We start from the raw sequence: 230,686 nt of genomic DNA on the forward strand, positions 1-230,686 counted from the left end.
CCACAGGGCGGAGCATTGGATTGTTGTAAAAGGCATCGCCGAAATTACCAATGGCGATCAAGTTATTACCTTACATGAAAATCAGAGCACTTACATACCTCAAGGGCAGACTCACCGGCTTGCTAACCCTGGAACAGAGCCCCTTGAAATCATTGAAGTGCAGTCAGGCAGCTATCTAGGCGAGGATGATATTGTTCGCTTTGAAGATAGTTATGGCCGCAGTTAAAACGTTGCATTAATTTTTTTAAAGCAATTAAGCAGAAGAATATGAGCAAACAAAAAATCGCCTTAATCACTGGCATCACCGGGCAAGATGGTTCTTATCTCGCCGAATTTCTTTTAGAAAAAGGCTATATTGTTCATGGCATCAAGCGTCGTGCCTCTTCTTTTAATACTGAGCGTATCGACCACATCTATCAAGATCCACACATAAACCATCCTGATTTAATTTTGCACTATGGTGATTTAACGGATACCAGTAATTTAGTACGCATCATCCAGCAAACTCAGCCTGACGAAATTTATAACTTGGGCGCACAGTCTCATGTAGCCGTCTCTTTTGAGTCTCCCGAGTACACGGCAGATGTCGATGCGATGGGTCCACTGCGTATGTTGGAGGCTATTCGCATCTTGGGTTTAGAACAGAAAACCCGTTTTTATCAAGCCTCAACTTCAGAGCTTTATGGTTTAGCGCAAGAGATTCCGCAAAAAGAAACTACCCCTTTCTATCCAAGAAGTCCTTACGCCGTTGCTAAGATGTATGCCTACTGGATTACTGTGAACTATCGTGAAGCTTATGGCATTTATGCGTGTAACGGTATCCTCTTTAATCATGAGTCTAAGCGCCGTGGTGAAACCTTTGTGACGCGTAAAGTTACTCGTGGTTTGGCTAATATTGCTCAAGGCCTAGATAAGTGTCTTTATATGGGTAATATCGATGCCCTGCGCGACTGGGGTCATGCTAAAGACTATGTGCGCATGCAGTGGTTGATGCTCCAACAAGATAAGCCAGAGGACTTTGTGATTGCTACTGGTGTGCAGTTCACTGTTCGTGAATTTATTACCCGAAGTGCCAAGCAACTCGGTATCTCTCTTAAGTTTGAAGGAACTGCTGAAAATGAAAAAGCTATCGTAGCCTCAATTGAGGGCGACAAAGCGCCAGCCTTAAAAGTCGGTGATGTGGTTGTGCAGATCGACCACCGCTACTACCGTCCAACTGAAGTGGAAACCCTCTTGGGTGATCCCACGAAGGCCAAAGAAAAACTGGGCTGGGTTCCGGAAATTACCTTAGATCAAATGATTGTGGAGATGGTAGCGAACGACCTGGATCAAGCCAAGCAGAATGCATTACTCCATAAGCATGGTTATTCGATAGCAGTAGGTAAAGAAAACTAAAAAATAGAAACAAAAAGATAAAAAATATCCACATGAGTAAAGATCTAAATCAAAAGATTTATGTGGCAGGCCACAGGGGTATGGTGGGTTCTGCTATTATGCGCAATCTACAGGCTAAGGGCTTTAGTAATATCGTCACCCGCACGCATGCAGAGCTTGATCTGACTAATCAGTCTGCAGTCCAATCCTTCTTTGAGCTTGAAAGGCCTAATCAAGTCTATTTGGCTGCCGCTAAAGTGGGCGGTATCCATGCGAATAATACTTTTCCGGCAGAGTTTATTTATCAAAATCTGATGATGGAGTCTAATGTCATTCATCAGGCTTTTGTTAGTGGGGTAAAAAAACTCTTGTTCTTAGGTTCTAGCTGCATTTATCCAAAGTTGTCTCCACAGCCGATGAGCGAGTCTGCATTATTGACGGGAACGCTAGAACCAACGAATGAGCCTTATGCGATTGCCAAAATTGCAGGTATCAAATTATGCGAAAGCTACAACCGTCAATATGGCGACAGCCATGGGATTGACTATCGCTCAGTTATGCCGACTAATTTATATGGTCCAGGTGATAACTATCATCCGGAAAATAGTCATGTAATCCCTGCGCTCATTAGAAGATTTCATGAGGCAAAGGTAAGTAATACGCCGGAAGTAGTGATCTGGGGAACGGGTACCCCAAAACGAGAATTTCTCTGTGTTGATGATATGGCTGCTGCTTCTGTCTTTGTGATGGATCTAGACAAGACTATCTACGATCAGCATACCGAGCCAATGCAGAGTCATATCAATGTCGGATTTGGTAGTGATATCACGATTAATGAGTTAGCCCATGCAGTAGCTAAAGCAACCGGCTATCAAGGCAACATCAGCTTTGATCCAAGTAAGCCTGATGGTGCACCAAGGAAGTGGATGAATTCAAGTCGATTAAACAGTTTAGGTTGGATGCCCCAAGTTGACCTCCTGACTGGTTTATCAGGCGCTTATAACGCATACCTTTTATCGGTGCATACCTAGCATGGCATTTAATAAGCTTTCAAAAGACCCTATGCGATTTATTGGGAAACTCTTAAAGTACTTTGATAAAAATAAATCTGCCTATCGCACCCAATTTGAAGAAGAATATTTATTTTCGATTGCAAACACTCGCTTTGTTGGTAGTTACCCCCTTATGGCTCGGTGTAACATTAGTCCAAAAGATCCTCAATCAAGTTCAGTAGATCATGAGTATCTGGCAAAAATTCCTGAAAGGATAAAGGCTTACCCACGGGAATCTGATCCTATTTCAATTTATATATGCACAGATGCATTGCCTAAATTTGTCACTGAGGTTTTGAAGCATATTCAATTACCATTTGTATTGGTTACTGGGGATAGCGATATATCGATCAATCGTTCCTACTTGGGTGAAAATTTTGATCGGATTATCGAAAATCCATTTTTAGATACTTGGTTTGCTCAAAATAAAGCTATTGATAGCCCAAAACTTCAGTCCCTGCCGATCGGTATAGATTTTCATTCCAAGTGGGTCGACCCCCAAATATGGGGAGGGGGGTTGATCTTGCCAGCATTGCAAGAGCTGGAACTAAGAAAGATCTTTTCTGAATCACTCCCGTGGTCTGAACGCGAGCCCAAAGCGTATTGTGATTGGATATTCTCATTAGATCGCGGTGATCGTAGCTTATGTAAAGAGCATGTTGACTTATCTGCCTGTATTTTTCCACAGGCAAATTTGTCAAGAACGATGGCTTGGCAAGCGCAAAGCAATTACGCTTTTGTGATCAGCCCTAGTGGCGCAGGTACTGATTGTCACAGGACTTGGGAGGCCTTAGCGCTGGGATGTATACCAATCGTTAAAAGGCATCATTTGAGCGATCTATTTGTGGATTTACCAGTCATTGTGGTTGATGAATGGAAAATTGTTACTCAAGATTTTTTGATTGGGCAGCATGCAAACTTGAAAGACAGAGCATTTGATTACTCAGGACTCTTCTTGAGTTATTGGGCTGATAGGATTGGCTTGAAAAATTCTCCCGCACATCAGGCATCTAAAATGACGATGGATCAATATCGCCATTTAATAACGCAATAACCCAAAGTAATTCCTTGGGAAAACAATAGCTTAGGGCAAAAAAGCATGCATTTTAAGGATACTAATTTCAAGTTAGCCATCAAGAATCTGTTTCTTCCCAAAAAGAGGAATATGGTGGTGCTAGAGCCTCATTTAGGATTGGGAGATGGGCTGATTTGTTTGGCCTTGGTAAGAGAGCTTGTGAGGCGGGAGCCAAATACCAGGTTTTATTACGTATGCCTCCCATATTGTTACCATACCCTAGCCTGGATGTTTCAAGATTTGAAGCAGGTTTATTTATTTGTCGTTGATAGTGGAAGAGTGGCTCGCCAATTATCTGGCTTTTTGAATGCTAGATATATGCCAATTGGCCTTTTAAATGTCGATGTAAAACGTTTTGATGAAGCATTTTATGAGCAGCATCAAACTCCTTTTTTAAATCGTTGGGAGAATTGTTACGTACCGGCCGGCCCTCAATCCGATGCTTTATATGAGAGGCTCAACTCGCTAAATGAACCCTACATTTTGGCCTGCTCCGATGGTTCTGCTGGAACTAAATGTCAATTAAATATTGAAAATGGAAGGGCTAGAAAAGTTATTCAAGTGAACCCACAAACGAATAATCTTTATGATTGGACGAAATTAATTCTTCTGGCTGAGGAGATTCATACGATCGATACAGCCTTTGCGCACCTAGTCGAGAGCGTTTTGTATCCGTTAGATAAAAAGCCTGTACTTTTTTACCATTTAGCACGCAAAACTCCGGGAGAATTTACTCGAAAATTACCCTGGAATTATATTAATTATTGATACTTTCTATAGAGACCTGTAAATGAAAATCTTTCCGACAAAAGATAGCATAGCCATTGCGTACGTCTGGTCTATGGACTAGAAGACGGTAGTTCTCATTCAGCATGAGTTTTTGCATTGCATAAAAGCACTTATAGGTTTCTGTGTCGTCGAGTGCAATGATCTTAGCGCCAATTGTGTATTCTAGTTCTCGTTCACCTGTAAATTCTGAGCCATCAATTAAAACCATATCAAAAAACTGGATGTTCTCCATGGACTTGATTAGCTCAATACCATTAATGTCAGAACCTGATTTTTGTATGTAGGCAATATCATTGTGGTGCCATTTTAAAACTTTACTTAGTTTTGCATTGTTGAGTTTGGTGTAGACGGTGTTGTAAAAGTGAATAATCTCATGTCGATCTGGGAATTCTTTAGAAGAAATGGAGCTCAGGTTATATGCTTTGACAAATAAATCATTTTTATAAGTTTGATGAAGCGCATCAAACCTTACTTTGCTAAGCTCCATACAGTAAAAACGAACATCAGCTTTATCTGATCGTTGGCATATAGAACTAACGAATGCTTTCGTGCTACCGCCACCACTCGATGATCCGATCTCAAGAAATCTCTTTAGTTGAGGGTCTCTTGCTAAGTGATATAGATTATTGTAAAAATTATCCCCTTTAATTTCAGCCTCAATAACAGTATCGAGTGATTTTTTAGAGCGATTGATTCTATTTTTTAAGTTGGTAAAAATAGAATCGAACCAGTAAAAGAAATTCGATATGAATTGCTTTTTATCATTCCACCTAAGTATTTTATATGCGCAACTACTGGTTAGGTTTACATTTTTAAATTTTACGAAGAGGGCAATGAATTTTTTTGATGAGCCTTGAAAGTGTAAGCAAGATAGGGGCATTAGAGCTGTGGACTTGACTGGTTTAGCAAAGTACGTTTTATTTGCGTAGCTAATTTGTTTGATGTCTAATAGCTGATTTTTTATAAACTCATTCGGGAAATAGTTTCCGCCCATATTAATATTGTGATCGAATAGTTGGTAGCCATCCAAATGGGCGCGAGCAGTATTGAATATTTTCCCTTTATTTTCCTGTTGCCATAAGAAGAGAGCGGTCATATCACAAATACCCCCAGGGATTTTTGTAGTCATGTGGTACGCATATTTGGTTTGAAGTCTCTCTATCATGAGGCTTGCATACATGCCAGCTAAAAATGTTACGAAGCTTGATAAGGCCTCTAGCGTCCAGAATGAAACATGTGGTGAGCTGGCCCAATCCATGTCGCCTTGGACTGGCGTTGAAAGTGCCGCCCAATATTTGTTTTTTATTAGTACGTCTTGTCCGAATGTGGATAAGTTTGTAAGCAGCATCACATCGCTATCGATCATCCAAAATGACTTTATTTTTTGGGATTTGACTACCTGCAGCAGGTAAAAGAAGCGCTTAAAACATAGCAATTCAAATTCCTGAGAATTACTAGACATGTGAACATAAGCCTTTTCAAATGCTAAATACTCTTTCGAAATAATTTTTTTTGAATCATGGAATTCGCTACAGAAACTTCCTATTATGTGATCGGTTCCAATGAGTTCCGTATAGTTTCCATGCGCCCTTGAAAACTCAATGGCACGTTGCAGGTAGCTTTGAGAACCTTGATGGATTATAAAAATAGGCAGCATGAATTTAGTATCAATATTCGTATAAAGTTATTTACGTAAGTCAAAACTTAGTGAGTTTTTAAGCTTCTGGGGGATGGGGTAACCACCTGAAAAGTGGAGAATAAAACTCGAATCTAAAGTTTTTTCAATAAGGGCGATATAAGGGGGGAGAAATAAAAAATTCTTTCTTTTGGGAATGAATCGCTTTAGTAATTGGTTGATTTTTTCTTGCGTTCTGATGAGGAGGTAATTAAATCGGGCATTCTTTTCGCATGAGAAATAAATTAGCTGATTATTGAACTTCACATTCAAAGGGAAAAATAGATCAGCATTCTGAGTAAGGTATGACATCGGGATCTCTTCTAATGAAGTCATTTCTTTTCCCTGGTAAGCTCCGCCGAAGTAATAGGTCGAAAAAATTTCACTTACAACACTCGGCTTTGCGACCCATACACCGCTATTAATGATGCCGATAATTTTTGAGTTAAATTTAAACCCCTCATTGGTAAATCTGTTAGTTAGGGTCGTAATTCTGCTGAAATCTTTGTTAAACCATACTCGATTTGCTTGAAGATACTCAACTTTATCTAAGGGGTCGAGTACCGCGCCAAACCCTTTTGTCTCATCGACGCAGTTAAATATATTCGGTGCATTTTTAGAAATGATTACATCCAAATCTAGGAATGCTATCCATTTATACTGTGAGTAGGATTTAGGTAAGAGCATTTTTTGTGTAAGGATATGACCATGCATGTTGGGGTCGGGCGCTCTTCGACAAATCTCTAGATTGGCCCCACATTTTTTTGCATAGACTTCAAACTGAAGTTTAGAGCCCTCATAAAGAGCCTCATATCTCGGCCCAATAACCATTAGAACAATTGCGTTCATATTCGCCTAATCTTTTTCTTTGTGAGATAAAAGGATGGGGGTACCAGTGCCGGCAGCAAACAAGCACACCATAAAAATCAAATGTTCTATATATTCTTTTTCGCTTACCTCAAGGAAGATCCAGGCCATAGTGATTCCTCCTATTGCCCAAATTGAGCAATAGACCCACAAAATTTGGTGGGGGTTAAAATATTTCTTGCTTGATATTATTTGGTGGGCGTTGAGAAGTGCCAGGGCGATTGCGCTAAGAAATAAAGCTAAACCTGGGATGCCTACTCCTAAAGTAAAGTCAACCCAACCACTGTGTGTGTGGTCTGCGGTTGAGCCTGGATATAGTTCGGACAGGTAAAGACCATAGGGTAAATAAGTAAATCCAGCACCTAAGGGGTGAGCTTGAATAATTCGAACCCCTTGGATGGCATTGGCAACTCTGTAATAAGTGCTGGCATTGATAGGATGGCCATCGGGCGCCTTGGGAACCAGGGGTAAATCTGGATAAAATCTCCAATTGGGATGTAAATCAATTTGCGCTGCAATTTGAACGTCAGACCAAATATTGTATAGTTTTCCACCATCACGTTTACTGTAGTTATGTAGCGTAAAGAAAATTGCGAAGATTGATAAAAAAATAACTCCCAGCTTGATATACCTACCCTTGCTGAAGCTTGAGTACGAGATTCTTGTAATTAAAACTAAAGTACTGATGGAGGCAATTAGGAGTCCATTTAAACTACGTAAGGTGTAAAAGGCTGCAAAACAACCAAAAAAAACAGTAGGCATAAGAAAGATATATGACCTATCAGCAAACTTTTCTTTAAAAATAAATGGTTGATGTGTTAGATAGTCAATATATGCACATGATATAAAAAAAGGCCACAATAAAAAATACGTCCCGCCTGCCTTTGAGATAAACATTCCATTAAAATATCCATCGTTATATAGTCCCCCGTAGCTATAGCTATAAAATAAGTATTTAAATAAATAAATTAACAATAAGGAGGAAAAGCTCAAAAGCGCTATGTTCTGTAAAATCCTAGATTGGGTTATATATAGGCCGAATGCTGATCCAAGAATAATGGCTAAAAAGACCCTGAGCCATGTGCTCTTCAACTCTTTAATTGCAACTTCGGGGGCAATGGGAAAGGCGAAGTAGTGGACCCACATCCAGGCGATAAGCGCTAGAAGTAAGTACATCGAAAAAAACCGCGATTGCAGCAATTTCTTCCCAAGTGATATTAGTAAAGCTAGACCAAGAATTGATCCTACACTCAAAAAAATATTGCGCATAGCAATAGTGTGGGGAAATGCCCAGATGTTTAGCACGCCAAAACTACAGATAGCGATAACTAATTTGTAGAGGTCTCGCCAATGTTTTATTTTACTTGAGTCGAGGTGTTTAGTAAGGGGATGCAGTTTCATTTTGAACTCTAAATGACCAATGGTTAGGTGTGAGTGAGATATTCATTCATTAAATTATTAAAATTGACAGCAAATTCGGCAAATAGTGATAACATCAGTTATGAACAATATGTACAAGCTTTAGTTAACCCCCGCCAGCGATTTTTAAATCCCCGCCTTATGAGTTCAGAATCAAACAATAATCTAATTTTGGTCTCAGATCTATTAAATTTTGTAAAAAAAGCATACAAAAGTGTTTTGCTTTTTACTATTTTTGGTTTAGCTCTCTCTACTGCATATTATTTTGTTACTCCAGTTGACTATATGACTAAGGCGGTGATTTCTATGCCAGCATTTATCGCTGAAACCAATAGCTCGCCTTACTTAATTGAGGAGCCCGTGAGGGCTGTAGCTCGGTTAGAGTCAACTCCAGTCGACAATATCGATGGTTTGGATCGTGCCTGTGGGTGGGCGCCTGAATATCGGGGAGTTGTTTTGGCTGAGAAAGCAAAACTTGCGACCATGAAAGATATGCCTGGAGCAATGAGCCTGCAAATCAGAGCGAACAGCATTGAAGTGGGAGAGGCTTGCATTATGAAAATTTTGGAGTATCTACAACTCTCTCAGGTAGCTATGATTAATTCGAATCTTGAGATGCTTAGGGATGATCTCAGAAGAGAAAGGGAATTAGAACACGCTTTTATTGGTGCTGCCAAGTCCTCTAAATTTGCTGAAATGTTTAACAAGGGTTTTGGGGTTGAAAACTATATTTCGATACTGCGCAATATAGGTAAAATTGAGACGTCGATTAATAGGTCAAAAAATACAACTAGTCAGCTTGTTACCGCAATTAATTTTTCAATCAGGCGCCCAAACCTCATCTTTCTTTCTCTGCTAGGATTATTGGGGGGGGTAGTTTGCGGGCTAATTTTTGAGATCGGCAAAGGCGAACTTATAGAAATGAAAAAAATCGACTGATTGCGGGTGCGATCTGTTGAATTTCACTTTTACGAGTTGTGTCACTGCCAGATATTGAGTTTTTAACTTTTTATTAAGCATTTATTATGAAAGTAGTTATTCTGGCGGGCGGTCTAGGTACTCGAATTTCAGAGGAGACCGAAAGCAAGCCTAAACCCATGATTGAGATAGGCGGTATGCCAATTTTGTGGCATATCCTCAAGCTCTATTCGGCACATGGAGTAAATGACTTTATCATTTGCTGTGGCTATAAGGGATATGTTATTAAAGAATATTTTGCAAACTACTTTTTGCATATGTCCGATGTGACATTTGATATGGCTCAAAACAAGATGGAGGTCCATCATCGATATGCAGAGCCTTGGAGGATTACCCTCATAGATACTGGCTCTGAGACGATGACCGGTGGACGCCTAAAACGGGTTGCTCAATACGTTAAGGACGAAGAGGCGTTTTGCTTTACTTATGGCGATGGTGTGAGCGATGTAAACATAACTGAGCTCATTGCTTTTCACAAAAGTCATGGCAAAAAGGCGACATTGACGGCAGTCTATCCACCGGGACGATTTGGAGCAATTGATATTCACATAAATCATCAAATTACCTCCTTTAAAGAGAAGCCAAAGGGTGATGGCGGCATGATTAATGGTGGCTTTTTTATCCTCTCTCCAGAGGTAATTAATCTTATTAAGGATGATTCCACCATTTGGGAGCGTGAGCCTTTGGAGAGTTTGGCACAGCAGTCGGAGATGATGGCTTACCAGCATCATGGATTTTGGCAGCCAATGGATACGTTGCGCGATAAAAATTATCTTGAGGAGCTCTGGATTTCAGGTAGCCCACCCTGGAAATCTTGGTAATGAAAGTAGCACATGTTGACCCCGCATTTTGGAAGGGTAAAAAAGTCTTTTTAACTGGCCACACCGGATTTAAAGGTGGTTGGCTGTCTCTTTGGCTTTCATCCATGGGGGCAAAAGTTACAGGTTATGCACTAGCCGCCATTACAAGCCCTAACTTGTTTGATGTATTGGAAATTGATTCCCTGGTTGAGAAGTCGCATATCGCCAACATTTGTGACTTAGCAACTTTGCAAAAAGCAATGTCGGAAGCAAACCCTGATGTGGTGATTCACATGGCTGCCCAACCCTTGGTGCGCTATTCCTACGTTAATCCAGTAGAGACTTATGCGACCAATGTAATGGGTACCGTCCATGTTCTTGAGGGCGCACGGAATATTGATACTGTCCAAGCTACTGTGGTAGTAACTACGGATAAGTGTTACGAAAATAATGAATGGGTGTGGGGTTATCGTGAGAATGAGCCCATGGGCGGGCATGATCCCTACAGTAATAGTAAGGGATGCGCAGAGTTAGTGACTTCAGCTTACCGCCAGTCTTATTTTTCCAGTCCAAATTCAGTTAATAAGGTTGCATCTGCAAGGGCGGGCAACGTTATTGGTGGTGGAGATTGGTCACAGGATCGCTTAATCCCTGATGCAATTAAAGCTTTTGAATTAAATAAATCTTTAATGATTCGCAATCCTAGGGCAATCCGCCCCTGGCAGCATGTTTTAGAGCCTCTTTCTGGTTATTTAATTTTGGCCCAAGCTCTCTATGAGCAAGGCTCTGCCTATGCTACTAGCTGGAACTTTGGCCCACGTGATGAGGAAAATTGTTCGGTGCAAGAGATGATTGAACTTGTTATTGCTCAATGGGGAGGCTCAGCCAGATGGGAAAAAGAGGGCGCAGGGCAGCCGCATGAAGCCAGTCTTTTGAAGTTGGATTGCTCCAAAGCGCGTACGCAACTAGGCTGGATTCCAAGATGGGATTTAGAGATCGCCATACAAAAAATAGTGCAATGGCAAAAAGCCTATCAAACAAAAGAAAATATGCTAGAAGTTAGTCTTGCGCAAATTAATCACTATATGAGTACTAAATAATGACTACACAAACTATTGATGCTAGAAAATTAGAGCAAGAAAAATTACGCAAGCAAATTGCTGCATTAGTAGATCAATTTGCCGCTATTGAGTTTTCTCCACAAGTGTTTCATCCGGGACATACAGTTGTACCCCCATCCGGTAAATTGATTGGTGCTGAAGAGTTAAAAAATATGGTGGATGCCTCCTTGGATGGTTGGCTCACTGCTGGTCGTTTTAATGAGCAGTTTGAAAAGAAGTTGGCTGAATTTATAGGTGTAAAGCATGCTATTACGGTCAACTCTGGTTCATCCGCTAACTTGGTGGCATTTTCTACTCTTACCTCCCCGAAGTTGGGTGAACGCGCGATCCAGCAGGGCGATGAGGTGATTGGTGTTGCTGCTGGATTTCCCACAACAGTCAATCCAATTGTTCAATTTGGTGCCATTCCTGTATTTGTGGATGTAGATGAATACACGCATAATATTGACGCTTCAAAAATTGAAGCGTCCATTAGTCCAAAAACAAAAGCTATTATGCTGGCTCATTCCCTAGGCAATCCATTTAATTTAGAGGTGGTGACTGCACTTTGTAAGAAGCACAGCCTATGGCTTATTGAGGATTGCTGTGATGCGCTAGGCACTACTTACAAAGGTCAAATGGTGGGCACTTTTGGCGATATAAGTACATTAAGTTTTTATCCTGCGCACCATATCACCATGGGTGAGGGCGGCGCAGTTTTAACTAATAATTTTGAATTAAAACAGATTGCTGAGAGTTTTAGGGATTGGGGTCGAGATTGCTACTGCCCCCCTGGAAAAGATAACACGTGCGGCAAACGATTTTGCTGGAAGTTGGGTGATTTACCAGAAGGCTATGACCATAAATATACCTATAGCCATTTGGGCTACAACCTTAAAATTACTGATATGCAGGCAGCTTGTGCTTTAGCGCAATTGGAAAAAGCGCCGCAATTTATTCAAGCCCGAAAGGATAACTATGAATTTTTAAGGCGACGGCTTAGAACATGTGAGGAATTTTTACAGTTACCGAAGGCAACAGAACATTCCAGCCCATCTTGGTTCGGATTTCCCATCACCATAAAAGATGATTGTCCTGTATCAAGATTGGATCTAACGACCTTCTTGGATCAAAGCAAAATCGGAACGCGCTTGTTATTTGCTGGAAATTTGATTCGGCAGCCCTACATGAGTAATGTGAAGTTTCGGGTAAGTGGCGATTTAATTAATACTGATAGGGTAATGAAGAATACCTTCTGGATTGGGGTTCAACCGTCCCTAACTGAGGAGATGCTAGAGTTTGTGGTTGATAAGATTGAGCTCTATTTGGGTGTGAGGTTTTAATGATAGAAGTTCAGAGGATGGCAAATCGCATACGACAAAATTCACTAAAAATGGTTCATCGAGCAAAAGCATCTCATATCGCAAGCGCTCTTTCAATTTCCGATATTCTTGCGGTGCTATATGGTGTGGTTATGAAATATGACAGGTTGGATCAATACAATCCTGATCGTGATCGTTTTATTTTAAGTAAGGGCCATTCTTGTGTAGCAGTATATTCAACCTTAGCTGAGGTTGGCTTCTTATCTATTGATGATCTTGTTACTTATGGGGAAGATTTTTCTTGGCTGATGAATCATATTAGCCATAAGGTTAATGGGGTGGAATTCTCTACAGGGTCCTTGGGGCATGGTTTGCCGTTTGGTGTTGGGAAAGCCCTCGCAGCGAAGGCGAGAAACCGGCCTTGGAAAACTTTTGTTTTATTGAGCGATGGAGAGATGGATGAGGGCTCAAATTGGGAAGCGCTTATGTTCGCTTCACACCACAAGCTATCGGGTTTAACCGCAATAATTGACTACAATAAACTACAAAGCCTTGGAACTGTTTCCAGTACCCTTGCAATAGAGCCATTTTCCGATAAATTAAAGGCATTTGGCTGGAGCGTCAGGGAGATTGATGGCCATAATCATCAAGAAATTATTCAATCCCTCGTAAATGTGCCTGATGATAAGCCTTTGGCTATTATTGCCCACACCATTAAAGGTAAAGGCGTAAGTTTTATGGAGAATAAAGTGGAATGGCACTACAAAAACCCCAATGATGAGCAATTAGAATTGGCTCTAAGTGAGCTGAGGTTGGCGTATGCGTAACGCTTTTATTGAGGAGTTGGCCTTACAGGCTGAGTTAAATGAAAATATTGCATTAGTTGTTGGCGACTTGGGATATGGTGTTGTAGAGTCCTTCGCAAATCGTTTCCCAAAACGCTTTTTTAATGCAGGCGTGGCTGAGCAAAATATGATGGGGTTATCTGCAGGTTTAGCATCTGAGGGATTCCATGTTTTTGTCTATTCAATTGCTAATTTCCCCACTTTTAGATGTGCTGAACAAATCCGGAATGATGTTGATTATCATAAGTTGCCAGTAACAGTGGTCGCCGTTGGTGGGGGCTTGGCTTATGGGAATTTAGGGTACTCTCATCATGCAGTTCAGGACTACGCATTAATGAGAGCGCTTCCCAATATGCTAATTGCTGCACCTGGCGATCCCATGGAGGTTAGGTCTTGTATGCGATACATCATTCAACATCCTCAACCAAGTTATTTAAGGCTTGGTAAGTCTGGGGAGCCTTGCATCCATGACCACATCCCCGATGTATCTCCTGGTGAGTGGTTATCCATAAGGAGCGGGGCAAAGGGAGGGGAAATATTCCTAACAACCGGATCTACCTTGAATTTTGTAGATCAAATATTAAAAACTTCTCCAGAATTGCGGGATTACTCTTTAAGCTCGATGCCACTTTGGGGGATGAAATTCAAAAAAAATCAACCTAATCAGGTAGTGAAATATCAAAAAATTCGTACTATTGAAGATCATTTGATTGATGGAGGCTTTGGAAGTTGGTTGCTTGAATCAATGGCTACTAATTCAGAATTAATGATGCGAATTAATGTAAAAGCCCTAAATGACAGAGTGTGTGGTCTTGTTGGCAGTCAGTCTGCGTTAAATCTAGAGGGTGGTTTAACGAAATTACAAATATGCGAATAGCTATTCTAGGAAGTACAAGTGAAATTGCCAGGGATCTAGTAATTTCATTTTTTAAAAAGACTGACTATGACGTAGTTCTATATGGTAGAGATTCAAGTCTCATAAAGAAATGGTGCGACAAAGTAGGTATAAAAAAAAGATACCAAATTTCAGAATACCAAAGTTTAATTTCCGATGGATTTTATGATGCAGTAATTAATTTTATTGGGTCGGGAAACCCCGCAAGGACTCTAGAGATGGGGGAAAATATTTTTCATGTAAATCTTAAGTATGATGATTTCGCACTAGATTACCTTAAAAAATACCCTAGCTCTCGTTATCTTTACATGAGTAGTGGCGCTGTATATGGATCTAATTTTGAGGGGCCGGTAAATGATCAAAGCAAGGCGATGTTTGAGGTAAATAATACCCAATCTCAGCATTTTTATGCGCTTGCTAAGATTTACTCAGAGCTTCGACACCGCGCACTACGAGATTATGCAATAGTTGATATTCGTATATTTAATTATTTTAGCCACACTCAAGATATGAGTGCGCGATTTTTGATAACTGATATTGTGCGAGCAATTCAAGAAAAAAGTATATTTATAACGTCTGCTGAAAACATATTTCGCGATTATCTGTGCCCAGCAGATTTTTACGGGATTGTACAATCAATGTTGACGAGTAAGCCAGTAAATACAGCAATAGATTGTTATAGTCTGGCTCCAATAGATAAAATTAGTTTATTAACTTCGCTTAATGATAAATTCAACTTAAGGTATGAGCTGGACAACATAAATTCTGGGCTTAATGTAACGGGGAGTAAATCTCACTATTACTCTATAAATAGGGTTGCTGAAAAATTTGGTTACCAACCAACATCTACTTCGCTGAATGGAGTAAGCAGCGAAATAAAACTTTTGATTGGCGATTAAAATTAGATTCAAATAATACTTTGGCGTTAAGAAATGACTTTAATATAGTCAAAAATACCTTTCAATATAGGTGCGGTACCTAGTTTAAATTAATCTCAGTATATTATTTTTGCAACAAAGAAAATATTACTGCTAGTAGGTTCAACCTAAAGCCATTTCCTCAAGTGGTACTCTTGTGCGGCTGAATTTACAGTTATTTATTTATTCTTCATGAGATTATTAAATCAGCGTTATAAAATTAAAATTTAAAAAATAATATATATAGGCTATATAATTGAATGTTTTATTTAAGCCAATTTATAATTTCATATGTTAAAAGAATTAAGTAATGCATTTTTTGAATTATGGAGCTTACTCGATTTTCAGCGAAAACGAGAGCTTTCATTTGTACTTTTGGCAACTTTTTTTACATCATTAATTGAATTAATTAATTTAAGCTTAATCATTCCATTTATGGCGTCCTTGGTTGGTGCCGGTAGATATGGCAATTATCAATCTACCGATCTTATATCTAAGATCATTTCGCCAAAAAGTTCTGCTGAGTTGGTATATTTTTTAGCGTTTGCATTTGGTTTGAGCTCGCTCTTTGCGGGCGCCATGCGATTGTTGCTGTTGAGATTGAACGCTAGATTTTCTTTTAATCTAGGCGCAGATTTAAGTCTGATGCTGTTCAAAAAAAACCTATTTTTGAGTTATGAAGATCACTTAAATATTTCAAGTAATCTAGCAATTGATTCTGTTATTACTAAGACAAATTACATAGTTAATAATTTTATTTTTCCATCAATGCTCTTTTTTAGTTCGATAATAATTTTGATTGTGACTGTTGCCGCTTTATCTTACGTAAATTTCGCTATCGTTTTATTTTCTTTTTTAACATTTTCAGTCCTTTATTTGGTTATTAGCAAAACACTACAAAAGAAGTTATATGTTAACGGTATGAAAATTTCCGATTCCTCAAGCATGCTCGTTCGAATTTTACAAGAGAGTTTGGGAAATTATAGGGAGATCACGATTAATAAACTGCAAAGCTATTACATTAAACACTTTCAAGCGCTTGATATAAATTTAAGATCATCGGAGGCAGAGAATGCATTTATAGCAATGAGTCCAAGATTTATACTTGAAGCTAGTGGAATGATTTTAGTATCCGTATTGGCAATGTACATGATTAAACATTCAGATTCTATAGAGACATCAATTGGAGTTTTGGGTATCTTTGCGTTGGGTGCCCAAAAAATGCTTCCCATGATGCAGCAGACTTACGCATCTTTCTGTCAAATTAGGGCTAGTATGCCAGCATTAAAGGGCATTTTGAATTTACTAAGGTTTGATGATGTTTCGCATCTACAACATTGCATAAGCCTACCAATTGCATTCAAAGATAAAATTCTCTTCAAAGACGTTTCATTTTCTTATAAAAGTACTGCTGAAAAGTTTGTACTTAAGGATGTAAATTTATGCATTAATAAGGGGGATAAGATTGGGATTATTGGTCTTAGTGGAGGTGGAAAGAGCACTTTTCTGGATATATTCCTTGGTTTGCTGAGTCCCACCAGCGGTTATTTGAGTATCGATGGGGTTAAGGTGAGCACTCAGAATATGGATGATTGGCGAGCTAATATTGCGCAAGTACCTCAGAATGTTTTTCTTTTTGATTCTTCAATCGAGGAGAATATAGCAGTTGGTGTGCCTAAAGAAAAAATTGATTTAGACCGAATTGGTGTAGTTGCCAAACAAACATTACTGTACGATTTATTGGATATTTCGGAGGGCGAGCATATTTTTGGTCGAAATCTAGGTGAGGATGGGGTTCATCTTTCTGGTGGACAGCGTCAAAGGGTTGGTTTGGCTAGAGCTTTGTATCATCAGTCTAAGGTTTTGGTTTTGGATGAGCCAACAAGTGCTCTTGACCCTGAGTCCGAGTCCATTTTGGTTGGTAGCCTGTCGAATTTGGATGCTGAGTACACTGTTGTAATGGTCACTCATCGGCAGTCTTCGTTATCTGGTTGCAACAGAATTTTTAGAGTGGCTGATGGCATTATCGAGGAAGTTAATAGGCCTTTTGGGGCCTATTGAACTCGGGCTATTTAGCCGGTATTGATTTGCATGTATTGCATGTATTTTAAATAATTAAAATATCGCAATATTGTATTTAATTCGTTTTAATAATTTAGTGAAAATAACAAATGACAGTAATAGACGAGAGCAAGACAATTCTAGTGACTGGTGCCGATGGATTTATAGGATCGCATTTAACTGAAGCCTTGGTTAGGATGGGCTACAAAGTTCGCGCTTTTGTAATTTATAACTCCTTTGGCTCATGGGGGTGGTTAGACTCTTGTGGTGATGATGTTGCCGGAAGGTTTGAAGTGTTTTCTGGGGATATTCGCGATCCGTATGGTGTTAAGCGGGCTATGGAGGGTTGCAGCGCTGTATTGCATTTGGCGGCTCTCATTGCAATCCCATATTCCTATCATTCGCCGGAGACTTATGTTGATACAAATATTAAAGGCACCCTTAATGTACTCCAAGCGGCTCGTGAGCTAGGTGTAGAGCGCATTATTCATTGCTCAACTAGTGAGGTTTACGGAAGTGCACTTTTTGTTCCAATAACAGAAGATCATCCGTTGCAAGGGCAGTCTCCCTATTCGGCGACAAAGATAGCGGCCGATCAGCTTGCATACGCATTTTATGCCTCCTTTGGATTGCCAGTCGTTACTGTTAGACCATTTAATACATACGGGCCTCGACAATCCGCCCGCGCAGTAATACCCACAATAATTTCCCAGATTGCTAATGGAGTTAGGGAAATTCAACTCGGTGCTACATCGCCAACACGAGATTTTAATTTTGTTAAAGATACTGTTGCAGGATTTATTGCGGCACTTCTTTCAACTAAAGGGGTTGGAGAAGTCATCAATATTGGCAGTAACTTTGAAATATCAATTGGTGATACAGCATTACTAATTGCGGAAACTATGGGCGTAAAAATTAAAATTGTAACTGATCGTAACCGCTTGCGTCCTGAAACTTCTGAAGTTGATCGACTCTGGGCAGATAATTCAAAGGCGAAAAAACTTTTTGGATGGGAGCCAAAATATGGAGAGAGGGCTGGATTTATTGAGGGTATATCCGAAACCGTTGAATGGTTCTCAAACCCCAGAAATTTAGCCCACTATAAATCGCAAATCTATAATATATAAACATATGAATGATGGTTCAAGTCTTGCAAGAAAAATATTAGGGGCAATAAAAATTGCAGTTGGCGAAGCACCAGCGGCCTTGCATGAGCCATACTTTATTGGTAATGAGTGGTTGTACTTAAAAGAGTGCCTTGATTCTAGCTTTGTTTCATCTGTTGGTAAATTTGTGGATCTATTTGAGAGTGATCTTGAAAAATTTACGGGAGCTAAATATGCGGTGGCTGTAGTAAATGGAACCGCTGCGTTACATATAGCGCTAAAAGTTGCAGGGGTTAAAGCTGGAGATGAGGTATTGGTGCCTGCATTAACTTTCGTTGCAACCGCTAATGCTGTTTCTTACTGTAATGCAATTCAGCATTTTGTTGATAGCGAGTCGATTACTTTGGGAATTGATGCCTATAAATTACGTGATTATCTAAACTCGCATACCGAACAAAAATCAAAGTGCTGTATTAATAAGACTTCTGGGCGGGTAGTGCGCGCAATTGTTCCAATGCATGTATTTGGACACCCAGTGGATATGGATGGCCTCATGAGAATATCGCATGATTTTAATATTGCTCTAGTAGAGGATGCAGCCGAATCTTTGGGTAGCTATTATTACGGTAAACACACTGGAACTTTAGGCCTCATGGGTACACTTAGTTTCAATGGAAATAAAACCATTACAACGGGAGGTGGAGGTGCCATTCTTACAAATGATTATGAATTGGCAAAATTTGCAAAGCATCTTACCACTACAGCTAAAGTGCCGCATGCATGGGAATATCGCCATGATGAGATTGGCTATAACTACCGTCTACCAAATTTAAACGCAGCATTGGGATGCGCTCAATTAGAGCAAATAGATAAAATATTAATAGCTAAAAGGGATTTATTTTATCGATATCAGAGGGCTTTTTCTGGGCTTGAGGGCTTGCAAATCTTAAGCGAGCCAAAAGGCTGCAAGAGCAATTTTTGGTTGCAAACCTTAAGAATCGATCCCGATAAGGTGGGATATCAAAATGAGATCTTAGAAATTACAAATGAGGCCGGTTTTATGACTCGACCAGCCTGGGCCCTAATGAGTGAACTAAATCAGTTTAAGGGTTGCCCAAGAATGGATTTAAGTACCGCTCGCCTCCTGTCGAGTCAACTGATTAATATTCCAAGTAGTCCAATTTTGGCGACTAGATAATGATTAAGAAGAATATTATTTTAATTGGGTCGGGGGGGCATGCAATTTCATGTATAGATGTTATTGAGAGTGGGCAGCTTTACGAAATTGCGGGTTTAGTGGGCATGCCCGAGGAGCTAAATACTTGGGTTTCTGGCTATCCCATATTGGGTACGGATGATAAATTGTTTGAATTGGCTAAAAGTTTTCGGTGCGCGCACATTTCTATTGGGCAAATTAAAAATCCAGATATAAAAATCAATTGCTTTAATTATGCGCTAGGGATGGGGTTTGAATTGCCACCAATTATTTCTCCGTTAGCCTATGTTTCACCAAACGCATCTGTTGGGTCTGGCACCATCGTGATGCATGGAGCTATTGTAAATGCAGGCGCAACAATTGGACACAACTGTATTATAAATTCAAATTCACTGATTGAGCACGGGGTAAGTATTGGTAACCATTGCCATATTTCTACTGCAACAGTTCTAAATGGTGACGTATCAGTTGATGATGAGGTATTTATAGGTAGTGGCACGCTGGTAAAACAAGGTTTGAAAATTGGAAAGAGATCAGTTATTGGCATTGGATCTATCGTGACTAAAAATATTAATTTTGGCAACTACTCTATATGAATAATAAAAAAATAATAGTAATTGCTGAGGCTGGGGTCAATCATAATGGCGATATTGCAATAGCGCGAAAGTTGGTCGATGTAGCGGCTGCTGCAGGAGTGGACTATATAAAATTTCAAACTTTTAAAGCCAACCTTCTTGTCTCTCCTTCAGCGAAAATGGCGTCATACCAACAGAAAGCAATGGGCCAAAATAAAACTCAATACGAGATGTTATCGGAGCTTGAGCTTTCCAATGAGATGCATTATGTGTTGAGTGACTATTGCAAGCAAAAAAAAATAGGCTTTCTTTCAACAGGTTTTGACATTGATAGCGTAAAGTTCTTGCTAAGCTTAGACTTGGATTTTCTAAAAATACCTTCGGGTGAGATTACTAATATCCCTTATTTGAGATATATAGGTAAGCAAAAAAATAAAATAATAATTTCTACAGGTATGGCAAGTTTTGGCGAGATTGAAATTGCCCTCAATACACTCGAAAGTATGGGCGCCAAGCGAAAAAATATTACCGTTTTACACTGTACAACTGAATATCCGGCCCCCATGCAGGATGTGAATCTAAGGGTAATGGAGGTTATTGGTGACGCTTTCGGTGTTAACGTGGGATATTCGGATCATACGATTGGAATTGAAGTTTCAATAGCTGCAGCTGCATTGGGCGCAACTATTATTGAAAAGCACTTTACGCTAGATAAATCTATGGATGGGCCAGACCATCAAGCGAGTATTGAGCCATCGGATTTAATTAATATGGTGGCTTCAATACGAAATATTGAGAAGGCAATGGGTGATGGTGTGAAGCGTATTTCAGCTATTGAGCAGGCAAATAAGATCGCAACCAGAAAATCAATCGTTGCAAAAAAGAGAATTAAAAAAGGTGAAATCCTAAGCGAGGAAAATATTTCAATAAAGAGGCCGGGTGATGGAATATCTCCATTGTTTATCGATTTAATCTTAGGAAAAAAAGCTTTGAAAGATTACATGGAGAATGAAAAAATTATCCTCATGGAGGATGGTAATGCTTGATTTTAGTGATGCATGGTTGAGTACAGTTATAAGCGAAGAATTCACAATCAAAGAGGTTATAGAAAATCTTAATAAGACAGGGTTAAAAATTGCATTAATCAAGGGGGCTGATAATAAATTGTTGGGCACTATTTCCGATGGAGATATTCGGGGTGCAATCATGAAAGGGGTTTCATTGAGTGAATTGGCAATCTCTATTTCAAGTCGAGCGCCTTTGGTTGTGCCTACAGAGGTTCATCGGGATACCGTAATAAAGTTAATGTATATAAATAAAGTCACTCATATACCCGTAGTCGATGATTCTGGAAATTTAGTTGGCCTGCACGCTTGGAATGAGTTAGTAAAATCTCCGCTGAATAATATCATGGTGATTATGGCTGGGGGAAGGGGGAGTCGTTTAATGCCTCACACTCAGGATACGCCCAAGCCAATGCTTCTTGTTGCTGGTAAGCCAATGTTGCTACATATTATCGAAAGAGCCAGTAATGAGGGAATTACTAAATTTATTATCTCCACGAACTATCTTGCAGATTCAATCAAGAATTACTTTGGGGATGGATCTCAATTCGGCGTAAATATTTCTTATTTGGAGGAAGTGTCACCCCTTGGAACTGCTGGGGCATTGGGTCTTATTGATTTTATTACAGATGAACCCATTGTTGTAATGAATGGAGATGTTATTACGGATATTAGCCTCTCAGAGCTTATTGGATTCCATCGGCGCCATGGGGCAGTTGCAACTATGGCTGTTAGGGAGCACGAATGGCAAAATCCGTATGGCGTGATTTTGACTAACGGTTTACAAATTACTGGCATAGAAGAAAAGCCAATTATTAGAAGTCACATTAATGCAGGTGTTTATGTAATAGATCCAGTGGCCTTGTCATTCCTGCAGAAGAATATTGCAATGGATATGACTACGCTTTTTGAGCTACTAAGGATGAATGCGCAGCCAGTAGTGGCGTATCCTATGCATGAGCCATGGCTAGATGTTGGTCGTCCCTCAGATTTAAGTTTGGCTAACTCTACGGTTAGGAGCGGCAAAAAATGATTAATGATATGAGGGTTTTAGCAATTATTCCAGCTCGACAAGGTTCGCGGGGGTTGCCTGGAAAAAATATTAAAAATTTATGTGGAAAACCAATGATAGCTTGGACCATTGAGTCTGGCTTGGAGAGTAATTATGTAGATACCCTTATTGTTTCCACAGATGGAGTTGACATTGCAAATATAGCCAAAGAATATGGGGCAGAGGTTCCATTTATGAGGCCCAGTGAGTTGGCCCATGATCACTCAACAACTTTATCGGTAATAGAGCATGCCATTAATTTTTATCAGGCAAGAAATGAATATTTTGACTACATCGTTCTGATGGAACCAACCTCGCCCTTAAGGTCTGCTGGTGAAATAGATTTAATGCTTGAAAAGTTAGCTAGATCTGACCGGGAATTTGATGCGATTGTCAGCTTGGGTGAGGTCAGTACCTATGTATCCGCATTGAAGAGAGTTTCTGAAGCTGGTCTAGTAGAGCAATATTTTGATGATCTCCCGACAGCTTCTCGCCGGCAAGATGTTGATCCAGCTTATTTTCCATATGGAGTGGCTTATATTATTAAAACCAAGGTTCTATTGCGCGAAAAAACTTTCTATCCATCCAGAACAATGGGGCATATGATAAGTAGCTTGCAATGTTATGAAGTGGATGATTTTAGTGATTTCCTTGCAGTTTCAGGTGTCATGAATTATCTAGAGGGGAATGTGTGAAATTTTTAGTTATTGGCCTTGGCTCTATGGGTAAAAGGCGCATACGTAATTTACAGGCATTAGGGGTTCAGAATATATATGGATTTGATTTGAGGTCAGATCGAAGGGATGAAGTATTAAATAAATACGGCATAAATTCCTATTTAACATTTGAAGATGCCATGGACCAATTGGATCCGAATGTTTTTATTATCTCTACGCCGCCTGATTTACATATGCACTATGCGAATATTGCATTGAATTATGGTATTGATTGTTTCATTGAGGCATCAGTTGTTGGTGCGGATGAGATACGAAGGTTGTCGAATAAAAATTTGAAAGAAAATTTAATAATCTCACCTTCATGCACTATGCAATATTTTCCAGGGCCAAAAAAAATAAAGGAAATTATTCTTGGGGGTCAAATTGGGGCGCCACTCTTTATTCAGTATCAGTCTGGACAGCATTTAAAAGACTGGCATCCCTGGGAGCGGATGGAGGATTTTTATGTGTCCAATAGAGAAACCGGTGGAGCTAGAGAAATCGTCCCGTTTGAATTAACTTGGCTGAATAATATTTTTGGAAAACCTGAAGTATTGTCATGTCATAAAACAAAATTATCCAATATAAAAATTGATATTGATGATATATATTGTTGTTTACTCAAGTACGAGAGTGGTGCTATTTTGAATTTAACAGTAGAGGTAGTTTCTAGTCCAAAAGCAACCAGAGAGATGAGGGTATTGGGGGAAAAAGGAGAGATTATATTTAGTGGAGATTCTAATAGCGTTAAGTATATTAATGAAAATTTAACAGAATGGGTTGAATATCAATTCGAGCATGGTAATGTTGAAAAAGGTTATATTAATCCAGAGAATCCTTATATAGAAGAAATGGGGGATTTTCTACATGCCGTTAAAAAAAGAGACTCGAGTCTTTTCCCAAATACCTTACTTAAAGATGCTGATATTTTGGAAACATTGCTTAATCTAGAGAGGCTATCATGAATTTAGGGATTTTATGGACTATCAATCAAGACTTTTAAAGGCAATTCCTGGTGGGGCCCATACCTACTCAAGGGGTCAGGATCAATTTCCAAGCAATGCCCCTGCTTTACTTAAAAATGGTAAGGGAGCCTACGTTTATGATCAGTCTGGAAATAAATACCTAGATTATGGAATGGGGCTTAGATCTGTGGTGCTGGGTTATGCTGAAGATGAGGTTGATTTAGCTGCATTTCAGCAAATTAAAAATGGTAATAATTTAACTAGACCCTCATTTGTGGAATTGGAGGCGGCAGAGTTATTTATTGACTTAATTGATTCCGTTGATATGGTCAAGTTTACAAAAAATGGTTCAACGGCGGTATCGGCAGCGGTTAAGCTAGCTAGAGCTTACACTGGAAGGGAGATGGTCGTGCGATGTGCTGAGCAACCCTTTTTTTCATTTGACGATTGGTTTATAGGCTCGACTGAGATTAAGTTGGGAGTTACCAAGGATGCCATCGAAAAAACAAAGACATTTAAATTTAATGATTCAAGTTCATTTGAAGAGCTGTTAAATGAATATCCCAATCAAATTGCATGCATAGTTATGGAGCCAGCAACAACAGTTGAGCCTTTGCCGGGATTTTTTAAGAAAGTTGAGGACCTCTGTAAAAAGAATGGAGTTATATTTATTCTGGATGAAATGATTACGGGGTTTCGGTGGCATCTTAAAGGGGCTCAATTTTTGTATGGAATAAATCCGGACCTCTGTACTTTTGGCAAGGCAATGGCTAACGGTTTTTCTTTGGCGGCCATTGGCGGCAGAAGAGAAATAATGGAGCTTGGTTCTATTGAGACCATAGGCAAAGAAAGGGTTTTCTTGCTATCTACAACGCATGGTGCGGAGATGGGTCCTCTTGGCGCATTTATCTCTACAGTTAATTTTATGAAAAGAAATGATGTTATTAATCATCTTTGGAACTATGGTAGTTCGCTGAAGGCGATGCTTAACCATAAGGCTAAATTGTTCGGTATAGATAAAAGCTTCAAGGCATTCGGGATTGACTGCTCGCCTAGTTATTCAATATTAGATCAGGACGGTAATAATTGCTTGGGCCTTCGCACATTATTTATTCAGGAGATGGTTAAGTCCAATATCCTACTGCCCTGGATTGCTCTTACTTTTAGCCATGGAAAAAAAGAGTTGCAAACAACAGAGATAGCGATAGATAAGGCATTTGCCACTTATAGGCTCGCCCTTGAAAGCTCTTACGAGAATTATTTGGATGGGCCGGTAATTAAGCCTGTTTTTAGACGATTTAACTAAATATTTTAGTGGTGTTGGAGATTAAATGTTTGAGTCACTTAAAGGGAGGGTTATAGTTGTGTTGGGAGGCGCCGGTCTCCTTGGTCGTGAAATCGTTGCGGGAATAGCGAATCATGGCGGCTTGGTTGTGCTTGTGGACAAGAGTAGGAGATTGGCATTAGCGGCTGCTGAGGATATGACTGGCCCTGATAGTTTGCCGATTATTGCGGAACATGTTGACATTATGAGTGAATCATCGCTAAATAATTTAATGCGACGGTTAAAGCGAAGATATGGAAAAATTGATGGTGTAGTTAATGCAACATATCCTAAAAACTCTACTTATGGTAAAAAGTTCGAAGATGTTACATATCAAGATTTTTGCGAGAACTTATGCTTGCATCTTGGGAGCAGCTTCCTTATCAGTAAATGCTTCAGTATTTATTTTAAAAAGCAAGGTTTTGGTACCATAGTTAATATTGCCTCAATATATGGTGTGATAGCTCCCAAGTTTGAAATTTATAACGGTACTGAAATGACAATGCCCGTTGAATATGCGGCGATAAAGTCTTCAATCATTCACCTTACGAAATATATTGCTAAATATATGAAAGGTTCTAATGTGCGCATTAATGCAGTAAGTCCCGGCGGAATTTTTGCAGGGCAGCCTATCGAATTTGTTAAAAATTACAATTCTTGTTGTCTTGGCAAGGGAATGCTAAGTAAGTCTGATGTTGTCGGCGCAATTCTTTACCTTCTGAGTGATATTTCGTCTGGAGTAAATGGGCAAAATCTTGTTATCGACGACGGTTTTTCTATTTAATTAATATTATATAAATAATAAGGACGTAGATTTTGGATGCAGAAAAATCAAGTTATTTTAATACATCGGAATATTTTTCTTACCTTAAAAAAAATTTTCCTATAAGTGATGAATCATATGGCAGGGATGAGACATGCAATCGTCCAAATGCCAGTGTTTTGGATGATTATTTAGCAGTAATGATGCTGTCTTCTGGTAATGCGGTTCTGGAGATAGGAAGCGGTCTTGGTAGATTGCTTCGAGTTATTATGAAAAGATACTCGATAACTCCATATGGAATTGATGTTTCTAAAGAGGCCGTAAAGCAATCAATTAAAGACCTTCCTGAGTTAGAAAAAAATATAAAGCATGGATTCGCGGAAAAAATACCATTTGATCATTTGTTTTTTGATGCAATTGTATGTTGGGGGGTATTTGATTTGACTGAGCAACATTTAGCGTTGTCTGAAATGATTAGAGTTCTTAAGGTTGGCGGCATCCTTCTATTGACTGGAAAAAATGATCAATATTGTGAGAATGATGAAGATGCGAAAATTGCTGAGATTAAATCACGCGAGTTAGGGCTGCCAAATCACTACACTAATTTCAATGAGCTAAAAAATTTAATACAAGGCATTGGTTGTAGTATAGAGTTATCACACTTCTTCATTAAACGTGGAGATATGGCCGCCAAAAAATATGTAACTGAAGAGCCAGAAAAATTTCTAGAATATTGCTTATTAATTAAAAAAGTAAGCAATACCTTTTCAGAGATCAGGCCTATAGCATCCAAATATTCGAAAATTTTGAAAGTGAGTAAATGATGGTGGGGAGTCTTTATGTGTGCCCAATAATTAATACAATGGGGCCAGTAACAGATCCGAAACATGATGATTTATTATCTTCATGGGGGGAGGTTGATCGCTGTGTAGGAAAGTATTTCAAAGATGATTTTAGGAGTGCATTAATAGACTCGAATGGGCGGCAGGTTAAGGTTTCATGGTTTCCTGTTAGTTGGTCAGGTTTTACAGAAAATCCAGTCAAAAGAGATTTTGGATGGTTTACGATTTACGATCATCTAGAGCAAATTTGGGGTCATGATATTGCTAAATATGATGATGGAATTTATTGGATGTACAACCATCCGGATAAATCCGGGGTTGGAAATGCATGGGGTTTAGAATGGTTACACGGTTGTAATTATATGGATATCTTGAATAGGATGATTCTTCATAGAGGATTTTTCCCAGGCGCCATACAAATACCAACCGCTGATACTGAGTCAACTAATTTTGTTGAAAATTTCTTTCCGTTTGAATTAAGTAATAGAGCTTCAAAAAAGATTAATTGGGAAAATATTGAGGCAGATGGGCGAAAAACCAAGGAGATATTGAAGTGGGATAAGGTAAGTCCAACCTGGAAATCATATCATCCAGATTTTTCTAATCACCAGGGAATGGGTGAGATGCACCATCATATGTTTAGAATTTTGGATATTAAAACAAGGATAATGTCTTTTCCTGAAGAAGAAATTATGAGTGCATATGAAAGTTGTGCGCAGGGTCACGATGTAATTATTGCCGGTTATGAGCATGACTTTAGAGACCGCGCTGATGCTGTTAAAGAGCTATTTTTAAGTCCAATTAATAGAATGTCAAAAAAATATCCAAAGATTAAATTAATAAATTCAAATTTTCATAATGCTGCCAGAGCAATAGCAAATAAAAATAGTAATCATTGCGTCTTTCCAATGTTTGAAGTTTCCTTAGACAAAAATTATATCCAGATCAAGTCTAATATAGAGTTATATAACTCAAATCCATACGTTGCAGTAGAGGAAATCCCGAGCGGAAAGATTTATCATGTAAACCCTACTAGAAATGGATATTTGAGTTGGGCTATACAAAGCGATATGCTGCCCTCAAAATATAAAATTGGAGTTGCGGCATTTTCCAAACAGGGGCTGCAGAGTGTGAATAGATTCGAAATAAGTAGCAAATCTGTTCTAACTTTAAATTAAAAGCTAATCTTTAGATGAGGATATGTGTTGTAACTGGTTCGCGAGCAGAATACGGACTCTTAAAGAACTTAATAACTTTAATCTCCAACTCTAGTCAACAAATATTGCAGTTGATAGTTACTGGATCCCATCTATCGACTAAATTTGGTAATACATATAGAGAGATTCAAAATGATGGCTTTCACATTGACAGGGAATTAAATTTATACTTAGATGTAGATGATCCCATGGGAATAGCTAAGGCTGCCTCCATAGGGCTAGTAGGCTTTACTGAAGCATATAACACCCTAAGGCCAGATTTACTTTTGGTGTTGGGCGATAGGTATGAAATATTATCTGCAGTAATAGCGGCAGCATTTTCTAGAATTCCAATAGCGCATATTCATGGAGGAGAATTAACGGAGGGAGCATTGGATGAGTCTATTAGGCATTCGATTACTAAATTTTCACACCTTCATTTTGTAGCAAATGAAGAATATAAAAAGAGAGTCATTCAGCTTGGTGAGAATCCCAAAAAAGTTTTCAATGTTGGTGGATTGGGTGTTGATGCGATTAAAAGTACAGAGCTGGTTAGTAGGGAAATTTTAGAGGAGATAACAGGAGTTAAATTCAATAAAAAAAATTTACTAATTACGTATCACCCTGAAACCTTGAGAAATAATCAGGAGAATAAAGAAAACTTCAGGCAATTACTATTGGCTTTAGCTTCACTTGAGGAAACTAGCTGTATTTTCACTATGCCTAACGCAGATGTCGGAAATGAAATATTATATGAAATGCTTCAAGAATTTATATCCCATAATAATTATGCATATTTAGTGAAATCATTTGGGCAGAAAAATTATCTAAGCTGTTTAAGTCATGTTGATGCAATGGTGGGGAACTCTTCTAGCGGTATAACGGAGGCTCCAACTTTTAAAATACCCACAATAAATATTGGCGATAGACAAAAAGGACGGCTCTCGGCTAAAAGTATTCTTAATTGTGGCGCAGATTGTATGGAGATTAAGAAATCAATTAAGAAATCATACGATAAGGATTTTAGAAAATTCATAGCTAACACCACAAGCCCTTATGGCGTTAGTGGTGCATCAAGTAAAATATTTAGTGTATTAAAAAATGTAAATTTAAGTTCATTGATAAATAAAAAATTCTATGATTTAGAGGGCTTTTAACTGTGTAAGACTTATTAAAATATGGGATATTAAGTCTAAAGAAATTTCACTAAAGAACGGTAATTGTATTGATTGATAATAAGGATTTAGTAAAAATACTGCGAGAGAGCCAGAATATTGACTCTCTTGTTTTAAAATATATTGAATTTAAAAAAAGGCAGGGCGCAGAATTTAAATCTGACAAAGTAAATAAATATTTACACTTTTTCTTTAAGTACAATGAAAAAAATGGAAGTATCTATGGCCCCACAACATTTTCAGCCTTTAATAACCTTAACCTCAGGCATTTCACGTCATCATTAAGAATAATGTATATATTACTTCTTAGCACAAGAAGTAATGGCGGCTTTAAGAAATCAGGCCAATATCCAAGGGCATTAATTGATTTTAATCTGAAGTTATATAAATATTTTTTAGGCAAAAAATATAATAATTACTACGGATGCATATTTGAAATCGAATATATTCCGGAATTAATTTTATCAATGGTGGTTAATGAGAATAGAATGATTGGTGTTCAGCATGGTTTTGGATACTATGAATTAAATAATATTCCAATAGCGATCGAGGAGATAAAATTTTATAAAACTTTTTATAGTTGGTATATTGGAAATAATGCAATTAATCAAACAAGATTTGGGTGCTTAAATAAAATAATTGGGTATATTAGAGGCTTTAGAGTAGGAAAAACAATAAATTGGATAGGTTCTACCAATCTAAAGAAGTATAAATCCACTGCATACGGTGATTACTGTTATGAACCATCAAAAAGACATATTGAATTAATTAGAAATAACATGCCGAAAGGGATGGCCATAAGGTTTTTCCCTCATCCAAATGGCTTAATGAATTATGATCATATTGATAGAAGAAAAGTAAAATATACAAAAAAACCACAGTGGAATATTGGCAGTGGACAATTAACAATAATGGATAATTTAAATCACACCATACTATATTATTTTATTGATTTTGAGATTCCATTTTTAGTTTTTATTGAAAATGAGTTATTGCAGAAGATTTCTGAAAATTTTATGCCAATTGTGAAAAGAATGATTGAACTAAATCTTTTATTTGTGGAAAAGTATGATAATTTAATGGATTATGATTATAAAAACTATATGATTATAAAAAGGAAAATTTCAATTCTAAAGAATGAAATTAAATGTGTGAATCTTAATAATGTCAAATAGACCATTTATACTAGTTGCTGGAAGATATTCAGAAAAATCAGCTGGATTAAAGGCTATGTATATGGTTTGCGATTCCCTTAATAAGATGGGCTTTAATGCGTACATTCTTGTACATCCGTTTTACCCACCCGCAAAAATAAATAGCTATCCATATCTTTGCCCAATACTAAACCAGGAAACTATTAATTATTTTAATAGTAATAATATATCCCCAATATTTATATATTCTGAGAATATAAAAGGCGCGCCATATGGGGGATCAGTTAGATTAAGATACTATTTGTATTTCCCAGGTGCTTGGGGTGGAAATATATCAGAACCCGATCATATGTTAATAAGCTTTTCAAGGGCTATTAGCAAGGATATTATTAAAGATGTAAAGTATTTAATGCCGCCTTTAATAAACACAAAAATTTTTCAGTATATCGATAAAAAGAATAATCAATCTTGTGGCATCTGTTATTATTCAGAAAAATTTGAATCTAATGGCGGAGTAATTCCAGTAGATATCAAAAAAAATGGATTGAAAATAACACGCTATTCATATCCTAATATGAATCAGAGGGATATATATGAAATATTTAAAGTGTCTAAATATTTTTATGTTTACGAAAATACTGGCCTTATTATTGAGGCTCTAATCTCAGGTGTTATTGTAGTAATCATGCCAGAAAGTGGAATTAGGAAAATGGATTTAGTATATGGACCAGAAATAAATTGGTCAGGCGTATCATTTGGAAATGCGCAGGAGGACCTTAATCTAGCAGAGCGCTCTTTACCATATGTACAGGAATATTATTCGAATATTATTTCTAACTTCAATAATAATTTAAAATCAATTGCTGTAGAGTCTTTCGGAATTCCATATAATTTTAAAAAAATTCCTGCCATTCCTGGGGGAGCTTACATTGATCTCCTTAATAATCTATACTACCCTCTCACAATAATTAGCATTTTAAGGGTACACGGAATAAACCATCTACTCAACTATTGCAAAAGATATATTAAGTATCATATCAATGCCTGTAAAAATTTATTCTAGATTAATCTCGTTTCTTGCAATTAGTATATTCTGTATATTACTACTATCTAACATTAATTTTTCAGAATATATCAATGCAGATGGTTATGAGCACATAAACAGAATGTGCGACGTCCAAAAAGGAATTCCTAATTGGGCATATTATAATGTTATTAATTTTTTAAACAAAATATTTAATTTTAATTTTGATTATTGTAGTTATTTATTATCATTAGATGAAAGTAAATTTACATACTCAAAAGATGATAATATTTTTAACCATAATTCATACGACAGCTTAAATTCTGCAAAAATATTATTTAATACTTTTATATCATCAATATTGCTAATAGTAATTCTATGTAATTTTAAAAACAGAATTGAATTGCTTGCAATTTTTACAAGTCCATTTATTTTCCTCTCCTTTCTATCAAATTCGACTGATGTATTGGTAAATTTTTTTTCATTTTTATTATTTTTAGCATTTATACGTGATAAATTTTTTTACTCATTATTAATTTTAACAGTCATAATGTTCTTTACAGATAAATCTTCAGTATATCCGTTGGGAGTTTTTTTATTTTTAATATTAGATAAGTATTTTCATATAAATTTAATAAATATAATATTTATTTTTATAATTACATTTTTACTAATAAATTTTTTAAAAATATACCCAGAGTATTTAGATTTCAATTTTATATATAATTTAAATTTATATAATCAAATTATTTCAACGCAAGAATACGGTAAATATTTTATTTTCGCATTTCCACTTTCATTATTTTCTACACCAAATTTTATAATATTAAATTTAGTTGCCATTTCGTATTTTACAATTTTGGTAATTATAAGTTCATTATCCATTACATATTTAGATATTAAATTTTTTTTAATATATTTCATTCCATTCTTTTTTATTGCAAGTCTCATCGGCGGGGTATCTATGGCAAGACACTTTCCATTGTTTGGAATTTTCATTATTAATTTAATTTTAAGTAAAATACTGAAAATATATTCTTTAGTATTAATTTTTTTAAATATTTTATTCATCGTTTTTCTAGTATTAATTTACGCATAAATATGAAAAATATACTTATTACAATGGACCTTGAGGATTATTTCTATGACTTTGGTGCTGAATACAATAGTTCTTACTATAAAGACACACTATCCTGTTTGGAACTTGCTGTTAGCCGTCTTGAGAATTTATTGTTTCAGAGTGGCAATACTATAAATTTTACAATATTTGTAACTGGTAATTTAGTAGACAAGTATCCAGAGTTTATTAAGCAACTATCAAAGAATCATGAAATATCATCACACTTATATTTTCATGATAATGTTTCTGAATTGAAACAGGATGAGTTTGAGAATCAAATTATTCGCTCAATTAGATCTATCCTACGTGCTACTAATATTTGGCCGCTCGGATATAGATCGCCAAATTTTAAAGTTTTAAATGATGAATATAATTCGCTAAAGGTATTATATAAATACTTTAGTTATGATTCTTCTTTGTTTAATAATAGTAATAATTGTTATGAGGGTTTAATAGAGTTTCCAATCCCCTGTTTTCAATTATTTGGTTATAAAATAAAAGTCATTGGAGGCACCTACTTAAAATTTATACCATTTATTTTTTTAAAGAAGGTTATTGATAATTCAATTAAATCAGGCAATATTCCTCAAATATATGTACATCCATATGAGCTTATTTTCGATTTTAGTTTTTTTTATAACCCATTTAAAATTAAAAATTGTAACATTATTAAAAAATTATATTTATTATTACGACAGTTACAATGGATTGGCCCATTAAATATTTTATTTTATTTAAAGTTAAAGTATATTATTTTTAATTACAAGCATATTGGAAGGTTAGACGAATGGATATAGGTGTATCTATGAAGTATGTTATTGGTATAAGCACTATGGGTAGCAGTGCAGCTTGTCTATTGGAGGATAATAATATTATTTTTGCGATCGAAGAGGAGAGGCTCTCACGTATTAAGAATGACTCTTCATTCCCATTTTTATCTATTCAGGCCTGCCTAGATTATAAAAATATTACTATTAATGATATACATACAATTAGCGTATATTGGAATAAATACGATTTCATCACTCGTTTATATAAAACTTTTTTTATTTTATTATCAAATATTTTTACTGACTCAATTAGGAAATCTTTTTTTAATTCAATATCTAATAAGTTCTTTGGAAATAATTCAGAACTTTCAGGTAGCTGGCTTGATTTATTCAAAATAAGATATATAGTTTCTCAAAAATTTAATGGCTTTACTGGAAATATTGATTATCATAACCACCATCTTTGCCATGCTGTCTCTGCATACGTAGTTTCAGATAAATCAGACTCTACTTGTTTGATTATTGACGGTGGTGGCGAATCAACATCAACAGAGCAATATATTATTCGTTCTGGAAATATAATTAAACAATTTAGTATTAAATGGCCAAATTCACTTGGGCATTACTATAGTTTTTTTACGGGTTTTCTTGGATTTAAAATGCTTGAAGGTGAATATAAAATGATGGGATTATCCCCATTTGGTTCCCCTACATTTGCTCCTGTTATTGAGGAAAATATTCTTAAAATATCAAAAAAATACTATAAGTTCAAGTTTAAGCTTGCTTCTTATCATTCGGCCTTAAATGGATATTACAGTAATAGCATAATTAAATTAATTGGTTTACCGAGACATTCATCTGATGTTTTTGATAAGCGTCATATGGATATTGCTGCTAGCGTTCAGTATGTTTATGAAAAAATATTACTCCATATATTAAATGCAAATCATAATAGTGATAAAGTATTACTAATGGCTGGTGGCTGCGCTTTAAATGTTTCAGCAAATGGAAAGATTATTAGAAATAGAATTTATGATAAAATTTTCGTTCCGCCCTGCCCGCATGATGCTGGTGCAGCTATAGGAGCTGCTATTTTGTCATCTTCTTCTATTTTAAATTATCGACTTGAATTATTTTCGTTTAACAATCCTTATTTAGGCCCCATCTATTCCGAAGAGCATATAGAGTGTGCGATTATTCAATCTGGACTGAAGTTCATAAAATTTCAAGATACTCAAAATTTTCTCGATATAGTTGCTTCTAAAATTTCAACTGGCTCTATCGTTGCCTGGTTTCAAGGGCGTTCAGAATTTGGGCCTCGCGCACTTGGTAATAGATCACTCCTTGCTGATCCACGTTTTATTGTGGTTCGTGATTTAATCAACGAAAAAGTTAAACAAAGGGAGTTATTTCGTCCCTTTGCCCCATCATGCAAGATAGAGGTTGTTAATCAATTTTTTGATATTGATCAAGATTCACCCTATATGAATATTGCAGCTGAAGTCTTAGCAGATGCTAGATCTATTATTCCTGCAGTGACTCATATTGATGGCACGGCACGTGTACATACTGTAAAAAAAGAGCTTAATGAGAAATATTGGGGGCTATTAAATTCATTTGAGAAAATTACGGGTGTAGGAGTTTTACTAAATACATCTTTTAATATTCAGGAGCCAATTGTTGAGACTCCAGAAGATGCTCTCGCTTGTTTTATTTCAAGCGGAATTGATTATTTAGCAATCGACAATTTTTTGGTTGTAAGAGATGAATAATAATAAAAAAGTTCTTATTATTATGGCAACTTACAATGGGGAAAGTTGGGTAAAGGAGCAAATTTCAAGCATTCTTAATCAAACATATAAAAATACTGAATTAGTTATTTTTGATGATTTCTCTACTGATTCAACTGTAGATTTCATAAGTAGCAATTTTCCTGCAATCAAGATTATTAAGCGTAGTAAAAATCTAGGCTCAGCGTCAAATAACTTCTTGCAGGCTCTTTCATCAATTGATTTGAGGCATTATGATTTCATATGTTTTTCTGATCAAGATGACTTATGGATGAATGATAAAATTGAAAGAGCGTTAGCTTGTTTTAAGGATAAAAAAATTGATGGATATAGTTCAAATGTAAAATCATTTTGGGGGGCTAATTTTAAAGATTGCAAAATTAACGATAAATCATATGATCAGGTTGAGTATGACTATTTTTTTGAATCTGCCGGCCCAGGCTGTACGTATGTTTTATCAAGGGAGCTAGCTTCTGATATACAACTTTACATAATTAAAAACGGAGCTAACTTGGTAGAGCACTACGATTGGTTTATATACGCCTACAGTCGAAGTAGGGGTTATAAATGGTTTATTGATAAAAATCCTTCATTGTATTATCGTCAACATAATAGTAATTTCATAGGTGATAATGTTGGTTTTTTAGCCTACTACAAACGTTTAAAAAACGTACTTAATGGTAGCTATAGATCCGAGGTTAATAATAACATTGATTATTTAAAATATAGTATTGATTATAAAAATAAAATTAATAGCAGATTATTTCTTGTGTGGAACTCATTCCACTTAAGAAGAAACCCTAGAGATAAATTGGCGCTATTCATTTTTATATTGTTATGTATATATTAATTTTTAAAAGATTATTTGATATATTTTTTTCTATAATCCTTATATTTTTTTTATCCCCCCTCTTTTTAATGATAGCTACTTCTATTTTATTGTTTGATTTTGGACCAATTCTTTTTTTTTCAGATAGAGTGGGCATTAATAATCACATATTTCGTATGCCTAAATTCAGAACAATGAGTACCAAGACCCCGGTAGTTGCAACTCATATTTTAGATAATTCTGAGGCTTATATTTCTAGACTTGGTAAAATTTTAAGGAAAACTAGCTTAGATGAAATTCCGCAAATATTTTCAATATTGATGGGATCAATGAGTTTTGTTGGGCCTAGACCTGCTTTATACAACCAGCTTGATTTAATTCAATTAAGACTGGAGAGGGGTGTGCATAAAATTAGACCGGGTTTAACTGGGCTGGCCCAAATTTCTGGCAGAGACTCCCTGTCGCTAGAAGAGAAAGCTGACTTTGATGCTATATACTCAAAAAATATTTCTTTTATAAATGATTGCGACATATTGTTTAAAACTGTTTTTTACGCGCTCACCTCAAAAAACATTCTGCATTAGCAAAATTACCTTACAGAGGGGTCGTTTAGGCGCACTTAATTTAGGTTGAATCGTATTTATTATCTTCAAGTAATTTTTGTTGCTACTAAGGCTGTGCTGCTTAGGCAATCCCGCCTTGTAAAGCGCGTCCTTATTATTTTTTTAGATGTTTTGCTTAGTCTATTTACGGTTTGGTTGGCATTTGGACTTCGTCTTGATGATTGGCGTTTCATGCAGGGCGGCCTATTGTGGGCACTAATCATCTCCTCTAGTCTTTCTATCCCAATTTTTAATTACTTCGGGCTATATCGTGCTATTGCAAGATATGCCGGCTCAGCTGTTTTTTATTCAATTACTAGCGCTTTCATTTTATATGGGCTTCTATTTTTTTCGATTTTTACACTTATTGGCATGGACAATGTTCCTCGGTCTATTGGTGTAATACAGCCTTTATTATTTTTTATTTCAATTAGCTCGGTAAGATTTCTCGCTTGTTACTGGTTTGGGGGGGGTAGTGTAAATAAAAAAGGGCGCCAATTAGACCCAACAGTTATGCTTATTTATGGAGCAGGTTCAGCAGGGCGTCAGCTAGCAGCAGCATTAAATGTGAATAAGGAAGTTGCTTTAAAAGGCTTTATTGATGATGACCCTCAATTACAGGGAAATACTGTGAATGGTCTGTGGGTATATTCCAGCCTCGACTTGAGGAGTCTATTAAAGAAATTATCTGTTACCGACATAGTATTGGCTATACCTTCTGCGAGTCAATCTCGTAGAAGGGAGATTATTGATTTGTTATATGGGTGTGGAGTCCGGGTGACTACAATTCCGAACCTTCTTGATATAAGATTAGGACGCATTAGCGCGGGAGATGTTATTGACTTGGATATGAATGACTTGCTAGGTCGTAAGGTAGTGCCGCCCAATATTTTATTGTTAGAAAAAAACATAAGAAATAAAGTAGTTTTAGTTACGGGTGCGGGTGGCTCTATAGGTAGCGAATTATGCAGACAAATTATCAAGTTTGCTCCTGAGAAATTAATTTTACTTGATAGTAGTGAGCATGCCCTCTATACAATAAGCGAAGAATTAAAGAGATATTTCGGCGGCGATAATGGCTGTAACATTCCGGTTATATTTGATGAAAACTATCCGACCGAAGTTTTTGATGGCCATTCAATTCGGCTTTCTACTTGCTTAGGGTCGGTGCAAGATAAAAATTTGATAGCAAATATTCTTGCTAAGAATAAACCTTCAACAGTTTTTCATGCGGCTGCATACAAACATGTGCCATTGGTAGAGTTGAATCCAATTGAAGGCATAAAAAATAATGTTTTTGGCACTCTTAATTGTGCAATTGCCAGTATAGATGCCGAAGTATCGAATTTCATTTTGATTAGCACTGATAAGGCTGTAAGGCCAGCAAATGTTATGGGTGCGAGTAAGCGTGTCGCTGAATTAGTGCTACAGGCATTAGCTCAATTTGCACGCTTGAAAAGCTCGACAATTAAATTTTCAATGGTTCGATTCGGGAATGTTCTTGGGTCTTCTGGCTCAGTGGTGCCTCTCTTTAGTGCCCAGATTAAGGCTGGAGGGCCAATTACTTTGACGCATCCAGAGGTGACACGTTTCTTTATGACTATTCCAGAGGCGGCGCAATTGGTCATACAATCCAGCGCCATGACTTCTGGTGGAGATGTTTTTATCTTAGATATGGGTGACCCAATAAGGATTTATGACTTAGCCATTAAAATGATTTACCTGTCTGGGCGTATATTGAGAGATGAATCAACCGCTAGTGGGGATATAGAAATTGCAATAACTGGGTTGCGTTCTGGTGAAAAGCTTCATGAGGAGCTTCTTATAGGAAATAACCCGCAGCCTACAGCCCACCCTAAAATTATGAAAGCGCATGAAGAGTTTTTATCTTGGGATAATCTAAGTATTGAATTAGAAAAACTCGAACGAGCGTTGGATGTTCGCAATCTTGATGCAGCATTAAATATTCTTAGCAGGTTGGTGCCGGGGTATGTTCGGAATGAAATCCACGGTGGCTAGGATATCCTGCGCTATGTCTCAAGAAATTTATTAACACTCAACATCAATCTTCTAGTCTTAAAATCGTTAAAAAAGAGATGATGTTTCAAATCATTTAATAATTTGTTCACGTCTCATAATTCCTGGGTGTAATGGCAGGCTCAGCTAGATAGAAAACAAAGAAATGAGCGGTGCAGTAGAATCAATATAAGACTAGGTTAACCATTACTCCAAACCCTGATTGATTTAAATGTAATGATTTTTTAATGGACAGCACTTACAATAAATTTTTAGCAATTTCTTGTATTTATTGATTTCGCAAAAAGTGATTTGATAACTTGGCCAGTGTTATTGTATTGATTACAAGTAGCAGTTGAGTTTGAGTTATGGCTAATTTTTCCTTAAATTTTGGGTTGACATAGTAAAGATTTCGAGGTAAAAAATTGTCATTAAGCATTAAACTCAAACCTAATTTTAAGTAATGATAACTATTTATTAATTGCTTAACCAAGCAGTAGTCACAAAGTACGATGTATTTTTATTGGAATAAGGGCTCAATACAATATGTCAAGTAACTCTAATTTTGTGGGGATGCCATCCAACGAAAAATTTGGCTGGGTTTTTAGCGTGATCTTTATTGTCACCTCCACTTATTTTTTTGGAAAACAAACTGCAGTTCCGGCAATAGCATCACTAATATTAGCCATACTCTTTGTTTTAACAACCTCTTTTACGCCAATTATTTTAGCTCCTCTCAACAAAGCTTGGTTTTTATTGGGGCTTTATTTGGGAAGGGTGGTAAGTCCTATTATTTTAAGTTTTATTTTTTTTCTCCTTGTTACCCCAGTCGCCTTAATTACGCAACAACTTGGCATGGACCCGCTGCGACTTAAAAGGCGGCAAGTTTCTAGTTATTGGATAGAAAAAGAACCGCTTGCAGCTTATTCATTTAAAAACCAATTTTAGAGAATGATTATGGATTTTCTTAAGGAGCTTTGGGTTTTTTTAAGTAGGCGTAAAAAGCTTTGGCTTTTACCAATCATAGTTGTGATGGTACTTTTGGGATCGCTGCTAATTCTTGCCCAAGGTTCAGTATTGGCCCCATTTATTTACACACTATTCTAATTTTAAAAATTTCGTGTATATATTAGGGATTTCAGCCTATTACCATGACTCGGCAGCTTCTTTGGTGCATGATGGCAAGATAGTTGCTGCTGTACAGGAAGAGCGCTTTACTCGTAAAAAACATGACTCATCCTTTCCTAATCAGTCGATTACCTATTGCCTTAAAGAGGCGAGTATTCCACCGCATGAAGTTGACTATATTGTTTTTTATGACAAACCTTTTTTAAAGTTTGAACGTCTTCTGGAGACCTACTTGACTTTTGCCCCAAAAGGCCTCCTAAGTTTTATCGCATCGATGTCCATATGGCTTAAAGACAAGCTCTTTCAAAAGAGAGCGATAGTTAGAGCGCTACAAGATCTGTGGGGGACTGAAATCAAGTGGGAAGATCGATTGCTTTTCTCGGAGCATCATTTAAGTCATGCGGCAAGCGCTTTTTACCCCTCTCCATTTGAGTCTGCAGCAGTTCTGACGATGGATGGCGTGGGTGAGTGGACAACCACATCGCTGGCAATTGGTCAGGGGAATGGGCTTGAGGTAGTAAAAGAAATTCACTTCCCCCATTCTTTAGGTTTGTTATATTCTGCATTTACTTATTACACCGGTTTTAAGGTTAACTCTGGCGAATATAAAGTAATGGGCTTGGCGCCTTATGGAAATCCTGTATATGCTAATTTGATAAGAAATTATCTTATTGATATTAAAGAAGATGGATCATTTGCATTGGATATGAGCTACTTTAACTATTGCGCTGGTCTTAGCATGACTAATAAAAAGTTTAATGCTCTATTTGGCGGTCTACCAAGACAGCCTGAATCAGAATTGACTCAACGAGAGATGGATTTAGCCGCTTCCATTCAGGCGGTCACTGAGGAGGTAGTTATTAGATTGGCAAAGAGCATTGCAAGAAGCACGGGACAAAAGAATTTATGCCTTGCAGGCGGAGTGGCTCTTAATTGCGTGGCAAACGGAAAACTCTTGCGTGAGAATATATTCGAGAATATATGGATACAGCCTGCATCAGGGGATGCTGGGGGGGCAATAGGCGCTGCGCTTGCCATTTATTACATTATGCTTAACCGGGCTCGAACGGTTGATACGAATCAATTGGATGGCATGAGTGGCTCTTATTTAGGCCCTAAATTTACTCAAGAAGAAATTCACGAAGAGTTAACAAGATGTGGCGCCATTTTTACAACATATGGACCAGACGAAGTCCTGGTAAAAACTGCGCATGCCTTAGCCGATGGAAAGGCTGTTGGATGGATGAGTGGTCGTATGGAGTTTGGACCACGTTCATTGGGCGGTAGGAGTATCTTAGCCGATCCAAGATCTGCAACAATGCAAAAATTACTTAACCTCAAAGTCAAATATCGGGAGTCGTTTAGACCTTTTGCGCCTAGTGTTTTACGCGAAGATGCTTCCGAATGGTTTGATCTAGATACAGACTCCCCTTACATGCTTTTAGTAGCTGATGTAGCCGAATCAAAGAGGTGCGCTTTGACACAGAATGAAGAGGAGCTGTTCGGCATTGAAAAGCTCAATAAGGTACGCTCTTCAATTCCATCCGTAACCCATGTGGATTACTCCGCTAGGGTGCAAACAGTTAGCGAAAAAACTAATCCACGGTATTACCAGCTTATTAAAAATTTCAAAAAGATCACAGGCTTCCCCGTTCTAGTAAATACTTCGTTTAATATTCGGGGCGAACCGATTGTTTGTTCGCCGACTGACGCATTTAGATGCTTTATGGGAACCGAATTGGATATTTTGGTGGTTGGAAATGCAATCTTAGAAAAGACTAAACAATCAAACTCATTGGGGGTTGATTACAAAAAAAAATATGAATTAGACTAAATTTTTTATTAGCAATTAAACTCAAAATTTCCCTATAAATTAATTATTTAAAATGAGGTAATTAATAAAGTAATCATATTAAAGTACATCTTGAGCTGCATGGATTAAGTGTAATTTCTTGGTGGATTAGGGAAAAATGATCAACCTGAAGCTGATAATAATTGCACGACATTAGTATTAAGCTGCGACATCATAAAATCAATGATATTTTTTTGAAAATTTAACGTATTTATTTAATTCGCCTTGCAAGCTCATTTGCAACTATTTGATTTCCTTCTTTGTTGAAATGAATATCTCCCTCAACAAAAAGATTCTTATACCAATTTGGATCAGTTCGAGAAGCCTCTATAAAATTTGGATACAAATTTATAAGTCCAGCACATTTACTCATACTAATGCATGCGTCGCCTATAAATTTTTCCCAATTCGTGCTTGAGGATTTAAATTTTATTTGTGCAGGCCATGGATAAATGAGTAAATAAAATTCACCATTTTTATTGCTTGCAAGAGAATTAATTTTTTGCAAATTATTTAATATCTTTCCTTTTGCATTTTCAATGCCAATGGGAGCATATCCCTCAGGATAAAATTTGTTGTTCAAGACTTGAAGTTCTTTGCTCCAGGTGAATGCTGATCTTGGATTTAGAAAGGGATCCGGCCAACCAGCCCCTTTAATTTGAAATATTTGATGCTTAATATATCTTATTATGCGAGTTGTTAATATAAATCTTTGTAAGATAAGATTTCTCAGGGAATCTTTTTCTATTGACTGTTGATTCATCTCTCTTGGCTCATCACTATCGCTGCCTCCGGAAGCCCATCTAGTTGCCTCATCCTGCACATCGCTGATATCTACGGCAAGAACAAATTTATGCCGCTCTCCATTAAGCTCCTCAATTAATTTCTTATAAATATAATAATAAACAGTGGGAGAGTAAGAGGGTACACCAAGATTAACGACACAATACTTACTTAGACTTTCAAATTTCCCGACAAAAGTTTCATCCCAAGGACCATTTATTCCATATGTAAAAGAGTCTCCAATGAAATATAAATTCTCTTTGCACCCCGAAATATTTTGACTATTCGCAATTCTGCGGCCGCGAGCATCTGTGGTGAGGCGATAGTTGTTATTTCCCCAGATTTGAAAGCCATCATAGTTTCGCTTTAGCTCATAAAAACCAGATGGATGTAAAACAAGATTATTTTTATTTTTTTCATTTCCTAACTGACTTGTAGAAAAAATAAAATCGAGTAAAAAAAAAATAACAAATGTCGCAAAAAAAGAAATTACAGGAATGAGAATTGCAAAAAATTTATTTTTGCAATTATTGTGGTTATTTATATTTTTCATTTATATGAGTATAAAAACTATTTAATTTCCTTGTTCATATTTTGATCTATACATGATGCGCCTGTAGCTTTAAAAAATGAAATATAGGATTTTTTATGTGGTTACTTGGTCATAATTAATTCTTTAAGCTATTGGGGAAAGGCTTGGGTAACAAGTTATTAATAGGACGCCAAAATTCTATGTAAATTATAATTTCAATACTGATCTATAGGTAATATGAAGCTAAAAATTCCCTATGCTATGGAACTAAACTCAAAAACAAATACTCAAAGAAGATTATCAAATGAACCATACCCTGAAGTAAGGTGGTTCTACCAATGGCTAGAGTTAGCGCCCCAATAAAGAATGACAAATACATCAGCGTCATATTAAGGTCGCTGATGCCCAGACTTAGCGGGAGATTAAAGAAAATAGCAATCGCTGCAACTGTGGGAATGGTGAGTCCAATGCTGGCTAAAGCAGAGCCTAGGGCTAAGTTCAAACTACTTTGTAAGCGATTAGCTTTAGCAGCTCTGATAGCAGCAAAACCTTCTGGTAACAATACCAAGAGTGCGATAGCAATACCCACAATAGTTTTAGTTGCTCCTGCAGCAGCAACACCCTTCTCAATCGCTGGACTTAACAGCTCTGCAAGCCCTACTACCATGATAAGTGATAGCAAAAGCAATATGGCACTAACTGCCGTCTTTACATTGCTTGGCTTGAGCGCATGAAAATTAATATCTGTTTTTTTATCTTCTGTACTTGGTAGGTAGTAGTCGCGATGGCTAACTGTTTGAAAGAATAAGAATGCAATATAAAGAGCAAATGAAGCCACACCAGCAAAGGCTAGTTGGCTCTTTGTAAAGTCAGGCCCTGGCGTACTGATGGTTACAATCGGCATAACCAAAATAAAAGTGGCTAAGGCAGTCAGTACTGCCAACGCTGAGTTGGTACCCTCATTTCTGAAAGTCATTTCATGGTGAGTGAGGCCGCCCACAAAGATGCAAAGGCCAATAACGCCATTCACCACAATCATTACCGTAGCGAACACCGCATCACGTGCAATAAATTCTGATCCTTCGTGGCCCGTGAGCATCATGGAGATAATGAGCGATACCTCAATAATGGTGACGCTAATCGATAGCACTAATGTTCCAAATGGCTCACCTATTTTGTGGGCGATTGCTTCAGCGTGATGAACGGCTGATAGAACGGCACCAATTAGAGTGACGCTCATAAGGGCAATAAACCAAGTTTGGCTTAATAGGGCAGTCATAGATGCATTCTGGAAAATGAGGTTAAGCTAGCGGGTGAATTCACCCTAAAACGATTGATTATTGATTTTTAACTATTCATTACTGATTACTGAGAGTTTATAGCCATCCATGAAAGCCATTATCTTATTTGGGCACGGAGCAAGGGACAGCCGCTGGCGCGAGCCTTTTGATCGCTTGGCCACGTTGTGGCGTGCTCAGCATCCTGATACTCCTGTTGAGTTGGCTTTCTTGGAGATGATGCAGCCTTCATTAGAGGAGGCAGTGACTTTTTTGGCTGGCGGTGGGGTCACTCAAATTACTGTGGTGCCTGTTTTCTTTGGGCAGGGCGGTCATTTGCGTAATGATTTCCCGGTATTGCTAGAGGCCTGCAAAAAGCAGCTCCCTGGGGTCAAATTAAGCGCTACGCCTGCTGTTGGTGAGGATCTGGCTGTCTTGCAAGCCATCGTCGACTTCGGGGCCAGAGCCCTCTAAGTTGTTTGTCTTTGTTGAATTTCTTAAAGCTTCACCAATCATGATGAGCGCCGGGGAGCTGCTATCAAACCATTGATCTGCTTTGCCTGCAGCCAGTTCTTTTAGGGTGCTGGCCCAAACGCGTTCACGCGAAGTACTAACGGCTTCTAATATTTGTACAGGTGTACTAGCCGTTTGATTGGGGCTTTGCTCAATTAATTGCTGCGCAATTTTGGCAGCATCTTTGCGACCCATGTAATACACCAGCGTATCTGCATTAGGATTGGTTAATGGTTGCAGGGCTTGTCCTAGAGCGATATTTTCACTACCCTGCGCAAGAGTTATAAAGGCAACGCTACGCGATACACCGCGCAATGTCAGCGACTGCTGAAGGCTCGCTGCACCAGCAAGGGCTGCTGTGATGCCTGGTACAACTTCTACTGCAATACCGGCGGCTTTAAGAGTCTGGATTTCTTCATCAGCACGACCAAAGAGCATCGGGTCGCCGCCCTTGAGGCGAACAATGACTTGATGTTTCTGGGCTGCATCTACCAAGCGTTTATTAATGAATTGTTGAGCAGAAGAAAGCTTGCCACAACGCTTACCAACCTCTATTTGAATTGCTTGCGGGCACAGCGTGAGCATCTCTGGGCCAACCAAAGCATCGTAGAAAACAATGTCAGCTTTCTTTAAAAGCTTAGCGCCACGAACTGTAATGAGGTCTATCGCGCCCGGACCAGCGCCAACTAAATACACCTTTCCTGGCGTTTGGTATTGTTGTTGGATTGGCTTGGACATAGTGTTTGCTTAATGTACTTTTATAGATTTCTACTTATGCGCTTGCGCGAGTAGTTCTGAGTCCACGCCAGCTGTTTTGGGTTGTAACTGAATATAGGTCAAACTGCTTTAAAGCGATATCTAAGTTTTGATCATGGCGCATTGCAAAACTATTAAAACCAACACGAGCGCCTTGCAAGAGTTGGTCAATTAATACGTCACCGATCGCTCGGATTTCACCTTGCCAAGCAAAGCGATCACGTAGCAAGGCTGCCGTACTGAAGCTTCTACCATCTATAAAAATAGGAAAGTGGGCTGCCACTAGGGGCCAGACTTTTTTGCCAGTCTCAATCACTTCTGTATGCTTGAGAATGTCATCATCAGTTGCAAACCACACACCAATCTGACTGTTCTTAGCTAGCGCCAAGATATCAGACTCATGGTGATGCTCGAGCCACCATTTAAATGGCATCAATACTTTATGGGCGCCATGCTCAAGATCGGGCAAGCCACCTTCATCTTGGCTACTACTCCAAATTTGCCATTCATTTGGGGCTAATGTTGGCTTGCCGCCTTTGGGAAAATGCAATATTTCTTGATGTGCGGGTATGAAATTGGCATTAGATATTGGAGTCACGCTCATGATGCCTCTTTTGTGACTTTTTCAGCCTTATCCTTTTTCTTCACATCTTTGTAAGCTGCCTCTTTAAACGGAGCCACTCCAATGCGGCGATAAGCTTCAATAAAGGATTCATCTTCACTGCGGTTGCTTACGTAAGTGTTAATAACGTTTGAAATTACATCAGAAATTTCATCAGCGTAGAAAGAAGGGCCAATTACTTTGCCAATAGAGGCATCGTTACCTTGCTCGCCACCTAAAGTAATTTGATACCACTCTTCACCATCTTTATCGACACCGAGCACGCCGATATTGCCAACGTGATGGTGGCCACAAGAGTTAATGCAGCCTGAAATATTGAGGCTAATGTCGCCTAAATCAAATAAATAATCTAAATCATCAAAGCGCTCTTGAATCGCTTTAGCAATAGGAAGGGACTTGGCATTTGCCAATGAGCAGAAATCACCACCAGGGCACGCGATGATGTCAGTGAGCAACCCAACGTTTGGCAGAGCAACCTTTTGCTTCTTGGCCTCTTGCCAGAGTTCATATAACTTAGCTTGCTCAACATCAGCAAGAACCAAGTTTTGTTCATGAGTAGCACGCAAATCACCAAAACTATATTGGTCAGATAAATCTGCAATCGCAAGCATTTGCGTAGTCGTAGCATCACCAGGAGCAACTGTACCGTGCGGCTTTAGCGACAGAATTACGCTGGCATAACCAGGTGCTTGGTGCGGTTTAACGTTACGTTCTAGCCAACGAGCAAAAGTTGCTTTATCAGATTCGCTTGCGGCGCTAATAATTTTCTCATTGCTTAATGCAGGTAGCGTTTTGTATGCGGGCTTTGTGAAATGCTTCGCAACGCGATCCCACTCTGCTTGAGTGAAGTTGTCATCACCATTTTTAATGTGTACCCATTCACCTTCAACTTGACGAGAAAACTCTTCTGGGCCTAAGGCTTTTACCAAAATCTTGATGCGGGCTTTATAGAGATTATCTCGACGGCCAAAGCGGTTATACACACGCAAGAGTGCAGTGAGGTAGCTTGGTAAGACATTCCAAGGGAGCCCTTGTTTAATGAGCGATCCCAAAATAGGGGTGCGACCCATACCGCCCCCTGCATAGATGTCAGCAGTGAGTTCACCGTTATTCACATTAGGATTTTTCTTAAGTTCGATACCAACGTCATGACAAAGCAATACGGTACGATCTTCTTTTGCGCCGTTGACAGCAAACTTAAATTTACGTGGCAAATGTACGAATTCTGGATGCAAGGTTGACCATTGACGCAGTAATTCGCAAACAGGGCGAGGATCAATATATTCATCACCAGCAACACCTGCAAATGCATCGCTCGTAATATTGCGAATACAGTTGCCAGAAGTTTGAATAGCGTGCATCTCTACTTTGGCAAGCTCAGCCAAAATATCTGGAGTGTCTTCTAGTGTGACCCAGTTGAACTGAATATTTTGACGAGTTGTGAAGTGACCATACCCACGATCATATTTTTCGGCAATGAGCGCCATGGTGCGCATTTGTTTGGAATTAAATAGACCGTAAGGAATCGCCACACGCAGCATGTAGGCATGGCGCTGGTGATAGAGGCCATTCTGTAGTCTTAATGGACGAAACTCTTCTTCCGCAAGACTGCCATCAAGACGCCTGGTCACCTGGTCTCTAAATTGTGCAACCCGTTGGTCTACAAGGGTTTGGTCGATATAGTCATATTTATACATAGCCCACGATTGTCAGAGTTATTCTATATTCCGCCAAATACTTAAAAATTGATCTCATATAACTTAGAGATATATAGCCCGGAAATAGACCCAGAACCCAAAAGTCTGCTTCAATAGTCCTAAACCCTAAAAAAGAGGGCTTAAGCTAGGCCCCGAAACATCAAAAACGGAGACAGCATGAAAAAACCTCAACAAATCGGCTTGGTAGCCGCCCTCAGCTTCGGATTAATGACGAGTGGCGTAGGTTATGCCGCAGATACCTCAAAAGCGCCTTTGCCCCTTAGTAGCAATCCTGGCCAAGGATTTACCCAGGAGGGTCTCAAAAGAATTGATATGTTCTTTGCTGATCAAATTGCTGCTAACAATATGCCCGGCGCCGTATTGGCGGTTGCCAAGAATGGCAAGCTAGTCATTTTCAAACCTTATGGATATTTGGATAAAGCCAACAACAAGCCCATGACAACTGATGCCATCTTTAATTTGGCATCGATGACTAAGGTGATGGCTGCCGTAAGCGGGCTCACTTTTTATGAAGAAGGGAAGTTGCCGCTCAATGCGCCGATCTCCAATTGGCTCCCCCAATTTAAGGATATGAAAGTGGGCAAGATTGATGCCGATGGAAATCTCACTACCGTGCCAGCAAAAAATCCCATTACTGTTCAAGATCTCATGCGCCATACCAATGGTCTCACTTATGGCGGTCGCGGGGCAACACCGGTACATAAATTTTATCCAGCAGGTTCAGCACCCGCAGCCGTTCAATACAATGCCCAAGAATTTATTGATAAGTTAGCCAGTGCACCATTGCTCTATGAGCCAGGCACTGCATGGGATTATGGTTTTGGATTGGACGTGCTCGGCATCATTGAAGAAAAGATAGCAGGCAAGTCTTTGGGTGCAGTTATGCAGGAGCGTATTTGGAATAAAGTCGGAATGTCGAATACCACTTTTGACTTGGCTGAAAAAGATCGTGCTCGCTTAGCGCAACCATTGCCGATTGACCCGCTTACTGGTAAATCACAAAAGGTTGATATTCATACACAGAAGGTGAAGTTTGATTGCGGTGGCTCTTGTGCCTATTCTACTGCTGGCGACTACATTCGCTTTGGCCAAATGCTGCTTAATGGTGGCAGTCTTGAAGGTAAGAAAGTATTAGGTCCGCAGACAGTGGCATTTATGACATCAAACCATTTAAACAAAGACATTAAAAACAATGTCGGCGGTACTGAGCCAGGTCGCGTAGGTTATGGCTTCGGTTTGGGTGTAGCAGTTCGCACTGATAGAGGCTTGTCAGCGATTAACGGTAACGTTGGCGATTTCACCTGGAACGGCGCATACGGGACCATCTTTTGGACAGACCCTAAAGAACAAATGGTGGTGGTCATGATGGGTGTAGCGCCAGGCGAAATCCGCAAAGTGCATCGTGAGCAATTGAATGCCGTGATTTATGGCGCATTGGAGAAGTAATGAAAAGTTAGAAGAACAGCTAAACCTGACCACTCCAATTGAGTGGATATTCCCTTCTTTAAAATTAGCGCAAGCACAAAAAATGCTTGCGCTAATTTTTTTATCCAACACATTTATTTCTGGAGATCGATATGACATAACTTTTTAACAAGAATTTGAGGAATTTGTTATGTCACGAACAGTTAGGCGTAAAAATCAGCGGCATGAATATGCATGGGTTTTAAAAGATTGGGATTTATTTCTGAAAGGAGGTCCAAGTATTCGTCATGATCAACGCTCACCCGCTGGAAGAAAGGCGATTGCGCTATTTCATTCTGATAAAGAAACCACCATGGGGAGTGGGGCGCCGCGATGGTATCGCAAGGTTTTTGATCGGCGTCGACGCACCAGAAACGACAGAGTGATGAGGCAATGGCTCAGTAACTTTGATTACGACCCTGTTTTTGAGGCTAGCCACAAGCATGATGCCAATTGGTCTTGGTGGTGAGTGAGTATTTCGTTGGTTTTTATAAAATATGTTTCTTATAGTATACAAATAATATAAATTGTATATAATAAGAAACATTGTGATAGCAAAGATTAATCCATCCCCAGCCCAAGACTTGCCTTTGTTAGCCCGTTTAGGCGCTCAAATAACGGCTAGAAGAAAGGTTTTGAAGGTTCGCGCCCAGGTTTGTGCTGAAGTAGCCGGTATTTCAAGGGTGACATTACATCGCATTGAAAAAGGCGAGCCTACAGTGAGTATTGGGGCTTATTTGCAGGTCTGCGAAGCCTTGGGTTTGCATTTAGCTTTATTGCCAATAGTTGGCGAAAAAGAGGATATCAATTTACATGATCCCGAAATGCCCCATATCCGCATTAAAGACTATCCCCAATTAAAGGCGTTGTCATGGCAGCTAAAAGATGACGAGTATTTAACGGATGCTGAAGCAATGTCAATTTATGAGCGGAACAAACGCTTTTTAGATTTAAGTCATCTTAAAGAGCACGAGAGAGTATTAATGCAAAGATTGATAGATACAAGAGGAATGGAGCAAATGCTTGTTTAGGCGTAAACACCACCAGGGTATTGCTGGCATCCTGCATTAATTTAACGGCGATCTATTAAGGGAGCATCAATGTTACTTTGGTGGTGGGACGGCTATAGCTTTACTACAAGATGAGTATCGGGAATCTGTTGATATTGATTTCCTTGTCTCTAATAAAGAGTATTACCGCGAATTGCGTCATTTATTAACAGATACAGCAGGTATTTATACCATCGCCAAGAAGGACGCTAAATTGGTGTTAGCCCGCGATATTAAGGCGGATCAGTATGGCATCCGCACAATGATCCAGTCGGGAGATATAGCTGTCAAATTTGAAATTGTTTTAGAGGGTCGTATTGAATTTGATTTACCCGGCCCGAGAGATATAGTTCAAGATGTTGCGACCTTAACTAGGCTGGATTTGTTAGCAAGCAAGTTATTGGCTAACTCAGATCGATGGAATGATGCGGTTATCTATAACAGGGACATTATCGACTTTGTAATGCTATCACCAAGCAAGATTGAGTTGAGTAGCGCATTAAAAAAAGCCTATCAAGCATATGGTGATAGCGTGCACAGGGATCTGCATAAAGCTATTAATAAGTTATTAACCCGCGATGGGTGGCTAGACACTTGTATGAAGATGTTAAAGATAGAGCTTCCCAAAGCGCTCTTATGGCAAAGACTCAATGATTTAATGCGTGATCATTCGCAACTTTTGAAAAGTTATGTGGCTATAAAGCTGAGGGTAGTAAATGACAATCAAGTAAAAAAATTTATTGATAAAAAGTTAAAAAACATTGACCATATTTTGGCATATCTGAAAGATAAATAAATTACTACTTTGAAAGTCTTCTTTAGAGTTCAGGAAAATATTTGAGGCTTTCGAAATGATGGGCTTCAACAGCTTTTTTATTAATTTTTAGACCCTGAGCTTACAGTACCAGTTACCATATTTTTGTTGGCAGAGGTGATGCTTTAGAATAAGTAGATGAATTTCTTCGCTGACATATTTGCTGAATTATTGAAGATTAAATTCCCGATAGTGTCTATATAAGTTAGCAATTGACGCAAATCCTAGGGTCACAATCAGTATTGCAAATAAGTATTCAGTGGTGAGGTAGTTAAAGACCTTGAGTTGGATGAGGATCGCAGCTGCTATAAAAGCACCAATCGATCCAAACGCTACCAGTTTGAAATTGGGTATAAATGCACCCAAGGTGATTGCAATAAATACTAAGTAGAGCTCTGCAACCAATTGGTCCGCAGTCACAAAAATAGAATTGGTTAATTCTGGGTTAGTAAATTTTCCCAAAACGGCAATGGTCAAAATGCTAGCTAAGATCGCAAAGTTCAACTTTGCTTTGGAGAGAATGGCTTTTAGTTGATCGTTCATATTGCTCAGGCTAATGGAGCGCCATTGCCATTAAAGACCAGGCTAATGCCAAGCCATAAGAGGATGAAGGCAACAAGTACGGTGAAGCCAATTTTCTTGAGGAAATATTCCAGACTATCCATATAAGCTTCATCATTACGACCAAACCATTGATCAAAGCGTTTCCAAACTAGGCGACCTACCACTAGGGGTAACAACATCGCAACAATGCCTAAGATGACGGTAAGAGTGGTATCCATATAAAACTTCTTTCTACTGTATTTGCTAGCTTATTTATAAATTGATTGCCGGAAAGTCATACAGGATACAAGGGTTATCGACCATGATCGATTTTCTTAAGTTTGAGTCTATAACCCAATCGCCAAATAGGTCACACAGATCAGCATCGTGAGGCATGTTTTTCTTCACCATTACATGGGGCCAATCGCTACCCCAGACCAGTCGCTTAGGATTGGCGTCTATCACTGCATCATTAAAAGGGCGCATATCAGTATAAGGAAGATTGCCATCACAAATGCGATAAGGGCCTGTCATTTTGACCCAGGCCTGTTGGTTTTTGAGTAACTCCAATAAGCCCTGAAAACCTTCATCATTTACTCCATTTTTTGCATGGCTGTAACCAAAGTGACCAAATACTAAATCTACCGGAAAGTTTTCAAAGACCTTAGCTAAGTCTGGATATTCATTCACATGCATGAGGAGTTCAATATGCCAACCAAATGGTTTGATGCGCTCTGCTAAAGCTTTTAGATTTTGAATTGGTAAACCAGCAGACTTATCGGCTACATCCACAATATTGCAACGAATGCCACGCACACCAGCTGCATGCAGTTGCTCTAATTCTTGATCGATAAATTTATTTACGTTATTTGAAACAACGGCTACACCACGAAAATTTTTAGGTTGCTCCTTGAGCGCTGCTAACATCGCACGATTATCAGAGCCATAGACGCTCGGTTGTACTAGCACTGCTCGATCTACACCAAGCATATCAAGCAAAGATTCGTAGTTCTCTAAGGTAGCGTCTGGTGGTGTGTAGATACGCTCTTGCGCATAGGGAAATTGAGTTGCGGGGCCACAGATGTGGGCATGACAATCAACCGCCCCAGCCGGAAACGCAATCTTCGGCGATCGTATTTCTGGGTCAGGGGCTTGGCACAGAGGCGCTGAAGGATGATTGGTCAATTGCTTTACCGCTTTTTGACTGCGTTGCTTTACTGCGGTTCTATGTTGGCATCTTTTGCAATCTTTTGATACTTCGCCATTTCTTCACGCACAAACTTGCCAAACTCAGCTGGGCTCATTGGGGTTGCTTTAATGCCTTTAGCTTCATAAGCTGTTTTGACTTCAGGATCTTGCATCGATTGATTGATGTCGGTATTAATCTTTTTAACTACTGCAGCTGGAGTGCCCGCAGGCGCCCAAACACCAAACCAAAGACCAATTTCAAAATTGGGATAGCCTTGTTCAGCGATACTCGCAATTTCTGGAACTGCTGCATTACGCGATTTGCTAGTTACCCCAAGAGCACGCACCTTGCCACCTTTGAGTTGCCCAATCGCAGTATCAAGTGGTGCCATATAAAAAGCAGTGCGGCCTGACATGGTGTCAGAAATCGCTTCAGGTGATCCTTTATAGGGAACGTGAATGAGTTTGATGCCCATCATTTGATTGAAGTACTCGCCCGCCAAGTGAGTAGAGCTGCCAACACCTGCTGAAGCAAAGGTAATCTCACCAGGTTTGGATTTTGCAGCGATCACTAAATCCCGAATCGTTTGATAAGAACCATCTGCGGCAGTGATTATGACGTAAGGGGTTTGCCCAAGAATGGCCACATCAATCAAGCTCTTGAGGGGGTCATAAGGCAATTTTTTATAAATAGCAGGGTTCGCTGCATAGGAAGCCGATTGCACGAGCAGGGTGTAACCATCTGGGTCAGCGTTGACTACAACACCTGTCCCGATCAATCCGCCAGCACCAGGACGATTTTCAATAATGACAGGCTGCTTCCAAGACTCGGTCAGGCTCTTTGCAACGACTCGTCCAGCAATGTCAGCCCCAGAGCCAGTAGTCAAAGGCACGATCATCTTGACAGTGCGATTGGGGTAGCTTTGGGCATTAGCTATGGCTGCAGATACGGAAAGGCTCAGTATCAGAGTGAGTTTGCCAAGCATGCGGGTGCGCTTGCCCTGAATTTGTGATGTCAACATCGTGTCTCCTATGACTTTTATGGCGTCGTTTTTATAGTGGCGTCTAAATACCTTCTAGGGTATTTCATTGGATAATCTAACACGGTCTCAAAAATAGATAAATAGAGGCCGGTAGATCCAAAAAAGGCGGAGACAGATGACCCAATTGCAAGACACCAAAACCGTTAACGTCAATGGCGTTGATATTGCCTATCGATTTGATGGTCCCCAAGATGGCCGAGTACTGTTAGTGGCCAATAGTTTGATGGCCAACGGCAGTATGTGGGATTGGAATGTGCCTGCTCTTGCTGACCGTTACCGCGTGCTGCGTTACGACAAAAGAGGGCATGGCCAGTCTGGAGTTGTGCCTGGTCCATACAGCATTGCGCAATTAGCTGATGATGCTATTGGTTTATTGGATGCACTAAAAATTGAGAATGTGCATTTCATGGGCCTATCGATTGGCGGAATGATTGGTCAGCAATTGGGCGCTCGTTATCCTGAGCGCATTCTTTCACTTTCACTTTGTAATACCGCCAGTGAAATGCCACCCCGCAGTTTGTGGGAAGATCGTTTTCAAACAGCCCGCTCACAAGGCCTTACTGGTCTGGTGGATGGCACGATTAGCCGCTGGTTCACAGCGCCATTTGTAGAACGTGCTCCACAAGATATCGAAAAAGTACGCCAGATGATTTTGGCTACTAATGTGGAAGGTTATATCGGCTGCGGAAGTGCAGTGCGCGATATGGCACAAAGCACGATGTTGCTGAAGATTAAGGCGCCAACCCTGGTTCTATCTGGTCGTCATGACCCTGCCTGTACCGTAGATCAAGGTATTGTGCTTAATCGTCTGATTGATGGATCGCAGATGGTTATTATTGAAGACGCAGCCCATTTATCGAATATTGAGCAGCCCACTCGATTTAATCAAGCGGTGCGAGAGTTTATTGATTCGGTAGACAACCATCTTTAAGTTTTGAAGATGCTAAAGATATATTGCTTATTTTGCAGTGATCACTAAAAGGTTCCTCATGACCGACTTATCAGTAGAACAAATGAAAGTACTCCGTGCCAATGTATTGGGCGCGGCAGCAAAAGTTCCGGGGGCACTCATTGGTCTAGGCATTTTGTTCCTCATTCTCGGCATGATTGGCATTGCCGGTCAAACCCTCTTCTCTCTGGTTTCAGTCAATGTGCTGAGTATCTTCTTATTTGCAGGCGGCATTCTTCAGGGAGCGCATGCATTTAAATCTGCCGGCTGGAAAAGTGTTGGCGTGCAGCTGATTTTTGCTATTTTGTATATTGGCGCAGCAATTTATGTATGGGCATTCCCGATTCCTGCCCTTGAAGCGATTACTTTATGGCTTGCTGCAATCTTCTTCATCACTGGCTTCTTGCGTTTGGTCTCGGCATTTCAGCATCGTCATTTTGCTGAGTGGTTCTGGCTTGCCTTATCTGCAGCCATTTCTATCTTGATGGGCGTACTCATCATGAATAGCTTCCCATCATCAAGCTTATGGTTACCTGGCCTATTAATCGCTATTGAATTGCTACTACAAGGCTGGACATTATTGTTCTTAGGTTTTGCGGCCAAATCATTAACGAAGCAATAAACACTGAATCATTCCATATAAAGAGCAAAGTCATGGCAATGAAAAAAACAGACCTGTACAAGAGCTTAGCCTTGACTACTGCTCAGCGTATGAAGAATGCTGCCAAAACTCCAAAGCCTGGAGCTGCCGATGCAGTAGCAAAAACCAAAAAAGAGCTAGCAGAGGCAAACCCGATGCTAGCTTCTTTGATGGGCAAGAGTAAGCCAAAGAAAAAATAAGAAAAAATGCTGGTAGTACGTTCTTAATAATGGTTATGTGTAAGCAACTGCAATCTAGCGTGAATGTTCTAGCTCTCTTATTAGTTTTGCAATCTGGTCAATCTTGGGCGCAAATTGCACCACCCCCAAATTACGATCAAAAGCTCAATGACATGGTGGTGAATGCTACTCGTTCAGGAACACCTCTAGATGAAATGTCACTCAATACAACGATTCTGACAAAAGAAGTATTGGAATCCTCTCCTGATCAAACTGTTGATCAAATACTCAAGAATGTACCAGGCGTATTTTTAAATGATGTGCCTTACTACCAAAAAGATCCTACTGGCCAAAGCATTAACGTGCGCGGCTTAGGCTATGGCCGCACCCTAGTATTAATCGATGGCTTACCAGCAAATGACGCCTTCTACGGAACAGTACAGTGGAACTTGGTGCCGATGTCTTCGATTGAGTCAGTGGAGTTTGTGCGTGGTGGCGTATCGAGTTTGTATGGCAACTACGGCATGGGTGGTGTGATTAATATCAATACCAAAACGCCTAAAAATAGTTCTCAAGAAGTTTCTGCCAGCATAGGCTCATTTGCAACAGGTAACGTGGCCGCCTCAAAAGACCTGGTTGTGTCAGATGCAATGCAAATGCGCTTTTCTGCAGATTACTTTTCTAGCGAAGGCTTTCAGAACTACGCTACGATTTCTCCAGGTTCACCGAGCAATATTAAAAATGGTATGGGCACTGATGCAGTCAAGAATTCGAATGTCCGCCTACAAAATTACTTCAAGCCTACACAAGATACCAATGCATTCTTAAGAATGGGTTACAGCACGATGGCTGATCTCAGTAATAACTATGCGATTGCGCCCAATTTAATTCAGACAGCTGATGTGGCGGGCGGTTCTACTACAAATCTAGACGTAGATAAAAAAGTGCAGGTCAATGCTTATTATCAAAATACCAATTTTTTTAAGCAAACAGCTAACAACTTAACAGTTGCACCCCAAAAGCCCTATATTAATGCCAACTATACCGATCCTTATTCAACACTTGGAGCATCAGCTCAATATACGCATGATCTAAAGACTGCCGGAATTGATCAATACATTCTTGGTGTTGATGCTAGAAATATTTCTGCATCTAATTTGACAAATAATCTAAATACCACTACTGGTAACGGCGCAGTGACTTCTGTGAACTATGCTCAAGGGCAGCAAAATTTTTATGGGCTGTTAGGGCAAATCAAATCGAATGCCAGCGCTATCCCGCTGGAGGCTACTTTGGGTGCCAGAGTAGATGTATGGAATAGTCAGACCCCAACGCTATATAACGCAGGAGTAAATGGTTCTAGCCCTGTGTATCAAGCTATTCCAAATCAAAGCAAGACTCAACTGAGCCCATCTTTGGGACTTGTTTATAAAGCTACTGACGATTGGAATTTACGTAGTGCTGCCTATCAAGCTTTTCATGCGCCGAGTATGAACAATACTTTACGTAGCTATGGAAACACTACAACTGGTTACTCGATTGCAAATCCCAATTTAACGCCTGAAACCATGACGGGTTATGAAGTGGGAACAGACTACCGATGGAAGGGCGGTTTTACTCAGTTAACAGCATTTAATAATTACATTCAAAATGCTATTACCAGTTACAAAATCACAGATGCTAATTCTGCCTTCGCATACAGTCTTTGTACTGCAAGCGGCATTACCGTTTCTGCCCAGGGTTGTAAGAGTTCTGGTGGATACACTAACGTCAGTTACTACACCAATCAACAGAATTTATTAAGTCGCGGCCTTGAGTTGCAGTATCACCATGATGTCAATGAGCATTGGGCTTTGGATGGCGGTTACTCCTATACTCGTACCATATTAACGTGGACCGCAACTACCGACCCAACTAACACTCAGGTGGGTGGTGTGCCGATGAATATGGCAAATGTGGGTATTACGTATTACCCAGCACCCAATGCGAGTCTGACAACTACGTTTCGTTATGTGGGTAACTCTTGGATGTCTACTGGCACCCTACCAGTTCCAGCTTATGCCGTTGTGGGTCTAAAGGCCAACTATCAGATGACCCCTCAGGCCTCAGTTTTTGCCTCTGTAGTCAACTTATTTAATCGGCAATACGTCACTTTTAATATTGCTTCTGCGGCAAGCTCCTATCAAGCAGGGATGCCTCAGGCGATTACCGTGGGCGCGCGTATAAGCTTTTAAACTAGGTCAATATAGGGCATTACCCTAGGAAATGGGTGTAGCTCCTTGGGTAAAAGAGTGCTTAAATAGGCGCTGAAGTCAAAATACTTACTAAAAAATGGGAGATTTAAATGCAAGTTATTAAGAAGCCGGCGATGAATAAGCTCATCCCATTAGCCGTAGCTTTATTGGCAAGCTCAGTCATCGGTTTGCAGGGTTGCTCAACTAGCAATACTCCTCTAGCCGAGGCTCCCAAGCCGGCTCCTGCACCAGCATGGAAACAAGGTATGGGCGCAGATATGTCAACTTCCAAGTTGGCTCCTTTGGCTGGCAAGATGACTGCTACCCCAGCAAATGAAATTCCCCTCAATACTTTGAAATTACCTCCTGGTTTCAAGATTGAAGTCTATGCAAGCGGTATTCCGGGTGCACGAGAAATGGCAATGGGTGACAACGGTAAGATTTATATCGGTACCCGTGGCATTGGTCGCATTTATGAAGTGAGTAATAACGGTAAAGAACGTAGTAGCCGAATTGTGGTTGATAAGTTAGTACAACCTTCTGGCGTTGCGTATAAAAATGGCTCACTCTACGTCATGGCGATTGATAAAGTATTGCGCTACGACGGTATTAGCAAAAATCCTACTGTGGCACCAGTGGATATGACCTCTAAGTTCAATTTGCCACCAGAGCAACACCACAACTGGAAGTATTTAGCCTTTGGTCCAGATGGTAAATTGTATGTACCTTTCGGTGCGCCTTGTAATATTTGCGAACTGCCAACACCTGAGTATGCGCAGATTCGTCGCTATAACCCCGATGGCTCTGGTATGGAAGTCTTAGCTACTGGTGTCAGAAATACGCAAGGCTTTGATTGGCACCCCGTTACCAAACAACTCTGGTTTACAAACCATGGGCGTGATTGGATGGGAGACGACAAGCCGAACGACACTTTGAATATCCTGACCAGTAAAGGTGAAAACTTTGGCTTCCCTTATTGCCATGAAGGCAATATGCCAGACGATAAAGTCATTAAGCCAAATGCTTGTGAGGGCGTAACCAAGCCAGTTGCACTATTAGGTGCTCACGCTGCAGCGATGGGTATTACCTTCTACACCGGTAATATGTTCCCAGCTGAATACAAAAATGTGGCATTTATTGCTCGCAAGGGCTCTTGGAATCGTAACGTCAAATCAGGCTATGACGTTGTGACTGTCAAGGCAGATGCAAACGGTAAGAATGCCAAGATCACACCTTTCATTACCGGCTTTATGAATTCTGCTGATCAGTCTTTCTGGGGTCGTCCTACATTCTTCCTACAGATGCCTGATGGTTCCATGCTCTTGACTGATGAACAGCTAGGTGCCATTTACAGAATTACTTACAAGAAATAAGTATCGGCCTATAAAGTATTGGCTTTAATGAGATTGGTAAAAATAGCGGCGTTTCTCTCGGGGGTTTATCTCTCGATAGTTGCGCCGCTTTCTTATGCCCAGAATATGAGTGCCAAACTGGTAGTTTGCGGAGCTTGTCACGGTGCCGATGGAAATTCCACCATGGCAGGCACTCCTTCTCTAGCAGGGCAACCTAAAGTATTTCTAGAAAATAATCTCATCATGATTCGCGAGGGGATTCGGGATATTCCTGTGATGAAGGGTCAATTAGATGGTTTGAGTGACCCTCAAATTATTGCTCTTGCAAAGTTTTATTCTGCTCAAACACTAAAACCTGCTCCAGGCCAGCGTGACGACGCGCTCTATGAAAGAGGACAACTGCTTTCAAAGCAGGTTCTTTGCGGAACATGCCACTTGCCAGACTATGTGGGTCGCGAGCAAATGCCTAGGCTAGCGGGACAGCGTGAAGATTATTTATTGCATACCATGCGCCAATTCCGCAACAACCAAGCGACTGGGCGAGATACGATTATGGCTGCATCCTTGTATGGCATGAATGATGATGATCTTAGGGCTATCGCCCAGTACTTATCCCAACTAAAATAAGATTTTTACAAGTACATCAAAAGATTTGACTTATAGCTACTTAAGCGAATGCTTGATGTGCAGCCTTCTAAAGTAGATCACCTCATTGCAAACCAAAAACCATTTTTTATTAATTGATTTTCTCAAGGTCTTTGCGGCCCTCTTAATCATCCTTCATCATTTGTCGAGCTACGGACAGATCGCAGAGGATGCACGCACAGTGTTGCCAGAACTAATGACTTGGTTGTTTGAATACGGACGCTATGCAGTACAGATTTTTTTGGTCATGGGGGGTTACTTGGCCGCCCAATCCCTGACGCGCACCAGTAACTTAAAAAATCTCCAAACTGTTTTGAGGATTATTTTTAATCGCTATCTACGCTTGTTCGCGCCGTACGTTATTGCGCTGATCATCACCATAGCTTGTGCGTGGGTGGCGCGTTTTTGGGTACAAGATGAATTCGTGGGTGAATCAGAAACGCTCAGTCAGTTTTTAGCGCATCTATTTTTTCTGCAGGGTATCTTAGGGCTTGATTCTATTTCTGCTGGCGTTTGGTATGTCGCGATTGATTGGCAGCTATACGCAATTCTGGCAACCGTATTGGGAATGTTTCCTACCTTTCGTTCGGTAGTGTGGTTTTTAGCCGTACTGTGTGCTCTATCGCTGCTGTATTTCAATAGAAATGCTGACTACGAAAATTATTTCATCTACTTTATTGGCTCTTATGGTTTAGGTATTTTGGCTCAGCTTTGCAAAAATTATCCCGATCGATTAATCAATCGCTTTGCTAGAGTAGTGATGGGGGCTATTGGTATGGCAATCATAGTTGCCAGTTTTCAAGAGTTTTGGCTACGAAATATTCTGGCTTATGTAGTAGCTTTAGTTTTGATCCTCTGGGGGGATTGGACCTACATTGACCAATGGCGAGATCAAAAATATTTGCGTCCACATAAATTTGTGAATGCCATTTTATGGAGTAGCAGAAGATCGTATTGCGCTTTCTTAATACACTTCGCTTTTATCTTGTTGGCTAATACGCTCTACATCGGTTGGGGCATGAGCCGGCAACATGATGGAGTCATGGCGATAGTTCTGATGTGCTTCTCTTTAGTAGCAAGTTGGCAAGCTGCGAATTATCTCTACCGATGGGTAGAGGTGCCTGCGCGGAGAATTAAATTCTAAAGCCCCATTTCTTTTAAGACACGAAAGATTTCTCGATAAGCCTTAGGCGGCTTATTTTGCTCTTTCTCTCTACGCGCATTGCGAATAAGGGTGCGCATATTCTGAATATCCATATCTGGATATTGCTCAATCATTTTGGTAAAAGTTTCATCATGGGCGATAAGCCGATCACGATAGCCCTCTAAGAAATGAAGCTTTGCAGTCTCTGCTTTACTGATACCCTGAATGGCATCTAAACGTTTTTGAATCGCTTCAAGTTCTTCTTCATCCAGAAAGCGCATGAGCTTACCTAGATACTGCTTATGGCGACGAATCGCTTCAAAACTCTTAATCTTGTTAGTTTCTGCAATCGCTGTTTTGATGGCGTCATCTAAGGGAATGGTTTTGAGGGCATCGCTACTCAAAGCTGCCAATACCTCTGCCAATTTCTGGCGTTCAGTCATTTGGCGCTTTAACTCCGACTTGCTAAGGCCTTCATCTTCCTCAGCAAGCTTGGGGGTACGATTTTTCTCATTAATGTGCATCTAAGTATTTTAGACGGGTATTTGATCCGAATTATTCTTTACTGATCTTTTGTTTGAAAAGTCGCAGACTATCACTAGAAAACAACTGACTGCGACCAATGACGGTTGATGGCTGTAATCTACCGGCCTGGACATATCTCCGCAAAGTGGGAAGTGAAATTTCTAAAAATTCTGCAGCCTCTTCTGCCGAAAAGGTAGCATTTCTCAGATGTCCAAATACTTGTTCGTTAGTGTAATCGGCCTCCTTAAAGGCATTTATTGCAATTAAAGAGAAAAATTTAATACGTTCTTTTGCTGACATTTTTTGCACTTGAGCAAATAGATCCTCAGCAGTCATCGTTGGAGTCATTCATTGACCTCGCTTTCTTTATTCAAGTGTCTTTGAGTTGTCATTTGAGACGAATTGATCGTTTTAGTTGATTGTAGAAATTTTCATGAGGTCCAATTTGACAGAACTCAATCCAGGTTATGAAATTTCCATCTGCAAAATGGTTAAATTGATATGCCATTAAATATTCCTGTTTATTAAAGCGAAACTTATAAACAAATATTCCCTGTAGATCACCAAGTTTTTGCTGACCTATCCTGGGGTTGTTACAAACTTCAATAACCTTATCTTCTATCGCTAACTGCAAAGGCTTTGAAGCCCTTTTGACAAATTGAGCAAAGGCTCTTTTATAGCAAGTTCTCATGATCTAATAATAGATCGTAATTGATTCTATAACAAATCAACAAAAATGCCAAGAAATACCTGATTTTTTTATTGGTCAATAATAGAAGCAACTATGTTTTAAGCAGCGGATACATGACTCAAGCAAACACTTACGACTACATCATTATTGGGGCAGGCAGTGCCGGTTGTATGTTGGCTAAGCGTTTAACTGAGAACCCGCAAAAGAGGGTTTTATTAATAGAGGCCGGTAAGAGCGATCGCTATATCTGGATTCATATTCCGGTGGGCTATCTTTACTGCATTGATAATCCAAAAACAGATTGGCGTTTTAAGACGGTTGCCGAAAAAGGTCTCAATGGCCGCTCCTTGTTATATCCCCGCGGTCGTGTACTTGGTGGATGTTCATCGATTAACGGCATGATCTACATGCGCGGTCAAGCAAGTGACTATGAGTCTTGGGTACAAGCCACAGGCGATGAAGCTTGGTCTTGGGAGAATGTACTCAAGCGCTATAAAGTATTTGAGGATTACCACAGTGATGCCAATCAATGGCACGGCAAAGGTGGCGAGTGGACCGTATCGAAGCAACGCTTGCGTTGGCCCATCATGGACCGATTTAAAGATGCGGCAATAGAAGCTGGCATTCCAGCATCAGATGACTTTAATCGTGGTGATAACTTTGGTGTAGGCTACTTTGATGTGAGCCAGCGTAAGGGTTGGAGGCTCAATACATCAAAAGCATTTTTAAAAGATGCTGTCAAGCGTAGTAATCTGACGGTGCTCACCGAAGCCATGGTAACCAAACTCAAGATTGATCCATTAACTAAACGTTGTTACGGGGTTGAGTACCGCAGAAACGGTATGGTCACTGAATCATTGATCAATCCAGGCGGCGAAGTGATTCTGAGTGCTGGCTCTATTGGTAGCGTGCAAATTTTAGAACGTTCCGGTATTGGCGCTGCAGCGCATTTAAATCAGCTGGGTATCCCGGTGATTGCAGACTTACCGGGGGTTGGTGAAAACCTGCAGGATCATTTGCAATTGCGGATGATTTATAAAGTAAAAGGCATCAAAACTCTCAACACCCAAGCAAATTCATTATTTGGCAAGATGATGATTGGACTGGAGTATCTCTTGAAGCGTTCGGGACCGATGTCGATGGCGCCTTCACAGCTGGGGGCATTTGCTTATAGCTCTTCAGTTCAAAAGAGTGCTAACGTGGAATATCACGTGCAACCTTTGTCGCTTGAACGTTTTGGTGAAGACTTGCATTCCTTCAATGCGTTCACTGCTAGTGTATGCAACTTGCGTCCCACTTCAAGGGGTAGCGTACACATCACCTCTGTTGATCCTGAAGCGCCTCCAGCAATTCAACCGAACTACTTATCTACTGAAGAAGATCGTAAGGTGGCAGTAGAGTCATTACGTTTAACTCGGAAGATTGTGGAAAGCCCTGCACTCAAACCTTTTACGCCAGAAGAATATAAGCCGGGTATTCAATATCAAAGTGACGAAGAGTTGGTAAAAGCAGCAGGAGATATTGGTACGACGATTTTTCATCCAGTGGGCACTTGCAAGATGGGGCGGCCCGATGATCCGATGGCCGTTCTAGACTCACAATTGCGAGTAAGGGGGATTCATCATTTGAGGGTAGTAGATGCTTCTGCCATGCCCACCATTACTTCGGGTAATACGGCTGCACCAACCATGATGATTGCAGAGCGCGTAGCGGAATTGCTGACGCGTGAGTAATTCATTGAAGCCATCTCTTAATTACCAATTGCCTGTTAGCCATTTGTTACTGGCATTAGCCATTGTGGCCGTATGGGGAACCAACTTTGTAGTGATCAAAATTTCTTTAGAGAGTTTTCCGCCTTTTTTGTTTGCCGCCTTGCGTTTTGTATTTGCCTTTTTGCCAGCAGTGTTCTTCTTGCCTAGACCAAAGGTCTCATGGGTCAATCTCTGTATTTACGGTCTTGCAGTAGGGGTCGGGCAGTTCGGGATTTTATATTTTGCGATTGATGGCAATATTTCACCTGGCCTGGCTTCTTTGGTCGTTCAGACGCAGGTATTTTTCACGATTGGTTTTGCGATGCTGTTTGCTAAAGAACAGTTAAAACTCTATCAGGCGGTTGCAGTAGCCATTGCTATGACCGGTTTAGGAATTATTGCGGTCCATACAGATGCTACTACCACCTTTCTGGGTTTAGCCTTAGTGGTATTTGCAGGTTTTTCTTGGGGTGTAGCCAATACTGCCAGTCGCCGTGCCGGTGCTATCAACATGCTTTCTTATGTAGTGTGGGCTAGTGCTTTTGCAATTCCACCATTGCTGCTGATCTCCTGGATTTTTGAAGGAGGTTGGGGCTCGATGTATGTCTCACTCACTTCAGCGCCAACAGGTGCCTGGCTTGGTGTTCTGTGGCAGTCTTGGGGAAATACGCTCTTCGGCTATGGTGCTTGGGCGTGGCTACTCTCCAAACATCCTGCAGCAGCTGTGGCACCTGCACCCTTATTGGTGCCCATTTTTGGTATGGGCTCTGCAGCATTTTTCTTGAGTGAGCCTTTGCCCCTATGGAAAATTTTGGCAGCAGGTATTGTCATCTTGGGCTTGATGGTCAATTTGTTTTGGCCCTACTGGAAAACTCAAAGATGATTAGAAGTCTGAGATGAGCTAGAAGGCTTCACGCTTTATTGCTGCACAACCTCATACATCAATACAAATCATAGTAAATGCAGACCTTTCAGCGTGAGGCTGACTGCTACACCAAAAACCATGACTGCAAAGACTTGCTGCAACTTCGGCCCACTGAGCTTTTTGCTGATTGCTAGACCAATAAGTAGGCCGCCGAGGGCGCCGATAGAAAAGGGTGCAGCCACAATGAAATTAAAGCTACCCGTTGCCGCAGAGAAGATGACGCTTCCACCAGAAATTAGAGCTTGTACGCCCAATGAAGTAACGATGATCGATTGAGTTGATAAATTGGTATAGCGTTTTAAGGCCGGAATAATGATGAAGCCGCCACCCACTCCAAGTAGTCCCGATAAGAGACCTGCCAAGCCGCCGGTAAGAGCAAGCGCCTTAGCGCAGGGAACATTCCAAGTCAACTTTCCAGCTGATGGATTAAGCAAACAAGGGGGTGGCTGCCTGGGAGGTTCTGGGATACCTAAAGCGGTATTGCGAGCTTGTCTATATTGGTTAAACGCGGAGTAAAAGAGCGCGCTGCTAAAAATAAGTAGTAGCGGACCATTTGGGATGTGGCTTGCCAACCAAAATCCAGCAGGAGCCAATATCACTCCAAAGATAGCCATGAAGATGGCGGCTTTATAGCGTAGAAGATTATTTTTTAGCCCCAGTAAAGCGCCCACGCTGGCAGCAAGGGCAATTGCCGAGAGGGATATGGGGCTGGCATCTACCATATTCAGATGAAGGGCAAATACTAATAGTGGGACAGAGAGAATGCCGCCACCCGCGCCAGTCAGCCCCATGAGAACTCCCACAATAATTCCGAGGGCTGGGCTGATGAGCAATGAGTTATCCATTGCTATGGATTTTATAGGGCGAATCAATCCAGAAGTAAGGTGTTTGGGTTGCTAACTCCTCGCTTGCTTGTTCAGGCCCATGGGAATGTGTATTAAGAAAACGGCAAAAAACAGAAGACCAAGCCCCCAATGAGTACTGACTACCGTTTCCCGAATGGCTTCTGGACCGTAATACAGAAGTAAGCCAGTAACCATTAATGCGCTTAAGAAGCTCAGTTGGCCTAAGCCGCTCCACCATTTTCTTTTAGACTTCAGTCCGGCCTTGAGGTGGAAAGGAAGAACAGACCCTAGTGAAAGGATTGTCAGCATAGCCGCTACCCCATGAATCACTAAAATATTGTGTGATCCCAAAATGGATCGTTGAATCTGAAATTCGTGACCTATTAAGTAAATGCCGCCGCTTAAAGAGCAACTGGAGATCCCAAGTATCACAAACCATTTCTGCCATTCTGGCATTTTTCCTAAACGACTCATATGGCAATCCGAATAGCTTGTGCCGAGAATTTAGCAAAGCAAGGATGATTGGCTTGTTTTGATAAAGCGAGCACTTTAGTGAGGGCATCGGCATAAACGCATTCTTTTGCGAGGATGGAATAGGAGTCTGAAGATTGAATATAAATATCAGATTCTTCTGTTGCTAGGGGATTGATGAGATGACTTTCATGCCCATCTCTTTTTGCAAAATACAGGCTACTAGTAGCTAGCGCAGCGTTTTGCAGAGAGCCGATTTGAAGCAGCTCTGAAAGATTTTTTGGATTGCGAATCTGAACGGGTTTAGGGGCATCTCCAAATACTCTCAAGTCACCTCCTGCATTGACTATGCCAGAGCGAATCCCTTCGGAGATCAGAATCTTGACTGCCATATCAACTGCAAAGCCTTTGGCAATGCCACCAAGATCTAAACATACGGGACGAGAGGAGGTGATGAGCTCAGGCGTCAAAAAACAGATGTCTTCAATGCCACCAAGATTGTGATTGGTGATGTCAATATGACGGGGTAAAAGACCAGCAGCAACCAAGCGATGCCCAATACCGCAGTTAAATAGACCACGTGAGTGACGATGTACCTGTTTTGCAATGCTTAGCACTTGTGAGGTCCAGGGATGAATATCTACCGCCCGGAGATGGGCATAACGATTGAGGTAATTGAGTTCGCTATCGGTCTGATGAAAGCCCATTAAGCCCTGAATCTTTTCGATGGCGGCAAAGGCATGATCTACAGCAGCCTGATCGGTATCTTGATCAATAGTAATTTCGACAAAGGTTCCTAAAAGTGGTTTGCAGCGAGTCTTCATGACATCATTGAATGCTTATTGAGATTTGACTGGCATGTTCTTGAGGGCCAAGTCATAGAGCACAGTGATCCGTTTTATGCCATCGGTGAGGTGCTTGCAAGAAAGGGTTGCGCCCCCAATATTTTGAATATCTTGATTCAGTTTGATGGGGTCGTTGATAGTTTTACCAACAAATTGTTTGCGCCACTGTGCCTCAGCTACTTCGTAGCCATAAGATTCCACATACTCTAGGACTTCAATGCCCAAAACACTCCCCTTTGTATTTAAGGCGACGGCGTAGGTAATCATTTCATGCTTACCTACGACCTCATCAATCACAAACCATCCGCCATCGGATGACCTCCATATGCGATCACCTTGAAAGGGATGGCGGATGCTAGAAGCCGCTCGCATCTTTTCTTGTAAATCATCAGTAATGATGATGGGTGATTTACTGAGTACCTTATTGGGGAAAAGTATTTGCTGGGCTTGTTCGCTAGAGATGTAAATCTTTGCTTGCGCAAAGATTGGTGCAACTAGTATGGATAGCCCTACTACAGCATATGGATTTGGTTTCCAATTCATGATCTTATTTTTTTATTAGTTCAGTGGAAAGCCAACTTTGAGAATGTATTCATTGACTGAGTGGCTATCCCACACGCGGGCATTGGAGCATTCTGCCTCGCCACCACCCATGCAGGTTCCGCCTGCTAATTGATAGCGCCATGCACCTGTAACCCACCAGTCTTTTGCGGCGTAGTGCAAATTCGGGCCAACAAAGGTTGCGCGCTGCACTTGATTACGTAAATTAAGTTCTGAGTAGTCATTGTGAAAGCGTGCTTCAACGCCAGCTGACCACTTTGGGGCAAATCGATAGCTAGCGCCAACCAAGATATCTAACATTGACTCAGGAACGTTGCCATTTTCAATAAACTTCAAACGCTCGTTGGCAACAACGACGTTACTAGCCAAAATTAAGCGGTCGTCAATGAAGTTCGATTGCAGTAATAACCTCGCTTCGATCTCATCTTTATTTCTTCCCCAGGTGGGTTCTAAATAAAGACCAACACCAACGGGCGAAGTCACTGGATTTGTAATACGGTAAATAGCTTCTAAAGAGCCACCTTCGATACCACTCTTTCTATATGCAGTCGATGGGTCATGTGAAGAAGGGACTCCATAACCTCCGGTACAAGTAGGCGCATCGCCGCACGCTTCTGGATTGGTGTAGTTTTGATTGGCATTCGTGTAGTACGAGTTGATATAGCCAGCAACTTGTAAGTCGTTGGTCAGGCCGTACTCAAGTTCTGTTCTAGCAGTCCATGCATCGTAAGTGCCTGCGGCTTGCGTTTGGTTGAGTTGTAGTCGCTGCTCAAATTCCCACTTACCTTTGGGTTGAAGGTCTAGGGTATAGATCCAACCAAAGGCTCCTTCACCAGCATGGGCTAATGAGAGGTGCAAAGTAGCGGCGAGGACGAGGCTAAAGGCAATCAGTTTTTGAATGGTCAGTTTCATGGTTTTCTGAGAGAGGGTTGATAAAAGTAAATGAGAATAGTTCTCAATATAACATCAAATGAGAATGATTCTCAAATAAGAAAAGCCTATCTTTAAATAAATGATGAAATTTGTGGGGGAATTTACTTTCCCTTGTAAGATTTCTTTTCAATGGATGCACAAGCGCTAGAAAAACTCGTACTCATGAAGATGCCCTTTGGTAAGCATGCAGGGCGTGCACTAGCAGACTTGCCAGGAAACTATTTGGCTTGGTTTGCGCGCGAGGGATTTCCTAAGGGTGAATTAGGTGAGTTGCTAGAGCTAATGCATACATTGGATCACAACGGATTACGTGGACTGCTAGCACCTATTCAGCGCGTACATGGCTTGCAAGCCAAATCAAAACTACTTTGAGTGAACGATCGCAGTTACCCGATGACGTTCGTAGCTCACGTTGGGTGAGTCTGGCGGACTGCTTTGCGTGAGCTGAGTTCTTAATGATGTTTTTAAGTCTATTTGTCTGGCAATGCTATTCGCTAACTCAGCATTGCGATCATATTGAATCTGAACGCTGGCTACTTTCCCATCTTGAATACGGGCAATCAGGGCGTTGACCTTATCAACTGAATATTCATCGAAAAAGATTGGATACCATCCTCCCATCAAATCCTGATGAGGCTTGGCAGTTGGGGGTTTGACGGTTGGCGTGATTGCTTGCTTGGTCTGGGAAGCACCTACTTTGATGGGTAATTGAAAATCAATTCCTATTTTGGTCATTAATTCAGCATAAGAAATAGGCGGGGACATTTGGGCTTCATTACTGTTCTCGATCCAGTAAGCCCAAGCCTCATTTTTATCAGGGTCATAAACTAACTTAAATAAATGACTCGGAATGGTGACATGGCTTCTGCCTATGCTGCCTTGATTTCCAGTGGAGCCGGTAAAGACATAAATATCTCCAGTAGCTCTTTTGGCATAAAGTCTAGTTGGTTCCTCAACATTTTTGGCCCAAATGCCTTGATTGTTCTGTCTGGCCTGCGGCATCATATTTGCCAATGAGAATGACTGAGCCATCGCTCTTTCATTGCTCATATCTCCAGCGGGGGCGTTGTGACCGCGATCGTAACCACTGCCGCGGTAGTCTGAGAGCAAAGCCCGCTCTGCAAAAGGAAGCCTGGCCTCTTCATAAAACTGGTTGCTTCTGCGGGGGTGTGGGGCTAGCAGTTGGTCGCGATGAAGTTTTTCTATCGTATAAATCGGCTTTTTATCCTGAGGAGAGTAAAAAACTGCAAAGCTATCAAAGCAAAGATCTCGTCCCATTTGGTTAGTAATTGGAACCTGTTGAGCTGGAAAGAGGTTCTTGCATTCATCGAAAAGGGCAAAAGCCCTCAAAGGACTCAGCAATAAAAACAGCAAAACTAGGGGCGCGAGGAGCTTGCGGGAGAATTTCATCATCTGTAAGTGTAGGGGCTGGGCGATCCTATTTAAATACATTCTGACTTGAGTTAGCTTTTGAGCTAGTCAGAAATTGATCCTTACTGGACTCAGGTTGGGAGCTCAAGAACTCAAAGTCTTGAAAAATAATGTCCTGCAGCATTAGTCAGCCTGATACTACCGGTAGAAATTTTGAGCGACTGAAATACTAGATGTATGGTTTTTGCAGGCAATTTTTCATTCCGAATAGTAAAAAAGTCTAGATTTAGGTAATTTTTTATAAAATGAAATTAGTGCTTCTTAACTTCCATAAGTCATTGATTTAAATAGACTTAATATGATTTATTTGGTGCATATACGGGAACTCCCGTAATTCAAGACCTAAAAGTTATTGAAATAGCTTTCCTTATTCTTGACTTGATATAAGAACCTTTTTAGGATGACCCATGTTTTTTAAATATTGCGTTGCAGCAAAATTCTTTATAAAGTTTTGAGCTGCTCGCGACAAGGTGAATGATTAAATATTTATCCAAAAATTTGATTGAGATGCTCGATAGGCAACCAGCCTTTTTGAGTGCTAAGGCGCTGCTAGCCCAGGCGATGGCTCCAGTCTATCGAGTCGTTAACGGCCTATTGGCTCTGAGCGTCTTCATGGTAGTAGGTCTTTGGCTATCAGGTAATGGGACGAATGCGGGTGCCTTCGATCTCGCCCGTATCTTGGTGCCAGATGAGGCGCGCCATATCGTGTGGAGCAATGGCTTTAGCATGCTCGATCAATATAAGAGTGCTAATGAGAGCTCTGCTTCCGTTGCCTCTGAAACAAATATTGCGAGTGTCATTTACCCAAAATCAATCCCTGGCGGCTCTAGCTTTCCAAGCGCCAAACAACAAACCATTGCTTTGTTAGCGCCCTCTGTCGCGAAGATTCAAGTGAAGTCGATCTCTCATTTGGCTGATCGCATTCCAACATCCAAGATCGACCCTCAAGCCTTGGATAGTAATTTGATGGGTTCGATTCAGAATCAGCGTGCAGTTGCAGATTTCTTTGAAAAGAAATACAGCCTCGATCGCGCGAAGATTGAAGAATATGTTTCTAATACGATCTTGATTGCCAAGGAAGTGAACATTGATCCCGTATTGTTATTGGCAGTGATCTCTGTAGAGTCCAACTTCAATCCCAATATCAAGAGTCATGCAGGCGCAGAAGGATTGATGCAGGTAATGACTTCAGTACACCGTGAGAAATATGCCTTGTTTGGTGGCACGCAAGAAGCGGTCAAGCCAGAGGTCAATATTCGTGTTGGCGCTTATATCTTGAAGTACCTCATTGCCACCGCAGGTTCTTTGCGTAATGGTCTGAAGTTCTATGTTGGCGCGGCCAATATTGAAGATGATGGTGGCTATACAGATAAAGTGATGGCAGAACGTAATCGCTTGATTAGCTTATGCCAAACCCGCTCGATAAATCGCTTAAGCTTGAATGGTAAAGACGTACGCTCTTAATTTAAAGAGTTCACGAAGCTGAATAATTAAAAAAGCCACCCTCGGGTAGCTTTTATTTTGGCTAAGTAGCTAAGAGCAGTGCTTAGTTCACACCGTGTAATTCCACATCAAAGACCAGAGTCGCATTAGGAGGGATGACGCCGCCAGCACCCCTGGCCCCATAACCCATTTCAGAAGGGATAATTAAAGTGCGCTTGCCGCCAATCTTCATGCCCGCAACGCCTTGGTCCCAACCCTTAATCACATGGCCTGCGCCCAAGGGAAAACTAAAGAGCTGACCGCGATCCAGTGAGCTGTCAAATTTCTGGCCTTTATGGTCAGGGGCATTTTCGTCATAGAGCCAGCCGGTGTAATGCACATCAACGTCATTGCCAGTAGCAGCCTCTTTGCCGTCACCAACAACGGTATCGATTTTTTTGAGTTCGGTCATGATTTTTCCTATTGGGTACAAAATGACTGGCTAGTATATTCTGAGCTCTAGATTCTTACTGTAAGCGCAATGAAAACGGAATGACATGAGCAACTACTGGCCCAATTCTGCATATCAAACCCTGCTAACCAGCCCTGATGGGCAGTTATTGGTAACAGACGATTTTTTACGCACCTATTTACAAAGACCTGAACTCAGCCTAGTTCCAGAATCTTGTGCTGCCGAGCAAGCGCTGCATCAGCGCCTTACTGAAAATCCTCGCATAGAAATTACCGAGCAAGAGATTGCGGCGATGGCTGATGAGGATATTCAGGAAAACTATCGAGTTTGGCTCCGCTACCGAACACGTCTATTAGCAGCAAGCTCCTTAGAAGGTTTTTATATGAGTTTATTTAAGGGGGATGGGGTTGATGTGCCCCCCTTATTTGTGATGCAACTAGCCCAAATTTTTGTGCGCCATATCTTGGGAGATGATACGCATCCGCTGGAAGTACGCATGGGCGAGATCTTCTTTAGAACTCAAAAAATCACTGTTTTGGAGGACAGCATTGTCATGGCCGCCGACGAAGAGGTGGTTGCTCGTAATGCGCAAGCGGGCGAGTCCGGCAACATCATGGACTTACTGAAAGGTAAATCCATGCTCACGAAGTCTGCTGATCTTGATGTTTTGTATGAAGACAATGCTGCCGAATATTGGACGCGTAATGAGGACTTTGATTTTGCCGTTCAACTCAATTTTGGGCATGAGCCAATTAATCATTTTTGTCGCGTACTAGAAAAGTGGATTAAACATTTTCTGGGGGTGGCAGTACGCATTACCCCAATGCAGCAAATTAGTGATCCTAAGTGGTCCTGGCATGTCGGTTTAGATGCGGCAGCAACTGAGATTTTAAATAAGCTTTACAACAAAGAATTGTTAGAGGCAGATGAGCTCGAGAAAGTGATTTGTCTATTTCGTCTTGACTTTATTGACGAGACTGCGGTGACTAAGGTGCAGCAAGGGAAGCCCGTCTATCTTGCTATTGCCATGAATGATCAGCAGCAATTAAAGCTAAAGCCACAAAACTTATTATTTAATTTGCCGCTAGCGAGAGCGTCTTAAGCGATTTGCTGCTTCTTATTCTGGGCTGATAGCCAAAGCAGTGCCAGCGCAGTAATGATCACAGGAATCAGAGAGCCGAGGTTCAAAATACTCCACCCTTGTGAGGTAATTAAGGCACCAGAACCAAAGGAAGTGAAGGCCATCGTGCCAAATACAAAGAAGTTAATCGCTGCTTGTGCTTTATCACGCTCATCGGGTTTGTAGGCAGTCATCGCCAAAGAGGTTGAGCCTGTGAATAAAAAGTTCCAGCCAACGCCTAATAAAAAGAGGGCAATCAAAAATTGACGAAGGTCTGTACCGGTGAGTGCAATCAGAATGCAGATGAAGTTGAGTGCGACTCCGATACTCATAATCTTGAGGGCACCAAAACGTTGTATTAAGGTGCCAGTAAAAAATCCTGGAGCAAACATACCAATGACATGCCACTCCAAAACTAGGGCTGTATCGGAAAAAGGCAGGCTACAAATTTGCATCGCTAAGGGTGTGGCCGCCATCAGAAGATTCATCACCCCGTAACCAAGTGCTGCCCCAATTACAGCAACCATAAACACGGGTTGCTTGAGGATGGCCTTTAGGGGGCGTCCATCCGCCAGAGAGTGCTCGGTTTTGAATTCGGTAGGGAAGTGGATGAATTGCATTACGACGATCCCCATTAGGCCGGCAATCGAAAGCGTGAGGTAGGCGCCCAAGAATGCAGTGTCAAAAAGATTGCGGGTCCAGGAGGCTAGGTTCGGCCCAATGACGGCTCCTAAGATTCCGCCTGCCAATACCCAAGACACGGCTTTGTCACGTTGACTCGCTACGGTGAGTTCTGCTGCAGCAAAACGGTAGAGTTGACCATTGGCGCTGTAATAGCCGGCAATAAAGGTGCCTGTTACCAAAAGCCAAAAGTTTCGGCTCAGAGCTGCATAGGCGCATAACAGAGCGGATAGCACTGCTACAAGCAGTCCCAACTGAAAAGAGATCTTTCTGCCAAAGTGGTTTTGAGATTTGGCCACGATTGAAGTGGAAAAGGCGGCTCCAACAACATAGCCCATGACTGGCAGCGTAGCCATCCAACTCACTGGGGCCAGACTGAGGCCAACCAAGCCATTGATGGCGATGAAGGTAACGTTATTGGTCAGAAATAGACCCTGGCAAACAATCAGCAGCACCAAGTTTTTATTCAGTAAAGGGTGCTTGCTCATCATGGCTTGCAGTTTACGAGGAATTTTCCGCTTTAGTTATTTTGGTGGATTTCCTTAAATTAGCGCTGATTTGCGACTTTGGGGTGCAAAACCCCCATTTTTGCCAATCCCAATGATTTAAAATAGAAGGCTCGGCATATCAGTAAGCCTGCTAAAAGCGGGCGGACAGAATGCGGACTCTAGGAGTGGTGGGGTCAAAATCTGACCCTGTCTATTGATCAATAGTAAGGAAACATCCATGGCTTCAGGCAAATCAAAGATTATTTACACGCTGACAGATGAGGCACCATTTTTGGCGACCTGCGCATTTCTGCCGATCATCCGTACCTTTACAGCGCCAGCTGGAGTGGAGGTAGTAGAAAGCGATATTTCAGTGGCTGGACGTATCTTGGCTGAATTTTCTGATTGTTTAGCTCCTGAGCAACGGGTTCCTGATAATTTGGCTGAGCTGGGCAAGATGACCTTAATGCCTGACGCCAACATTATTAAGCTACCCAATATCAGCGCTTCTGTTCCTCAGCTGCTCGCTGCCATTAAAGAATTACAAGATAAGGGATACAAGATCCCTCATTTTCCTGAAGATCCTAAGACCGATGAAGAGAAGGCTATCCGCACTCGTTACTCAAAGTGTTTAGGGAGCTCTGTCAATCCAGTCTTGCGCGAAGGAAACTCAGATCGTCGCGCCCCGAATGCAGTCAAACGGTATGCCCGTAAAAATCCTCACTCGATGGGTGAGTGGAGCCAAGCTTCCCGCACGCACGTGTCACACATGCATGGTGGTGATTTCTATGCTGGTGAAAAGTCGATGACGATGACTAAGGCCTGTGATGTGAAAATGGACTTGGTAACGAAGAGTGGCAAAACGATTGTGCTCAAACCAAAAGTCTCTTTATTGGCTGGCGAAATTATCGACAGCATGTATATGAGCAAAAAAGCCTTGTGCGATTTCTATGAAAAAGAAATCGAAGATGCGTATAAGACTGGCATGATGTTGTCCTTGCACGTCAAGGCTACCATGATGAAAGTCTCTCATCCGATCGTCTTTGGTCACGCCGTCAAAATTTTCTATAAAGATGCGTTTGCTAAACATGGCAAGCTATTTGATGAGCTAGGCGTCAACGTCAATAACGGCATGAGCAGCTTGTACGAGAAGATCAAGACCTTGCCTGAATCTAAGCGTGAAGAAATTATTCAAGATATTCATGCGTGTCATGAGCATCGCCCAGCATTGGCGATGGTAGATTCTGCCAAAGGCATTACCAACTTACACTCTCCAAGCGACGTGATCGTGGATGCTTCTATGCCTGCCATGATTCGGGTGGGCGGCAAGATGTGGGGCGCGGATGGTCGCTTGCATGACACCAAAGCAGTGATTCCAGAAAGTACCTTTGCCCGCATCTATCAAGAGATCATCAATTTCTGTAAGACACATGGCAACTTTGATCCAACCACTATGGGCACTGTACCTAACGTTGGCTTGATGGCTCAGCAGGCTGAGGAATATGGTTCGCATGACAAGACTTTTGAGATCTTAGAAGCAGGCGTAGCTCGTATCGTTGCGGACGACGGTACTGTATTGCTTGAGCAACATGTGGAAGCTGGTGATATCTGGCGTATGTGCCAATGTAAAGATGCTCCGATTCGTGACTGGGTCAAATTGGCAGTCAATCGTGCACGCCTCTCTAATACTCCAGCAGTATTTTGGTTAGACGAGTACCGCCCCCACGAAGCAGAGTTGATTAAGAAGGTAAAGACTTATCTCAAGGATTATGATCTCGAGGGTATCGATATCCAGATCATGTCTCAGACTCGCGCAATGCGTTACACCTTAGAGCGTGTGATACGTGGCAAAGACACCATTTCTGTTACCGGTAACATCTTGCGTGACTACCTCACCGACTTGTTCCCCATTATGGAATTGGGCACTAGCGCAAAAATGCTATCCATTGTGCCTTTGATGGCTGGCGGCGGCTTATTTGAAACTGGTGCTGGTGGTTCTGCTCCTAAGCATGTGCAACAACTCGTAGAAGAAAACCACTTACGTTGGGATTCGTTAGGTGAATTTTTAGCCTTGGGTGTGTCACTCGAAGATATTGGTGATAAGACTGGTAATGCTAAAGTGAAAATCTTAGCGCGCACTCTGGATGATGCGACTGGCAAATTATTGGATAACAATAAGTCACCTTCACCACGCACTGGTGAGTTAGATAACCGCGGTAGCCAGTTCTACTTGGCGTTGTATTGGGCTGAGGCTTTGGCTGCACAAACGGAAGATAAAGAGCTACAAGCTTACTTCGCGCCCTTAGCCAAATCTTTGGCTGAAAATGAGAAAAAGATTACTGACGAACTAAAGGCAGTTCAAGGTAAGCCTGCTGATATCGGTGGTTACTATGTAGTTGATCCTGAAAAATGTACAGCCGTGATGCGTCCTAGCGCAACATTCAATGCAGCCTTGCAGGCTATGAAAGCCTAATTTAATTGAGGTTTCAGCACAAAAAGCAAACCTTCGGGTTTGCTTTTTTGTTTTGAGCAAGCATCGCTGCATCAAGCAATAAATTATTTTCAGGAGCAAAATAGACTCAATACTTTGATGGGGTCCGCCATGCGTTTTCTTGATAAAACCATTCTTTCTAGTGACATCACGCCTCAAGCGGTTTTTGAAAACCGTCGCGCCCTGATTAAAGCGGCAGCTGCAGGTAGTTTTGGCGCTGCTCTAGCCCCCTGGTTTTCAAGACAAGCACTAGCTGCCACTCCCGATAAATTAGCTGCTACCCTCAATTCAGCCTATAGCGTTAAAGAGGAATCGACGCCTTATAAATACGTGACGAGCTACAACAACTTTTATGAGTTTGGTACCGATAAGGCTGATCCTGTTGCTTATGCCGGTAGCTTGCAAACGCGGCCCTGGACGATCTCGATTGAAGGCTTAGTAAAAAAACCGCTAACGCTCGATATTGATGCCTTATTAAAGCTCGCTCCAATGGAAGAGCGGATCTATCGCATGCGTTGCGTTGAAGGTTGGTCTATGGTGATTCCTTGGGATGGGTATTCGCTAGCCAAACTCATCAATAAGGTAGAGCCTCTGGGCTCTGCTAAGTATGTTGAATTTATTTCCTTAGCTGATCGCAAGCAAATGCCAGGACTGAGTAGCAATATTATTAGCTGGCCTTATCGTGAAGGCTTGCGGATGGATGAAGCTATGAATCCACTTACCCTCCTCACTTTCGGTCTGTATGGAGAGGTATTGCCAAAGCAAAACGGTGCGCCCGTGCGTATTGTGGTGCCTTGGAAATATGGTTTCAAGAGTGCCAAATCAATTGTCAAAATGCGGTTTACTGAAGAGATACCAAAAACCAGTTGGAATCAATTTGATGCTCGTGAGTATGGCTTTTATTCCAACGTTAATCCACAAGTTGACCACCCACGCTGGAGTCAAGCCACAGAGCGTCGTATTGGCGATGCTAAGGGGATGTTTGCTCCTAAGATCAAGACCCAGATGTTTAATGGGTATGCTGATGAGGTCGCCAGCATGTACGCTGGCATGGATTTAAAGAAGTACTATTAATTGATAAATCAGCTTTACTCAGAAAAAATTAAGTTCTTCTGCCAGGCTCTGGCAATGGCACCATCACTGCTTGACCTGGAGCACTACAACCTTGATCACAACAGCGTCCAGGCTGTTTGTTTTTAGTAATCGCCCGCTCATCATTACTCGTCAGTACTCCGCGGTCTAATAAACGTTCGACTAATTCCACTTTATTACCAATGGGATATTGGCGATAGATTTCTTTCTTCATTGCAGCAGGTGATCCACCACCATGCAAGCTGATAACGGAGTACCAGCCACCTTGATAGGATGCCGTTAAATCTTCAATAAAGCGTGCCACTTCAATGCGCTTATCGTAAGGAACTGCTGGGTTAGCACGCAAGACTTCTGCCAAGGTAGCAGCAGTCGCTGGATTGTGATCTTCATCGGGTCCAGGTAGTGCTACGATTAATCCACCCGACACCTCATGAGCTAAGCGATGCATATCGTAAATTTGCGTAGCCAATAGCAGTTTGCCGATGTTGGAGAACACGGGCTCAGGCATAAAGGATTTGCTATGTGGATCTTGAGTACCGTACACACTGGCAGCAACTCCACAAGCATAAAACCCTTCGGTAATTTTGATGAGCTCAACCATTGGGTCACGCAAATTGGATTTTGTTTCTGGATCAAAACCATTGGCTTCGCACATCAAGGCACCAGCACCAATTAAAAGATCTCCAAAGCCTGCTCTCGCCGCAATACAGCTGTGACGATGATGGGTGGCATAGCTATAAGTTAAGACGCTAGAGTGCTCCCATTCACCTGCATAAAATACCCGCTCCCACGGGACAAATACTTTATCGAAAATCACGACACCAGTAGATTGCCCATATTTACTTGAGAACAATGGTTTGCCATGCTCCACTTTATCGCCTGGCCGACCTGCAGGGCGGGCAACGATGGTAATACCTTTCGCGTCTACCGGCACTGCGCAGCAGATGGCAAAGGCTGCATCCTCTTTGCTCATATTGCGACCTGGCATGACTAAAAACTCATGCATATAAGGCGCACCAGTCACAATGGCTTTTGTTCCAGAAATCACTACACCTTTGGCATCTTGAGAAACGACGTGAACATAAGTATCTGGGTTTGCTTGTTCGTGAGGTCTGCGAGATCTGTCGCCTTTGGCATCGGTCATCGCAATGCCAAGAGATAAATCGTTTTGCTGAACATGTGAAAGGTATTCTGCAAATTTTGCGCGATGCTCATTACTTCCGCGAGCATCATCGATATGCGCTGACACTTGGCCAATTGCATTTAATGCATCATGCGCTAAATAGCGTTGAGCACAACCAGTTTCTTGGCACAGTACGCGTATCGCTTCTAATTTGTTCAGCAGATCACCAGAGGATTGATTGATATGCAACATTCGTGGTACTTGCACGCCATTTTGATCTGCCAGCATTATGGGTGCTAAAGCAGGATCGTGCACCATATCGTAGGTCACCCCCAAAGCTTGTACGCCTGGCCTTAAAGAGGGCTCATCAGCAACCGACTCAATCAGGCGACCGTCTACATATACTGTGGGCTTTAAGCTGCGCAAAGACTCCTGATAGTCGTTGCTGGTCATGAATTTGGTAGTGCTTTGGCTCATTGGGGTCCTGGTGCTAGATATTGGCAATAGCTCAAATCATACACAATAATTAAACACTGTTCAATTATTAATACAGTCGTATAATTAACCTATGAACCAAGCGATTTCTTCCCCGCGAGATCTTCGTCAGCAGGCGCTAGCGAATGCCAAGCGTAAGCATATTCTGAGTGCTGCTACAGCGGTGTTTATTGAGTTTGGTTTGGAGGCAGTCAGCATGCGCGAGATTGCTAAACGCGCTGGTTATACAGCGGGAGCTATTTACAGCTACTTTGCCAACAAAGAAGAGATTTATGGCGCTTTACTTGCCGAATCACTCGAGCGCCTAAATGCGTTTGTCGGTGAAGCGGCGCAGAGAGTATTAAGTGAACCGGGTACTGCCTTTGATGAGCTGCGTCATAGCGCTTTAGCGTTCTACCAGTTCTATCGAGATAACCCACGTGACTTGGATTTAGGTTTTTATCTCTTCCAAGGCCTAAGGCCCCGTGGTTTAGGTAATGAGTGGGATCAAGCACTCAATATGCGCCTCAGAGATGCCATGCGTCCCCAAGAGATTGCTCTGAATAAATTGGGTTGTAATGCAAAAGAGACCGATACTGAATTGACTGCGATATTTGCGCACATCGTTGGCGTGCTATTACTTAACCATACAGGTCGTATTCGGATGTTTGGAAAGGGTGCTGATGAATTAATGGCACACTATTTAGATCATTTAGCACTGCGCTTGCCCAAGAAAAAATTACTCTAAATTCATTCAAATCATGATTCATCAAGCCATGAGTATTCTCATTTTAGTTGACTATCAAACACGCTTAATGCCCAGTATTCATGATGGAGAAAAGGCTATTGCTTCAGCAATATTTTTAGCAAACGTAGCACAAGCTTTAGATATCCCAATTTTAGGAACCGAGCAAAATCCAAAGGGATTAGGACCTAATGATGAGCGTATTAAACAGTTCTGCAGTCATACTCTAGTCAAACATTCTTTCAATGCTGCAGCAGATGGTTTGGTGGATTACATGAAGTCGGTAAGTCCACAAATTACTCACGTTGTATTGGCTGGATGTGAGGCCCACGTTTGCTTGATGCAAACTGCTTTAGGTCTGCTCGAGGCGGGGTATGAGGTGGCGGTAGTGGTTGAGGCCTGTGGCAGCAGATTGGCGCAAGATAAATTGCTCGCACTCGATCGTTTAGTCCAGCAGGGAGTGATTTTGCTGGGGGCTGAAATGCTGGCATTCGAATGGCTGAAGACTTCTGACCATCCTCAATTTAAAAATATTTTGCAGTTGATAAAAAAGAGATCTTAAATAGGTGAATAATTCATTTATTCATCATTTAAGAGAAACATGATTTAAATAAAAGAGGAAATATGGAACATACCGTTTTAGTGACCGGCGCCACCGCTGGATTTGGAGAAGCAACTGCTCGACGTTTTTTGGCTCACAGCCATAAAGTCATTGCAGTCGGTAGAAGAGCGGAGCGTCTAGAGGCGCTCAAAGCATCTTTGCCAGCAGAGCAGCAGAAAAAATTATTGACTCTTGTAGTTGATGTCTGTGATAGCGCTAAAGTAGACGCATTGCCAAAAACTTTACCTGCTGACTTTGCGAATGTCACTGTACTCGTGAATAATGCCGGTCTTGCTTTAGGCTTAGAGCCTGCTTATAAAACCAGCATTTCTGATTGGGATCAAATGATTGATACCAATGTCAAAGGTTTAGTTCATATGACCCATGCGTTTTTGACAGGTATGGTTGAGCGTAAATGTGGCCATATTATTAATGTTGGCTCGGTTGCAGGTCTTTATCCTTATCCTGGAAGCAATGTGTATGGAGCTACCAAAGCATTTGTGAAGCAATTTAGTTTGAACTTGCGTGCAGACTTACTTGGTACGCGCTTACGAGTCACTTGTGTTGAGCCAGGCCTTAGCTCTGGAACTGAATACTCTAATGTTCGTTTTAAAGGCGATGATGCTAAGGCAGCAAAAGTCTATGAGAATGTACAAGCTTTGAGCTCAGACGATATTGCTGAAGCGATTTATTGGGCTGCTTTATTGCCTCCCCATATGAACATTAATGCAGTAGAAATTATGCCAATTCAGCAGTCTTTTGGAGGGACCACGATTCACCGCGGAGAGCTCTAAGCTCTAAGACTTTTTATCTTGGTCTTGCCAGCGGTAAAACTGGGGATAAATACGCATCACAACGGGGCCATTGAAATCCCAGGACTTGCAGGTGCCTAGATAGAGGGGCGGCTTATTTTCATCGGGATCAAATAGAGCCCTTGGGATCGATTGAAAAGCGGCAGTCGCCAAACTATTGAGTAGTTCGCGTAAATGGGTACAACCTGCAATGCCACCCAAGTGTGTTTGGATCGTTTTGCGCCAACCCTTACCCAAGCGCTCACCAATCAGTCCTATCATTGGAGGCATAGCTTGAGGACATTCAGGATGTGGATGACCATCCATCGCTACCTCGATATCTTGGATAACCAGTTCATCATTGAGCGTAAGACGGACCCACATGTTATGAAAAGCTTCGCCAGGTTGCCAAGTAGTTTCGCCAGTGACAAAAGGTGTTGGTTTGTAATCTTTGAGGTGACCTTCAATATCCCATAGACCATCTCCCCTTGCAAAACCATGAAAAGTAATTTCTCGAGTATGGAGTGGTGTGCGAGGTTTTGGGTTGGAGAGCATGTCGTCAATTCAATTCATATGGATAAGTCTAATGATAATGAATTCCCCGCTGTGGCAGCGGCTAGGCGGAAGTGCTCTGTAGTATGCTCTGCAGCATATGGCAAAACCGATTTCCCTTGAAAAAATTCTCTTTAGCCAAGGCTTTGGTACACGACGCTATTGCAGCGATTTGGTCTATGCCGACCTCGTGAAGGTCAACGGTGTATTAGCAGAGGATCCAGAGGAGCGCATTGCGACTGAAGGACTTGTTCTCAACGTCGAGGGTGCAGATTGGGAGTATCACGAAAAAGCGTATATCGCTTTTAATAAGCCCCCCAACTACGAGTGCTCTCATAAGACTGCGCATCACCCTAGTGTGTACAGTTTATTGCCAGCTCCTTTCGTTGAGCGGGGCTTGCAATGTGTTGGGCGTTTAGACTATGACACTACAGGGCTACTCTTGATTTCTGATGATGGTCAGTTCATTCATAAAATGACAACGCCAAAAAAGAATATCGGCAAAGTCTATGAAATCACAACACCAGAACCAATTACACAATCTCAAATCGATCACCTGATGAATGGCGTCGTTCTAGATGATGATCCAAAGCCATGTTATGCCACCGCTTGTAAGCAGCTTTCCGAGCATGTCTTAGCAATGACAATTGTGGAGGGTCGGTATCATCAGGTAAAGCGTATGATGGCTGCAGTGGGTAATCATGTGGCCAAGTTGCATCGCGCTGAAATCGGCGCTTATGTCATGCCAGCAGATCTCGCTGAGGGTCAATGGCGTTGGCTTGATGCAGAGGATTTGAAATGCTTATCGCAAAGTGTGAAGCTTAAATGAGTCAGCAGGCTTTAACAATCGACTTTGACTTTAAAGGAGTGATTCCTCTTTGGGTGCTCGAACCCTCCGGTATTCAATTGACCCGGGAGTTTATTTTTCAGGACTTTAAGCAGGCATTCGCCTTTATGACTTTATGTGCCCAATATGCTGAGGAGATTGATCATCATCCAGATTGGACCAATTCTTGGAATAAGGTGGTGGTGCACCTCAGCACTCACTCAGCAAAAGCGTTGACTGCATTGGATATTCAGATGGCAAAAGCCATGGACGCTTTTGCCTTACAGGTCCAGACTTAGAAGTTAATGTTCTTCGCCTTCGTGATCTTCTTCATTTAGGCTCATCAAAATCGTCGCTAGTAAGCCGTAGACCACTTCGGTAGCAATCATGCCGTCTTCGTCTAACTCGTCAATTAAGTCATTGAGGCAATCTTCGGTTGGCTCATTGAGTAGGGTCATGGCACATTCGCACCCATAGTCAAAATCTTCGTCGTTTTGGGTTTGATTTTCGTTTGTCATAAATATCCTTAATTGATGGCTCAGAATAGCAAATTACCCCTGGCGGCGGGAGAAATTGATATGCGCCCACAAAAAACCAATAATGATTTATAGTCATTTGAAAATAATAAATAGGAGGCAATATGCAGCTCAATATTAATGGTCAGACACATAATATCGACGTAGAACCCAATATGCCCTTATTGTGGGCTATCCGCGAAGTGGTCGGATTGACAGGTACAAAGTACGGCTGCGGAGTGGCTCAATGCGGCGCCTGCACCGTCTACATGAATGGTGAGCCGGTGCGCTCATGCTCTGTTCCAGTATCTGTGGTTGGTGCCGCTAAGATCACCACGATCGAATCACTTTCTAAAGACAATAGTCATCCTGTGCAAAAAGCCTGGATCGCACTCGATGTTCCGCAATGTGGCTATTGCCAGTCTGGTCAGGTCATGGCAGCAGCAGCCTTATTAAAAAGAATTCCAAAGCCTACTGATGCCGATATTGATAATGCGATGTCGAATATTTGTCGTTGCGGCACCTATCAAAAAATTCGGGATGGCATTCATGTTGCCTCTGGTCAGAAAAAATTAGCGGAAGTATTGGCGCAATACCAAGCTTCTCCAGCGACTCGTGGTTAAGGGGAAGAAGATGACACTAGAAAATCATTCACGTCGCGACTTTATTATCAAAGGCACCCTAGTTGGTGGTGGCCTCATGTTGGGTGTAGGTGCTTTGCCAGAGTTTGCTTTTGCGCAAGCTGGTCAATATGACCCAAATACACCGACCAAGGCTGGTGAGGCTGAGGTCAATGCTTGGGTTAGCATCAAGCCCGATGACACGGTATACATCAGAATTGCGCGTTCAGAGATGGGCCAAGGTACCCGTACGGGCTTAGCGCAACTCGTTACAGAAGAGTTAGAGTGCAACTGGAAAAATGTTAAAACCCAATCTGCAACCCCTGGACAAAGCTTAGCTCGTAAGCGGGTATGGGGTGAGCATGGAACTGGTGGCAGCCGTGGTATTCGTATCTCTGAGGATTATGTGCGTCGTGGCGCAGCTGCTGCTCGCATCATGTTAGTTCAAGCCGCTGCAAACCAGTGGAATGTTCCAGTCAGTGAACTCAAGGTGGATAAGAGTGTAATTACCCATGTACCAACAGGTCGTAAAACTACCTATGGAAAAGTAGCGGAACTCGCATCTACCTTGACTCCGCCTGATCCAAAATCAATCACCTTAAGAGATCCTCGCAACTGGAAAGTGGCCGGTCAGCCTTATGCGCGTTTAGATACGGCAAACAAAGTGAACGGTACTAAAGTGTATGGCGCAGATTTACAGATGCCTGGGATGTTGAGTGCATCGGTGAAGTCGTGCCCAGTATTTGGTGGCAAGCTGGTGAGTTATGACGAATCAAAGATCAAAAATATGCGCGGCGTTAAAGGCGTAGTACAGATTAATGACAGCACACTCGCGGTAGTTGCAGATACTTGGTGGCGTGCCAATACTGCTTTAAATGCCTTGCCAATTATTTGGGATGAGGGTAAGAGCGCTAATGTTTCTCAGAGTGATATTAATAAAATGCTCCGCGCTGGCTTGGATGAGCAGGGGGACTTCTGGCAACGCAAGGTAGGTGATGCGCCTGAGGTAATCAATAGTTCTGCCAAAAAAGTAGAAGCCATTTATTTCACGCCCTTTCAAGCTCACGTGACTATGGAGCCGATGAATGCGACTGTCAAAATTAGTGGCGATCGTGCTGAGGCTTGGGTACCCACCCAAAATGGTGAGGGATCTTTAGCGGCATTATCAGAGGCAACGGGAATACCGCTGGCTAATTGTGAAATATATAAATTGGATTCTGGTTGTGGCCTAGGTCGTCGTGGTTCCACACAAGACTTCACCACTTTTGCTGCCAAGGTCGCGATGAAATATTCCGGCGTGCCGGTGAAAGTTCTCTGGAGCCGCGAAGAAGATATGACGCATGACTTCTACCATCCTATTGCGATGGCAAAAATGACTGCAGGTATCGATGCTGGTGGCAATGTCACTGGTATGCATATCAAAGTCGCAGGCCAATCGATTAATGCCACGCTTGCACCTCAGAATATTAAAAATGGCAAGGATGAGCGCCAACTTCAAGGCCTTTATGAGAATGGCCCTGATGCGCAGCTAGGTTATACATTCCCAACCTTGTTGACTGAATATGTCATGAAGAATACGCATGTGCCCGTGGGCCCATGGCGTGGTGTGAATACCAATCAGAACGGTATTTTCATGGAATGCTTTATGGATGAGTGCGCCAAAGCAGCCGGCAAGGATCCTGTCAAATTTAGGCAGGCTCTGATGCAAAGTCATCCGAAACATTTAGGCGTACTCAATGCGGCGGCCCAAAAAGCAAATTGGGATAAGCCACTGCCAGCAGGAACTTTCCGGGGAGTAGCACAGTTCATGGGATATGCCAGTTACTCGGCTTGCGTTGCTGAGGTCTCAGTCGATGGCAATATGGTGCACGTTAAGCGCCTGGTGTTTGCTTTGAACTCTGGTCATGTGGTGAATCCCTATTTAACGCGTGAGCAAATTGAAGGTTCTGTGGCTATGGCTTTGGGTGCCATCTTTAATCCAGAGATCTCGGTTGAAAATGGACGCATCAAGCAACAGAATTTAGATTCTTACCCAATGCTCAAACTAGCCTCTACACCTCGAATTGAAACGGTTCTTGTGCCAACTTATGATTTCTGGGGTGGAGTAGGTGAGCCAACGATTTGTGTGGTTGGGCCAGCAGTTGCTAATGCCGTCTCTGCAGCCATTGGAAGACCAGTTCGCAACTTCCCGCTTTACAAAGAAGGATTGAGCTTGGCATAGATTCATTTGTTTTATTCGGTTCAAGCTAAGCAAAAATAGCGACCCCATCAGAGAATATTGATGGGGTCGTTTAACATCTACTCATGAGGTATCTCAAAAGCATCTTGTTTCTGATCTCCCTTATCCCCTTGGGGCGTTTGGTATGGCTGGGATATATGGATGACTTAGGCGCTAATCCCATCGAGTTTATGACGCGCTCTACTGGAACTTGGGCTTTAATATTTTTATGTATCACCCTCGCAATGACACCCTTACGTGTCTTGACAGGATCTAGTCTGGGAATCAAATATCGTCGTATGTTTGGGTTGTTCTGTTTTTTCTATGCCTGCGTTCATTTCGCCATTTGGTTTTTCTTGGATCAGAGTCTCGATGTTCAGGCGATGATCCATGATGTTCTCAAAAGACCATTTATCACCATGGGATTTTTGAGTTTCGTTTTATTAATACCTTTGGCCATCACATCAAACCACTGGGCAGTCCGCCAGTTGGGACGTCGTTGGAGCTTATTACATCGATTAATCTATGTCATTGCTTGTACGGTGATTGCTCACTACTGGTGGCATAAGGCTGGTAAAAATGACTTGCAGACTGTATCGATTTATGCCGGAGTAATACTGTTACTGCTATCGATTAGACTTCCCGTGGTGCGAGACAGAATTACCTTATTGGTCGGGAAGTAGGATGAATACTATTCGTATTCAGTTAGCAGTATGCCTACTGTTATTGGGATGTTCAGCCAGCGCGCAAACCCCTTCAAACCAAGGAATGCAGACCTTTTCTCCCTATACCCCTGAACAGTTAAAAGCTTTTAATGAGCAAAAAATTTCTCCAGCAGAAGGGCCTTTTGGGCCGGTTGGATCAAATCAACAGCAAATGAATTTGCAGCAACCACCACAGTTAAATTCCAAGTTTTTCAATGCCCCTGTTGGCGAACAAGAGGCTGAAGCTTTGGAAACAGGGTCAGCAGCACCCTACCAGCCCATGACCCCGGCGATTTCTTTTTAGTGCTTTTGGATTTGAAATCAATCAGAGAAAATTAATTCGGGGATTGCATCAAGACTGAGGAGTGATTTTGCTGTATCAGGGGTAGCGTTAAGCCAATCATTAAATAGTTCAGGTCGCAATGGGACGACTGTGCGCTTTTCATCTTCAGGATGATGGCATCGATTCATTAATGGATGATGATTTGCATTGATCGTCAGCATTGAGAATGACACAATCAGTTCGCCAGTTTCTGGTTCAGTCCAGGTATCCCAAATAGAGGCAATTGCCATGGGCTCACGATTAGCCTGTTGAATTTTGGTGCGCACTGCCCTGCCAGATTCATAGCAGGGTTCATAAAAAGCATCTGCCAGAGCGAGTGCGAAGTGCCGCTGAGACCATGCCTGTTTATATGAGGGTTTTTGGCTGACAGTTTCAGATCTGGCGTTATAGGTTTTCCTGCCAAAGTCTTCATCTTTTGCCCAAGACGGTATCAAGCCAAAACGCGCAGGACCAATGGCTGTGCGTTGGGTATTATGACTTTTTAGAATGATTGTTCCAGGATAGGTTGGAAACACATCATGCGTGCTGGATGTTGGTAGATCGAGATCAAAGTGGGCTTTGACCCAATCGATATTGACGGTGGTGAGGTATTGAACGCACATCAGTTTATTTTACTGTTGAGGCTGCTGTTACTATTAGGGCTACTTTTAAGAAAGCCTAGAAAGATCAAACCTGATGAAACCATTTATGTCTCCATTAAAACCAAGGACAGTACACCTCATTTTTGCCGGCCTTTTGAGTTTTGCATTGTGTAGTGCTGCGTATGCACAGCAAAGCGGTTTACCTATTAATGCCGCAGCCTCGGTGAATGGCGCCATCATTACAAACGATATGGTTGAGCAAGGTATCAAAGTTGCAATCTCACAAGGTCAAAAGGATTCTCCAGAGCTCCGTAAAATGGTGATAGAGAAGTTCATCGAGGTATTGTTGTTATCACAGCAAGCTGAAAAAGATGGTTTGGCCAATTCTGAAAAAGCCAATGCTCAGCTGACGATGATTCGCCAAAATTATTTGGCAGACCTAGAGCTGTCTACTTTCATGGCGCAAAATCCGATTTCCGATGCCGATATTCAGGCAGAGTACAACAAGCAGGTAGCATCCCTTGGCCCTCAAGGCATGATCATAGAATACAAGATTAGTGATATTGCGCTAGCCACAGAGGCAGATGCTCAGGCTGCTTTAAATCGCATTAAGAAGGGCGAAGCCTTTGATAAGGTGGCTAAAAGCGTTTCATTGGCGCCGAATAAAGCGCAAGGCGGTGCTGCAGGTTGGGTTCAACCTGGCCAAGTACCACCGCAAATATCTGCTGTATTAGTCAATCTTGGAAAAGGGCAAACATCTGCTCCGATTCAATTGCAACAGGGCTGGTATTTAGTAAAGCTGGAAGATAAAAAGTCCAGTAAGCCACCTACTTTTGAGCAGGCCAAACCAGCGATTCGTGCTGGCCTAGCGCAGAGAAAGCAATTTGAATTTGTTTCTGGGATTGCAAAGAATTCAAAAATCGTTGTTCAGTAATAGCGATGTATTGAATTTGATGCTCAGAATAAAAAGGACTCCTCGGAGTCCTTTTTATTTGCGCTCAAGCGTCACAAAATTAAAATGAATATTGTTTTCTGAGCCTGGGGTGCGTTCCACTTCTTTCCAGGCGGATTCGTTAGGGATTTCAAAGAAAGTGTCGCCACCTTGAACATCCATCTCAATCTCGGTAATGTATAAGCGATCTGCTTTATCAAAGGCTTGCGTAAATAATTGTTCGCCACCAATTACAAATACTCTTGGGGCTTCATTTAATTGATTGAGGGCCGCATCTAGAGAGCTAGCAAGTTCTCCACCAGCGGCCTCATAGTTGGCATTACGGCTGACAACGATATTCCGTCGGCCTGGCAGTGGGCGACCAATCGATTCCCAAGTCTTGCGACCCATAATGACCGGGTAGCCCATAGTGACGCGCTTAAAGAATTGCAAGTCTGCCGAAATTTTCCAGGGCATTTGATTGTCGCGACCGATCACGTGGTTTCGTGAGCGCGCAACAATCATCGAGATAGCAGGTTGTGTCATGTCTGAGGGATTTCTTAAACAGCTACTGGAGCTTTGATATGGGGATGCGATTCGTAACCAACAATTTCAAAATCTTCGAATTCATAATCAAAGATCGAAGCAGGTTTACGCAAGATATTGAGCTTTGGCAGAGGGAAGAAATCTCGAGAGAGCTGAAGATCTACTTGTTCTAGGTGATTGCTATACAAGTGGCAATCACCACCTGTCCAAATAAAGTCACCTACTTCTAAGTTACATTGTTGGGCCATCATGTGGGTCAACAAAGCATAGCTAGCGATATTAAAGGGCACACCGAGGAAGATATCAGCGCTGCGTTGGTAGAGTTGGCAAGATAATTTGCCATCAGCCACATAGAACTGAAAGAAGGCGTGGCATGGCGCTAAAGCCATCCTTGGAATATCCGCTACGTTCCATGCTGAAACAATGATGCGACGGGAGTCTGGATTCTTTTTAATCGTCTCAAGGACTTCAGTGATTTGATCAATGTGCTGACCATTTGGTGCGGGCCATGACCGCCATTGATAGCCATAAATCGGACCTAGATCACCATCAGGTGCAGCCCATTCATTCCAGATAGAGACGCCACGTTCTTTAAGCCAATTGTTGTCAGTGCTACCTTTGAGAAACCACAGCAACTCGTAAATGATGGATTTGAGGTGGAGCTTCTTGGTGGTAACCATGGGGAAGCCTTCAGCTAGATTAAAGCGCATCTGGTGCCCAAAAACTGAGATCGTGCCAGTACCCGTTCTATCTGACTTATTGACGCCCTTGGAAAGGACTTCTTTCATGAGATCGTGATATTGGCGCATAAAAATTGGCTAAAAGGGGTTTAGTAAATAAATGAAAGGATAGCTTACTCGAATGTGGGCGACTTCACCCCAAGTGCCTTATGGAGCTTAGGGGAGGTGGTGGTGTACTGCAACTGGATTTGTTTTTCAGGGTTCAGGTATGCGGCTGCCGCAAAAGCAGCTAAGGCCGCCTCATGAAAGCCTGACAAAATGAGTTTCTTTTTCCCGGGGTAAACATTGATGTCACCGACTGCATAAATTCCTGGAATACTGGCCTGAAACTTTTCAGTATCGACAGTAATTTGCTTGCGATCAATATCAAGACCCCACTCTGCAATGGGGCCTAATTTGGGAGAGAGGCCAAAGAAGATCAAGAGATCATCCAAAGGAAGCAATGTGGTATTGCTATCAATGTCGGTGATCGCAATATCAGTTAATTGACCCTCTTTAGTCTCGTATCCAGTAATTTGACCAATGAGTAATTGCATTTTTCCAGCGGCACACAGTGCGCGCATTTTGGCAATAGATTGTGGAGCCGCTTTAAAGTCATCGCGACGATGAATCAAGGTGACGCTCGCTGCTTTGTCTGCAAAGTACAAGACCCAATCGAGTGCGGAATCTCCACCGCCGCAAATAACAATACGCTTGCCGATAAATCGTTCTGGATCTTTGATGTGATAGAAAACTTGCTTACCCACTAAACTATCAATGCCCTCTAGGTTGAGTAGTCTGGGTTGAAAGGCACCAACACCGGCAGCAATAAAGACGGTCTTAGCCAGGAAGTAGTGATTCTGTGATGTGCCAATCAAAAAACGGCCATCGGCTTGTTTCTCGAGTTGAGTGACTTCTTGCCCTAAATGAAACTGTGGACTAAAAGGTTCAATTTGTTTGAGAAGGTTATGCGTGAGTTCACGCCCAGTACACACCGGTATCGCAGGAATATCGTAAATGGGTTTATCAGGATAGAGCTCTATACATTGACCACCAGCTTCTGGTAGTGAGTCAATGACGTGGGTTTTGATATCGAGCAGTCCAAGTTCAAAGACTTGGAAGAGGCCCACAGGACCGGCGCCAATGATGACTGCGTCAGCTTCTGTGGGTGAGTACAAATCAATGCTCGTGTAGTTGTGGATTACTTTGCTAACTGATCGAGTTTGTTTTTGACATCTTTCCACTCATCAGCGTCTGGAAGGGCGGACTTTGATTTAGTGATGGATGTCCATGATGAAGAAAGCTCAGCATTAAGTTTGATGAAGTCTTGTTGATCTCCAGGGACGTCGTCTTCCGCATAAATCGCATTGACAGGGCACTCAGGAACGCACACTGCGCAATCAATGCACTCGTCTGGATCAATGACTAAGAAGTTGGGGCCTTCGCGAAAGCAGTCAACTGGACAAACATCGACGCAGTCGGTGTATTTGCAACGGATGCAGGATTCGGTAACAACGTATGTCATAGCGTTTAATCTAAAGAGCCCAAATTAAGAATTGGGAAATTATAAAAGGTCAATTTTAGCCGAAATGAGCCATTTTTAGCGCTTATGACCCTTTTGGTGGCTTTGCAAAATGAGGACTATCCTAGGGGCTGAAAATTGAGTAAAAAGAGCATCTATTATGAAAATACTGATTGTTGGGGCAGGTGGAATCGGGGGGTTTTTTGGGGCCAAATTGCAGCAGTCAGGCGCAGATATCACTTATTTATTACGTGAGCAGCGCCAGCAGCTGATTCAAGCCCAGGGATTGACTATCGAGACTCCGAAGGGCAGCTTTATGGTCCACCCTAAAACGGTCTTAGCCGCCCAGTTGGAGCCTATTTACGACCTCATCATTTTGGCCTGCAAAGCCTTTGATTTGGATGATTCGTTAAAGTCGATTGCCAAAGCAAGCTCTCAAGGAGTGATCCTACCTTTTTTAAACGGGTTCACGCACCTCGAGGTTTTGGACCGTCAGTTCGGCAAAGAGCGAGTGATGGGTGGGGTAGCCCATATCGCTGCAACCATTTCTGAATCGGGCTCAGTAAAACAGCTAACCGAATTGGGTTCATTCACAATAGGCCCCAGAACACCACAACAAGTCGCACTGAGTCAGGAACTCTTTTCGCTGTGCAAAAAAACCGATTTCGATGCTTTCTATCATGAGAATATTGAGCAAACTTTGTGGGATAAATGGGTGTTCTTGGCAACCTTAGCAGGCGTGACAACCATCTGTCGCGGCTCTATTGGCGAGATTACCGCAACCCCTTATGGCAAAGATCTCAGCAAGCGAATGTTCGCAGAATGCTGTGCTATTGCTAGTAGTGAAGGTCATCCCATTGCCGAGAAGACTCAATTGAGCTCTCAAGAAATTCTGACAAAAGAAGGCTCACCTTTTACAGCCTCAATGCTGAGAGACTTGCTGGCAAGCAAGAAAAATGAACATCAACATATCTTGGGCGATTTGATTGGTTTTGCTAATCAGGGATCTATAGACTGCCCGCTATTAAAAATTGCCTTTACCCATATGGCGGTCGAGAGTAAGAGTGAAGTCTAAGCAAGGGCTTTCCCTAGGGCTTTGGTTTTCAGAAGATAAACCTCAATTGATTACACTTTAGGCATTCACACGAATAAACCCTGTCAAGAAAGAATGGACTATGGAAGAGTATCGGCTACAGATCGATAAAACAGCAAAACCGTTATTGATTATCGATTACACCTTTGGGAGTGATCGCAGTTTGGAGTTAATGAAATCTACCAACTTACCAACTGCTCTGCAAAATGCTAAGGTAAAAACGGAGTTTGATTTAGCGCATGCCTGGAGCGACTTTGCCCGTAAGTATTTACAGAAAACAAAAGAGATTGCGGCAACCCCTATTTGCTGGCAAGGTCATTACGATCAGTTGGGTCGAGTGATGCTTGAAATGATGCGCTTAAGCAGAGATAAGCAAGAGATGGACGATAAAGAGGGTGTTTACGAAATGATCCCCAATCTTGAAGAGATTCCCTTTGTCAGTAAACCCTCTCGTCTTGAGGACAAGATGTTTTGCCGTATTTGGCTTTCCTTAATTCGCCATCCAGCCTTTATTGAGATGGAGTTAGATGAGGATGAGCTGGCAGCATTCAATTACTGGCAAGGTTTATTTACGCTGGCTTTGGGTAAGACGAATAGTGAGCTGCTAAAACAGGCTGCTTAATTCATTACAGTGGAAATAAAAAAGCGCTCCCAAGGGAGCGCTTTTCTTTTACTGAAACTACCTAACATCAACCTCCGTAGAGGAACTTCGGTAGCCACAATGTCATACCTGGCCAGATGTACATGAAGACCATACAGGCAATCACAATGAACATGTAAGGCATCATGCCTGCAAAAATCTGATTGAGTGTGACGCCTGGCGGCGATACCCCCTTGAGATAGAAGGCAGACATCGCAACCGGTGGTGACAAGAATGCTGCTTGCAAGTTCACAAATACCAAGGTTCCCCACAAGAGCGGATCGATGTTGAAGTGAGCTAACAAAGGCAAGAAGATCGGCACGAAAATAACAATAATTTCAGTCCACTCTAAAGGCCATCCTAGGAAGAAGATGATCGCTTGAGAGAGCAGCATGAACTGAATAGGTGTCAGATCTAACATGAGCACCCATTTTTCAATGATCGATTGACCGCCCAAAATCGTAAACACAGCCGAGAAGAGTGCTGAACCTACGAACAACCAGCACACCATCGATGTTGTTTTAGCTGTCAAGAAAACGGCTTGCTTAGTGCGCTCAAAGTCTAGGGTGCCCGCTTGTAGTGCCAGAATGAAAGCACCCAATGCGCCCACTGCAGCAGACTCAGTTGCGGTAGTAATGCCGAGCAGGATGACGGCCAAGACTAAGAGAGTCAGCACGCCTAGAGGCATGACAGACTCAATCAATAGTTTGAGGATTTCAAACTGCTCTTCATCTAACTTAATGTAGTAGTAAATGAGTAGCAAGCCGAAGAGGATGCAGGTCAAGCCAAAATACAGCTCGAAGTTTTCTGGTGGTCCAGTATCAGCTTCTGCCACGGCGCCAGCTTCAATAGGATCATCTCCAGAGGCAGCATCGAGAGCAACCAAAGGTGCATCTTCTTCAACCTCTTTGGATTTACTGTTGTTATTGGAGGTGGCATCAATGGCTACTAGAGTCTCTTCAACCGGCTCTGCAGCGCTTGTAGAGGCTTTGGCGACTTGAGTTGCTACTGGCACGTTCAAGGCATCTTTTGCAGATTGCTGATGAATCATGACGTACCACCACACTCCCCACATAGTCACTGCAACCAAGATTAATGGAGTTAATGCAGCCAATACATTTTTGAATATTTTGCCAAAAGACAACTTTGCGTCAACCGGCGCATTCAATAGTTTTGCTGGCGAGAACAAAGCTTTAAATGTGGCAAGCAGCATATTGCTTGCATAGTTCTCACGCAGGAAACGAATCGTCGGTGGAATTGGAACGATGAGTTGCTCTGGGGGTAGCTTCGGTGCGACTTTGGGGTTAATTAAAGCCCAACCAATGATGTACACCAAATATAAGAATGCCAGGAAGAAGCCTGGCACCATCGCCGCAGCATAGAGCTTAACGACAGATTGGCCTGCAACAGCCGCATACACAATGATCATTACTGAAGGCGGGATCAAAATACCTAGGGTGCCTCCTGCAGTAATAACGCCAGCAGCAAGCCGCGTATCGTAGCCTGCATTGAGCATAGGCTTCATGGCAATCACACCCATGAGAACAACTACGGCGCCAACGAGACCGCTTGCGATACCCCAGAAAGTACAAACAATCAGAGTAGCTACAGCCAATGAGGCTGGCACACGACGAAATGCGAGCTGAATACTGTAGAACATCTTATCTACCAGCGCCCCTCGTTCCATCACATAGCCCATTAATACAAAGAGCGGAATGGATAGCAGGACATCATTCGTCATACCCCCAAAAGTTCTTTGCACCATGAGAGTAAACACTTTGTTTGCAGCCCAGCTTTGTGAGGGATCATAAAACGCTGCAAAACCAAACATCATGCCTAAGCCCATCAGGGTAAAGGCGGTTGGGAAGCCCAGCATGATTACAACAATAATCAAGCCGAGCATGGCTAAGCCAAGAATTGGATCACTCATGATTTATCTCTTTAGTTTGACCAATGCGATGGTGTGCTGCTTCATCGATATTTTTGGCATTTTTGATTGCGAGTTGACGGGCTTCTTCATCAACGTGAGTGGAAGAAGCTAACTGCTGTTCAATCACATCGATTTCTTCTGCATCTTTTAAGCGGGCTGGCCATTCGCCTGTCTTGAGGCAAAGAATGCAACGCATAATTTCAACCACACCTTGCAAGAGCACAAATGCGCCTGCAATCGGAATGATGGTTTTAAATGGATAGAGGGGCGGACCATTAGCAATTTGAGTCGTGTGTTCGCCGATGCGCCAAGATTCTGCTGCATAGGTGTAGCCTGCATAAACCAAAGCGGCAATACCAGGCAGGAAAAAAGTAATGTACAAAATTAAATCTAGAGTTGCTTGTGTGCGGGGTTTCATGGAGCCATAAAGGAAGTCGCCACGAACGTGTCCGTTTTGTGCCAAGGTATAGGCGCCACACAGCATAAACAGAGTGCCGTATGCCATGACAGATAGCTCACCAATCCATGCCGATGGGGAATTAAATGCATAGCGCCGAACAACGTCTGTAAAGACCATCAGCATCAGTAGAACCACAAGCCAAGCAGCAGCTTTGCCTACAAAAGTGCTGATTTCATCTACTCTTAGCATGAATTTATCCATGAAATACTCTCCTAAAACAACTATTTATTTCTCTGGGGAAATATAAAAAACCGGACGGGGGTACCGTCCGGTCAGATACTCTTAAAACGCTATTATAAAGGCAAATTAAGCCTTGAAGTAATGGTCGTAGGCGATCTTCATATCAACGTTTACAAGCAAATCCCAGCGAACTGCGCGTTGGGCAAAGGCTTTTTGTGAATCTAGTACCTTCTTGAACATTGGGAGTTCAGCAGCCTTTTTCGCAATAATCTTGTCCCAAGCATTCAACTGGGCCACCAAAATAGACTTCGGCGTAGCGTAGAACTTCACTTTGTCTTTGGTTTGTAGCTCAGCGAAGTCTTTGGAATAGCGATCGATTGCTTTCCAGGACATATCAGCAGAAGCTGCCTGAGTGCCATAGGTAAGGATGGCTTGAAGATCAGCAGGCAAGGAGTTGAATTTCTTCTTATTGAAGATAATTTCAAATTGCTCTGAAGATTGGTGGAAGCTTTGGAGCATGTTGATCTTAGATACGTCTGGGAAGCCGAGGATACGGTCTGAAGACGCGTTATTAAACTCAGCTGCATCGAGAACGCCGCGATCCATCGCTGGAATAATCTCGCCGCCAGGCAAGGCCTGAACTGATGCACCCATATCGGTGAAGATCTCAATCGACAAGCCAACAGTACGGTATTTCAAGCCCTTCAAATCATCCGTTTTAGCGATTGGCTTTTTAAACCAGCCTAATGGCTGAGTTGGCATTGGACCATAAGGGAAGGAAACGACGTCGAGCTTAAGGTCGCTATAGATCTCATTGAGCAATTGCTGACCACCACCATATTGGTTCCAAGATAGCAATGTATTGGCATCCATACCAAAAGCAGGACCAGATCCCCATAGTGCTAGTGCTGGGCTTTTGCCGTACCAGTAAGCCAAAACGCCATGGCCGCCATCCAGTGTTCCACTAGATACAGCGTCCAACATATCGAAGGCCTTTACTACTGAACCAGCTGGTAGCACTTCAATTTTGAGGCGACCACCTGACATTGCATTCACTTTAGTAGCGTAGTCATTGGCGTACTCATGGAAAATATCTTTTGCTGGCCAGGTAGATTGAAAGCGCAAGTTCACAGTTTGCGCAGAAGAAATCATTGGGAAAGCCATTGCAGCTGCGCCGGCACTGCCAACGGCTGCGTTCTTTAAGAACTTACGACGTGGGCTGTTGTTGGTTGTTTCAGACATCTGTATCTCCTATGGTTGTTGCTTTTAATAAATTACGGCTGAGTAAAACAAAATCTTACTAAGATTAATCGAATTCGCTAGCTAGGGGGTTGAGGGTTTCCCCTTGTTGCTCAGGGTTTTTATTGTGCATTGCAATAATAAAACCCTGAGCTGAGATTGCGAGGGTCATGGCACTACCCTAGGTAAACTACCGCTGATGCAAAAAGCAATTGATCGATTAATAAAAGGGTATTCATGAGCAATAAACCAAAAGTTTTGGTAGCGAGAGCAATATTTCCGGATTTACTGGCAAAGTTAGAGGAATCCTTTGAGGTTCGCTCCAACCAGGCAGATCAAGTACTCACGCCAGAAGAGCTCCAGAAAGAACTCGAGAGTGTTGCTGGTGCATTAGTGACTGGAAGTGAGCGTATTGATGCTGCGGCTTTGGCTCACGCTAAAAATTTGAAGATCGTTGCCAATATCTCCGTTGGCTATAACAATTTTGATGTGCCGGCAATTACTGCGGCTGGTGTAATGGCTACTAATACGCCCGATGTGTTGACCGATACCACTGCTGATTTTGGTTTTGCCTTATTGATGGCAACCGCCAGACGGATTACTGAATCTGAACATTGGGTGCGCGGAGGCTATTGGGATAAATGGTCGATTGTGCATAACCCTTTGGGTATGGATTTGCATCACAGCACGATCGGCATTATTGGAATGGGCCGAATTGGTCAGGGGATTGCCAAGCGCGCACTCGGTTTTGGGATGAAGGTCATCTATCACAATCGCAATCGTTTATCTGAGGTTGACGAAAAAGCCTGCGGCGCGAGCTATGTATCTAAAGAGGAATTACTGTGTACTGCCGATCACGTTGTTTTGGTTTTACCTTACACGCCAGAGAATCATCACACTATCGGTGCGAAAGAAATTGCACTCATGAAACCTACGGCAACCCTTGTCAATATTGCTCGGGGTGGAATTGTGGATGATATGGCTTTAGCTCAAGCACTTAAAGACAAAAAGATTTTTGCTGCCGGCTTAGATGTATTCGAAGGTGAGCCGAAGGTCAATCCTGAGTTATTGAAATTAAGTAACGTAGTGTTAGCCCCGCACATTGCGAGTGCGACTGAAAAAACGCGTAGAGCAATGATCGATTTGGCGGTTGAGAATTTGCGTGCAGCACTCGCTGGTAAGAAACCACCTAGCCTAATTAATACCGAGGCTTTTAAAGGGTAGCTAGGAAAGATGTTCTTAAAGAGCAATAAGTAGAAAGTAAAAAAGCCGAGAAATTCTCGGCTTTTTATTTGAGTATGCTGGCCTCAATTACTCTGCGTCAACCTCTTCTGGAAGATCGCGCAAAGCTAATTCAATACCGCCAAATTTTCCAGCCACCCAGTTGTAGACTTTGCAGGCAATCCACAGTAAACCAAATCCAAGAAGTGCATTGAGAATCAAGGCAGATAGCACGGTAAATCCAGGAATCGCGCCATCACGAATGAAGGCTACAAATAAAGCTAATAAGACGATGGGCACAGAGAAGCATAAGTAAACTAAGACCAAAGTTTTAGCGGTATGAGTTGGATCTAGGAAGACAAGTTCTTTTTTGGTTAGTTTCATGATGACGCAATCTTAAAGCAGTCCATCGAAAAGCGCTATATCAACCCAGTCACCCGCAGCAATATTTCCTTGGTCGTGACCAAGGATGACAAAGCAGTTTGCCTCACTCATGGAGCGCAAAATTCCTGCCCCTTGGCTGCCCGTCAGCCTCACACTGGGTTTGCCTTCAGCATTGCGCCCCAAGATGGCGCGTTGAAATTCTGTGCGACCGGGTTTCTTACGAATGGCTGTTTCAGTCACGGCTTGCACTAGTGGCGGTTCAGTTTGACTGGCGCCATTGAGTTGCAAGAGGGCGCTTCGGACAAATTGATAGAAGGTCACCATCACCGCCACTGGGTTGCCTGGAAGACCAAAGAAGAGGGTCTTGCGGGCGCTAGATGTTCCAGGAATGGGCTTGAGGATTCCGAAAGCCATGGGACGACCAGGGCGCATCGCAATTTTCCAGAAACCAACGTCTCCCAACTCTTGCATAATTTGTTTAGTAAAGTCTGCCTCACCAACGGATACGCCACCAGAAGAAATCAATACATCCGCCTTGGCAGCTGCCTCAATGAAAGCTTGCTTGAGCGATGCTGGATCATCGCGCACAATGCCACAGTCGACGATCTCTAGATCTAGGCGATTAAGTAAACCGGTCAGACTGTAGCGATTGCTGTCATAAATGCTGCCGGCAGTGAGAGACTCCCCTAAGGAGCGTAGCTCGTCACCTGAAGACAAAATAGCCACCTTTAATTTGCGTCGTACTTTAAGGGTGGCAATACCCAGCGATGCTGCTAAACCTAAATCGGAGGGGCGCAATAATCGACCAGCAGTAATAGCCGCTTTACCTTTTTGTAAATCTTCTCCGCGTAAGCGACGGTTCTCGCCTGCCTTGAGTTGATCTGATTTGAAACTAATAGATTCATGATTAGTGGCGGTGAACTCTTGGGGTATCACGGTGTCACAAGCAGCAGGCATCACCGCGCCAGTCATGATCTTGAGACATTCGCCAGCTTGAATCTCACCCTCATAGGGCTTGCCTGCTAAGGCTGTTCCTGCAACACGCAAGCTAATTTCATCAGCGTTTGTTTTCAGACATTGGCCATTAAATGCATAACCATCCATTGCAGAGTTATCTGCGGCGGGTACATCGATTGGCGATAGTAAATCTTCTGCAAGAATCCGATTAATCGCGTGGTCTAGTGAAACCGTTTCGATGTCAGCAGGATGATGCATGGTTTGAGATTCTTGAAGCAGCTCGCTAACTAAATCAGCGATAGCCTTGCGTGCCTCATCAACGTGCAGTGATGAAGTTAGCAAAATAGGGCTATTGGGTGAGTGCTTCATGCAGACGCTGCTTCTAAGGATTGCAATTCTTCCGGTGTGTTGATATTGGCAAATGCTCGGGCATCGTCAAAAATCACAGTGCTACTTTTTAATTCTTTAAACCAGCGATCAATCTTGAGATCACCTTTCTGTAGAAAAGAATCTAATGAATCTAGTAAGTCAGTACGCATCAGGCAGAAAACAGGCTGCGCCCAGACTTTGCCATCTGCCTCTTGACTAGAGGCATAGACCAATTGATAGTCACCCCGCTCTAATTCAGTAGCAAGTTTTGCAGCGAGATCAGTTGGCAGTAGCGGTGAATCACATGGGCTAGTCATGAGATAAGGTGTTGTGCAAGCCTTCAATCCAACCGAGAAACCTGCCAAAGGCCCTGAGAAATTAGGCGTTTCATCCATGATGACGGGGTAGCCATAGCCAGCGTATTTGGTGATATTTCGATTGGCATTAATCAGCATTGAGCCCACTTGTGGCTTGAGTCTGGTGAGCGTCGCTTCAATCATAGGCTTTTGATGAAAAGGAATCAGACCTTTATCGATGCCCCCCATGCGCTGAGCACGGCCACCCGCCAGAATCAGTCCAGTAATGTGTTCTGTCAGAATCATTAGCCACCGATATAAGACATTTCGACTTTGCGATTACCAGTCGATAGCTTGGCGGTATGCGAGCCCCGAATTTCGGAGTAATGATCATCACGCGCAGACCAGGTATTCATAATGGCATTGGCGATTTCTAAATCACTTTTTCCAGAACGTAATAAGGTTTTGAAATCAAATCCTTCATTGGCAAAAAGACAAAGATACATTTGGCCATCGGTAGAGATACGGGCACGAGTGCATTCATGACAGAAGGTTTGCGTCACACTAGAGATCACACCGATCTCACCAGAGCCATCGGCATAACGCCAGCGCTGCGCAACTTCTCCGGTGTAATTCGCCTCAATAGCTTCCAGAGGAAATACTTCATGAATACGAGCGATCACTTCTTTAGAGGGAAGCACTTCGGCCATATTCCATCCATTAGAGCTGCCCACATCCATAAATTCAATAAAGCGCAGAATGATGCCGCTACCTTTGAAGTGTTTGGCCATGGCAACGATCTCATGATCATTCGTTCCCTTTTTCACAACCATATTGACTTTAATGTTCTCAAAGCCAGCTTCTTGTGCGGCGTTAATGCCATCCAACACATCAGCCACTGGAAAATCAACATCGTTCATCTTTTTAAAGATCGTGTCATCCAAGCCATCAAGACTTACCGTCAGTCTTTGTAGTCCAGCGACTTTGAGAACTGCAGCCTTCTTACGCAGGATGCTGCCGTTTGTTGTGAGAGTGAGATCTAAAGGCTTGCCCGCAGGAGTACGCACGGCTGCCAACATCTCAATGAGTACTTCTAAATTCTTGCGCAACAATGGCTCACCGCCAGTCAAGCGAATTTTCTCAACTCCAAGAGTTGAGAAAATAGTAGTGAGGCGCGTAATTTCTTCAAAGCTTAATAACTCTTGATGCGCTAAGTAAGGATAGTGTTGATCGAACACTTCCTTTGGCATGCAATACGTGCAGCGGAAGTTACAGCGATCAGTGACAGAGATGCGTAGATCACGCAAAGCACGGCCACGAGTATCTTGAGTGCGATCATGGGGCGCCAGTAATTCCCCGCCAATAGAGGGCGTCAGGCCTTTGCCTTCATCAATGCGAATAGGAATGACTTTGGACGTTGCGGGGATTGCTTTTTCAACCATATGCTGAATTATGGCTGTGAAACGGGGTTTCTGCCAAACCGCCCAATATCCTTTTGGGATACGAGGCAGTCTGGAGAAAAAGTTTTAGTAAGTCTTAAACCGTTTTTTCTTGGCCACCGGTTTCAACTAAGACCATGGGGCCATCGGGCAGGGTTGCGGCTGGTTTAGGTGTTCTGCCTAAGTTATCCGCAACGGGTTCTGCCTGAATCTGGTTTTGTGCTTCAGCATGCTTAGAGGAATCAGTACCCACCCAAATCATGCCGGCAGATTCCACCACGCTGTGCAAAGGAGTTTCTTCAAGTGCCTGGAAAGCAACTTTAGGAAGCTCTGGTACAGGTTTAGCAATCACCTCAACAGTAGAAACTGCCGCCACCATTGCAACCGGTGCTGCAGCTGGAGTAGTAGCTGTGTTTTGAGCTGGACGATTTGATTGACGTGGAGGGCGTGGCGCTCTCTCAGCTCTTTCTTGTTTTTCCGCAGCGGGCTTTGCATTACCGAAACTATTGGCAAGATTCTGAATCGGCATAGATGCGGATGCACCAGCCATGCCTACAGGAGGCCCACTGAATGGACTTGCTGATGGTGCTACAGAAACTACATCACTATTCTCAGTGCGCTCATCGCGTTCACCACGTTCATTCCTTCCGCGACCACGACCACGACGATTGCGACCACGACCACGACGCTCTTCACCTTCAGCGCTTGGTGCAGCTTCGCTACCAGGACTAGCTTCAGTTGCAGGGGTTACTGCAGCCGGGTTTGCTTGACGCTCAGGTTTTGGGCCGTTTTGATTACGGTTGCCATTGCGATTATTGCGATTGCCGTTGCGGTTGTTATTGCCTTCAGTAGCTGCACCATCAGCAGCATTGGCTACTGGACGCTCAGCACGTTCACCGTTGCGATCATTGCGTTCGCCACGACGATTGCGGACACGATTACGATCGCCACCATTACCGCCATTACCATTGCGACCTTGATTACGACCACGGTTATTACTTGGCACTGATTTCTCTTCAGTTACTGGAGAAGAAGAGAAGAGTTTCTTGATAAAGCTAAAGAAGCCGCCAGAACTCTCAGCCGATGCTGTTTCAGTACGCGCTGGACGCGGCTGACTCATAGGCGCAGGTTGTGTTGGTGTAATGCCTTTGACTGCTGCTTCTGGGCGAACCTTGACTTCAGCATCCTTGCGGCTCACTGTCGTGTCAGTCTCTAATTCGCGAGCAGCCTCTTCAGCCATCACGTAGCTTGCTTTTTGATCATCTAAACGAGGATCGTCATGACGCAAACGCTCTAACTTGTAATGCGGTGTTTCTAAATGCTTGTTCGGAACCATCAAGACATTAACTTTGAAGCGAGTTTCAATCTTGATGACTTCAGCCCGTTTTTCATTCAAGAGGAAAGCAGCCACTTCGACTGGAACCTGTGTATGAATCGCTGCTGTGTTCTCTTTCATTGCCTCTTCTTGAATGATGCGCAGAACTTGCAATGCAGATGATTCGGTATCGCGGATGTGACCAGTGCCATTACAACGTGGGCAGGTGACATGGCTACCTTCAGAGAGAGCAGGGCGTAAACGTTGGCGTGACATTTCCATCAAACCAAATTTAGAGATCTTGCCCATTTGAACGCGTGCACGGTCATGACGCAAAGCATCGCGCAGGCGATTCTCAACATCTTTTTGAGCTTTGCTTGATTCCATATCAATGAAGTCGATCACGATCAAACCACCCAAGTCACGTAAACGGGCTTGACGAGCGATTTCATCGGCAGCTTCTAAGTTAGTGCGGGTTGCAGTCTCTTCAATGTCGGAGCCACGGGTAGCACGTGCTGAGTTGACGTCCACGGAAACTAAAGCTTCAGTGTGGTCAATCACGATCGCGCCGCCAGAGGGCAATGGCACAGTGCGTGAGTATGCAGTTTCAATTTGATGCTCAATTTGGAAGCGAGAGAACAAAGGCACATCGTCTTGATAGCGCTTTACTCGGGGCAAATTGTCTGGCATCACTACTGACATGAAAGCAGCAGCTTGTTCATAGATGTCATCGGTATCGATGAGGATCTCGCCGATATCTGGTTGGAAGTAATCGCGGATTGCGCGAATCACTAAGCTAGATTCGAGGTAAATCAATAATGGAGCTGAGTTGCCTTTGGCAGCCTCATCAATCGCTTTCCACAACTGCATGAGGTAGCTTAAGTCCCACTGCAATTCAGTAGCGTCGCGACCAATACCAGCCGTGCGGGCGATGATGCTCATGCCATCAGGTACCTCTAATTGAGACATCGCTTCACGGAGTTCTTGACGGTCTTCACCTTCAATGCGGCGGGATACGCCACCTCCACGTGGGTTATTTGGCATTAATACCAAATAACGACCAGCTAGGGAGATAAAGGAGGTGAGGGCTGCGCCTTTTTGGCCGCGCTCTTCTTTTTCTACCTGAACAATGATTTCTTGACCTTCGCGCAGGGCATCCTTAATGGAAGCATTGCGAACATCAACACCTTCTTTGAAATAGGCTCTGGCAACTTCTTTAAAAGGCAAGAAACCATGACGCTCTTCACCGTAGTTCACAAAGCAAGCTTCTAGGGAAGGCTCAATACGGGTAATAACACCTTTGTAGATATTGCCTTTGCGTTGTTCGCGACCGGCAGCTTCGATATCAATATCAATGAGTTTTTGACCATCGACGATGGCAACTCGCAACTCTTCTTGTTGAGTTGCATTAAATAACATGCGTTTCATAACACTCTCCTATGGGGGAGGGTGAAGTAAGCGCGCTGCGTTAGGGGACAAGTTAGATGCCGCAAAGGACTGAGCCTAAGGCGGTATATAAGTGTGGTTCATGCAACTCTAGGCACTTTTTGCCTAGTTCACCCAGTTAACTGTTGGTTAATTTGGTGCCACACTTGACGATCGCCGCAGAGACCTCCTTTAGGTCATCAATGCAGGCGCGCGCCTGAAAACTGTCTTCTAATCGCGGGTCGCGGCATACGGCACACCAACCCTGCGCCTCATTACAACGGGGGAGGGGCAACCCCGGGAGTCTTTTAAAGGGCGACTCCAAGCTCCACGATTTAAACCTGACTTCAGGTTCTTATCGGGCCAATAAATTGGCTAGAGCGTTGATTATACGGCACAAGTTGAATGACAATGGGGTATTGTTGAGTCCCTTGTCGTCCTTGAGCGAGGTCGCAAGAGAGATAAATCATGAAATCCGATCCAGTATCCAAGCCTAAACCCGCCCCAACCCGCCCCCCGGCTGCAGTCCATTTGCAGACGATTGGTCCGGAAGAAGCAGGCCAGCGTTTGGACAACTATTTGCTACGCTGGGCCAAAGGGGTCCCCAAAAGCCACGTTTACCGCATTATTCGTTCGGGTGAAGTTCGGGTGAATAAAAAGCGGGCTGAACCAACCACTCGCCTGATTGAAGGTGATGTCGTTCGAGTTCCGCCCGTCAGAATTGCTGAGCCCTCCCAAATGGCAGCGGTCAATACCGCCCAGACCAAATCCCGTGCTCAGGGCTATTCCGACAAAATGCCGATTCTGTTTGAGGATGAAGCTCTATTAATAGTTGATAAGCCAGCTGGCTTAGCAGTTCATGGTGGATCTGGCATCGCCTTAGGTGTGATTGAGACCTTGCGCATTACCCGCCCTGAGTTGAAATTTCTAGAATTAGTGCATCGTCTCGATCGTGATACTTCCGGAGTGTTGCTCTTGGCAAAGAAACGCAGTGCTCTTGTAGAGTTGCATCGCCAAATTCGCGAAGGTCAAACGGATAAGCGTTATTACTTGCTTGCTCATGGTGAAATCCAGCAGGGTGCTCAAGTGATGCAGCTCAAATACCCGCTTCATAAATATTTATTAGCAAATGGCGAGCGGCGGGTGCGAGTTGATCCCGAAGGTTTGCCAAGTCACACTGCTTTACGTGTCAGCAAAACGATGAAGCGTGAGGATGCTGCGATTACTTTGGCTGAGGCTCAGTTAAAAACAGGGCGTACTCATCAAATCCGCGTGCATCTGCAGAAGTTGGGCCACGCTATTTTGGGTGACGATAAGTATGGCTTTGAAGATCGAGATAAGCTCATCAAATCCAAAAGACTCTATTTGCATGCCCACCTAGCTAGTTTTACCCATCCTCGCACGGGCGAGAAGATGCGTGTCGAGTCGCCTCTACCGGCAGAGTTTGCAGCGATGATGAAGAATTTTGAACAGTAATGTGAACAGAAGTAATGAGTAAAAAAGATGCCTGAAGAAAATAAGTCGGAGCGCCGATATGACCTGATTGTGTGGGATTGGGATGGAACCATCATGGATTCCACACCAACCATCGTGCACTGCATTCAGCAGGCTTGTCGTGATTTGGGTTTTAAGGAACCCGATGACACATTGGCAAGTTCAGTGATTGGTTTAGGTATTCATGACTCACTACGTCGCGCAGTTCCTTGGATCGAGCCGGTGCACTTTCCAAAATTGACCGATCGTTTTCGCTATCACTATTTAGCAAAAGATCATGAACTCGATTTATTCGTAGGGATTCGTGAGCTCTTAGAAGAATTACGAGCAGATAACTATCTACTGGGAGTTGCCACTGGTAAATCTCGTGTTGGATTAGATCGATCCCTTCAGCATCATCAGATTGGGCACCTCTTTCATGAAACACGCACAGCTGACGAGTCCTTCTCTAAGCCGCACCCAGGAATGTTGCTCGAGCTCTCTGATGTCACTCAAGTGCCCACGCGTCGGATGTTGATGGTTGGTGATACCACGCATGATTTAGATATGGCTGCTAGCGCTGGAGTAGATGCTGTAGCAGTCACCTATGGTGCTCATCCTTTGGATACTTTAAAGACCTCACAGTCGTTAGCGCAGGTAGATGATGTTGCACAACTGTCACAATGGCTCAAGCAAAATCTGTAATTTAATAGGCAACACTGAGGAATCAAGATGGAAAATAATCCAAATCCAAACTGGGAACGTCAAGCGCTTGAGCACTTGCTCTTGGAGAATCTAAAAGAGACTCGTAAAGCGCGTCGCTGGAAGGCGGTACTTCGTATTCTGACTTTGGTGGCCATCATTGGCGTCGTCCTTTCAGTATTTGATTTTCATCTGCCTGGGCGCGGCATGGGTACTGAAAAACATACTGCGATGGTGACGCTAGAAGGTGAGATCTCATCTAGTTCGCTGGCTAATGCGATGGATATCAATTCATCTCTGGTATCTGCGTTTGAGAATGAGCACAGTGCAGGCGTGGTACTGCGTATTAATAGTCCCGGCGGTTCACCTGTGCAAGCAGGCATGATTAATGATGAGATTCATCGCCTACGTAAGCTATATCCAAACAAGCCCTTCTACGTAGTGGTCGAGGATATTTGTGCTTCAGGCGGCTACTATGTTGCGGTGGCTGCAGATCAAATCTTGGTAGATAAAGCCAGTTTGGTTGGCTCCATCGGCGTGATTATGGAAGGCTTTGGTTTCACAGGCTTGATGGATAAATTGGGTGTGACCCGTCGCATGATTACTTCGGGCTCTAATAAAGGCATGCTTGATCCTTTTAGTAAGGAAGATCCAAAGCAAGTGCAAATGGTCAGAACGATGATTGATGAGATTCATCAACAATTTATTGCGGTAGTGAAAGAAGGTCGTGGCGCACGTTTAAAAGACGCACCAGATCTATTCTCGGGCCGTATCTGGAATGGTGAGCAGGCAGTAAAGCTTGGTTTGGTAGATGGTTACGGTACTGTCGATTCAGTAGCGCGCGATATCTTTAAGGCGCCTGATGTGCTCGACTACACCATGAAAGAAAACTTTGCGGAGCGTGTGGCTAAACGCTTTGGTGCTGAAGCGGGTGCCGCTGCTGGTAAAGCTTTAGTAAAGGCGCCAGATCTTAAATAAAAATAGAAAACTTCAGAACTTATAAAAGCTGAATCGATCTAGGCCAATAGTAGAAATACCATTGGCCTATTTTGCAATCCGGCGCAGGCTGCTTCATTGGGATAGCGTTTGCGCCAGTCTGCAATTGACAGTGTTGTAATCATTTCAGATTTGAGGCTGAGATCAACACCAAGGCAAAGTAATGTTTGTGGTGCTAGTGAATTGATACAAGCCATCAGCATGGCCGTATTGCGATAGGGCGTCTCAATCCAAATTTGCGTTTCTTGTAATTTTCGAGATTCAACTTCTAGCTGTTTGAGCTTGGCGCTAAGCTCATGAACGTCATGAGGCAAGTAACCCTGAAAAGTAAAGCGCTGACCATTGAGACCGCTAGCCATGAGGCCCAGCAAGATAGAGCTAGGTCCCACCAAGGGCTTTACTAGAGCACCCAATTTGTGGGCCGCAAGCACCAGTTCAGCGCCAGGATCAGCAACGCCCGGCACTCCAGCTTCGGACATCAGGCCCATATCATTGCCCGCAATCAAGGGTTTTAATAAGTCAGCAGGTTTTACTGACTCACCATATTTTGCATTACGTGCAGCGCCACGCCACTCACTCATTTGTATCTCTTGAATACTGCAGGCTAGCGGTGAGATGCTATCAACCGCTTTCAAAAATGCGCGCGCAGTTTTTGCATCTTCCACAATCCAATGCTTCAGCTTGGCTGTGCAAGCAATCGTTTCACTTGGCAATACCCAAGGTAATTGCTCCGTGCGAGCATCATCACCCAAGGTGTTGGGAACTAAATAGAGTGTGCCGAGCTTTGCCATGAACCAATTAACTCTTGCCTGGAATCACAAAACCTGCATCACGCAACAAGCCTGTCAAAGCGATGAGTGGCAGACCGATTAGGGCGGTAGGGTCATCGCTCTGAATCGCCTCTAGAAGGCTGATGCCTAAGCCTTCAGACTTAGCACTACCGGCGCAGTCATAAGGTTCCTCTGCCAGCAAATAACTTTCTAATATTTCATCGGAAAGTTTACGAAACCTCACCTCAGTTAGAACACTTAAGGTGGTTTGTGAATCACCTTTCATTAAGCACAGCGCTGTATGAAAGGTCACTGTTTGACCGCGCATGAGTTGGAGTTGTGCCATCGCCCGTTCAAAATTACCTGGTTTACCAATCGCTGCGCCGCAGAGATCTGCCACTTGATCAGAGCCAATGACCCAAGCATGAGGATTTTGTTTGGCAATAGCTGCCGCTTTTGCCAGTGCAAGGCGCTGTGCTAAGTCGAGCGTGTTTTCACCGGTAAGGGGTGTTTCATCTACTTTAGGAGAGATCACCTCAAAGGGAATACGCAGGCGCTTTAAAAGCTCGCGGCGATACACCGAGGTGGATGCCAAGATGAGGGGGGGATTTTCGGGTGAATTTCTTTGGTTACTCATTGCTGCTGACTTTCGAAGATGCCTTGATTTAGACTGATGTCATGAATCGTAATCAAGTTTTACCTCAAGTCCAGTTATCTGCAGAACCTAATACTTTGAAGCGGGTGGATTTTTGTGCTCCCCAATCCTATAAAGGGGCTGGTTTTTTAAGCATCTCTGAGCTTCCCAGAGTGGCTGAGGAGGCGTCTACCGTAGTTTTGGGGGATGGCTTCCATTGGGACTTGGAGACGCATTTTGAGGATTCGCCAGGCAGCGAGCCTCGCCAAGTAATGGATTTGGGTTTAAAAGGGCGGCTTCACTTAGTTTGCCAACGTTGTTTACAGGATTGCGCGGTGGATTTGGCGGAAAAGCGGCGTTTTCTGCTGGTTGCTACTGAAGCTGAGGCTGACGATTACCCCCTCGAAGACGAGGAGCAGGAGCCCTTGGTGATTAGTCAGCAATTTAACGTCTTGGAAACTATCGAGGATGAGGTTTTACTCTCTATCCCCTTAATTCCAAAGCACCCTGAGGGCTTCTGTGAGCCTCATGTATCGGTTTTTGGAGATGAGGATGGCGATGAGGTCGCAGATAAACCAGAAAATCCCTTTAACATATTGAAAAATATGAAGAAAAACTGAAAATAGGGTTTTCAGTTAGCCTGTTGTTTTCGGTATGCTTCATTGATAAATCAAGCATTTAGGCGCTTTTCCATGCTAGAATGTCGCCTTGCTTAGGAGTCCAATATGGCCGTTCAACAAAACAAAAAATCACCTTCCAAACGTGGCATGCACCGTGCGCACGACTTTTTGACCGCACCTGCTACGGCTGTTGAAGCCACAACTGGTGAGGCTCATTTGCGCCACCACATTTCACCTAACGGCTACTATCGTGGTCGTAAAGTTGTTAAAACTAAAAACGACTAATTTTTTAGTCTAAACAGATAGAAGCGGCTCATTTAAAGCCGCTTTTTTCTTAGAAACATTACTGTAGCAATCCATCAGTTTATGAGCGTTACTCTTGCTATCGATGCCATGGGCGGAGATCATGGAGTCGTCGTGACGGTTCCTGCCGCCTGCGATTTTCTAGAAAAGCATGCTGATGCCAAGATTACCTTAGTGGGTGATCCAGAGTTGATCAAGCAAGTCTTGAGCAAATCTCCCAAAGCGCCAATGGAACGAATTCAAATTGTTCCCGCGAGTGAAGTGGTGTTGATGGACGATCCCATCGAGGTTGCTTTGCGTCGCAAAAAAGATTCATCGATGCGAGTTGCGATTGAGCAAGTAAAAGAAGGTCTTGCTGACGCTGTCATCTCCTCTGGCAACACTGGTGCATTGATGGCAATCTCTCGCTATATTTTAAAAACCCTTGAGGGGGTTGATCGTCCAGCGATTGCCACTGCCATCCCTAATGAATTAGGGCGTGGTACGACGATGCTCGATTTAGGCGCCAACGCTGACTGTGAGCCGATGCACTTGGTGCAATTTGCACAGATGGCCAATGTTATGGTTCAGGTAGTTGATGGCAAACAAAATCCTTCCATTGGTCTCCTGAATATCGGTGAAGAGGTGATTAAGGGTAATGATGTCGTTAAACAAACGAGTGAATTGCTGCGTCAGACGAATTTAAACTTTTACGGTAACGTAGAAGGGAATGATATTTTTAAAGGCACCACCGATATCGTGGTGTGCGATGGATTTGTAGGCAATGTAGTGCTGAAGGCTAGTGAAGGCTTGGCAAAAATGATGAGCGGCATGATTCGTGATGAATTCAATCGCTCTTTATTGACTAAGTTGATGGCCATTTGTGCCATGGTGCCACTGCTACGGGTGCGTAAGCGGGTTGATCATCGCCGCTATAACGGTGCTGTATTGTTGGGTCTTCGGGGTTGTGTGATTAAGAGCCATGGCTCTGCAGACCGTTTTGGATTTGGTTTTGCCTTAGATCGAGCATACGAAGCAGCTAAAAATCGCATGGTTGAACGTATTGCCGCAGCCTTTGTAGCGGAGACAAAAACATGAGTATTTTTGCAAGAGTCGCTGGTACTGGAAGCTATCTTCCGGAGCAGCGTTTAACCAATCAAGATTTAGTGGAACGTTTGGCTAAATCTGGTTTAGAGACTAGCGATGAGTGGATTACCACTCGTAGCGGTATTTCTGCGCGTCACTTTGCTGCAGAAAATGAACTCACGAGCGATCTCGCAGTAAAAGCAGCGCAAGCGGCATTAAGCAGTGCTGGCATTACTTCAGCAGATTTAGACCTCATCATTTTGTCAACCTCAACTCCTGATCACTTGGGCGGCTTCCCCAGTACAGCTTGTGTAGTACAAGACAAATTGGGTGTTCACAGTAACTGCGCTGCATTTGATGTACAGGCAGTTTGCGCCGGTTTTACTTATGCCATCGCAACGGCAGATGCGTTTATTCGTTGTGGCTCCTATAAAAAAGTGTTGGTCATCGGTGCGGAAACTTTCTCACGCATTTTGGACTTTCAAGATCGCGGCACGTGTGTGTTGTTTGGTGATGGTGCTGGCGCAGTAGTGCTCGAAGCTTCAAGTGAGCCTGGCATTTTGTCGACTGCTCTACATGCCGATGGCAGTCAGCGTGATATTTTGTGTGTGCCTGGGCGTGCTGGTAACGGTGCAGTGCATGGCTCACCATTTATGACCATGGATGGTCAAGCGGTATTTAAATTGGCAGTCAAAGTTCTAGAGCAAGTGGCTCATGAAGTTTTAGAAAAGGCGCATCTTAAGCCTGAGCAAATTGATTGGTTAGTTCCTCACCAAGCCAATATCCGCATCATGGAAGGTACTGCCAAAAAGATGGGCATGTCGATGGATAAAGTGATTGTGACTGTGCATGAGCACGGTAACACTTCGGCAGCCTCTATCCCATTGGCCTTGGATGCTGGTGTGCGTTCCGGTCAAATTCAGCGTGGTCAACATCTCTTATTAGAGGGTGTTGGCGGTGGTTTTGCTTGGGGCGCGGTGGCCTTGAAGTATTGATGCCGTACTCATGCGCGTTAATCCGTATTCCATCTCTTTTCATTGTTTTGTAAATTAATCTCATGACATTTGCATTCGTATTCCCTGGACAGGGTTCTCAATCAGTAGGTATGCTCAATTCCATCGCCGAGCGTCCTGAAGTGCGTGCAACCTTGCAAGAGGCTTCTGAAGCTTTGGGTGAAGATGTTGCGAATTTGATTGCTGAAGGTCCTGCAGAGGCGCTGTCATTAACTACCAATACCCAGCCTGTTATGTTGACTGCAGCGGTAGCCTTTTACCGTGCTTGGTTAGCGGCGGGAGGCCCTGCACCGAAGGTGATGGCAGGTCACAGCCTGGGCGAATACTCTGCATTAGTTGCTTCCGGCGTGATCTCATTTAAAGACGCAGTTCCCTTGGTACGTTTTCGTGCAGAAGCGATGCAATCTGCGGTTCCGGTTGGTACCGGCGGTATGGCAGCGATCCTTGGATTGGATGACGCAATAGTCATTCGGGTTTGCGCTGAAGCAAGCACTGCATCGGGTGGTGTAGTGGAGGCAGTCAATTTCAACGCACCCGGCCAAGTCGTGATTGCGGGTGCCAGCGCTGCCGTTACTAAAGCATGTGAATTACTTAAGGCTGCTGGTGCCAAGCGCGCCTTGCCACTTCCAGTGTCTGCACCATTTCATTCTTCTTTATTGCAACCAGCATCTGAAAAGCTCAAAGGCTACTTGGTGAACATCGAATTTAAAGTGCCAACAATTGCTGTCATTAACAACGTCGATGTCGAAATCTTGAATGACCCAGCGGCGATTAAAGACGCCTTGGTACGTCAAGCAGCGAAACCAGTCCGTTGGCAAGAAACTATTCAAGCAATGGCCGCACAAGGAATTACTCAGGTAGTGGAGTGTGGTCCAGGCAAAGTATTGGCAGGGCTTACTAAGCGAATTCATGATCAGGTGACTGGGGTGCCAGTATTTGATGAAGCTAGCTTGAACGAAGTTCTAGTAAGTTTCAAATAAAACCATCGACTCAGTAAAAATCAAGCGAAAGACAAATATGAATCTCGACTTAAGCGGACAAATTGCCCTGGTGACTGGCGCCTCGCGCGGTATTGGTCAGGCGATTGCAGATGAGTTGATGAAGTGTGGCGCCAAGGTCATTGGAACTGCGACATCCAGTGATGGCGCTAAAGCAATTGATGCACGTTTAAAGCCTTCCGGTGGTGCTGGTTTGGCATTGAATGTAACTGCACCAAATGCTTGCGAAGAAATCATCGATCACATTGTGAAAGAGTATGGTGGCATCAATATTTTGGTGAACAACGCTGGCATTACTCGCGATAACTTAGCAATGCGGATGAAGTCTGAAGAGTGGGTTGATGTGATTGATACCAACTTAAGCTCAGTGTTCCGTTTATCTCAAGCTGTTTTACGTCCCATGATGAAGGCTCGTGGTGGCCGCATTATCAACATTACCTCGATCGTTGGTCACATGGGTAATGCTGGACAGGCTAATTACGCCGCAGCAAAATCCGGTGTTTCTGGCATGACTCGTGCCCTCGCTCGTGAAATCGGCAGTCGTAATATCACTGTGAACTGTGTGGCACCGGGATTTATTGATACCGATATGACGCGCGCTTTGAGCGAAGATCAGCAAAATGCCCTAAAAGTGAACATTCCTTTGGCTCGTTTGGGTAGCCCAGAAGATGTTGCCCAGGCAGTGGCATTTTTGGCCTCCCCAGCAGCTGGATACATTACTGGGAATACCCTACACGTCAATGGCGGACTCTATTTGGCCTAACGGCAAAGCAAGGATTTGGTCATTTTTGGGTGGTTTTGCTAATTAAGCCCGCCATGCTGATAAAATCCTTCCATCGTTTTTTTACAACCCTTGGGGGACTTAATGGATAACATCGAACAACGCGTTAAGAAAATCGTCGCTGAGCAATTGGGCGTCGCTGAAGGAGATATCAAGAATGAATCTTCTTTTGTGAATGACCTGGGCGCTGACTCTCTTGACACTGTTGAGCTGGTTATGGCTTTGGAAGATGAATTCGGCATCGAAATTCCTGATGAGGAAGCTGAAAAAATCACCACAGTGCAGCTCGCGATCGACTTCGCTAAATCAAAAGCTCAGGGTTAAATCCCTAGCTTAGGTATTACTGTGTCAGCATCAAATGGCCGACGCCGGGTTGTAGTTACCGGCCTTGGTCTTATTTCACCTGTTGGTAATTCAGTTGATGTAGCTTGGTCTAACTTGCTTGCCGGCAAATCAGGCATCGCCACGATCACCAAGTTTGACCACACTCCACTAAGTGTTCATTTCGCTGGAGAGGTGAAAGATTTCAATGTCGAAGAATACGTCTCTGCCAAAGAGGCACGCCATATGGATACCTTTATCCATTACGGTATCGCCGCTGGTACGCAGGCGATTCGCGACAGCGGTCTAGAGATCAACGAGCAAAATGCCGAACGCATTGGCGTGATGGTCGGCTCTGGTATTGGCGGACTGCCAATGATTGAGGAAACGGGTGCCGAGTTACTGGCCCGCGGTCCTCGTCGCATTTCACCATTCTTTGTGCCAGGCTCAATCATTAATATGATTTCTGGACACCTCAGCATTTTGTTTGGTCTCAAAGGTCCAAACGTGGCTGCTGTTACTGCCTGTACAACTGGCTTGCACAGCATTGGCTTAGCTGCGCGTTTGATTCAGTATGGCGATGCGGATGTCATGGTTGCCGGTGGCGCTGAATCCACTATCTCTGCTTTAGGTGTTGGTGGTTTTGCATCTGCAAGAGCCCTCTCCACTCGTAATGATGATCCTGCAACTGCATCACGACCTTGGGATAAAGACCGCGATGGTTTTGTCCTTGGCGAAGGTGCTGGCGTAGTTGTGCTGGAAGAGTATGAGCATGCCAAGGCCCGGGGCGCAAAAATTTATTGTGAACTGCTTGGTTTTGGTATGAGCGGTGATGCGTATCACATGACCGCTCCCAATATGGATGGTCCACGTCGTTGCATGGTTAATGCCTTACGTGATGCCGGTTTAAATCCAGACCAAATTCAGTACTTAAATGCTCATGGCACTTCTACGCCCTTAGGTGACAAGAATGAAACCGAAGCCATCAAAGCGGCTTTGGGCGATCACGCTAAGAAGGCGCTGATCAATTCCACCAAGTCAATGACTGGTCACCTTTTGGGTGGTGCCGGTGGCTTAGAGTCAGTTTTCACTATCCTGGCCCTCCATAATCAGAAATCCCCACCCACTATCAATATCTTTAATCAAGATCCTGAGTGCGATTTGGACTACTGCGCCAATACCGCTAGGGATGTCAAGATTGATCATGCTGTTAAAAACAATTTTGGCTTTGGGGGTACTAACGGCACCTTGATTTTCGGCAAGTTGACCTAATATTCTCTTTATCTCCACTGTTGGTTTTCACCAAGTAGGTCTATAGCATTATGAAAAAGCACTTTATTGCGCTCCTGGCTATTTTGAGTCTGGGGCAGATGTCTTTTATGACACCGTCAATGGCTCAGAATCCTCGAGTTGCGATTCCTGATTTTGCCGACTTGGTTGAGCGCGCCAGCCCAGCGGTTGTCAATATTCGTACAACTGAAAAAGTCATGGTTCAGCAAGCTCAAGGCGGCATTCCCGGAATGCCAGAAGAACAAGCGGAATTCTTCCGCCGCTTTTTTGGCGTGCCGATGCCAGGAGTTCCTAACGGTCCTAAGCAGTCGCAGCCAAACTCCGGAAAGCCGCAAGAAGCAGATCGTGGCGTTGGTTCCGGTTTCATTATTGAATCCAATGGGTTGATTCTGACAAATGCGCACGTGGTTGAAGGTGCCACCACGATTTATGTCACCTTAACGGATAAGCGTGAGTTCAAGGCGAAATTATTGGGTATGGATAAACGTACCGATGTAGCGGTTGTCAAAATTGAAGCGCGTGATTTGCCAAGACTGCCTTTGGGTGATTCATCAAAGGTGCGAGTAGGCGAGTGGGTTCTTGCGATTGGCTCACCTTTCGGTTTGGAAAATACAGTAACTGCAGGCATTGTGTCTGCCAAGAGTCGTGATACGGGGGATTACTTACCCTTTATTCAAACTGACGTTGCCGTCAATCCCGGCAACTCTGGCGGCCCATTACTCAACACAGCCGGTCAAGTGATTGGTATTAACTCCCAGATCTTTAGTCGCTCTGGTGGTTATATGGGTATCTCTTTCGCCATTCCCATTGATGAAGCAATGCGAGTTGCAGATCAGTTACGAACTAACGGAAAAATGACTCGCGGTCGTATTGGTGTCGCCTTAAGTGAGATGACAAAAGACATTGCAGAGAGTTTGGGTTTAGGCAAACCTCGAGGTGCATACGTTCGTAACGTGGAGCCAAGTGGCCCAGCAGCAGCTGGTGGTATTGAAGCTGGCGACGTGATTTTAAGTTTCAATGGACGTGAGATTGCTAAATCAACCGATTTGCCTCGAGTCGTGGGTGATACAAAACCTGGTAGCTCTGTTCCAGTACAAGTTTGGCGCAAGGGTGCAGCGCGCGAATTAACAGTGACAGTGGCTGACACTGAGTCTGCAAAAGCTGTTAATAAGAAATCTGATGCGCCAACTGCAGATAGCAACAGTACAAATGTCTTTGGGGTGGCTGTAATCGATTTATCGGATACCAAAAAGAAGGATCTGAATCTGAAGGGTGGGGTAGAGGTCACTAGTCTAGGTGATGGCCCTCTAGCTAAGGCAGGGGTTCGACCAGGCGACGTCATTATTCGGGTGGCTGATACTGATATTACTGGGGTTAAGCAGTTTGAAGCCCTGGTTAAAGCCCTGGATGCCAATAAGGCTGTTCCAGTCTTTATTCGCCGTGCAGATAGCACTTTGGTGCTTCCGGTAAAGCCAAAATAAGCCCTTTTTAGGCTAAAAAATAGGGTTCGGCGTCTTAAGGGCGCCACCCATTACAATCCCTCTAAGACGACTTTTTGCAGCGCATCATTGTGGTGCGTTCTGACAAGGCGTTTTCTTGAATGACTTTTTAAGACGCTATGGATTTAATCCGCAATTTTTCTATCATCGCCCATATCGATCACGGCAAATCTACGCTTGCTGATCGTATTATCCAAATTTGTGGCGGTCTCTCTGATCGAGAAATGGAAGCCCAGGTTCTCGATTCAATGGACATTGAGCGTGAGCGAGGTATCACGATCAAGGCCCAAACGGCTGCTCTAAATTACAAAGCCAAAGACGGCAAGATTTATAACCTCAACCTCATTGATACCCCAGGTCACGTTGACTTCTCATACGAGGTGAGTCGCTCTTTATCGGCTTGTGAAGGTGCTTTGCTGGTGGTAGATGCAAGTCAGGGTGTTGAGGCGCAAACAGTAGCAAACTGTTACACCGCAATTGAGTTAGGCGTTGAAGTGGTACCGGTGCTCAATAAGATTGATTTGCCGCAGGCAGACCCTGAACGCGCTATTCAAGAAATTGAAGATGTGATTGGTATTGATGCAACTGATGCGGTAACTTGTTCTGCCAAGACCGGGATGGGTGTGCATGAAGTCATTGAAGAAATGATTCGTCGCGTTCCGCCACCCAAGGGTGATGCGAGTGCACCATTGCAATGCTTGATCATTGACTCTTGGTTTGATAATTATGTTGGTGTGGTGATGTTGGTGCGTGTAGTTAATGGCACCTTAAAACCCAAAGACAAAATTACTTTAATGGCCAATGGCTCAACCCATTTAGTTGAACACGTGGGCGTCTTTAGTCCAAAGTCAGTAGATCGCCCTGAGCTGAGTGCTGGTCAAGTCGGTTTTATCATCGCCGGCATCAAAGAGCTTAAAGCTGCAAAAGTAGGTGATACGGTGACCCATGCTGTAGGCCAACAAGGCCGCACACCTGCTACCGAGCCATTACCTGGTTTCAAGGAAGTGAAGTCACAAGTATTTGCTGGCCTCTATCCAGTAGAGGCGAGTGAGTACGATCAATTGCGTGAGTCACTGGAGAAACTGAAATTAAACGATGCATCACTTCTGTATGAGCCAGAGGTTTCACAAGCTTTAGGTTTTGGATTCCGCTGCGGATTCTTGGGTTTGCTCCATATGGAAATCGTCCAAGAGCGCTTGGAGCGCCAGTACGGCATGAACTTGATTACAACTGCGCCAACCGTGGTGTATCAGGTGCAGCAATCTGACGGCACGATCTTGATGGTAGATAACCCATCTAAGATGCCCGAGACCAGCAAGGTCGATACGATCATGGAACCGATTGTGACTGTCAATCTGTATATGCCACAGGAGTATGTAGGCTCAGTGATTACTCTATGCGTTGGCAAGCGCGGGATTCAGACGGGGATGAACTACTTAGGTCGTCAAGTGCAGCTCACTTATGAGTTGCCGATGGCTGAGATTGTGCTCGACTTCTTTGATCGTCTCAAATCAATCTCACGTGGCTATGCCTCGATGGATTATGAGTTCAAAGAATATCGCCCAGCCGATGTGGTCAAAGTGGATATCTTGATTAACGGTGATCGCGTAGATGCTTTGTCAGTCATTGTGCATAGAAGTAATAGTCAGCACCGCGGTCGTGAAGTGGTCTCCAAGATGCGCGGCATTATTCCGCGACAGATGTTTGATGTAGCTATTCAGGCGGCGATTGGTAGCAATATCGTTGCGCGTGAAAACGTCAAGGCCTTACGGAAGAATGTTTTGGCGAAGTGCTACGGTGGTGACATTTCTCGTAAGCGCAAGTTATTAGAGAAGCAAAAAGAAGGTAAGAAACGCATGAAGCAAGTGGGTAACGTTGAGATTCCGCAAGAAGCTTTCTTGGCGATTTTGCAGGTGGAGGATTAATGAACTTCGCTCTGATTCTTTTCATTTTGGTAATTGTTTCTGGCATTGCTTGGATTGCTGACAGGGTCTACTTTGCACCACAAAGAAAAGCAGCCGGTATTGATCGCATGCCATTATGGCTCGAGTACACCGCAGGCTTTTTCCCAGTCATTTGTGCAGTATTTGTATTGCGCTCTTTTATTGTTGAGCCATTCAAGATCCCTTCTGGCTCCATGATTCCGACATTGCAGATCGGCGATTTCATATTGGTGAATAAATTTACGTATGGCATTCGTTTGCCGGTGATTAATCAAAAAATTGTGGAGCTGGGCTCCCCTAAACGTGGGGATGTGGTGGTGTTCCGTTACCCTCGCGATGAGTCAGTGGACTATATCAAGCGAGTCGTTGCCTTACCGGGTGATGTGATTGCTTATGAAGATAAGCGCTTAACAATTAATGGCCAGCCTTTGCAATACAGCGGCGGCGAAGCCTATCTTGATCCCGAAAATATGCGTTACGCCAAACGTTATACAGAAGCTTTCCCAGCAGATTTAGGTGGCAATCGTCATGAGATTTTGAATGACCCTGATCGTCCTGCAGGGGCATTCCCCGCAGAGCGTTTTCCGGGTGCAGAGTTTTGCCAATACCAACCATCTGGTCTGACCTGCAAGGTGCCTGCAGGGCATTACTTTGCGATGGGTGATAACCGCGATAACAGTGCTGACTCTCGTTATTGGGGTTTTGTGCCTGATAAGAACATTGTTGGCAGGGCATTTTTTGTCTGGCTTAACCTAGGTAATCTAGGTCGTATTGGTGGTTTTGAGTAGTCGATCATGAACGCGCGCGCCGTTATCGAAACCGCACCACTTCAAGAGCGTCTGGGGTATACCTTTAAAAAGCCCGAACTCTTAAATCAAGCCTTGACTCATCGTAGTCATAGCAAGAAAAATAATGAGCGCTTAGAGTTTTTGGGTGACTCCATTCTGAATTGCGTGGTTGCTGATTTACTGTATGAGCGTTATTCCGATTTAGATGAGGGTGACCTCTCACGTGTGCGTGCAAATTTAGTCAAACAGCAAGCTTTGTATGAGATTGCCCAAACACTATCTCTATCAGATTACCTTCGCTTGGGCGAGGGTGAGCTCAAGAGTGGTGGCTTTCGCCGTCCATCCATTCTGGCAGATACCTTAGAGGCAGTGACGGGCGCGATCTTTTTGGATGGCGGTTTTGAAGCGGCAAAAGCGTGTTTGCGCAAACTCTATTCAATTATTCTGACGCAGGTTGATCCCAAAACTTTAGGTAAAGATGACAAAACACTGTTGCAAGAGTGTTTGCAAAGTTACCAGTTACCTTTGCCAACTTATAACGTGACAGGCACTAGTGGCGCTGCACACAATCAGCAATTTGAGGTGGAGTGTGTCATACCAAGCCTCAAGGTCTCAGTAAAAGGTGAGGGTGCATCCCGCCGCGCTGCTGAGCAGTCAGCCGCTAAAACCGCTTTGCTGGGAGTCTTAAAAGCCTTGCCACAAGAATCTCGCAAGCCCAAGAAAACTCGGTCGGCTAAGAAAAAAGCAGCCAAGAAAGAAGCGACTGAAGAGCAGTTAAATCTTAAGCTGAAGGGCTAATCGTGTTTAGATGCGGCACTATCGCCATTGTTGGGCGTCCCAATATGGGTAAGTCAACCTTGCTCAACGCATTAGTTGGACAAAAGATCAGTATTACTTCACGTAAGGCGCAGACAACCCGTCATCGGATATTGGGTATCCAGAATCGCGAGGAAGCACAGTTCATTTTTATTGATACGCCTGGTTTCCAGACACGTTTAATGAACACCCTTAATAAAGCATTGAATCGTACTGTTACTACCGCCTTACAAGATGTCAATGTCGCTTGCTTTGTAGTAGAGGCTGGTTACTTTGGCGAGGATGATAAAAAAGTATTAAAGCTGCTGCCAGATGATCTTCCAGTGCTGCTGGTCTTAAATAAATTGGACTTGTTCAATAGTCGCTTTCAGACTCCATCTGACCGGGATCAAGCCTTGCTCAACTTTATGAAAGAGATGTCTAAACCTTGGTGTGAATTAGGTGGGCACGAAGATCAAAAGTGTGAGTTTGCAGAAATCGTACCCATGAGTGCAAAGAGTCCGGGAGATATTGAAAGACTGTTAGATGTGCTTGAGGGTTATTTGCCTGAGGCTGAGGCTGTATACGATGGTGACACCATTACTGATCGTAGTGAGCGCTTCTTAGCGGCAGAAATTTTGCGTGAAAAGGTTTTCCGTTTTACTGGCGAAGAGTTACCTTACACCTCTACCGTAGTAATTGATCAATTCAAGATGGATGGCAAGATGCGCCGGATTGCTGCCACCATTTTGGTAGATCGCGATAGCCATAAAGCCATGATCATTGGGCAAAAGGGTGAGCGGCTGAAGAAGATTTCTACCGATGCTCGCATTGATATGGAAAAGCTCTTTGATGGCAAAGTCTTTTTGGAGACTTGGGTCAAAGTGAAGCGTGGTTGGGCAGATGATCGCGCTGAATTGCGGGCACAGGGTCTGGAATAAGCTCCTATGGCCTCGATTCGTGTTGCTGACGAGCCTGCTTTTGTATTGCACAGCATTCCCTATAAAGAGACTAGCTTAATTCTGGATGTCTTCACGCGGCAACATGGCCGCATGGCACTGATTGCTAAAGGTGCTAAACGTCCTCATTCAACACTACGTCCTGTGTTGCAACGCTTTCAGCCATTACTGGTTTCTTGGAGTGGTAAGTCTGAATTGCGCACGCTTACCAAGTCTGAGTGGGTGGGTGGTATGCCTTCTTTAGTCGGTGATGCACTGCTCTGCGGCTTTTACCTCAATGAACTACTCGTGAAGTTTTTAGCTCGTGAAGATGAATACGAAAAGCTTTACGATCGCTATGCTGAAACCATCAACGCTCTATCGAATCTTGAGTTTGAGTCGAAGGGCTTAGAAGAAATTCTGCGTCCTTTTGAGTTATCGCTGCTTCAAGAGACGGGCTACGCGGCTGCCTTAGATCGTTGCGTTGAAACCAATCAAATACCTGATGCCCAAACCCACTATGTTTACCAGCCAGAGCGAGGTGTGCGTCCTACCCAAGGTGACGATCCAGGCCACTGGCCAGTATTGAAGGGTCAATCTTTATTGGCAATTGCTGCTGGGGACTTTTCTGCTCCAGAGACGCTCTCTGAAAGTAAGCAGCTCATGCGTTTCCTTTTGGGCTTGCACTTGCAAGATCAAGTCTTGACGACCCGTCAAATTTTGATTGATTTGAAGAAAATCTAGTAATCTATTGACATGACTTCTCCGCACGCCTTAGAACTGGGCATCAATATTGACCACGTTGCCACCTTACGCAATGCGCGTGGCACGGTATATCCAGATCCCCTCAAGGCGGCGCAATTAGCCGAGGAGGCTGGCGCGGATTTAATCACTTTGCATTTGCGAGAGGATCGCCGCCATATTAAAGATGCTGATTTATTAGCAATACGCCCGCTTATTAAAACTCGGATGAACCTAGAGTGTGCAGTGACCCCTGAAATGCTCGATATTGCTTGTAAGGTAAAGCCACACGATGTTTGTTTGGTGCCCGAGAAGCGTGAGGAGGTCACTACTGAAGGTGGCTTAGATGTATTAGGGAAATTTGATGCAGTGAAGGCTGCTACCAAGCAGTTACAAGACGCCGGTATTCGGGTTTCTCTATTTATCGATCCTGAAGAAAAGCAAATACAGGCAGCAAAAGACGTTGGTGCTACTGTAGTGGAGTTGCACACAGGGCGTTATGCAGATTTATCTGGTTCTGAACAAGCAGTAGAATTAGAGCGCATTCGAAAGGCGGCGCAGTTCGGCAAGAGCATTGGACTCAGAGTCAATGCTGGCCATGGCTTGCATGAAGGTAATGTGATGCCTATAGCCGCTATTGCAGAATTATCCGAACTTAATATTGGCCATGCCATTGTGGCTGAGGCTTTATTTAAAGGTTGGCAAAATGCTATTGAGGATATGAAAGCCTTGATGGTAAGAGGTCGACATCAAGACCGTATCAAACCTCTCTGACTAGCAAACATTTGATGATCATCGGCATTGGTACTGACATTCTGCAGATTGGGCGCTTACAAGCTGCTTACGATCGTACTAATGGCCGCTTGGCAGAAAAGATTTTGGGTCCAGATGAGATGGCGGTCTTCAAACATCGTCTTGCCAGAAATCACAAACGCGGCATTGCATTTTTGGCCACCCGCTTTGCTGCTAAAGAGGCGTTCTCAAAAGCAATTGGTTTGGGAATGAGAATGCCAATGACTTGGCGCTCTCTCCAAACTTTAAATGAAGCTAGTGGGAAGCCAGTAACTAGTTATCTCGGGGCTTTGGCTCAATTTATGCAAGAGAAAAATTGGGAAGCTCACGTGACTGTGAGTGATGAGCAAGACATGGCGATTGCCCATGTCATCGTTACTCAGAAATAATTGAAGAATTGAATTAAAGATAAAACTGAGAAATTCTTAAGAGGAATACATGAGTAAAGCCACCATGAACCCCGGCCCAATTACCTTAGATGTGGTGGGCCAGGTCTTAAATGCGGAAGATCGCCGCAGGATCTTGCATCCTCTGACGGGTGGTGTGATTTTGTTTGGTAGGAACTTTGCTAATCGTCAGCAGCTGACTAAATTGACTGCTGATATTAAGAAATTACGCCCTGATGTCTTGATCTCGATTGACCATGAGGGTGGACGAGTACAGCGTTGCAAGACGGATGGGTTTACGCATCTTCCCGCGATGCGTAAGTTAGGTGAGCTTTGGGGTGCGAAAAGTAAATCAAGCCATGCCGCTGATTCTGCTGCGCTCGCCATGGCTGCCGCAACTGCCTGTGGATATGTATTGGCTGCAGAGCTTCGTGCGTGTGGTGTGGACTTTAGTTTTACCCCTGTCCTCGATTTGGATTTTGATCGCAGTGGTGTGATCGGTGATCGCTCATTCAGTCGTGATCCGCAAATCGTGTTTGCATTAGCCAAGAGTTTGAATGAAGGTTTACGGCTTGGTGGCATGGCCAACTGTGGCAAACACTTCCCAGGTCATGGCTGGGCAGAGGCAGACTCTCATGTAGCTATTCCAGTGGACGAGCGCTCACTTCAAGAAATTCTCAACGGTGATGCTAAGCCTTATGAGTGGCTGGACTTGAGTTTGGCAGCGGTGATGCCAGCCCATGTCATTTATCCGCAGGTGGATCAAAATCCTGCGGGCTTCTCAAAGATTTGGCTACATTCTATTCTTCGGCAAGAACTAGGATTTCAGGGGGTAATCTTTAGTGATGACCTTTCTATGGAGGGGGCGAGCGTTGCTGGATCAGTGGTGAAGGGGGCCGAAATGGCGCTAGACGCCGGTTGTGATGCCGTCTTAATTTGTAATCGCCCGGACTTGGCTGATCAGTTACTGAGCAAGCTAAAGGTTTCAAAGAAAAAAGCAGCAGAATCTGCCACGCGTTTAAATCGCTTGATGCCAGACTCGCTAGCCCTATCGTGGGATATGTTACAAAAAGAAGCAGAGTATCAACATGCTAAGGGCTTGCTTAAGCAGTTCAAATTGATCGCTTAAACTAAGTAGTAGTTAAGCCAAAAGCCCGGCATGCCGGGCTTTTGGTTGAGCGTTTGCTACGCAGTTTTTGCTTAGTTAGCGCGGCTACGGTATTCACCAGTACGAGTATCGATCTCGATCTTGTCCCCAGTGTTGCAGAACAATGGAACTTGCAATTCATAGCCAGTAGCCAGTTTTGCGTTCTTCAATACTTTGCCGGAGCTGGTATCGCCTTTCACTGCAGGTTCTGTGTAAATGATTTCACGAACGAGCGAGTTAGGCATTGCTACTGAGAGTGCTTTACCTTCGTAGAAAACTACTTCACAGGGCATGCTTTCTTCAAGATAGTTCAATGCATCACCCATGAACTCAGCTTCAACTTCATACTGGTTATAGTCGCCGTCCATGAAGACATACATTGGATCTGCAAAATAAGAATATGTGCAATCTTTCTTCTCGAGGATGACAACATCGAATTTGTCATCGGCTTTATAAACGCCTTCATTTGGCGCACCGGTTAACAAGTTCTTAAATTTCATTTTCACAACTGAAGAGTTGCGGCCAGAGCGGCTGTATTCGGCCTTTAAAACGACCATGGCATCGGTGCCAATCATAACGACGTTACCAACGCGGAGTTCTTGTGCTGTTTTCATCTTGCTATTCCTGGGTGCAGAGTAATTATTCTGCGGTTTTTATCAAAAACAAGATTGTAACCGCCCGCAAGCCTTTATTGCTTGGTCTTAGGCTACGAACCTTAATAGACGGGCTGCTAAGCCTCCATCCCCTTGGTTTTTGAGTAATTGGGTGCGCCATGCTTGAGAATGGGTATTCCAAGTATCGAGCATATGGAACCATTCGCTCGGCATTGCCCAAGTCATGGCTGCAATGGTTGCAAGACGTAATTCTTGATTAGCCATTTCAAGGTAGAGATCTAAAAAGGCGGCTAATTTGACTTCATGGGCGCGATCCTCTTGTGGGTATATGTGCCAAATAAATGGTTTGCCTGCTAATTGCGCGCGCACGAAAGAATCCTCACCACGAACGATATTGAAATCACATTGCGATAGTACCCAGTCAAATTCATCTTGCGATACAAAAGGCATGGAGATTAATTGCAGATTGGCAGGCAGTTGAATGGGCTTCTCTCCATAAAGATTTAGGAGCTCAGCATGACCATGCGTTAGTAAGACATCGATATTCTCACCTAGCGAGCCAAGATCTTCTAGCCACTTGCGCAAAGGCGCTCCTGGGTAGCAAAAGATGCTAATGCGTTTTGTATCACTTCGCAGCTTAGACCACGCCCCCTGTAAGTCATACGGAATTTTGTTGGCAACAGATATACCTTCTGGTGGCACAGGGTCAACCAATATTCCGCCGACTTCATCCTGAAATCCCGGGAAGAAAAAATACTTAGGTATGCCATGGGATTGTGGTGATGCTTTTGCATGAAAGTCGGTAATCCAGGGTTCAGCGCTGAGATATTCAAGATTGATGATGATGGGCTTGATGGGGGCAATAAATACACCAGCAAGATAACGCTCAGGCAATTCACAGCCAAAAGCCTCGATGATGACATCGGGAGTTTGTACAGGATGCCTTGCATTACTAAAGCTTGCTTCCCAAGGTTGAAGATCTATTTTTTGCTTAATTACAGGATCTACGCCAGAAGCGAGTAAATTGAGGGTTGGTAGGTCATCGCAAAAAATGCGTATCTCTTGGCCATGAAGGCTTGATAAGCTTCGGGCTAGACGCCAGCAAACACCGGCATCACCATAGTTGTCTACGATTTGGCAGAAAATATCCCAACGCATGAGTAATTCGCTTTTTGAAACCCTTCAGCAGGATGTTAAACGGCTACCCGAATTGCCGGGGGTATATCGCTTCTTTGATGAGGCGGGGAACATCTTATATGTCGGCAAAGCTCGCAATCTTAAGAAGCGTGTAACTAGTTATTTTCAAAGCAAACAGTTGTCACCGCGAATAGCGTTGATGGTAGGGAAAATCGCTCGCTATGAAACAACAGTAACACGGACAGAAACTGAAGCCCTCATTTTAGAGAACAATCTCATCAAAGAGTTGGCTCCGCCATTCAATATCTTGTTTCGGGATGATAAGTCCTACCCATATGTGATGTTAACGGGGCATCAATTCCCGCGCTTGGCTTCTTATCGTGGCAAGGTGGATAAACGCAATCATTACTTTGGCCCTTTTCCCAATAGCTGGGCAGTGCGTAATAGTGTGCAAATTTTGCAGAAAGTCTTTCGCTTGAGGACTTGTGAAGATTCCGTTTTTAAGAATCGCAGCCGCCCCTGTCTCTTGCATCAGATTCATCGTTGTAGTGCTCCCTGTGTGGGTCGCCTTAGTGTCGAGCAATATGGTCAAGACGTGGCGCAAGCAACGCGATTTTTAGAGGGCGACCATAGTCGGGTACTTGCGGAGCTGGAAAAGGAAATGCATGCGCATAGCGACGCCATGGAATTCGAAATGGCTGCAGTACTACGTGATCGGATTGCCGATCTTTCTAGCGTTCTGCAACAACAGGCAATGGATACCGTTGCCGAAGGTGAGGGCGATGTTGACATCATTGCTGTCGCACAAATGGAAGGTATGGTTTGTGTGAACCTCGCCATGGTGCGTGGTGGGCGTCATCTGGGCGACAGACCTTATTTCCCTAAAGGTTTGCGCACTGCCTCTGGAGAACTTCCGCCCCCTGCAGAAATATTAGAAGCCTTTATTGCTCAGCATTATTTAGAGGATGTCGCTAGCGAGAGTGCGGCCAGCGCAACGGTCAATTTAATACCACCTGTTTTGGTCTTGAATCACCCTCTGCAATCCTTAAGCGACGATGTCAGCCAATCTAATGAAGCACCTCCCGAAGATCTGCACGATTTATTAAATGCACAAGCCGGTAAAAAAATTACCTTCTTACATCAACCCCAAGGTCAACGTCGTCATTGGTTAGCGATGGCCGAAGGTAACGCCAAGATCGCTTTAACGAAACGCTTAGTTGAAACCGGTGGGCAGTTAGCTAGAGCAAGGGCTTTGGTTGATATTTTAGGTTTGGATCTCGAGGGTCTAGAGCATTTGCGAATTGAATGTTTTGACATCAGCCATACCTCAGGTGAAGCAACTCAAGCTTCGTGCGTGGTGTATGCGAAGAATGCCATGCAATCAGGCGAGTATCGACGTTTCAATATCAATGACATTACACCGGGTGATGACTATGCAGCGATGCGTCAAGTTTTGCAAAGGCGTTATGCCAACTTCCAAGAACTTCCTCCAGAAAAAATGCCTCAGGTCATTTTGATTGATGGTGGTAAAGGGCAAGTAGAGATGGCAAGGCAGGTGCTTTCAGAATTCGGTATGGATGTGGGCTTGATTGTGGGTGTTGCCAAAGGAGAGGGTCGCAAAGTTGGCTTAGAAACACTGATTTTTGCAGATGACCGCGAATCCTTAGAGCTAGGTATTGATAGCGCCGCACTTTTGCTAGTTGCACAGATTCGAGATGAGGCGCATCGTTTTGCCATTACCGGCATGCGCGCTAAGCGAGCTAAGGCAAGAACAGTTTCTCGTTTGGAGGAGATTGAAGGTATTGGTGCTAAGCGACGCCAAAAGCTGTTGGCTCGTTTTGGCGGTCTCAAGGGCGTGGCCAATGCCAGCATAGAAGAAATTGCTAGCGTAGAAGGGGTGTCACTCACCTTGGCAGAGCAAATTTACCGCCAATTACACTAGCGGTTTCCCGCCATATTTAGTTTATGCTTATCTAATGCCGTTCAATCTCCCCATTGCCCTTACCTGGTTGCGTGTTGCAGCAATTCCATTGCTGGTGGCAATTTTCTATCTTCCGAGTGATTGGTTTACGCCATTTGAGAAGAACTTGATTGCAGCAATTATCTTTATCTCAGCGGCAATTACTGATTGGTTGGATGGATTTCTTGCGCGCCGTTTAAAACAAGAATCTGCCTTTGGCCAGTTCTTGGATCCAGTTGCCGATAAATTAATTGTTGCGGCGGCATTACTTGTTCTTTTGAATATGGATCGTGTTCAGGTATGGGTTGCCTTAGTGATCATTGGTCGAGAAATCACGATCTCTGCTTTGCGAGAATGGATGGCTTTGTTGGGTGCTGGCAAGAGCGTTGCGGTGCATATGGTTGGTAAATTAAAAACAACTGCTCAATTGGTGGCAATTCCTTTTTTGCTGCTCAATGACACTTTGTTTGGGTGGTTAGATTGCGCCAGAGTCGGAACTTGGCTCATTTGGGTTGCGGCATTCTTGACGCTTTGGTCGATGTTTTATTACTTGAAAAAAGCCCTGCCGCAACTTGCAGGAAAAATCGACTAATTCCATCTAGACACCACCTGGTATAGCTTTGCGGGTAGGATAAATTCTGAGACTCTGCTGGATCACTTGGAATAATGCTTTCTTTTTGATTGTTTGTTAAACTATCGCCCTGTTATGCGGGAATAGCTCAGCTGGTAGAGCGATACCTTGCCAAGGTATAGGTCGGGAGTTCGAACCTCCTTTCCCGCTCCAAGTTCGATGGGAAGCCCTCAAAAGCTTCCCATTTTTGATTCAGGCATATGGCGCGTTGGCCGAGTGGTTAGGCAGGAGCCTGCAAAGCTTCGTACGGGGGTTCGATTCCCTCACGCGCCTCCAGTAATTTCGCTTGACGAAATAGGCGGAGCACATAAAATACTTTCAGTCTGTTCCAGAAAGCACTTTTTAAAGCGAAAAATGATCAAAATTCATACTCTTAAATTGAGCGCCCTCACATTGTTCATGACAGCATTGCTGGCTGCTTGCGCTAGCTCTGGCGACTCACCAACTGGAACGCAACAGGAAGTGCAAGAAGTTCAGACTCAGCTCTTGGGCGATATGCCTTTGCCTGCCGCATCAAAAATTATTGGCGGAGAGTCGTTGATTATTGGCCGTGGTGATAACTGGGTAGGTCGTGTTATTCTGTCTGGCGTGCAAACCCCAACTGATATTTATGCCTTCTTCCAGTCAGAATACCCTCGAGCCGGTTGGACAACAGTCAGTGCAGTAAAGTCTAAAACCAGCATTTTGGTCTTTACTAAAGGTGATCGCACTGCTACCGTCGAGTTAAATGAAGGTCCTTTGACTGGACCAAAAACCTTGATTACGATTACTTCATCTCCAAAGAACGCCAATGTCGTGGCGCCAAGTAAGCGGTAGTCAAGCAGTAAGCAGTCAGTAAGAAATCTGCAGGAAATAAAAAGGCCTCCACTGGAGGCCTTTTCTTATGGGGGAATTGGCTTACAAGCCTTCAGCCCTGATGAGGCCTACCGCTTGACCTTCAATTGCGAAGTTCGGTTGACGACTATCGACCACAATATTTTTGAAGTCTGGATTTTCTGCTTGCAACTCAATCACCATGCCGTTAGCTGTTTTCTTTTGTTGCCAGCGCTTGACGGTGACTTCATCATCAAGACGTGCAACAACGATATCGCCGTTACGTACTTCGGTAGTTTTTCTGACAGCTAAATAGTCGCCATCCAAAATGCCCGCATCGCGCATGCTCATCCCTTTTACTTTTAATAAGTAATCAGCGCCTTTGCTAAATAAACTTGGATCAATTGGGACTTGTTTCTCAATGTGCTCAACTGCCATGATCGGTGAACCTGCAGCAACGCGACCAATGAGTGGAAGCGTGAGTTGCTGTAATGCGCCAGATGGTAATGACAATTGACGATATTTGTTTGAGTGTTGTGCTTGATGAAAGCGTTGGGGGATACGAATACCGCGCGATGTTCCTGGCGTTAGTTCAATATAGCCTTTTTTTGCGAGTGCGCGAAGATGCTCTTCAGCAGCATTTGCAGATGCAAATCCTAATTGCGTGGCAATCTCTGCGCGAGTCGGCGGCAAACCACTCTCATCAATTGCTTTGGTGATCAGTTCCAATATCTCACTCTGGCGTGCAGTGAGTTTGGGGAGGGCAGTTAGCTCCTCTAGATAATCGACTGTATTTATGTCCATACTGGGATTGTATACAGCACTTTTTGATAATTCAAGTAATTTAGGGAGATAATGGGGTATGAACTCCATCCATGGCAATCCTGAAAATATCCCCCATATTTTGGTTTTGGGGGTGGGTGGAACCATTGCTGGTTTAGCTTCTGATCCTGCCAATCCGACTGCATATCAATCGGGCCAAGTTGGTATTGAGGCCCTCTTGGCAAAGATTCGGGAAAGTATTCCAGATGCTGTAAAAATAGTCTCTCAACAGCTTGCCAATATCGATAGTCGTGATCTTAGTGAGGATTTACTCACCCTGATAGGCAATACAGTTAAAGAATCTCTTCAAAATCCTGCTGTAAAAGGCGTAGTGATTACTCATGGTACCGACACCATTGAAGAAACTGGGTTTTTCTTACATGCTACCTGTGGCAGGCTTGCTGAAAAATTAGGCAAAAGGGTGGTCTTAGTCGGCGCCATGTTGCCTGCAAATGCACCTCAAGCAGATGGTCCAGCAAACCTCTTGGATGCCTTGAAATGGGCATCAACCGCACCTGAAAACTGTCCTGGCGGGGTATTTGCAGTATTTGCCGGCAAAGTTTGCTTGGCGCGGGATTTGGCTAAACGCCATAGTTCGGCGTTAAATGCGCCACTGATGGACTCGCCCAACAGCCCTATAGGCTTGATAAACCCCTCTTGGCTTTCTAGGGTAAAGGCAATTCAGGCTGCCTCAGTTGAGGATTTGCCCATTCCTGAGGTTTGGCCATGGGTAGATATTCTGACTAGTCACGCTGGAGCGCGGGGGCAGACAGTTGAGGCGCTTGTTGGCGCAGGTGTCCAGGGCTTGGTTTTGGCTGGCACTGGTTTAGGTGGTTTTCATAAAACTTGGCTTGAGCCTTTGAAAAAGGCTCAAATGCAGGGCATCGCTTTGGTCAGAACGTCCCGAACTGGTGCTGGAGCAACTTTAGCCTCAAAAGATGAGCTTTCTTGTGAACTGGCAGGGGTTCTTTCTGCTCCCAGAGCGAGGATTGCCCTGCAGCTGGCTTTAAATGCTGAAAAAGATCACAAAGCAAACCCTAAATCCCTGACTTGGCAGGATTTTTTTGCTAGAATGGCGGTCTTGCCTGGATTTAGGTGAGGACTTAAAAAGTGTTGTGAGCAGTACTTACAATTTGTTACTACCTTGTCACACTGGCGCTAATTTCAAAACCATCAGAAATTGGCAGACGCCCAGGTGACTTAATCCTAAAGGAGTGTTTGATGCGTCATTATGAAATCGTCTTTATCGTCCATCCGGACCAAAGCGAGCAAGTGCCAGCGATGATCGATCGTTACAAAGCTACATTAGCAGCTGCGGGCGGCAAAATTCATCGTATGGAAGACTGGGGTCGTCGTCAGATGGCTTACATGATCGACAAGCTTGCTAAAGCCCACTACGTTTGCATGAACATTGAGTGCGACCAGAAAACTCTGGAAGAACTTGAGCATGCGTTCAAATTTAACGATGCTGTTTTGCGTCACCTCATTATCAAGACTAAGAAAGCTGAAACAGAGCCTTCCATCATGATGAAAGAAGTGCAACGTGAAGAAGCTCGCAAATCAGCTCAAGCCGACGCTCCTACAGCGGTAGCCTAAGTTAGAAATTTGAAGAGGAATACACAGACTAGAAAACGTATTAGAGAAGCGGGGCGGCGTTGAATCATTTCACTCTCACTGCAATCTTAGTTTCTAAAGACGCGATTCGATTTACACCTGCAGGAATACCAGTGATGCATTGCCAGCTAGAACATCGTGGCGAAGCGAACGAGGTAGGAGTGGCAAGGAAAATTCAGATGAGCGTTGAAGCCATAGCAATTGGTCCCATACAAAAGGATCTAGAGCAAATGGATTTAGGAGTTGAGGCAGTGTTTGAAGGATTCTTAGCACCAAAGACTCTACGTAATCAAAGACTTGTTTTCCATATTACCCATATTCAATTGAAAAATTAAAGAGGAAATCATCATGGCGTTTGGAAAGAAACCCGATTTCAAAAAGAAACCAGCTCAGAACCCATTGTTCAAGCGTAAGCGTTATTGCCGTTTCACTGTTGGTGGCGTTGAGCAAATCGACTACAAAGATGTAGATACATTGAAGGACTTCATTGGCGAAAACGCCAAGATCACTCCTGCTCGTTTGACAGGCACAAAAGCAAAGTATCAGCGTCAGTTAGACACTGCTATCAAGCGTGCTCGTTTCTTGGCTTTGCTGCCATTCTCCGATCAACATAGAAAATAATTGGGAGCCCTCAATGCAAATTATTCTTTTAGAAAAAGTAACCAACTTGGGCAACCTCGGTGACGTCGTTCGCGTTAAAGACGGTTTCGCTCGTAACTTCCTAATCCCGCAACGTAAAGCTCGTCGTGCAACTGAAGCAGCAATCGCTGATTTTGCAATACGTCGTGCCGAGTTAGAAAAATTGGCTGCTGAGAAATTGGCTGCTGCCCAAGCAGTTGGCGTGAAGCTCAAAGACTTGGTTCTCGAAATCGGTCAAAAAGCAGGCGTTGATGGTCGTTTGTTTGGTTCTGTAACTAACCATGACATCGCCGATGCATTGAAAGCGAAAGGCTTCACGATTGAGAAGGCTTCAATTCGTATGCCAACTGGCCCATTGAAAATGGTTGGTGATCATCCTGTTGCGGTTGCTGTACATACCGACGTAGTGGCTGACATCACGATTCGTGTAGTTGGCGAACAAGCTTAAGTTTTAAAACTCAGGCTTTAGGAACTTCGCTAGCCTCATGGCTGAATCCCGTTCACGTTCCGTGACGCTGAATCCCAACATGATGGGTTCTGGGGATGCAGTCGTGCAGGCCTTAAAAGTTCCGCCGCATTCTGTAGAAGCCGAGCAATCATTGCTCGGCGGTCTACTGATCGATAACTCCTCTTGGGACAACCTGGGTGGGTTCTTAAACGATAAAGATTTCTATCGCCCTGAGCATGCATTGATTTATAAAGTCATTGCACGTTTAGTTAGCGACAACCATCCCGCCGACGTCATTACTGTTCATGATGCAATTAAGTCTGAGCAGGGTGACGATTTGGTTAGCATTGATTACCTTAATTCATTAGCGCAGAACACACCGAGTGCGGCGAACATTAAAGGCTACGCCGACATCGTTCGTGACCGCAGCATTCTGCGTCGCTTAATTGAGGTTTCAGACAGTATTGTGAACTCTGCTTTTGTTACAGAGGGCCGTCCAGTGAGAACGCTGTTGGATGAGGCAGAGGCTCGTATTTTGCAAATCGGTGAAGAAGGTAGTCGCAAAGCAGACTACCTCGAGATTGAACCACTCTTACGCTCGGTTGTGGCACGTATTGACGAGCTATACAACCGCCAAGGTGGTAGCGACATCACTGGTATTGCCACGGGCTTTATTGATTTAGATAAGCAAACCAGTGGTCTACAAAAAGGTGACTTAGTCATTGTTGCCGGAAGGCCTTCGATGGGTAAAACGGCTTTTGCATTGAATATTGCTGAGAACGTTGCTCTCGCAGAAGGTTTGCCTGTGGTCGTGTTCTCGATGGAGATGTCAGGTGAACAATTGGCATCACGCCTCCTCGGTTCAGTAGGGCGCGTTGATCAAGGTCGTATGCGAACCGGCAAGCTGCAAGATGATGAGTGGCCGCGCGTGACTGATGCGATTGCCCGGTTAAGTAATACTCAAATTTTGATTGATGAGACTGGCTCCCTATCAAGTCTAGAGTTGCGCACGCGCGCGCGCCGAATTGCCAGAAACTTTGGCGGCACTCTTGGTTTAGTGGTGATTGACTACTTGCAGTTGATGAGTGGCTCCGGTTCAGAGAACCGCGCAACTGAGATCTCAGAAATCTCCCGCTCCCTTAAATCGCTTGCAAAAGAATTGCAGTGCCCAGTAGTGGCGCTCTCACAGTTAAATCGTGGTTTGGAGCAACGTCCTAATAAGCGCCCAATCATGTCTGACCTGCGCGAGTCAGGTGCGATCGAGCAAGATGCTGACTTGATTATGTTTATTTATCGTGATGAGGTGTATCACCCTGATACTACGACCGATAAAGGCATGGCTGAGATCATTATCGGCAAGCAGCGTAACGGGCCCATTGGTACAGTCAGATTGAGCTGGCAAGGCCCGTATACCAAGTTCGATAACTTAGCGATGGGATCTATCGGCTACTCTTCTGGCGGTTATGAGCCGTTCTAAAATATCGATGAAGAATGAACACATCAAAAAGCCTCGCATTGCGAGGCTTTTTTACTGAGGTAGTGCGCTCAACCGAATCACTTACTTTCCGCCTTCACATTTCTTAATGGAGGCAGCCTTAGCAGCACCATATAGTGGCTTACCATCCTTGCTGACCGCTTTTGCTTCACAATCATTGGGTTTTGCATCGCCCATACATTTTTTAATGGAGGCATCTTTAGCGGCGCCATATAAAGGCTTACCATCCTTGCTCACAGCTTTTGCTTCACAGGCTGCCTGATCGGCAAAAGCATAGGTGGGAAGTGTAAAACTCAATGCGATGCTTAAAGCGATGACGATCTTCTTCATAGTGACCCCTTTTGTGAATACTTCAATGAATGACTTTCTTAAATCAATACTCTAATCAAAATTAAGCTATTGGGAAATATAGGGTAAATGCTATTTACCCTATAGGGATAGAGAGCTTAGGGTGCTATCCGACGAGCCTCAGTAAACTTAGCAGCCCAATAGGGTGCGGTAATGTAGTCAAGCCGTACAGTGCCACCTGCGCTTGGCGCATGCACAAACCTTCCTTGCCCCACATAGATGCCAGCGTGCGAGTATTTTTCACCGGTAGTATTGAAAAACACTAAGTCACCTGGTGCTGGTGGTTGGTTCTCAACACTCCTGCCTTGAGTACTCATTTGTTGGATGGTGCGGGGTAATTTAATATCCGCCGCTTTGTTATAAACATAAACAATCAGGCCGCTGCAATCAAAGCCACCCTTGGGCGTATTGCCCCCATAACGATAGGGAATATCTACTAAGCCTACGGCTGCAATAGAGATATCCTCGGTGCCGACACTAGTGTCTTGTTTGAATTGCACTACTTTTGATGGGCCTGCTTTGCTGCCGAATGTACTGCATCCCGATAATGCCAGAATCGAACAAATAAAAAAGCCGCACCCAATGAGAGTGCGGCATGACAGAGTTTTCTTAGAGCGCGTCGGCAGCATGATCCGCAAGACGTGAGCGCTCGCCGCGCGCTAGGGTCACGTGGCCGCCATGGCGCCAACCTTTAAAGCGGTCAACGACATAAGTAAGGCCAGATGAACCTTCTGTCAAGTAAGGTGTATCAATCTGCGCAATATTACCTAAGCAAACAATCTTCGTTCCTGGGCCCGCACGGGTTACGAGGGTTTTCATTTGCTTTGGTGTTAAGTTTTGTGCCTCATCGATGATCACAAATTTACTTACAAAGGTTCTACCGCGCATGAAGTTCATGCTCTTGACTTTAATCCGTGAGCGAATGAGTTCTTGGGTAGCAGCACGACCCCACTCACCAGCATCATCGTTACGTTGTAACACCTCTAGATTGTCATCAAAGGCACCCATCCAAGGTTGCATTTTCTCTTCCTCGGTACCAGGCAAGAAGCCGATATCTTCGCCAACGGGAACGGTGGCGCGGGTAATTATGATCTCGTTATAACGTTTGCTATCTAGGACTTGCTCAAGGCCTGCTGCTAAAGCTAACAAGGTTTTACCAGTACCAGCTTGCCCTAGGAGAGTTACAAAATCTACGTCAGGGTTCATTAGCAAGTTCATCGCAAAGTTTTGCTCACGATTACGTGCAGTAACACTCCATACATTGTTCTTCTGGTGAGAAAAGTCTCTGAGGGTTTGCAAGAGAGCAGTTCTGCCATTGATTTCTCGTACGTGGGCATAGAACGGTGTAGAGCCGTCTGGATTTTCTTGATAAACAAATTGATTGACTAGCATGCTTGGCACAGATGGTCCAGTAACTCTATAGAACATCGTGCCTGATTTTGAATCAGACCAGCTTTCCATATCTTTGCCATGCTTTGGCCAGAAGTCTGCAGGCAATGACATGACGCCTGAGTACATTAAGTCACGATCTTCAAGTACCTGGTCGTTGAAATAATCTTCAGCGGGCAAGCCCAAAGCACGCGCCTTAATACGCATGTTGATGTCTTTGGATACCAAGACTACTTCTTGACCATTGCGCGTTTTTTGAAGCTCGCTAACCACAGCCAAAATCATGTTATCGCCCTTACCTTCGGGCAGTCCCTCTGGCAAAGCTTGAGTAGCAAGTTTGGTTTGGAAATACAGGCGTCCGGAAACATCTTGGTTGCCAAGTTTGTTGAGCGGGATACCGTCATCTAAGGTGCCGCTAGTACCGGCAACCAACTGATCGAGAGAGCGGCTGACAGTACGTGCATTGCGGGCTACTTCGGTCATTCCTTTTTTATGATTGTCCAACTCTTCCAGAGTGGTCATAGGTAAGAAAAGGTCATGCTCCGAGAAGCGGAATAAAGAACTTGGATCATGCATCAAGACGTTGGTATCGAGTACAAATAAACTTGGGGGTCCTGTACGAATGACACGTTTTGGTTTTGCAGGAGTTGCTACATGATTTTCATTTCGGGTGGGGCTGCGGTCTGCTTTAATTTTTTCCAGAGCTACTTCTGCTGCAGATAAATCTTCCTCGACATCGTTTACCCAATCAGAGGTTTCTACCACCACTGGTTTTGCTGGAGCTGGGCGCTTCTTTAAGTCGGGAGTATCTTTCCGACTGAGCTTCACTTGATCAGCAATTTGAGTTGGGATGGGTGGCAATGGCATGCAGGCTCTCCTAAAAGAAAAAACCGCCAAGCGGAGTGCGTTGACGGTTTATTACGAAACTAGTTGCAAGGACTTCAAAAAAACGGAGGGGGTTACTCCCCGAACCTGACTTCAGATGCTCAGGTTTCTGATTCAAACGGATTGTCAGACTTTCCCGTCGTTTACGGTGCATATGACTTTACTTTACCCCAAATTTTGGGCTTTGCAAGCACCCGAGAACAAATTGTTGCAAAAATTATTTGGTAGCTTGAGCCGCTTGTAATACCTCTGTCACATGACCAGGAACCTTTAGGCCGCGCCACTCTTTTACTAACGTCCCAGTAGAGTCAAACAGGAAGGTGCTGCGCTCAATTCCGCGGACCTGTTTGCCATACATATTCTTCATCTTGATGACTCCAAAGAGTTGACAGAGCTTTTCTTCGGTATCGGCAACTAGTTCAAATGGCAGTTGTAACTTGCTACGGAAATTGTCATGCGACTTGAGGCTATCGCGAGAGACGCCAACCACCAAGGTATTTGCTTTAGTAAAGGCTTCGATGTTGTCGCGAAACTCACCCGACTCGGCAGTGCAGCCTGGCGTCATATCTTTTGGATAAAAGTAGAGAACCAGTTTTTTTCCTTTAGCAGATGCCGGAGAAAAAGTGAGGTTTGATGTCGCCGGAATAGCGCATGTTGGAATTGCTTGGCCGATTGCTACTGTCATGATGATCCTTTGTAATTTGTCTCTTGGTTTTACTTGCTTAATGATGCTGAATAATCAGTTCGCCACTTCGATTGGGTATCTCACCCCAGGTGAGTGGCAATACCGCTATTTTATCCAGTTGATTGGTGGCTTTCCAGGATTGGTGTAACTCGCCCATGGTGACTAGGTCATGACCTTGATTGAGCCATCCAGCCAATAGTTGTTCAAACGCTGGAAGTAGCTTCTGACCCTCTAATTCTGCATGCAGGGTGAAGACTTGGTCATTGGGATTGCTTTGAGTAATTTCAAGGAGTTTTTTGACAGCCCCGAACTCATCGGCATCATCGATCCCGATGAGTTCATCAAAAGTCGGTAGCGTGGTTGGGTACTGCACATGTTTTGCCTTACCTGAAGTAAGTCCTAGGCGATACGGTATCAAGTTCGGCTCTGCTCTTCCATCAGAGGAATATGTAATCCCCCATTGATCCAGCTGCTCAAAAGCGGCTTCGTTCATTTGCCAGCCTGCTGCACCATAGGTTACTGGAGCGTGACCAAAGATCTCGATAAAGCGATCCCAGCTTTTTTGCATCATCGCCTTAGTCCATCTGGAGTCTTGAGTGCGCACAGCATCTTGCCATGCAACGTGGTCCCAAGTGTGTATACCAGTTTCATGTCCAGCTTGATCAATTGCACGCATTTCTGCAGCCGCTTTTTTACCAATGTCTGGGCCAGGAAGAAGAACGCCATAGAGCAGAGTTTTAATGCCGTAGTGCTCTACGACAGAGGTACGACTCACTTTTTTTAGAAAGCCGGGGCGAAAAACTCTTTTTAAGGCCCAGCCAGTGTGATCTGGTCCCAGGCTAAATAGGAAGGTGGCCTTTAAGCCAAAACGCTCAAGGGCTCTAGCTAGATTAGGGACACCTTCTTTGGTGCCGCGTAAGGTATCAACATCAACCTTGAGAGCAATCTTAGCCATGAATCCTTGAATCTATTTCTGCTTATTCTTTGTCGACTAAAGAGCGGGCTTTTTCCACGTCTTGACGATAAGCTTCAAAAATATTCTTGAGGGCATCTGCCATTGGCGTAGTCGGTTTCCAACCCAATTCACTCATAGTGTTGTCAATCGCTGGTACGCGGTTCTGAACATCTTGATAGCCTTCGCCGTAATATGCTCCAGAGGTTGTTTCCACTATCTTGACGTCATTCGCTGTTTTGGCGTACTCAGGGATGCTACGGGCAATCTCGAGCATTTGATTTGCTAATTCACGAACAGAGTGATTGTTTTTTGGGTTGCCAATGTTGTAGATCTTGCCATTAGCAACATCATCTTTATTGGCGATGATGCGCATGAGTGCGTCGATACCATCATCAATATAAGTAAAAGCACGTTTCTGTGCGCCACCATCTACTAGATTAATAGGTTCGCCACGCACGATGTGACCCAAGAACTGAGTCACTACGCGGGAGGAGCCTTCTTTTGGTGTGTAGATACTGTCGAGTCCAGGACCAATCCAGTTAAATGGGCGGAAGAGGGTAAAGCGCAAGCCTTCCATACCGTAACCCCAAATCACGCGATCCATCAATTGCTTGGAGCAAGCATAGATCCAGCGGGGTTTATTGATTGGACCGTAAACCATATTTGATTGAGACGGATCAAATTCGCCGTCTTCACACATGCCATAAACCTCAGAGGTCGATGGGAAGACCAAGTGCTTTTTATATTTAACAGCAGAGCGCACGATCGGCAGATTGGCTTCGAAGTCGAGCTCAAATACTTTAAGTGGTTGTTGTACGTAAGTTGCCGGTGTAGCAATCGCAACCAAAGGGAGGATAACGTCGCATTTGCGAATGTGATATTCAACCCACTCTTTATTGATAGTGATATCACCTTCAAAGAAGTGCATGCGAGGGTGATTGATCAAATCACCCAGGCGATCATTCTGCATATCCATGCCATAGACATCCCAATCGGTTGTCTCCAGAATGCGTTTGGAAAGGTGGTGACCGATAAAACCGTTAACACCAAGAATGAGTACTTTTTTCATCTCTACTGCCTCGTTTTAATCTAATTTGTATTTAATGCTTATTTACTTGCTGGAAACCATTCCAAGACTTCAACTGCTTGGTGGTCGCCACAGATGCCGAATACCCGATTATCAACCACTTGGATACCAGTAGCCCTAAGATCGAGCTTGGCTGGAAAGGGGCCTTTCAGGCTAGTGCGGGCTAGGATCATGGTTGCGCCATTGTGCTCAGTAAAAGACCCTGGATAGGGGGGTGCAACGGCTCTGACAAGGTTATGGACTTGCTGTGCACTCTGATTCCAGTGAATTTGCCCATCAGCAGGCTTTCTGCCGCCAAAATAACTGCCTTTTTGGAGTTCATTGGGCTTGCGGGGAACTTTGCCTTGGAGAAGCTCTGGCAGAACTTGGTTGATCACTGCTACAGCAGCTTCACTGACTTTACCAAAGACATCTGTCGCGGTTTCGTCTGGACCAATGCTGACCTTTGCTTGTCCAACAATGTCACCAGCATCCGGTTTGACTTCCATGACATGGAGGGTGGCACCAGTTTCTGTCTCGCCATGCAAGATTGCCCAATTGACTGGTGCTCGACCTCGGTACTTCGGTAGTAATGAGCCATGCATATTGAGTGCGGCAATCTTGGCGCAAGCCAAAATTTGCGCCGGAATCATATGGCGGTAGTAGAAGGAAAAAATATAGTCAGGCGATAGTGCTTGAAGCTTAGGAGTTAAATCATTTAACTCGCTAGCACTTGGCGTGATGTAAGGAATGTTTTTTTCAGTACAGAGTTTGGCGACGCTAGCGAACCAGACATTCTCATTGGGGTCGTCTTCGTGAGTAACTACCAGATCAACTTGGATACCCGCATTAAGAAGTGCTTTGAGGCAATTAACGCCAACATCGTGATATGCGAATACGACAGCGTGCAATTATTTTTTCTCTAAAACGGTTTGCACCACATAACGTGGGCGATTACGGATCTGCTGATAGATGCGGCCAATATATTCACCCAAGAGACCAAGGCCAAAGAGCATCACACCAATTAAGAAGAAAGTGAGCGCAAAGAGGGTGAAGACACCCTCAACCTCGGCACCTAAAACAAAGCGACGCACCAATAGGTATGCAAACAAGCTGCCGGCAGCGAGCGACAGTAACATGCCCAGAATCGAGAAGATCTGCAAAGGCATGATAGAAAAGCCAGTAACCAAATCAAAGTTCAACCGAATCAGTTGATAGAGGCTGTATTTGGATTCACCAGCGAAGCGCTCTTCATGCTTGACGCTTATTTCAATGGGGTTGGCAGCAAAGGTATAAGCCAGCGCAGGAATAAAGGTATTGTTCTCGTCACATTGACGAACGAGATCAACGATGCGACGGCTATAGCCCCGCAGCATGCAGCCCTGATCGGTCATTGTGATACGGGTAATATTTTCACGTAAACGATTCATCGCGCGTGAGGCAAATTTTCTGAAGAAGCTATCGCGACGATCTGCACGAATAGTGCCGACGTAATCATGACCCTTTAGCAATTGCTCAGTGAGCGCATCAATTTCTTCGGGAGGATTTTGTAAATCTGCATCCAAGGTGATGATGTGTTCACCTTTCGCGTATTCAAAACCAGCCATGATGGCCATGTGCTGGCCAAAGTTGCTATGAAATAACACTGCACGTGTAACGTCAGGACGCAACTCCACTTGTCTAGCCAGAATCCCTGCTGAGCGATCCTTACTGCCATCGTTTACAAAAACAATCTCATATGCAACATTGCGTTTGGTAGCGAGCGCATCTAATGCAGGATAAAGGCGATCAAATAAAGCCTGAAGACCGTCTTCTTCGTTGTAAACGGGAATAACGATGCTGAGTTTTGGATTGGCAGCTAAATTTGCGGTCATGCTGCAATTTTGCCTGATTCTGGGGATTTAACCCAATAAGACTAGTTTTTACGGTGTTTCTTGAGGATTCCGACTAATCCACTGGCTATACGACGAATATCCTCATCGGCCATTCCAGGAAATAGTGGGAGAGTGAGAATAGAGCGACCAATACGTTCTGCAATCGGGGTATCACTTGTTTTATAGCCTTGATCTTTGTACAGAGTAAAGCCGGTGATGGCAGGGTAGTGCACACCAGTGCCAATGCCGAGGGCTTTTAATTCCATCATGACTTGGGCGCGATCACAATTGAGTTGATCTAGTGGCAGCACTACTTGATACATGTGCCAATTACTCTCTGTGAAATTTTCAACTGGAAGCTCTAACTTAAGATGATCCAGGTCTGCAGATTTGAGTTCGGTACGGATCACATCAAAGTATTGATGTGCAAGTGTAGCGCGACGTGTTTGATAAGCTGGCAATTGTTTGAGTTGTTGTAAGCCAATGACCGCATTAACGTCGGTCAAATTATCTTTGCCGCCCAACACATCCACATCCATGCCATCCATGCCTTGACGAGTTAAACCCTGTAGACGAAACTTTTCAGCAAGCTTGGCTTCATCTGCATTATTGAGTACGAGACAACCACCTTCAACCGTACTGAGATTCTTATTGGCTTGGAAACTAAAGCTCACTAGATCGCCAAAGCTACCAATCTTCTTGCCTTTCCATTGCGATCCAAACGCTTGTGCAGCATCTTCAATCACGCGCAGCTTGTATTGCTTGGCTAATGCGTAGAGCTGATCCATATCAACTGGCAGACCAGCCAGATATACCGGCATGATGGCGCGAGTCTTGGGAGTGATTGCAGTAGCTACTTTATTGAGATCAATATTGCGGGTAACAGGATCAATATCCACAAAGACGGGTTTGGCACCAACACTTAAAATCACATTCGAAGTGGCTACCCAAGATATCGGTGTGGTAATTACTTCATCGCCCTCGCCAATACCAGCCACTTGCAATGCAATCTTCATAGTTGCCGTGCCATTAGCAAAACAACGCACCGGGCGACCACCAAAGTAGTCGCTGAGGGCTGCTTCGAACTCCGCTAACTTTGGTCCCGAGGTTACCCACCCCGAGCGCAATACCTCAGCAACGGCATCAATCGTTTCTTGATTAAAGCTGGGGCGCGTAAACGGAATAAATTCGGGAGTAAAAGTAGGTGCAGTGTTTGCCATAATGCTTATATTACTTTGATTGCTGCGAGCTACTTGTAGTTTCTGGATGTTTGACAATCACTCGACGAGAATCACGATCTACTTCCTGCATCGGTATCTTTAAGTCCTGCAGAGCAATATATTGCTCGGGAACCATCAGCGCATAGGCGGTTTGATCTTCTTTCCAACGAGTAATGAAAGCATCGAGGGTCGGCATCCACAGATTAGGTTCTTGATTGACACCAAATTCCAGCTCATCAGGTGATTCGACCATGATCATAGTTCTACCAAGATAAAACGGGACAGTGTGATCTAGTAGGCGCACAGAGTAGAAATTGACTTTTTCTGGAATAGATATTTTGACGCGGTTAACGAGATCAATGCCTGATACTGCACGCCCCAAAGTTTCATGACCAGTTCCAGCGATGATGGCGCACAAGAAAAAGCCACAGGCAAAACTCACAATGCTTTGGATGCCATTGCGTTTAGATTGCAGAGCTGCATACGAGCTAAAGATAATGAGCGCAACTAATGCAGCAATGACCCATTGGGTATATTGCGCATAGGATTCAATTTCATCAGGCCTTGCTTGCTTGCTAATTTCTGATAAGAAGAAAAAGCCTATACAACCCAGCAGAGCAAATCCAAGGGTTTGTAATTTCCAAGGGATTGCCATGGAGTTCGTTTGACCTAATAAACGATCTAAGCGATTACCAATCAATAGGGCTAGTGCAGGAAAGATCGGGATGATGTAACCAGGAAGCTTGGAGCGGGACACGCTAAAGAACGCAAAGATCACTACAAACCAGCACACCAATAACCATCCGCCGGAGAACTCTCGTCTGCGTTCTTGCCAAGCCTGTGTCAGTGCCCCGGGGATTTGTAATACCCAAGGAAGTATGCCGATTAGTAGCAGTGGTACGAAGTAATAGATGGGACCAGTTCTACTATGGGCATCCTGTGTAAATCGTTGCAGGTGTTCGTGAATAAAGAAAAATTCTAGGAACTCGGGATTACGTTGTGCTACCAAAATAAACCAAGGTGCTGTAATAGCTAAGAACAAAATCAACCCACTAAACAAACGTAAGCGAGTCCAAATTTTCCAATCCCAAGTGCTAACAGAGTAGGCGATAAAAACCATGGCTGGGATGGCTGCGCCAATCACGCCTTTTGATAAGGTAGCCAGCGCCATAAACACCCAGCAAGCCCACATCCAATAGCCACAACTGGATTTATTGCTTGCAGTTTGTGCCAACAATAAGCTGCAAAGCGCCGCCACTAAAAAAGAAGAGAGCCCCATGTCGAGAGAATTAAAGTGGCCGCTAATGATCCACATTGGACTTGATGCTAAAACGACTGCAGCCAACCAACCTGCTCTCGCATTAAAGATGCGAGCGCCAGTAAAGCCAATAGCGAGAATGGTCAGAAATCCAGTGAGGGCTGTCCAGAGCCTTGCTTGCCAATCACCAATACCAAATACTTTAAATGCTGCTGCAGTTGCCCAAGCTTGAAGTGGCGGTTTCTCAAAATACTTGTAGCCGTTGTAGTGCGGTGTTACCCAATCACCAGTGACCAACATCTCTCTGGCGATTTCTGCATAACGTCCTTCATCGGATGGAATGAGGTGGCGATAGTTCAGAGTGCCAAACCAGAGCAGGGCATAAATGAGTATTAACAGCAACATTTTGCTGGGGTGCAGGGCAGAAGATTGCCGAATTTGCCCAAACTGCATTAAGTCGGCTCCACGATCAAGGCTAAGAGGACTTGACGCCCTTCGCCTACCAAGATGTTGTAAGTACGACAGGCAGCTTGAGAATCCATGATTTCAAAGCCAATTTTGGCTTGAATCAGGGCTTTTAGGAGTTCTGGCTTAGGAAAGTGTTGGCGACTGCCGGTCCCAATGAGAATCAATTCAGGCTTGAGATCGACCATTTGGGTGAAATGGCTGGCTTCTAGGTCATCAAAGGACTTTGCGGACCACTCTGAAATAGCCCCGTCTGAGCTCAATAAGACCGTATGGGCATATGGGACCTTGTTGATCTCTACGTAGCCATCGCCATAGCCGGTAATCGAATTGCCTCCAGAATGGGGGTCAGATTGAAGCTTCAAGTGGACTCTCTGTCATAATTATGTGGATTATAGCTAGCTGTTTTTTCTAAGATTTCAAGAACTTACCCTTTAATTTATTGTGAAACCCATCCTAAAGTCCCAAAAACTCGATAACGTTTGTTACGACATTCGTGGTCCAGTGCTCGAGCTTGCTCAGCGCATGGAGGAAGAAGGTCACAAAATCATCAAATTAAACATCGGAAACGTCGGGGTTTTCGGTTTCGATCCTCCCGAAGAGATTCAGTTGGACATGATCCGCAATTTGAGTAATGCCTCTGCTTATTCTGATTCCAAAGGTATTTTTGCGGCACGTAAGGCCATCATGCAGTACTGCCAAGAAAAGGGTATTCAGGGCGTGGCATTAGATGATGTTTATACCGGTAACGGTGTGTCTGAGCTCATCGTACTTTCCATGAACGCCCTTCTGAATGATGGCGACGAAGTGTTGGTGCCTACGCCAGACTACCCACTTTGGACTGCTGCTGTGAGTTTATCCAGCGGCACACCCGTTCATTATCTGTGTGATGAGTCAAAAGATTGGGCGCCAGACTTAAATGATCTGCGCAAAAAAATTACCTCTCGTACTAAAGCGATTGTGGTCATTAACCCAAATAATCCAACCGGTGCGATTTACTCTAAAGAGGTGTTGCTTGAGTTGACACAAATTGCTCGTGAGCACGGTTTAATTTTGTTCGCTGATGAGATTTACGACAAGATGTTGTACGACGGTGAGAAACATATCTCGCTTGCATCCTTGTCTCATGATGTTGTCATCATTACTTTTAACGGGCTATCTAAGAACTACCGCTCATGCGGCTACCGCGCAGGCTGGATGGTGGTTTCTGGTGATAAAGAAATGGTGCGGGACTATATCGAAGGTCTCAATATGTTGGCCTCGATGCGCTTGTGTGCAAATGTACCAGGCCAATACGCCATTCAAACTGCATTAGGCGGATATCAAAGTATTAATGACTTAGTGAGCGAAGGCGGTCGGCTTGCAAAGCAGCGCGATCTTGCTTGGAAACTCATCACAGAAATTCCTGGCGTCACTTGCGTAAAACCCAAGTCAGCTCTGTATTTATTTCCGAAGTTAGATTCTGAGGTTTATCCCATTAAAGATGATCAACAGTTTGTTGCCGATCTTCTTAAAGAGGAAAAGGTATTGTTAGTACAGGGTTCCGGTTTTAACTGGGGTAAACCTGATCACTTCCGCGTTGTGTTCTTGCCTCATGAAGATGTGCTCACGGAGGCGATTGGTCGCCTAGCGCGTTTTCTGGAGCGTTATCGTAATAAGCATGGTCGTAAGGCTTCTTCAACTGCTGCAAAGGCATCATGAAACCGATTCAAGTAGGTCTCTTAGGTATTGGCACCGTAGGTGGTGGCGTATTCACTGTTCTAGAGCGCAACCAAGATGAAATCACTCGTCGTGCCGGTCGTGGCATTCGCATTCATACCGTTGCTGATCTAAATGTAGAGCGCGCCAAAGAGATCGTGAAAGATCGTGCACAGATCGTCAACGATGCTCGTGCCGTGATCAATAACCCAGAGATTGATATCGTGGTTGAGCTGATTGGCGGTTATGGCATCGCTAAGGACTTGGTTTTAGAGGCAATTGCAGCTGGCAAACACGTGGTAACGGCTAACAAGGCGTTAATTGCGGTTCATGGCAATGAGATTTTTAAAGCAGCGCACGCCAAGGGTGTGATGGTTGCATTTGAGGCAGCAGTTGCTGGCGGTATTCCGATTATTAAAGCTTTGCGTGAAGGCTTAACGGCCAATCGTATTGAATGGATTGCAGGCATCATCAACGGTACTACCAATTTCATTCTTTCTGAAATGCGGGACAAAGGCTTGGACTTTGAAACTGTTCTTAAAGAAGCGCAACGCTTAGGTTACGCAGAAGCGGATCCAACCTTCGATATTGAAGGTATTGATGCTGCTCATAAAGCAACCATCATGAGTGCAATTGCATTTGGTATTCCAATGCAATTTGATAAGGCACATGTTGAAGGTATTACTAAGCTAGCGGCGATTGATATTCGCTATGCTGAGCAATTGGGTTATCGCATCAAGCTACTCGGTATTGCTAAGAAAACACCAACGGGCGTCGAGTTACGTGTGCATCCCACTTTAATTCCTGCTAAGCGTTTAATTGCAAACGTAGAGGGAGCCATGAATGCGGTCCAAGTATTTGGCGATGCTGTTGGCACTACCCTCTACTACGGTAAAGGTGCTGGTTCAGAGCCAACCGCTTCCGCAGTAATTGCCGACCTGGTTGATATCACTCGTTTATTAAGTGCGGATCCCGAACATCGTGTCCCATACTTGGCGTTCCAACCAGATGCAGTCCAAAACACGCCTATATTACCGATTGGCGAGATCACGACCAGCTATTACTTACGTATGCGCGTTGCTGATCAGGCAGGTGTGCTCGCTGATATTACGAAGATCTTGGCTTCCCATGGCGTTTCTATTGATGCGCTCTTGCAAAAAGAAGCTGATGAAGGTGAAAGTCAGACTGACTTAGTGGCCTTAACTCACGAAACCAAAGAGAAGAACATGCTTGCCGCAATCAAAGAGATTCAGAATCTCAAGACGGTGGCTGGTGAAGTAGTGAAGATTCGTTTAGAAAATCTGTCTTAATTTAATCTATGCGTTACCAATCTACTCGTGGCAATAGCCCAGAACAATCCTTCTTAGAAATTTTGTTAGGTGGGTTGGCGCCAGATGGCGGCCTGTATTTGCCGACGCAATACCCAAAGGTGACTGCGGAGCAGTTAGATTCATGGCGCGGTTTATCTTACGCAGACCTAGCCTATGAGGTGTTGAGTTTGTATTGCGACGATATTCCTGAGGCTGATTTGCGCGCACTGCTGCGCAAAACCTATACCGAGCAAGTCTATTGCAATGGTCGTCCACAAGATAATGCAAAAGATATTACGCCTTTGCATTGGTTAGGTGAAGAGCGTGGCACACGTATTGGCTTATTGAGTCTCTCTAATGGCCCAACTCTCGCCTTTAAAGATATGGCGATGCAGTTACTCGGCAATCTTTTTGAATACGCGCTAAAGCGTGCTGGCCAGAAACTGAATATCTTGGGTGCCACTTCTGGCGATACTGGTAGTGCTGCCGAATACGCTATGCGCGGTAAAGAGGGTGTGAGGGTATTCATGCTTTCACCACGAGGCAAGATGAGCGCATTTCAATCTGCCCAAATGTATTCTTTGCAGGACCCTAATATCTTTAACTTAGCAGTAGCCGGAGTCTTTGATGACTGCCAAGATATTGTTAAGGCGGTGAGTAACGACCTTGTTTTTAAAGCTCATCAGCAAATTGGCACCGTGAACTCTATCAATTGGGGGCGCGTTGTTGCGCAGGTGGTGTATTACTTCCAAGGCTATCTGCTAGCAACCAACGCTAGCTCTGAAAAAGTCTCCTTTACTGTGCCCTCTGGTAACTTCGGTAATGTTTGCGCTGGTCATATCGCCCGCATGATGGGATTACCAATTGAGCATTTGATCGTCGCTACAAATGAGAACGATGTGCTCAATGAGTTCTTCCGCACGGGTGTTTATCGTGCGCGCAAATCTGCCGAGACTTTGCATACCTCTAGTCCCTCAATGGATATCTCGAAGGCCAGTAACTTTGAGCGCTTTGTATTCGATTTTATGGGTCAAGACGGCAAGGCGACTGCGGCGATGTTTAAGCAAGTCGATACTACTGGTGGCTTCGACATCTCTCAAGATGCCGTCTTCAAAGAGCTTGGCAAGTATGGGTTCCAATCTGGACGCAGTACTCATGCCAATCGTTTAGAAACGATTCGTGATGTCGACAAACGTTATGGCGTGATGATTGATACTCATACTGCTGATGGTGTCAAAGTAGCGCGTGAGCACTTGCAAGCTGGTATTCCGATGCTGGTGCTGGAGACAGCCTTGCCCATTAAGTTTGAAGAAACGATTCAAGAAGCCTTGGGTCGTCCTGCCGAGTGCCCGCCTGCGTTTAAAGACATCAAATCAAAGCCACAGCGCGTAGAAAATATCAATGCGGATGTAAATCAGGTTAAAGATTTTATTACAGCGCATCTCAACTAGATTTTTTAATCAACACAAAGTAACAATCCATATTGCTATGACTAAGCCACCGATGTTGACTGCGCAGCAGGCTTTAGATCATTTACTCTCCCATGCCAAGCCAGTAGAGGAGAGTGAAAGTATTTCGATGCAAGCAACACTTGGTCGCGTGCTTGCAGAAAACGTCAGTAGCTTAGTGGATGTGCCACCGCTGGATAACACTTCGATGGATGGTTATGCGGTTCGCACTGCGGATACCCAAAATTCTGGAAGTATCCTCAGAATCGCGCAACGCATCCCAGCAGGTTCAGTTGGTATTCAACTAGAGCCTGGTACGGCAGCACGGATTTTTACGGGAGCTCCCATACCTCCTGGCGCTGACGCAGTCGTTATGCAAGAAGATTGTGCCGTTCCTGAAGGGGTTACGGATCAAGTGCAGGTCAATATTGCTCCAGTATCAGGCCAGTGGATTCGCCGCAGAGGTGAGGATTTAAGCGCTGGCAAAATGGCATTAACTGCTGGAACATATTTGCGCCCTCAAGAGTTGGGTGTAGCAGCATCTGCAGGATTAACTCACTTAAACGTGAAGCGTCGCGTGAAAGTGGCCGCCTTTTTCACTGGCGATGAATTAGCCTTACCAGGTGAACCTTTAAAGCCAGGTGGCATCTACAACTCCAATCGCGATACCTTATTAGCCTGTCTCCGATCCTTGGGTTGCGACGCTACCGATTTGGGGATTGTTCCGGATCGTTTGGACGCTACTCGCGCCGCATTGCGTAAAGCAAGTAAAGATCATGATTTGATTATTACTTCAGGTGGCGTGTCTGTTGGCGAAGAAGATCATATTAAGCCTGCAGTGAATGCTGAGGGTAGATTAGATCTTTGGCAGATTGCTATCAAGCCGGGTAAGCCATTAGCATTTGGTGCGGTTCGCAAATCAGATGAGCCAAAAGAGGGTGAGGCTTGGTTTATTGGATTGCCTGGCAACCCAGTATCTAGCTTTGTCACCTTTCTGCTGTTTGTGCGCCCTTTTATTTTGAAGTTGCAGGGGCGTGAGGCTAAGCTGCCACAGTCTTATTTAATGCGTGCTGATTTTGATTGGCTGAAAGCAGATCGTCGTAATGAGTTCTTGCGGGTAAAGATCAATGCAGTGGGCGGTTTAGATTTATTCCCGAACCAAAGTTCTGGAGTGCTCACTAGTGCTTCATGGGGCGATGGCTTGGTAGATTGCCCGCCAGGACAGCCCATCAAAAAGGGTGATATGGTCAAGTACATTCCTTTTGATGCGCTTCTTAAGTAATCGGTTTACGATGCTCTAATGAAACTTGAATTACGATTCTTTGCCTCATTGCGTGAAGCCCTCGAGACTTCGCAAGAAAGCATTGATGCTCCAGCAACAGTTAAGACCATCGCTGATCTCAGAATCTTTCTGGCGCAACGCGGTGGAGCTTGGGCTCAGGCATTGGCCGAAGGAAAAGCGTTGCGTTGCGCACTCAATCAACATATGGTGGATGCAAATACAAGCTTGCAAGAAGGTGCTGAAGTAGCTTTTTTCCCACCGGTGACTGGTGGCTAATATGCCAATCAGAATTCAAGAAAACGATTTTGATCTGAGCGCAGAGATTGCAGCGCTTCGTCAGGGTGATCCAAGAGTGGGCGCAGTAGTCACTTTCTTGGGCACTGTCCGCGACATGAATGATGGCAGTCAAGTCAAAGAGATGACCTTAGAGCATTACCCCGGCATGACCGAAAAGGCCTTAGAAGAAATTATTACTCAAGCTAAAGCACGTTGGGATATTTATCAAGCCTTAGTCATTCATCGAGTTGGTCCGCTATTACCAGAAGATCAAATCGTTTTGGTTGCTGTAACTAGCGCCCACAGAGGGGAAGCTTTTGCTGCTTGTGAATTTATGATGGATTACCTAAAAACTGCCGCCCCATTTTGGAAAAAAGAAGATACTCCTGGGGGTGCTCGCTGGGTAGATGCTCGTGTCACAGATGATGCTGCAATGGCGCGCTGGAAGAAGAATTAAAACCTCTTAAGTCCTATTTAAAAAATCCTAACTTTTCTGATCTTGGCAGTTGTTTTAATTTCACTTCGGCCTTAGAGGCCTCTGAGCGATCTGGGTGCTCTTGGGTGGCCAAGAGGACAACTGGTCTTCGTGACCGGGTGTAGCGAGCGCCTTGCCCTGAATTATGGGCTTCCAGGCGATGCTCCAAGCGATTGGTAATGCCAGCGTAGTAGCTACCGTCAGAGCACTCTAGTAAATAAACAAGCCAGGTCAAAATAGCTCACATTTAGGGTTAAAAAGGGCGTAAATAGCCTTGAAATTGTCATTATTGCCCTTATATTCTATAGATAGAAATATATGGAATACATGAGGCATAAAAATGAGAATAGATAAATTAACAACCAAATTTCAAGAGGCTTTAAGTGAAGCGCAAAGCATCGCTTTAGCTAAAGATAATCAATACATCGAGCCAGCCCATGTCTTGTTAGCAATGTTGCGTGACTCTGATGGATCTGCAAAGAGCTTATTAACCCGTGCAGGCGTCAATGTTCCAGGCCTTGAAAAAGGCGTGGAGAAAGTCATTAGTAATTTGCCTGAAGTGCAAGGTACTAGTGGTGAAGTACAAGTGGGTCGTGATTTAAGTAATTGGCTCAACCTATGCGAAAAAGAGGCGAATAAGCGTAATGATCAATTTATCGCTGGCGAGTTGTTCTTGCTAGTGGTGGCTGATGATAAGGGTGAGCTTGGCAAGGTAGCCCGCGAGAATGGTTTAAATCGTAAATCGTTAGAGGCGGCTATTGATTTAGTGCGCGGAGGGGAATCAGTGAATAGTGCAGATGCTGAAGGTCAACGTGAAGCCTTAAAAAAATACACAATCGATTTAACTGAGCGCGCACGTATGGGTAAGCTCGACCCCGTCATTGGTCGTGATGATGAGATTCGTCGCACCATTCAGATCTTGCAACGTCGCGGTAAAAACAACCCAGTGTTGATTGGTGAGCCTGGTGTAGGTAAAACCGCCATTGTGGAAGGCTTGGCACAGCGAATTGTGAATGGCGAAGTACCTGAGACTTTAAAAAATAAACGTGTCTTAGTTTTGGATATGGCTTTGCTATTAGCAGGCGCTAAGTATCGAGGTGAATTTGAAGAGCGTCTGAAAGCGGTCTTGAGTGATGTAGCTAAGGACGAAGGTCAAACTATCATCTTTATCGATGAAATTCATACGATGGTAGGAGCTGGTAAGGGAGATGGCGCAATGGATGCCGGCAATATGCTCAAGCCTGCATTAGCGCGTGGCGAATTGCATTGTATCGGCGCGACCACTTTAGATGAATACCGTAAGTACATTGAGAAGGACGCTGCACTCGAGCGCCGCTTCCAAAAAGTGATGGTCGAAGAGCCTAGTGTTGAAGCGACAATTGCGATCTTGCGTGGATTACAAGAACGTTACGAGCTTCATCATGGGATTGAGATTACTGATCCTGCGATCGTTGCTGCTGCAGAGTTATCCCACCGCTACATTACCGATCGTTTCTTGCCAGATAAGGCAATTGATCTGATTGATGAGGCGGGTTCACGTATTCGGATGGAAATTGATTCCAAGCCAGAGGTAATGGATAAGCTAGAGCGCCGATTAATTCAGCTTAAGATTGAGCGTGAGGCCGTTAAGAAGGAAAAAGATGAGGCTTCACAAAAGCGCCTTGCTTTAATTGAAGATGAGATCAAGCGTCTAGGTGCTGAATATGCAGACCTAGAAGAGATCTGGAAAGCAGAGAAGGGTGCTGTATTGGGCGCTGCCAATCTGAAAGAAGAGATTGAGAAAGTGCGCGGAGAAATTGCTAAGTTGCAACGTGAAGGCAAGCTAGAGAAGGTCGCTGAATTGCAATATGGCAAATTGCCAGAGCTTGAAGCAAAGCTTAAATCTGCAACTGCTGCTGAAGCAAAGGGCGGTAAAGACGGTGTTGTCAAAAACAAGTTGCTACGTACTCAAGTAGGCGCAGAAGAAATCGCCGAAGTCGTTTCTCGTGCGACGGGTATTCCGGTATCGAAGATGATGCAAGGTGAACGTGACAAACTTCTCAAGATGGAAGAGTTGCTGCATAAGCGCGTAGTTGGCCAAGAAGAGGCTATCCGTGCAGTATCCGATGCTATCCGTCGCTCGCGCGCTGGCTTGGCTGAAGAGAATCGTCCTTATGGATCATTCTTATTCTTGGGGCCAACAGGTGTTGGTAAGACAGAGCTGTGCAAAGCCTTAGCTGGCTTTTTATTCGATAGTGAAGACCACTTGATTCGGATCGACATGAGTGAGTTCATGGAGAAGCATAGCGTTGCCCGTCTGATTGGCGCGCCTCCAGGCTACGTTGGTTACGAAGAGGGTGGCTACTTAACAGAGCAAGTCCGCCGTCATCCATACAGCGTCATCTTGTTTGACGAAATCGAAAAGGCACATCCAGATGTCTTCAACGTCCTTTTGCAAGTACTTGATGATGGCCGTTTAACGGATGGTCAAGGCCGCACTGTGGATTTCAAGAACACTGTGATCGTGATGACGAGTAACATTGGCTCTCATTTAATTCAGTCAATGACGGATAAGAAGCAAGCTGAAATTAAAGAAGCCGTATTTGAAGAGTTAAAGAATCATTTCCGTCCAGAGTTCTTGAATCGAATTGATGAGATTGTGGTGTTCCATGGCTTGGACAAGGCTAATATTGCTAATATCGCGAAGATCTTGCTCAAAAACTTATCGGATCGTTTGGCTAAGGTCGATATGCAGCTTGAGGTTAGTGATGCAGCCTTAAGTAAGATTGCGGAAGTCGGTTTTGATCCAGTATTTGGTGCGAGACCACTGAAGCGTGCCATTCAGCAGCATATTGAGAACCCCGTTTCCAAGATGATTTTGGAGGGTAAGTTCGGTCCTAAGGATGTTGTGCCAGTGGATGTCGATAAAAAAGGTGACTTTAGCTTTACTCGTCAGGTTCACTAGTACTCCAATAGTATTTCTGCAGGAATATTCCTGCGCCAGTAAACTCGACACATGACTCTTGCGCTTAGTAGGCGTGCCAGTGATGTCCGGGTGATTGGTCTTATTAGCCTGGCGCACGGCAGCTCACACTTCTTTCATTTAGTTCTTCCTCCCATGTTTCCATGGTTGAAGGATGCATTTGCTCTGAGCTATGCCGAGCTTGGCATACTGATGTCCATCTTCTTTGTGGTCTCCTGTGTTGTGCAGGCATCCTCAGGATTTTTGGTCGATCGTATTGGGGCTAGACCAGTTTTATTTGCAGGGGTCGGTTTACTTGCGCTCGCAGCCTTAACGTATTCTCAAAGTAATGGCTATCTCATGTTGATTATGGGTGCTGTGATTGCTGGATGTGGTAATGGCATCTTTCACCCAGTTGATTACACTCTGATCAATCATAAAATTTCTCCACCAAACTTACCTTATGCCTATTCTATGCATGGGGTAACAGGTTATTTGGGATGGGCTGCCGCACCTGCATTTATGGTGGGTATTGCGCAGCTTTCTGACTGGCGTATTGCTTTCCTATCGGCCGCTTTGCTTGAGGCCATCATTCTCATGATTCTTTGGGTTAATAAAAACCAGTTACTAGATAACGTCAAAGAGCGTCATGAGAGTAGCCATGCCAGTGCTCAAGCCGCCAATCCTGGTGCTGCACCAGAGAGTGCATTTGCTTTCTTAAAATTGCCAGCTGTGTGGTTTTGCTGGATGTTCTTTTTTTTCAGCATGGCCTCCACTTCAAGCTTACAGTCTTTTGCCCCAAGCGCACTCTTTAGTATCTATGAGCTGCCATTAACGACGGGTAGTTATTACATTACGCTTCTGGCATTGGGTAGCGCTGGAGGTGTTTTGTTCGGAGGGTATTTAGCTGCTAAATTGCAAGCCCCAGAGCGCATAGTGTCAACTTGTTTATCTGTGACGGTAGTCATGTGCTTGCTGCTAGCTACGGGCTTTATTTCGCTTGAACTGATTCCAATTATTTTCTTTGCGCTAGGTTTTGGATACGGTGTAGTGGCACCATCACGAGATCTATTGGTTAAGAAAGCAACTCCGCAAGGCGTAGCGGGTCGTGTATACGGAATTGTTTATTCAGGCATTGATTTGGGTGCAGCAGTGGGACCTTTTATCTTCGGTCTCTTTATGGATGCTGGATTGCCGAAAGCCTTATTCATTGGCATTGTGGTGTTTCAGCTGATGATTATTCCCACGGTCTTTAAAGTCTCTTCAGACATTGCTCCTAAAGCAAAATAGCGACTGTTTAATATTTCATGATGTGAAATCTTATTACACTGAGTAAAATGCAGTGCAATATAAACAAGGCAACTCAATTTCGTGCCATGGTTAATCATTTCGTATTGCAAAATAACATTTATAAGTAATTGAATTTAAAGAGTTAAATAATTGATATAAAGTTTGTAATTCCCCTTTCCCCATTTTTTAAACTCTCTAAACTCTTATATAAGACATAAGACTTGAATGGGTCTTAACCGGTCTCAAATTTTGAAGTACTTGTTTAACTTAGGGAGAAAACCATGGCAGATCGCAAAGCAGAAATCGCAGCCTTACAGAAGGATTGGGATACCAACCCACGTTGGAAAGGTATTACTCGGGGTTATACGGCTGAAGATGTTGTCCGTCTTCGTGGCTCATTGAAGATTGAACACACTTTAGCCAAGCACGGCGCAGAACGTCTTTGGGAGTTGGTGAATAACGAAGCTTATGTCAACTGTTTGGGAGCCTTGACTGGCGGTCAAGCGATGCAACAAGTGAAAGCTGGTATTCAGGCAATTTACTTATCTGGTTGGCAAGTTGCTGCTGACGGGAATTCATATGCGGCGATGTATCCTGATCAATCTTTATATCCAGTCGATTCAGTTCCAAAAATGGTTGAGCGTATTAATAACTCATTCCAGCGTGCTGATGAAATTCAGACTGCAAAAGGGATCAACAAAGGCGATGTTGGTTATATCGAGTACTTTGCGCCGATCGTTGCTGATGCTGAAGCAGGTTTCGGTGGTGTATTAAATGCATTTGAATTAAGCAAAGCATTAATTAAACAAGGCGCGGCTGGCGTTCACTTCGAAGACCAATTATCTTCGGTGAAGAAGTGCGGCCACTTAGGTGGCAAAGTATTGTTGCCAACGACAGAGTCTGTACAAAAGTTGATCTCTGCACGTTTAGCTGCTGACGTGATGGGTGTGCCAACGATTATCCTGGCTCGCACCGATGCTGAAGCTGCTGACTTATTGACCTCTGACTATGATGAAAACGATAAGCCATTCTTGACTGGCGAACGCACCCCAGAAGGTTTTTATAAAACACGTAAGGGCTTAGATCAGGCAATCTCACGTGGTCTGGCATATGCTGCATACGCTGATATGGTTTGGTGTGAAACAGGTACGCCTGATCTTGATTTTGCTCGTAAATTTGCTGAAGCCATTCGTGCAAAGTTCCCAGGCAAGATGTTGGCTTATAACTGTTCACCCTCTTTCAACTGGAAGAAAAACTTGGATGATGCAACGATTGCGAAGTTCCAACGTGAGTTGGGTGCGATGGGTTACAAATATCAATTTATTACTCTCGCTGGCATCCACTCGATGTGGTACAACATGTTCGACTTGGCTCAAGACTACTCTAAGCGTGGCATGACTGCTTATGTTGAGAAAGTGCAAGAGCCCGAATTTGCTGCCCGTGACCGTGGTTACACATTCGTTTCACATCAGCAAGAAGTGGGTACCGGCTACTTCGACGATGTCACTACCGTCATTCAAGGTGGTAAGTCTTCTGTGACTGCGTTGACTGGTTCTACTGAAGAAGAGCAATTCCATTAAGAATCCCTAAGCAGTTTTGAAGTAGTAGCACCCTTCTGCGGCATCTAAATTACCCCACAAGGGTGACTTAGATGCCGTTTTCGTATACATTCTTCCCATGGCAAATTGCGTACTCTGTAAAGACGATCTCAGACCCGAAGAGGGTGAACTCATTTGGCGCGGTGATGACTGTCGAGTCATTCTGGTGAATGACCCTGATTTGCCAGGATTCTGTCGTGTGATTTGGAATCGGCATATCGCAGAGATGTCAAATCTCACTTATGGTGAGCGCGAGCATGTCATGAGCCTGGTATTTGTAGTTGAAGAGGTAGTGCGTCATGTCATGCATCCAGACAAGGTCAATTTAGCAGCCTTAGGTAATATGGTCCCGCATATTCATTGGCACATCATTCCTAGATACCAAGACGATGCTTTTTTCCCAGCTTCGGCCTGGTCAGCTAGAACTCAAGAGACCTCGAAATCCACTTTAGAGAGTAGAAGGGCGCTGTCTAAGCAGCTGCCATTAGCAATTAAAGAGGCAATTTCTCAGTTATATTAGTATTAAATTTAAGCAATACCCTCCCTCATAAAATTCAACTGGAGACAAAAATGAGTTTGCAATTCATAAAGCATTCCAAGTCCTTGATTGCTGTGTTATTTGGCTTTTGGGTTCTGAGCGCACAAGCCCAAACTAAATGGGATTTAGCAAGCGCCTACCCAGTTAGCAATTTTCATACAGAAAATCTGCAGCAGTTAGCTGCTGACGTAGAAAAAGCTACAGGGGGCTCGTTAAAAATTGTTGTGCATCCTAATGGCTCTCTGTTTCCTGCTAATGGAATTAAGCGAGCAGTTCAAACTGGGCAGGCGCAGATGGGAGAAGTTTTAATCTCCGTACTTGCTAATGAGAATCCGATTTTTGGCGTCGACTCCATTCCATTCTTAGCAACAAGTTATAAAGATTCTGAAAAGCTTTGGAAACTTTCAAAAAATGCCACAGAGTCTGCGCTGCAAAAACAGGGTTTGAAAGTAGTTTATGCGGTACCTTGGCCTCCGCAAGGTCTTTACTCCAAAAATCCAATTAACTCTGGCGCTGATATGAAGGGCTTGAAGTGGAGAGCCTACAACCCAGCGACATCGAAGATTGCAGAATTGGTTGGCGCTCAGCCAGTAACAGTTCAGGTTGCTGACTTAGCGCAAGCGATGGCAACAGGAACGATTAATTCAATGATGACTTCTGGTGCTACTGGCGTAGATATTAAAGCTTGGGAGAGCTTAAAGTATTACTATGAAGTTGATGCTTGGTTGCCTAAGAATATTTTGATGATTAATCAAAAAGCTTTTGACTCCTTAGATAAACCCACTCAGACTGCATTATTGAAAGCATGTGCTGAAGCTGAAAAAAGGGGCACAAAAGTTTCCGAGGAAAAAACCAAGCTTTACAACGAAACTTTGGCAAAAAATGGCATGCTTGTGCAAAAGCCCTCCACCCAATTAAAGAATGATCTAGATAGAGTGGGTCGCATTATGGTCGCTGAGTGGATTCGAAGCGCTGGCGATGAAGGTCAAAAAATTATCGAAGACTTTAAGAAATAAAATTGATGCCAGCCTTGCGAAGTCTGTATGGTCGTTTGCTTGATAGCTTAATTCATTGGGCCGCCGTTTTGGCGGCCTTATGCATTCTGAGTATTTGTGTTTTGATGGTATCAATGTCGTTATCCCGAGAATTTGGCATTAATCTGCGTGGCGCTGATGATTTGATTGCTTGGTTCTGCGCTGCATCTGCATTTTTAATTTTGGGGCAAACCTTTCAGCATGGCGGTATTGTCAGAGTCGAAATATTTTTAAGTAGACTTGGCCCAATCTGGAAAAATCGCCTGGAGATATTTAGCCTTGCAGTTATGTCTGGATTCTGCTTGTTTGCACTCTTAGCTTTTTCATTATTCGTCTACCAGAGTTGGGAATTTAACGATGTTTCTCAGGGTCAAATCATTGTGCCACTCTGGATTCCTCAGATTTTTGCTGCGCTGGGATGCTTGATATTTTTCTTAGCAGTTTTAGATGAGTTTTTTAGAGTGCTACGTGGAGGTAAGCCTCGTTATCAGCAAATGGCTGAGGAGCGTTTAAGCGCTGGCGATTTTGGAGAGACTCTTTGAGTATTACTGTAATCGCATTGATATTGTTGGTATTGATGACCTTCTTATTGCTGATGGGAATTTGGATTCCAGCAGGTGTAGCAATTACGGCTTGGTTTGGCTTAGCTGTCTTTTCTGATAAAGACACCATGATGAATTTGGCTAATGTCTGGTGGAATTCAAGTTCATCCTACACTTTGGCCTCACTTCCATTATTTGTTTGGATGGGAGAAATTTTATTTAGAACAAAGCTCTCAGAACAAATGTTTACTGGATTATCTCCTTGGCTGAATTGGTTGCCAGGTAGGTTGATGCATGTGAATATTTTGGGTTGTGGAATTTTTGGCTCTGTATCTGGATCATCTGCTGCAACGTGCGCGACGATTGCAAAATCTGCTCTGCCTGAATTAACTAAGCGTGGTTATGACGAAAAGATTACCCTGGGGTCTTTATCCTGCGCTGGTACTTTGGGAATTTTGATTCCCCCGTCAATTACGATGGTGGTCTATGCTGTAGCAGCAGATCAATCCATCATTCGTATTTTTTTGGCAGGATTTATACCCGGCGCTATCTTGATGGGCTTATTCTCCGGGTACATCATTGTTTGGGCGCTACTCAATCCCGATAAGACGCCTCCTGCAGAAAAGTATTCTTGGCAGCAGCGCATTCATTCAATTGGGCAATTAATACCCTGTACTGCCTTAATTATCTTTATTGCATGGTTGATGTTGGCTGGATACTCGACTGCAACTGAGGCTGCTGCTTATGGGGTAGTGGGGTCGTTGATTTTAGCGGCAGCTGGCAGAAACTTATCATGGAGTAATTTTTGGCAAAGTCTTCTATCGGCTACAAGGCTGACTGCAATGATTATGTTTGTTTTGGGGGCGACCTCTTTTTTGTCAATTGTCATGAGTTACACCGGAATCCCAAGGGGGCTTGCTGAGTGGGTGCAAAGTATGCACCTTTCACCTTGGGCCCTTATTTTTGTTTTGACAATTATTTACATCTTATTGGGAACGGCATTAGATGGTATTTCAATGATTGCCCTAACAACGGTAACTGTCCTGCCTATGGTTCAGCAGGCTGGATTTGATTTGGTATGGTTTGGGATCTTTATTGTTTTGTTGGTCGAGATTGCAGAAGTAACGCCACCGGTTGGTTTTAACTTATTTGTTTTGCAGAGTATGACCGGCAAGGATAGTAATTACATCGCTAAGGTCTCACTACCTTTTTTTGGCATGATGGTATTGGCAGTGGCTTTAATCACCATTTGGCCTGATTTGGTGACATGGTTGCCTGATCAGTTTTTGCAAAAAGAAATTAAGTAATGCCCGATGGCTTTAAAGAGTTCTCAAAAGTCTTCTGGTGAAATCAATATCTTAGATGTGGGTGATGCAGCCCTCTTAGTCGATTTTCGGGGGCAAAGTAATGCGCTGACTAAAGTTCATCAATTGTGTGAGCTTTTATTGTCCAATTCTCCTCCTTGGTTGCTCGACGTTATTCCGGGTATTGACAGTCTTTTAGTCTGTTTGAATTTTGAAAGCCTTGAATTTGCGCAGACACGTTCGAGTGCGCGGATTGCTTTGCAGGCTGCTCTCAAAGACATTTCCAGCTCAAGTAAATTACCAGAAAAAAATGAGCTGACATATCGTATTCGAGTTTGCTACGACCCTGAGGTGGCTCCTGATTTATTAAGTAGTGCGCAAAAATGTAAGATGACGGTTCGGGAATTTATCAATCGACATAAAAACTCAGAAACATATGTCGACATTTTGGGTTTTATGCCTGGTTTTGCATACTGTAGCGGCTTAGATCCAGCCTTAAGATTGCCTCGCCTTGAATCCCCGCGGACTGCCGTGCCAGCTGGGTCTGTGGCTATTGCCGAGTTACAGACTGGGCTGTATCCAAAATCTACTCCAGGGGGCTGGAACGTTATTGGGAGAACGCCAGATATCTTGTTCGACGCTACAAGAGTGCCACCTAATTTATTGACCCCCGGCACTCGAGTTGAATTTATTGAGATCAGCTTAGATGAATATAAAAAGATTCAATTAGAGGCAACGCAAAACTCCTCGCAATTAGAAAATTTAGTACTAAGTAAAGTCAATACAGTTGATGTTATTACCTCTGGTACTTTAACCACCATTCAGGATCTTCCGCGCCATGGTTATGCACATTTAGCACTTAGCTCGGGTGGCCCCGTCGATGCAGATAGCGCAGCTTTAGCAAACGCACTCATTGGTAATCCAACAAGTGCCGCAGGGCTGGAGATTACAGGCATTGGGCCTCAATTGTTGTTTCATACTGATACTTGGGTTGCTTGGGTGGGCGCCTATTGTGAGGCGAAAATTGATGGGAGGCGTGTCTTTGGTAATCGCCCAATCCGAATTCATCAGGGTCAAATCCTTCGTTTTTCCTCAATGCAACAAGGCTATAGAATTTTCTTGGCGATTGCTGGAGGCATTCTGACGAAATCTATTCTGGGGGGCGGTAGTTCACATTTGAGTTCGGGTATTGGAAGTAAGCCGATACAAAAAGGGGATGTCCTCTATTTATCGCAACCTCATTATTCTGATGAAAAGCCACTACTAGAAAATATGATGAAGCGTGGTGCGGACTCTACGAAGTGGTTTATTGCTTCTCCAAGCATTCCTACTCATGAAGCTCAATTTATTGCAGCAATCCCAAGCTTGCACTTGGATTTACTCAGTGATCAAGATCAAGAATTGCTTTGGAAGACGGTTTGGACGGTTTCATCGCAAAGTAATCGTATGGGCATGCGATTGGATAGTCACTTCAAAATTTCTAGTTCTATTGCTGGCATACCTTCGCAAGGTATCTGGTTTGGCACGGTTCAGTTACCACCTTCTGGACAGCCAATCTTGATGTTATCCGAACATCAGACTACGGGTGGCTACCCTAGATTATTAGAGGTAGTACGCTCTGAACGTTCAAAATTGGCACAATTAAAGCCTGGAGATAAATTCCAATTTATAAGAGCTACACTGGAAGATGCCGATAAGATAAATGCTTTGTACTTTGCTAACCAGATTAAAACCTTGAATAATATTGAGTCTGCTCTATTGTGTAAGTTATGACAAAGAAAATTGATCTGAATTGCGATATGGGTGAGGGGTTTGGGGTCTGGCAGATGGGCGATGACTTTTCGCTGCTCGACCACATAGACTCTACCAATATTGCTTGTGGCTGGCATGCTGGTGATCCTGAACGGATGAAAAATTTAGTCGCCGCTGCAATTCAGAAAAATGTTTTTATTGGGGCTCACCCGAGCCTGCCAGACTTAATTGGTTTTGGTCGAAGAGAGATGGCCATTACCCCTAATGACGCCTATAACTACGTGATGTATCAGGCAGGGGCTCTGAAAGCTTTTATTGATTCCATGAATGGCAACTTGCATCATGTCAAGCCACATGGAGCTCTTTATAACCAGGCCGCCAAAGATATAGAGTTGGCTAAAGCAATTGCTTTGGCTGTCAAAGATTTGGGAGGGGATGTCATTTTGTATGGCTTAGCAGGTAGTTGCTATGTTGACGCTGCAAATGCGGTAGGTGTTCAATTGTGGCAAGAGGTTTTTGCGGATAGACGTTATACCTCTCAAGGATATTTAGTGCCACGCTCTGAAGTAGGTGCATTAATAGAGGATGAAGATGAGGCTGCGCAGCAAGCTGTTCGGATGGCTTCTAGCAACGAAGTGCTCTCGATTGATCAAAAGCTTGTCAAGCTACAGGCCGACACACTTTGCATTCATGGAGATGGCCCCTCCGCCCTTGATTTTGCAAGAAAGATCAGATCTTTACTCTGATGCATTAAATTAGTAGAGATTGGGCAAAAAGCTGAAAAGCGGTACCCATAAAAAATAGATGGAGACAGGAAGTGATAAACAAAATCATTCCTAGCGTGGCGCAGGCTGTGCAGGATATTAGTGATGGCTCAACCATTTTGGTTTCGGGTTTTGGTGGTGCAGGCCTCCCCATTTACTTATTGGATGCTTTAGCAGAGCGGGGCGCGAAGAATCTGACGATCGTCAGCAATAATGCCGGCAACTCTGGCATTGGCATATCTAAATTGATTGGAGCTGGACAGGTTAAGAAGATGGTTTGTTCTTTTCCCCGTCAACCAGAATCTGGCGCATTTGATGACCTCTATCGTGCGGGTAAGATTGAATTAGAACTTGTTCCCCAAGGCACTCTAGCAGAACGTATTCGTGCTGGTGGTGCAGGTATCGGTGGTTTTTACACGCCAACGGGCTTTGGCACCGAGCTTGCAAAGGGTAAAGATACGCGCGTAATTGACGGCGTGAATCATATTTTTGAAACTGCCATTAAAGCGGACTATGCATTGATAAAAGCTGACAAAGGTGATCGTTGGGGAAATCTAACCTATCACCGTACTGGTCGCAACTTTGGTCCTATTATGGCTACAGCCGCTCGTTGCACCATTGCGCAAGTCAATGAAGTTGTCGAGCTCGGCACATTAGATCCAGAGAATATAGTGACTCCTGGAATTTTTGTGAAACGCGTGGTACCTGTTGGAGGTAAATCATGATTGATCTCTCTAAAGTACAAAAGCGTTCAACTGCTGACATTGCCAAGCGCATTGTTCAAGATATACCAGACGGTGCTCATGTCAACTTGGGTATTGGTCAGCCCATGACGATTTGTAATTATTTACCTGCAGATAAAGAAATCTTGATGCATTCTGAGAATGGACTGCTTGGTATGGGCCCATTAGCAAAAGATCATGAAATCGATGAAGAGTTGGTGAATGCAGGTAAGCAGCCTGTCACTATGTTGCCAGGTGCCTCGTTATGTCATCATGCCGATTCTTTCGTGATGATTCGTGGCGGGCATATTGATATCTGTGTATTGGGTGCCTTTCAAGTTTCTGTCAAAGGCGACATTGCAAACTGGCGAACTGGTGACCCTAAGGCAATTCCAGCGGTGGGTGGTGCAATGGATTTAGCTCTTGGTGCCAAGAAGTTATTTGTGATGATGGAGCACCTAACTAAGTCAGGGGAATCTAAGTTCGTTCAAGAATGCACTTATCCTCTCACTGCTTTGGCAGCGGTAGATTGCATCTACACCGACTTAGCAACGGTTGCTGTAACACCAGAAGGTTTAGTAGCGGTCGATTGGATCGATGGCCTTAGCTTTGAAGAATTACAAGAGCTAAGTGGTGTGCCAATGCGTCAGCCCGAGAAATAATTTGGCTCCTAGCTTGCAATCTAAAAAGCTTTTCTCAGTCCTGTTATTTTGGGTGGGATTGAGTTCAGCCTTTGCTGCTGATAGCGTATCCACGTATCCCAATAAACCTATTCATTTAATTGTTGGATTTTCTCCTGGCGGCTCGGCTGACACAGTAGGGCGCGCCCTGGCAGAAGGCTTATCGAATCGACTGGGGCAAGCTGTTGTGGTTGAGAATAAGGCCGGCGCTAACGGCAATATTGCTGCAGAGTTAGTGGCTCGCTCTGCTCCAGATGGCTATACCTTGTATTTCCCATCCATTGGTCATGCAGTGAATGCGTCTCTGTATAAAAACTTGCCCTATGACCCGGTGAAGGATTTCACAGCCATCGGTGGAGTATTTTCAGCTCCCAATATCCTAATCGTTCCAGCGAACTCACCCTATAAATCAGTTGGTGAATTGATTGCAGCAGCTAGAGCAAACCCTGGCAGACTGACCTTTGCCTCTAGTGGCAGCGGAACATCTGTCCATCTCTCAGCCGTGCTATTTGAAAAAATGGCTAAGATTGACATGATTCATGTGCCATACAAAGGCACTGGCAGTGCCATGCCTGATGTGATCTCTGGTCAAGTAGACATGAGTTTTCCGAACTTACCAAGTGGTCTGCCCCATGTGAAGTCGGGTAGTTTAAGAGCGCTAGGGATTACTACTGCAAAACGATCTAGCGCTGCACCCAATATTCCAACCATCGCAGAATCTGGCTTGCCTGGTTATGACATGGCAACCTGGTATGGCTTGGTTACTCCTGCAAACTTACCAGTAGAGATTCGCAATCGCTTGAACAAAGAATTGCAAAGTATTTTGGCGGATCCTAAATTTAAGGATAAGCTGATTGCACAGGGTGCCGATCCTATGCCAGGAACATCCGAACAGTTTTCTGCATTTATTAAAAGTGAAATTGAAAAGTGGCGTAAGCTAATTGCGCAATCACAAATTACGATTGATTAATGATCGATTTAAGAATTTACTAAAGGAAGATTCATGTCATTTACATCGAATGCCTGTATTGCTGGAATATATGAGCATCCCCTCAGGGTAGCGCCCGATCATACGGTTGCTCAGCTGCATGCGGAAGTAGCACGTGGGGCTTTGCAAGATGCCGGCCTAACACTAGATGATGTTGATGGTTATTTTTGTGCAGGTGACGCGCCTGGTATGGGTCCTGTATCCATGGCAGATTATTTAGGTTTGAAAAAACTCACGTATTTAGATTCAACGGATACTGGTGGATCTTCCTATTTAACTCATGTGAACCATGCCGCTCGTGCGATTGCAGCGGGCCAGTGCAAGGTGGCCTTAATTACCTTGGCCGGACGGCCGAAGTCTGAAGGCTCTAGCGGCACACAAGTTCGTAGTCAATGGGCTAGTGCTCCGGATTTTGCTTTTGAAAAACCGTATTCACCAGCGCCATTAAATACTTATGCCATGTGTGCTATGCGCCATATGTATGAGTTTGGCACTACCAGTGAGCAGCTTGCATGGATCAAGGTAGCAGCTTCACATCATGCACAACATAATCCTCATGCAGCATTGAAAGATGTTCTTACTGTTGAAGATGTCTTGAACTCCCCAATGATTGCTGATCCTTTACATCGTGCTGACTGCTGTGTAGTAACAGATAGCGGCGGTGCTTTGGTCGTAGTTCATCCCGATATTGCGAAGACCTTGAAAAAACCGGTAGTGACCATGATGGGTGCCGGTGAAACGACGAAAGGTCAGATGGGTGGCAAGGTCGACCTTACTTATTCTGGGTTAGCTTGGGCTGCACCCTTAGCATTTAAGGAGGCCAAGTTAACACCTGAGCAAATTCGGTATGCATCTATTTATGACAGCTTCACCATTACCGTCCTGATTCAGTTGGAAGATCTGGGGTTCTGTAAGAAGGGTGAGGGTGGCAAGTTTGTTGAAGGTGGTCAATTAATTTCAGGCAAAGGACAGTTAGCTTTTAATACTGATGGAGGCGGCTTATGTAATAACCATCCAGCTAATCGCGGCGGTATGACTAAAGTCATTGAAGCAGTCAGACAGTTGCGTGGTGAAGCGCATCCAGCAGTACAAGTCCCCAATTTAGAGTTTGCACTTGCCTCAGGTATTGGTGGCGCACTGGGTACTCGCCATGGTGCAGCAGTATTAATTTTAGGGAGACTGTCATGAGTCAAGTAAATGAAAAAAATTCGGCTAATACAGAATATCGTTTGCCAAGCCCAATTGCTAATCCTGAAAATAAGGCTTTCCTAGAAGCTGCGCAGAACAACCAATTGGTCTTAAAGCATTGCAATGCTTGCAAAGAAGTGCATTACTATCCACGCACGATTTGTCCGCATTGCGGCAGTAATGATACGACTTGGGTGAAATCTGCCGGCCTGGGTGAAATCTACTCCTATACCGTAATGAGACGTGGTGTCGAAGAGCCGTTTGCGATGGCCTATGTGCGCTTAAATGAGGGCATCTCCATACTGACTCATTTGACTCATTGCGATTTTGATTCGATTCGCGTTGGGCAAAAGGTGAAGGTGGTATTTCAGGAAACACAAGATGGGCAAAAAACCCACCTCTTTGAACCGGTCTAAAAAGGTCAATACCTAAATTAGTCTATTCAGGGCCTCGAGATAGTTCTCGGGGTTCAGTGCTTTACCTTCTCGCTGTGCTTCCCACATAACTTGACCCAAGCATTCCATCATCAAATGTTGAGTTTCGTGTTCAGAGCCTAATTTCTTGCTGAGTTTTCCAGCGATCTCTTTAATGCCAGGTGGTTGATTAATGGAGATCTGTTCGCTAATAGATAAATGCATGGATAGATGCAAGAAGGGATTGGTTTCACCCCGCTCTGGTGTGTAATCTTGCTCTAAGGCAGCTTCAGGATCGGTTAATAATGCGTGGTATTCAGGATGTTGATCCATCCAGTTGCTTGCAAGTGTCTCCATTGGATCCAGGATGCGATTCTCAGTTTTCTTTTTCCAGGTATCACAGAAAAAGCGGCGCACTTCTTCGCGAGTTGGATTAAATATCGCCACGAACTTTTCCTTTGCCAGTTTTTTGTTTAAAGCCACAGAGTGGCTCAACGATGCATTGTGCACACTCAGGATTGCGTGCTTTACATGTGTATCTGCCATGCAGAATAAGCCAATGATGTGCGTCTAGTAGATACTCCTTGGGCACTCTTTTGAGTAATTGCTCTTCGACTTTGACGACATCTTTACCAGGCGCAAGACCGGTGCGATTGGATACGCGAAAGATATGGGTATCAACCGCAATGGTTGGTTGACCAAAAGCAGTATTCAGAATGACATTCGCTGTTTTTCTGCCAACCCCTGGAAGTGCCTCAAGATCTTCCCGAGTTTGTGGGACTTGACCACCATGGTTTTCAATCAACAGTTGGCAAGTCTCTTGAATATGTCTACCTTTGGCATTGAATAGGCCAATGTGTTGTATGTAAGGACGAACGCCTTCTTCACCAAGATCTAAAAGGGCTTGGGGCGTATTGGCAACTTTAAACAACTGCTTGGTTCCCTTATTTACCGATACGTCGGTTGCTTGAGCTGATAAGAGCACTGCAATCAACAGTTCAAAAGGAGAGCTGTACTCTAATTCGGTAGTAGGTCTGGGGTTGTTGGCTTTGAGCTGTTCAAAGAAAGCACGCCGCTTATCAGGATTCATCATTTCTGATGCTGTGCCCTGGCAATCGCTGCCGCAATGATGGCGCGTTTGCGCTCTTGCTCTTTTTCCTCTTCCGCGGTGATAGGCTGTTCTGCATTAACCGCTACTAATTTAGCTGCCGCTTTTTTGGCTAAACGTTCATCATTCTCTATTTGCTCACGATCAAGTCTATGTTCACGGTCGTGATAGCGCTTGCGTGAGAGCTCAGCTAATTCTGGAGTCCAAGCATTCCAACCTGTTGTCTCAGTGATATCAACCATACTGATGCAATCAACGGGGCACGGTGGAATGCAGAGATCACAACCAGTACACCACTCAGTGAGCACCACGTGCATTTGCTTAGATGCGCCCACAATGGCATCAACTGGACAGGCCTGAATACAGAGTGTGCAACCAATACATTTTTGCGGATCAATCAATGCAACCGGTCTAGGACGTTCTTTGCCGCACTCTGGATCAATTGTGTCATTAAGATCAAAAGCATCTTGAGGGTAAATAGGTGTCAGAACTTGGCTGAGTCTTTTAATGCCTTCAACACCACCTGGTGGGCAGCGATTGGGTAGCGCTTCTCCGCTAGCTAAAGCTTCTGCATACCCTCTGCAATCTGGATAGCCACATTTTGTACATTGGGTTTGAGGAAGGAGATCCTCTAGGCGATCCGTGAGCTCGTTCGCCGGTTTTGTTTTCATTGCCTAGAAAGTTTAAAAAGTGAGGGTGTAGACCCCCACTGATGTTGACTTAGTCAGAACCCTCTAGTGCAGGGGGTCTTGCCTTAGTTTTTTTATTTACCACTTGGTGCTCACGAATAAAGTTTTTGATTTTTGGATAAACCTTATTGCGCCAACGACGACCGGCAAAAATACCGTAGTGACCAGCACCAGCGACTTCATAGTGATCTTTATGTTCTTTCGGGATGCCAGCACACAAACCATGCGCAGAACGAGTCTGCCCACTTCCAGAAATATCATCTAACTCACCCTCAACTGTGAGCAGCGCCGTTTTCTGAATATCCTGCGGCTTAACCAGTTCTCCCGCAACCTTCCAAGTACCGTTTGGCAATGCGTAGTCTTGGAATACAGTTTTGATTGTGTCTAAGTAGAACTTCGCATCTAAATCCAATACCGCGTTGTATTCGTCATAAAAGCGAATATGGGATGCAGCATCCTGCTCATCACCCTTCACCAGATTCTGGAAGTAGTCCCAGTGCGATTGGAGGTGATTTTGTGGGTTCATGGCCATAAAGCCAGTGTGCTGTAAGAAGCCTGGGTAAACGCGGCGACCAGCACCCGGATAGGTTGGCGGTACTTTGTAAATCACATGACTTTCAAACCAGTCAAAAGATTTTTGTTCTGCTAAGTTATTTACGGCAGTAGGTGATTTACGAGCATCAATAGGGCCACCCATCATGATCATCGAAGCAGGAGTTACTTCACCAGCAGATGCCATCAATGAAATAGCACCTAAGGTTGGCACGGTGGGTTGACATACTGAGATCACATGTAAATCTTCGGCGCCAATAGAGCGAATAAATTCTTGAATGTAATGAACATAGTCATCGAGACTAAATTCACCTTCACTCACTGGGACATTGCGAGCATCAATCCAGTCGGTAATGTAAACCTTGTGGTCTTGCAAGAGGGTTCGTACAGTGTCACGCAATAGTGTGGCGTGATGTCCAGACATTGGAGCCACTACCAGTACTGAAGGATCTTCTTTTAGTTTGATGATGGTATCGACATCATCAGAGAAGCGCTTAAAGCGAATCAAATTACAGAATGGCTTAGAAATCTTAGTGATTTCATGGACGGCTACTTCATGACCATGCGCTATGACTGAACGAATATCAAATTCTGGTTTCTTGTAGTCTTTGCCGAGGCGATAGAGAAGTTCGTAGCTGGCAGCTAAACGCTCTGATCCTGGAACCTTTGAAGCTGGATTGGAGGCATTAATCAAAGCCTCAGAAGCAGCGCGTGCCCATGAACTCATGGGTTGAAGTAAGGCTTTTTGGAATTCGTGTAACTGATAAAGCATGGTACCCCCTGTAATTCTATATAGCCGCTTAATATGCTTTTTGAGCCAATACGCGGGCGATTGCTTTGGCTACTTTATCAATATTTTTTGTATTGAGCGCCGCCACACAAATGCGTCCAGTAGAGAGGGCATAAATGCCATCTTCTTTCTGTAAGCGATCAACTTGCTCAGCAGTTAAGCCTGAGTAAGAAAACATACCACGCTGCTTTTCAATAAAAGCAAAATCTTGCTTTACACCAGCAGCAGCCAATTTTTCAACCAAACCATGACGCATGGCTTTAATGCGATCACGCATTTCCGCTAATTCATCTTCCCAGAGCTTGCGTAACTCAGGAGAGTTCAGAACCGCTGCTGCGATTGCAGCACCGTGTGTTGGTGGATTGGAATAGTTAGTACGAATCACGCGCTTTAATTGTGAAAGCACACGAGTAGATTCATCCTTGCTTTGGGTCACGATCGACAGGGCGCCGACACGCTCGCCGTAAAGTGAGAATGATTTAGAGAAAGAACTGGACACAAAGAAGGACATACCAGATTCAGCGAAAAGGCGAACCGCAATACCGTCTTGTTCAATCCCAGATGCAAAGCCTTGGTAAGCCATATCCAAGAATGGAATCAAACCTTTATGCTTGCAAATCTCGATCACTTGACGCCATTGCGCCTCAGTAATATCTGCTCCAGTTGGGTTATGACAGCATGCATGTAAGAGCACAGTCGTGTGTTTTGGGAATGATTCTAAGGATTTGACCATGCCGTCAAAATCAACACCACGGGTTGTGCCATCAAAGTAGGTGTACTCCAGCACTTCAAAGCCAGCGGATTCAAAAATACCGCGATGATTTTCCCAGGTTGGATTGCTGATTGCGCAAGGTGCGTTTAAATTGAGACGCTTAATAAAGTCAGCGCCAACACGTAATGCACCGGTACCCCCTAAACATTCAGCAGTCACTACGCGACCGTCTTTAATCAGAGCAGAGTCTGCGCCAAATAATAAATTTTGTACTGCGCTGTTATAGGGGTTTGGACCCTCGATTGGAATATAGCTTCGTGGTGAATGTTTCGCCACAATTGCCTCTTCCGCTTTGATCACCGCTTTTAAGAGAGGCACTTTGCCTTCATCTGTGTAGTACACGCCAACACCGAGGTTCACTTTGTCGGGGCGTTGATCCGCAACGTAGGCTTCTGTGAGGCCAAAAATAGGATCTTTAGGGGCTAATTGAACTGAGGCAAACAGGGTCATTTGGGGTCGGGTATGGTGGTTTAAGGATAGTTTTGCTATTAATTGTCTGTTTTTGAAGTCAGAACCAACTATTTCTAAATAAAAACGGCAAAATCATTGTTTGTACAAAATTCGCTGTGAAGATATCTCACAGATGAAATGATAGCCGAGATGCCCCCTAAGTCGTCCAAAATTGGATCAAAACCCGAAGTAAAAGAAGCGCCCAAAACCCCTATGGCTGATCCCTTGGGTGAGGTAGGCCACGACCTTGATCCTGCGAAGTTTGTCACCTTCCCAGACTCCCCTTACCAGCTTTATCAGCCTTTTGCGCCTGCTGGCGACCAGCCAGCAGCGATTGATGGCTTGGTGGAGGGGATAGAGGATGGTTTAACCTTCCAGACGCTTTTGGGGGTAACGGGCTCAGGAAAGACTTTTACGATGGCCAATGTTATCGCTAGAACAGGGCGTCCAGCCATCATTTTTGCCCCCAATAAGACGCTGGCTGCCCAGCTTTACAGTGAATTTAGGGAGTTTTTTCCTAAAAATGCGGTTGAGTACTTCGTCAGTTACTACGACTACTACCAGCCTGAGGCTTATGTGCCTCAGCGCGACCTCTTTATTGAGAAAGACTCCTCTATTAACGAACACATTGAACAGATGCGTTTGTCAGCAACCAAGAGTTTGCTAGAGAGACGCGATGTCATCATCGTCGCAACGGTATCTGCCATTTACGGTATCGGTAACCCTGGTGACTATCACAGCATGGTGATGACACTGCGCCCTGGTGACAAGATGAGTCAGCGTGATATTTTGATGCGACTGATTGCTATGCAGTATGACCGTAATGAAACTGATTTCAAACGCGGCGTGTTTCGTGTGCGCGGTGACACGATTGATATTTTCCCAGCAGAACATAATGAATTAGCAGTCCGCGTAGAGTTGTTTGATGACGTAGTCGAGAGTTTGCAATTCTTTGATCCACTGACTGGAAAAATACGCCAAAAGATTCCTCGCTTTACCGTCTACCCAAGTTCGCATTATGTGACACCTCGCGAAACCGTTCTCAAAGCGATTGAAACCATTAAGACAGAGTTGCGAACTCGTCTCGATGAGTTTGTAAAAGATGGCAAGTTGGTAGAGGCGCAGCGTCTAGAACAGCGCACTCGTTTTGACCTAGAGATGCTCAATGAATTGGGCTTCTGCAAGGGTATTGAGAACTACTCTCGTCACCTCTCAGGAGCGGCTCCTGGCGAGGCCCCGCCTACGCTGGTGGACTATCTGCCCAATGACGCACTGATGTTTTTAGACGAGAGTCATGTCTTGATTGGTCAGTTGAATGCTATGTATAACGGGGATAAATCTCGTAAACATACTTTGGTAGAGTTTGGCTTTCGTTTGCCTTCTGCAATGGATAACCGGCCACTCAAATTTACCGAGTTTGAAACCAAAATGCGTCAAACCATTTTCGTTTCTGCAACGCCGGCTGATTATGAAAAAGAACATCAAGGTCAAGTAGTTGAACAAGTGGCAAGACCAACAGGTTTAGTTGATCCTGATATTGAGGTCTTACCAGCTAGCACTCAAGTCGATGATTTGCTCAGTCAGATTCATGAGCGTGTGAAAGTGGGTGAACGTGTTTTAGTCACCGTGCTTACCAAACGTATGGCAGAGCAGCTCACTGACTATCTTTCAGATAATGGTGTGAAGGTGCGCTATGTTCATTCTGATATTGACACTGTTGAACGCGTCGAAATTTTGCGCGATCTACGTTTAGGTGTATTCGATGTTTTAGTGGGCATTAATTTATTGCGCGAAGGTTTGGACATTCCAGAGGTTTCCTTAGTAGCAATTCTGGATGCTGATAAAGAAGGTTTCTTGCGTTCTGAGCGCTCCTTAATTCAGACGATTGGTCGTGCCGCCCGCAATGTGCGAGGCAAAGCTATTTTGTATGCCGATCGGATCACCGATTCAATGAAACGGGCCATGGGCGAGACAGAAAGACGTCGCACCAAGCAAATTGCCTTTAATAAGCTTCATGGAATCGAGCCCAAAGGGGTTCAGAAACGCATTAAGGACATCATTGACGGGGTCTATGATGTCAAAGAGAAACGCCAGGAGATGCAGGTGGAGCAAGAGCGGGCTCGCTATGAGGATATGAGCGAGAAAGATTTATCTAATGAAATCAAGCGTTTAGAGAAGCAGATGAACGCTGAAGCCAAGAATCTCGAGTTTGAAAAGGCCGCCAGCACTCGAGATCGACTCACCAAGGTCAAAGAAATGGCTTTTGGGGCTAGGTCTAGAGACTCAATAAGCTAATTCCAGGCTTGCAATGGGGATTTTTGGGATAATTCCCGAGCAGTTTGCTGGGTCATATGGTAAAGTTGAGTGGAATGGTCGGGTATTACCCGCCTGCCCATGAGCTGTCCATAACAATCCATTACCAAGGTGACATATGAGACTTACAACTAAAGGTCGTTTTGCAGTAACCGCAATGATTGATTTAGCCCTGCGTGAAACGCATGGTCCTGTAACTTTGGCCGGAATTAGCCAAAGACAAAAGATTTCCCTTTCTTATCTCGAGCAGTTGTTTGGCAAATTGCGCCGTTTCAATATCGTGGAAAGCACACGCGGCCCTGGAGGTGGATACACCTTAGCGCGCCCATCCCATGAAGTCAGTGTTGCTGACATCATTGTGGCAGTTGATGAGCCATTGGATGCCACTCAATGTGGTGGTAAAGGCAACTGTCATACCGAAGAAGAAGGCCATGGTCGTTGTATGACTCATGATCTATGGAGCAATCTCAATTCCAAAATGGTGGAGTACTTAAGCTCAGTGAGCTTAAAAGATTTAGTTCAGCAGCAAGAAGGGCGCGGCATTGTGATTCAAGACATGCGCCAAAAGAAAATGAAAGTTGAAAGTGTCAAGGCTGAAAAACCAGCTCCAGCACTTGCAGCGAAAAAAGAAGTTGTTCCCAAAACGCCATTAGTGAATTCTGTTTTTAATTTGGCGCGGCAAAGTTAAGCGAATTAAGCGAATTTAATCAGCAGTCCTACATACCAAGAAATACCATATGAACGCACCACAAGATCTTCCTTTGCAACCGGTTCCGATGTTTAGTCCTAAGCACTTTCCGGTGTACATGGACTATTCAGCCACAACACCGATTGATCCTCGTGTGGTTGACAAGATGTTGCCGTATTTGCGTGAGCAATTCGGTAATGCGGCTTCCCGCAGTCATGCCTATGGCTGGGCTGCAGAAGAAGCAGTGGAGTGGGCGCGTTCAGAAGTAGCTCAATTAGTTCATGCTGATCCAAGAGAGATCGTTTTTACTAGCGGCGCTACTGAAAGTATTAACTTAGCTCTCAAAGGTGCTGCCCATTTTTATAAAGAGCGCGGTAATCACATCATCACTGTGAAGACCGAGCATAAGGCAACTCTAGACACCTGTCGCGAACTCGAGCGCGAAGGTTTTGAAGTGACCTACTTAGATGTTTTGCCCAACGGCTTGATTGATTTTGCGCAGTTAGAGACTGCCATGAAGCCGGGTACGATTTTGACATCAGTGATGTATGTCAATAATGAAATCGGCGTAGTGCAAGACATTCCTCGCCTTGGCGATTTGTGCCGTGCACGCGGTGTGATTTTCCATGTGGATGCTGCGCAAGCGACTGGCAAAGTGGCAATTGATTTAGAGAAAACCAAAGTTGATTTGATGAGTTTTTCTGCTCATAAGACTTATGGACCTAAGGGTATCGGCGCTTTGTTTGTGCGTCGCAAGCCCCGTATTCGTATTGAAGCTCAGATTCATGGCGGTGGTCATGAGCGCGGTATGCGTTCTGGCACATTAGCCGTTCATCAAATCGTCGGTATGGGTGAGGCGTTCCGCATTGCTCGTATTGAGATGTCCGAAGAAAATAAGCGTATTCGTGGGTTGCGTGATCGCTTATTAGCTGGCTTGAAAGATATTGAAGAAGTCTATGTCAACGGTGATATGGACGATCGTGTTCCTCATAACCTCAACATTAGTTTTAACTATGTTGAAGGTGAGTCGATGTTGATGGCGCTTAAAGATTTGGCTATCTCATCTGGCTCTGCGTGTACTTCTGCATCCTTAGAGCCCTCGTATGTATTGCGTGCATTGGGTCGTAACGATGAGTTGGCGCATAGCTCGATTCGTTTTACCTTAGGCCGTTTTACAACTCAAGAAGAAGTAGATTTCACCATTAAGTTAGTAAAAGAAAAGATTGCGAAGTTGCGTGAGCTCTCCCCATTATGGGAAATGTACAAAGACGGAATCGACTTGAGCACGATTCAATGGGCTGCACACTAAAAGAAATATTTAGATAAAGAAATTAAAGAGGAAATACCATGGCATATAGTGAAAAGGTCATCGACCATTATGAAAACCCCCGTAACGTTGGCTCCTTTGAGAAGGGCGACGATAGCGTAGGTACTGGTATGGTTGGCGCACCTGCTTGCGGCGACGTGATGAAGCTGCAGATTCGCGTGAACGATCAAGGCGTGATCGAAGATGCCAAGTTCAAGACTTATGGCTGCGGCTCTGCGATTGCTTCATCTTCATTAGTAACCGAGTGGGTTAAGGGCAAGACCTTGGATCAAGCTTTAGAGATTAAGAACTCATTAATTGCTGAAGAGCTAGCATTACCACCAGTGAAAATTCACTGCTCTATCTTGGCTGAAGATGCCATTAAGGCTGCAGTTGCTGACTACAAAGAAAAGCATCCAGCCAAATAAACGGAATTAGAAAAAGATATGGCAATCACCCTGACTGAAAAAGCTGCAAAGCACGTTAACCGCAATCTTGAGAAGCGCGGCAAAGGTTGCGGCCTACGTTTGGGCGTCCGCACTACGGGTTGCTCTGGCTTAGCTTATCAGCTGGAATATGTCGATGAGCCTGCTACTGAAGATCAGGTGTTTGAATCCAATGGCGTGAAAGTATTTGTTGATCCAAAGAGCTTGGCTTATTTGGATGGTACTGAATTGGATTTTGTACGTGAGGGTTTGAACGAGGGATTTAAGTTTCAAAATCCAAACGTAAAAGATGAGTGTGGTTGTGGCGAATCCTTCCGCGTCTGACGATTACTTCCACTTCTTTGGTTTACATCAGCAGTTCAAGATCGATTTGCCTGCTCTAGATCAGGCTTATTTAGCAATCCAGAAGGAAGTTCATCCTGATCGCCATGCTCGCGGGAGTGAGACCGAGCAGCGACTGGCAATGCAAATGGCTACATTTGCTAATACCGCCCTTCAGACACTAAAACACCCTATTCAACGTGGTTTGTATTTGTGCCAGATTCATGGTGTTGATGCCAAACTAGAAACCAATACTGCGATGCCAGCCGCTTTCTTGATGAAGCAAATGGAATGGCGCGAGCTTCTAGATGAACAAGCAGAAGATTTGCCCGCTCTTGAAGCCTTGATGGCTGAAGTAGAGCAATCCAAGGCAGATATTCTTGCTGAAATCACTCAAGCCATCGATGGCGCAAAAAATTATCAGCGTGCCGCAGAACTTTTACGTGGCTTGTTATTCATTGATAAGTTTGCGCTTGAGCTTGATGACACTATTGCAGCTTTGATCTAGACCATACGTAAACGACTCTCTATTTCTTATGGCCTTATTACAAATCTCCGAACCTGGTAAATCGCTTGCCCCTCATCAGCGCCGCATTGCTGTCGGCATTGATTTAGGCACTACGAATTCTTTAGTCGCTATTGTGAAAGATGCGTTGCCTAAAGTACTTCCGGATGAACAAGGGCGCGAGTTGCTTCCTTCGGTAGTTCGTTATCTGCCAAATGGCCGTACCCAAGCAGGATTTGAGGCGCTTGAGAGTGTGGTGATCGATCCAAAGAACACGATTGTTTCGGTAAAGCGTTTCATGGGTCGTGGCTTACATGATGTAGAGCATATTGAAAGCACTCCCTATGATTTTGTGGATCAGCCAGGCATGCTCAAGCTCAGAACCGTTGCTGGTGATAAAAGCCCTATTGAAGTCTCTGCAGAAATCCTCGCGCTTTTACGTCAATTGGCTGAAGACTCCGTAAACGATGACATTGTGGGAGCTGTGATCACTGTACCCGCCTATTTTGATGATGCCCAGCGTCAAGCTACGAAAGACGCAGCGAAGTTAGCGGGCATTGAAGTGTTGCGTTTACTCAATGAACCAACTGCCGCTGCGATTGCTTATGGATTAGACAATGCCTCCGAAGGCACCTATGCAGTCTATGACTTGGGTGGTGGTACTTTTGATATTTCTATTTTGCGCATGAGTAGGGGTGTATTTGAAGTACTCTCTACCGGTGGTGACTCTGCATTGGGTGGTGATGACTTTGATCATCGTTTGTATTGCTGGGTGATTGAGCAATCTAAATTACCCCCTTTATCGATTTATGATCACCGTACCTTGCTTCAAGCCTGTAGGCATGCCAAAGAGTCGCTGAGCCACAACCCTCTAGCGCGTGTGCATGAGACTCTCTCAGACGGAACGGTCGTCAATGTGGGTGTTAGTCAGGCACAGTTCTTTGAGATTACTCAAAACTTGGTGGCTAAGACTTTGACATCATGTAAAAAAGCGCTGCGTGATGCCGGCTTAAAGGCTGAGGATGTTAAAGGTGTAGTGATGGTAGGCGGTTCAACCCGCATGCCCAATGTGCAGCGCGCGGTTGGTGAGTTGTTTGGCACAAAGCCATTAAACAATTTAAATCCTGACCAAGTCGTAGCGCTGGGTGCAGCGATGCAAGCGGATTTATTAGCAGGCAATCAGAGTAAAGATGATGAGTGGCTTTTATTAGACGTCATACCGCTCTCTCTCGGTATTGAAACGATGGGTGGCCTGGTGGAGAAAATTATTCCTCGCAATACACCCATTCCAGTAGCAAGAGCACAGGATTTTACGACTTTCAAAGATGGTCAAACTGCCTTAGCTATCCAAGTCGTGCAGGGCGAACGTGAATTAGTACAAGACTGCCGCTCCCTTGGTCGTTTTGAGTTACGCGGTATTCCACCCATGGCTGCAGGTGCAGCTCGCATTCGGGTGACATTTCAGGTGGATGCTGATGGCCTATTGTCTGTGAGCGCCACTGAGCAAGGCTCTGGCGTTCAAGCGTCGATAGATATTAAACCTTCTTATGGCTTAACCGATGCAGAAATTACCCGCATGCTGCAAGATGGATTTGCCTCAGCCCAAGAAGATTTGCTTTCTAGATCTTTGCGCGAAGAACAGGTGAATGCGCAGCGTTTATTAGATGCCGTACAAACTGCGCTAGCCAGTGATCGAGATCTTCTTAATGCAGCAGAGCAAAAGGCGATTGATCAAGAGATGGCGGTGCTACAAAAGATTTTGAATGAAGAGACTGATAGTGCCATTGTGCGCAAAGCAGTGGATCATGCGGCCAAAGCGACTGATGAATTTGCCCAGATGCGTATGAACGCCAGTATTCAGAAAGCCTTATCCGGCAAAAATGTTGCCGAGATCTAAATTAAAAAAGTAGAAATCATCATGACCCAAATAGTTGTTCTTCCCCATAGTGAGTATTGCCCAGATGGCGCAGTGGTTGAAGTTTCCCCTGGCACCTCGATTTGTGAGGCCCTGCTTGAAAATGACATTCCGATTGAGCACGCCTGTGACATGGTCTGTGCTTGCACGACTTGTCACGTGATTGTGAAAGAGGGATTGAATAGTCTCAACCCTCCAGATGAGAATGAGGAAGATATGCTGGATCGCGCTTGGGGTCTTAACTCCCAGTCCCGTTTATCTTGCCAAGCCATTGTTGCAAGAGAAAACTTGGTGATTGAAATACCTAAATATTCAATCAACCACGCCAAAGAGAACCATTAACGGCACTAAATTGGTGCAGTAAGCTCATAAGCATGCATCAAGGTTAAAAGGCTAAAAGTGAGAAGACTAATATGAACCTGTAGTTCATTTTTGTAGTACCTCCATAGATTTCTTTTAAGCCATCCTTCGGGGTGGCTTTTCTTTTAAGGCTTAAGCCTTTTGGTGGCGCCTGATAAAAATTGTTGCTTGATGAGTTGAGTAACATTTTGTCGGCTGTGTTTTTTGCGTTCTAGTAAACCAACTTTTCTAAATATGGTTTTTCCTTGCAGTTCACGTATTTTGAGTTGCGCATCTTTTTCCCAGGAGATATTTGCCAGCTTTGGAACGATCGAATAGCCAAGACCTTGGCGTACTAACTCAATGATAGCCTCCACAGAGTTGAGCTCCATGCCTTCTTGTATAGAAAGTTTATTAGCCTTAATCGTTTGATCAACTAGGTGTCCCGTCCAAGTATTACGCTCAAAACGAATGAAGGGTAGCTTGGAATCTGCATGCGAGGCGTTTGATTTTCGTTTTGATGAAGATGCTGGGCTGATCAAGATCATGGGCTCTTTATATAACTCAGTCCACTGCACGTTCTGCGGTAATGCGTATGGCGACTCAGTCACAATTGCGGCATCAAGAGTGCCATCCAACACTTGATCTAGAAAGTCGCTCGATAGACCAGCAATTAATTTCACCTCAAGGCTGGGAAAACTTTGCTTTAATTCATTTAAAGTTTTTCCAAATGCACCCATGAGAGTCGATACCAGCGCCCCCAAAACAATAGTGCCGCTGAGATCGGATTTGAGGTTCGAGCCAAGAGCCTCATAGCGAGCCACAATTTCTTGAATCGGCTCGATTAGCGATCTACCATGCGCATTTAAGCTAAGAGAACGTTTGGTGCGGTCGAAGAGCTCGAGACCAATTTCTTTTTCCAGTTGCTGTAGCTGTTGGCCTGCTGCGGCTGCGGTCAAGCCGATTTCTCGGGCGGCGGCTGCAACACTCTTATGGCGAGTGATTGCTAAGAAGTTTTTCAGGGTTTTAATACTAGACATAATTTTATTATAAATAATTTCTTCATCTCAAAGAAAAATTAATTCGATTTATTTTTTACTATTCATCAATATAATGGGAGCATGTCAAATACTGATCTCAAAGTAAAGGTATGGCGCGGCTCCCACGAAGGGGAGTTTGTTGAGTACTTGGTGCCTCGTAACCCCAATCAAACTGTTTTGGACGTGGTTACCTATATCCAGAGAAAACTGGATCCTACCTTGAGCTATCGCTTTGCTTGCCGAGTTGGCATGTGTGGTTCGTGTGCTATGACTGTGAATGGTGTGGCTCGCTGGACTTGCCGTACCCACGTATCTCAGATTCTTCAGGGCGATTCACTAGAAATTGCTCCTTTAAATAATTTACCGGTTATTAAAGATCTCGCCACAGACATGCGCGAGTTTTTTAACAAGTGGAAGGGTGCGGTTGGTTTTTTTAAGGGCAATCAAACTCGCCACGATGACTTTGCAAAAATTGAGCCAAATTCTGAAGAGCGCCAGTTAGCCAATGCCGGGATTGAGTGCATTGGTTGCGGTGTTTGTTATGCCTCTTGTGAGGTGGTTGAGTCTAGACCTAACTACCTCGGGCCTGCCGCACTAAACCGTGCATGGACCTTAACAAACGACGTAAGAGATGTTCAGCAGCTAGAGCGTATGCGTGCTGTCGCAGGGGATGCAGGTTGCCACGCATGTCACTCGCAAGGATCTTGTACGGAGCGTTGTCCTAAGGCGATAGAGCCAACCGCAAGCATTGCTGGACTCAAAAAGTTAGTCGCTATAGCTGCCGTTCGCGGTAGTAAGTGGGGCAAGCTATGAGTGCCGGTGTATTGCAAGCCAAGCTTTGGTATGCGCAGAGAATCAGCGCCATGGTACTTGGTATTTGTGTTGCGATACATTTACTGATCATTTTTTACGCCATTAGGGGTGGTTTAAGTGCGCAAGAGATATTAGGCCGTACTCAGGGCAATGTATTGTTTGCCATTTTTTATGAAGTATTTGTCCTTGCCTGTTTTGTGCATGCGCCAATTGGTTTAGCGAATATTTTGCAAGAGACTTTTCCAAAGACTGGAATAGCTCGGCCTTTATCTTGGATTTTGGCTCTAATGATTTTGATTCTTGGTACTACTGCTGTTGTGGGTGTTTTTACAGGTGGTCAGATATGAGTTTTAGACCAAGATTGGATTACCGCGCTAAAAGTCACCTATCTTATTTCGCCTATGCTTGCCATCGTTTCTCTGGCTTGTTGTTGGCATGCTTTATTCCGCTGCACTTTCTGATGCTGTCCCAATCTTTGCGGGGCGCTCAAGGCTTTGAGCAATCTCTTGCCCTGACGGATATCTGGATATTTAAATTTGGAGAGTGGGCCCTCGTTATTTTGCTAGCTATTCATTTGGCTGGTGGGGTACGCCTGTTAATGATTGAGTTTGGACCGTGGAATGGATTGCGTAAGGGCTGGATTCAGCTATCTATCTTGTTCGCTATCGCTTGTGGACTCTTATTTTTATATTTTGCTAATTGATTAGGTTGATATGCAATTACAAATGAATTTAGTAGAAGAGGCTTGTAAAGAGCTTTATATTCGAGCACTCAAAGTGTTGCCCGATGACATTAAGGCTGGTATTGATCGATTGGATAAGGCGGAGACGGATGCCCGTGCTCAGGTGGTGTTAAAGACCATGATTACCAATATCTCGGTAGCAGAGCGCGAAGATAATTTGCTTTGCCAGGACACAGGCCTGCCGATCTATAACGTCAAGATTGGTAGTAATGTGCAATTTGATGGCATGGCCTTAAAGGCGGCCATTCGAAAGGGTTGTGAACGTGCCACCAAAGAGTACCCTCTGCGATCTTCAGTAGTACATCCTATTACCAGAAAAAATAATCACACCTCTTGTGGCATTGATATGCCGGCCATTCATATTGATTTTTTTGATCAAGCAGAGTCAGTTGAAATTGAAATGGTACCTAAGGGAAGCGGTTCAGAGAATAATTCCTTTTTAAAGATGGCAATACCTGCAGATGGTATCAATGGTGTTAAAGCGTTTGTGATTGATAGTGTTGTCTCTGCTGGCGGTAAGACTTGCCCACCAACGATTGTGGGTGTTGGTGTTGGCGGCACATCTGATCAATGTGTAGCTATGGCAAAGCGGGCAGCAACTCGTGAGTTGGGTAGTGTTTGTAGCGATGAAGAGGGTGCCAAGTTAGAAAAAGAGCTCAGTGCTGCTGTGAATCAACTTGGGATTGGCCCACAGGGGCTCGGTGGCGATGGTACCGCTTTTGCGGTCCAGGTTGAGTTGGCTCATACCCACATTACTTTGAATCCCGTAGCAGTCAATATGCAATGTCACTCAGCTCGTAGAGCACGTGCGACCTTTACGCCTACAGGCGTGACCTACGGATTCTAGGAAAAGACTGATGGCACATTACAACCTTGCAACGCCTGTTAGCGAAGCAGATATCCGCAAGCTTCGCATTAACGATACTGTGACTTTGCAAAATACATTGTTTGGCATTCGCGATGCAACCCAAATTCATATGTTTGATCATGATCGTAAGACGCGTTTTGATTTAAATGGGCATGCTGTCATTCATACAGCACCGAATGTTCGTAAAGTACCAGTGAGTGCAGAGTTCCCTGCAGGATATGAGCCTATTTGTATTGGTACAACCACTTCAGATCGTATGGAGCGTTTCACACGACCTTTGATGACACAGAATGGTGTGCGCATGATTGTAGGTAAAGGAGGTATGCGCGAAGGATCTGCTCAGGCCTTTAGCGATCTAGGTGGCGTATATCTTGCCATTATTGGTGGCACTGCAGCACTTGAAACAACCTGGATCGAGCAGATTGAAGATGTGGATATGGATGATCTCAATCCAGAGTCTTTATGGCGCTTCAAGATTAAAGATTTTGGTCCATTACTCGTTGCAATGGATAGTCATGGTGGCAGTATTTATCAAGAAGTGAAGAGCGATGTTGCCAGCAAAAAAGCAGCGGTACTGAAAAGTCTTGGAATCACTTCATGAGCGCAATTCCAACCATTGATACCGATATTCTGATTTTAGGATCCGGGGGTGCCGGCCTCTTTGCTGCCTTACATGCTCATCAAGCTAATCCCAATTTAAATATCACGATCGCAGTAAAAGGATTGTTGGGCAAATCTGGTTGTACGCGGATGGTGCAAGGTGGTTATAACGTGGCATTGGCTGAGGGGGACTCGGTTGAGCGCCACTTCATGGATACGATTGAGGGTGGTAAATGGCTCTCTGATCAAGATCTAGCTTGGACATTAGTGAGTAAAGCAGTTGAACGCATCCATGAATTAGAAAATGAGCTGGGCTGCTTTTTTGATCGCAATCCTGATGGTACGGTTCATCAAAAAGCATTCGCAGGTCAAACCTTTGACCGAACTGTTCATAAGGGTGACTTAACTGGTATTGAGATTATCAATCGCTTGGCTGAGCAGGTCTGGGCAAGAGGAATTAATCGTCTTGAAGAGCATCGCGCAATTGAGTTAATTCACAGCAAGGACGGTAAATCCCTTGCAGGTGTCTTGATGCTCAACATGCAGACGGGTCAATTTGTACTGGTGCGCGCCAAGGCTGTCTTGCTAGCTACTGGTGGTGGTCCAACTATGTACAAATACCATACTCCATCTGGGGATAAGAGTTGTGATGGTTTAGCGATGGCATTGCGTGCGGGGCTCACTTTACGTGATATGGAGATGGTGCAATTTCATCCAACAGGATTATTGGCTGGCCCTGGAACCCGGATGACGGGAACTGTTCTAGAAGAGGGTCTCCGAGGGGCTGGTGGTTATCTGCTCAATGGCAATAACGAGCGCTTTATGGGTAACTATGATGCTCGTAATGAAAGAGCTACGCGAGATATTGTTTCTCGATCGATCAATTCAGAAATTCGCGCTGGGCGTGCAACTCCCAATGGCGGGGTTTATATTCATATGAGCCATTTAGGCCCAGAGAATGTCCGCAAACTATTTAAAGGTATGGTTGAGCGTTGTGCTGATAGCGGTTTTGATCTTGCAAATAATTTAGTTGAGGTTGTACCAACCGCGCACTACATGATGGGTGGTTTAGTTTTTAATAAAGATTGCAGCACAGATCTACCGGGACTTTTTGCGGCAGGTGAAGATACGGGTGGTGTACATGGTGCCAATCGCTTAGGCGGTAATGGGGTGGCTAATTCAACTGTGTTCGGTGGTATCGCAGGAGAATCAATGGCTCAATGGGTTGCTTCTCAGCAGTTAAGTGAATGCAATATAGATGAAGTGATGGCGAGTATCAAGGAGCATGAAGCGCCCTTGAAAAAGACATCTGGCGATATTGAATTCATTCGAGATGCTCTAGCAGAGTGTATGTGGGATGACGTAGGCATCTCAAGAAATCGAGAAAGTTTAATGCGTGCAAGTCAAACCTTAAAAGAGTTGGCTTCACAATTGAAGCAAATGGGTGTCGGCGATATTCAGCGGGAATATAGCAATACTTGGCAAGACTGGATGAATTTACAAAACCTCATTCTAGTAAGCCAGTCAGTAACTGAAGCAGCGATTGCTCGAGAAAATTCACGGGGCGCTCACTATCGTGAGGATTTTCCTGAGCCAGGATCGCTTGAAGACTCGTATTACACGGCCACCTACTTTAAGAACCAAGAGTTGAAGATTGAAAATCGTCCAGTGCAATTTACGATGATTCAGCCTGGGAAAACCATCTTGGTTGAGGCTTAATCATTTTTGATTTAGTAGATCCTATCCATTTTGGATTGGCAACCTTAATTATTTTTGGTGCCTACTTTATATTTGGTATTTCAGGATTTGGCTCATCAATCATTTCAGTGCCATTACTAGTCCAGATGTATCCGTTGAAATCAGTAGTCCCCATGATGGTCATTATTGATATTTGCGGGTCTTTATACGTCGGTAGAAAGTCTTCTCAAGACGCTAATCTCAAAGAGATTAAATGGCTCTTTCCATTCACCCTACTCGGAATGATTTTGGGAATTGTGTTGCTGATCAAAGCGCCAAGTGAGCCACTACTAATTATTTTGGGTTGTTTTGCTGCTCTCAATGGTGCTCGTGTACTGTGGCAAAGAAATTCAGAAATGCGCGAGCCTATTAATAAGTGGTGGGCTGCACCATTTGGTTTTTTTGGAGGCACCTTCACTGCCTTGTTTGCCACTGGAGGGCCGATCTATGTCTCCTATCTAGGCTTGCGAATCAATGACCCCAGGGCATTGCGTGCCACGATGGCATTTGCAATATTGATGTTGACCCTTTTGCGTTTGACTTTGATGTTGGTTACTGGATTGATTCTGAGTTGGCCGGTCATTGGATTAGCAGTCTGCCTTATGCCAGCAACCTTTCTGGGGATTTGGCTAGGAACCCATGTTCATGCAAAGTTAAGTAATGCAGCAATGAGAGTAGCCTATGGATCGATTCTGTTTTTTGCTGGAACGATGCTGCTCATTCGTCAACTCTAATAATAAAAAAAGCGAAGACTTTATCTTCGCTTTTAGGTTGATACAGCGCTTTACTGAGCGCTAATATTCCTACCTTTAATCACTTTTTCCCAAACAACTGATTCTGCTTTGACCTGAGATTCAAATTCTTTTTGATTATTGACTACCGCAGTGAGTCCATTTAAATCTAAGCTGGCTCGTAATGCCTCAGAGTTCACAGCCTTAACCGTTGCTGCATAAATTTTATCGGTGATGACCTTGGGTGTATTTGCTGGAGCAACGAGTCCAAACCAGCCAGTCGATTCAAAACCAGGAATGCCTGACTCAGCAACAGTAGGAACATCAGGCAATTGTTTGGAGCGTTTTAAGCTGGTCACTGCTAACGGTTTTATTTGACCGGCTTTAGCAAAACCTGTCGCTGCGGTGAGGTTGCCCACCATAAAGTCAATTTGACCTGCTACTAAATCATTGATTGCTGCAGATTCACCTTTATAGGGAACATGGGTTGCCGGAATATTTGCCGAATAAGTGAAGTTCTCAGCTGCCATATGCACCTGACTTCCAATGCCAGCTGAGCCAAAGTTTAAATCTTTTGTTTTTGCATAAGCAATAAACTCGGCGATATTTTTTTACAGGAATCTTATTACTTACAGATAAAAGCATCGGTCCAGTTGCTACATTGGTAATGTATACAAAGTCCTTGGCGTAATTGACGGGTAATTTTTTATAGAGATTGGGATTGACAGTGAGCATACTTCCAGAGGCGAGCATGATGGTGTAACCATCGGCAGAGGATTGCGCTACAAACTCAGCAGCGATATTACCGCCAGCACCAGGCTTGTTTTCAACAACAACGTTTTGTCCTAAATCTTTAGATAGTTGTTGCGCTAAAAGGCGTCCCAAAATATCAGTAGTACCGCCCGCGGCAAATGGAATGATGAGTTTGATTGGCTTAGTTGGCCAGTTTTGGGCATTTGTAATTGGTGATGCAATAAATAGCAAAGCTCCCGCAATCAATGCAATTTTCTTTCCTAGCTTGCTGATGTGTTGCTTAATCATGCTTACTTTCTCCGATGGTCATTTGATCCAAATATCTTATCTGCATTTGTATCTAAAAATTCGTACTACCTCTATTTATTAGTTATAAGCTTATGTATTACTAGTGTCGCCCTCAGCGATTGTTTAGTCCAATCATTAGGGTATTGCAGGATATCTAAATCATCTATATGATCTAGATATGTCATCTATTTTGATCTCCGAGTTCATCACAAGTCAAGCCCTAGAAACCCTGCGTTCTCAGCATGAAGTAGCCTATGAGCCAGAGTTATATAAGAACCGCCCAGCTTTGATTGCTGCTTTGCAAAGTATTGAGGGTCTTATTGTTAGGAACCTTACACAAGTTAATGAAGAGATCTTGGCCGGGGCTCCCAAATTAAAGGTGGTAGGTCGACTTGGGGTTGGGCTTGAAAATATTGAATTGCCTGCTTGCGCTAAACGCAATATCAAAGTCATCCCTGCTACAGGTGCAAATGCTGAGTCTGTTGCTGAGTATGTCGTTGGTGCTGCAGTTGCTTTGACTAGGGGATTTATTCCTGCAACGATTTCCAGCGTAAAGGGTGAATGGCCTCGCCCACGTTTCTCTGCATACCATGAATTTTTGGGCAAGACCATTGGCATTGTTGGTTTTGGCAGTATCGGTAGAGTAGTAGCAAAAAAAGCGCGTGCTTTTGGTTTGCAGTGCCTGGCTTATGACCCAATGCTGTCTGGCAGCTCTGTGGAGCTTGATGGATTTTCAGTGCCATTACTTTCGTTAAGTGATTTACTTGGAAAAAGCGACGCGCTGACTTTGCACCTCCCATTTCTTCCAGAAACAAAGAATCTATTTAATGCTGCCACACTTGATCAAATGAAGCCTGGTGCTTGTCTGATTAATACAGCTCGTGGTGGCATCGTCGATGAGAGGGCGCTGGCAGAGCGCTTGCGCTCTGTACGTTTAGGCGGTGCAGCTATTGATGTGTTTGAGAGTGAGCCAGCCAAAGATTTGAGTCACTTTGCGGGCATTGAGAATCTCATTCTGACTCCGCACGTTGCAGGAGTGACGCATGAAAGCAATGAGCGCGTTAGTCAAATGATCGCCGATGAAGTGAATCGGTTTCTAGGAGCTTAAGATGAATTTATCCTATCAAAAGATGGTTGATTTAGCATCATCTGGTTTGCAAGCAGCAGGCATTGGTCAGAAAGCGGCTCATGAAACCGCTCAATTTTTAGCACTTGCTGAGCTCGATGGATTGGCTTCTCATGGATTGGCACGGGTATCTCAATATGCAGGCCATGCTAAAAATGGTCGGATTGAATTGTCGCCAAAAATTAAAGTGCGTCCATTTAAAACATCTGCTGCATTAGTTGATGCTTGTGATGGGTTGGCATTTCCAGCATTGCGCTTTGCTACGGATTTATCTGTGAATCTCGCATCTAAGACAGGCGTTGGCCTGGTCGCAGTTACCAATAGCCATCACTTTGGAGTTGCTGGACACTTTGCTGAAGCGGCAGCGCGCGCCGGTTACATCTCTTTATTGTTTGGCAATACGCCAGCAGCCATGCCGATGGTTGGTGGTAGCAAGGCCTTATTTGGCACCAACCCGCTAGCCGCAGCATTTCCGGTTGCTAATCGTGATCCGATGGTGATTGATATGTCACTCTCTGCTGTCGCTAGAGGTAAGTTGCTGGTTGCAGCAAAAAAGGGCGAGTCTATTCCAGAGGGATGGGCATTAACTGCTGAAGGCAAAACAACTACTGACCCTAACGAGGGTCTCAAAGGATTGATGGTTCCACTTGGCGGTGATAAGGGCGCTTTGCTTGCCTTGATCGTTGAATTGTTGGTTGTTGGCTTATCGGGAAGTCGTTTCTCCTATGAAGCGGATTCTTTTTTTGATGCCAAGGGAAATCGTCCGCGTATAGGACAACTGTTATTAACGATTGACCCTGGATTGGCGGGCAGCCAAATGTTTGCAAGCAAGATGCAAGAGTTCTTAAAAACCTTGGCATCTGATTCCGGAACCCGCGTTCCTGGACAAAGACGTTTTAAACAGCGTGCCTCAGGCTTTCAAGAAGGCGTCAACGTTTCTGATGTGGTTATAGAAGAAATTCAGACTGGCATCAGTCAGTCATGGAGTTAGTAGTCAATTAACAGGATTAAAGAGGAGAAGATCATGATCCATTTTGTCGTGCATGAGCCAGGAGATGGCGTAGGTGTGGTGGTAGTGGAAGGCGTAAAAGCTGGAGATGATTTGATTGGCTGGGTGATGGATGGAGATTTAACGCTCAATATGAAGTCTGAGAGCGACATTCCCATTGGCCACAAAATTTCATTAAATGAATTTAAGCCCGGCGATACGGTGATGAAGTATGGCGTAGACATCGGCAAGGTTGTTGCTCCCATTAAAAAAGGTGAACACCTCCATGTCCAAAACGTAAAAACGAAGCGCTGGTAATCCAGGCTCTTATTCACCCATTCATTGAGAAAGAAAACAAGATGATTAATTTGAAAGACGCGAGCTTCATGGGTTACCGCCGTGAAAATGGCCGCATGGGAGTTCGTAATCACGTATTAATTCTGCCTTTAGATGATTTGTCCAATGCAGCTTGCGAAGCTGTGGCAAATAACATTAAAGGAACTCAGGCAATTCCTCACTCATACGGTCGTTTGCAATTTGGCGCCGACTTAGATCTACACTTCCGTACCTTGATTGGAACTGGCTGTAATCCAAACGTAGCTGCTGTAGTGGTTATTGGTATTGAGCCGCAGTGGACTAAAGTTGTGGTTGATGGCATCAAGGCTTCTGGTAAGCCAGTAGAGGGTTTCTGGATTGAAGGTAATGGCGATATCGCCACGATCGCTTCAGCCAGCAAAGCTGCTTACAAGATGATGAAACATGCCTCAAAGCAGCAACGGGTTAAGGCACCTTTATCTGAACTATGGGTATCTACTAAATGTGGTGAGTCTGATACCACCTCTGGTTGCGGCGCAAATCCAACAGTAGGCGATGCTTTTGACAAACTCTATGGTATTGGCTCTACTCTCGTATTTGGTGAAACGACTGAGTTAACAGGTGGCGAGCATTTAGTAGAAGCGCGTTGCCGCACACCAGAAGTGAAGAAAAAGTTCCGTGAAATGTTTGATCGCTATCAGGATGTGATTGAGCGCCATAAGACAAGCGACTTGTCTGACTCACAGCCAACGAAAGGCAATATTGCCGGTGGTTTAACTACGATTGAAGAAAAAGCCTTAGGCAATATTCAGAAAATCGGTAAGAAATGTATCGTCGATAGCGTTTTGGATAAGGGTGAAGAGCCTAAGATCCCAGGCTTGCACTTCATGGATTCCTCTTCAGCTGCTGCTGAGATGGTGACCTTATGTGCTGCTGCTGGATTTGCTGCTCACTTCTTCCCAACAGGACAGGGTAATGTGATCGGTAATGCGATTCTTCCAGTCATCAAGATTTGCGCTAATCCAAAAACAGTTCGTACCATGGGTGAGCACATTGACGTTGATGTGTCTGGACTTTTACGTCGCGAAGAGAATATGGATCAAGCTGGTGATAAGTTATTAGAGTGCCTCCTGCGCACTGCTGATGGCGAATTGACTGCTTCTGAAATTCTTGGTCACCGTGAGTTCGTATTAACTCGTTTATACGAATCAGCGTAAGTCTTAAAGCATGAAATCCCTGACCGCTTATCAAGAAGTAAAGCAAAAGATCACCGATGATCTGGTCAGGGGTCGTTATCCGATGGGGCAGGCTTTGCCTGCCGAAAAGGATTTATCAAAAGAATTAGACGTATCTATAGGAACCCTGCGCAAAGCAGTAGACGAGTTAGTTGCTGAAGGTATTGTGGTTCGTCGCCAAGGCAGGGGCACCTATGTTGCTGAGCATGATCTCAAGCGTTTGCTCTATTACTTTTTTCATGTTGTAAAACATGATGCCGACAAAAAGGTTAACCCAAGGGTTGATTTGATTTCTTTGATCAGCGCTGTTGCAAACAAGGAAGAGGCTAGTAAGCTCCAGATTAAAGAAGGTGCAGATGTATGGCGTCTCGTGAATTGCCTTTATCTAGACGATAAATGTGTGATGATTGATCAGATTACACTAGATAAAAAGCGCTTTCAAAAGCTCACACGAACCGATTACATAAATCGCGAAGGTAGCATCTATCAGTTATATCAAATGAAATACGGGCAAACCGTAGTCCGCAGTAGTGAGCGTTTAAGGGCAGGCCTTGCCAGTAAGCAGCATGCAGAATGGCTCGGCTTAAAGCCGGATGCACCAGTCCTGATGATTAGAAGGGTTGCACTTGGGATTCAGGACGAGCCCTTGGAATGGCGAGTCTCAACACTGAACACCAGTCAACATGAATACTTTAGTGAGTTAGTGGTATAGCCCTGCATGTACAGCACTAGTAAGCGTAATTTACCGGGGATATTAATCTGTTTGGTAATAGCTATGTCCACTAGCTTTCTTTCTGAAAATTATGGTGGGCCTCAACTTTTGTATGCTTTGTTGTTGGGTCTTTCGCTCCATTTTCTGTATCTAAATGAGGCGGTAAAACCAGGCATAGACTTTTGCGCAAAGACTGTACTACGCTTAGGTGTAGCATTTTTGGGAATCCGAATTACCTTTGCAGATATTAGTGCGATTGGCATGAATACTGGCTTCATGGTAATTCTGGCTGTTGCATCAACGGTTTATCTCGGCTTTTTGCTTGCCAAGTTTTTAAAGCTATCTCCAGATTTTGGATTGATAGCCGGTGGATCAGTTGGAATTTGTGGTGCCTCTGCTGCCCTTGCAGTTGCTTCAGTGCTGCCCAAATCAAAAGAAAACGAGCAATTTACTTTACTGGTTGTTGTTGGTGTGACGGTGTTATCAACGATTGCGATGGTGACATATCCTTTTGCATTACAGATGCTCGATATTGGCGCTCTTTCAGCAGGAATTTTTATTGGCGCCACCATTCATGATGTGGCTCAAGTAGTTGCTGCAGGGATGCTGTTTGGTCCTGAGGCGGGGGACGTGGCTACTGTGGTTAAGTTATTTAGAGTGGCTCTACTGCTCCCTGTGGTTTTGGTGATCTCAATTTTCTTTGGTGCGCAGAAAGCCACCAATAATTTAGGGTGGGGTAGCTTACGATTAATTCCCACATTTTTATTGGGTTTTGTTGCACTATCTATTGTGGCCTCAATGCAAATTTTGCCAACTTCGATTACTCATCAAATTGGTGCTTTATCACGTTGGATGTTGGTGATTGCTATTGCTGCAGCGGGATTAAAAACCAATTTCCAAGAACTGGCTCAGCTAGGTTGGCAGCCTGTACTGATGTTGGTGGTTGAAACTCTCTTTATTGCTGCCTTTGGGCTCATCTTTATTTTGTATGCAACCTAGGGTTAAAAGTTATAGCAACTCTGAGTATTTTGGCGGTATGCTTTAAAAAATATAAGCTCATCAGCACCTATCAGGGAGGCAAAGTATTCATGTCTAAGAAGGATGAATTTTCTAAGCGTCGACACTTTTTAAAATCATCAGTCATTGCGGGAGCTAGTGTGGGTAGTGCAATGAGCACCCATTCTGCTCTTGCTCAAACCACAGAAGGCAGTTTCTTGGAGATTGATCCTTGGACCAAAACTCAGGGGTCAACTTTTGTAAATCCGCCTTATGGTTTGCCTTCAAAATATGAGAAGAATGTTGTGCGACTTCTTCCTTCGCCAGCGCCAACATTTCTCACGGGCTCAAGAACTCCTTTACAGAGCTTACACGGGATCATTACTCCAAATGGCCTTGTCTTTGAGCGCCATCATGCAGGAGTTCCTGATATCAATCCGGATCTACATAAATTGGTGATTCATGGAATGGTAGATCGTCCGATGGTCTTTACGATGGACGATATCGTTCGCTTTCCTTCTGAATCGAGGATTTATTTTTTAGAATGTTCTGGCAATAGTGCTGCTGAGCTCAAAAAAGCCAGTAATCAAACGGTACAGCAAATTCATGGCTTAGTTTCTTGTTGCGAGTGGACTGGCGTTCGCTTATCAACCATTTTGCAAGAATGCGGCATTCAGCCTGGAGCTAAGTGGGCTTTAGCGGAGGGTGCTGATGGTGCTGCGATGACTCGTAGTATTCCAATGAATAAGATGATGGATGATGCTTTATTAGTCTATGCCCAAAATGGTGAGATGTTACGGGCTGAGCAAGGTTATCCTTTGCGATTATTTTTGCCTGGGTATGAGGGCAATATGAGTATTAAGTGGCTACGAAGAATTAAGTTGGGTACTGAGCCTTGGCAAACACGCGAAGAAACCTCTGCTTATACCGACCTGCGATCTGATGGTAAGGCGCTGCAATTTACTTTCGCCATGGAGGTCAAATCTGTTATTACGCAGCCTTCAGGGATGATGAAGCTTAAATCTAAAGGCTTTTATGAAATCTCTGGTTTTGCTTGGTCTGGTAATGGCAAGATTCGACGGGTTGAGGTATCAACGGATGGTGGCAAATCATGGGGTGAGGCAGTGCTGCAGGAGCCGGTGATGGACAAATCTTTGGTGCGCTTTCGTTTTCCTTGGATGTGGGATGGAGCACCAGCAACATTGATGAGTCGGGCGGTCGATTCAAGTGGTGAAATGCAACCCACAATGGATGGTGTGATTAAAGCCAAGAGTGTGAACACTTTCTATCACAATAACGCTATACAACCATGGCGTGTTGCTGCTAACGGGGAGATTACCAATGGTCGCTAATAGATGCATCTACTTAAGTCTTCTCGTAGCCTGGATTGGTATTTTATTAGGCTGTACTAGCAGTTACCAAGCGAGCGGACCGATAGGTCTTGGTAAGCCAATTTCTGAAAATCAAATTCGGGCGTGGAATATAGATGTTGGCCCAAGTGGGCTAGGCCTGCCGCCTGGCTCAGGCACTGCCATTGCTGGAGAAAAGTTATATCAGCAACAGTGCGCATCTTGTCACGGTGATCAAGGGCAAGGCGGACCAGCCAATCGCCTTGTGGGCGGAGGTTCTTTAAATACCAATAATCCCATAAAGACAGTAGGAAGTTTTTGGCCTTACTCAACGACTATTTTTGATTATGTCAAAAGAGCCATGCCACATCAAGCACCCCAGTCTTTAAATGATGATCAAGTGTATGCAGCCACAGCTTATATTTTGTTTCTCAACAAGATCATTACAAAAGATCAAGTGATGGATGCCAAGACGCTGCCTTTGGTAAAAATGCCTAATAGAGATGGATTTATTTCAGTAGAACGTTAATTACTTCTCTACGAATGCACGTTCGAAGACGTAGTCACCCATTTGGCCAAGACTTGGTGAGACTTTGAAGCCTTTGGCATCAAGCATCTCTGAGGTTTCTTTGAGCATGGATGGACTGCCACAAATCATTGCGCGATCTACTGCAGGATCAAGTGGTGGCAGACCAATATCTTTGAATAGTTGGCCAGATTCAATTGCAGTCGTGAGGCGACCGGTATGTTTGAATGCTTCACGCGTTACAGTTGGGTAGTAGATGAGTTTCTCACGAATGAGTTCGCCAAGGTACTCGTCTTGAGTGAGTTCATTTTTAATATAGTCACCGTATGCTAGCTCGCTCACTAGACGTACACCATGAATTAAAACAACCTTCTCAAACTTCTCATAAGTCTCTGGATCACGAATAATACTCATGAATGGAGCTAAGCCGGTACCTGTACTAAATAAATAGAGGTACTTACCTGGATTTAAGTCATCCAATACCAGGGTGCCAACAGACTTTTCACTTACCAAGATAGGGTCACCAACTTTTATCTTTTGTAAACGTGATGTCAATGGACCATCTTGAACCTTAATGCTTAAGAACTCCAAATGCTCTTCGTAATTAGGGCTTGCAACGCTGTATGCGCGAACAAGTGGCTTGCCTTCAATCTCAAGACCAATCATTAAGAAGTGGCCGCTACGAAAGCGCAGACCTTTATTACGAGTAGTAGTAAAGCTAAATAGGGTGTCGTTCCAGTGGTGAACGGTGAGAACGGTTTCTGTGTTGTATGCGGCCATAAATGCTTGTAAATAAAAGACTCAGTTTCAAAGAATGGGTAATTATCACATTCCTGATGGTGTGATTTACGGTAATTGGCGCATAAATAGGACTAAGTAGTGATATCAGTCCAATTTTTGGTAATAAGGATGGCCTTTCGCGACCCGTCCGCTAACAAGCTATGATCCTTTTATGAGTTCAGTACGCTATTTATATATTTCCCTGTTCAGTCTTGGGTTGGTTATCTTTGCAGTCATTTTGCAGCAGTCCGGCTATCAAGGCATCAGCTTTTTACCTTGCCCCTTATGCATTTTGCAAAGAGTCGGTTATTTGGCTATCGCCATTTTTTGTTTTTTGGCTGTGGGTATTGCCCCATTCCGAAAGCTCTTCCATGCCCTAGCTTTTCTATCGGCGGCATATGGTGTTTCAGTGGCTGGGCGACAAGTATGGCTTTTGTCTCATCCAGAAACATCCTGTGGGATTGACCCATTGGAAATTTGGATTAATCAGTTTCAGCTTTCCAAAGACATTCCTTGGTTATTTAAGGCCGACGGACTATGCAGTGCAAAACTTCCAGCCATTCTTGGTCTTCAGGTGCCGGAATGGTCTTTATTTTGGTTTTCAGTGCTTTTCTTGGTCTTATTAGTCACACTGTTCAAAAAAAGGACTTAATTTCTGGGTACTAGGTTCTCTATATACCTAAAAGTAGTTAAGGTATGAAAAGTCCATCTTTTACAAATATAAGCCCTGATCATAATATTTAAATTATTAGAGATTAAGGGGCTTTCATGGCACACACTCAGAACAACTCACAGATCATTGGCAAGACTCCATTGGCTCATTTAAATCGTGCAGCAGATATTCGCAAACAACTAACGCAATCATTATTTGCTGTCGCCCAAGTGGTCACTGGGGTTGCCTTGCTTGTTCTGGCGACTCATCTTGCTTTGCAAAGTGAGGCTTATCTTGAGCTCTTAAATCAAAGCGGTCTCAACCAATATCATGCCTTTGCCCTCTTGGTATGTTTTAGTTTCTTTGCAGGAATTTTATTAATTGCTCAACAAGTACTAAAGCATGATGCGCATGAATTTAATGAGATCTCATCTTATTAAAAATACTGCTTCAATAAAAAGGCACCCTAGGGTGCCTTTTTTAATGTCTTCAAATTACTGAAGATGATTTTGTGACTTACTCTTCTTCGCGACGCAGATGTGGAAAGAGAATGACGTCACGAATGTTTGGTGCGTCTGTGAGGAGCATGACTAGACGGTCAATACCAATACCGCAACCACCTGTTGGAGGCATGCCGTATTCAAGGGCTCGGATAAAGTCATGATCAAAGTACATGGCTTCTTCGTCACCAGCTTCTTTTTGCTCTACTTGTTTGCGAAAGCGATTGGCTTGATCTTCTGCATCATTGAGTTCAGAGAAGCCATTGGCAATTTCACGACCAGTAATAAATAACTCAAAGCGCTCAGTAATACCTGGGCGAGTATCGGATTCTCTGGCTAGTGGGCTGACTTCAATTGGGTAATCGATGATGTAGGTTGGCTCCCAAAGATGCTCCTCAGCAACCAATTCAAACAAGGCCAATTGCAAAGCGCCGATACCAGCATTTTTCAATGTTGGAGAATCAGGATTTTCACCACCTTTTTTCAACTCAGCACGAATGAATGCTGCATCATCTAGTTGAGCAGCCTCGTAGTTCTTGCCAGACTGACCGCAATACTTGAGGATTGCCTCACTAATTGTTAAGCGTTGGAATGGCTTACTTAAATCAAGCTCACGACCTTGGTGGGTCAAGACGGCAGTACCTTGTGCATCCATGGCTGCAGCAAGGATCAAGCCTTCTGTAAAATCCATCAACCAGCGGTAATCGGTATAGGCTGCGTAGAACTCCATCATCGTAAATTCTGGATTGTGGCGCGGACTGACGCCTTCATTACGGAAGTTACGGTTAATTTCAAAGACGCGCTCAAAACCACCAACGACTAAACGCTTGAGATAAAGCTCAGGCGCAATGCGCAAGAACATCTGCATATCGAGTGCATTATGGTGGGTAATAAAAGGCTTTGCCGCTGCACCACCAGGAATTGGGTGGAGCATAGGTGTTTCTACTTCCATGAAGTCGGCATCCAACATATGGCGACGGAGTGATGCAATCGCATTGCTACGCGCCTTGAAAGTATTGCGGCTTTCTGGGTTGACAATTAAATCTACATAGCGCTGACGATATTTCGTCTCTAGATCTGAGAGGCCGTGAAACTTATCTGGTAGGGGGCGCAGGGATTTGCTGAGTAAGCGCAGGTTGCTGCATTCGACAGAGAGTTCACCCTTATTGGTCTTAAAGAGATTGCCTTCTGCAGAGATAAAGTCACCCATATCCCAGTGTTTAAAGGCGCCATGAGTATCTGCACCTGTGAGCTCATCATTGATGTAGAACTGAATCTGTCCACTACGGTCTTGAATAGTGGCAAAGCTGGCTTTACCCATCACGCGCTTGAGAATCATGCGCCCAGCCACTTTCACATGAATCTTCTTGGCAGCTAGCTCTTCCTTAGTCAGGCTGTCATAGTGAGCATGAAGATCAACTGCTAAATGCGTTGGAACAAAGTCATTCGGAAAGGCAACACCGTTCTCACGCAACTTTGCGAGCTTTTCACGGCGCTCTGCAATGATGTGATTTTCATCAACAGCTTCGGTGACTGGTAGATTGGTTTTATCGTTCATATTCGTGGGTAATTAAACGCCTTGTTTCAGGCTAGCTTCAATAAAGGCATCAAGATCGCCGTCCAATACTTTTTGAGTATTAGAGATCTCAACGTTAGTTCGTAAATCTTTAATGCGGCTTTGATCCAACACATAAGAGCGGATTTGATGACCCCAGCCTACATCCGTTTTGCTCGCTTCTAGCTTATCTTGCTCAGCGCGGCGCTTTTGCATCTCGTGTTCGTAAAGGCGAGACTTGAGCATGCTCATGGCCTCGGCGCGGTTACGATGCTGACTACGATCGTTCTGACACTGCACCACAATTCCTGTTGGAATGTGGGTTAAGCGTACAGCCGAGTCGGTTTTATTAATGTGCTGACCACCTGCACCAGAGGCACGGTAGGTATCCGTCCGAATATCCGCAGGATTGACATCAATCTCAATCGAATCATCAATTTCAGGGTAGACGTAAATCGAAGCAAATGAAGTGTGACGTCCATTTGAAGAGTCAAACGGAGACTTACGTACTAAACGATGCACGCCAGTCTCGGAGCGAAGGTGTCCGTAGGCATATTCCCCATCCACCTTGATCGTCGCACTCTTGATGCCAGCAACGTCACCATCAGATTCTTCGAGGATTTCGGTTTTATAGCCTTTGCGTTCGCAGTACTTGAGATATTGGCGATAGAGCATGCTGGCCCAATCACAAGCTTCGGTACCACCAGCGCCTGCCTGGATATCAATAAAGCAATTGCACGAGTCCATCTCGTTGTGGAACATGCGGCGGAATTCAAGATCATTAATGATCTTGCTGTAACTTTCAACGTCTTGCTCGATTGCTGCAATCGTCTCAAAATCACTTTCTTCTTTAGCCATATCAAATAATTCAATGGCACCAGTGATATTGGTATTTAAATCAGTGAGGGTAGCAACTACGCCGTCGAGTAATTTTTTCTCTTTACCCAGCGCTTGCGCTTTCTTTTGATCATCCCAAATGGTGGGATCTTCCAGAATTGAGTTGACTTCAGTAAGGCGACGTGACTTTACTTCGAAGTCAAAGATACCCCCGAAGAGCTTGCTCACGGGTGAGCAGATCGGATAAGGTATTTGAAATAGTGTTTAGTTGTTCAGCTTCCATCCCCTAATTATAAGGGGGTTATTACATCTGCCCCTTGGGTGCTGGCTTAACTACCAGGACTTTCGTCGTGGGCCTCAATCATCAGTTGGATGCGGGCTTGACCCTGATAGCGATCGGTCACTAGGCGGTAAGCGAGCTTGGCTTTGGCGGGCAAGCTTTGAGTACGGTTAAACCAAACCGCTGTCAATGGTTTTGCCGCAAACTTGCTTTCTGTTAGGTTAGATCCTAATGGCCGCACCATCAGACGCAGATGCTTCTCTTTCATCAGACTTTGCTGTGTAATTTCAAAGTCTCCGTAAAAGACAGGCTGTGGAAATCCTTGGCCCCAGATTTCTTCTGCTAAGAGATCACTAATTTCGGGGGTGAATTCTGAGGGCTGTAGGGCGCCATCATGGGGGTGGCGACGCTCTAGGATTTCATCATTCAATAAGCTGTTTGCAACTTCCTGAAAGCAGGCATCAAACTTCTCAAAATCATTTTTATGAATCGTCAGACCTGCCGCCATGGCATGTCCACCAAATTTGAGAATTAGTCCGGGCTCACGTTTTGAAACAATATCTAGCGCATCTCTTAAATGAAAGCCACTCAATGACCTTCCAGAGCCACGTAACTCCTCGCCAGTATTGCCATCTGGAGCAAACACAATCGCAGGGCGATTAAAACGTTCCTTTAAACGGGAAGCTACAATGCCGACGACACCTTGGTGCCATTCTGGATTCCATAAACAGATACTCGTGCGTTGTGCCATGGTTCCTGCGAGTTGCTCCTCTGAGAGGTGGGTAAGTGCTGTTTCTTGCATGCCGGCTTCAATCACACGGCGTTCGCGATTGATGCGATCGAGTTCTTGCGCAAGCGTCATCGCCTCATCCGTATTATCAGTCAGCAGTAGGCGAATACCCAGAGTCATGTCCGCTAGACGTCCAGCCGCATTGAGCCTGGGCCCAATCGCAAAACCTAGATCAAAAGTATTGGCCTTGCGAGGATCACGTCCTGCTGCTTGAAACAATGCTTGTATACCTGGCTGGGAGATGCCTGCACGAATACGCTTTAAACCATTTGAAACTAAGACGCGATTATTGCGATCGAGTTGAGCAACGTCTGCAACAGTTCCGAGTGCAACGAGATCTAAGAGATTTTCAACTTTGGGTTGAGTATCATTCGTAAATTTACCGCGCTTACGCAGCTCTGCACGCAGTGCTACCAATACATAAAACATAACGCCTACGCCAGCAAGTGCTTTGCTCGGAAAGGTGCAGCCTGGTTGATTGGGGTTCACAATCGCCAAGGCTTTTGGTAATCGATCGCCGGGCAAATGGTGGTCAGTCACAATGACTTCCATACCGAGTTCACGGGCGCGATCTACACCCGCTTCGCTCGCAATACCGTTATCAACCGTAATGAGATATTTAGGCTTTGGAGTTTGTTGTGCTGCAAGCTCAACCACTTCAGGCGTTAAGCCGTAACCCATCGTAAAGCGATTGGGTACTAGAAACTGAATTGGTGTATTTACGCCACCTAGCATGCGCAAGCCGCGCAGTCCGACTGCACAAGCCGTGGCGCCATCGCAGTCATAGTCTGCAACGATGAGCATGGACTCTTTTTTCTCCAGAATATCAGCTAGCAAAGATGCGGTGCTGATGCAATTCTTAAGTTCAGTTGGAGAAAGTAGATTTTTCAATTCCAGCGATAGTTCATCTGGAGACTCCAGACCGCGTGCAGCATATAAACGCGCTAACAGGGGATGCAAACCACTTTGTTGTAACCAAGTAGCGGTGCGCTCAGAAAAAGGACGTTGGGAGAAAAGACTCATGAAGAAATGATTTCTTTCCAGGAGAGAGGTTCTGCTTTTTTCCAAAAGGCCCAAGATTTTTTGTAAAGATCACTTGCGGTAAAGATGCGTTCCCGCGTTTTGCCATTTGGAAAATCAATGATGAGCAATTCATCCAGATCTTTATCAGTCAATGCCTTGTCTAACTGGGGCCATATAGTCTCTGGCTGTTTTAACCATGCAAACGCTCCAGCCAAGACTTCGTTTCTAACCGAGGTATGGTGGGGAATGCTTAAATACTTCGCTAGACCAGTAAGCAAGGGGTGTTCACCATATATCTGTTTTGACTGCATGATTGCCACAGGTGCTTGAATATCGTTGAGTTTGCCAATACCGCTGATCCATAACGAGTTAATACTGAGTAGACCACGTTGTTCGCGCTCTTCATTGACAGTATCGATATGCCAGAGCATTTGAATCTCATTTTGTAACTTGCGCCAACGTTTTGCGATACCTGCTTCATGCGTATCGCGTGGCATCCACCAGTCAATATTGCGACCATGCGCTTGATCAACGCTATAGCTTGCCAAACTGGCAAATGGACCTGCAGGAATAAACCAGTAATGCTTGTCTTGAAACAAAATGGGGCTCTGAAAATCTTCCTCAATAAAGGGCAGTGCAGTTTTGAGAAGTTGAGACGATTCAGTTTCAGTCAGATCAATCTGATTCTGGCTCATCAAAATGAGATGGTCCCGTGTAGCGTGCAAATGAATGGGCTGTAGGCAGGCAATTTCTTGATTGGGGTTGACTTCCTGAGATGACTGACCCATCAATAAAACGGGTGCAATTGGGACCAAGTCTCCAAGTAAGAAGCGTTCGTGAGGCAAGCCTTTGATTGGCCGATCCTCCTTGCCTTGCTCATCTAAGGCATCCTCCCCCGACACCAACAGGGTAAAGCGCCGTAGATTGCTTTGGGCATTTTGAGGGAAGGTGGTGTCTGAGCTCATATCCCTGATTTTAGGTGGCATTTAAGTATTCCATCAGTTTGCCTGTGTAATTGTCTAAACTGTAGCTATGTTGAGACTCCCCATTGAGTTAGAAATTGGCTTGCGCTATACCCGCTCCAAGCGTCGTAAGACCGTTGGTAAGCGCGATGGCTTCCTATCCTTTATTTCTGGTATTTCTACTGCTGGTATCGCTTTAGGCGTTGCGTCTCTAATTGTGGTGCTGTCAGTGATGAATGGTTTTCAGAAAGAGGTACGTGATCGCATGCTCTCTGTTCTTTCTCATGTAGAAATCACTTCGCCTGAAGGATTGGCAAATTGGGAGCCGTTGGCTTTGAAAGTCGCGATACAGCCTCATGTGGTTGGCGTAGCACCCATGGTCAGTTCACAAGGATTGCTTGCACGAGATAATTCGATGCGGGGTGTTGCTATTCGGGGAATCTCGCCGAGTGAAGAAGGTAAGGTTTCTGACCTGCCAAAACAATTTATTGCTGGCAGTATTGATGACCTCAAGCCCGGTGGCTTTGGGGTTGCATTAGGTGCACAGCTCGCCTCTTTGGTTGGTGCTCGCGTAGGTGACCGAGTTAATTTGATTGTGCCTGAGAGTGATTTAACGCCTGCTGGAGCAATGCCGCGGATGAGGACGTTGCAAGTAGTTGGTATCGTAGATAGTGGCCATTATGAATACGATAGCTCTTTAGCCATCATGCACTGGAAAGATGCTGCAGCCTTGTTACGCTTACGTGATCCATCAGGTCTTCGCATTAAGGTCGATGATATGCAGCGTGCTCCTCAAGTTGCCACTGAGTTGGCTGCTGTAGTTCCTCAAGCTTTATGGGTTACTGATTGGTCCCGCTCAAATCGTAATTGGTTTGCAGCAGTTCAAACAGAAAAGAAGATGATGTTCATCATCTTGACTTTAATTATTGCAGTGGCTGCATTTAATTTAGTTTCTACTTTGGTGATGACCGTTAATGAGAAGCAGGCCGATATTGCCATTCTCAGAACGATGGGTGCGAGCCCAGGTTTAATCCAACGAATCTTCTTGGTACAGGGTTTGGCAATTGGTTTGATGGGGTCTTTGGCTGGCGTTGGTCTTGGTTTACTCATCGCGCTCAATATTGATGTGATTGTTCCTGCGATTGAAGCCATTTTCCGCGTACGCTTCTTGCCGCGTGAGGTTTACTTTATTAGCGAACTCCCCTCGGATGTTCGTTTAGGTGATGTAGTGACCGTTGGGTTGATGGCTTTTGGTTTATCGGTATTGGCTACCTTGTACCCTAGTCGTCGTGCTGCTAAGGTCCAACCTGCGGAGGCCTTGAGATATGAATAAGGCTATCAAGTATGTGTTGATTGCTAAAGGCTTGGCTAAGACCTATGGTCAGGGCGCTACAGCAGTAGAGGTCCTTAAATCTGTTGATTTGGATGTGGCACCTTCTGAGAAAGTCGCTATTGTGGGCTCATCAGGTTCTGGCAAAAGCACATTACTGCATTTATTAGGCGGCCTTGATACCCCAAGCGCTGGTTCAGTCTTCTTGAATGATGCCAACATCAATCAATTATCGGTAGCCAAATTAGACCAATTGCGTAATCAAAGCTTGGGCTTTATATACCAATTTCACCATCTCTTGGATGAGTTCAGCGCATTAGAGAATGTTGCATTGTTATTGCGTATTCGTGGCTTGAGCAATGAAGAGTCGATGGAGCATGCTAGCAAGATGCTCAAAGCTGTAGGCTTAGCTAAGCGTGAATTGCATACCCCGGGTGAGTTATCTGGGGGAGAGCGTCAGCGCGTAGCAGTGGCTAGAGCCTTAGTCGGCAATCCTGCTTGCGTTCTAGCAGATGAGCCTACTGGAAACTTAGATACCGAAACAGCTGATGGAGTATTTGATTTGATGTTAGAGATTGCGCGCGAACAAGGCACTGCCTTTGTGATTGTGACGCATGATCCGGTGCGCGCTAAACGCTGTGATCGTATTTTGCACTTGGAGCGCGGAGTCCTTAAGACATTCGTGCAGTAATAATGGAAGCAATGCATCCCATGTGGATTGATACTCATTGTCACCTAGACGCGCCAGAGTTCTCAAACTCCTTGCCAAACATCATTTCTGCCGCAAAAGAAAAGAACGTTCAGGCTATTTTGCTGCCCGCAGTCAAAGCTGCTGATTGTCAGCATGTTAAAGAACTTGCCTCTCAATATGGGAGTGCGATCCCTGGCTTGGTCTATACATTAGGTATTCATCCCCTCTATACCAATCAAGCTCACGAAGAAGATATTGCGCAACTTGAAGAGCAAATTACCCAGTCACTTTCTGATCCAAGGTTTGTAGGTATTGGTGAGATTGGTTTGGATTACTTTGTAGAGGGTCTGGATCCACATAAGCAAGAATATTTCTTTCATGCGCAATTAGACTTAGCTCAGCAGTTTAACTTGCCAGTGATTTTGCATGTACGGCGCTCACAAGATGCTATTTTGAAAGCCCTTAGACGTCGCAAAATCTCCGGAGGAATTGCGCATGCATTCAACGGTAGCTTCCAGCAAGCCGAGCAATTTATAGAGCTTGGTTTCAAATTGGGGTTTGGTGGCGCAGCCACTTACGAGCGCGCACTGCAGATTCGCAGACTCTTAGTTGAGTTGCCTATCGATAGTATCGTTACCGAAACAGATTCTCCTGATATTCCGCCGGCCTGGTTAAAGCAAGAGGGAATTGCATTTAATGAGCCCGCCTTTGTGGTTCGGATAGTGAAAGAGTTGGCTGCAATACGTGGCATTAGTGATTCTGAATTTGCTTCTGCTGTCTGGTGTAATGCTATGCAAGTATTGCCGCGTTGGTCAGCCCTCTGTGCTGGCAATCCCAACTTCACTCTAGCCTCTTAAAACCTTGCGCTTAGCTATTACGGCGTTTATCGCCGGGGGATCGCTCCTTTTATTTTTGCCGCAAGTTCCATCAGGATGGCCATTTTTTTGCTCTGCTGTGGGCGTGCTGTGTCTATTGTGCTTATATCTGCGACCTCAAGTCAGTTGGCATCAACAGATTTTGATTTGCATCTTGTTGTTTAGTATGGGCTTTGCGTGGAATGCCCACTATGCGGAGAGCCGCTTGATAAATATTCTTGCTGAGGAGTTGGAAGATAAAGAATTCAGCATCGAAGGAAGAGTTGCCGCTCTGCCGCAGAGCAGTTCTACAAGCGCTAAGTTCGCTTTTGAGATAGACCATCTATTTTCTAGCAATAGCGAAGTCAGTAGCTTTCCCAAGCGAGTGTATTTGAGTTGGCAACCAGCATGGAGAAGTGCCCAAGAAATCCCTGAAATTATTCCAGGACAGCGCTGGAAATTGAAAGTCAAACTAAAGAGGCCTTATGGCTCTTTAAATCCTTACACCTTTGATTTTGAGCGCTGGTCCTTTCATCAGGATTTTGGTGCTAGTGGATCTATTAGATCGGGTGAATTGTTAAAAGCAAGTGATATTAGACTGACTGAGTTTGAACTTCGCATGGAGTTGGCACGTTGGAAATTACGTGAAAAGATCAAATCACTGTTACCAAAGGATGCTCGTTATGGTGGCGTGATGATTGCATTGGTGATGGGTGATCAAAATGCGATTGAGCAGGATGACTGGCGGGTATTTAATGCAACCGGTATAGGTCATCTGATTTCTATCTCAGGATTACATGTCACGATGTTGGCAGGTGTAGGCGCTTCTGCTGCAGGGTGGATATGGAGGCGCCGCGCTCTACCACTCATGATTCCAGTGAGTAAGGTTGCAGCCGCTTCTGGGTTTATCACGGCGTTTATCTATGCTTGGTTAGCTGGCTTTCAGATACCGGCACAAAGAACGATGTATATGGTTGGTGTTGTTGCGTTTGCTTTGTGGACTGGTAGAAATCCAAGATCTTTTGATATTTGGTGGTGGGCGCTCGTATTGGTGCTTCTCGTTGATCCGATGGCGCCCTATACACCAGGCTTTTGGCTTTCGTTTGGAGCAGTCGCTGCCATTCTTTATGCCATGAAAGATTCTTCGGGGTTATTGGGTATACCCACTGGGAAAGAACTAGAGATACATTGGTCAAATCGAGCTTTACAAGCAATGCGCGAAGCATGCCGTGTTCAAGCAGTGGTAACTATCGCTTTACTTCCGTTTACTTTGTATTGGTTTTATCAAGTCTCTGTAGTGTCACCATTCGCTAATGCTTTAGCAATTCCTGTGGTGAGTTACGTTGTTACTCCATTAGCAATCGCAGGCGCATTGTTGCCTGACTTTATTGGTCGCTGGCTCTTGCTCCCTGCACATGCATCAATGGAGTATCTGGCTCTAGTGCTTGAGTGGATGGCCAATTGGAGTTGGTCTGTGGTTTGGTCTAGTCAGCCGGAGTGGTGGCTCTTGCTGATTTCAGGGGTCGGGATTCTTTATGCAATTCATCCTGGAGAACTCAGGGGTACTTGGTTATACCGGTCATTAGTATTATTACCTTTATTACTACTGTTTATACCAACGGTAAATCTTGGCAATACATCTCTTAAAGCCGGGGAGTTTAGGGCTACCGTATTGGATATTGGACAAGGTACTGCTGTATTGATAGAAACAGCGCATAAGAGATTGCTGTATGACACCGGCCCGATTCAAGGTAAGAGGGATGATGCCGGTCAGCGCGTCATTTTGCCGTATTTACGCGGTAGAGGTATCGATCAAATCGATCGCATGGTTATTAGTCATAGCGATAGTGACCATGTGGGTGGCGCTGCCTCTTTATTGAAACAGATTTCTTTTCAATCAATGATGGGTTCACTGCCGAACAATAACCCACTGCTATTGAATCTTCAGTCTCGAAAAATTCCCAGCATTCCATGTCGTTATGGCCAATATTGGACTTGGGACGAAGTGGAGTTTTTAATTTGGCATCCTCACGAAGACACACTTTTTCAAAATCAATACTCAATGAAACCCAATGAGATGAGTTGTGTATTAGAGGTGCGAAATAAAAATGGCTCTTTATGGTTAACGGGAGATGTTGAGAAACAGGGTGAGGCAGAAATTGTTGCTCACTTGGATCAATTTGCGCTCAATGCAATGGGAGATCGAGAATTTATTTTTATGGCCCCACACCATGGAAGCAAAACATCTTCATCCATTGATTTATTAACGAAATTAAATCCTGATTTTGCTTTTGCCCAAAATGGTTATCGCAATCGTTATGGTCACCCTCACCCCACGGTGACCGCTCGCTATGCAGGTTTAGATATTCCCTTTTATCAAACGCCAAGAACTGGAGCTCAGATTTGGCTTTTTAGAGATCAAGGTAAGTCGAGCTCTAAGGTGATTTTTTGGAGGCAGGAGGTCAAAAGGTTGTGGCATAGGCCTTAGATGAACTTTTCTTTAGTGTGTATGATGTGTATAATTAAAGGGCATGAATGCATAGTAAAAAAGTTATTGAAAAGTTAGTGCGTGACGGTTGGCATCTGCGGGGAATAAGAGGATCGCATCATGTTTATATTCATCCCTTGAAGCAAGGTCATATTGTTGTTACACATCCAAGAAAAGATATGCCAACCGGTTTATTAAAGGCAATATTTAAACAAGCAGGCTTAATGGGGGAGGGTGAATGAAATATCCAGTTGCAATTGAGCCGGGCAGTAAGTCAGAGGCATGGGGCGTCATCGTTCCAGATTTGCCGGGCTGTTTTTCTGCTGCTGATAGCGGAATTGACGAGGCTATTGAAAAAGTAAAAGAAGCGATAGAACTATGGATTGAGGTGGCCTTAGATGAAGGTCAAGAAATACCAAAGCCCAGCTCGTTGAGGGAGCTTCAAAAGCGAAAAGAATTTAAGGGTTATGTCTGGGCAATTGTGGAGATTGATCCCGCTCTACTGTCGGATGATATTGAGAGGATCAACATCACACTACCCAAAAGAGTGTTGGCTAGGTTGGATGCCAAAGCCAAGAGTGCCGGGGAGAATAGATCAGCTTTCATAGCCCACCTTGCATTGATGGCATGAGTTAAAACCAAAAAAGGCTTCCTAGTCGATCGACGAAGAAGCCTTTTTGCTTATTTGGTTGCGGGGGCAGGATTTGAACCTACGACCTTCGGGTTATGAGTAAGAGGATTTGCATATTGATTAATGTTGATCTTCATAACCTAATACATAAAAAAACCATATATTTAAAGGGTTTAAAGCCAAAAATAACTGGTTGAAGTATTACTCAATATATCTTACTATTGCTAATATTCCTCTACACGGCATCTACATGTCGACAATAGGGTTCAAATGGCCATTGAGAAGATTGGGTTTACCAGCGGCAGGATCAGCACCTTAGTTTGTAAGGCTGGTCAGGATCAGACCATGTACAGGGATGCCAAAACACCCTGTTTGGGACTTCGCATAACCAAAAGTGGCGTTAAGTCATTCATCTTTGAAACATGGTTTAACGGAAAATCGCTTCGAAGCACGATTGGGGATGCATCTACTTGGTCAATTGCTCAGGCTCAAACTGAAGCTAGACGGCTAAAAGTTCTCACGGATCAGGGGGTCGACCCTCGAGAAACTAAAGAGCGAGAAAAGGTTCTTCACAGGACTAGAAACACTAAATCTATTGCTGGTTTAATTGTTTGGCAGGAGTACATCAATGATCGTAAGGTCAACTGGGGCGAGCGACATCTTAAGGATCACTACGATATGGTTCGTGATGGCGGTGAGCCAATTAAGCGGGGTTTACGTAAGAAGCAAGCACCCGTAAAAAAAGCTGGAATATTGCAACCATTGCTATCACTACCGTTGAGCGAACTAAATCGGGAGCAAATATTAATTTGGCTTAAGTCTGAGGTCAGCATCAGGGCTGGCAGGGTAAGAATTGCATTGTCAGCACTCAAAGCATTCATTACTTGGATGAGTGATCATCCTCATTACGCTGGCTTGGTTGATCCCAATGTATGCGACAGACTGACCCGTGAGTTACCTGCTAAAAAAGCTAAAGACGATTGTCTGCAAAAAGAGCAATTAAAGGCTTGGTTCGATGGCGTTAAAAAAATTAGCAACCCAATAATTAGTGCCTATTTGCAGATACTTTTACTGACTGGTGCAAGAAGAAACGAACTTGCAACGATGAAATGGGTTGATGTCGATTTGCAATGGCACACGGCCAGTATCCGTGACAAGGTAGAGGGGAGCCGCAAGATTCCGATTACTCCCTATGTAGAGCAACTCCTTGCTAGGCTTCCCAAAAATAATGAGTATGTTTTTCATAGCACTGCAAAATCTGGATACCTCACAGAGCCCCGCAAGGCTCACCAAGCAGTGATCGCAGAGCAGGGGCTACCTCATCTATCAATTCACGGCTTAAGGCGTTCATTTGGCACTTTAGCTGAGTGGGTGGAGTGCCCTACGGGCATATCTGCTCAAATCATGGGGCATAAGCCTAGTGCGATTGCTGAGAAGCATTACCGCACTAGACCAATTGATTTGCTTAGAAAGTGGCATACAAAAATTGAGAAATTTATTCTTGATGAAGCGAGCATTGATCAACCAAAAGAGGGTGTGAAACCCATTAGGCTGGTGAGTAGTAATGTGAATATTGCATAGTTCTTATTTTGGAATTAGAATCAATGCAAGTAGTAATGATGAGAGTGAGTAAGGGCAGGTCTAAGCCCGCTGAAGGATCGTTACCTTCATGACCAAGTGAAAGGCCATACGGCTCAACGCAGTTACTTAAGTGTTAACTGACAATCAGGAAAGACTGATAAGCACTTGTCCTAAGTGCGTGTTACTCCAACAAAAACAGGTATACCCCGCTTGGCTAAAGCCTGCGGATCATTGATTTGCTTGGAGAAACACATGGAACAAAATATTAATGACTTGCCGCCAAAACTATCTGCAATGGCTTGGGATAAGGACTGGATTACAACTGGTGAATTTGCCAGCACCTTTAGAATCTCGCCCCAAACCGTTCGTAAAAATTTCTGCCTAACTGGTGAGTGCTATGGCATTAAGCCTACAAAAATGGGTAACAAGTTACTTTGGAGTGTTGAGAAGGTTGCAATTCGGCTAAGGGGTGGCTTATGAAGCCCGTTCCTTATTTTCCTTTGTATGCAGCCAATATCTTGGCTAGCAAGCCATTCAAGATGATGACAATTGAGGAGCGGGGTCTGTGGATCACAATCCAAATGGAGTGCTGGGTAAATGGATCTGTGCCTTCAGACTTGAAAGATCTTGCCAAGTATTTAGGTGTGGGTCACGATGAAGTTCAGCGTTCATTTACGCAAAAGCAATATTCATTTATACAAAAAGTTGGAAGCGAACTTAAGTCACCCGATCTTGAAGTGCAACGCAAGGAATTCATGGATCGCAGAGAAAGGCAAAGAATTGGCGGCATGCAGGGTGCTGAAAACAAGCGACAAAAACAAGCTAGGGCTCAAGCAATGCAAGGTCAACCTCAAGGTGTACCTGCAGGTCAACCTAAAGGTTCTTTAGATTATATTAATTCAAATTCTTTTAAATCAAGTCAGCTTGTAAGGAGCGAAATAACTGATGCGGAAAATAAGGCTTGGGTAGATGAATATGAGAACACCCCCGATTTTTCTAATCCGTACTTAAAAGCATCAAAAGGTTAAGTGTGAAAACTAAAAACACAGAACATTCGCCATTCTGCCCAGTGGATACATCGTTAGATTGCGATCATACCCCCCGTATTAACCTCGCAACATCCGAAGATATTAGGCGTGAAATGGCGAAGGTCTACCGAGAAACACGGTGCAACAAAATAATGCCCAGCAACGGTACAAAGCTGGTCTACATGCTCATCAGCATCCTTAAAGCATACGAAGTTACTGAAATAGAAAAAAGACTTACAGACCTTGAATTAGCAGATTTAGAGGGTCGTAGATGACCCTTAAATCTCGCTTACAAAAACTGACCAACAAGCTAAAGCCTGCAGAGGTTAAAATCTACTATATGGGTTGGGCTAATTGCACTTGGACCGAATCAGATGGACTTTTTAGACGGAAAGACGAATCCAAGGAGGACTTTTGTAACAGGGTTTACCAATCCACTAAAAAACAGTTCCTTTGGTTTGAGTAACCCCGAAATCATCATCGGAGCATTTATCCGAAGGATTATTAACTCAATGAATTATTATTGTAAATACTCAAATACCAGTTAATTCTCATACAGAAATTAAGTTATGAATGCGAAATCAATATCACAAAAGTCTAACTATGCAGGCGATTTTGGGGAGGTATTACGCTCGTCCGGGTTCTTTTATTGCAAACAAACCAAGGTTTTTAAAACAACAATTTCTTTTCTTAATTATTGGCATGTTCGCCAAGATATCGAGATATGCGCAATTGCCAACATTAGAAATCTTGATGGCGAATTGATCAGAAGGGAGAGGCTATCATTTGAAGGTGGATTTGTAATAAATTACTCACCTAACTTTACTGAAGATTTTGAAGGTTCTATTGAAATAGAAATTTTTTCATTAAAAAATCTACGCATTCCTTATGCGGCTTTAATGGCAATATATGAGGCACCAAAAAGCATCTCAATGGTTCATGGATATGCAAGGGCGTACTCTCAACATGAGATTGAGGAAAAAAGAACTATCACCAATGGCAATGAAGCTTGCATCCCACTAATAAGAGATGGAATTACAGAATTAATTTTTCACAATGGGGATTCAGCATCTCCGAAACAATCCGCCACTCTAAATATAAGACTAGACAGTGGGGAGGAGATTAATGCAAATATTGATATTGAATCACTTAAACCATTTCAAACTAAAAAAGTGGCCCTGTCTAAATTCTTTGAACATCATAAATATAAGTGGGAAATCGCTGAGGCTAAATTTTCTTTTAATTTAAGCAACGCATTTACAAGGGTATTGTGCGTCACCAAAAGTGCTTCTGATGAAGAATTTCAAGTAACTCACTCCGACTTTAACTACCAGATTCATAAAACTGATTCAATTAAAGATAGCTGGGGAATTGTTCCAATACCAAAATCACTCATTAAATCTCCAATTTATAAACTCATTACCTGGGGTGCTAACGAACAATTTGATGCAAACATTCTTCCACCAAACAAAACTTCTAGCCTCTTTAGTGGAATAGAGTTGAACGTAACGGATGTTGAGCCGGGCTCAATCGTGAAATATGTCTCACACTCAAATAAGCCCTTCCCAAGCAGAATTCATAATGCAATTTATATCCGACCCCCTGGAAATTATTTGCCTGCAATTTGTAATCTTGGGGTATTCCACAAGGAGCGTCCTCCAAAAAAAATGTGGTGGGCAGTTGTTGGTTCTGGAAAAAATATTTCAACAAATATCTCAGTCAGTGCACTAACTGATATTTATGGTCTTCCTGGGGATATTACTGTCAATATTAGACTTTACTCGGAATATTCTAGGGACTATCTAAGTATGGAAATTGAGCTGAGCAAGCTGTTAGAAAAAATATCTACCCCGCTGCAGGAAATATTCCCAGAATCCAACGCATTTCTTCATGATAGCTTTGGTTACATCACATTTTTTAGTGAATATGGTGGGACTGTTCTATTTACTGAAATGATTCACAGCAACGAGTCTGTCACTATCGAGCATGGTTTTTAACTAAATCCCAATCAGCGAATCCGTTAGAAGTGTTGATTTTTGGCGTATTAATGCCTATATTCACCTCGGATGGAGTCTCAAAGGTCTTCGATAATCCGGAAGTTGTTAGTTCGAGTTTATGTCGATGAGTTGCTGCTGGTTAGATTAGAGTAATAGATAGAATCCTCGAAAAAGCGATACCGCAATGCTTTCCGAAATCCTTGCAAACTCTGATTTAATCTCCGTCCCAACTTAAATTTGTATCGGCATTGCTCCACAACATCTACGTGGCATCTACACAGTTGTAAAAAAGCAAAAAGGCTTCTGAGTCAATTGACCTAGAAGCCTTCTACTTGTTTGGTTGCGGGGGCAGGATTTGAACCTACGACCTTCGGGTTATGAGCCCGACGAGCTGCCAGACTGCTCCACCCCGCGTTTGAAGACATTGATTCTACCATTTTTTGGACCCCTCTGTCGAGGTAAACCTTTAAAAGACGCTTAAATATGCGGTTTTCTGCCAAAAATTCCAGATTTAATGATCTGACATAAGGAGTAATATATTGCCACGCAACAACACGCTAGGAACAATTCATGTCAGTGAGTAATCCGGAGTTTTCTGAATCATCTCTATTGAGGCCGGTAGAGATTTCACGAGAGGATCATCCTCACAAAAAAGGCGCTTCGATTGCTTTGATGTTTGCTGCGATTGGCGTGGTCTTTGGGGACATTGGTACCAGCCCTCTATATGCACTGAAAGAGTGTTTTAGTCCTGAGCATGGTATTCCTTTTTCAGCCGATGCTGTTTATGGTGTGATCTCCATGGTCTTTTGGGCTTTTGCAATTGTGGTGTCGTTGAAATATGTTTTGTTTGTGATGCGCGCCAATAATCATGGTGAGGGTGGTATTTTGGCGCTGATGGCATTGGCCTTAAGGACGGCACCAAGCGGTTCCAGGCGCTCATTGTTAATCATCATGGCCGGTGTTTTTGGGGCCTGTATGTTTTACGGTGATGCAATCATTACACCTGCAATATCAGTTCTGTCTGCAGTCGAGGGTCTGGAGGTGATATCTAGTGATCTCACTCGTTTTGTGTTGCCGATTACAGTAGTGATCTTAGTTATCCTATTTGTGATTCAAAAGACTGGTACCGATGTAGTTGGAAAATTATTTGGACCCATTATGGTGCTGTGGTTTGCAGTGATTGGCCTAATGGGTATATATCAGGTCGTACAGCATCCAGCTATCTTTGCTGCTATCAATCCAATGTATGCCATTCACTTTATGGATGAGCATGCTCTGCAAGGCTTTATTGTGCTGGGCGCGGTGTTCCTAGTGCTGACTGGTGCTGAAGCGCTTTATGCCGATATGGGCCACTTCGGAGTGAAGCCTATTCGGATGGGTTGGTTCTTTATCGTGATGCCTTGTTTACTTTTAAATTACTTTGGACAGGGTGCAATGTTTTTGAATAACCCAGAAACTATTAGCAACCCATTTTTCTTGATGGTGCCCGAAGCGTTTGTTTTCCCATTGGTGATCTTAGCTACTGCCGCAACCGTGATTGCATCCCAAGCGGTAATATCCGGTGCTTTTTCAATGACTAGCCAAGCCATCTTGTTAGGTTTTTTACCTCGTATGAAAGTGCGTCACACGTCTGAACGGGAAATCGGTCAGATTTATATGCCATTAGTTAATTGGGCTTTATTGGTTTTGGTTATTGTGGTGGTGTTGGCGTTTAAGAAGTCTGAAAACTTAGCTGCAGCCTACGGCATTGCGGTGACTACCACCATGATCGTCACCACCTTCTTGGCAGCGATTGTGATGCGTGTAGTGTGGCGCTGGAATACTATCCTAGTAACCTTGGTAATCAGTGCATTCTTAGCTGTTGATCTCGCATTCTTAACGGCTAATTTATTGAAGATTATGGAAGGCGGTTGGTTTCCGCTGTTATTGGGCGCAGTCTGCTTCATTTTCTTGATGACTTGGTATCAAGGCCGCAAGATCTTACGTCAGAAGGCGATCAATAATGGCATTGAGTTAAAGAGTTTCATCGAAGCCTTGATGATGCATCCACCACATCGAGTTGAAGGTACTGCCATTTTCTTAACGGCTCACGTCGATTATTTACCAGTATCTTTTTTACATAACCTCAAACACAACCACGTGCTTCATGAAAGAGTTTTTTTCTTAAAGGTCAGTATTTGGGATGTCCCTTATGTTAAGGATGATGAGCGCATTACTTTGCGAGATCTTGGTAATGGTGTGTATGTAGTTCGCACTGTGTATGGGTTTAATGAAACTCCGGACATGGGCCAGATCATCGAATTACTGCAGAAGTCTTCTGACTTGAAGTTTGATTTAATGAATACCTCATTCTTCCTGTCGCGCGACACCATTGTCTCTACGGAGATTCCGGGTATGGCATTGTGGCGTGAACGCTTGTTTTGCTGGATGTATCAAAATGCCGGTCGTCAATCAGACTTTTTCAAAATTCCTGCAAATCGCTTGGTTGAGTTGGGCGCAAAGGTGGAAATTTGAGAAAGAATTTTTCTCAGCGATCCAAAATATTCATTGGGATATTTTTATTACTGAGCTCCATTAGCGGTATTACTTTAGCAACGCCTGCTGAAGAGGCTGAGTTAGCTAAATTGGATAAGATCGAGTCAGAGCTAGAGTTGCAAAGAGACTGGGCTAAGTATCGCTGGGGCAAAGCTTCATCAGATTGCTATCAAAACTATTGGGTGAACTATTGCTTGCGTAGCGCTAGGGCAGAATATCGTAAAGAAATTGATCCCATTAGCGAACAAGAGCGTGCTTTGCATGAAGTACAACGCAATTTACGAAAGAGTATTAAAGATCAGGAAGATCAAAAGCGTGCCGCTGAGCGGGCCTCGCCTGTCAAGGCTGCAGAACGGGTTGATAATCAACGCGAGTTTGAAGATAAGCAAAAAGCTGCGGCTGCAAGAGCGGCCGATCTAGAGCAGCGTCGCAAGGACGCCCCTAAGCGTGCTCAAGAAAATAAAGCTGGCACGCAGCTCGATTAACACTGAATTTATTAGCTTCAATTACTAGGAATCTCTTGGCTAAAGTCAAAACGGTTTATATCTGCCAATCTTGTGGCGGCACTTCTGCAAAGTGGCAGGGCCAGTGCCCATCTTGTCAGGCGTGGAACACTATGGAAGAGGGCTTGCCCGAGACCACGTCTAACTCACGGTTTCAGGGTTTAGCGCAATCATTACCAAGACAAAAACTCTCTGCAATTACTGCCGAAGATTTGCCACGTTTTAGTACTGGTGTTGAAGAGTTCGATCGCGTATTAGGTGGTGGCCTAGTACCTGGTGGCGTAGTTTTATTGGGTGGCGATCCAGGAATTGGTAAATCAACACTCTTACTGCAAGCTTTGGCTGAGATGAGCTCTGTAGGTATGAATGTGCTTTATAGCAGTGGTGAAGAATCGGCTGCACAAATAGCATTGCGTGCAAAACGCATTACGCTCAATGCGCCACAACTAGAGGTCTTAGCAGAAATTCAGTTAGAAAAACTCATCTCCATCATGGATACTGTCAAGCCACAGGTATTGGTGGTGGACTCTATTCAGACTTTGTATTCTGAGGTGTTAAGTTCAGCGCCAGGTTCCGTCGCCCAAGTGCGTGAGTGCGCTGCCCAACTCACCAGAGCCGCAAAATCCAGTGGGATCTGTGTATTGATGGTGGGTCATGTGACTAAAGATGGCCACTTGGCTGGCCCACGGGTGCTGGAGCACATTGTGGATACGGTATTGTATTTTGAGGGCGATACCCATTCTTCATTTCGTTTAGTGCGCTCGATTAAGAATCGTTTTGGTGCCGTTAACGAGCTTGGTGTATTTGCAATGACTGAAAAAGGTCTACGAGGGGTCACTAACCCGTCAGCAATCTTCTTATCGCAGCACGAGCAAATGGTTCCCGGCGCTTGCGTATTAGTTACTCAAGAGGGCAGTAGACCACTCTTGGTAGAAATTCAGGCATTGGTAGATACAGCACATGTTCCTAACCCACGGCGTCTAGCAGTTGGCTTAGAGCAAGCCCGTTTAGCAATGCTCTTAGCGGTATTGCATCGCCATGCGGGCGTGGCGTGTTTTGATCAAGATGTATTTTTAAATGCTGTTGGCGGTGTCAAGATTTCAGAACCAGCGGCTGACTTGGCAGTGCTGCTAGCAATTCAGTCATCGATTCGTAATCGCGCCTTACCTAAGGAGCTCATCGTCTTTGGCGAGGTAGGATTGGCTGGAGAGATTCGTCCTTGTCCGCGCGGTCAAGAGCGTTTGAAAGAGGCTGCTAAGTTAGGCTTTACAGTGGCCATTATTCCAAAGGCGAATATGCCCAAGACCAAGATCCCGGGCTTAAAAGTAATTCCTGTAGAGCGAATTGATCAAGCGATCGCAGCTGCTGCAGAACTCAGTTAATTTTCAGTAAATCGTTTTATTTTTTAACGTAGATCTTCTGCTTGTATTAAGAGTACTTGCTCTTCGCCAGCGGACACTTCCATCCAAATCACAGGAATTTGTGGGAACGCCTTTTTAAAGTTCCCATACTCATTACCAATTTCAAGCAGAATAGCGCCTCGTTCAGAGAGGTAGTCTGGCGCTTGGGCAATAATTCTGCGAATTAAATCCATGCCGTCATCACCACCCGCAAGGGCCAAGGCTGGCTCAGCTTGATATTCAGTAGGGAGTGCGCTCATTGAGGTGGCATTGACATAAGGTGGGTTGCAAATAATCAGATCAAAGAGGTTGTCTTCATTGGGCTCGGGTAGTGCGTCCCAAAGGTCGCCATCTAATAATTCCACTTGAGAGCTTAAGCTATGGCGATCCACATTGCGTGCTGCAACAGATAAGGCTGGCATGCTGATATCACAAGCGCTCACATGAATATCAGGACAAGAAAGAGCAAGCAAGATAGCCAAAGAGCCATTGCCAGTGCAAAGATCTAATGCTTTGCCATCGGCCGGTAACCATGGCTCCAATGATCCATCCACAATCAGTTCCGCAATCCATGAACGGGGAACAATACTTTGTTCGCTACAGAAAAATGGCACACCCATTAACCAAGCTTCACCCAAAATGTAGGCCAGTGGTTTACGAGTTGCAATTCTTTGCTCAGCGATAGCGAATGCCATTTGGTATTGATCGCTCGTTAGTGTTCGCTCTAGATGATCTAGTGCTTCTGCAGGACTGAGTTCCAATTGTTTGCTGGTAATCCACAAGGCTTCACTCTGCGCATCCATAGCGCCATGCCCATAATGTAATTTTGCGGCCTCTAGTTTGAGTGCGACTTGATCAATGCACTGATTGACTGTAAAGGCTTGTGAAGGCTCAGGGTCCATGATGGATGAATTTTGTATTAAAAAAGAAAAGCAGTGGGGTGAGATTAAGCTATGAGCTGCTCAAGCGTTTTGCGATAGATATTTTTGAGTGGCTCAACATCATCAATGATGACGCACTCATCGATTTTGTGGCTAGTCGCATTGAGCGGCCCAAATTCCACAACCTCTTTGCAGATCTTGGCGATAAAGCGACCATCACTAGTGCCCCCAGTAGTGGAGAGTTCGGTATCCACTCGTGTCTCGGCTTTAATGGCTTTGCGTAAAGCACCTGCTAAATCGCCATCACCAGTAATGAATGGGCTGCCACCTAATACCCAGTCGATCTCAAAATCAAGACCAGCGTTTTTGAGAATGTTTTCAAGACGTTCGCGCAATTGTTCTGGTTTGCTCTCGGTAGAGAAGCGGAAATTAAAATCGATTACCAGCTCACCAGGAATCACATTATTGGCACCAGTGCCCGCATGAACATTCGAAATCTGAAAACTGGTTGGCTGGAAATATTGATTGCCCTTATCCCACTCAGTCTCTACCAATGCTGTAATGGCTGGCGCAGACAAGTGAATTGGATTCGCGCCTAAATGAGGGTAGGCAATATGCGCCTGTATACCTTTGATCTTCACTTTGCCGGATAAAGAGCCGCGACGACCATTTTTAATCATGTCACCCAACTGATCAACAGAGGTTGGTTCGCCAATCACGCAGTAATCCAAGCGTTGACCATGTTGTTGTAAACGCTCACACATGATGACAGTGCCATCATTGGCGGGGCCCTCTTCATCGCTAGTAATTAAGAAGGCAATGGAACCTTGATGATCAGGATGGGTAGTAACAAATTCTTCTGTGGCAACTACAAATCCAGCTAGAGAGGTTTTCATATCAGCTGCACCACGACCGTAGAGTAAGCCATCACGAATCGTTGGCGTAAATGGGTTGCTGGTCCATTTTTCAAGCGGGCCAGTAGGCACTACATCGGTATGACCAGCAAACATCAGCACTTTGCCTTGATCGCCCGCTTTCCCTTTTTTGATGGCCCAAAGATTGGTGACCTGAAAATTCTCAGGCCCACTAATAACGCTCTCAGTATGAAAGCCAATTGCTTGTAAGCGTTGAGCAATTAAATCCTGGCAGCCACCATCTGCCGGTGTTACGGAATGGCAAGCGATCAGAGCTTCAGTAAGCTCAAGCGTGGCGCTCATAGATTTTTAGTCGCGCAGCAGTTCGTTGATGGCAGTCTTGGCTCTGGTTTGTGCATCCACTTTTTTCACAATGATTGCGGCATACAAACTGTACTTACCGCAAGCAGAAGGCAATGAGCCTGGAACTACTACTGAGCCAGCAGGAACACGACCGTAATGCACTTCACCAGTTTCACGATCATAAATTTTGGTGCTTTGACCAATGTAGACACCCATGGAGAGAACCGAATTCTCTTCAATGACGACCCCTTCAACTACTTCAGAGCGGGCGCCAATAAAGCAGTTATCTTCAATAATCACTGGGCCGGCTTGAATTGGCTCTAAAACACCGCCAATGCCAACGCCACCAGAAAGGTGAACGTTTTTACCAATTTGAGCGCAAGAACCAACGGTTGCCCAAGTGTCGACCATAGTGCCTTCACCAACATAAGCACCAATATTGACGTAAGAAGGCATCAAAACAGCATTTTTGCCAATAAAAGAGCCTCGCCGAGCCATAGCAGGGGGAACCACGCGGAATCCGCCCGCTGCAAAGTCAGCAGCCGTATAGCCTTCAAATTTGCTAGGAACCTTATCGTAGAACTGGGTGTAACCACCAGCACTCATTGGAACGTTGTCCTCTAGTCGGAAAGAAAGCAGTACGGCTTTTTTAACCCACTGATTTACTTCCCACTTGCCCACATCGCGACGCTCGGCGACTCGAATGGTGCCTGCATTGAGGCCTTCCAAGACCGCATTTACAGCGCTCCGGACGCTTCCAGGGGCGCTGTTGGGTGAGAGGTCTGCGCGGTTTTCCCAGGCTTGTTCAATGATGCTTTGTGGTGATTGGCTCATGCTTTTCAGTTAACTATCAGATTGTTAAGGGATTTTGTCCCTGAAGGTACATCTAACATTATATCGATGGGGCAAAAACGCGTCTAAGTAGCCTTAAGCTTGCTATCATCTTCCCACTTTAGATGTAAATTTTTACCCCTTTTTTGAACCTCTTTTTTCCCTGCAAAGTACGCCGTGCAACTGAAATCTATCAAACTTTCCGGCTTTAAGTCTTTCGTTGACCCAACCCATTTTGAAATGCCTGGCCAATTAATTGGCGTTGTGGGTCCTAACGGTTGCGGAAAGTCGAACATTATCGACGCCGTGCGCTGGGTTTTGGGCGAATCTCGAGCCAGTGAGTTACGTGGCGAATCCATGCAAGACGTTATTTTTAATGGTTCTGGCTTACGTAAACCGTCTGGTCGTGCCAGTGTGGAACTCATTTTTGACAATTCGGAAGGACGCGCTCAAGGGCAGTGGAGTGCTTTTACAGAATTGGGTATTAAACGTGTTTTGACGCGTGACGGCAATTCAAGTTACTACGTCAACAATCAAGTTGTGCGTCGTAAAGATATTCAAGATATTTTCTTGGGTACCGGTATGGGTCCAAGAGGTTACGCCATTATTGGTCAAGGCACGATTAATCGCATCTTGGAGGCAAAACCAGAAGAGTTGCGCGTGTTCTTGGAGGAGGCAGCTGGGGTTTCTAAATACAAAGAGCGTCGTAAAGAAACTGCTTCTCGTTTAGAGGACACTGTCGAAAATTTAACCCGTGTTGAAGACATTTTGCGTGAGCTTGATCAACAACTCACTCGCTTAGAAAAACAAGCAACTGTTGCCGAGCGTCATGCGGAGCTCTCTGCACAAATGAAATCTCAGCAACAGTTACTCTGGTTTGTGCGTCAGACCGAGGCTGGAAAAGAGCAAGAGCGTCATGCCAATGCTATCCGTGATACCCAAGTGAACTTGGAAGAGCAGACTGCTAAGTTGCGTCATGCTGAGTCTGAGCTGGAAACCATGCGTACTCAACAATACGCATTGCAAGATAAAGTCTCTGAGGCGCAAGGTGAGTTATATCAAACCAACTCTGATGTGAGTCAAGTTGAATCACAGATTCATTATGTGCAAGAAGCGCGCCAACGCTTACAACAACAAACTCAAGATTTGCAGGCACAATTGCAGCGCTGGACCGTGCAAGAAACTGATGCTGCTCAAGCGCAACGCACTGCTGAGCATGAACTAAATGAAGCTTCAGAAAAAGAACAAACTCTCTTGGCAGACCTCACTGGACTACAAGGGCAGATGCCAAGTCGTGAAGAGGCTTATCAAACTGCTGCACGTGATCTCAATAACTCCCGCGAAAGCTTAGCCTCCATTGAGCAACGTCTTGCGAGTTTGGGTGAGCGTATTCGTGCCATGTCAGCTCAATCCGATGAGCTCAAAGGGCGTGAAGCCCGCTTAAGAGGTGAGCTTGATGGTATGCGTAGGCCAGATGCAGAAGCTTTGCAAATGTCGATTGATCGTCAAACTATGGCGCAGCGCAAAGTTGAAGAGTCAAAACAACGCGCAGGTGAAACGCAGCAACGCGTACCTGCTGCAGATGAAGCACGTAATGCTGCCCAACAAAACATTCAGACAGCCAATCAAGATTTGGCTCAAACTGAGGCTAAGTTAACCGCTTTGACCGCCTTACAGGCCAGCGTGCAAGCACAAGGCAAGATTGGTCCATGGCTTGAAAGTAAAGGGCTTAAAGAAAGCAAACGTCTCTGGCAAGAGCTCAAAGTAGAGAGCGGTTGGGAAGCCGCTTTGGAGTCGGTATTGCGTGAGCGTTTGGCTGCAGTGACTGCAAAGAGTGTGCAAGAAACTCTCGCTTTAGCCAATGATGCGCCTCCAAGTCGTTTGGCGATTTTGCTGACAGAAGAAATTAGCCCAGCACATACATCAGCTCCAGCGGATTTCACACCTTTATTAAGTCGTGTGCAAAGTGCTGGTGCCCCAAGGCTTACCTCTGTGTTGCAAGAGTGGTTAGACAATATTTATATTGCCTCCAGTCTCGAAGATGCTTTGCATCGCCGTGAAAAATTACCAGCTGGTGGTGCATTTGTTACTCAGCAAGGCCACTTAGTGAGTCGTGTAAGCGTGCAGTTGTACGCAGCAGATTCTGAGCAAGCTGGTATGTTGGCCCGTGCGCAAGAGATGGAAAGTCTTGAGAAACAGTTACGCGCTCAAAAATTGATGCAGAGCGAATTGCAAGGTGAATTAGATCAATGTGTTGCTAACTATCAAGCGGCTCATCAAGCAGCAGAGCAGGCCCGTATCAATGCTGAGCAGGCAGTGCAAGAAGCTCATGGCTTTGAGGTAGAAAGAATGCAGTTAACTCAGGCTGAGGAACAATATAGCCAGCGCGCTGCCCAAATTCAGGATGAGTTGGGTGAGTTGCGCCTGCAAGGTGAGCAATTGGGTAATACACAAGAGCAATCTGCGGCAGAGTTAACTCAAGCAGAGGAATCTAAGCAGGGCCTCCAGGATGCTTTAGCATCTGCTCAAGAAAAATTAGAGGCGGCCACGCAAGAACGTGATCGTTTGCGTGAATCTTTACGCGCAGCAGAAATGTCTGCACAAGAGGCTGCCTTTGCAACTCGCTCACTGCAACAGCGCATTGCAGACTTACAACGTGATCAAAGTACTGCTCGCACTCAGATCATGGAGATTCAGGATAAGTTTGATCAGGCCACTCAAGAGTTAGTTTCCTTAAGTGATGAAGAGGCGCAAGAAAAATTACAGGGACTCTTGTTAGCTCGTAGTGCGCGTGAAGCAGCTTTGGCAAACGCTCGTACTGAGCAAGATGCTTTATTACATCAATTGCGTGAGGCGGATGAAGCCCGTATGCAGGTAGAGCGTAGCTTGCAGCCAATGCGTGACAAAGTGGTTGATTTGCAATTGCGTGAGCAGGCTGCCCGTTTGAACTATGAGCAATTTGCGACTTTGTTGACCGATGCAGAAGCTGACTTAACTGCCTTGGAAGCAAACTTTAGCCCCGACTTGAAGGTTGGCGCCTTGCAGACTGAAGTCAATCGTTTAAATACTGAGATTCAATCACTGGGTCTAGTGAATATGGCTGCGCTTGATGAGTTATCCAGCTCACGTGAGCGTAAGCAGTTCTTAGATGCGCAATCTGCTGACTTGAATGAAGCAATGCAGACTCTGACTGATGCGATTGCCAAGATTGATGCAGAGACTCGTGATTTATTGCAAGGCACCTTTGATCAAGTCAATGGCCACTTTGGAAAATTATTCCCAGAACTGTTCGGCGGCGGTCATGCTGAATTGGTGATGACTGGTGAAGAGATTTTGGACGCAGGCGTTCAAGTAATGGCCCAACCTCCAGGCAAGAAAAATAGCAGCATCTACTTGCTCTCCGGTGGTGAAAAGGCTTTGACTGCGATCGCACTGGTTTTCTCACTTTTCTTGTTGAATCCAGCTCCATTCTGCTTACTCGATGAGGTTGATGCGCCATTGGATGATGCCAATACCCTGCGCTATTCTCAACTGGTCGCCAAAATGTCAGATAAAACACAGTTTTTGTTTATCTCCCACAACAAAATCACCATGGAAATTGCCCATCAGTTGATTGGTGTCACGATGCAAGAGCAGGGCGTATCACGCATTGTTGCCGTGGATATCTCTTCAGCGGTTTCAATGGTAGAGGCTGCTTAAGTGTACGTAGAACAAATCATGACAATGTTGGGCTTGTCTGATTTGCAGTTTGCCTTAGCAGTTATTGGCCTACTGATTTTGATATTGGTAGCCATCCTCAACCTTAAATACTCCCGGGCACGTCGTAAAGCAAGAGAGCAGAGTGAATATGCTCTTGATGATCGCTTTGCACGCGAGCCTAGCTTTGTTCAGGGCTTTGCAGATGCTGACTCAAGTGAGCGTAATGAACCTAGTTTTGCTAGCGCGCTTTTAGCAACGACTTCTACTCCTGAGAAGTTTGCCATCGATCCTCGTATTGACTGCGTCATTACACTACGCTTTGATGAAGGTATCAGCGGGGCAGAGATTCTTGAAGAAATTAATACATGGACAGACTTACAAGCGCAATCTGCTGCAAAGTGGATGTGCGAAGGTTTGAATGTTGATCAGGAGTGGGAAGAGTTAAACCCGAAATCTTCATACTCTGAACTCCAATTAGCTATTCAATTAGCAAGTCGCCGTGGTGCCATTGGCGTCTTGGAATTATCTGATTTCTGTTCTCGCGCTCAAGCGCTCGCTGATACCTTGGGTTCCCAAATCGATATGCCTAGCGTCAATACCATGCTAGAGAGCGCTAAAGAGTTGGATGTGATGGCGGCAGATAGTGATATTCAACTTAGTATCAACGTGCTCTTTGATGAAGCTTGCCCTTGGGGTAATTTTGATGCGCTGATGCGTCAACGTGGTTTCAAGTTAGCGCGCAATGGCCGTGAATATGAGTTTTACAGTAATGGCGCATTGATCTTTACTAGCGCAGGCTTAGACCCAAACAAGTCGGTAATGCAATTGACCTTACTCTTAGAAGTTCCTCTGGTTGCGCAAGAAGAGCGCGCCTTTGAAAGAATGTTGGCTGAGGGTGTGGAGATTGCGCAATCTGCTCATGGCCGTTTAGTAGATGACAATGGTATTAATTTGAGCGAAGCAGCTGTGATCAGTATTCGTCAGCATCTTGATGGCCTTTTTGCCAATCTTGAGAAATCTGGCATCCCTGCTGGATCTTCCACAGCTAGCAGACTCTTTAGCTAGGACATCACCTTGTCGTCGAATAGTCCGATAAATACAGCGGAGCGTTACGCATTCTTACAGGCTGAGCTTGCCCGCCTAGAGCATGCTTACTATGTTCTAGATAATCCACTATTACCTGATATTGAATATGACCGCCTCTATCGAGAGTTATTGGACATTGAAGCGGCTCATCCAGAGTGGATTACACCAGAGTCCTTATCTCAACGGGTCGGTGGCACTGCCTTAAAAGAGTTTGACTCAGTGACTCATGAAGTACCTATGCTCTCGCTCAATAATGCATTTGAAGAAGCTGAGCTAAGCGCTTTTGATCGTCGTTGTCGTGAAGGCTTGCACGCGGATCATGTTACTTATGCGGGCGAGTTAAAGTTTGATGGTCTAGCCATTTCTCTGCGTTATGAAAATGGCTCTCTAGTCAGAGCCGCTACTCGTGGTGATGGAGCCAGTGGTGAAGACGTTACTGCGAACATCAAAACAATTCGTGCCATCCCTCTGAAATTAACGGGTAAAAGTATTCCACGAGTTTTAGAGGTTCGTGGTGAAGTCTTTATGTACCTTCAAGACTTTCAAAAAATGAATCAACAGGCAGCTGCTAGTGGCGAAAAAGAATTTGCCAACCCTCGCAATGCTGCTGCGGGAAGCTTACGTCAATTAGATTCAAAGATCACTGCAAAAAGACCGCTTTCTTTCTTTGCCTATGGGCTGGGTGCTTTAGAGCCGCAGTCTTGGCTACCAAAAACTCATGAAGAATTACTCAACGCTTATATAAAACTTGGGTTGCCAGTGTGCTCAGAGCGCAGGATTCTTCATTCAGTTGCGGAGATCTTGGCTTTCTACAATGAGATTGGTGCCAAACGTGATGCATTGCCCTATGACATCGACGGTGTTGTCTATAAAGTCAATTCATTTGCAGAGCAGACAAAACTTGGCTTTGTATCTAGAGCTCCACGATTTGCATTAGCCCATAAGTATCCAGCGCAAGAGGCGCTGACTACTGTATTGGGAATCGATGTGCAAGTAGGTCGTACTGGTGCGATTACTCCCGTTGCACGACTGGCTCCAGTCGAGGTGGGGGGTGTTACTGTTACCAATGCTACCTTGCATAACGAAGATGAAGTCAAGCGCAAGGATGTGCGTATTGGGGATACCGTTTCGGTACGAAGAGCAGGTGATGTGATTCCCGAAGTAGTTTCGGTGATCAAAGATCGCCGCCCTGCAGATACGAAAGAATTTGTGATGCCAGTCAATTGCCCAGTATGTGATTCCCATATTGAGCGTTTAGCCGATGAAGCAGTGGCACGCTGTAGTGGCGGCTTATTTTGTGGTGCGCAGCGTAAGCAAGCTTTAATTCACTTTGCCCACAGAAGGGCTCTCGATATTGAAGGTTTGGGTGAAAAGATTGTTGATCAATTAGTGGATCAAAATCTCGTGAGAACGCCGGCTGATCTTTATCGCCTCGGTTTCACCGCTTTAGCGAATCTAGAGCGGATGGGTGATAAGTCAGCGGATAACCTCATTCAGGCGATTAATCAATCTAGAAATACCACCTTAGCTAGATTTATCTTCGCCCTCGGTATTCGTCATGTTGGCGAGACCACCGCAAAGGACTTGGCCAATCATTATCAATCGATGCATGCACTCATGGATGCCAGTATCGAGGATTTGTTGACTGTTAAAGATGTGGGTCCTGTGGTTGCAGACTCAATCACCAGCTTTATGCAAGAAGCACATAACCGAGAGGTCATTGAGCAACTCCTGGCTTCAGGAATGCAGCTTTCTGTCGAGGAAAAAATCATCAGCGCAGCTGTAGCGGGTAAAACATTTGTCCTTACTGGCACCTTCCCAACAATGACCCGCGATGAAGCTAAGGAACTCCTGGAAAAAGCGGGTGCTAAAGTCGCTGGCTCAGTTTCTAAAAAAACTGACTATGTCGTTGCTGGAGAGGATGCAGGCAGCAAGCTTACTAAGGCAGAAGAGTTGGGTGTACCAGTGATTGATGAGTCAGCAATGTTGCAGTTATTAAAGTAGTTCTATTCTCAAATGAATTCTCTGCATTCTAAATTTCATATCAACTCCGGGGATTGGGCTAGCTTAGAGCCAATCTCTGACCAAGAAAAACAAGTTCGCATTGATTTAGCGACAGCTTATCAATTGGCCTATTTAAAAAATTGGGATGATGGAATCTATACCCATATTTCAGCTTCAGTGCCTGATGAAGATGGTGCTTATTTACTTAATCGATTTGGATTGCGCTTTAATGAAGTGACCCCTCAAAATTTAGTAAAGGTAAACCTGCAGTGCCAGGTATTGATAGGAGAAGGCCCTGTTAATCAGACAGGGTTTGCGATTCATGGTGCAGTACATGCTGCGCGCCCTGATGCAAAGTGTGTATTACATCTTCACGTAGATTCAGTAATTGCCATATCGGCTCAAGCAAAAGGACTCTTACCAATTTCGCAGCACGCTTTACGTTTTTATCGTGATGTGGCGTACCATGACTATCAGGGATTGGCATTGTCTGCCAGGGAGCAGACTACTCTAGTAAAAAATTTGGCTGATAAGAAAGCAATCCTTTTGCATAACCACGGCAGCATTGTTTGTGGAGCTTCCATACAGCAAGCATTTTATTTAATGGATGTTCTGGATAAGGCCTGCAAAATTCAGGCGCTATCTAGGTCTGATCAGGATTTTATTTGTCCACCTGCTGAAATCTGCGAATTAACTTATAGACAGCTATGTAGCGATGGGGATGATGAGGGTCGGCTAGAATGGCCTGCATATCAAAGAGCTTTGATGGATAGCTAAAAGGAGAAAACAATGCCATTAATTCAAGTGCAATTATTCGAAGGTCGTAGTGATGATGTAAAGCGGGAATATGCAAAAGCCATCACAGAGGCTGCTGTAAAAATTATGGGTTGCACTGCAGCATCAGTCGATGTGATTTATCAGGATGTAAAAAAATCTGATTGGGCAACAGCAGGAAAACTGTGGAGTGATTCCTAGCTATTAAATAGTCGATATTCCTTCCGGGAATATCTCATATAGCATCTCTTGTATTCACAAGCGAACATAGTTTGCGCAAGATATTTCAAATCATATTTTTAGATTCTGAGGAGGCTGTATGAAAATCTGCGTCATTGGAGGTGGTGGAGCAATTGGTGGTTACTTGGCTGCTAAATTAGCCAGGGCTGGTAATCAAGTAACCGTAGTTGCGCGGGGCGCTACCCTGGCAACAATCCAAAAAAATGGTCTAACACTCTATATGGAAAGCGAGCCTCGTCCTATTGTTGCTCAGGTTAGGGCAGTGGAAAAAATTAGTGATGTCGGCATACCTGATGTCATCATGTTGGCTGTAAAGGCGCATCAAATTGAGCCAATCATTGATGATTTGGCAAGCATTGTTGGCCCTGAGACCACATTGATCCCAATGCAAAACGGCATTCCATGGTGGTACTTCCAAAATCTACCAGGCCCATTTGAAAACTTCCCGGTAGAGACGGTCGATGCTGGTGGGCAGATTATGAAAAAGATTAATCCACGAAATGTGATTGGTTGTGTTGTCTATCCAGCCACCTATGCAGAGTCTCCTGGCGTAATCCGTCATGTAGAGGGCAATCGTTTTCCGCTTGGTGAGCTTGATGGATCTCAATCCGAGCGCATCCAAAAAATTTCTCAGATGATGTCAGACGCTGGATTTAAGTCGCCTATCTTAGAAGATATTCGCTCAGAGATTTGGTTAAAGCTCTGGGGTAATATGACTTTCAATCCTATCAGTGCGCTCACTCATGAGCATCTTGAGGGCATCTGTAGAAATCCTCTGACTAAGGATTTGGCGCGCAATATGATGCTCGAGGCACAAACCATTGCTGAGAAGTTAGGAGTTATATTCCGGGTGGATGTTGAAAGACGTATTTCTGGAGCAGAAAAAGTTGGCAAACACAAAACCTCAATGCTTCAGGATCTCGAAGCTGGCAATAACTTAGAGATCGATGCACTCCTTGGTTCTGTGATTGAGCTTGGGCGCATTACCAATACTCTGACACCTTGTTTAAGCACTGTATTTGCTTTAACTAAACTTTTAAACACTAAGGTTCAAGCCTCACAAGGCAGGTTGGCTCTGCCAGAGCTTGTACTTGAACATTAGCCTTACCAAAGTCCTGCAGTATGTTGTAGTTTGATCCCATCCTGATGATGGGATTTTTTTTATTCAGACTTCCCTGCTGGCAAGCCCTTCCACCATTCCCCTTTGAATTGTCCCTGCAGCCAATCAATACATTGGACTACTTTGGTGGGGACATGTTTTGGTGAGGAGAAGACCGCATGAATTTCTTGACTTGGTAGTGTCCAATCCTCCAAGATGGGTCTCAGAACTCCATCCTTCATCGATTGATGCGCTACATAACAGGGGAGTGCAGCCAAACCCATGCCTGCTCTAGCTGCTGATAAGACGGAAGAGAGATTGTTAGAGGTGAATGGCCCTTTCACCTCGATAGATTCTGAATGACCTGATTGGTCTGTGAAACTCCAGCGATGGTCGCCTTGCACCGTGGAGTAGATTAAGGCAAGGTGTTTACGGATTTCCTCTGGGGCTTTGGGGATCGAGTGTTTTTCGAGATACTGAGGGGTAGCAACCAATACCCAAGGGTTGGTGCCAAGAAATCTCGATCCTAAAGAAGAGTCTGGTAAACGTCGCATTCGAATAGCTAAATCGACACCTTGTTCGACAAGATTGATATATCGATCATCCATACTGAGATTGACTTCAAGCTCTGGATGAAGTGCCATAAATTCGAGAATGGAGGGTGTGAGAACCCGCCGCCCAAAAGCAACCGATGAATTAATCGTTAGCCTGCCGCGAACTTTGGATTGCATCAAGGAAGCCAGGTCATCAGCCTCTTCAATTTCACGGGCTATCAACTTGCATTTTTCGTAATAAATTTTCCCAATCTCAGTGGGGGTGACTCCACGAGTGCTGCGGTGCAGCAGTAATGCCCCTAAGCGCTTCTCCATGGATGCAACAAATTTGGTGGCTGTGGGTTGGGTAATGCCTAAATCTTCAGCAGCCTTACTAAATGAGCCCGTTTCTACGACTCGAATAAAGAGGGATATTCCTTGTACGCGATCCATGACAGGGTTCTCTGGTGGCAATAGATAGGTGATTTTTACACTATTCCACAGTGGAATACTAGATATAGATTTGCTGAGGTTCTCTATTTATCTGAATTTGGGGATGATTCGTCCATACCCATATGAGGAGATGAATCATGGCAAAAATGAAAGCAGCAATGGCAGCAGTGTTGGTGATGGAAAAAGAGGGCGTTACCCAAGCCTTTGGAGTACCAGGTGCTGCAATTAATCCCCTATACGCCCAAATGCGCGAACGTCAGTCGATTGCCCATGTATTAGCGAGACACGTAGAGGGTGCTTCTCATATGGCAGAGGGCTACACAAGAGCCGCTCCAGGAAATATCGGTGTCTGTATTGGTACATCGGGCCCCGGCGGCACAGATATGATCACCGGCTTGTATTCAGCGCAAGCAGATAGCATTCCAATTTTATGTATTACAGGTCAAGCACCACGCGCTAAATTGCATAAAGAAGATTTCCAGGCGGTGGATATTGCTTCAATCGCTAAGCCTTTAACAAAGATGGCAGTTACCGTACTTGAGCCAGCATTGGTTCCAAGAGTATTCCAACAGGCATTTCACTTAATGCGCTCTGGCCGTCCTGGACCAGTGTTGATTGATTTGCCAATTGATGTGCAGATGGCTGAGATCGAGTTTGATATCGATACTTATGAGCCATTGCCTGCCTACAAACCACAGGCAACTCGCAAGCAGATTGAGAGAGCGCTTGAAATGCTTAATGAATCTGAGCGTCCCTTAATTGTGTCTGGTGGTGGCGTGATTAATTCTGACGCTTCAGACCTTTTAGTACAGTTTGCAGAGATCACTGGCATTCCTGTCATTCCTACGCTCATGGGTTGGGGCTCGATCCCTGATAGTCATCCATTGATGGCTGGTATGGTTGGTTTACAAACATCACATCGTTATGGCAATGCCACGATGTTGGCAAGTGATTTTGTTTTAGGCATCGGTAACCGTTGGGCAAATCGCCACACTGGTTCAACCGAGGTGTATTGCAAGGGCCGTAAGTTTATCCACGTCGATATTGAGCCTACTCAGATCGGTCGTATCTTTACTCCTGATTTTGGTATTGTGTCCGATGCAAAAGCTGCGTTAGCCCTGTTTATAGAAGTTGCAACGGAGATGAAGAAAGCTGGCAAGCTGAAAGATCGTACTAAGTGGTCAGCTGAATGCTTGGGTAGAAAAAATTCCATCGACTATCAGCGCAAGACAAACTTTAATGAATCTCCAATGAAGCCGCAGCGCGTGTATCAAGAGATGGTTCAAACGTTTGGCGAAGATGTCACTTATGTCAGTACGATTGGTCTCTCGCAAATTGCTGGCGCTCAATTCTTGAAAGTATTCAAGCCTCGTCATTGGATTAACTGTGGTCAAGCTGGTCCATTGGGCTGGACAGTACCAGCAGCTCTAGGTGTACGTGCTGCTGATCCAACCCGCAAGATTGTGGCCCTCTCAGGAGACTATGACT

The 230,686-nt window shown here is 44.0% G+C and carries 232 protein-coding genes, 3 tRNA genes and 3 pseudogenes (2 of these 238 only partly in view); 163 read left to right on the forward strand and 75 right to left on the reverse strand.

What is annotated here, in order from left to right; all coding sequences use genetic code 11:
- The 5 genes from AOC29_RS01565 to AOC29_RS01585 form a co-directional block, all read left to right on the forward strand.
- Positions 1–226: the end of a mannose-1-phosphate guanylyltransferase/mannose-6-phosphate isomerase gene (locus AOC29_RS01565; protein ID WP_215296313.1), read on the forward strand. It extends 1,256 nt beyond the left edge of the window; only the last 226 of its 1,482 coding nucleotides appear in the window; its start codon lies off the left edge, out of view; it ends in the stop codon at positions 224–226.
- Between the two features lie 41 nt (positions 227–267).
- Positions 268–1,395 carry a GDP-mannose 4,6-dehydratase gene (gene gmd, locus AOC29_RS01570; protein ID WP_215296314.1) on the forward strand — a complete coding sequence of 376 codons (1,128 nt, stop codon included), beginning with the start codon at positions 268–270 and terminating at the stop codon, positions 1,393–1,395.
- A gap of 32 nt (positions 1,396–1,427) precedes the next feature.
- Positions 1,428–2,405, forward strand: coding sequence for a GDP-L-fucose synthase (locus AOC29_RS01575; protein WP_215296315.1), 978 nt, complete (start codon positions 1,428–1,430; stop codon positions 2,403–2,405).
- 1 nt (position 2,406) lies between these two features.
- On the forward strand, positions 2,407–3,480 hold the full coding sequence (locus tag AOC29_RS01580) for a hypothetical protein (protein ID WP_215296316.1): 1,074 nt from the start codon (positions 2,407–2,409) through the stop codon (positions 3,478–3,480).
- A gap of 249 nt (positions 3,481–3,729) precedes the next feature.
- Complete coding sequence (locus AOC29_RS01585) at positions 3,730–4,269, forward strand: hypothetical protein (RefSeq protein WP_215296317.1); 540 nt, start codon at positions 3,730–3,732, stop codon at positions 4,267–4,269.
- Here AOC29_RS01585 and AOC29_RS01590 read toward each other — a convergent pair.
- The 3 genes from AOC29_RS01590 to AOC29_RS01600 are packed head-to-tail and all read right to left on the reverse strand — an operon-like array spanning position 4,259 to position 8,233.
- Positions 4,259–5,947: a hypothetical protein gene (locus AOC29_RS01590; protein ID WP_215296318.1), complete on the reverse strand. Its 1,689-nt coding sequence runs from the start codon at positions 5,945–5,947 to the stop codon at positions 4,259–4,261. The two genes, AOC29_RS01585 and AOC29_RS01590, sit on opposite strands and share 11 nt — an antisense overlap.
- Positions 5,948–5,974: 27 nt before the next feature.
- Positions 5,975–6,814: a hypothetical protein gene (locus tag AOC29_RS01595; protein WP_215296319.1), complete on the reverse strand. Its 840-nt coding sequence runs from the start codon at positions 6,812–6,814 to the stop codon at positions 5,975–5,977.
- A gap of 6 nt (positions 6,815–6,820) precedes the next feature.
- Entirely contained in the window at positions 6,821–8,233 is a 1,413-nt protein-coding gene (locus AOC29_RS01600) for an O-antigen ligase family protein (RefSeq protein ID WP_215296320.1), read from the reverse strand.
- Positions 8,234–8,296: 63 nt separating this feature from the next.
- Here AOC29_RS01600 and AOC29_RS01605 point away from each other — a divergent pair, with 63 nt between their 5' ends.
- The 22 genes and pseudogenes from AOC29_RS01605 (at position 8,297) to AOC29_RS01710 (ending at position 31,379) form a co-directional block, all read left to right on the forward strand.
- Complete coding sequence (locus tag AOC29_RS01605; protein ID WP_215296321.1) at positions 8,297–9,190, forward strand: hypothetical protein; 894 nt, start codon at positions 8,297–8,299, stop codon at positions 9,188–9,190.
- Between the two features lie 86 nt (positions 9,191–9,276).
- Positions 9,277–10,050 (forward strand): glucose-1-phosphate cytidylyltransferase, encoded by a 774-nt coding sequence (rfbF, locus tag AOC29_RS01610; RefSeq protein ID WP_215296322.1) that lies wholly within the window; start codon positions 9,277–9,279, stop codon positions 10,048–10,050.
- A complete protein-coding gene (rfbG, locus tag AOC29_RS01615; RefSeq protein ID WP_215296323.1) occupies positions 10,050–11,129 on the forward strand; it encodes a CDP-glucose 4,6-dehydratase in 1,080 nt (359 codons plus the stop codon). The genes rfbF and rfbG overlap by 1 nt, the downstream gene beginning before the upstream one ends.
- Entirely contained in the window at positions 11,129–12,472 is a 1,344-nt protein-coding gene (gene rfbH, locus AOC29_RS01620) for a lipopolysaccharide biosynthesis protein RfbH (protein ID WP_215296324.1), read from the forward strand. Before rfbG ends, rfbH begins: the two co-directional genes overlap by 1 nt.
- A gap of 17 nt (positions 12,473–12,489) precedes the next feature.
- The gene (locus AOC29_RS01625) at positions 12,490–13,278 is read left to right on the forward strand and encodes a transketolase (RefSeq protein ID WP_251370034.1); all 789 of its coding nucleotides are present in this window, start codon (positions 12,490–12,492) and stop codon (positions 13,276–13,278) included.
- Between the two features lie 16 nt (positions 13,279–13,294).
- Positions 13,295–14,173 (forward strand): transketolase family protein, encoded by an 879-nt coding sequence (locus AOC29_RS01630; RefSeq protein ID WP_215296325.1) that lies wholly within the window; start codon positions 13,295–13,297, stop codon positions 14,171–14,173.
- On the forward strand, positions 14,164–15,090 hold the full coding sequence (locus tag AOC29_RS01635; RefSeq protein WP_215296326.1) for an NAD-dependent epimerase/dehydratase family protein: 927 nt from the start codon (positions 14,164–14,166) through the stop codon (positions 15,088–15,090). Before AOC29_RS01630 ends, AOC29_RS01635 begins: the two co-directional genes overlap by 10 nt.
- Positions 15,091–15,399: 309 nt before the next feature.
- The gene (locus AOC29_RS01640; protein ID WP_215296327.1) at positions 15,400–17,169 is read left to right on the forward strand and encodes an ABC transporter ATP-binding protein; all 1,770 of its coding nucleotides are present in this window, start codon (positions 15,400–15,402) and stop codon (positions 17,167–17,169) included.
- Positions 17,170–17,279: 110 nt separating this feature from the next.
- On the forward strand, positions 17,280–18,296 hold the full coding sequence (locus tag AOC29_RS01645) for an NAD-dependent 4,6-dehydratase LegB (protein WP_215296328.1): 1,017 nt from the start codon (positions 17,280–17,282) through the stop codon (positions 18,294–18,296).
- A gap of 4 nt (positions 18,297–18,300) precedes the next feature.
- Positions 18,301–19,473, forward strand: a complete 1,173-nt coding sequence (locus AOC29_RS01650; RefSeq protein WP_215296329.1) for a LegC family aminotransferase — start codon at positions 18,301–18,303, stop codon at positions 19,471–19,473.
- Positions 19,473–20,087 (forward strand): NeuD/PglB/VioB family sugar acetyltransferase, encoded by a 615-nt coding sequence (locus tag AOC29_RS01655; protein ID WP_215296330.1) that lies wholly within the window; start codon positions 19,473–19,475, stop codon positions 20,085–20,087. The genes AOC29_RS01650 and AOC29_RS01655 overlap by 1 nt, the downstream gene beginning before the upstream one ends.
- Positions 20,084–21,112, forward strand: a complete 1,029-nt coding sequence (gene neuB, locus AOC29_RS01660; RefSeq protein WP_215296331.1) for an N-acetylneuraminate synthase — start codon at positions 20,084–20,086, stop codon at positions 21,110–21,112. The genes AOC29_RS01655 and neuB overlap by 4 nt, the downstream gene beginning before the upstream one ends.
- Positions 21,105–22,163 (forward strand): nucleotidyltransferase family protein, encoded by a 1,059-nt coding sequence (locus tag AOC29_RS01665; protein WP_215296332.1) that lies wholly within the window; start codon positions 21,105–21,107, stop codon positions 22,161–22,163. The genes neuB and AOC29_RS01665 overlap by 8 nt, the downstream gene beginning before the upstream one ends.
- Positions 22,160–22,876 carry a cytidylyltransferase domain-containing protein gene (locus tag AOC29_RS01670; protein WP_215296333.1) on the forward strand — a complete coding sequence of 239 codons (717 nt, stop codon included), beginning with the start codon at positions 22,160–22,162 and terminating at the stop codon, positions 22,874–22,876. The genes AOC29_RS01665 and AOC29_RS01670 overlap by 4 nt, the downstream gene beginning before the upstream one ends.
- Positions 22,873–23,862, forward strand: a complete 990-nt coding sequence (locus tag AOC29_RS01675) for a Gfo/Idh/MocA family protein (RefSeq protein ID WP_215296334.1) — start codon at positions 22,873–22,875, stop codon at positions 23,860–23,862. Before AOC29_RS01670 ends, AOC29_RS01675 begins: the two co-directional genes overlap by 4 nt.
- A 10-nt stretch (positions 23,863–23,872) precedes the next feature.
- Positions 23,873–25,168 (forward strand): annotated as a pseudogene (locus tag AOC29_RS01680) (glutamate-1-semialdehyde 2,1-aminomutase); the annotation flags it as partial.
- A gap of 25 nt (positions 25,169–25,193) precedes the next feature.
- Complete coding sequence (locus AOC29_RS01685; protein WP_215296336.1) at positions 25,194–25,970, forward strand: oxidoreductase; 777 nt, start codon at positions 25,194–25,196, stop codon at positions 25,968–25,970.
- A 32-nt stretch (positions 25,971–26,002) separates the two neighbouring features.
- The gene (locus AOC29_RS01690; protein ID WP_215296337.1) at positions 26,003–26,773 is read left to right on the forward strand and encodes a bifunctional 2-polyprenyl-6-hydroxyphenol methylase/3-demethylubiquinol 3-O-methyltransferase UbiG; all 771 of its coding nucleotides are present in this window, start codon (positions 26,003–26,005) and stop codon (positions 26,771–26,773) included.
- 38 nt (positions 26,774–26,811) lie between these two features.
- Positions 26,812–27,969 carry a hypothetical protein gene (locus AOC29_RS01695; protein ID WP_215296338.1) on the forward strand — a complete coding sequence of 386 codons (1,158 nt, stop codon included), beginning with the start codon at positions 26,812–26,814 and terminating at the stop codon, positions 27,967–27,969.
- Between the two features lie 14 nt (positions 27,970–27,983).
- Positions 27,984–29,144, forward strand: a complete 1,161-nt coding sequence (neuC, locus tag AOC29_RS01700; protein ID WP_215296339.1) for a UDP-N-acetylglucosamine 2-epimerase — start codon at positions 27,984–27,986, stop codon at positions 29,142–29,144.
- Positions 29,145–29,212: 68 nt separating this feature from the next.
- On the forward strand, positions 29,213–30,337 hold the full coding sequence (locus AOC29_RS01705) for a hypothetical protein (protein ID WP_215296340.1): 1,125 nt from the start codon (positions 29,213–29,215) through the stop codon (positions 30,335–30,337).
- The gene (locus AOC29_RS01710; protein WP_215296341.1) at positions 30,327–31,379 is read left to right on the forward strand and encodes a hypothetical protein; all 1,053 of its coding nucleotides are present in this window, start codon (positions 30,327–30,329) and stop codon (positions 31,377–31,379) included. The genes AOC29_RS01705 and AOC29_RS01710 overlap by 11 nt, the downstream gene beginning before the upstream one ends.
- A 702-nt stretch (positions 31,380–32,081) precedes the next feature.
- Here AOC29_RS01710 and AOC29_RS01715 read toward each other — a convergent pair.
- A complete protein-coding gene (locus AOC29_RS01715) occupies positions 32,082–32,411 on the reverse strand; it encodes a hypothetical protein (protein WP_215296342.1) in 330 nt (109 codons plus the stop codon).
- Between the two features lie 30 nt (positions 32,412–32,441).
- On the opposite strand from AOC29_RS01715, the gene AOC29_RS01720 reads away from it, so the two are divergent.
- The 8 genes from AOC29_RS01720 to AOC29_RS01750 all read left to right on the forward strand — a co-directional run bounded on the left by AOC29_RS01720 (position 32,442) and on the right by AOC29_RS01750 (position 41,429).
- Positions 32,442–33,257 (forward strand): DUF3473 domain-containing protein, encoded by an 816-nt coding sequence (locus tag AOC29_RS01720; RefSeq protein ID WP_215296343.1) that lies wholly within the window; start codon positions 32,442–32,444, stop codon positions 33,255–33,257.
- Between the two features lie 8 nt (positions 33,258–33,265).
- Complete coding sequence (locus tag AOC29_RS01725) at positions 33,266–35,002, forward strand: carbamoyltransferase C-terminal domain-containing protein (protein ID WP_215296344.1); 1,737 nt, start codon at positions 33,266–33,268, stop codon at positions 35,000–35,002.
- Entirely contained in the window at positions 34,995–35,870 is an 876-nt protein-coding gene (locus AOC29_RS01730) for a glycosyltransferase (RefSeq protein WP_215296345.1), read from the forward strand. Before AOC29_RS01725 ends, AOC29_RS01730 begins: the two co-directional genes overlap by 8 nt.
- On the forward strand, positions 35,858–36,433 hold the full coding sequence (locus AOC29_RS01735; protein ID WP_215296346.1) for a sugar transferase: 576 nt from the start codon (positions 35,858–35,860) through the stop codon (positions 36,431–36,433). The genes AOC29_RS01730 and AOC29_RS01735 overlap by 13 nt, the downstream gene beginning before the upstream one ends.
- A gap of 45 nt (positions 36,434–36,478) precedes the next feature.
- Positions 36,479–38,470: a nucleoside-diphosphate sugar epimerase/dehydratase gene (locus AOC29_RS01740; protein ID WP_251370035.1), complete on the forward strand. Its 1,992-nt coding sequence runs from the start codon at positions 36,479–36,481 to the stop codon at positions 38,468–38,470.
- 543 nt (positions 38,471–39,013) lie between these two features.
- A complete protein-coding gene (locus tag AOC29_RS01745; protein WP_215296347.1) occupies positions 39,014–39,415 on the forward strand; it encodes an SxtJ family membrane protein in 402 nt (133 codons plus the stop codon).
- 9 nt (positions 39,416–39,424) lie between these two features.
- On the forward strand, positions 39,425–39,574 hold the full coding sequence (locus AOC29_RS11310; protein WP_251370036.1) for a DUF5989 family protein: 150 nt from the start codon (positions 39,425–39,427) through the stop codon (positions 39,572–39,574).
- Between the two features lie 13 nt (positions 39,575–39,587).
- A complete protein-coding gene (locus AOC29_RS01750; RefSeq protein WP_251370037.1) occupies positions 39,588–41,429 on the forward strand; it encodes a carbamoyltransferase in 1,842 nt (613 codons plus the stop codon).
- A gap of 229 nt (positions 41,430–41,658) precedes the next feature.
- Here AOC29_RS01750 and AOC29_RS01755 read toward each other — a convergent pair whose 3' ends face one another.
- Both AOC29_RS01755 and AOC29_RS01760 read right to left on the reverse strand, forming a co-directional pair.
- Positions 41,659–42,783 carry a hypothetical protein gene (locus AOC29_RS01755; RefSeq protein WP_215296348.1) on the reverse strand — a complete coding sequence of 375 codons (1,125 nt, stop codon included), beginning with the start codon at positions 42,781–42,783 and terminating at the stop codon, positions 41,659–41,661.
- A gap of 238 nt (positions 42,784–43,021) precedes the next feature.
- Positions 43,022–44,041: a calcium:proton antiporter gene (locus AOC29_RS01760; protein ID WP_215296349.1), complete on the reverse strand. Its 1,020-nt coding sequence runs from the start codon at positions 44,039–44,041 to the stop codon at positions 43,022–43,024.
- Between the two features lie 109 nt (positions 44,042–44,150).
- Between AOC29_RS01760 and AOC29_RS01765 the strand changes: the two genes are divergently transcribed.
- The gene (locus AOC29_RS01765; RefSeq protein WP_215296350.1) at positions 44,151–44,513 is read left to right on the forward strand and encodes a sirohydrochlorin chelatase; all 363 of its coding nucleotides are present in this window, start codon (positions 44,151–44,153) and stop codon (positions 44,511–44,513) included.
- Here AOC29_RS01765 and cobA read toward each other — a convergent pair.
- The 3 genes from cobA to AOC29_RS01780 are packed head-to-tail and all read right to left on the reverse strand — an operon-like array spanning position 44,436 to position 47,627.
- Entirely contained in the window at positions 44,436–45,290 is an 855-nt protein-coding gene (gene cobA / locus AOC29_RS01770) for a uroporphyrinogen-III C-methyltransferase (protein WP_215296351.1), read from the reverse strand. The genes AOC29_RS01765 and cobA overlap by 78 nt on opposite strands.
- 34 nt (positions 45,291–45,324) lie before the next feature.
- Positions 45,325–45,912 carry a DUF934 domain-containing protein gene (locus AOC29_RS01775; protein WP_215296352.1) on the reverse strand — a complete coding sequence of 196 codons (588 nt, stop codon included), beginning with the start codon at positions 45,910–45,912 and terminating at the stop codon, positions 45,325–45,327.
- The gene (locus AOC29_RS01780) at positions 45,909–47,627 is read right to left on the reverse strand and encodes a nitrite/sulfite reductase (protein ID WP_215296353.1); all 1,719 of its coding nucleotides are present in this window, start codon (positions 47,625–47,627) and stop codon (positions 45,909–45,911) included. Before AOC29_RS01780 ends, AOC29_RS01775 begins: the two co-directional genes overlap by 4 nt.
- 177 nt (positions 47,628–47,804) lie before the next feature.
- Between AOC29_RS01780 and AOC29_RS01785 the strand changes: the two genes are divergently transcribed.
- The 4 genes and pseudogenes from AOC29_RS01785 to AOC29_RS01800 all read left to right on the forward strand — a co-directional run.
- On the forward strand, positions 47,805–49,094 hold the full coding sequence (locus AOC29_RS01785) for a serine hydrolase (RefSeq protein WP_215296354.1): 1,290 nt from the start codon (positions 47,805–47,807) through the stop codon (positions 49,092–49,094).
- Between the two features lie 169 nt (positions 49,095–49,263).
- Entirely contained in the window at positions 49,264–49,581 is a 318-nt protein-coding gene (locus AOC29_RS01790; RefSeq protein WP_215296355.1) for a hypothetical protein, read from the forward strand.
- Between the two features lie 79 nt (positions 49,582–49,660).
- Complete coding sequence (locus AOC29_RS01795; protein ID WP_215296356.1) at positions 49,661–50,143, forward strand: helix-turn-helix domain-containing protein; 483 nt, start codon at positions 49,661–49,663, stop codon at positions 50,141–50,143.
- A gap of 73 nt (positions 50,144–50,216) precedes the next feature.
- Positions 50,217–50,957, forward strand: a pseudogene (locus tag AOC29_RS01800) (nucleotidyl transferase AbiEii/AbiGii toxin family protein); the annotation flags it as partial.
- A 186-nt stretch (positions 50,958–51,143) separates the two neighbouring features.
- Here the strand turns inward: AOC29_RS01800 and AOC29_RS01805 are convergent.
- Genes AOC29_RS01805 through AOC29_RS01820 form a run of 4 tightly spaced genes read right to left on the reverse strand, consistent with a single transcriptional unit; the run spans position 51,144 to position 53,728 of the window.
- Positions 51,144–51,518 (reverse strand): hypothetical protein, encoded by a 375-nt coding sequence (locus tag AOC29_RS01805; protein WP_215296357.1) that lies wholly within the window; start codon positions 51,516–51,518, stop codon positions 51,144–51,146.
- Between the two features lie 5 nt (positions 51,519–51,523).
- Positions 51,524–51,757, reverse strand: a complete 234-nt coding sequence (locus tag AOC29_RS01810; protein ID WP_215296358.1) for a hypothetical protein — start codon at positions 51,755–51,757, stop codon at positions 51,524–51,526.
- A 34-nt stretch (positions 51,758–51,791) separates the two neighbouring features.
- Positions 51,792–52,703: an amidohydrolase gene (locus AOC29_RS01815; protein ID WP_215296359.1), complete on the reverse strand. Its 912-nt coding sequence runs from the start codon at positions 52,701–52,703 to the stop codon at positions 51,792–51,794.
- Positions 52,704–52,732: 29 nt separating this feature from the next.
- Positions 52,733–53,728 (reverse strand): tripartite tricarboxylate transporter substrate binding protein, encoded by a 996-nt coding sequence (locus AOC29_RS01820; RefSeq protein WP_215296360.1) that lies wholly within the window; start codon positions 53,726–53,728, stop codon positions 52,733–52,735.
- Positions 53,729–53,864: 136 nt separating this feature from the next.
- Between AOC29_RS01820 and pcaD the strand changes: the two genes are divergently transcribed.
- The 7 genes from pcaD to AOC29_RS01855 all read left to right on the forward strand — a co-directional run bounded on the left by pcaD (position 53,865) and on the right by AOC29_RS01855 (position 60,892).
- Positions 53,865–54,680, forward strand: coding sequence for a 3-oxoadipate enol-lactonase (gene pcaD, locus AOC29_RS01825; protein WP_215296361.1), 816 nt, complete (start codon positions 53,865–53,867; stop codon positions 54,678–54,680).
- Between the two features lie 58 nt (positions 54,681–54,738).
- Complete coding sequence (locus AOC29_RS01830) at positions 54,739–55,320, forward strand: HdeD family acid-resistance protein (protein WP_215296362.1); 582 nt, start codon at positions 54,739–54,741, stop codon at positions 55,318–55,320.
- A gap of 32 nt (positions 55,321–55,352) precedes the next feature.
- The gene (locus tag AOC29_RS01835; protein ID WP_215296363.1) at positions 55,353–55,538 is read left to right on the forward strand and encodes a hypothetical protein; all 186 of its coding nucleotides are present in this window, start codon (positions 55,353–55,355) and stop codon (positions 55,536–55,538) included.
- 35 nt (positions 55,539–55,573) lie between these two features.
- The gene (locus AOC29_RS01840) at positions 55,574–57,751 is read left to right on the forward strand and encodes a TonB-dependent receptor (RefSeq protein WP_215296364.1); all 2,178 of its coding nucleotides are present in this window, start codon (positions 55,574–55,576) and stop codon (positions 57,749–57,751) included.
- Positions 57,752–57,861: 110 nt separating this feature from the next.
- The gene (locus AOC29_RS01845; RefSeq protein ID WP_251370039.1) at positions 57,862–59,124 is read left to right on the forward strand and encodes a sorbosone dehydrogenase family protein; all 1,263 of its coding nucleotides are present in this window, start codon (positions 57,862–57,864) and stop codon (positions 59,122–59,124) included.
- A gap of 27 nt (positions 59,125–59,151) precedes the next feature.
- Positions 59,152–59,730, forward strand: a complete 579-nt coding sequence (locus AOC29_RS01850) for a cytochrome c (protein ID WP_215296365.1) — start codon at positions 59,152–59,154, stop codon at positions 59,728–59,730.
- 85 nt (positions 59,731–59,815) lie between these two features.
- Positions 59,816–60,892, forward strand: coding sequence for an acyltransferase (locus AOC29_RS01855; RefSeq protein WP_215296366.1), 1,077 nt, complete (start codon positions 59,816–59,818; stop codon positions 60,890–60,892).
- On the opposite strand, the gene yjgA is transcribed toward AOC29_RS01855, so the two are convergent.
- The 3 genes from yjgA to AOC29_RS01870 are packed head-to-tail and all read right to left on the reverse strand — an operon-like array spanning position 60,889 to position 62,108.
- Positions 60,889–61,416 carry a ribosome biogenesis factor YjgA gene (gene yjgA, locus AOC29_RS01860; protein WP_215296367.1) on the reverse strand — a complete coding sequence of 176 codons (528 nt, stop codon included), beginning with the start codon at positions 61,414–61,416 and terminating at the stop codon, positions 60,889–60,891. The genes AOC29_RS01855 and yjgA overlap by 4 nt on opposite strands.
- 31 nt (positions 61,417–61,447) lie before the next feature.
- Positions 61,448–61,753, reverse strand: coding sequence for a helix-turn-helix domain-containing protein (locus tag AOC29_RS01865; protein ID WP_251370040.1), 306 nt, complete (start codon positions 61,751–61,753; stop codon positions 61,448–61,450).
- Between the two features lie 52 nt (positions 61,754–61,805).
- Positions 61,806–62,108, reverse strand: coding sequence for a type II toxin-antitoxin system RelE/ParE family toxin (locus AOC29_RS01870; RefSeq protein WP_215296369.1), 303 nt, complete (start codon positions 62,106–62,108; stop codon positions 61,806–61,808).
- Positions 62,109–62,221: 113 nt separating this feature from the next.
- Between AOC29_RS01870 and AOC29_RS01875 the strand changes: the two genes are divergently transcribed.
- Complete coding sequence (locus AOC29_RS01875) at positions 62,222–63,841, forward strand: GMC family oxidoreductase (protein WP_215296370.1); 1,620 nt, start codon at positions 62,222–62,224, stop codon at positions 63,839–63,841.
- Between the two features lie 28 nt (positions 63,842–63,869).
- Complete coding sequence (locus AOC29_RS01880) at positions 63,870–64,742, forward strand: EamA family transporter (protein ID WP_215297281.1); 873 nt, start codon at positions 63,870–63,872, stop codon at positions 64,740–64,742.
- A gap of 68 nt (positions 64,743–64,810) precedes the next feature.
- On the opposite strand, the gene AOC29_RS01885 is transcribed toward AOC29_RS01880, so the two are convergent.
- Genes AOC29_RS01885 through AOC29_RS01905 form a run of 5 tightly spaced genes read right to left on the reverse strand, consistent with a single transcriptional unit; the run spans position 64,811 to position 68,418 of the window.
- Positions 64,811–65,629, reverse strand: a complete 819-nt coding sequence (locus AOC29_RS01885) for a sulfite exporter TauE/SafE family protein (RefSeq protein ID WP_215296371.1) — start codon at positions 65,627–65,629, stop codon at positions 64,811–64,813.
- Positions 65,630–65,680: 51 nt separating this feature from the next.
- The gene (locus AOC29_RS01890; protein ID WP_215296372.1) at positions 65,681–66,103 is read right to left on the reverse strand and encodes a hypothetical protein; all 423 of its coding nucleotides are present in this window, start codon (positions 66,101–66,103) and stop codon (positions 65,681–65,683) included.
- Positions 66,100–66,924 carry an FAD:protein FMN transferase gene (locus AOC29_RS01895; RefSeq protein ID WP_215296373.1) on the reverse strand — a complete coding sequence of 275 codons (825 nt, stop codon included), beginning with the start codon at positions 66,922–66,924 and terminating at the stop codon, positions 66,100–66,102. Before AOC29_RS01895 ends, AOC29_RS01890 begins: the two co-directional genes overlap by 4 nt.
- Before the next feature lie 15 nt (positions 66,925–66,939).
- Positions 66,940–67,488, reverse strand: a complete 549-nt coding sequence (locus tag AOC29_RS01900) for an FMN-binding protein (RefSeq protein WP_215296374.1) — start codon at positions 67,486–67,488, stop codon at positions 66,940–66,942.
- 15 nt (positions 67,489–67,503) lie between these two features.
- Entirely contained in the window at positions 67,504–68,418 is a 915-nt protein-coding gene (locus tag AOC29_RS01905; RefSeq protein ID WP_215296375.1) for a DUF6662 family protein, read from the reverse strand.
- Between the two features lie 150 nt (positions 68,419–68,568).
- Here AOC29_RS01905 and AOC29_RS01910 point away from each other — a divergent pair, with 150 nt between their 5' ends.
- The gene (locus AOC29_RS01910) at positions 68,569–68,811 is read left to right on the forward strand and encodes a DUF3820 family protein (RefSeq protein ID WP_215296376.1); all 243 of its coding nucleotides are present in this window, start codon (positions 68,569–68,571) and stop codon (positions 68,809–68,811) included.
- Here AOC29_RS01910 and AOC29_RS01915 read toward each other — a convergent pair.
- Entirely contained in the window at positions 68,803–69,852 is a 1,050-nt protein-coding gene (locus AOC29_RS01915; RefSeq protein ID WP_251370041.1) for a DNA/RNA non-specific endonuclease, read from the reverse strand. The two genes, AOC29_RS01910 and AOC29_RS01915, sit on opposite strands and share 9 nt — an antisense overlap.
- A gap of 492 nt (positions 69,853–70,344) precedes the next feature.
- On the opposite strand from AOC29_RS01915, the gene AOC29_RS01920 reads away from it, so the two are divergent.
- Positions 70,345–71,334 (forward strand): transglycosylase SLT domain-containing protein, encoded by a 990-nt coding sequence (locus AOC29_RS01920; protein ID WP_215296377.1) that lies wholly within the window; start codon positions 70,345–70,347, stop codon positions 71,332–71,334.
- 82 nt (positions 71,335–71,416) lie between these two features.
- On the opposite strand, the gene AOC29_RS01925 is transcribed toward AOC29_RS01920, so the two are convergent.
- Entirely contained in the window at positions 71,417–71,764 is a 348-nt protein-coding gene (locus AOC29_RS01925) for an FKBP-type peptidyl-prolyl cis-trans isomerase (RefSeq protein WP_215296378.1), read from the reverse strand.
- Positions 71,765–71,849: 85 nt separating this feature from the next.
- On the opposite strand from AOC29_RS01925, the gene AOC29_RS01930 reads away from it, so the two are divergent.
- The gene (locus AOC29_RS01930) at positions 71,850–72,866 is read left to right on the forward strand and encodes a DUF6352 family protein (protein WP_215296379.1); all 1,017 of its coding nucleotides are present in this window, start codon (positions 71,850–71,852) and stop codon (positions 72,864–72,866) included.
- Here AOC29_RS01930 and AOC29_RS01935 read toward each other — a convergent pair.
- Positions 72,863–74,035 carry an MFS transporter gene (locus tag AOC29_RS01935; protein ID WP_215297285.1) on the reverse strand — a complete coding sequence of 391 codons (1,173 nt, stop codon included), beginning with the start codon at positions 74,033–74,035 and terminating at the stop codon, positions 72,863–72,865. The two genes, AOC29_RS01930 and AOC29_RS01935, sit on opposite strands and share 4 nt — an antisense overlap.
- Positions 74,036–74,291: 256 nt before the next feature.
- Here AOC29_RS01935 and AOC29_RS01940 point away from each other — a divergent pair, with 256 nt between their 5' ends.
- Together AOC29_RS01940 and msrP are read left to right on the forward strand one after the other, a co-directional pair.
- Positions 74,292–76,526: an NADP-dependent isocitrate dehydrogenase gene (locus AOC29_RS01940; RefSeq protein ID WP_215296380.1), complete on the forward strand. Its 2,235-nt coding sequence runs from the start codon at positions 74,292–74,294 to the stop codon at positions 76,524–76,526.
- Positions 76,527–76,655: 129 nt separating this feature from the next.
- Entirely contained in the window at positions 76,656–77,618 is a 963-nt protein-coding gene (gene msrP, locus AOC29_RS01945) for a protein-methionine-sulfoxide reductase catalytic subunit MsrP (protein WP_215296381.1), read from the forward strand.
- A gap of 28 nt (positions 77,619–77,646) precedes the next feature.
- Here the strand turns inward: msrP and AOC29_RS01950 are convergent, their stop codons facing one another.
- Positions 77,647–79,236 carry a 4-hydroxyphenylacetate 3-hydroxylase family protein gene (locus AOC29_RS01950; protein ID WP_215296382.1) on the reverse strand — a complete coding sequence of 530 codons (1,590 nt, stop codon included), beginning with the start codon at positions 79,234–79,236 and terminating at the stop codon, positions 77,647–77,649.
- 91 nt (positions 79,237–79,327) lie between these two features.
- Here AOC29_RS01950 and AOC29_RS01955 point away from each other — a divergent pair, with 91 nt between their 5' ends.
- From AOC29_RS01955 to AOC29_RS01965, 3 genes are all read left to right on the forward strand, one after another.
- Positions 79,328–79,981 carry a TetR/AcrR family transcriptional regulator gene (locus AOC29_RS01955; RefSeq protein WP_215296383.1) on the forward strand — a complete coding sequence of 218 codons (654 nt, stop codon included), beginning with the start codon at positions 79,328–79,330 and terminating at the stop codon, positions 79,979–79,981.
- Between the two features lie 28 nt (positions 79,982–80,009).
- Entirely contained in the window at positions 80,010–80,540 is a 531-nt protein-coding gene (locus AOC29_RS01960; protein ID WP_251370042.1) for an isochorismatase family protein, read from the forward strand.
- Between the two features lie 62 nt (positions 80,541–80,602).
- On the forward strand, positions 80,603–81,373 hold the full coding sequence (locus tag AOC29_RS01965) for an SDR family NAD(P)-dependent oxidoreductase (RefSeq protein WP_215296385.1): 771 nt from the start codon (positions 80,603–80,605) through the stop codon (positions 81,371–81,373).
- 3 nt (positions 81,374–81,376) lie between these two features.
- Here the strand turns inward: AOC29_RS01965 and AOC29_RS01970 are convergent, their stop codons facing one another.
- Positions 81,377–81,925 carry a DUF2889 domain-containing protein gene (locus AOC29_RS01970; RefSeq protein ID WP_215296386.1) on the reverse strand — a complete coding sequence of 183 codons (549 nt, stop codon included), beginning with the start codon at positions 81,923–81,925 and terminating at the stop codon, positions 81,377–81,379.
- Between the two features lie 97 nt (positions 81,926–82,022).
- On the opposite strand from AOC29_RS01970, the gene AOC29_RS01975 reads away from it, so the two are divergent.
- Both AOC29_RS01975 and AOC29_RS01980 read left to right on the forward strand, forming a co-directional pair.
- Positions 82,023–82,751, forward strand: coding sequence for a pseudouridine synthase (locus AOC29_RS01975; RefSeq protein ID WP_215296387.1), 729 nt, complete (start codon positions 82,023–82,025; stop codon positions 82,749–82,751).
- The gene (locus AOC29_RS01980) at positions 82,748–83,047 is read left to right on the forward strand and encodes a 4a-hydroxytetrahydrobiopterin dehydratase (protein WP_215296388.1); all 300 of its coding nucleotides are present in this window, start codon (positions 82,748–82,750) and stop codon (positions 83,045–83,047) included. The genes AOC29_RS01975 and AOC29_RS01980 overlap by 4 nt, the downstream gene beginning before the upstream one ends.
- 3 nt (positions 83,048–83,050) lie before the next feature.
- Here the strand turns inward: AOC29_RS01980 and AOC29_RS01985 are convergent, their stop codons facing one another.
- Positions 83,051–83,266, reverse strand: coding sequence for a hypothetical protein (locus AOC29_RS01985; protein WP_215296389.1), 216 nt, complete (start codon positions 83,264–83,266; stop codon positions 83,051–83,053).
- A gap of 122 nt (positions 83,267–83,388) precedes the next feature.
- Here AOC29_RS01985 and AOC29_RS01990 point away from each other — a divergent pair, with 122 nt between their 5' ends.
- The 4 genes from AOC29_RS01990 to AOC29_RS02005 all read left to right on the forward strand — a co-directional run bounded on the left by AOC29_RS01990 (position 83,389) and on the right by AOC29_RS02005 (position 87,109).
- Complete coding sequence (locus AOC29_RS01990; RefSeq protein ID WP_215296390.1) at positions 83,389–83,886, forward strand: (2Fe-2S)-binding protein; 498 nt, start codon at positions 83,389–83,391, stop codon at positions 83,884–83,886.
- Positions 83,887–83,896: 10 nt separating this feature from the next.
- Positions 83,897–86,104 carry a xanthine dehydrogenase family protein molybdopterin-binding subunit gene (locus tag AOC29_RS01995; RefSeq protein WP_215296391.1) on the forward strand — a complete coding sequence of 736 codons (2,208 nt, stop codon included), beginning with the start codon at positions 83,897–83,899 and terminating at the stop codon, positions 86,102–86,104.
- Between the two features lie 83 nt (positions 86,105–86,187).
- Positions 86,188–86,784 (forward strand): sulfite oxidase heme-binding subunit YedZ, encoded by a 597-nt coding sequence (locus AOC29_RS02000; protein ID WP_215296392.1) that lies wholly within the window; start codon positions 86,188–86,190, stop codon positions 86,782–86,784.
- A 1-nt stretch (position 86,785) separates the two neighbouring features.
- Positions 86,786–87,109, forward strand: a complete 324-nt coding sequence (locus tag AOC29_RS02005; RefSeq protein ID WP_251370043.1) for a hypothetical protein — start codon at positions 86,786–86,788, stop codon at positions 87,107–87,109.
- Positions 87,110–87,126: 17 nt separating this feature from the next.
- Here the strand turns inward: AOC29_RS02005 and AOC29_RS02010 are convergent, their stop codons facing one another.
- On the reverse strand, positions 87,127–87,750 hold the full coding sequence (locus tag AOC29_RS02010) for an SOS response-associated peptidase (RefSeq protein ID WP_215296393.1): 624 nt from the start codon (positions 87,748–87,750) through the stop codon (positions 87,127–87,129).
- A gap of 73 nt (positions 87,751–87,823) precedes the next feature.
- On the opposite strand from AOC29_RS02010, the gene AOC29_RS02015 reads away from it, so the two are divergent.
- Positions 87,824–88,663: a peptidylprolyl isomerase gene (locus tag AOC29_RS02015; protein WP_215296394.1), complete on the forward strand. Its 840-nt coding sequence runs from the start codon at positions 87,824–87,826 to the stop codon at positions 88,661–88,663.
- Positions 88,664–88,717: 54 nt separating this feature from the next.
- Here the strand turns inward: AOC29_RS02015 and AOC29_RS02020 are convergent, their stop codons facing one another.
- The 4 genes from AOC29_RS02020 to fdxA are packed head-to-tail and all read right to left on the reverse strand — an operon-like array spanning position 88,718 to position 91,450.
- Positions 88,718–89,206: a dihydrofolate reductase gene (locus tag AOC29_RS02020; RefSeq protein WP_215296395.1), complete on the reverse strand. Its 489-nt coding sequence runs from the start codon at positions 89,204–89,206 to the stop codon at positions 88,718–88,720.
- Positions 89,207–89,220: 14 nt separating this feature from the next.
- Entirely contained in the window at positions 89,221–90,015 is a 795-nt protein-coding gene (locus AOC29_RS02025; protein ID WP_215296396.1) for a thymidylate synthase, read from the reverse strand.
- A gap of 44 nt (positions 90,016–90,059) precedes the next feature.
- On the reverse strand, positions 90,060–91,103 hold the full coding sequence (locus AOC29_RS02030) for an NAD(P)/FAD-dependent oxidoreductase (RefSeq protein WP_251370044.1): 1,044 nt from the start codon (positions 91,101–91,103) through the stop codon (positions 90,060–90,062).
- Positions 91,104–91,126: 23 nt separating this feature from the next.
- Positions 91,127–91,450: a ferredoxin FdxA gene (fdxA, locus tag AOC29_RS02035; RefSeq protein WP_215296397.1), complete on the reverse strand. Its 324-nt coding sequence runs from the start codon at positions 91,448–91,450 to the stop codon at positions 91,127–91,129.
- Positions 91,451–91,607: 157 nt separating this feature from the next.
- On the opposite strand from fdxA, the gene AOC29_RS02040 reads away from it, so the two are divergent.
- Together AOC29_RS02040 and AOC29_RS02045 are read left to right on the forward strand one after the other, a co-directional pair.
- Positions 91,608–92,522, forward strand: coding sequence for a 2-dehydropantoate 2-reductase (locus AOC29_RS02040; protein WP_215296398.1), 915 nt, complete (start codon positions 91,608–91,610; stop codon positions 92,520–92,522).
- Positions 92,523–92,622: 100 nt separating this feature from the next.
- Positions 92,623–93,162, forward strand: a complete 540-nt coding sequence (locus AOC29_RS02045) for a hypothetical protein (RefSeq protein WP_215296399.1) — start codon at positions 92,623–92,625, stop codon at positions 93,160–93,162.
- 67 nt (positions 93,163–93,229) lie between these two features.
- Here AOC29_RS02045 and AOC29_RS02050 read toward each other — a convergent pair whose 3' ends face one another.
- From AOC29_RS02050 to AOC29_RS02060, 3 genes are all read right to left on the reverse strand, one after another.
- Entirely contained in the window at positions 93,230–95,110 is a 1,881-nt protein-coding gene (locus tag AOC29_RS02050) for a TRAP transporter large permease subunit (RefSeq protein ID WP_215296400.1), read from the reverse strand.
- On the reverse strand, positions 95,103–95,771 hold the full coding sequence (locus AOC29_RS02055; RefSeq protein ID WP_215296401.1) for a TRAP transporter small permease subunit: 669 nt from the start codon (positions 95,769–95,771) through the stop codon (positions 95,103–95,105). Before AOC29_RS02055 ends, AOC29_RS02050 begins: the two co-directional genes overlap by 8 nt.
- Positions 95,772–95,876: 105 nt before the next feature.
- The gene (locus tag AOC29_RS02060) at positions 95,877–96,992 is read right to left on the reverse strand and encodes a TRAP transporter substrate-binding protein (protein ID WP_215296402.1); all 1,116 of its coding nucleotides are present in this window, start codon (positions 96,990–96,992) and stop codon (positions 95,877–95,879) included.
- Between the two features lie 234 nt (positions 96,993–97,226).
- Here AOC29_RS02060 and AOC29_RS02065 point away from each other — a divergent pair, with 234 nt between their 5' ends.
- Complete coding sequence (locus AOC29_RS02065) at positions 97,227–98,213, forward strand: D-glycerate dehydrogenase (protein ID WP_215296403.1); 987 nt, start codon at positions 97,227–97,229, stop codon at positions 98,211–98,213.
- An 87-nt stretch (positions 98,214–98,300) separates the two neighbouring features.
- On the opposite strand, the gene AOC29_RS02070 is transcribed toward AOC29_RS02065, so the two are convergent.
- From AOC29_RS02070 to AOC29_RS02090, 5 genes are all read right to left on the reverse strand, one after another.
- Positions 98,301–98,594: a hypothetical protein gene (locus AOC29_RS02070; protein ID WP_215296404.1), complete on the reverse strand. Its 294-nt coding sequence runs from the start codon at positions 98,592–98,594 to the stop codon at positions 98,301–98,303.
- Between the two features lie 12 nt (positions 98,595–98,606).
- Complete coding sequence (gene glp / locus AOC29_RS02075; protein ID WP_215296405.1) at positions 98,607–99,920, reverse strand: gephyrin-like molybdotransferase Glp; 1,314 nt, start codon at positions 99,918–99,920, stop codon at positions 98,607–98,609.
- Positions 99,917–100,522 (reverse strand): molybdenum cofactor guanylyltransferase MobA, encoded by a 606-nt coding sequence (gene mobA / locus AOC29_RS02080; RefSeq protein WP_215296406.1) that lies wholly within the window; start codon positions 100,520–100,522, stop codon positions 99,917–99,919. The genes glp (AOC29_RS02075) and mobA overlap by 4 nt, the downstream gene beginning before the upstream one ends.
- Positions 100,522–101,658 carry a GTP 3',8-cyclase MoaA gene (moaA, locus tag AOC29_RS02085; protein ID WP_215296407.1) on the reverse strand — a complete coding sequence of 379 codons (1,137 nt, stop codon included), beginning with the start codon at positions 101,656–101,658 and terminating at the stop codon, positions 100,522–100,524. The genes mobA and moaA overlap by 1 nt, the downstream gene beginning before the upstream one ends.
- A 94-nt stretch (positions 101,659–101,752) precedes the next feature.
- Complete coding sequence (locus AOC29_RS02090) at positions 101,753–104,398, reverse strand: Rne/Rng family ribonuclease (RefSeq protein ID WP_215296408.1); 2,646 nt, start codon at positions 104,396–104,398, stop codon at positions 101,753–101,755.
- Positions 104,399–104,863: 465 nt separating this feature from the next.
- Between AOC29_RS02090 and AOC29_RS02095 the strand changes: the two genes are divergently transcribed.
- From AOC29_RS02095 to sppA, 3 genes are read left to right on the forward strand one after another with little or no spacing between them, the layout of a single operon-like run.
- Positions 104,864–105,871, forward strand: a complete 1,008-nt coding sequence (locus AOC29_RS02095) for an RluA family pseudouridine synthase (RefSeq protein WP_215296409.1) — start codon at positions 104,864–104,866, stop codon at positions 105,869–105,871.
- A 27-nt stretch (positions 105,872–105,898) separates the two neighbouring features.
- Entirely contained in the window at positions 105,899–106,573 is a 675-nt protein-coding gene (locus tag AOC29_RS02100) for an HAD-IA family hydrolase (RefSeq protein WP_215296410.1), read from the forward strand.
- Positions 106,574–106,600: 27 nt separating this feature from the next.
- On the forward strand, positions 106,601–107,548 hold the full coding sequence (gene sppA, locus AOC29_RS02105) for a signal peptide peptidase SppA (protein ID WP_215296411.1): 948 nt from the start codon (positions 106,601–106,603) through the stop codon (positions 107,546–107,548).
- A gap of 38 nt (positions 107,549–107,586) precedes the next feature.
- On the opposite strand, the gene AOC29_RS02110 is transcribed toward sppA, so the two are convergent.
- Together AOC29_RS02110 and AOC29_RS02115 are read right to left on the reverse strand one after the other, a co-directional pair.
- Entirely contained in the window at positions 107,587–108,357 is a 771-nt protein-coding gene (locus AOC29_RS02110) for an SAM-dependent methyltransferase (protein WP_215296412.1), read from the reverse strand.
- Positions 108,358–108,364: 7 nt separating this feature from the next.
- On the reverse strand, positions 108,365–108,973 hold the full coding sequence (locus AOC29_RS02115; protein WP_215296413.1) for a Maf family nucleotide pyrophosphatase: 609 nt from the start codon (positions 108,971–108,973) through the stop codon (positions 108,365–108,367).
- Positions 108,974–109,014: 41 nt separating this feature from the next.
- Between AOC29_RS02115 and AOC29_RS02120 the strand changes: the two genes are divergently transcribed.
- From AOC29_RS02120 to nagZ, 17 genes are all read left to right on the forward strand, one after another.
- Positions 109,015–109,590 carry a DUF177 domain-containing protein gene (locus AOC29_RS02120; RefSeq protein ID WP_215296414.1) on the forward strand — a complete coding sequence of 192 codons (576 nt, stop codon included), beginning with the start codon at positions 109,015–109,017 and terminating at the stop codon, positions 109,588–109,590.
- A 105-nt stretch (positions 109,591–109,695) separates the two neighbouring features.
- Positions 109,696–109,875, forward strand: coding sequence for a 50S ribosomal protein L32 (gene rpmF / locus AOC29_RS02125; protein WP_011902241.1), 180 nt, complete (start codon positions 109,696–109,698; stop codon positions 109,873–109,875).
- An 81-nt stretch (positions 109,876–109,956) separates the two neighbouring features.
- Complete coding sequence (gene plsX / locus AOC29_RS02130) at positions 109,957–110,970, forward strand: phosphate acyltransferase PlsX (protein ID WP_215296415.1); 1,014 nt, start codon at positions 109,957–109,959, stop codon at positions 110,968–110,970.
- Positions 110,967–111,953: a beta-ketoacyl-ACP synthase III gene (locus AOC29_RS02135; RefSeq protein WP_215296416.1), complete on the forward strand. Its 987-nt coding sequence runs from the start codon at positions 110,967–110,969 to the stop codon at positions 111,951–111,953. Before plsX ends, AOC29_RS02135 begins: the two co-directional genes overlap by 4 nt.
- Before the next feature lie 62 nt (positions 111,954–112,015).
- Complete coding sequence (fabD, locus tag AOC29_RS02140; RefSeq protein ID WP_215296417.1) at positions 112,016–112,951, forward strand: ACP S-malonyltransferase; 936 nt, start codon at positions 112,016–112,018, stop codon at positions 112,949–112,951.
- Positions 112,952–112,988: 37 nt separating this feature from the next.
- The gene (gene fabG / locus AOC29_RS02145) at positions 112,989–113,732 is read left to right on the forward strand and encodes a 3-oxoacyl-ACP reductase FabG (protein ID WP_215296418.1); all 744 of its coding nucleotides are present in this window, start codon (positions 112,989–112,991) and stop codon (positions 113,730–113,732) included.
- Positions 113,733–113,834: 102 nt separating this feature from the next.
- Positions 113,835–114,074, forward strand: a complete 240-nt coding sequence (acpP, locus tag AOC29_RS02150) for an acyl carrier protein (RefSeq protein ID WP_028819177.1) — start codon at positions 113,835–113,837, stop codon at positions 114,072–114,074.
- Between the two features lie 21 nt (positions 114,075–114,095).
- Complete coding sequence (gene fabF / locus AOC29_RS02155; RefSeq protein WP_215296419.1) at positions 114,096–115,343, forward strand: beta-ketoacyl-ACP synthase II; 1,248 nt, start codon at positions 114,096–114,098, stop codon at positions 115,341–115,343.
- Between the two features lie 50 nt (positions 115,344–115,393).
- A complete protein-coding gene (locus tag AOC29_RS02160; protein ID WP_215296420.1) occupies positions 115,394–116,842 on the forward strand; it encodes a DegQ family serine endoprotease in 1,449 nt (482 codons plus the stop codon).
- 137 nt (positions 116,843–116,979) lie between these two features.
- Positions 116,980–118,785, forward strand: a complete 1,806-nt coding sequence (lepA, locus tag AOC29_RS02165) for a translation elongation factor 4 (RefSeq protein ID WP_215296421.1) — start codon at positions 116,980–116,982, stop codon at positions 118,783–118,785.
- Positions 118,785–119,591 (forward strand): signal peptidase I, encoded by an 807-nt coding sequence (gene lepB, locus AOC29_RS02170; protein WP_215296422.1) that lies wholly within the window; start codon positions 118,785–118,787, stop codon positions 119,589–119,591. Before lepA ends, lepB begins: the two co-directional genes overlap by 1 nt.
- 6 nt (positions 119,592–119,597) lie before the next feature.
- Positions 119,598–120,389 carry a ribonuclease III gene (gene rnc / locus AOC29_RS02175; protein ID WP_215296423.1) on the forward strand — a complete coding sequence of 264 codons (792 nt, stop codon included), beginning with the start codon at positions 119,598–119,600 and terminating at the stop codon, positions 120,387–120,389.
- Between the two features lie 44 nt (positions 120,390–120,433).
- Positions 120,434–121,327, forward strand: a complete 894-nt coding sequence (gene era / locus AOC29_RS02180) for a GTPase Era (protein ID WP_251370088.1) — start codon at positions 120,434–120,436, stop codon at positions 121,325–121,327.
- 6 nt (positions 121,328–121,333) lie between these two features.
- A complete protein-coding gene (gene recO, locus AOC29_RS02185) occupies positions 121,334–122,068 on the forward strand; it encodes a DNA repair protein RecO (RefSeq protein WP_215296425.1) in 735 nt (244 codons plus the stop codon).
- A 12-nt stretch (positions 122,069–122,080) separates the two neighbouring features.
- Entirely contained in the window at positions 122,081–122,839 is a 759-nt protein-coding gene (pdxJ, locus tag AOC29_RS02190) for a pyridoxine 5'-phosphate synthase (protein ID WP_215296426.1), read from the forward strand.
- 14 nt (positions 122,840–122,853) lie between these two features.
- Positions 122,854–123,246: a holo-ACP synthase gene (gene acpS, locus AOC29_RS02195; RefSeq protein WP_215296427.1), complete on the forward strand. Its 393-nt coding sequence runs from the start codon at positions 122,854–122,856 to the stop codon at positions 123,244–123,246.
- A gap of 49 nt (positions 123,247–123,295) precedes the next feature.
- Positions 123,296–124,372, forward strand: coding sequence for a beta-N-acetylhexosaminidase (gene nagZ, locus AOC29_RS02200; RefSeq protein WP_215296428.1), 1,077 nt, complete (start codon positions 123,296–123,298; stop codon positions 124,370–124,372).
- 71 nt (positions 124,373–124,443) lie between these two features.
- On the opposite strand, the gene efp is transcribed toward nagZ, so the two are convergent.
- Both efp and earP read right to left on the reverse strand, forming a co-directional pair.
- The gene (efp, locus tag AOC29_RS02205) at positions 124,444–125,004 is read right to left on the reverse strand and encodes an elongation factor P (protein WP_215296429.1); all 561 of its coding nucleotides are present in this window, start codon (positions 125,002–125,004) and stop codon (positions 124,444–124,446) included.
- Positions 125,005–125,091: 87 nt separating this feature from the next.
- Positions 125,092–126,162: an elongation factor P maturation arginine rhamnosyltransferase EarP gene (gene earP, locus AOC29_RS02210; RefSeq protein WP_215296430.1), complete on the reverse strand. Its 1,071-nt coding sequence runs from the start codon at positions 126,160–126,162 to the stop codon at positions 125,092–125,094.
- On the opposite strand from earP, the gene uvrC reads away from it, so the two are divergent.
- The 5 genes from uvrC (at position 126,161) to AOC29_RS02235 (ending at position 129,548) form a co-directional block, all read left to right on the forward strand.
- A complete protein-coding gene (gene uvrC / locus AOC29_RS02215; RefSeq protein WP_215296431.1) occupies positions 126,161–128,083 on the forward strand; it encodes an excinuclease ABC subunit UvrC in 1,923 nt (640 codons plus the stop codon). The genes earP and uvrC overlap by 2 nt on opposite strands.
- 34 nt (positions 128,084–128,117) lie before the next feature.
- Complete coding sequence (gene pgsA, locus AOC29_RS02220; protein WP_215296432.1) at positions 128,118–128,693, forward strand: CDP-diacylglycerol--glycerol-3-phosphate 3-phosphatidyltransferase; 576 nt, start codon at positions 128,118–128,120, stop codon at positions 128,691–128,693.
- A gap of 116 nt (positions 128,694–128,809) precedes the next feature.
- Positions 128,810–128,885: transfer RNA gene (locus tag AOC29_RS02225), tRNA-Gly, on the forward strand.
- A gap of 49 nt (positions 128,886–128,934) precedes the next feature.
- Positions 128,935–129,008: transfer RNA gene (locus AOC29_RS02230), tRNA-Cys, on the forward strand.
- 78 nt (positions 129,009–129,086) lie between these two features.
- A complete protein-coding gene (locus tag AOC29_RS02235; RefSeq protein WP_215296433.1) occupies positions 129,087–129,548 on the forward strand; it encodes a hypothetical protein in 462 nt (153 codons plus the stop codon).
- 81 nt (positions 129,549–129,629) lie between these two features.
- Here AOC29_RS02235 and lexA read toward each other — a convergent pair whose 3' ends face one another.
- The gene (gene lexA / locus AOC29_RS02240; protein WP_215296434.1) at positions 129,630–130,349 is read right to left on the reverse strand and encodes a transcriptional repressor LexA; all 720 of its coding nucleotides are present in this window, start codon (positions 130,347–130,349) and stop codon (positions 129,630–129,632) included.
- A gap of 58 nt (positions 130,350–130,407) precedes the next feature.
- Between lexA and AOC29_RS02245 the strand changes: the two genes are divergently transcribed.
- The 6 genes from AOC29_RS02245 (at position 130,408) to dnaB (ending at position 134,545) form a co-directional block, all read left to right on the forward strand.
- The gene (locus tag AOC29_RS02245) at positions 130,408–131,466 is read left to right on the forward strand and encodes an asparaginase (RefSeq protein ID WP_215296435.1); all 1,059 of its coding nucleotides are present in this window, start codon (positions 130,408–130,410) and stop codon (positions 131,464–131,466) included.
- 122 nt (positions 131,467–131,588) lie between these two features.
- The gene (gene rpsF, locus AOC29_RS02250) at positions 131,589–131,963 is read left to right on the forward strand and encodes a 30S ribosomal protein S6 (protein WP_215296436.1); all 375 of its coding nucleotides are present in this window, start codon (positions 131,589–131,591) and stop codon (positions 131,961–131,963) included.
- Between the two features lie 59 nt (positions 131,964–132,022).
- Positions 132,023–132,316, forward strand: a complete 294-nt coding sequence (gene priB, locus AOC29_RS02255) for a primosomal replication protein N (RefSeq protein ID WP_215296437.1) — start codon at positions 132,023–132,025, stop codon at positions 132,314–132,316.
- Positions 132,317–132,329: 13 nt separating this feature from the next.
- Complete coding sequence (gene rpsR, locus AOC29_RS02260) at positions 132,330–132,602, forward strand: 30S ribosomal protein S18 (protein ID WP_215296438.1); 273 nt, start codon at positions 132,330–132,332, stop codon at positions 132,600–132,602.
- A gap of 13 nt (positions 132,603–132,615) precedes the next feature.
- Positions 132,616–133,068 (forward strand): 50S ribosomal protein L9, encoded by a 453-nt coding sequence (gene rplI, locus AOC29_RS02265; protein ID WP_215296439.1) that lies wholly within the window; start codon positions 132,616–132,618, stop codon positions 133,066–133,068.
- Between the two features lie 37 nt (positions 133,069–133,105).
- On the forward strand, positions 133,106–134,545 hold the full coding sequence (gene dnaB / locus AOC29_RS02270) for a replicative DNA helicase (RefSeq protein WP_371819535.1): 1,440 nt from the start codon (positions 133,106–133,108) through the stop codon (positions 134,543–134,545).
- An 81-nt stretch (positions 134,546–134,626) separates the two neighbouring features.
- Here the strand turns inward: dnaB and AOC29_RS02275 are convergent, their stop codons facing one another.
- The 11 genes and pseudogenes from AOC29_RS02275 to AOC29_RS02325 all read right to left on the reverse strand — a co-directional run bounded on the left by AOC29_RS02275 (position 134,627) and on the right by AOC29_RS02325 (position 145,073).
- Positions 134,627–134,893, reverse strand: a complete 267-nt coding sequence (locus tag AOC29_RS02275; RefSeq protein ID WP_215296440.1) for a hypothetical protein — start codon at positions 134,891–134,893, stop codon at positions 134,627–134,629.
- 119 nt (positions 134,894–135,012) lie between these two features.
- Positions 135,013–135,411: pseudogene (locus AOC29_RS02280) on the reverse strand (C40 family peptidase); the annotation flags it as partial.
- A gap of 109 nt (positions 135,412–135,520) precedes the next feature.
- Positions 135,521–137,167, reverse strand: a complete 1,647-nt coding sequence (locus AOC29_RS02285) for a PhoH family protein (protein ID WP_215296442.1) — start codon at positions 137,165–137,167, stop codon at positions 135,521–135,523.
- Positions 137,168–137,402: 235 nt separating this feature from the next.
- Positions 137,403–137,870 (reverse strand): peroxiredoxin, encoded by a 468-nt coding sequence (locus AOC29_RS02290; RefSeq protein ID WP_215296443.1) that lies wholly within the window; start codon positions 137,868–137,870, stop codon positions 137,403–137,405.
- Positions 137,871–137,907: 37 nt separating this feature from the next.
- Positions 137,908–138,825, reverse strand: coding sequence for a polysaccharide deacetylase family protein (locus AOC29_RS02295; protein ID WP_215296444.1), 918 nt, complete (start codon positions 138,823–138,825; stop codon positions 137,908–137,910).
- A gap of 22 nt (positions 138,826–138,847) precedes the next feature.
- Positions 138,848–139,894 carry a bifunctional UDP-4-keto-pentose/UDP-xylose synthase gene (locus AOC29_RS02300; RefSeq protein WP_215296445.1) on the reverse strand — a complete coding sequence of 349 codons (1,047 nt, stop codon included), beginning with the start codon at positions 139,892–139,894 and terminating at the stop codon, positions 138,848–138,850.
- Positions 139,895–139,932: 38 nt separating this feature from the next.
- Positions 139,933–140,802 (reverse strand): formyltransferase, encoded by an 870-nt coding sequence (locus AOC29_RS02305; RefSeq protein WP_215296446.1) that lies wholly within the window; start codon positions 140,800–140,802, stop codon positions 139,933–139,935.
- A complete protein-coding gene (locus AOC29_RS02310) occupies positions 140,803–141,765 on the reverse strand; it encodes a glycosyltransferase (RefSeq protein ID WP_215296447.1) in 963 nt (320 codons plus the stop codon). It lies immediately after the preceding gene.
- 41 nt (positions 141,766–141,806) lie between these two features.
- Positions 141,807–142,985, reverse strand: coding sequence for a DegT/DnrJ/EryC1/StrS aminotransferase family protein (locus AOC29_RS02315; RefSeq protein WP_215296448.1), 1,179 nt, complete (start codon positions 142,983–142,985; stop codon positions 141,807–141,809).
- Between the two features lie 10 nt (positions 142,986–142,995).
- On the reverse strand, positions 142,996–144,696 hold the full coding sequence (locus AOC29_RS02320; RefSeq protein WP_215296449.1) for a glycosyltransferase family 39 protein: 1,701 nt from the start codon (positions 144,694–144,696) through the stop codon (positions 142,996–142,998).
- Positions 144,696–145,073, reverse strand: a complete 378-nt coding sequence (locus AOC29_RS02325) for an Mth938-like domain-containing protein (RefSeq protein WP_215296450.1) — start codon at positions 145,071–145,073, stop codon at positions 144,696–144,698. Before AOC29_RS02325 ends, AOC29_RS02320 begins: the two co-directional genes overlap by 1 nt.
- Before the next feature lie 79 nt (positions 145,074–145,152).
- Between AOC29_RS02325 and AOC29_RS02330 the strand changes: the two genes are divergently transcribed.
- The 6 genes from AOC29_RS02330 to moaE are packed head-to-tail and all read left to right on the forward strand — an operon-like array spanning position 145,153 to position 151,179.
- Complete coding sequence (locus AOC29_RS02330) at positions 145,153–146,409, forward strand: pyridoxal phosphate-dependent aminotransferase (protein ID WP_215296451.1); 1,257 nt, start codon at positions 145,153–145,155, stop codon at positions 146,407–146,409.
- Positions 146,406–147,716, forward strand: coding sequence for a homoserine dehydrogenase (locus AOC29_RS02335; protein ID WP_215296452.1), 1,311 nt, complete (start codon positions 146,406–146,408; stop codon positions 147,714–147,716). The genes AOC29_RS02330 and AOC29_RS02335 overlap by 4 nt, the downstream gene beginning before the upstream one ends.
- Before the next feature lie 8 nt (positions 147,717–147,724).
- Positions 147,725–149,167 carry a threonine synthase gene (gene thrC / locus AOC29_RS02340; protein WP_215296453.1) on the forward strand — a complete coding sequence of 481 codons (1,443 nt, stop codon included), beginning with the start codon at positions 147,725–147,727 and terminating at the stop codon, positions 149,165–149,167.
- 52 nt (positions 149,168–149,219) lie between these two features.
- On the forward strand, positions 149,220–150,446 hold the full coding sequence (glp, locus tag AOC29_RS02345) for a gephyrin-like molybdotransferase Glp (RefSeq protein WP_215297293.1): 1,227 nt from the start codon (positions 149,220–149,222) through the stop codon (positions 150,444–150,446).
- Between the two features lie 18 nt (positions 150,447–150,464).
- The gene (gene moaD, locus AOC29_RS02350) at positions 150,465–150,722 is read left to right on the forward strand and encodes a molybdopterin converting factor subunit 1 (RefSeq protein ID WP_215296454.1); all 258 of its coding nucleotides are present in this window, start codon (positions 150,465–150,467) and stop codon (positions 150,720–150,722) included.
- A 1-nt stretch (position 150,723) separates the two neighbouring features.
- Positions 150,724–151,179, forward strand: a complete 456-nt coding sequence (gene moaE / locus AOC29_RS02355) for a molybdopterin synthase catalytic subunit MoaE (RefSeq protein ID WP_215296455.1) — start codon at positions 150,724–150,726, stop codon at positions 151,177–151,179.
- Positions 151,180–151,192: 13 nt separating this feature from the next.
- Here moaE and AOC29_RS02360 read toward each other — a convergent pair whose 3' ends face one another.
- Complete coding sequence (locus tag AOC29_RS02360; RefSeq protein WP_215296456.1) at positions 151,193–151,432, reverse strand: GIY-YIG nuclease family protein; 240 nt, start codon at positions 151,430–151,432, stop codon at positions 151,193–151,195.
- A 105-nt stretch (positions 151,433–151,537) separates the two neighbouring features.
- Here AOC29_RS02360 and clpB point away from each other — a divergent pair, with 105 nt between their 5' ends.
- The 14 genes from clpB (at position 151,538) to AOC29_RS02430 (ending at position 166,954) form a co-directional block, all read left to right on the forward strand.
- Positions 151,538–154,141, forward strand: a complete 2,604-nt coding sequence (gene clpB / locus AOC29_RS02365) for an ATP-dependent chaperone ClpB (protein ID WP_215296457.1) — start codon at positions 151,538–151,540, stop codon at positions 154,139–154,141.
- A gap of 51 nt (positions 154,142–154,192) precedes the next feature.
- Positions 154,193–155,428, forward strand: coding sequence for an MFS transporter (locus tag AOC29_RS02370; protein ID WP_215296458.1), 1,236 nt, complete (start codon positions 154,193–154,195; stop codon positions 155,426–155,428).
- A 281-nt stretch (positions 155,429–155,709) separates the two neighbouring features.
- Positions 155,710–157,008: an isocitrate lyase gene (gene aceA, locus AOC29_RS02375; RefSeq protein WP_215296459.1), complete on the forward strand. Its 1,299-nt coding sequence runs from the start codon at positions 155,710–155,712 to the stop codon at positions 157,006–157,008.
- A 97-nt stretch (positions 157,009–157,105) separates the two neighbouring features.
- Entirely contained in the window at positions 157,106–157,546 is a 441-nt protein-coding gene (locus tag AOC29_RS02380) for an HIT family protein (RefSeq protein ID WP_215296460.1), read from the forward strand.
- A gap of 50 nt (positions 157,547–157,596) precedes the next feature.
- A complete protein-coding gene (locus tag AOC29_RS02385) occupies positions 157,597–158,580 on the forward strand; it encodes a TRAP transporter substrate-binding protein (protein WP_215296461.1) in 984 nt (327 codons plus the stop codon).
- 5 nt (positions 158,581–158,585) lie between these two features.
- Positions 158,586–159,140, forward strand: a complete 555-nt coding sequence (locus tag AOC29_RS02390) for a TRAP transporter small permease subunit (protein ID WP_215296462.1) — start codon at positions 158,586–158,588, stop codon at positions 159,138–159,140.
- Positions 159,137–160,447 (forward strand): TRAP transporter large permease, encoded by a 1,311-nt coding sequence (locus tag AOC29_RS02395; RefSeq protein ID WP_215296463.1) that lies wholly within the window; start codon positions 159,137–159,139, stop codon positions 160,445–160,447. The genes AOC29_RS02390 and AOC29_RS02395 overlap by 4 nt, the downstream gene beginning before the upstream one ends.
- A 6-nt stretch (positions 160,448–160,453) precedes the next feature.
- Complete coding sequence (locus AOC29_RS02400; RefSeq protein ID WP_215296464.1) at positions 160,454–162,217, forward strand: urea amidolyase family protein; 1,764 nt, start codon at positions 160,454–160,456, stop codon at positions 162,215–162,217.
- The gene (locus AOC29_RS02405) at positions 162,214–162,942 is read left to right on the forward strand and encodes a 5-oxoprolinase subunit PxpA (protein WP_215296465.1); all 729 of its coding nucleotides are present in this window, start codon (positions 162,214–162,216) and stop codon (positions 162,940–162,942) included. The genes AOC29_RS02400 and AOC29_RS02405 overlap by 4 nt, the downstream gene beginning before the upstream one ends.
- A 71-nt stretch (positions 162,943–163,013) precedes the next feature.
- Entirely contained in the window at positions 163,014–163,685 is a 672-nt protein-coding gene (locus AOC29_RS02410) for a 3-oxoacid CoA-transferase subunit A (protein ID WP_215296466.1), read from the forward strand.
- The gene (locus AOC29_RS02415) at positions 163,682–164,344 is read left to right on the forward strand and encodes a 3-oxoacid CoA-transferase subunit B (protein ID WP_215296467.1); all 663 of its coding nucleotides are present in this window, start codon (positions 163,682–163,684) and stop codon (positions 164,342–164,344) included. Before AOC29_RS02410 ends, AOC29_RS02415 begins: the two co-directional genes overlap by 4 nt.
- 52 nt (positions 164,345–164,396) lie before the next feature.
- Positions 164,397–165,332, forward strand: a complete 936-nt coding sequence (locus tag AOC29_RS02420) for a tripartite tricarboxylate transporter substrate binding protein (RefSeq protein ID WP_216178281.1) — start codon at positions 164,397–164,399, stop codon at positions 165,330–165,332.
- A 33-nt stretch (positions 165,333–165,365) separates the two neighbouring features.
- On the forward strand, positions 165,366–166,538 hold the full coding sequence (locus AOC29_RS02425) for a thiolase domain-containing protein (protein ID WP_215296469.1): 1,173 nt from the start codon (positions 165,366–165,368) through the stop codon (positions 166,536–166,538).
- Complete coding sequence (locus AOC29_RS02430) at positions 166,535–166,954, forward strand: Zn-ribbon domain-containing OB-fold protein (protein ID WP_215296470.1); 420 nt, start codon at positions 166,535–166,537, stop codon at positions 166,952–166,954. The genes AOC29_RS02425 and AOC29_RS02430 overlap by 4 nt, the downstream gene beginning before the upstream one ends.
- 12 nt (positions 166,955–166,966) lie before the next feature.
- On the opposite strand, the gene AOC29_RS02435 is transcribed toward AOC29_RS02430, so the two are convergent.
- Genes AOC29_RS02435 through AOC29_RS02455 form a run of 5 tightly spaced genes read right to left on the reverse strand, consistent with a single transcriptional unit; the run spans position 166,967 to position 171,312 of the window.
- A complete protein-coding gene (locus AOC29_RS02435) occupies positions 166,967–167,392 on the reverse strand; it encodes a DUF1841 family protein (protein ID WP_215297296.1) in 426 nt (141 codons plus the stop codon).
- Positions 167,385–168,041: an endonuclease III gene (nth, locus tag AOC29_RS02440; RefSeq protein WP_215297295.1), complete on the reverse strand. Its 657-nt coding sequence runs from the start codon at positions 168,039–168,041 to the stop codon at positions 167,385–167,387. Before nth ends, AOC29_RS02435 begins: the two co-directional genes overlap by 8 nt.
- Positions 168,041–168,730, reverse strand: coding sequence for an electron transport complex subunit RsxB (gene rsxB / locus AOC29_RS02445; protein WP_215296471.1), 690 nt, complete (start codon positions 168,728–168,730; stop codon positions 168,041–168,043). The genes nth and rsxB overlap by 1 nt, the downstream gene beginning before the upstream one ends.
- 49 nt (positions 168,731–168,779) lie before the next feature.
- The gene (locus AOC29_RS02450; protein WP_215296472.1) at positions 168,780–170,072 is read right to left on the reverse strand and encodes a polyhydroxyalkanoate depolymerase; all 1,293 of its coding nucleotides are present in this window, start codon (positions 170,070–170,072) and stop codon (positions 168,780–168,782) included.
- 28 nt (positions 170,073–170,100) lie between these two features.
- A complete protein-coding gene (locus AOC29_RS02455) occupies positions 170,101–171,312 on the reverse strand; it encodes an amino acid aminotransferase (RefSeq protein WP_215296473.1) in 1,212 nt (403 codons plus the stop codon).
- Positions 171,313–171,525: 213 nt separating this feature from the next.
- On the opposite strand from AOC29_RS02455, the gene uvrB reads away from it, so the two are divergent.
- From uvrB to fdx, 8 genes are all read left to right on the forward strand, one after another.
- A complete protein-coding gene (gene uvrB, locus AOC29_RS02460; RefSeq protein ID WP_215296474.1) occupies positions 171,526–173,607 on the forward strand; it encodes an excinuclease ABC subunit UvrB in 2,082 nt (693 codons plus the stop codon).
- A gap of 136 nt (positions 173,608–173,743) precedes the next feature.
- Positions 173,744–174,313 carry a Fe-S cluster assembly transcription factor gene (locus AOC29_RS02465; RefSeq protein ID WP_215296475.1) on the forward strand — a complete coding sequence of 190 codons (570 nt, stop codon included), beginning with the start codon at positions 173,744–173,746 and terminating at the stop codon, positions 174,311–174,313.
- 49 nt (positions 174,314–174,362) lie between these two features.
- Positions 174,363–175,622: an IscS subfamily cysteine desulfurase gene (locus tag AOC29_RS02470; RefSeq protein WP_371819536.1), complete on the forward strand. Its 1,260-nt coding sequence runs from the start codon at positions 174,363–174,365 to the stop codon at positions 175,620–175,622.
- A gap of 38 nt (positions 175,623–175,660) precedes the next feature.
- Entirely contained in the window at positions 175,661–176,047 is a 387-nt protein-coding gene (iscU, locus tag AOC29_RS02475) for a Fe-S cluster assembly scaffold IscU (RefSeq protein ID WP_068322308.1), read from the forward strand.
- Positions 176,048–176,065: 18 nt separating this feature from the next.
- A complete protein-coding gene (gene iscA / locus AOC29_RS02480) occupies positions 176,066–176,389 on the forward strand; it encodes an iron-sulfur cluster assembly protein IscA (RefSeq protein WP_215296476.1) in 324 nt (107 codons plus the stop codon).
- Complete coding sequence (gene hscB, locus AOC29_RS02485; protein ID WP_251370047.1) at positions 176,367–176,894, forward strand: Fe-S protein assembly co-chaperone HscB; 528 nt, start codon at positions 176,367–176,369, stop codon at positions 176,892–176,894. The genes iscA and hscB overlap by 23 nt, the downstream gene beginning before the upstream one ends.
- 28 nt (positions 176,895–176,922) lie before the next feature.
- On the forward strand, positions 176,923–178,788 hold the full coding sequence (hscA, locus tag AOC29_RS02490; protein ID WP_215296478.1) for a Fe-S protein assembly chaperone HscA: 1,866 nt from the start codon (positions 176,923–176,925) through the stop codon (positions 178,786–178,788).
- A 21-nt stretch (positions 178,789–178,809) separates the two neighbouring features.
- Positions 178,810–179,148: an ISC system 2Fe-2S type ferredoxin gene (gene fdx, locus AOC29_RS02495; protein WP_215296479.1), complete on the forward strand. Its 339-nt coding sequence runs from the start codon at positions 178,810–178,812 to the stop codon at positions 179,146–179,148.
- 143 nt (positions 179,149–179,291) lie between these two features.
- Here fdx and AOC29_RS02500 read toward each other — a convergent pair whose 3' ends face one another.
- Entirely contained in the window at positions 179,292–180,185 is an 894-nt protein-coding gene (locus AOC29_RS02500; protein WP_215296480.1) for a LysR family transcriptional regulator, read from the reverse strand.
- 81 nt (positions 180,186–180,266) lie between these two features.
- Here AOC29_RS02500 and AOC29_RS02505 point away from each other — a divergent pair, with 81 nt between their 5' ends.
- From AOC29_RS02505 to AOC29_RS02535, 7 genes are read left to right on the forward strand one after another with little or no spacing between them, the layout of a single operon-like run.
- Complete coding sequence (locus AOC29_RS02505; protein WP_215296481.1) at positions 180,267–180,998, forward strand: succinate dehydrogenase/fumarate reductase iron-sulfur subunit; 732 nt, start codon at positions 180,267–180,269, stop codon at positions 180,996–180,998.
- Entirely contained in the window at positions 180,995–181,345 is a 351-nt protein-coding gene (locus AOC29_RS02510) for a succinate dehydrogenase (protein ID WP_215296482.1), read from the forward strand. Before AOC29_RS02505 ends, AOC29_RS02510 begins: the two co-directional genes overlap by 4 nt.
- Positions 181,342–181,701 carry a succinate dehydrogenase, cytochrome b556 subunit gene (gene sdhC / locus AOC29_RS02515; protein ID WP_215296483.1) on the forward strand — a complete coding sequence of 120 codons (360 nt, stop codon included), beginning with the start codon at positions 181,342–181,344 and terminating at the stop codon, positions 181,699–181,701. The genes AOC29_RS02510 and sdhC overlap by 4 nt, the downstream gene beginning before the upstream one ends.
- A gap of 22 nt (positions 181,702–181,723) precedes the next feature.
- A complete protein-coding gene (locus tag AOC29_RS02520; protein ID WP_370624084.1) occupies positions 181,724–182,587 on the forward strand; it encodes a fumarate hydratase in 864 nt (287 codons plus the stop codon).
- 10 nt (positions 182,588–182,597) lie between these two features.
- Positions 182,598–183,209, forward strand: a complete 612-nt coding sequence (locus tag AOC29_RS02525; RefSeq protein ID WP_215296485.1) for a fumarate hydratase C-terminal domain-containing protein — start codon at positions 182,598–182,600, stop codon at positions 183,207–183,209.
- Positions 183,206–184,927, forward strand: coding sequence for an L-aspartate oxidase (locus AOC29_RS02530; RefSeq protein ID WP_215296486.1), 1,722 nt, complete (start codon positions 183,206–183,208; stop codon positions 184,925–184,927). The genes AOC29_RS02525 and AOC29_RS02530 overlap by 4 nt, the downstream gene beginning before the upstream one ends.
- 35 nt (positions 184,928–184,962) lie before the next feature.
- Positions 184,963–185,679, forward strand: coding sequence for a sulfite exporter TauE/SafE family protein (locus AOC29_RS02535; protein WP_215296487.1), 717 nt, complete (start codon positions 184,963–184,965; stop codon positions 185,677–185,679).
- Between the two features lie 50 nt (positions 185,680–185,729).
- Here the strand turns inward: AOC29_RS02535 and AOC29_RS11315 are convergent, their stop codons facing one another.
- Both AOC29_RS11315 and AOC29_RS11320 read right to left on the reverse strand, forming a co-directional pair.
- Positions 185,730–186,281, reverse strand: coding sequence for a tripartite tricarboxylate transporter substrate-binding protein (locus AOC29_RS11315; RefSeq protein WP_371819546.1), 552 nt, complete (start codon positions 186,279–186,281; stop codon positions 185,730–185,732).
- Positions 186,196–186,717 (reverse strand): tripartite tricarboxylate transporter substrate binding protein, encoded by a 522-nt coding sequence (locus AOC29_RS11320; protein ID WP_251370048.1) that lies wholly within the window; start codon positions 186,715–186,717, stop codon positions 186,196–186,198. Before AOC29_RS11320 ends, AOC29_RS11315 begins: the two co-directional genes overlap by 86 nt.
- Before the next feature lie 178 nt (positions 186,718–186,895).
- Between AOC29_RS11320 and AOC29_RS02545 the strand changes: the two genes are divergently transcribed.
- The 8 genes from AOC29_RS02545 to AOC29_RS02580 all read left to right on the forward strand — a co-directional run bounded on the left by AOC29_RS02545 (position 186,896) and on the right by AOC29_RS02580 (position 193,967).
- A complete protein-coding gene (locus AOC29_RS02545; protein WP_215296488.1) occupies positions 186,896–187,825 on the forward strand; it encodes a hydroxyacid dehydrogenase in 930 nt (309 codons plus the stop codon).
- 1 nt (position 187,826) lies between these two features.
- Positions 187,827–188,834: an Ldh family oxidoreductase gene (locus AOC29_RS02550; protein ID WP_215296489.1), complete on the forward strand. Its 1,008-nt coding sequence runs from the start codon at positions 187,827–187,829 to the stop codon at positions 188,832–188,834.
- A 33-nt stretch (positions 188,835–188,867) separates the two neighbouring features.
- Positions 188,868–189,149 (forward strand): flagellar biosynthesis protein FlgA, encoded by a 282-nt coding sequence (locus AOC29_RS02555; RefSeq protein ID WP_215367250.1) that lies wholly within the window; start codon positions 188,868–188,870, stop codon positions 189,147–189,149.
- A 41-nt stretch (positions 189,150–189,190) separates the two neighbouring features.
- Complete coding sequence (locus tag AOC29_RS02560; protein WP_216860804.1) at positions 189,191–190,363, forward strand: UxaA family hydrolase; 1,173 nt, start codon at positions 189,191–189,193, stop codon at positions 190,361–190,363.
- 10 nt (positions 190,364–190,373) lie between these two features.
- Positions 190,374–191,093, forward strand: a complete 720-nt coding sequence (locus AOC29_RS02565) for a GntR family transcriptional regulator (RefSeq protein ID WP_215296490.1) — start codon at positions 190,374–190,376, stop codon at positions 191,091–191,093.
- Positions 191,094–191,099: 6 nt separating this feature from the next.
- Positions 191,100–192,092, forward strand: a complete 993-nt coding sequence (locus tag AOC29_RS02570) for a YeiH family protein (RefSeq protein WP_215296491.1) — start codon at positions 191,100–191,102, stop codon at positions 192,090–192,092.
- A gap of 89 nt (positions 192,093–192,181) precedes the next feature.
- Positions 192,182–193,441: a sulfite dehydrogenase gene (gene soxC, locus AOC29_RS02575; protein ID WP_215296492.1), complete on the forward strand. Its 1,260-nt coding sequence runs from the start codon at positions 192,182–192,184 to the stop codon at positions 193,439–193,441.
- Complete coding sequence (locus tag AOC29_RS02580; protein ID WP_215296493.1) at positions 193,431–193,967, forward strand: c-type cytochrome; 537 nt, start codon at positions 193,431–193,433, stop codon at positions 193,965–193,967. Before soxC ends, AOC29_RS02580 begins: the two co-directional genes overlap by 11 nt.
- Here AOC29_RS02580 and AOC29_RS02585 read toward each other — a convergent pair whose 3' ends face one another.
- Positions 193,968–194,744, reverse strand: a complete 777-nt coding sequence (locus AOC29_RS02585) for a ferredoxin--NADP reductase (RefSeq protein WP_215296494.1) — start codon at positions 194,742–194,744, stop codon at positions 193,968–193,970.
- Positions 194,745–194,916: 172 nt separating this feature from the next.
- Here AOC29_RS02585 and AOC29_RS02590 point away from each other — a divergent pair, with 172 nt between their 5' ends.
- Positions 194,917–195,396 carry a disulfide bond formation protein B gene (locus AOC29_RS02590; RefSeq protein ID WP_215296495.1) on the forward strand — a complete coding sequence of 160 codons (480 nt, stop codon included), beginning with the start codon at positions 194,917–194,919 and terminating at the stop codon, positions 195,394–195,396.
- A gap of 116 nt (positions 195,397–195,512) precedes the next feature.
- Positions 195,513–195,836 carry a hypothetical protein gene (locus AOC29_RS02595; RefSeq protein ID WP_215296496.1) on the forward strand — a complete coding sequence of 108 codons (324 nt, stop codon included), beginning with the start codon at positions 195,513–195,515 and terminating at the stop codon, positions 195,834–195,836.
- A gap of 76 nt (positions 195,837–195,912) precedes the next feature.
- Here AOC29_RS02595 and lysS read toward each other — a convergent pair whose 3' ends face one another.
- The 4 genes from lysS to AOC29_RS02615 form a co-directional block, all read right to left on the reverse strand.
- A complete protein-coding gene (gene lysS / locus AOC29_RS02600) occupies positions 195,913–197,454 on the reverse strand; it encodes a lysine--tRNA ligase (RefSeq protein WP_215296497.1) in 1,542 nt (513 codons plus the stop codon).
- 12 nt (positions 197,455–197,466) lie between these two features.
- Positions 197,467–198,571, reverse strand: a protein-coding gene (gene prfB / locus AOC29_RS02605; protein ID WP_215296498.1) for a peptide chain release factor 2 whose coding sequence is annotated in 2 segments (ribosomal slippage) — positions 197,467–198,498 and positions 198,500–198,571 — 1,104 coding nt in all. Because the reading frame shifts where the segments join, the coding sequence is not laid out codon by codon here.
- A 46-nt stretch (positions 198,572–198,617) separates the two neighbouring features.
- Entirely contained in the window at positions 198,618–200,381 is a 1,764-nt protein-coding gene (gene recJ / locus AOC29_RS02610; protein ID WP_215296499.1) for a single-stranded-DNA-specific exonuclease RecJ, read from the reverse strand.
- Positions 200,378–201,346: a hypothetical protein gene (locus tag AOC29_RS02615; protein WP_251370050.1), complete on the reverse strand. Its 969-nt coding sequence runs from the start codon at positions 201,344–201,346 to the stop codon at positions 200,378–200,380. Before AOC29_RS02615 ends, recJ begins: the two co-directional genes overlap by 4 nt.
- 67 nt (positions 201,347–201,413) lie before the next feature.
- Here AOC29_RS02615 and AOC29_RS02620 point away from each other — a divergent pair, with 67 nt between their 5' ends.
- From AOC29_RS02620 to AOC29_RS02665, 10 genes are all read left to right on the forward strand, one after another.
- Positions 201,414–202,676 (forward strand): lipoprotein-releasing ABC transporter permease subunit, encoded by a 1,263-nt coding sequence (locus AOC29_RS02620; RefSeq protein ID WP_215296501.1) that lies wholly within the window; start codon positions 201,414–201,416, stop codon positions 202,674–202,676.
- Positions 202,669–203,364, forward strand: coding sequence for an ABC transporter ATP-binding protein (locus AOC29_RS02625; protein WP_215296502.1), 696 nt, complete (start codon positions 202,669–202,671; stop codon positions 203,362–203,364). The genes AOC29_RS02620 and AOC29_RS02625 overlap by 8 nt, the downstream gene beginning before the upstream one ends.
- 20 nt (positions 203,365–203,384) lie before the next feature.
- Positions 203,385–204,221, forward strand: a complete 837-nt coding sequence (locus tag AOC29_RS02630; RefSeq protein WP_215297302.1) for a TatD family hydrolase — start codon at positions 203,385–203,387, stop codon at positions 204,219–204,221.
- A 55-nt stretch (positions 204,222–204,276) separates the two neighbouring features.
- Positions 204,277–206,706 carry a DNA internalization-related competence protein ComEC/Rec2 gene (locus AOC29_RS02635; RefSeq protein ID WP_215297304.1) on the forward strand — a complete coding sequence of 810 codons (2,430 nt, stop codon included), beginning with the start codon at positions 204,277–204,279 and terminating at the stop codon, positions 206,704–206,706.
- Positions 206,707–206,753: 47 nt separating this feature from the next.
- The gene (locus tag AOC29_RS02640; RefSeq protein ID WP_215296503.1) at positions 206,754–206,948 is read left to right on the forward strand and encodes a type II toxin-antitoxin system HicA family toxin; all 195 of its coding nucleotides are present in this window, start codon (positions 206,754–206,756) and stop codon (positions 206,946–206,948) included.
- Entirely contained in the window at positions 206,945–207,337 is a 393-nt protein-coding gene (locus tag AOC29_RS02645; protein WP_215296504.1) for a type II toxin-antitoxin system HicB family antitoxin, read from the forward strand. Before AOC29_RS02640 ends, AOC29_RS02645 begins: the two co-directional genes overlap by 4 nt.
- Positions 207,338–207,607: 270 nt before the next feature.
- The gene (locus AOC29_RS02650) at positions 207,608–208,918 is read left to right on the forward strand and encodes an integrase family protein (protein ID WP_251370051.1); all 1,311 of its coding nucleotides are present in this window, start codon (positions 207,608–207,610) and stop codon (positions 208,916–208,918) included.
- A 252-nt stretch (positions 208,919–209,170) separates the two neighbouring features.
- Positions 209,171–209,398: a hypothetical protein gene (locus AOC29_RS02655; RefSeq protein WP_215296505.1), complete on the forward strand. Its 228-nt coding sequence runs from the start codon at positions 209,171–209,173 to the stop codon at positions 209,396–209,398.
- Positions 209,395–209,946: a hypothetical protein gene (locus tag AOC29_RS02660; protein ID WP_215296506.1), complete on the forward strand. Its 552-nt coding sequence runs from the start codon at positions 209,395–209,397 to the stop codon at positions 209,944–209,946. Before AOC29_RS02655 ends, AOC29_RS02660 begins: the two co-directional genes overlap by 4 nt.
- Positions 209,947–210,515: 569 nt before the next feature.
- On the forward strand, positions 210,516–211,943 hold the full coding sequence (locus AOC29_RS02665) for a hypothetical protein (protein ID WP_215296507.1): 1,428 nt from the start codon (positions 210,516–210,518) through the stop codon (positions 211,941–211,943).
- Between the two features lie 337 nt (positions 211,944–212,280).
- Here the strand turns inward: AOC29_RS02665 and AOC29_RS02670 are convergent.
- Positions 212,281–212,357, reverse strand: a tRNA-Met gene (locus AOC29_RS02670).
- Between the two features lie 258 nt (positions 212,358–212,615).
- Here AOC29_RS02670 and AOC29_RS02675 point away from each other — a divergent pair.
- From AOC29_RS02675 to radA, 3 genes are read left to right on the forward strand one after another with little or no spacing between them, the layout of a single operon-like run.
- The gene (locus AOC29_RS02675; RefSeq protein WP_215297308.1) at positions 212,616–214,457 is read left to right on the forward strand and encodes a potassium transporter Kup; all 1,842 of its coding nucleotides are present in this window, start codon (positions 212,616–212,618) and stop codon (positions 214,455–214,457) included.
- Positions 214,454–214,963, forward strand: coding sequence for a hypothetical protein (locus AOC29_RS02680; protein WP_215296508.1), 510 nt, complete (start codon positions 214,454–214,456; stop codon positions 214,961–214,963). Before AOC29_RS02675 ends, AOC29_RS02680 begins: the two co-directional genes overlap by 4 nt.
- 35 nt (positions 214,964–214,998) lie before the next feature.
- Complete coding sequence (gene radA, locus AOC29_RS02685) at positions 214,999–216,363, forward strand: DNA repair protein RadA (RefSeq protein ID WP_215296509.1); 1,365 nt, start codon at positions 214,999–215,001, stop codon at positions 216,361–216,363.
- A 23-nt stretch (positions 216,364–216,386) separates the two neighbouring features.
- Here the strand turns inward: radA and prmB are convergent, their stop codons facing one another.
- Genes prmB through dapD form a run of 3 tightly spaced genes read right to left on the reverse strand, consistent with a single transcriptional unit; the run spans position 216,387 to position 219,313 of the window.
- Positions 216,387–217,283, reverse strand: coding sequence for a 50S ribosomal protein L3 N(5)-glutamine methyltransferase (gene prmB, locus AOC29_RS02690; protein ID WP_215296510.1), 897 nt, complete (start codon positions 217,281–217,283; stop codon positions 216,387–216,389).
- A gap of 44 nt (positions 217,284–217,327) precedes the next feature.
- Positions 217,328–218,479, reverse strand: coding sequence for a succinyl-diaminopimelate desuccinylase (gene dapE, locus AOC29_RS02695; protein ID WP_215296511.1), 1,152 nt, complete (start codon positions 218,477–218,479; stop codon positions 217,328–217,330).
- Between the two features lie 6 nt (positions 218,480–218,485).
- Positions 218,486–219,313 (reverse strand): 2,3,4,5-tetrahydropyridine-2,6-dicarboxylate N-succinyltransferase, encoded by an 828-nt coding sequence (gene dapD, locus AOC29_RS02700; protein ID WP_215296512.1) that lies wholly within the window; start codon positions 219,311–219,313, stop codon positions 218,486–218,488.
- Positions 219,314–219,487: 174 nt separating this feature from the next.
- Between dapD and smc the strand changes: the two genes are divergently transcribed.
- The 6 genes from smc to AOC29_RS02730 all read left to right on the forward strand — a co-directional run bounded on the left by smc (position 219,488) and on the right by AOC29_RS02730 (position 228,215).
- On the forward strand, positions 219,488–223,009 hold the full coding sequence (gene smc / locus AOC29_RS02705; RefSeq protein WP_215296513.1) for a chromosome segregation protein SMC: 3,522 nt from the start codon (positions 219,488–219,490) through the stop codon (positions 223,007–223,009).
- On the forward strand, positions 223,010–224,074 hold the full coding sequence (locus AOC29_RS02710; RefSeq protein WP_251370052.1) for a cell division protein ZipA C-terminal FtsZ-binding domain-containing protein: 1,065 nt from the start codon (positions 223,010–223,012) through the stop codon (positions 224,072–224,074). It abuts the gene before it with no gap.
- 9 nt (positions 224,075–224,083) lie between these two features.
- Positions 224,084–226,099 carry an NAD-dependent DNA ligase LigA gene (gene ligA, locus AOC29_RS02715; protein WP_215296514.1) on the forward strand — a complete coding sequence of 672 codons (2,016 nt, stop codon included), beginning with the start codon at positions 224,084–224,086 and terminating at the stop codon, positions 226,097–226,099.
- Positions 226,100–226,111: 12 nt separating this feature from the next.
- A complete protein-coding gene (locus AOC29_RS02720; protein ID WP_215296515.1) occupies positions 226,112–226,876 on the forward strand; it encodes a class II aldolase/adducin family protein in 765 nt (254 codons plus the stop codon).
- A 12-nt stretch (positions 226,877–226,888) separates the two neighbouring features.
- Entirely contained in the window at positions 226,889–227,074 is a 186-nt protein-coding gene (locus AOC29_RS02725; protein WP_215296516.1) for a 4-oxalocrotonate tautomerase, read from the forward strand.
- A 118-nt stretch (positions 227,075–227,192) separates the two neighbouring features.
- Entirely contained in the window at positions 227,193–228,215 is a 1,023-nt protein-coding gene (locus AOC29_RS02730) for a 2-dehydropantoate 2-reductase (protein ID WP_215296517.1), read from the forward strand.
- Between the two features lie 59 nt (positions 228,216–228,274).
- Here the strand turns inward: AOC29_RS02730 and AOC29_RS02735 are convergent, their stop codons facing one another.
- A complete protein-coding gene (locus tag AOC29_RS02735; RefSeq protein WP_215296518.1) occupies positions 228,275–229,198 on the reverse strand; it encodes a LysR family transcriptional regulator in 924 nt (307 codons plus the stop codon).
- Positions 229,199–229,335: 137 nt separating this feature from the next.
- Here AOC29_RS02735 and gcl point away from each other — a divergent pair, with 137 nt between their 5' ends.
- Positions 229,336–230,686, forward strand: the 5' portion of a protein-coding gene (gcl, locus tag AOC29_RS02740; protein WP_215296519.1) for a glyoxylate carboligase. Its footprint extends 440 nt past the window's final position; the window shows 1,351 of its 1,791 coding nt (coding positions 1–1,351); the start codon lies at positions 229,336–229,338; its stop codon lies beyond the right edge, outside the window.

The sequence above is a fragment of the Polynucleobacter sp. JS-JIR-5-A7 genome (genome assembly GCF_018687935.1).
Classification (GTDB): domain Bacteria; phylum Pseudomonadota; class Gammaproteobacteria; order Burkholderiales; family Burkholderiaceae; genus Polynucleobacter.

Bases quoted from the DNA above. Each gene is read 5' to 3' on its own strand.
- gmd (WP_215296314.1), top strand. From the start codon at position 268: ATGAGCAAACAAAAAATCGCCTTAATCACTGGCATCACCGGGCAAGAT.
- AOC29_RS01575 (WP_215296315.1), top strand. From the start codon at position 1,428: ATGAGTAAAGATCTAAATCAAAAGATTTATGTGGCAGGCCACAGGGGT.
- AOC29_RS01580 (WP_215296316.1), top strand. From the start codon at position 2,407: ATGGCATTTAATAAGCTTTCAAAAGACCCTATGCGATTTATTGGGAAA.
- AOC29_RS01585 (WP_215296317.1), top strand. From the start codon at position 3,730: ATGTTTCAAGATTTGAAGCAGGTTTATTTATTTGTCGTTGATAGTGGA.
- AOC29_RS01590 (WP_215296318.1), bottom strand. From the start codon at position 5,947: ATGCTGCCTATTTTTATAATCCATCAAGGTTCTCAAAGCTACCTGCAA.
- AOC29_RS01595 (WP_215296319.1), bottom strand. From the start codon at position 6,814: ATGAACGCAATTGTTCTAATGGTTATTGGGCCGAGATATGAGGCTCTT.
- AOC29_RS01600 (WP_215296320.1), bottom strand. From the start codon at position 8,233: ATGAAACTGCATCCCCTTACTAAACACCTCGACTCAAGTAAAATAAAA.
- rfbF (WP_215296322.1), top strand. From the start codon at position 9,277: ATGAAAGTAGTTATTCTGGCGGGCGGTCTAGGTACTCGAATTTCAGAG.
- rfbG (WP_215296323.1), top strand. From the start codon at position 10,050: ATGAAAGTAGCACATGTTGACCCCGCATTTTGGAAGGGTAAAAAAGTC.
- rfbH (WP_215296324.1), top strand. From the start codon at position 11,129: ATGACTACACAAACTATTGATGCTAGAAAATTAGAGCAAGAAAAATTA.
- AOC29_RS01625 (WP_251370034.1), top strand. From the start codon at position 12,490: ATGGCAAATCGCATACGACAAAATTCACTAAAAATGGTTCATCGAGCA.
- AOC29_RS01635 (WP_215296326.1), top strand. From the start codon at position 14,164: ATGCGAATAGCTATTCTAGGAAGTACAAGTGAAATTGCCAGGGATCTA.
- AOC29_RS01640 (WP_215296327.1), top strand. From the start codon at position 15,400: ATGTTAAAAGAATTAAGTAATGCATTTTTTGAATTATGGAGCTTACTC.
- AOC29_RS01645 (WP_215296328.1), top strand. From the start codon at position 17,280: ATGACAGTAATAGACGAGAGCAAGACAATTCTAGTGACTGGTGCCGAT.
- AOC29_RS01650 (WP_215296329.1), top strand. From the start codon at position 18,301: ATGAATGATGGTTCAAGTCTTGCAAGAAAAATATTAGGGGCAATAAAA.
- AOC29_RS01655 (WP_215296330.1), top strand. From the start codon at position 19,473: ATGATTAAGAAGAATATTATTTTAATTGGGTCGGGGGGGCATGCAATT.
- neuB (WP_215296331.1), top strand. From the start codon at position 20,084: ATGAATAATAAAAAAATAATAGTAATTGCTGAGGCTGGGGTCAATCAT.
- AOC29_RS01665 (WP_215296332.1), top strand. From the start codon at position 21,105: ATGCTTGATTTTAGTGATGCATGGTTGAGTACAGTTATAAGCGAAGAA.
- AOC29_RS01670 (WP_215296333.1), top strand. From the start codon at position 22,160: ATGATTAATGATATGAGGGTTTTAGCAATTATTCCAGCTCGACAAGGT.
- AOC29_RS01685 (WP_215296336.1), top strand. From the start codon at position 25,194: ATGTTTGAGTCACTTAAAGGGAGGGTTATAGTTGTGTTGGGAGGCGCC.
- AOC29_RS01695 (WP_215296338.1), top strand. From the start codon at position 26,812: ATGGGGCCAGTAACAGATCCGAAACATGATGATTTATTATCTTCATGG.
- neuC (WP_215296339.1), top strand. From the start codon at position 27,984: ATGAGGATATGTGTTGTAACTGGTTCGCGAGCAGAATACGGACTCTTA.
- AOC29_RS01710 (WP_215296341.1), top strand. From the start codon at position 30,327: ATGTCAAATAGACCATTTATACTAGTTGCTGGAAGATATTCAGAAAAA.
- AOC29_RS01715 (WP_215296342.1), bottom strand. From the start codon at position 32,411: ATGAATAAAATATTTAAAAAAATTAATACTAAAGAATATATTTTCAGT.
- AOC29_RS01720 (WP_215296343.1), top strand. From the start codon at position 32,442: ATGAAAAATATACTTATTACAATGGACCTTGAGGATTATTTCTATGAC.
- AOC29_RS01725 (WP_215296344.1), top strand. From the start codon at position 33,266: ATGAAGTATGTTATTGGTATAAGCACTATGGGTAGCAGTGCAGCTTGT.
- AOC29_RS01730 (WP_215296345.1), top strand. From the start codon at position 34,995: ATGAATAATAATAAAAAAGTTCTTATTATTATGGCAACTTACAATGGG.
- AOC29_RS01735 (WP_215296346.1), top strand. From the start codon at position 35,858: ATGTATATATTAATTTTTAAAAGATTATTTGATATATTTTTTTCTATA.
- AOC29_RS01745 (WP_215296347.1), top strand. From the start codon at position 39,014: ATGTCAAGTAACTCTAATTTTGTGGGGATGCCATCCAACGAAAAATTT.
- AOC29_RS11310 (WP_251370036.1), top strand. From the start codon at position 39,425: ATGGATTTTCTTAAGGAGCTTTGGGTTTTTTTAAGTAGGCGTAAAAAG.
- AOC29_RS01755 (WP_215296348.1), bottom strand. From the start codon at position 42,783: ATGAAAAATATAAATAACCACAATAATTGCAAAAATAAATTTTTTGCA.
- AOC29_RS01760 (WP_215296349.1), bottom strand. From the start codon at position 44,041: ATGACTGCCCTATTAAGCCAAACTTGGTTTATTGCCCTTATGAGCGTC.
- AOC29_RS01765 (WP_215296350.1), top strand. From the start codon at position 44,151: ATGAAAGCCATTATCTTATTTGGGCACGGAGCAAGGGACAGCCGCTGG.
- cobA (WP_215296351.1), bottom strand. From the start codon at position 45,290: ATGTCCAAGCCAATCCAACAACAATACCAAACGCCAGGAAAGGTGTAT.
- AOC29_RS01775 (WP_215296352.1), bottom strand. From the start codon at position 45,912: ATGAGCGTGACTCCAATATCTAATGCCAATTTCATACCCGCACATCAA.
- AOC29_RS01780 (WP_215296353.1), bottom strand. From the start codon at position 47,627: ATGTATAAATATGACTATATCGACCAAACCCTTGTAGACCAACGGGTT.
- AOC29_RS01785 (WP_215296354.1), top strand. From the start codon at position 47,805: ATGAAAAAACCTCAACAAATCGGCTTGGTAGCCGCCCTCAGCTTCGGA.
- AOC29_RS01790 (WP_215296355.1), top strand. From the start codon at position 49,264: ATGTCACGAACAGTTAGGCGTAAAAATCAGCGGCATGAATATGCATGG.
- AOC29_RS01805 (WP_215296357.1), bottom strand. From the start codon at position 51,518: ATGAACGATCAACTAAAAGCCATTCTCTCCAAAGCAAAGTTGAACTTT.
- AOC29_RS01810 (WP_215296358.1), bottom strand. From the start codon at position 51,757: ATGGATACCACTCTTACCGTCATCTTAGGCATTGTTGCGATGTTGTTA.
- AOC29_RS01820 (WP_215296360.1), bottom strand. From the start codon at position 53,728: ATGTTGACATCACAAATTCAGGGCAAGCGCACCCGCATGCTTGGCAAA.
- pcaD (WP_215296361.1), top strand. From the start codon at position 53,865: ATGACCCAATTGCAAGACACCAAAACCGTTAACGTCAATGGCGTTGAT.
- AOC29_RS01830 (WP_215296362.1), top strand. From the start codon at position 54,739: ATGACCGACTTATCAGTAGAACAAATGAAAGTACTCCGTGCCAATGTA.
- AOC29_RS01835 (WP_215296363.1), top strand. From the start codon at position 55,353: ATGGCAATGAAAAAAACAGACCTGTACAAGAGCTTAGCCTTGACTACT.
- AOC29_RS01840 (WP_215296364.1), top strand. From the start codon at position 55,574: ATGTGTAAGCAACTGCAATCTAGCGTGAATGTTCTAGCTCTCTTATTA.
- AOC29_RS01845 (WP_251370039.1), top strand. From the start codon at position 57,862: ATGCAAGTTATTAAGAAGCCGGCGATGAATAAGCTCATCCCATTAGCC.
- AOC29_RS01850 (WP_215296365.1), top strand. From the start codon at position 59,152: ATGAGATTGGTAAAAATAGCGGCGTTTCTCTCGGGGGTTTATCTCTCG.
- yjgA (WP_215296367.1), bottom strand. From the start codon at position 61,416: ATGCACATTAATGAGAAAAATCGTACCCCCAAGCTTGCTGAGGAAGAT.
- AOC29_RS01865 (WP_251370040.1), bottom strand. From the start codon at position 61,753: ATGACTGCTGAGGATCTATTTGCTCAAGTGCAAAAAATGTCAGCAAAA.
- AOC29_RS01870 (WP_215296369.1), bottom strand. From the start codon at position 62,108: ATGAGAACTTGCTATAAAAGAGCCTTTGCTCAATTTGTCAAAAGGGCT.
- AOC29_RS01875 (WP_215296370.1), top strand. From the start codon at position 62,222: ATGACTCAAGCAAACACTTACGACTACATCATTATTGGGGCAGGCAGT.
- AOC29_RS01885 (WP_215296371.1), bottom strand. From the start codon at position 65,629: ATGGATAACTCATTGCTCATCAGCCCAGCCCTCGGAATTATTGTGGGA.
- AOC29_RS01890 (WP_215296372.1), bottom strand. From the start codon at position 66,103: ATGAGTCGTTTAGGAAAAATGCCAGAATGGCAGAAATGGTTTGTGATA.
- AOC29_RS01895 (WP_215296373.1), bottom strand. From the start codon at position 66,924: ATGAAGACTCGCTGCAAACCACTTTTAGGAACCTTTGTCGAAATTACT.
- AOC29_RS01900 (WP_215296374.1), bottom strand. From the start codon at position 67,488: ATGAATTGGAAACCAAATCCATATGCTGTAGTAGGGCTATCCATACTA.
- AOC29_RS01905 (WP_215296375.1), bottom strand. From the start codon at position 68,418: ATGAAACTGACCATTCAAAAACTGATTGCCTTTAGCCTCGTCCTCGCC.
- AOC29_RS01910 (WP_215296376.1), top strand. From the start codon at position 68,569: ATGGATGCACAAGCGCTAGAAAAACTCGTACTCATGAAGATGCCCTTT.
- AOC29_RS01915 (WP_251370041.1), bottom strand. From the start codon at position 69,852: ATGATGAAATTCTCCCGCAAGCTCCTCGCGCCCCTAGTTTTGCTGTTT.
- AOC29_RS01920 (WP_215296377.1), top strand. From the start codon at position 70,345: ATGATTAAATATTTATCCAAAAATTTGATTGAGATGCTCGATAGGCAA.
- AOC29_RS01925 (WP_215296378.1), bottom strand. From the start codon at position 71,764: ATGACCGAACTCAAAAAAATCGATACCGTTGTTGGTGACGGCAAAGAG.
- AOC29_RS01930 (WP_215296379.1), top strand. From the start codon at position 71,850: ATGAGCAACTACTGGCCCAATTCTGCATATCAAACCCTGCTAACCAGC.
- AOC29_RS01940 (WP_215296380.1), top strand. From the start codon at position 74,292: ATGGCTTCAGGCAAATCAAAGATTATTTACACGCTGACAGATGAGGCA.
- msrP (WP_215296381.1), top strand. From the start codon at position 76,656: ATGCGTTTTCTTGATAAAACCATTCTTTCTAGTGACATCACGCCTCAA.
- AOC29_RS01950 (WP_215296382.1), bottom strand. From the start codon at position 79,236: ATGAGCCAAAGCACTACCAAATTCATGACCAGCAACGACTATCAGGAG.
- AOC29_RS01955 (WP_215296383.1), top strand. From the start codon at position 79,328: ATGAACCAAGCGATTTCTTCCCCGCGAGATCTTCGTCAGCAGGCGCTA.
- AOC29_RS01960 (WP_251370042.1), top strand. From the start codon at position 80,010: ATGAGTATTCTCATTTTAGTTGACTATCAAACACGCTTAATGCCCAGT.
- AOC29_RS01965 (WP_215296385.1), top strand. From the start codon at position 80,603: ATGGAACATACCGTTTTAGTGACCGGCGCCACCGCTGGATTTGGAGAA.
- AOC29_RS01970 (WP_215296386.1), bottom strand. From the start codon at position 81,925: ATGCTCTCCAACCCAAAACCTCGCACACCACTCCATACTCGAGAAATT.
- AOC29_RS01975 (WP_215296387.1), top strand. From the start codon at position 82,023: ATGGCAAAACCGATTTCCCTTGAAAAAATTCTCTTTAGCCAAGGCTTT.
- AOC29_RS01980 (WP_215296388.1), top strand. From the start codon at position 82,748: ATGAGTCAGCAGGCTTTAACAATCGACTTTGACTTTAAAGGAGTGATT.
- AOC29_RS01985 (WP_215296389.1), bottom strand. From the start codon at position 83,266: ATGACAAACGAAAATCAAACCCAAAACGACGAAGATTTTGACTATGGG.
- AOC29_RS01990 (WP_215296390.1), top strand. From the start codon at position 83,389: ATGCAGCTCAATATTAATGGTCAGACACATAATATCGACGTAGAACCC.
- AOC29_RS01995 (WP_215296391.1), top strand. From the start codon at position 83,897: ATGACACTAGAAAATCATTCACGTCGCGACTTTATTATCAAAGGCACC.
- AOC29_RS02000 (WP_215296392.1), top strand. From the start codon at position 86,188: ATGAGGTATCTCAAAAGCATCTTGTTTCTGATCTCCCTTATCCCCTTG.
- AOC29_RS02005 (WP_251370043.1), top strand. From the start codon at position 86,786: ATGAATACTATTCGTATTCAGTTAGCAGTATGCCTACTGTTATTGGGA.
- AOC29_RS02010 (WP_215296393.1), bottom strand. From the start codon at position 87,750: ATGTGCGTTCAATACCTCACCACCGTCAATATCGATTGGGTCAAAGCC.
- AOC29_RS02015 (WP_215296394.1), top strand. From the start codon at position 87,824: ATGAAACCATTTATGTCTCCATTAAAACCAAGGACAGTACACCTCATT.
- AOC29_RS02020 (WP_215296395.1), bottom strand. From the start codon at position 89,206: ATGACACAACCTGCTATCTCGATGATTGTTGCGCGCTCACGAAACCAC.
- AOC29_RS02025 (WP_215296396.1), bottom strand. From the start codon at position 90,015: ATGCGCCAATATCACGATCTCATGAAAGAAGTCCTTTCCAAGGGCGTC.
- fdxA (WP_215296397.1), bottom strand. From the start codon at position 91,450: ATGACATACGTTGTTACCGAATCCTGCATCCGTTGCAAATACACCGAC.
- AOC29_RS02040 (WP_215296398.1), top strand. From the start codon at position 91,608: ATGAAAATACTGATTGTTGGGGCAGGTGGAATCGGGGGGTTTTTTGGG.
- AOC29_RS02045 (WP_215296399.1), top strand. From the start codon at position 92,623: ATGGAAGAGTATCGGCTACAGATCGATAAAACAGCAAAACCGTTATTG.
- AOC29_RS02050 (WP_215296400.1), bottom strand. From the start codon at position 95,110: ATGAGTGATCCAATTCTTGGCTTAGCCATGCTCGGCTTGATTATTGTT.
- AOC29_RS02055 (WP_215296401.1), bottom strand. From the start codon at position 95,771: ATGGATAAATTCATGCTAAGAGTAGATGAAATCAGCACTTTTGTAGGC.
- AOC29_RS02060 (WP_215296402.1), bottom strand. From the start codon at position 96,992: ATGTCTGAAACAACCAACAACAGCCCACGTCGTAAGTTCTTAAAGAAC.
- AOC29_RS02065 (WP_215296403.1), top strand. From the start codon at position 97,227: ATGAGCAATAAACCAAAAGTTTTGGTAGCGAGAGCAATATTTCCGGAT.
- AOC29_RS02070 (WP_215296404.1), bottom strand. From the start codon at position 98,594: ATGAAACTAACCAAAAAAGAACTTGTCTTCCTAGATCCAACTCATACC.
- glp (WP_215296405.1), bottom strand. From the start codon at position 99,920: ATGAAGCACTCACCCAATAGCCCTATTTTGCTAACTTCATCACTGCAC.
- mobA (WP_215296406.1), bottom strand. From the start codon at position 100,522: ATGATTCTGACAGAACACATTACTGGACTGATTCTGGCGGGTGGCCGT.
- moaA (WP_215296407.1), bottom strand. From the start codon at position 101,658: ATGGTTGAAAAAGCAATCCCCGCAACGTCCAAAGTCATTCCTATTCGC.
- AOC29_RS02090 (WP_215296408.1), bottom strand. From the start codon at position 104,398: ATGAAACGCATGTTATTTAATGCAACTCAACAAGAAGAGTTGCGAGTT.
- AOC29_RS02095 (WP_215296409.1), top strand. From the start codon at position 104,864: ATGAAATCCGATCCAGTATCCAAGCCTAAACCCGCCCCAACCCGCCCC.
- AOC29_RS02100 (WP_215296410.1), top strand. From the start codon at position 105,899: ATGCCTGAAGAAAATAAGTCGGAGCGCCGATATGACCTGATTGTGTGG.
- sppA (WP_215296411.1), top strand. From the start codon at position 106,601: ATGGAAAATAATCCAAATCCAAACTGGGAACGTCAAGCGCTTGAGCAC.
- AOC29_RS02110 (WP_215296412.1), bottom strand. From the start codon at position 108,357: ATGGCAAAGCTCGGCACACTCTATTTAGTTCCCAACACCTTGGGTGAT.
- AOC29_RS02115 (WP_215296413.1), bottom strand. From the start codon at position 108,973: ATGAGTAACCAAAGAAATTCACCCGAAAATCCCCCCCTCATCTTGGCA.
- AOC29_RS02120 (WP_215296414.1), top strand. From the start codon at position 109,015: ATGAATCGTAATCAAGTTTTACCTCAAGTCCAGTTATCTGCAGAACCT.
- rpmF (WP_011902241.1), top strand. From the start codon at position 109,696: ATGGCCGTTCAACAAAACAAAAAATCACCTTCCAAACGTGGCATGCAC.
- plsX (WP_215296415.1), top strand. From the start codon at position 109,957: ATGAGCGTTACTCTTGCTATCGATGCCATGGGCGGAGATCATGGAGTC.
- AOC29_RS02135 (WP_215296416.1), top strand. From the start codon at position 110,967: ATGAGTATTTTTGCAAGAGTCGCTGGTACTGGAAGCTATCTTCCGGAG.
- fabD (WP_215296417.1), top strand. From the start codon at position 112,016: ATGACATTTGCATTCGTATTCCCTGGACAGGGTTCTCAATCAGTAGGT.
- fabG (WP_215296418.1), top strand. From the start codon at position 112,989: ATGAATCTCGACTTAAGCGGACAAATTGCCCTGGTGACTGGCGCCTCG.
- acpP (WP_028819177.1), top strand. From the start codon at position 113,835: ATGGATAACATCGAACAACGCGTTAAGAAAATCGTCGCTGAGCAATTG.
- AOC29_RS02160 (WP_215296420.1), top strand. From the start codon at position 115,394: ATGAAAAAGCACTTTATTGCGCTCCTGGCTATTTTGAGTCTGGGGCAG.
- lepA (WP_215296421.1), top strand. From the start codon at position 116,980: ATGGATTTAATCCGCAATTTTTCTATCATCGCCCATATCGATCACGGC.
- lepB (WP_215296422.1), top strand. From the start codon at position 118,785: ATGAACTTCGCTCTGATTCTTTTCATTTTGGTAATTGTTTCTGGCATT.
- rnc (WP_215296423.1), top strand. From the start codon at position 119,598: ATGAACGCGCGCGCCGTTATCGAAACCGCACCACTTCAAGAGCGTCTG.
- era (WP_251370088.1), top strand. From the start codon at position 120,434: ATGGGTAAGTCAACCTTGCTCAACGCATTAGTTGGACAAAAGATCAGT.
- recO (WP_215296425.1), top strand. From the start codon at position 121,334: ATGGCCTCGATTCGTGTTGCTGACGAGCCTGCTTTTGTATTGCACAGC.
- pdxJ (WP_215296426.1), top strand. From the start codon at position 122,081: ATGACTTCTCCGCACGCCTTAGAACTGGGCATCAATATTGACCACGTT.
- acpS (WP_215296427.1), top strand. From the start codon at position 122,854: ATGATCATCGGCATTGGTACTGACATTCTGCAGATTGGGCGCTTACAA.
- nagZ (WP_215296428.1), top strand. From the start codon at position 123,296: ATGAGTAAAGCCACCATGAACCCCGGCCCAATTACCTTAGATGTGGTG.
- efp (WP_215296429.1), bottom strand. From the start codon at position 125,004: ATGAAAACAGCACAAGAACTCCGCGTTGGTAACGTCGTTATGATTGGC.
- uvrC (WP_215296431.1), top strand. From the start codon at position 126,161: ATGAGTAATTCGCTTTTTGAAACCCTTCAGCAGGATGTTAAACGGCTA.
- earP (WP_215296430.1), bottom strand. From the start codon at position 126,162: ATGCGTTGGGATATTTTCTGCCAAATCGTAGACAACTATGGTGATGCC.
- pgsA (WP_215296432.1), top strand. From the start codon at position 128,118: ATGCCGTTCAATCTCCCCATTGCCCTTACCTGGTTGCGTGTTGCAGCA.
- AOC29_RS02235 (WP_215296433.1), top strand. From the start codon at position 129,087: ATGATCAAAATTCATACTCTTAAATTGAGCGCCCTCACATTGTTCATG.
- lexA (WP_215296434.1), bottom strand. From the start codon at position 130,349: ATGGACATAAATACAGTCGATTATCTAGAGGAGCTAACTGCCCTCCCC.
- AOC29_RS02245 (WP_215296435.1), top strand. From the start codon at position 130,408: ATGAACTCCATCCATGGCAATCCTGAAAATATCCCCCATATTTTGGTT.
- rpsF (WP_215296436.1), top strand. From the start codon at position 131,589: ATGCGTCATTATGAAATCGTCTTTATCGTCCATCCGGACCAAAGCGAG.
- rpsR (WP_215296438.1), top strand. From the start codon at position 132,330: ATGGCGTTTGGAAAGAAACCCGATTTCAAAAAGAAACCAGCTCAGAAC.
- rplI (WP_215296439.1), top strand. From the start codon at position 132,616: ATGCAAATTATTCTTTTAGAAAAAGTAACCAACTTGGGCAACCTCGGT.
- dnaB (WP_371819535.1), top strand. From the start codon at position 133,106: ATGGCTGAATCCCGTTCACGTTCCGTGACGCTGAATCCCAACATGATG.
- AOC29_RS02275 (WP_215296440.1), bottom strand. From the start codon at position 134,893: ATGAAGAAGATCGTCATCGCTTTAAGCATCGCATTGAGTTTTACACTT.
- AOC29_RS02285 (WP_215296442.1), bottom strand. From the start codon at position 137,167: ATGCCATTGCCACCCATCCCAACTCAAATTGCTGATCAAGTGAAGCTC.
- AOC29_RS02290 (WP_215296443.1), bottom strand. From the start codon at position 137,870: ATGACAGTAGCAATCGGCCAAGCAATTCCAACATGCGCTATTCCGGCG.
- AOC29_RS02295 (WP_215296444.1), bottom strand. From the start codon at position 138,825: ATGGCTAAGATTGCTCTCAAGGTTGATGTTGATACCTTACGCGGCACC.
- AOC29_RS02300 (WP_215296445.1), bottom strand. From the start codon at position 139,894: ATGAAAAAAGTACTCATTCTTGGTGTTAACGGTTTTATCGGTCACCAC.
- AOC29_RS02310 (WP_215296447.1), bottom strand. From the start codon at position 141,765: ATGACCGCAAATTTAGCTGCCAATCCAAAACTCAGCATCGTTATTCCC.
- AOC29_RS02315 (WP_215296448.1), bottom strand. From the start codon at position 142,985: ATGGCAAACACTGCACCTACTTTTACTCCCGAATTTATTCCGTTTACG.
- AOC29_RS02320 (WP_215296449.1), bottom strand. From the start codon at position 144,696: ATGCAGTTTGGGCAAATTCGGCAATCTTCTGCCCTGCACCCCAGCAAA.
- AOC29_RS02335 (WP_215296452.1), top strand. From the start codon at position 146,406: ATGAAACCGATTCAAGTAGGTCTCTTAGGTATTGGCACCGTAGGTGGT.
- thrC (WP_215296453.1), top strand. From the start codon at position 147,725: ATGCGTTACCAATCTACTCGTGGCAATAGCCCAGAACAATCCTTCTTA.
- glp (WP_215297293.1), top strand. From the start codon at position 149,220: ATGTTGACTGCGCAGCAGGCTTTAGATCATTTACTCTCCCATGCCAAG.
- moaD (WP_215296454.1), top strand. From the start codon at position 150,465: ATGAAACTTGAATTACGATTCTTTGCCTCATTGCGTGAAGCCCTCGAG.
- moaE (WP_215296455.1), top strand. From the start codon at position 150,724: ATGCCAATCAGAATTCAAGAAAACGATTTTGATCTGAGCGCAGAGATT.
- clpB (WP_215296457.1), top strand. From the start codon at position 151,538: ATGAGAATAGATAAATTAACAACCAAATTTCAAGAGGCTTTAAGTGAA.
- AOC29_RS02370 (WP_215296458.1), top strand. From the start codon at position 154,193: ATGACTCTTGCGCTTAGTAGGCGTGCCAGTGATGTCCGGGTGATTGGT.
- aceA (WP_215296459.1), top strand. From the start codon at position 155,710: ATGGCAGATCGCAAAGCAGAAATCGCAGCCTTACAGAAGGATTGGGAT.
- AOC29_RS02380 (WP_215296460.1), top strand. From the start codon at position 157,106: ATGGCAAATTGCGTACTCTGTAAAGACGATCTCAGACCCGAAGAGGGT.
- AOC29_RS02385 (WP_215296461.1), top strand. From the start codon at position 157,597: ATGAGTTTGCAATTCATAAAGCATTCCAAGTCCTTGATTGCTGTGTTA.
- AOC29_RS02390 (WP_215296462.1), top strand. From the start codon at position 158,586: ATGCCAGCCTTGCGAAGTCTGTATGGTCGTTTGCTTGATAGCTTAATT.
- AOC29_RS02400 (WP_215296464.1), top strand. From the start codon at position 160,454: ATGGCTTTAAAGAGTTCTCAAAAGTCTTCTGGTGAAATCAATATCTTA.
- AOC29_RS02405 (WP_215296465.1), top strand. From the start codon at position 162,214: ATGACAAAGAAAATTGATCTGAATTGCGATATGGGTGAGGGGTTTGGG.
- AOC29_RS02415 (WP_215296467.1), top strand. From the start codon at position 163,682: ATGATTGATCTCTCTAAAGTACAAAAGCGTTCAACTGCTGACATTGCC.
- AOC29_RS02425 (WP_215296469.1), top strand. From the start codon at position 165,366: ATGTCATTTACATCGAATGCCTGTATTGCTGGAATATATGAGCATCCC.
- AOC29_RS02430 (WP_215296470.1), top strand. From the start codon at position 166,535: ATGAGTCAAGTAAATGAAAAAAATTCGGCTAATACAGAATATCGTTTG.
- nth (WP_215297295.1), bottom strand. From the start codon at position 168,041: ATGAATCCTGATAAGCGGCGTGCTTTCTTTGAACAGCTCAAAGCCAAC.
- rsxB (WP_215296471.1), bottom strand. From the start codon at position 168,730: ATGAAAACAAAACCGGCGAACGAGCTCACGGATCGCCTAGAGGATCTC.
- AOC29_RS02450 (WP_215296472.1), bottom strand. From the start codon at position 170,072: ATGCTTTATCAGTTACACGAATTCCAAAAAGCCTTACTTCAACCCATG.
- AOC29_RS02455 (WP_215296473.1), bottom strand. From the start codon at position 171,312: ATGACCCTGTTTGCCTCAGTTCAATTAGCCCCTAAAGATCCTATTTTT.
- uvrB (WP_215296474.1), top strand. From the start codon at position 171,526: ATGGCTGATCCCTTGGGTGAGGTAGGCCACGACCTTGATCCTGCGAAG.
- AOC29_RS02465 (WP_215296475.1), top strand. From the start codon at position 173,744: ATGAGACTTACAACTAAAGGTCGTTTTGCAGTAACCGCAATGATTGAT.
- AOC29_RS02470 (WP_371819536.1), top strand. From the start codon at position 174,363: ATGAACGCACCACAAGATCTTCCTTTGCAACCGGTTCCGATGTTTAGT.
- iscU (WP_068322308.1), top strand. From the start codon at position 175,661: ATGGCATATAGTGAAAAGGTCATCGACCATTATGAAAACCCCCGTAAC.
- iscA (WP_215296476.1), top strand. From the start codon at position 176,066: ATGGCAATCACCCTGACTGAAAAAGCTGCAAAGCACGTTAACCGCAAT.
- hscA (WP_215296478.1), top strand. From the start codon at position 176,923: ATGGCCTTATTACAAATCTCCGAACCTGGTAAATCGCTTGCCCCTCAT.
- fdx (WP_215296479.1), top strand. From the start codon at position 178,810: ATGACCCAAATAGTTGTTCTTCCCCATAGTGAGTATTGCCCAGATGGC.
- AOC29_RS02500 (WP_215296480.1), bottom strand. From the start codon at position 180,185: ATGTCTAGTATTAAAACCCTGAAAAACTTCTTAGCAATCACTCGCCAT.
- AOC29_RS02505 (WP_215296481.1), top strand. From the start codon at position 180,267: ATGTCAAATACTGATCTCAAAGTAAAGGTATGGCGCGGCTCCCACGAA.
- AOC29_RS02510 (WP_215296482.1), top strand. From the start codon at position 180,995: ATGAGTGCCGGTGTATTGCAAGCCAAGCTTTGGTATGCGCAGAGAATC.
- sdhC (WP_215296483.1), top strand. From the start codon at position 181,342: ATGAGTTTTAGACCAAGATTGGATTACCGCGCTAAAAGTCACCTATCT.
- AOC29_RS02520 (WP_370624084.1), top strand. From the start codon at position 181,724: ATGAATTTAGTAGAAGAGGCTTGTAAAGAGCTTTATATTCGAGCACTC.
- AOC29_RS02525 (WP_215296485.1), top strand. From the start codon at position 182,598: ATGGCACATTACAACCTTGCAACGCCTGTTAGCGAAGCAGATATCCGC.
- AOC29_RS02530 (WP_215296486.1), top strand. From the start codon at position 183,206: ATGAGCGCAATTCCAACCATTGATACCGATATTCTGATTTTAGGATCC.
- AOC29_RS11320 (WP_251370048.1), bottom strand. From the start codon at position 186,717: ATGATTAAGCAACACATCAGCAAGCTAGGAAAGAAAATTGCATTGATT.
- AOC29_RS02545 (WP_215296488.1), top strand. From the start codon at position 186,896: ATGTCATCTATTTTGATCTCCGAGTTCATCACAAGTCAAGCCCTAGAA.
- AOC29_RS02550 (WP_215296489.1), top strand. From the start codon at position 187,827: ATGAATTTATCCTATCAAAAGATGGTTGATTTAGCATCATCTGGTTTG.
- AOC29_RS02555 (WP_215367250.1), top strand. From the start codon at position 188,868: ATGATCCATTTTGTCGTGCATGAGCCAGGAGATGGCGTAGGTGTGGTG.
- AOC29_RS02560 (WP_216860804.1), top strand. From the start codon at position 189,191: ATGATTAATTTGAAAGACGCGAGCTTCATGGGTTACCGCCGTGAAAAT.
- AOC29_RS02565 (WP_215296490.1), top strand. From the start codon at position 190,374: ATGAAATCCCTGACCGCTTATCAAGAAGTAAAGCAAAAGATCACCGAT.
- AOC29_RS02570 (WP_215296491.1), top strand. From the start codon at position 191,100: ATGTACAGCACTAGTAAGCGTAATTTACCGGGGATATTAATCTGTTTG.
- soxC (WP_215296492.1), top strand. From the start codon at position 192,182: ATGTCTAAGAAGGATGAATTTTCTAAGCGTCGACACTTTTTAAAATCA.
- AOC29_RS02580 (WP_215296493.1), top strand. From the start codon at position 193,431: ATGGTCGCTAATAGATGCATCTACTTAAGTCTTCTCGTAGCCTGGATT.
- AOC29_RS02585 (WP_215296494.1), bottom strand. From the start codon at position 194,744: ATGGCCGCATACAACACAGAAACCGTTCTCACCGTTCACCACTGGAAC.
- AOC29_RS02590 (WP_215296495.1), top strand. From the start codon at position 194,917: ATGAGTTCAGTACGCTATTTATATATTTCCCTGTTCAGTCTTGGGTTG.
- AOC29_RS02595 (WP_215296496.1), top strand. From the start codon at position 195,513: ATGGCACACACTCAGAACAACTCACAGATCATTGGCAAGACTCCATTG.
- lysS (WP_215296497.1), bottom strand. From the start codon at position 197,454: ATGAACGATAAAACCAATCTACCAGTCACCGAAGCTGTTGATGAAAAT.
- recJ (WP_215296499.1), bottom strand. From the start codon at position 200,381: ATGAGTCTTTTCTCCCAACGTCCTTTTTCTGAGCGCACCGCTACTTGG.
- AOC29_RS02615 (WP_251370050.1), bottom strand. From the start codon at position 201,346: ATGAGCTCAGACACCACCTTCCCTCAAAATGCCCAAAGCAATCTACGG.
- AOC29_RS02620 (WP_215296501.1), top strand. From the start codon at position 201,414: ATGTTGAGACTCCCCATTGAGTTAGAAATTGGCTTGCGCTATACCCGC.
- AOC29_RS02625 (WP_215296502.1), top strand. From the start codon at position 202,669: ATGAATAAGGCTATCAAGTATGTGTTGATTGCTAAAGGCTTGGCTAAG.
- AOC29_RS02630 (WP_215297302.1), top strand. From the start codon at position 203,385: ATGTGGATTGATACTCATTGTCACCTAGACGCGCCAGAGTTCTCAAAC.
- AOC29_RS02640 (WP_215296503.1), top strand. From the start codon at position 206,754: ATGCATAGTAAAAAAGTTATTGAAAAGTTAGTGCGTGACGGTTGGCAT.
- AOC29_RS02645 (WP_215296504.1), top strand. From the start codon at position 206,945: ATGAAATATCCAGTTGCAATTGAGCCGGGCAGTAAGTCAGAGGCATGG.
- AOC29_RS02650 (WP_251370051.1), top strand. From the start codon at position 207,608: ATGGCCATTGAGAAGATTGGGTTTACCAGCGGCAGGATCAGCACCTTA.
- AOC29_RS02655 (WP_215296505.1), top strand. From the start codon at position 209,171: ATGGAACAAAATATTAATGACTTGCCGCCAAAACTATCTGCAATGGCT.
- AOC29_RS02660 (WP_215296506.1), top strand. From the start codon at position 209,395: ATGAAGCCCGTTCCTTATTTTCCTTTGTATGCAGCCAATATCTTGGCT.
- AOC29_RS02665 (WP_215296507.1), top strand. From the start codon at position 210,516: ATGAATGCGAAATCAATATCACAAAAGTCTAACTATGCAGGCGATTTT.
- AOC29_RS02675 (WP_215297308.1), top strand. From the start codon at position 212,616: ATGTTTGCTGCGATTGGCGTGGTCTTTGGGGACATTGGTACCAGCCCT.
- prmB (WP_215296510.1), bottom strand. From the start codon at position 217,283: ATGGACCCTGAGCCTTCACAAGCCTTTACAGTCAATCAGTGCATTGAT.
- dapE (WP_215296511.1), bottom strand. From the start codon at position 218,479: ATGAGCGCCACGCTTGAGCTTACTGAAGCTCTGATCGCTTGCCATTCC.
- dapD (WP_215296512.1), bottom strand. From the start codon at position 219,313: ATGAGCCAATCACCACAAAGCATCATTGAACAAGCCTGGGAAAACCGC.
- AOC29_RS02720 (WP_215296515.1), top strand. From the start codon at position 226,112: ATGAATTCTCTGCATTCTAAATTTCATATCAACTCCGGGGATTGGGCT.
- AOC29_RS02725 (WP_215296516.1), top strand. From the start codon at position 226,889: ATGCCATTAATTCAAGTGCAATTATTCGAAGGTCGTAGTGATGATGTA.
- AOC29_RS02730 (WP_215296517.1), top strand. From the start codon at position 227,193: ATGAAAATCTGCGTCATTGGAGGTGGTGGAGCAATTGGTGGTTACTTG.
- AOC29_RS02735 (WP_215296518.1), bottom strand. From the start codon at position 229,198: ATGGATCGCGTACAAGGAATATCCCTCTTTATTCGAGTCGTAGAAACG.